Origin of the sequence: Kitasatospora sp. NPDC096147 (assembly GCF_044763225.1) — a bacterium.
GTDB lineage: Bacteria > Actinomycetota > Actinomycetes > Streptomycetales > Streptomycetaceae > Kitasatospora.
Map to the genome: position 1 here is coordinate 285,791 of NZ_JBIWFX010000004.1, position 229,538 is coordinate 515,328.

195 protein-coding genes and 2 riboswitches (1 of these 197 cut by a window edge) are annotated in these 229,538 nt (G+C 74.1%); of the genes, 109 read left to right on the forward strand and 86 right to left on the reverse strand.

Annotated features, from left to right (window positions below):
• The first annotated feature begins 267 nt into the window (after positions 1–267).
• A complete protein-coding gene (locus ACIRBX_RS15550; RefSeq protein WP_402296923.1) occupies positions 268–489 on the forward strand; it encodes a hypothetical protein in 222 nt (73 codons plus the stop codon).
• A gap of 47 nt (positions 490–536) precedes the next feature.
• Here ACIRBX_RS15550 and ACIRBX_RS15555 read toward each other — a convergent pair whose 3' ends face one another.
• From ACIRBX_RS15555 to ACIRBX_RS15570, 4 genes are all read right to left on the reverse strand, one after another.
• Positions 537–1,289 carry a hypothetical protein gene (locus ACIRBX_RS15555; RefSeq protein WP_402296924.1) on the reverse strand — a complete coding sequence of 251 codons (753 nt, stop codon included), beginning with the start codon at positions 1,287–1,289 and terminating at the stop codon, positions 537–539.
• Between the two features lie 67 nt (positions 1,290–1,356).
• Positions 1,357–2,304, reverse strand: coding sequence for an endonuclease/exonuclease/phosphatase family protein (locus ACIRBX_RS15560; protein WP_402296926.1), 948 nt, complete (start codon positions 2,302–2,304; stop codon positions 1,357–1,359).
• A gap of 176 nt (positions 2,305–2,480) precedes the next feature.
• Positions 2,481–5,831 (reverse strand): AAA family ATPase, encoded by a 3,351-nt coding sequence (locus tag ACIRBX_RS15565; protein ID WP_402296927.1) that lies wholly within the window; start codon positions 5,829–5,831, stop codon positions 2,481–2,483.
• A complete protein-coding gene (locus tag ACIRBX_RS15570) occupies positions 5,828–6,997 on the reverse strand; it encodes an exonuclease SbcCD subunit D (protein ID WP_402296928.1) in 1,170 nt (389 codons plus the stop codon). Before ACIRBX_RS15570 ends, ACIRBX_RS15565 begins: the two co-directional genes overlap by 4 nt.
• Positions 6,998–7,212: 215 nt before the next feature.
• Here ACIRBX_RS15570 and ACIRBX_RS15575 point away from each other — a divergent pair, with 215 nt between their 5' ends.
• The 3 genes from ACIRBX_RS15575 to ACIRBX_RS15585 all read left to right on the forward strand — a co-directional run bounded on the left by ACIRBX_RS15575 (position 7,213) and on the right by ACIRBX_RS15585 (position 9,877).
• Positions 7,213–8,124: a hypothetical protein gene (locus tag ACIRBX_RS15575; protein ID WP_402296930.1), complete on the forward strand. Its 912-nt coding sequence runs from the start codon at positions 7,213–7,215 to the stop codon at positions 8,122–8,124.
• Between the two features lie 147 nt (positions 8,125–8,271).
• Positions 8,272–8,868 carry a hypothetical protein gene (locus ACIRBX_RS15580; protein ID WP_402296931.1) on the forward strand — a complete coding sequence of 199 codons (597 nt, stop codon included), beginning with the start codon at positions 8,272–8,274 and terminating at the stop codon, positions 8,866–8,868.
• A gap of 211 nt (positions 8,869–9,079) precedes the next feature.
• On the forward strand, positions 9,080–9,877 hold the full coding sequence (locus ACIRBX_RS15585; RefSeq protein ID WP_402296933.1) for an SGNH/GDSL hydrolase family protein: 798 nt from the start codon (positions 9,080–9,082) through the stop codon (positions 9,875–9,877).
• A 96-nt stretch (positions 9,878–9,973) separates the two neighbouring features.
• On the opposite strand, the gene ACIRBX_RS15590 is transcribed toward ACIRBX_RS15585, so the two are convergent.
• Both ACIRBX_RS15590 and ACIRBX_RS15595 read right to left on the reverse strand, forming a co-directional pair.
• Complete coding sequence (locus tag ACIRBX_RS15590; RefSeq protein ID WP_402296935.1) at positions 9,974–11,116, reverse strand: polysaccharide deacetylase family protein; 1,143 nt, start codon at positions 11,114–11,116, stop codon at positions 9,974–9,976.
• Between the two features lie 221 nt (positions 11,117–11,337).
• On the reverse strand, positions 11,338–13,146 hold the full coding sequence (locus ACIRBX_RS15595) for an AMP-dependent synthetase/ligase (protein ID WP_402296937.1): 1,809 nt from the start codon (positions 13,144–13,146) through the stop codon (positions 11,338–11,340).
• 361 nt (positions 13,147–13,507) lie between these two features.
• Between ACIRBX_RS15595 and ACIRBX_RS15600 the strand changes: the two genes are divergently transcribed.
• The 5 genes from ACIRBX_RS15600 (at position 13,508) to ACIRBX_RS15620 (ending at position 18,872) form a co-directional block, all read left to right on the forward strand.
• Positions 13,508–16,402: a nitrate- and nitrite sensing domain-containing protein gene (locus tag ACIRBX_RS15600; RefSeq protein ID WP_402296939.1), complete on the forward strand. Its 2,895-nt coding sequence runs from the start codon at positions 13,508–13,510 to the stop codon at positions 16,400–16,402.
• Positions 16,399–16,809 carry a roadblock/LC7 domain-containing protein gene (locus ACIRBX_RS15605; protein ID WP_402296941.1) on the forward strand — a complete coding sequence of 137 codons (411 nt, stop codon included), beginning with the start codon at positions 16,399–16,401 and terminating at the stop codon, positions 16,807–16,809. Before ACIRBX_RS15600 ends, ACIRBX_RS15605 begins: the two co-directional genes overlap by 4 nt.
• Before the next feature lie 27 nt (positions 16,810–16,836).
• The gene (locus tag ACIRBX_RS15610; RefSeq protein WP_402296943.1) at positions 16,837–17,214 is read left to right on the forward strand and encodes a DUF742 domain-containing protein; all 378 of its coding nucleotides are present in this window, start codon (positions 16,837–16,839) and stop codon (positions 17,212–17,214) included.
• Positions 17,195–17,830 (forward strand): GTP-binding protein, encoded by a 636-nt coding sequence (locus ACIRBX_RS15615; RefSeq protein ID WP_402296945.1) that lies wholly within the window; start codon positions 17,195–17,197, stop codon positions 17,828–17,830. The genes ACIRBX_RS15610 and ACIRBX_RS15615 overlap by 20 nt, the downstream gene beginning before the upstream one ends.
• A 394-nt stretch (positions 17,831–18,224) precedes the next feature.
• Positions 18,225–18,872 carry a winged helix-turn-helix domain-containing protein gene (locus ACIRBX_RS15620; protein ID WP_402296947.1) on the forward strand — a complete coding sequence of 216 codons (648 nt, stop codon included), beginning with the start codon at positions 18,225–18,227 and terminating at the stop codon, positions 18,870–18,872.
• A 114-nt stretch (positions 18,873–18,986) separates the two neighbouring features.
• Here the strand turns inward: ACIRBX_RS15620 and ACIRBX_RS15625 are convergent, their stop codons facing one another.
• Positions 18,987–19,976: an aldo/keto reductase gene (locus tag ACIRBX_RS15625; RefSeq protein WP_402296949.1), complete on the reverse strand. Its 990-nt coding sequence runs from the start codon at positions 19,974–19,976 to the stop codon at positions 18,987–18,989.
• 80 nt (positions 19,977–20,056) lie between these two features.
• On the opposite strand from ACIRBX_RS15625, the gene ACIRBX_RS15630 reads away from it, so the two are divergent.
• The 4 genes from ACIRBX_RS15630 to ACIRBX_RS15645 all read left to right on the forward strand — a co-directional run bounded on the left by ACIRBX_RS15630 (position 20,057) and on the right by ACIRBX_RS15645 (position 30,440).
• Positions 20,057–20,509 (forward strand): group III truncated hemoglobin, encoded by a 453-nt coding sequence (locus ACIRBX_RS15630; protein WP_402296951.1) that lies wholly within the window; start codon positions 20,057–20,059, stop codon positions 20,507–20,509.
• A 371-nt stretch (positions 20,510–20,880) separates the two neighbouring features.
• The gene (locus tag ACIRBX_RS15635; RefSeq protein WP_402296953.1) at positions 20,881–24,894 is read left to right on the forward strand and encodes a BTAD domain-containing putative transcriptional regulator; all 4,014 of its coding nucleotides are present in this window, start codon (positions 20,881–20,883) and stop codon (positions 24,892–24,894) included.
• A gap of 244 nt (positions 24,895–25,138) precedes the next feature.
• Complete coding sequence (locus ACIRBX_RS15640; protein WP_402296955.1) at positions 25,139–29,017, forward strand: Pls/PosA family non-ribosomal peptide synthetase; 3,879 nt, start codon at positions 25,139–25,141, stop codon at positions 29,015–29,017.
• A 31-nt stretch (positions 29,018–29,048) separates the two neighbouring features.
• Positions 29,049–30,440: a M1 family metallopeptidase gene (locus ACIRBX_RS15645; RefSeq protein ID WP_402296958.1), complete on the forward strand. Its 1,392-nt coding sequence runs from the start codon at positions 29,049–29,051 to the stop codon at positions 30,438–30,440.
• Between the two features lie 101 nt (positions 30,441–30,541).
• On the opposite strand, the gene ACIRBX_RS15650 is transcribed toward ACIRBX_RS15645, so the two are convergent.
• Positions 30,542–32,695 (reverse strand): MMPL family transporter, encoded by a 2,154-nt coding sequence (locus ACIRBX_RS15650; RefSeq protein ID WP_402296960.1) that lies wholly within the window; start codon positions 32,693–32,695, stop codon positions 30,542–30,544.
• A 205-nt stretch (positions 32,696–32,900) separates the two neighbouring features.
• Here ACIRBX_RS15650 and aspT (ACIRBX_RS15655) point away from each other — a divergent pair, with 205 nt between their 5' ends.
• The 4 genes from aspT (ACIRBX_RS15655) to ACIRBX_RS15670 all read left to right on the forward strand — a co-directional run bounded on the left by aspT (ACIRBX_RS15655) (position 32,901) and on the right by ACIRBX_RS15670 (position 39,083).
• Positions 32,901–34,574, forward strand: coding sequence for an aspartate-alanine antiporter (aspT, locus tag ACIRBX_RS15655; protein ID WP_402296962.1), 1,674 nt, complete (start codon positions 32,901–32,903; stop codon positions 34,572–34,574).
• A gap of 18 nt (positions 34,575–34,592) precedes the next feature.
• On the forward strand, positions 34,593–36,293 hold the full coding sequence (aspT, locus tag ACIRBX_RS15660) for an aspartate-alanine antiporter (protein WP_402296964.1): 1,701 nt from the start codon (positions 34,593–34,595) through the stop codon (positions 36,291–36,293).
• A gap of 11 nt (positions 36,294–36,304) precedes the next feature.
• Positions 36,305–37,954 carry a bifunctional aspartate transaminase/aspartate 4-decarboxylase gene (locus ACIRBX_RS15665; protein WP_402296966.1) on the forward strand — a complete coding sequence of 550 codons (1,650 nt, stop codon included), beginning with the start codon at positions 36,305–36,307 and terminating at the stop codon, positions 37,952–37,954.
• Positions 37,955–38,219: 265 nt separating this feature from the next.
• Positions 38,220–39,083, forward strand: a complete 864-nt coding sequence (locus tag ACIRBX_RS15670) for a universal stress protein (RefSeq protein ID WP_402296968.1) — start codon at positions 38,220–38,222, stop codon at positions 39,081–39,083.
• A gap of 7 nt (positions 39,084–39,090) precedes the next feature.
• On the opposite strand, the gene ACIRBX_RS15675 is transcribed toward ACIRBX_RS15670, so the two are convergent.
• Together ACIRBX_RS15675 and ACIRBX_RS15680 are read right to left on the reverse strand one after the other, a co-directional pair.
• Positions 39,091–39,981: a hypothetical protein gene (locus ACIRBX_RS15675; RefSeq protein WP_402296970.1), complete on the reverse strand. Its 891-nt coding sequence runs from the start codon at positions 39,979–39,981 to the stop codon at positions 39,091–39,093.
• Positions 39,982–40,077: 96 nt separating this feature from the next.
• The gene (locus tag ACIRBX_RS15680) at positions 40,078–40,695 is read right to left on the reverse strand and encodes a TetR/AcrR family transcriptional regulator (protein WP_402296972.1); all 618 of its coding nucleotides are present in this window, start codon (positions 40,693–40,695) and stop codon (positions 40,078–40,080) included.
• 125 nt (positions 40,696–40,820) lie between these two features.
• Between ACIRBX_RS15680 and ACIRBX_RS15685 the strand changes: the two genes are divergently transcribed.
• The 4 genes from ACIRBX_RS15685 (at position 40,821) to ACIRBX_RS15700 (ending at position 43,694) form a co-directional block, all read left to right on the forward strand.
• Positions 40,821–41,624 carry an SDR family NAD(P)-dependent oxidoreductase gene (locus ACIRBX_RS15685; RefSeq protein WP_402297621.1) on the forward strand — a complete coding sequence of 268 codons (804 nt, stop codon included), beginning with the start codon at positions 40,821–40,823 and terminating at the stop codon, positions 41,622–41,624.
• Between the two features lie 99 nt (positions 41,625–41,723).
• Complete coding sequence (locus tag ACIRBX_RS15690; RefSeq protein ID WP_402296975.1) at positions 41,724–42,347, forward strand: Pr6Pr family membrane protein; 624 nt, start codon at positions 41,724–41,726, stop codon at positions 42,345–42,347.
• A 34-nt stretch (positions 42,348–42,381) separates the two neighbouring features.
• Positions 42,382–42,876, forward strand: coding sequence for a SigE family RNA polymerase sigma factor (locus tag ACIRBX_RS15695; RefSeq protein WP_402296977.1), 495 nt, complete (start codon positions 42,382–42,384; stop codon positions 42,874–42,876).
• A complete protein-coding gene (locus ACIRBX_RS15700) occupies positions 42,873–43,694 on the forward strand; it encodes a hypothetical protein (RefSeq protein WP_402296979.1) in 822 nt (273 codons plus the stop codon). Before ACIRBX_RS15695 ends, ACIRBX_RS15700 begins: the two co-directional genes overlap by 4 nt.
• Here the strand turns inward: ACIRBX_RS15700 and ACIRBX_RS15705 are convergent.
• Together ACIRBX_RS15705 and ACIRBX_RS15710 are read right to left on the reverse strand one after the other, a co-directional pair.
• Positions 43,691–44,497 (reverse strand): SMP-30/gluconolactonase/LRE family protein, encoded by an 807-nt coding sequence (locus tag ACIRBX_RS15705; RefSeq protein WP_402296981.1) that lies wholly within the window; start codon positions 44,495–44,497, stop codon positions 43,691–43,693. The genes ACIRBX_RS15700 and ACIRBX_RS15705 overlap by 4 nt on opposite strands.
• Before the next feature lie 211 nt (positions 44,498–44,708).
• Positions 44,709–45,905, reverse strand: coding sequence for an ROK family protein (locus ACIRBX_RS15710; protein ID WP_402296983.1), 1,197 nt, complete (start codon positions 45,903–45,905; stop codon positions 44,709–44,711).
• A 418-nt stretch (positions 45,906–46,323) separates the two neighbouring features.
• Between ACIRBX_RS15710 and ACIRBX_RS15715 the strand changes: the two genes are divergently transcribed.
• The 6 genes from ACIRBX_RS15715 (at position 46,324) to ACIRBX_RS15740 (ending at position 54,835) form a co-directional block, all read left to right on the forward strand.
• Positions 46,324–47,304: a TauD/TfdA dioxygenase family protein gene (locus ACIRBX_RS15715; RefSeq protein ID WP_402296985.1), complete on the forward strand. Its 981-nt coding sequence runs from the start codon at positions 46,324–46,326 to the stop codon at positions 47,302–47,304.
• A gap of 98 nt (positions 47,305–47,402) precedes the next feature.
• Positions 47,403–48,962, forward strand: a complete 1,560-nt coding sequence (locus ACIRBX_RS15720; RefSeq protein WP_402296987.1) for an ABC transporter substrate-binding protein — start codon at positions 47,403–47,405, stop codon at positions 48,960–48,962.
• 3 nt (positions 48,963–48,965) lie between these two features.
• Positions 48,966–49,910: an ABC transporter permease gene (locus ACIRBX_RS15725; RefSeq protein WP_402296989.1), complete on the forward strand. Its 945-nt coding sequence runs from the start codon at positions 48,966–48,968 to the stop codon at positions 49,908–49,910.
• 5 nt (positions 49,911–49,915) lie between these two features.
• A complete protein-coding gene (locus ACIRBX_RS15730) occupies positions 49,916–50,767 on the forward strand; it encodes an ABC transporter permease (protein ID WP_402296991.1) in 852 nt (283 codons plus the stop codon).
• 124 nt (positions 50,768–50,891) lie between these two features.
• Positions 50,892–52,517, forward strand: a complete 1,626-nt coding sequence (locus tag ACIRBX_RS15735) for a dipeptide ABC transporter ATP-binding protein (protein WP_402296993.1) — start codon at positions 50,892–50,894, stop codon at positions 52,515–52,517.
• A complete protein-coding gene (locus tag ACIRBX_RS15740; protein WP_402296995.1) occupies positions 52,514–54,835 on the forward strand; it encodes an arylsulfatase in 2,322 nt (773 codons plus the stop codon). The genes ACIRBX_RS15735 and ACIRBX_RS15740 overlap by 4 nt, the downstream gene beginning before the upstream one ends.
• A gap of 28 nt (positions 54,836–54,863) precedes the next feature.
• Here the strand turns inward: ACIRBX_RS15740 and ACIRBX_RS15745 are convergent, their stop codons facing one another.
• The gene (locus ACIRBX_RS15745; RefSeq protein WP_345280284.1) at positions 54,864–55,193 is read right to left on the reverse strand and encodes a MoaF-related domain-containing protein; all 330 of its coding nucleotides are present in this window, start codon (positions 55,191–55,193) and stop codon (positions 54,864–54,866) included.
• A gap of 103 nt (positions 55,194–55,296) precedes the next feature.
• The gene (locus ACIRBX_RS15750) at positions 55,297–58,617 is read right to left on the reverse strand and encodes a carbohydrate binding domain-containing protein (protein ID WP_402296997.1); all 3,321 of its coding nucleotides are present in this window, start codon (positions 58,615–58,617) and stop codon (positions 55,297–55,299) included.
• A gap of 272 nt (positions 58,618–58,889) precedes the next feature.
• On the opposite strand from ACIRBX_RS15750, the gene ACIRBX_RS15755 reads away from it, so the two are divergent.
• Positions 58,890–59,195 (forward strand): hypothetical protein, encoded by a 306-nt coding sequence (locus tag ACIRBX_RS15755; protein ID WP_402296999.1) that lies wholly within the window; start codon positions 58,890–58,892, stop codon positions 59,193–59,195.
• A gap of 60 nt (positions 59,196–59,255) precedes the next feature.
• Here the strand turns inward: ACIRBX_RS15755 and ACIRBX_RS15760 are convergent, their stop codons facing one another.
• The gene (locus ACIRBX_RS15760; protein ID WP_402297001.1) at positions 59,256–59,651 is read right to left on the reverse strand and encodes a ribonuclease domain-containing protein; all 396 of its coding nucleotides are present in this window, start codon (positions 59,649–59,651) and stop codon (positions 59,256–59,258) included.
• A gap of 182 nt (positions 59,652–59,833) precedes the next feature.
• Here ACIRBX_RS15760 and ACIRBX_RS15765 point away from each other — a divergent pair, with 182 nt between their 5' ends.
• Together ACIRBX_RS15765 and ACIRBX_RS15770 are read left to right on the forward strand one after the other, a co-directional pair.
• Positions 59,834–60,319 carry a hypothetical protein gene (locus ACIRBX_RS15765; protein ID WP_402297003.1) on the forward strand — a complete coding sequence of 162 codons (486 nt, stop codon included), beginning with the start codon at positions 59,834–59,836 and terminating at the stop codon, positions 60,317–60,319.
• A 176-nt stretch (positions 60,320–60,495) separates the two neighbouring features.
• A riboswitch (cyclic di-AMP (ydaO/yuaA leader) is annotated at positions 60,496–60,661 on the forward strand.
• 6 nt (positions 60,662–60,667) lie between these two features.
• On the forward strand, positions 60,668–61,825 hold the full coding sequence (locus ACIRBX_RS15770; RefSeq protein WP_402297005.1) for a hypothetical protein: 1,158 nt from the start codon (positions 60,668–60,670) through the stop codon (positions 61,823–61,825).
• 1 nt (position 61,826) lies between these two features.
• On the opposite strand, the gene ACIRBX_RS15775 is transcribed toward ACIRBX_RS15770, so the two are convergent.
• Positions 61,827–62,294, reverse strand: a complete 468-nt coding sequence (locus tag ACIRBX_RS15775; RefSeq protein ID WP_402297007.1) for a hypothetical protein — start codon at positions 62,292–62,294, stop codon at positions 61,827–61,829.
• An 87-nt stretch (positions 62,295–62,381) separates the two neighbouring features.
• Here ACIRBX_RS15775 and ACIRBX_RS15780 point away from each other — a divergent pair, with 87 nt between their 5' ends.
• On the forward strand, positions 62,382–62,693 hold the full coding sequence (locus tag ACIRBX_RS15780; protein WP_402297009.1) for an antibiotic biosynthesis monooxygenase family protein: 312 nt from the start codon (positions 62,382–62,384) through the stop codon (positions 62,691–62,693).
• Positions 62,694–62,823: 130 nt separating this feature from the next.
• Here the strand turns inward: ACIRBX_RS15780 and ACIRBX_RS15785 are convergent, their stop codons facing one another.
• Entirely contained in the window at positions 62,824–63,618 is a 795-nt protein-coding gene (locus tag ACIRBX_RS15785; protein WP_402297011.1) for an IclR family transcriptional regulator, read from the reverse strand.
• Between the two features lie 189 nt (positions 63,619–63,807).
• Between ACIRBX_RS15785 and aceB the strand changes: the two genes are divergently transcribed.
• Both aceB and ACIRBX_RS15795 read left to right on the forward strand, forming a co-directional pair.
• Positions 63,808–65,460, forward strand: coding sequence for a malate synthase A (gene aceB, locus ACIRBX_RS15790; protein ID WP_402297014.1), 1,653 nt, complete (start codon positions 63,808–63,810; stop codon positions 65,458–65,460).
• A gap of 133 nt (positions 65,461–65,593) precedes the next feature.
• Positions 65,594–65,980 carry a gamma-glutamylcyclotransferase gene (locus tag ACIRBX_RS15795; protein ID WP_402297016.1) on the forward strand — a complete coding sequence of 129 codons (387 nt, stop codon included), beginning with the start codon at positions 65,594–65,596 and terminating at the stop codon, positions 65,978–65,980.
• Here ACIRBX_RS15795 and ACIRBX_RS15800 read toward each other — a convergent pair.
• The 10 genes from ACIRBX_RS15800 to ACIRBX_RS15845 all read right to left on the reverse strand — a co-directional run bounded on the left by ACIRBX_RS15800 (position 65,950) and on the right by ACIRBX_RS15845 (position 76,038).
• A complete protein-coding gene (locus tag ACIRBX_RS15800; RefSeq protein WP_402297018.1) occupies positions 65,950–66,891 on the reverse strand; it encodes a hypothetical protein in 942 nt (313 codons plus the stop codon). The two genes, ACIRBX_RS15795 and ACIRBX_RS15800, sit on opposite strands and share 31 nt — an antisense overlap.
• Positions 66,892–66,925: 34 nt before the next feature.
• The gene (locus ACIRBX_RS15805) at positions 66,926–69,241 is read right to left on the reverse strand and encodes a PE-PPE domain-containing protein (protein WP_402297020.1); all 2,316 of its coding nucleotides are present in this window, start codon (positions 69,239–69,241) and stop codon (positions 66,926–66,928) included.
• Positions 69,242–69,297: 56 nt separating this feature from the next.
• On the reverse strand, positions 69,298–69,981 hold the full coding sequence (locus tag ACIRBX_RS15810; RefSeq protein WP_402297022.1) for a response regulator transcription factor: 684 nt from the start codon (positions 69,979–69,981) through the stop codon (positions 69,298–69,300).
• A gap of 204 nt (positions 69,982–70,185) precedes the next feature.
• Positions 70,186–71,568: an 8-oxoguanine deaminase gene (locus ACIRBX_RS15815; RefSeq protein WP_402297024.1), complete on the reverse strand. Its 1,383-nt coding sequence runs from the start codon at positions 71,566–71,568 to the stop codon at positions 70,186–70,188.
• A 113-nt stretch (positions 71,569–71,681) separates the two neighbouring features.
• Complete coding sequence (locus tag ACIRBX_RS15820; protein ID WP_402297026.1) at positions 71,682–73,091, reverse strand: nucleobase:cation symporter-2 family protein; 1,410 nt, start codon at positions 73,089–73,091, stop codon at positions 71,682–71,684.
• 263 nt (positions 73,092–73,354) lie between these two features.
• Complete coding sequence (gene pucL / locus ACIRBX_RS15825; RefSeq protein ID WP_402297028.1) at positions 73,355–74,275, reverse strand: factor-independent urate hydroxylase; 921 nt, start codon at positions 74,273–74,275, stop codon at positions 73,355–73,357.
• Between the two features lie 28 nt (positions 74,276–74,303).
• The gene (gene uraH, locus ACIRBX_RS15830) at positions 74,304–74,639 is read right to left on the reverse strand and encodes a hydroxyisourate hydrolase (protein WP_184912256.1); all 336 of its coding nucleotides are present in this window, start codon (positions 74,637–74,639) and stop codon (positions 74,304–74,306) included.
• A gap of 40 nt (positions 74,640–74,679) precedes the next feature.
• Entirely contained in the window at positions 74,680–75,192 is a 513-nt protein-coding gene (gene uraD / locus ACIRBX_RS15835; protein WP_402297031.1) for a 2-oxo-4-hydroxy-4-carboxy-5-ureidoimidazoline decarboxylase, read from the reverse strand.
• 217 nt (positions 75,193–75,409) lie between these two features.
• A complete protein-coding gene (locus ACIRBX_RS15840) occupies positions 75,410–75,787 on the reverse strand; it encodes a helix-turn-helix domain-containing protein (protein WP_402297033.1) in 378 nt (125 codons plus the stop codon).
• Complete coding sequence (locus tag ACIRBX_RS15845) at positions 75,784–76,038, reverse strand: thiamine-binding protein (RefSeq protein ID WP_402297035.1); 255 nt, start codon at positions 76,036–76,038, stop codon at positions 75,784–75,786. The genes ACIRBX_RS15840 and ACIRBX_RS15845 overlap by 4 nt, the downstream gene beginning before the upstream one ends.
• A 167-nt stretch (positions 76,039–76,205) precedes the next feature.
• On the opposite strand from ACIRBX_RS15845, the gene ACIRBX_RS15850 reads away from it, so the two are divergent.
• The 7 genes from ACIRBX_RS15850 to ACIRBX_RS15880 all read left to right on the forward strand — a co-directional run bounded on the left by ACIRBX_RS15850 (position 76,206) and on the right by ACIRBX_RS15880 (position 85,485).
• Positions 76,206–77,045 carry a TIM barrel protein gene (locus ACIRBX_RS15850; RefSeq protein ID WP_402297037.1) on the forward strand — a complete coding sequence of 280 codons (840 nt, stop codon included), beginning with the start codon at positions 76,206–76,208 and terminating at the stop codon, positions 77,043–77,045.
• A 230-nt stretch (positions 77,046–77,275) separates the two neighbouring features.
• Complete coding sequence (locus tag ACIRBX_RS15855; RefSeq protein WP_402297039.1) at positions 77,276–78,163, forward strand: 2-hydroxy-3-oxopropionate reductase; 888 nt, start codon at positions 77,276–77,278, stop codon at positions 78,161–78,163.
• A gap of 327 nt (positions 78,164–78,490) precedes the next feature.
• Positions 78,491–79,615 carry a glycerate kinase gene (locus ACIRBX_RS15860; RefSeq protein ID WP_402297041.1) on the forward strand — a complete coding sequence of 375 codons (1,125 nt, stop codon included), beginning with the start codon at positions 78,491–78,493 and terminating at the stop codon, positions 79,613–79,615.
• A gap of 127 nt (positions 79,616–79,742) precedes the next feature.
• On the forward strand, positions 79,743–81,131 hold the full coding sequence (gene allB, locus ACIRBX_RS15865; protein ID WP_402297043.1) for an allantoinase AllB: 1,389 nt from the start codon (positions 79,743–79,745) through the stop codon (positions 81,129–81,131).
• Complete coding sequence (gene alc / locus ACIRBX_RS15870) at positions 81,128–82,393, forward strand: allantoicase (RefSeq protein ID WP_402297045.1); 1,266 nt, start codon at positions 81,128–81,130, stop codon at positions 82,391–82,393. Before allB ends, alc begins: the two co-directional genes overlap by 4 nt.
• 159 nt (positions 82,394–82,552) lie before the next feature.
• Positions 82,553–84,016: a catalase gene (locus tag ACIRBX_RS15875; RefSeq protein WP_402297047.1), complete on the forward strand. Its 1,464-nt coding sequence runs from the start codon at positions 82,553–82,555 to the stop codon at positions 84,014–84,016.
• A 170-nt stretch (positions 84,017–84,186) separates the two neighbouring features.
• Positions 84,187–85,485 (forward strand): Ig-like domain-containing protein, encoded by a 1,299-nt coding sequence (locus ACIRBX_RS15880; protein ID WP_402297049.1) that lies wholly within the window; start codon positions 84,187–84,189, stop codon positions 85,483–85,485.
• A gap of 26 nt (positions 85,486–85,511) precedes the next feature.
• Here the strand turns inward: ACIRBX_RS15880 and ACIRBX_RS15885 are convergent, their stop codons facing one another.
• Complete coding sequence (locus ACIRBX_RS15885) at positions 85,512–86,408, reverse strand: hypothetical protein (RefSeq protein ID WP_402297051.1); 897 nt, start codon at positions 86,406–86,408, stop codon at positions 85,512–85,514.
• The gene (locus ACIRBX_RS15890; RefSeq protein ID WP_402297053.1) at positions 86,405–87,442 is read right to left on the reverse strand and encodes an SPFH domain-containing protein; all 1,038 of its coding nucleotides are present in this window, start codon (positions 87,440–87,442) and stop codon (positions 86,405–86,407) included. Before ACIRBX_RS15890 ends, ACIRBX_RS15885 begins: the two co-directional genes overlap by 4 nt.
• A 189-nt stretch (positions 87,443–87,631) precedes the next feature.
• On the opposite strand from ACIRBX_RS15890, the gene ACIRBX_RS15895 reads away from it, so the two are divergent.
• Both ACIRBX_RS15895 and ACIRBX_RS15900 read left to right on the forward strand, forming a co-directional pair.
• Positions 87,632–88,393, forward strand: coding sequence for an IclR family transcriptional regulator (locus ACIRBX_RS15895; RefSeq protein WP_402297055.1), 762 nt, complete (start codon positions 87,632–87,634; stop codon positions 88,391–88,393).
• 161 nt (positions 88,394–88,554) lie between these two features.
• Positions 88,555–89,145 (forward strand): EF-hand domain-containing protein, encoded by a 591-nt coding sequence (locus ACIRBX_RS15900; protein ID WP_402297057.1) that lies wholly within the window; start codon positions 88,555–88,557, stop codon positions 89,143–89,145.
• A 92-nt stretch (positions 89,146–89,237) separates the two neighbouring features.
• Here the strand turns inward: ACIRBX_RS15900 and ACIRBX_RS15905 are convergent, their stop codons facing one another.
• The gene (locus ACIRBX_RS15905) at positions 89,238–90,224 is read right to left on the reverse strand and encodes a DUF6528 family protein (protein WP_402297059.1); all 987 of its coding nucleotides are present in this window, start codon (positions 90,222–90,224) and stop codon (positions 89,238–89,240) included.
• A gap of 194 nt (positions 90,225–90,418) precedes the next feature.
• Between ACIRBX_RS15905 and ACIRBX_RS15910 the strand changes: the two genes are divergently transcribed.
• The 11 genes from ACIRBX_RS15910 (at position 90,419) to ACIRBX_RS15960 (ending at position 101,075) form a co-directional block, all read left to right on the forward strand.
• Positions 90,419–91,309 (forward strand): metal-dependent hydrolase, encoded by an 891-nt coding sequence (locus ACIRBX_RS15910; RefSeq protein WP_402297061.1) that lies wholly within the window; start codon positions 90,419–90,421, stop codon positions 91,307–91,309.
• A gap of 649 nt (positions 91,310–91,958) precedes the next feature.
• Positions 91,959–93,038 carry a PDR/VanB family oxidoreductase gene (locus tag ACIRBX_RS15915; RefSeq protein ID WP_402297063.1) on the forward strand — a complete coding sequence of 360 codons (1,080 nt, stop codon included), beginning with the start codon at positions 91,959–91,961 and terminating at the stop codon, positions 93,036–93,038.
• Positions 93,035–93,877, forward strand: coding sequence for a M24 family metallopeptidase (locus tag ACIRBX_RS15920; RefSeq protein WP_402297065.1), 843 nt, complete (start codon positions 93,035–93,037; stop codon positions 93,875–93,877). Before ACIRBX_RS15915 ends, ACIRBX_RS15920 begins: the two co-directional genes overlap by 4 nt.
• Entirely contained in the window at positions 93,874–95,589 is a 1,716-nt protein-coding gene (locus ACIRBX_RS15925; RefSeq protein WP_402297067.1) for an SDR family oxidoreductase, read from the forward strand. Before ACIRBX_RS15920 ends, ACIRBX_RS15925 begins: the two co-directional genes overlap by 4 nt.
• A gap of 250 nt (positions 95,590–95,839) precedes the next feature.
• A complete protein-coding gene (locus tag ACIRBX_RS15930; RefSeq protein ID WP_402297069.1) occupies positions 95,840–96,394 on the forward strand; it encodes a hypothetical protein in 555 nt (184 codons plus the stop codon).
• Positions 96,395–96,408: 14 nt separating this feature from the next.
• Complete coding sequence (locus ACIRBX_RS15935; protein WP_402297071.1) at positions 96,409–97,566, forward strand: sensor histidine kinase; 1,158 nt, start codon at positions 96,409–96,411, stop codon at positions 97,564–97,566.
• Positions 97,567–97,620: 54 nt separating this feature from the next.
• Positions 97,621–97,827, forward strand: a complete 207-nt coding sequence (locus ACIRBX_RS15940) for a cold-shock protein (RefSeq protein WP_402297073.1) — start codon at positions 97,621–97,623, stop codon at positions 97,825–97,827.
• A gap of 36 nt (positions 97,828–97,863) precedes the next feature.
• Positions 97,864–98,583 (forward strand): transporter substrate-binding domain-containing protein, encoded by a 720-nt coding sequence (locus ACIRBX_RS15945; RefSeq protein ID WP_402297075.1) that lies wholly within the window; start codon positions 97,864–97,866, stop codon positions 98,581–98,583.
• A gap of 76 nt (positions 98,584–98,659) precedes the next feature.
• Positions 98,660–99,283, forward strand: a complete 624-nt coding sequence (locus tag ACIRBX_RS15950; RefSeq protein ID WP_402297077.1) for a LysE family translocator — start codon at positions 98,660–98,662, stop codon at positions 99,281–99,283.
• A gap of 122 nt (positions 99,284–99,405) precedes the next feature.
• Complete coding sequence (locus ACIRBX_RS15955) at positions 99,406–99,900, forward strand: DUF1203 domain-containing protein (RefSeq protein WP_402297079.1); 495 nt, start codon at positions 99,406–99,408, stop codon at positions 99,898–99,900.
• A gap of 35 nt (positions 99,901–99,935) precedes the next feature.
• Positions 99,936–101,075 carry a Fic family protein gene (locus ACIRBX_RS15960; RefSeq protein ID WP_402297081.1) on the forward strand — a complete coding sequence of 380 codons (1,140 nt, stop codon included), beginning with the start codon at positions 99,936–99,938 and terminating at the stop codon, positions 101,073–101,075.
• Positions 101,076–101,093: 18 nt separating this feature from the next.
• Here the strand turns inward: ACIRBX_RS15960 and ACIRBX_RS15965 are convergent, their stop codons facing one another.
• Positions 101,094–102,083 carry an alpha/beta hydrolase family protein gene (locus ACIRBX_RS15965; RefSeq protein WP_402297083.1) on the reverse strand — a complete coding sequence of 330 codons (990 nt, stop codon included), beginning with the start codon at positions 102,081–102,083 and terminating at the stop codon, positions 101,094–101,096.
• A gap of 92 nt (positions 102,084–102,175) precedes the next feature.
• Here ACIRBX_RS15965 and ACIRBX_RS15970 point away from each other — a divergent pair, with 92 nt between their 5' ends.
• Both ACIRBX_RS15970 and ACIRBX_RS15975 read left to right on the forward strand, forming a co-directional pair.
• Entirely contained in the window at positions 102,176–102,775 is a 600-nt protein-coding gene (locus ACIRBX_RS15970; RefSeq protein ID WP_402297085.1) for a GNAT family N-acetyltransferase, read from the forward strand.
• The gene (locus tag ACIRBX_RS15975; protein ID WP_402297087.1) at positions 102,772–103,611 is read left to right on the forward strand and encodes a PaaX family transcriptional regulator C-terminal domain-containing protein; all 840 of its coding nucleotides are present in this window, start codon (positions 102,772–102,774) and stop codon (positions 103,609–103,611) included. Before ACIRBX_RS15970 ends, ACIRBX_RS15975 begins: the two co-directional genes overlap by 4 nt.
• 7 nt (positions 103,612–103,618) lie before the next feature.
• On the opposite strand, the gene ACIRBX_RS15980 is transcribed toward ACIRBX_RS15975, so the two are convergent.
• From ACIRBX_RS15980 to ACIRBX_RS16005, 6 genes are all read right to left on the reverse strand, one after another.
• Positions 103,619–103,915 (reverse strand): hypothetical protein, encoded by a 297-nt coding sequence (locus ACIRBX_RS15980; protein ID WP_402297089.1) that lies wholly within the window; start codon positions 103,913–103,915, stop codon positions 103,619–103,621.
• 101 nt (positions 103,916–104,016) lie between these two features.
• Positions 104,017–105,195 (reverse strand): XdhC family protein, encoded by a 1,179-nt coding sequence (locus tag ACIRBX_RS15985; RefSeq protein WP_402297091.1) that lies wholly within the window; start codon positions 105,193–105,195, stop codon positions 104,017–104,019.
• Between the two features lie 89 nt (positions 105,196–105,284).
• On the reverse strand, positions 105,285–106,766 hold the full coding sequence (locus tag ACIRBX_RS15990) for an NCS2 family permease (RefSeq protein ID WP_402297093.1): 1,482 nt from the start codon (positions 106,764–106,766) through the stop codon (positions 105,285–105,287).
• A 250-nt stretch (positions 106,767–107,016) separates the two neighbouring features.
• A complete protein-coding gene (gene pucD, locus ACIRBX_RS15995; protein WP_402297095.1) occupies positions 107,017–109,377 on the reverse strand; it encodes a xanthine dehydrogenase subunit D in 2,361 nt (786 codons plus the stop codon).
• Complete coding sequence (locus ACIRBX_RS16000; protein WP_402297097.1) at positions 109,374–109,859, reverse strand: (2Fe-2S)-binding protein; 486 nt, start codon at positions 109,857–109,859, stop codon at positions 109,374–109,376. The genes pucD and ACIRBX_RS16000 overlap by 4 nt, the downstream gene beginning before the upstream one ends.
• On the reverse strand, positions 109,856–110,743 hold the full coding sequence (locus ACIRBX_RS16005; protein WP_402297099.1) for an FAD binding domain-containing protein: 888 nt from the start codon (positions 110,741–110,743) through the stop codon (positions 109,856–109,858). Before ACIRBX_RS16005 ends, ACIRBX_RS16000 begins: the two co-directional genes overlap by 4 nt.
• Before the next feature lie 357 nt (positions 110,744–111,100).
• On the opposite strand from ACIRBX_RS16005, the gene ACIRBX_RS16010 reads away from it, so the two are divergent.
• Positions 111,101–112,693, forward strand: coding sequence for a PucR family transcriptional regulator (locus ACIRBX_RS16010; RefSeq protein WP_402297101.1), 1,593 nt, complete (start codon positions 111,101–111,103; stop codon positions 112,691–112,693).
• 119 nt (positions 112,694–112,812) lie between these two features.
• Positions 112,813–115,218 carry an AfsR/SARP family transcriptional regulator gene (locus ACIRBX_RS16015; RefSeq protein ID WP_402297103.1) on the forward strand — a complete coding sequence of 802 codons (2,406 nt, stop codon included), beginning with the start codon at positions 112,813–112,815 and terminating at the stop codon, positions 115,216–115,218.
• Between the two features lie 135 nt (positions 115,219–115,353).
• Here ACIRBX_RS16015 and ACIRBX_RS16020 read toward each other — a convergent pair whose 3' ends face one another.
• On the reverse strand, positions 115,354–116,472 hold the full coding sequence (locus tag ACIRBX_RS16020) for an alpha/beta hydrolase (protein WP_402297105.1): 1,119 nt from the start codon (positions 116,470–116,472) through the stop codon (positions 115,354–115,356).
• A gap of 261 nt (positions 116,473–116,733) precedes the next feature.
• On the opposite strand from ACIRBX_RS16020, the gene ACIRBX_RS16025 reads away from it, so the two are divergent.
• The 5 genes from ACIRBX_RS16025 (at position 116,734) to ACIRBX_RS16045 (ending at position 121,336) form a co-directional block, all read left to right on the forward strand.
• Positions 116,734–117,732 (forward strand): substrate-binding domain-containing protein, encoded by a 999-nt coding sequence (locus ACIRBX_RS16025; RefSeq protein ID WP_402297107.1) that lies wholly within the window; start codon positions 116,734–116,736, stop codon positions 117,730–117,732.
• Entirely contained in the window at positions 117,729–118,757 is a 1,029-nt protein-coding gene (locus ACIRBX_RS16030; protein WP_402297109.1) for an ABC transporter permease, read from the forward strand. The genes ACIRBX_RS16025 and ACIRBX_RS16030 overlap by 4 nt, the downstream gene beginning before the upstream one ends.
• Complete coding sequence (locus tag ACIRBX_RS16035; protein WP_402297111.1) at positions 118,754–119,542, forward strand: ATP-binding cassette domain-containing protein; 789 nt, start codon at positions 118,754–118,756, stop codon at positions 119,540–119,542. Before ACIRBX_RS16030 ends, ACIRBX_RS16035 begins: the two co-directional genes overlap by 4 nt.
• Before the next feature lie 44 nt (positions 119,543–119,586).
• Positions 119,587–120,648, forward strand: a complete 1,062-nt coding sequence (locus ACIRBX_RS16040) for an ROK family glucokinase (RefSeq protein WP_402297623.1) — start codon at positions 119,587–119,589, stop codon at positions 120,646–120,648.
• Between the two features lie 61 nt (positions 120,649–120,709).
• Positions 120,710–121,336: a GDSL-type esterase/lipase family protein gene (locus ACIRBX_RS16045; protein ID WP_402297113.1), complete on the forward strand. Its 627-nt coding sequence runs from the start codon at positions 120,710–120,712 to the stop codon at positions 121,334–121,336.
• Between the two features lie 438 nt (positions 121,337–121,774).
• Here the strand turns inward: ACIRBX_RS16045 and ACIRBX_RS16050 are convergent, their stop codons facing one another.
• The gene (locus ACIRBX_RS16050; RefSeq protein WP_402297115.1) at positions 121,775–122,053 is read right to left on the reverse strand and encodes a DUF2087 domain-containing protein; all 279 of its coding nucleotides are present in this window, start codon (positions 122,051–122,053) and stop codon (positions 121,775–121,777) included.
• 249 nt (positions 122,054–122,302) lie between these two features.
• On the opposite strand from ACIRBX_RS16050, the gene ggt reads away from it, so the two are divergent.
• The 3 genes from ggt to ACIRBX_RS16065 all read left to right on the forward strand — a co-directional run bounded on the left by ggt (position 122,303) and on the right by ACIRBX_RS16065 (position 125,961).
• Positions 122,303–124,096, forward strand: a complete 1,794-nt coding sequence (gene ggt / locus ACIRBX_RS16055; RefSeq protein ID WP_402297117.1) for a gamma-glutamyltransferase — start codon at positions 122,303–122,305, stop codon at positions 124,094–124,096.
• Positions 124,097–124,422: 326 nt separating this feature from the next.
• Complete coding sequence (locus ACIRBX_RS16060) at positions 124,423–125,226, forward strand: exodeoxyribonuclease III (protein ID WP_402297119.1); 804 nt, start codon at positions 124,423–124,425, stop codon at positions 125,224–125,226.
• A 156-nt stretch (positions 125,227–125,382) separates the two neighbouring features.
• Positions 125,383–125,961 (forward strand): hypothetical protein, encoded by a 579-nt coding sequence (locus ACIRBX_RS16065; protein ID WP_402297121.1) that lies wholly within the window; start codon positions 125,383–125,385, stop codon positions 125,959–125,961.
• A 153-nt stretch (positions 125,962–126,114) separates the two neighbouring features.
• Here ACIRBX_RS16065 and ACIRBX_RS16070 read toward each other — a convergent pair whose 3' ends face one another.
• Positions 126,115–126,813, reverse strand: a complete 699-nt coding sequence (locus ACIRBX_RS16070) for a lysoplasmalogenase (RefSeq protein WP_402297123.1) — start codon at positions 126,811–126,813, stop codon at positions 126,115–126,117.
• Positions 126,810–127,670 (reverse strand): sterol desaturase family protein, encoded by an 861-nt coding sequence (locus ACIRBX_RS16075; protein WP_402297125.1) that lies wholly within the window; start codon positions 127,668–127,670, stop codon positions 126,810–126,812. Before ACIRBX_RS16075 ends, ACIRBX_RS16070 begins: the two co-directional genes overlap by 4 nt.
• Positions 127,671–127,788: 118 nt before the next feature.
• Between ACIRBX_RS16075 and ACIRBX_RS16080 the strand changes: the two genes are divergently transcribed.
• A complete protein-coding gene (locus tag ACIRBX_RS16080) occupies positions 127,789–129,309 on the forward strand; it encodes a DUF2398 family protein (RefSeq protein ID WP_402297127.1) in 1,521 nt (506 codons plus the stop codon).
• A gap of 351 nt (positions 129,310–129,660) precedes the next feature.
• On the opposite strand, the gene ACIRBX_RS16085 is transcribed toward ACIRBX_RS16080, so the two are convergent.
• From ACIRBX_RS16085 to ACIRBX_RS16105, 5 genes are all read right to left on the reverse strand, one after another.
• Entirely contained in the window at positions 129,661–130,044 is a 384-nt protein-coding gene (locus tag ACIRBX_RS16085; protein ID WP_402297129.1) for a hypothetical protein, read from the reverse strand.
• Between the two features lie 263 nt (positions 130,045–130,307).
• On the reverse strand, positions 130,308–130,490 hold the full coding sequence (locus ACIRBX_RS16090; protein ID WP_402297131.1) for a hypothetical protein: 183 nt from the start codon (positions 130,488–130,490) through the stop codon (positions 130,308–130,310).
• 146 nt (positions 130,491–130,636) lie between these two features.
• Positions 130,637–132,298, reverse strand: a complete 1,662-nt coding sequence (locus ACIRBX_RS16095; RefSeq protein ID WP_402297133.1) for a BCCT family transporter — start codon at positions 132,296–132,298, stop codon at positions 130,637–130,639.
• Positions 132,299–132,519: 221 nt separating this feature from the next.
• A complete protein-coding gene (locus tag ACIRBX_RS16100) occupies positions 132,520–133,137 on the reverse strand; it encodes a TetR/AcrR family transcriptional regulator (RefSeq protein ID WP_402297135.1) in 618 nt (205 codons plus the stop codon).
• A gap of 124 nt (positions 133,138–133,261) precedes the next feature.
• Entirely contained in the window at positions 133,262–134,158 is an 897-nt protein-coding gene (locus ACIRBX_RS16105; RefSeq protein ID WP_402297137.1) for an acyl-CoA thioesterase, read from the reverse strand.
• An 87-nt stretch (positions 134,159–134,245) separates the two neighbouring features.
• On the opposite strand from ACIRBX_RS16105, the gene ACIRBX_RS16110 reads away from it, so the two are divergent.
• Both ACIRBX_RS16110 and ACIRBX_RS16115 read left to right on the forward strand, forming a co-directional pair.
• Positions 134,246–134,767, forward strand: a complete 522-nt coding sequence (locus ACIRBX_RS16110) for a TetR/AcrR family transcriptional regulator (RefSeq protein WP_402297139.1) — start codon at positions 134,246–134,248, stop codon at positions 134,765–134,767.
• A 14-nt stretch (positions 134,768–134,781) separates the two neighbouring features.
• Entirely contained in the window at positions 134,782–135,138 is a 357-nt protein-coding gene (locus ACIRBX_RS16115; protein WP_402297141.1) for a hypothetical protein, read from the forward strand.
• A gap of 145 nt (positions 135,139–135,283) precedes the next feature.
• On the opposite strand, the gene ACIRBX_RS16120 is transcribed toward ACIRBX_RS16115, so the two are convergent.
• The 3 genes from ACIRBX_RS16120 to ACIRBX_RS16130 all read right to left on the reverse strand — a co-directional run bounded on the left by ACIRBX_RS16120 (position 135,284) and on the right by ACIRBX_RS16130 (position 137,717).
• Positions 135,284–136,492, reverse strand: coding sequence for an MBL fold metallo-hydrolase (locus tag ACIRBX_RS16120; protein WP_402297625.1), 1,209 nt, complete (start codon positions 136,490–136,492; stop codon positions 135,284–135,286).
• A gap of 213 nt (positions 136,493–136,705) precedes the next feature.
• Positions 136,706–137,161 carry a MaoC family dehydratase gene (locus tag ACIRBX_RS16125; RefSeq protein WP_402297143.1) on the reverse strand — a complete coding sequence of 152 codons (456 nt, stop codon included), beginning with the start codon at positions 137,159–137,161 and terminating at the stop codon, positions 136,706–136,708.
• Positions 137,162–137,279: 118 nt separating this feature from the next.
• A complete protein-coding gene (locus tag ACIRBX_RS16130; protein WP_402297145.1) occupies positions 137,280–137,717 on the reverse strand; it encodes a pyridoxamine 5'-phosphate oxidase family protein in 438 nt (145 codons plus the stop codon).
• Positions 137,718–137,914: 197 nt separating this feature from the next.
• On the opposite strand from ACIRBX_RS16130, the gene ACIRBX_RS16135 reads away from it, so the two are divergent.
• The 13 genes from ACIRBX_RS16135 (at position 137,915) to ACIRBX_RS16195 (ending at position 151,985) form a co-directional block, all read left to right on the forward strand.
• Complete coding sequence (locus ACIRBX_RS16135) at positions 137,915–138,757, forward strand: hypothetical protein (RefSeq protein ID WP_402297147.1); 843 nt, start codon at positions 137,915–137,917, stop codon at positions 138,755–138,757.
• 180 nt (positions 138,758–138,937) lie between these two features.
• The gene (locus ACIRBX_RS16140; RefSeq protein ID WP_402297149.1) at positions 138,938–139,504 is read left to right on the forward strand and encodes a hypothetical protein; all 567 of its coding nucleotides are present in this window, start codon (positions 138,938–138,940) and stop codon (positions 139,502–139,504) included.
• On the forward strand, positions 139,498–140,454 hold the full coding sequence (locus ACIRBX_RS16145) for a hypothetical protein (RefSeq protein WP_402297151.1): 957 nt from the start codon (positions 139,498–139,500) through the stop codon (positions 140,452–140,454). Before ACIRBX_RS16140 ends, ACIRBX_RS16145 begins: the two co-directional genes overlap by 7 nt.
• A 99-nt stretch (positions 140,455–140,553) precedes the next feature.
• Positions 140,554–141,309 carry an SAF domain-containing protein gene (locus ACIRBX_RS16150; protein WP_402297153.1) on the forward strand — a complete coding sequence of 252 codons (756 nt, stop codon included), beginning with the start codon at positions 140,554–140,556 and terminating at the stop codon, positions 141,307–141,309.
• Between the two features lie 118 nt (positions 141,310–141,427).
• A complete protein-coding gene (locus ACIRBX_RS16155; RefSeq protein ID WP_402297155.1) occupies positions 141,428–142,756 on the forward strand; it encodes a hypothetical protein in 1,329 nt (442 codons plus the stop codon).
• On the forward strand, positions 142,746–144,329 hold the full coding sequence (locus ACIRBX_RS16160) for a CpaF family protein (RefSeq protein ID WP_402297157.1): 1,584 nt from the start codon (positions 142,746–142,748) through the stop codon (positions 144,327–144,329). The genes ACIRBX_RS16155 and ACIRBX_RS16160 overlap by 11 nt, the downstream gene beginning before the upstream one ends.
• Positions 144,329–145,318 carry a type II secretion system F family protein gene (locus tag ACIRBX_RS16165; RefSeq protein WP_402297159.1) on the forward strand — a complete coding sequence of 330 codons (990 nt, stop codon included), beginning with the start codon at positions 144,329–144,331 and terminating at the stop codon, positions 145,316–145,318. Before ACIRBX_RS16160 ends, ACIRBX_RS16165 begins: the two co-directional genes overlap by 1 nt.
• Positions 145,315–146,199: a hypothetical protein gene (locus ACIRBX_RS16170; protein WP_402297161.1), complete on the forward strand. Its 885-nt coding sequence runs from the start codon at positions 145,315–145,317 to the stop codon at positions 146,197–146,199. Before ACIRBX_RS16165 ends, ACIRBX_RS16170 begins: the two co-directional genes overlap by 4 nt.
• A 32-nt stretch (positions 146,200–146,231) precedes the next feature.
• Entirely contained in the window at positions 146,232–146,495 is a 264-nt protein-coding gene (locus ACIRBX_RS16175) for a hypothetical protein (protein WP_402297163.1), read from the forward strand.
• Positions 146,492–146,914: a TadE family protein gene (locus ACIRBX_RS16180; protein ID WP_402297165.1), complete on the forward strand. Its 423-nt coding sequence runs from the start codon at positions 146,492–146,494 to the stop codon at positions 146,912–146,914. Before ACIRBX_RS16175 ends, ACIRBX_RS16180 begins: the two co-directional genes overlap by 4 nt.
• Positions 146,911–147,387 (forward strand): TadE/TadG family type IV pilus assembly protein, encoded by a 477-nt coding sequence (locus tag ACIRBX_RS16185; protein ID WP_402297167.1) that lies wholly within the window; start codon positions 146,911–146,913, stop codon positions 147,385–147,387. Before ACIRBX_RS16180 ends, ACIRBX_RS16185 begins: the two co-directional genes overlap by 4 nt.
• A 13-nt stretch (positions 147,388–147,400) precedes the next feature.
• Positions 147,401–147,844: a hypothetical protein gene (locus tag ACIRBX_RS16190; RefSeq protein ID WP_402297169.1), complete on the forward strand. Its 444-nt coding sequence runs from the start codon at positions 147,401–147,403 to the stop codon at positions 147,842–147,844.
• A 250-nt stretch (positions 147,845–148,094) separates the two neighbouring features.
• The gene (locus tag ACIRBX_RS16195) at positions 148,095–151,985 is read left to right on the forward strand and encodes a BTAD domain-containing putative transcriptional regulator (RefSeq protein WP_402297171.1); all 3,891 of its coding nucleotides are present in this window, start codon (positions 148,095–148,097) and stop codon (positions 151,983–151,985) included.
• 91 nt (positions 151,986–152,076) lie between these two features.
• Here the strand turns inward: ACIRBX_RS16195 and ACIRBX_RS16200 are convergent, their stop codons facing one another.
• On the reverse strand, positions 152,077–153,207 hold the full coding sequence (locus tag ACIRBX_RS16200) for an FAD-dependent oxidoreductase (protein ID WP_402297173.1): 1,131 nt from the start codon (positions 153,205–153,207) through the stop codon (positions 152,077–152,079).
• Positions 153,207–155,144, reverse strand: coding sequence for a LodA/GoxA family CTQ-dependent oxidase (locus tag ACIRBX_RS16205; protein WP_402297175.1), 1,938 nt, complete (start codon positions 155,142–155,144; stop codon positions 153,207–153,209). The genes ACIRBX_RS16200 and ACIRBX_RS16205 overlap by 1 nt, the downstream gene beginning before the upstream one ends.
• A 319-nt stretch (positions 155,145–155,463) precedes the next feature.
• Between ACIRBX_RS16205 and ACIRBX_RS16210 the strand changes: the two genes are divergently transcribed.
• Positions 155,464–155,652, forward strand: a complete 189-nt coding sequence (locus ACIRBX_RS16210) for a hypothetical protein (RefSeq protein ID WP_402297177.1) — start codon at positions 155,464–155,466, stop codon at positions 155,650–155,652.
• A gap of 7 nt (positions 155,653–155,659) precedes the next feature.
• Here the strand turns inward: ACIRBX_RS16210 and ACIRBX_RS16215 are convergent, their stop codons facing one another.
• Entirely contained in the window at positions 155,660–156,106 is a 447-nt protein-coding gene (locus tag ACIRBX_RS16215) for a MarR family transcriptional regulator (protein WP_402297179.1), read from the reverse strand.
• On the reverse strand, positions 156,103–156,600 hold the full coding sequence (locus ACIRBX_RS16220; protein WP_402297181.1) for a MarR family winged helix-turn-helix transcriptional regulator: 498 nt from the start codon (positions 156,598–156,600) through the stop codon (positions 156,103–156,105). Before ACIRBX_RS16220 ends, ACIRBX_RS16215 begins: the two co-directional genes overlap by 4 nt.
• 99 nt (positions 156,601–156,699) lie before the next feature.
• On the opposite strand from ACIRBX_RS16220, the gene ACIRBX_RS16225 reads away from it, so the two are divergent.
• From ACIRBX_RS16225 to ACIRBX_RS16245, 5 genes are all read left to right on the forward strand, one after another.
• Entirely contained in the window at positions 156,700–157,224 is a 525-nt protein-coding gene (locus ACIRBX_RS16225; RefSeq protein WP_402297183.1) for a GNAT family N-acetyltransferase, read from the forward strand.
• The gene (locus ACIRBX_RS16230) at positions 157,224–158,030 is read left to right on the forward strand and encodes an MBL fold metallo-hydrolase (RefSeq protein WP_402297185.1); all 807 of its coding nucleotides are present in this window, start codon (positions 157,224–157,226) and stop codon (positions 158,028–158,030) included. Before ACIRBX_RS16225 ends, ACIRBX_RS16230 begins: the two co-directional genes overlap by 1 nt.
• Positions 158,027–158,362: a hypothetical protein gene (locus ACIRBX_RS16235; protein ID WP_402297187.1), complete on the forward strand. Its 336-nt coding sequence runs from the start codon at positions 158,027–158,029 to the stop codon at positions 158,360–158,362. The genes ACIRBX_RS16230 and ACIRBX_RS16235 overlap by 4 nt, the downstream gene beginning before the upstream one ends.
• Entirely contained in the window at positions 158,359–158,625 is a 267-nt protein-coding gene (locus ACIRBX_RS16240; RefSeq protein WP_402297189.1) for a hypothetical protein, read from the forward strand. The genes ACIRBX_RS16235 and ACIRBX_RS16240 overlap by 4 nt, the downstream gene beginning before the upstream one ends.
• Before the next feature lie 341 nt (positions 158,626–158,966).
• Positions 158,967–160,625 carry a hypothetical protein gene (locus ACIRBX_RS16245; protein ID WP_402297191.1) on the forward strand — a complete coding sequence of 553 codons (1,659 nt, stop codon included), beginning with the start codon at positions 158,967–158,969 and terminating at the stop codon, positions 160,623–160,625.
• Positions 160,626–160,647: 22 nt separating this feature from the next.
• Here ACIRBX_RS16245 and ACIRBX_RS16250 read toward each other — a convergent pair whose 3' ends face one another.
• The 5 genes from ACIRBX_RS16250 to ACIRBX_RS16270 form a co-directional block, all read right to left on the reverse strand.
• Positions 160,648–161,286, reverse strand: coding sequence for a dihydrofolate reductase family protein (locus tag ACIRBX_RS16250; protein ID WP_402297192.1), 639 nt, complete (start codon positions 161,284–161,286; stop codon positions 160,648–160,650).
• 69 nt (positions 161,287–161,355) lie between these two features.
• Positions 161,356–161,949, reverse strand: coding sequence for a GIY-YIG nuclease family protein (locus ACIRBX_RS16255; RefSeq protein ID WP_402297194.1), 594 nt, complete (start codon positions 161,947–161,949; stop codon positions 161,356–161,358).
• 81 nt (positions 161,950–162,030) lie between these two features.
• Positions 162,031–162,789: a 3-oxoacyl-ACP reductase FabG gene (gene fabG, locus ACIRBX_RS16260; protein WP_402297196.1), complete on the reverse strand. Its 759-nt coding sequence runs from the start codon at positions 162,787–162,789 to the stop codon at positions 162,031–162,033.
• A gap of 15 nt (positions 162,790–162,804) precedes the next feature.
• Complete coding sequence (locus tag ACIRBX_RS16265) at positions 162,805–163,992, reverse strand: acetyl-CoA C-acyltransferase (protein ID WP_402297197.1); 1,188 nt, start codon at positions 163,990–163,992, stop codon at positions 162,805–162,807.
• 48 nt (positions 163,993–164,040) lie between these two features.
• Positions 164,041–165,195: an acyl-CoA dehydrogenase family protein gene (locus tag ACIRBX_RS16270; protein WP_402297198.1), complete on the reverse strand. Its 1,155-nt coding sequence runs from the start codon at positions 165,193–165,195 to the stop codon at positions 164,041–164,043.
• Positions 165,196–165,346: 151 nt separating this feature from the next.
• On the opposite strand from ACIRBX_RS16270, the gene ACIRBX_RS16275 reads away from it, so the two are divergent.
• Positions 165,347–166,003 (forward strand): TetR/AcrR family transcriptional regulator, encoded by a 657-nt coding sequence (locus ACIRBX_RS16275; RefSeq protein WP_402297199.1) that lies wholly within the window; start codon positions 165,347–165,349, stop codon positions 166,001–166,003.
• Between the two features lie 174 nt (positions 166,004–166,177).
• Here ACIRBX_RS16275 and ACIRBX_RS16280 read toward each other — a convergent pair whose 3' ends face one another.
• From ACIRBX_RS16280 to egtA, 7 genes are all read right to left on the reverse strand, one after another.
• Entirely contained in the window at positions 166,178–167,353 is a 1,176-nt protein-coding gene (locus tag ACIRBX_RS16280; RefSeq protein ID WP_402297201.1) for a phosphotransferase, read from the reverse strand.
• Between the two features lie 708 nt (positions 167,354–168,061).
• Positions 168,062–169,129, reverse strand: a complete 1,068-nt coding sequence (locus ACIRBX_RS16285; protein ID WP_402297203.1) for an RNA ligase (ATP) — start codon at positions 169,127–169,129, stop codon at positions 168,062–168,064.
• Positions 169,130–169,215: 86 nt separating this feature from the next.
• Positions 169,216–170,319, reverse strand: coding sequence for a nitric oxide synthase oxygenase (locus ACIRBX_RS16290; protein ID WP_402297627.1), 1,104 nt, complete (start codon positions 170,317–170,319; stop codon positions 169,216–169,218).
• Between the two features lie 315 nt (positions 170,320–170,634).
• A complete protein-coding gene (gene egtD / locus ACIRBX_RS16295; RefSeq protein ID WP_402297205.1) occupies positions 170,635–171,609 on the reverse strand; it encodes an L-histidine N(alpha)-methyltransferase in 975 nt (324 codons plus the stop codon).
• Between the two features lie 69 nt (positions 171,610–171,678).
• The gene (gene egtC, locus ACIRBX_RS16300; RefSeq protein ID WP_402297207.1) at positions 171,679–172,428 is read right to left on the reverse strand and encodes an ergothioneine biosynthesis protein EgtC; all 750 of its coding nucleotides are present in this window, start codon (positions 172,426–172,428) and stop codon (positions 171,679–171,681) included.
• Entirely contained in the window at positions 172,428–173,777 is a 1,350-nt protein-coding gene (gene egtB / locus ACIRBX_RS16305; protein ID WP_402297208.1) for an ergothioneine biosynthesis protein EgtB, read from the reverse strand. The genes egtC and egtB overlap by 1 nt, the downstream gene beginning before the upstream one ends.
• Positions 173,771–175,135 (reverse strand): ergothioneine biosynthesis glutamate--cysteine ligase EgtA, encoded by a 1,365-nt coding sequence (egtA, locus tag ACIRBX_RS16310; RefSeq protein WP_402297210.1) that lies wholly within the window; start codon positions 175,133–175,135, stop codon positions 173,771–173,773. Before egtA ends, egtB begins: the two co-directional genes overlap by 7 nt.
• Positions 175,136–175,464: 329 nt before the next feature.
• Here egtA and ACIRBX_RS16315 point away from each other — a divergent pair, with 329 nt between their 5' ends.
• From ACIRBX_RS16315 to ACIRBX_RS16325, 3 genes are all read left to right on the forward strand, one after another.
• Positions 175,465–176,094 (forward strand): DinB family protein, encoded by a 630-nt coding sequence (locus tag ACIRBX_RS16315; RefSeq protein ID WP_402297212.1) that lies wholly within the window; start codon positions 175,465–175,467, stop codon positions 176,092–176,094.
• A 149-nt stretch (positions 176,095–176,243) separates the two neighbouring features.
• Entirely contained in the window at positions 176,244–176,825 is a 582-nt protein-coding gene (locus ACIRBX_RS16320; protein WP_402297213.1) for an antibiotic biosynthesis monooxygenase, read from the forward strand.
• Between the two features lie 275 nt (positions 176,826–177,100).
• Complete coding sequence (locus tag ACIRBX_RS16325; protein WP_402297215.1) at positions 177,101–179,071, forward strand: glycoside hydrolase family 6 protein; 1,971 nt, start codon at positions 177,101–177,103, stop codon at positions 179,069–179,071.
• 7 nt (positions 179,072–179,078) lie between these two features.
• Here ACIRBX_RS16325 and ACIRBX_RS16330 read toward each other — a convergent pair whose 3' ends face one another.
• The gene (locus tag ACIRBX_RS16330; RefSeq protein ID WP_402297217.1) at positions 179,079–180,911 is read right to left on the reverse strand and encodes a glycoside hydrolase family 15 protein; all 1,833 of its coding nucleotides are present in this window, start codon (positions 180,909–180,911) and stop codon (positions 179,079–179,081) included.
• A gap of 193 nt (positions 180,912–181,104) precedes the next feature.
• Between ACIRBX_RS16330 and ACIRBX_RS16335 the strand changes: the two genes are divergently transcribed.
• The 7 genes from ACIRBX_RS16335 (at position 181,105) to ACIRBX_RS16365 (ending at position 189,839) form a co-directional block, all read left to right on the forward strand.
• Positions 181,105–181,911 carry an SAM-dependent methyltransferase gene (locus ACIRBX_RS16335; RefSeq protein ID WP_402297218.1) on the forward strand — a complete coding sequence of 269 codons (807 nt, stop codon included), beginning with the start codon at positions 181,105–181,107 and terminating at the stop codon, positions 181,909–181,911.
• Positions 181,908–184,091 (forward strand): putative bifunctional diguanylate cyclase/phosphodiesterase, encoded by a 2,184-nt coding sequence (locus ACIRBX_RS16340; RefSeq protein WP_402297220.1) that lies wholly within the window; start codon positions 181,908–181,910, stop codon positions 184,089–184,091. Before ACIRBX_RS16335 ends, ACIRBX_RS16340 begins: the two co-directional genes overlap by 4 nt.
• Positions 184,092–184,413: 322 nt before the next feature.
• Positions 184,414–185,244 (forward strand): glycosyltransferase family 2 protein, encoded by an 831-nt coding sequence (locus ACIRBX_RS16345; RefSeq protein WP_402297221.1) that lies wholly within the window; start codon positions 184,414–184,416, stop codon positions 185,242–185,244.
• Positions 185,244–186,686 (forward strand): glycosyltransferase family 2 protein, encoded by a 1,443-nt coding sequence (locus ACIRBX_RS16350; protein WP_402297222.1) that lies wholly within the window; start codon positions 185,244–185,246, stop codon positions 186,684–186,686. Before ACIRBX_RS16345 ends, ACIRBX_RS16350 begins: the two co-directional genes overlap by 1 nt.
• Before the next feature lie 5 nt (positions 186,687–186,691).
• A complete protein-coding gene (locus tag ACIRBX_RS16355) occupies positions 186,692–188,038 on the forward strand; it encodes a hypothetical protein (protein ID WP_402297223.1) in 1,347 nt (448 codons plus the stop codon).
• Between the two features lie 5 nt (positions 188,039–188,043).
• Complete coding sequence (locus tag ACIRBX_RS16360) at positions 188,044–189,030, forward strand: glycosyltransferase (RefSeq protein WP_402297225.1); 987 nt, start codon at positions 188,044–188,046, stop codon at positions 189,028–189,030.
• Entirely contained in the window at positions 189,027–189,839 is an 813-nt protein-coding gene (locus ACIRBX_RS16365) for a polysaccharide deacetylase family protein (protein WP_402297227.1), read from the forward strand. Before ACIRBX_RS16360 ends, ACIRBX_RS16365 begins: the two co-directional genes overlap by 4 nt.
• Positions 189,840–189,890: 51 nt before the next feature.
• Here ACIRBX_RS16365 and ACIRBX_RS16370 read toward each other — a convergent pair whose 3' ends face one another.
• Together ACIRBX_RS16370 and ACIRBX_RS16375 are read right to left on the reverse strand one after the other, a co-directional pair.
• The gene (locus ACIRBX_RS16370) at positions 189,891–191,066 is read right to left on the reverse strand and encodes a family 16 glycosylhydrolase (RefSeq protein WP_402297229.1); all 1,176 of its coding nucleotides are present in this window, start codon (positions 191,064–191,066) and stop codon (positions 189,891–189,893) included.
• A 109-nt stretch (positions 191,067–191,175) separates the two neighbouring features.
• The gene (locus ACIRBX_RS16375; protein WP_402297231.1) at positions 191,176–192,954 is read right to left on the reverse strand and encodes a glycosyltransferase; all 1,779 of its coding nucleotides are present in this window, start codon (positions 192,952–192,954) and stop codon (positions 191,176–191,178) included.
• A gap of 185 nt (positions 192,955–193,139) precedes the next feature.
• Here ACIRBX_RS16375 and ACIRBX_RS16380 point away from each other — a divergent pair, with 185 nt between their 5' ends.
• Positions 193,140–194,354, forward strand: a complete 1,215-nt coding sequence (locus tag ACIRBX_RS16380; RefSeq protein ID WP_402297233.1) for an ATP-grasp domain-containing protein — start codon at positions 193,140–193,142, stop codon at positions 194,352–194,354.
• Positions 194,355–194,476: 122 nt separating this feature from the next.
• Positions 194,477–196,738, forward strand: coding sequence for a transglycosylase domain-containing protein (locus ACIRBX_RS16385; protein ID WP_402297234.1), 2,262 nt, complete (start codon positions 194,477–194,479; stop codon positions 196,736–196,738).
• A gap of 7 nt (positions 196,739–196,745) precedes the next feature.
• Here the strand turns inward: ACIRBX_RS16385 and ribA are convergent, their stop codons facing one another.
• Entirely contained in the window at positions 196,746–197,375 is a 630-nt protein-coding gene (gene ribA, locus ACIRBX_RS16390) for a GTP cyclohydrolase II (protein ID WP_402297236.1), read from the reverse strand.
• 181 nt (positions 197,376–197,556) lie between these two features.
• Here ribA and ACIRBX_RS16395 point away from each other — a divergent pair, with 181 nt between their 5' ends.
• Positions 197,557–198,465, forward strand: coding sequence for an NADP-dependent oxidoreductase (locus tag ACIRBX_RS16395; protein ID WP_402297237.1), 909 nt, complete (start codon positions 197,557–197,559; stop codon positions 198,463–198,465).
• Between the two features lie 38 nt (positions 198,466–198,503).
• On the forward strand, positions 198,504–199,262 hold the full coding sequence (locus ACIRBX_RS16400) for a VOC family protein (RefSeq protein WP_402297239.1): 759 nt from the start codon (positions 198,504–198,506) through the stop codon (positions 199,260–199,262).
• 179 nt (positions 199,263–199,441) lie between these two features.
• On the opposite strand, the gene lnt is transcribed toward ACIRBX_RS16400, so the two are convergent.
• Positions 199,442–201,082: an apolipoprotein N-acyltransferase gene (lnt, locus tag ACIRBX_RS16405; RefSeq protein WP_402297240.1), complete on the reverse strand. Its 1,641-nt coding sequence runs from the start codon at positions 201,080–201,082 to the stop codon at positions 199,442–199,444.
• Positions 201,083–201,290: 208 nt separating this feature from the next.
• Here lnt and ACIRBX_RS16410 point away from each other — a divergent pair, with 208 nt between their 5' ends.
• Entirely contained in the window at positions 201,291–202,631 is a 1,341-nt protein-coding gene (locus ACIRBX_RS16410) for a glycoside hydrolase family 18 protein (RefSeq protein ID WP_402297242.1), read from the forward strand.
• 73 nt (positions 202,632–202,704) lie between these two features.
• Here ACIRBX_RS16410 and cobN read toward each other — a convergent pair whose 3' ends face one another.
• A complete protein-coding gene (gene cobN / locus ACIRBX_RS16415; protein WP_402297244.1) occupies positions 202,705–206,313 on the reverse strand; it encodes a cobaltochelatase subunit CobN in 3,609 nt (1,202 codons plus the stop codon).
• A 119-nt stretch (positions 206,314–206,432) separates the two neighbouring features.
• Positions 206,433–206,555, reverse strand: a riboswitch (cobalamin riboswitch).
• A gap of 157 nt (positions 206,556–206,712) precedes the next feature.
• Between cobN and ACIRBX_RS16420 the strand changes: the two genes are divergently transcribed.
• Genes ACIRBX_RS16420 through ACIRBX_RS16430 form a run of 3 tightly spaced genes read left to right on the forward strand, consistent with a single transcriptional unit; the run spans position 206,713 to position 210,094 of the window.
• On the forward strand, positions 206,713–207,954 hold the full coding sequence (locus ACIRBX_RS16420) for a cobalamin biosynthesis protein CobG (protein WP_402297245.1): 1,242 nt from the start codon (positions 206,713–206,715) through the stop codon (positions 207,952–207,954).
• Positions 207,951–208,577, forward strand: a complete 627-nt coding sequence (locus ACIRBX_RS16425) for a precorrin-8X methylmutase (protein ID WP_402297247.1) — start codon at positions 207,951–207,953, stop codon at positions 208,575–208,577. Before ACIRBX_RS16420 ends, ACIRBX_RS16425 begins: the two co-directional genes overlap by 4 nt.
• On the forward strand, positions 208,574–210,094 hold the full coding sequence (locus tag ACIRBX_RS16430) for a precorrin-2 C(20)-methyltransferase (protein ID WP_402297249.1): 1,521 nt from the start codon (positions 208,574–208,576) through the stop codon (positions 210,092–210,094). Before ACIRBX_RS16425 ends, ACIRBX_RS16430 begins: the two co-directional genes overlap by 4 nt.
• Positions 210,095–210,119: 25 nt before the next feature.
• On the opposite strand, the gene ACIRBX_RS16435 is transcribed toward ACIRBX_RS16430, so the two are convergent.
• Entirely contained in the window at positions 210,120–210,671 is a 552-nt protein-coding gene (locus tag ACIRBX_RS16435) for a hypothetical protein (protein ID WP_402297251.1), read from the reverse strand.
• Between the two features lie 81 nt (positions 210,672–210,752).
• Here ACIRBX_RS16435 and ACIRBX_RS16440 point away from each other — a divergent pair, with 81 nt between their 5' ends.
• On the forward strand, positions 210,753–211,640 hold the full coding sequence (locus tag ACIRBX_RS16440; protein ID WP_402297253.1) for a S41 family peptidase: 888 nt from the start codon (positions 210,753–210,755) through the stop codon (positions 211,638–211,640).
• 60 nt (positions 211,641–211,700) lie between these two features.
• Here ACIRBX_RS16440 and ACIRBX_RS16445 read toward each other — a convergent pair whose 3' ends face one another.
• From ACIRBX_RS16445 to ACIRBX_RS16455, 3 genes are all read right to left on the reverse strand, one after another.
• Positions 211,701–212,528, reverse strand: a complete 828-nt coding sequence (locus ACIRBX_RS16445) for an oxidoreductase (RefSeq protein WP_402297255.1) — start codon at positions 212,526–212,528, stop codon at positions 211,701–211,703.
• Positions 212,529–212,625: 97 nt separating this feature from the next.
• Positions 212,626–213,012, reverse strand: coding sequence for a VOC family protein (locus ACIRBX_RS16450; RefSeq protein WP_402297257.1), 387 nt, complete (start codon positions 213,010–213,012; stop codon positions 212,626–212,628).
• Positions 213,013–213,067: 55 nt separating this feature from the next.
• Complete coding sequence (locus tag ACIRBX_RS16455) at positions 213,068–213,799, reverse strand: cobalt-precorrin-6A reductase (protein WP_402297259.1); 732 nt, start codon at positions 213,797–213,799, stop codon at positions 213,068–213,070.
• 20 nt (positions 213,800–213,819) lie between these two features.
• Here ACIRBX_RS16455 and ACIRBX_RS16460 point away from each other — a divergent pair, with 20 nt between their 5' ends.
• On the forward strand, positions 213,820–214,950 hold the full coding sequence (locus ACIRBX_RS16460) for a cobalt-precorrin-5B (C(1))-methyltransferase (RefSeq protein ID WP_402297261.1): 1,131 nt from the start codon (positions 213,820–213,822) through the stop codon (positions 214,948–214,950).
• A 7-nt stretch (positions 214,951–214,957) separates the two neighbouring features.
• Here the strand turns inward: ACIRBX_RS16460 and ACIRBX_RS16465 are convergent, their stop codons facing one another.
• The 3 genes from ACIRBX_RS16465 to cbiE are packed head-to-tail and all read right to left on the reverse strand — an operon-like array spanning position 214,958 to position 218,177.
• The gene (locus tag ACIRBX_RS16465) at positions 214,958–216,127 is read right to left on the reverse strand and encodes a HEAT repeat domain-containing protein (protein ID WP_402297262.1); all 1,170 of its coding nucleotides are present in this window, start codon (positions 216,125–216,127) and stop codon (positions 214,958–214,960) included.
• 26 nt (positions 216,128–216,153) lie between these two features.
• The gene (gene cobM / locus ACIRBX_RS16470) at positions 216,154–216,909 is read right to left on the reverse strand and encodes a precorrin-4 C(11)-methyltransferase (protein WP_402297264.1); all 756 of its coding nucleotides are present in this window, start codon (positions 216,907–216,909) and stop codon (positions 216,154–216,156) included.
• Positions 216,906–218,177, reverse strand: a complete 1,272-nt coding sequence (gene cbiE, locus ACIRBX_RS16475; RefSeq protein WP_402297265.1) for a precorrin-6y C5,15-methyltransferase (decarboxylating) subunit CbiE — start codon at positions 218,175–218,177, stop codon at positions 216,906–216,908. The genes cobM and cbiE overlap by 4 nt, the downstream gene beginning before the upstream one ends.
• Positions 218,178–218,841: 664 nt before the next feature.
• On the opposite strand from cbiE, the gene ACIRBX_RS16480 reads away from it, so the two are divergent.
• A complete protein-coding gene (locus ACIRBX_RS16480) occupies positions 218,842–220,902 on the forward strand; it encodes a carbohydrate binding domain-containing protein (protein ID WP_402297267.1) in 2,061 nt (686 codons plus the stop codon).
• An 84-nt stretch (positions 220,903–220,986) separates the two neighbouring features.
• Here the strand turns inward: ACIRBX_RS16480 and ACIRBX_RS16485 are convergent, their stop codons facing one another.
• From ACIRBX_RS16485 to ACIRBX_RS16520, 8 genes are all read right to left on the reverse strand, one after another.
• Positions 220,987–221,142, reverse strand: a complete 156-nt coding sequence (locus ACIRBX_RS16485) for a hypothetical protein (protein WP_402297268.1) — start codon at positions 221,140–221,142, stop codon at positions 220,987–220,989.
• Between the two features lie 550 nt (positions 221,143–221,692).
• Positions 221,693–221,962, reverse strand: a complete 270-nt coding sequence (locus ACIRBX_RS16490; RefSeq protein ID WP_402297269.1) for a metal-sensitive transcriptional regulator — start codon at positions 221,960–221,962, stop codon at positions 221,693–221,695.
• Positions 221,963–222,069: 107 nt separating this feature from the next.
• Entirely contained in the window at positions 222,070–222,843 is a 774-nt protein-coding gene (locus ACIRBX_RS16495; RefSeq protein ID WP_402297271.1) for a hypothetical protein, read from the reverse strand.
• Between the two features lie 116 nt (positions 222,844–222,959).
• Complete coding sequence (locus ACIRBX_RS16500) at positions 222,960–223,733, reverse strand: hypothetical protein (protein ID WP_402297273.1); 774 nt, start codon at positions 223,731–223,733, stop codon at positions 222,960–222,962.
• A 168-nt stretch (positions 223,734–223,901) separates the two neighbouring features.
• The gene (locus ACIRBX_RS16505; protein WP_402297274.1) at positions 223,902–226,166 is read right to left on the reverse strand and encodes a germacradienol/geosmin synthase; all 2,265 of its coding nucleotides are present in this window, start codon (positions 226,164–226,166) and stop codon (positions 223,902–223,904) included.
• Positions 226,167–226,323: 157 nt separating this feature from the next.
• Positions 226,324–227,742 carry a family 2B encapsulin nanocompartment shell protein gene (locus ACIRBX_RS16510; protein ID WP_402297276.1) on the reverse strand — a complete coding sequence of 473 codons (1,419 nt, stop codon included), beginning with the start codon at positions 227,740–227,742 and terminating at the stop codon, positions 226,324–226,326.
• A gap of 327 nt (positions 227,743–228,069) precedes the next feature.
• Positions 228,070–229,131: a branched-chain amino acid aminotransferase gene (locus ACIRBX_RS16515; protein ID WP_402297278.1), complete on the reverse strand. Its 1,062-nt coding sequence runs from the start codon at positions 229,129–229,131 to the stop codon at positions 228,070–228,072.
• A 55-nt stretch (positions 229,132–229,186) separates the two neighbouring features.
• Positions 229,187–229,538 carry the 3' portion of a nuclear transport factor 2 family protein gene (locus ACIRBX_RS16520; protein ID WP_402297280.1) on the reverse strand. The gene runs 44 nt beyond the window's last position, so only the last 352 of its 396 coding nucleotides appear in the window; its start codon lies beyond the right edge, outside the window; the stop codon is at positions 229,187–229,189.

Sequence of the window (229,538 nt, forward strand, 5' to 3'; positions counted from 1 at the left end):
GGGGCTGCGGCCGGTGGGTGGGGCGGGGGCCCCCCACGGGCCACACCCCCGGGGGCCCCGGCCGGCTCCCGGGCGGGGGGGGGGCGGGGGGGGGGCGGGGCGCGCCCCCGCCGCGGTGCCGCGCCCGGCCGACCGCCAACTGACAGGCCACGAACCGGCAGGCCACGTACCAGCGCCGGCCGTGCATCCGCACCGGCTGCGAACTGACGGAGTGCGGACGGATCGAGGACCCTCACCCGTGCTGCCGGGCGTCGTATCGTGGGCGGTATGAGCGAGGACGAAGCACGCATCCGGGAAGCCGTCGCGCAGTGCGAGGTGCCGCCGAGGGTGGACGCCCTGGTGGCGCTGACCCCGGCCACCGGGGACGGGCCGCGCGCGGACTGCGTCCAGTGCGGCGAGCCCACGGAGTACCCTGCGGACCACCCCGGGCTGACGCTCTGTCCGGTCTGCGCCTGGCAGGAGGCCCAGCGGGTGGCCTGCTCGGGCTGATGAGCCGCGGCAGGCCACCCGGCAGGCCACCCGGCGGCCCGCCGGGCTCAGTGCGCCGTCGGGCGGAGGCGTTCGAGCTCGTCCGCGCGGCGGTGGTCCTTCGGGCGGCCGATCGCCCGCCGCATCCGGATCAGGTCGTCCAGTGCCACGTAGCGGACCGCTAGCCCGTCCTGGCCTCCGTCCCGGCCTCCGTCCGGGCCGCTTCCCCGGCTCCCGTGCGGTGCCCGGTCCAGGGCGGTCACGGCGCGGTCCGGGAAGCCACTGACGTCCAGGCCGCCCCAGTCCAGCGCGGGTGTGCAGAGGTCGCCGGTCGCGCCGGTGACCCGGTAGGCGGCGGCCGTCCGAGGGTCGGAGAGGTCGGGCAACTCGGTGCAGCCGGCGGCGGTAAGCGCTTGCCGCAGGGCCTCGGCCTCGCCCGGGGAGCCGTCCCAGAGCAGGTCCAGATCACCCGTCAGCTCGGCCGACCCGTGCAGGATCCCGGCCACCTGCCCGACCAGCACCGCGCGCGAACCCGCCGCGTCCAAGGCGTGCAGGAAGGGGAACGGGTCGAAGCCGACCGCCCCGTCGGTGGCGAAGGTGCCCTCGGTCGGGTCCGCCTGCTCGGCACCCCGCCCGGTGCGGGGCCGCCCGGCGGTCAGTTCGGCGGTCCGCCGCACCGCCGCGCGCAGCCGGTCCAGCGGCGCGCGGCCCGGGTCTTCCGTGCCGGTGCCGGTGCCGGTGCCGGTGCCGGTGCCGGTGCCTGTTCCCGTGCCGGTGCCCGTGGCGGTGTCGGTGCTGTGGGACGTCGTGTTCTCGGTCATCCCGCCACCCCACCACCGAGCGGGCGGCCGGGGCGGCGGATTCGCGGAGGGCTGAGCCGGTGTCAGGTCAGCGGCCGAGGCGGGCGAGCACCGGGAGGTGGTCGCTGCCGGTGGCGGGGAGGGTGGAGGTGGAGATCGGCCGCAGGCCCCGGCTCATGATCTGGTCGATCCGGGCCAGCCGGACGGAGGACGGCCAGCTGAAGTCGAAGCGCGAGCGGGCCGGGGTGAGGCGGCTGGTCAGCGGGCGCAGGCCGCGGTCGTCCAGGGTGCCGTTCAGGTCGCCCAGCAGGACCACGTCGTGCAGCTTCTCGGTGTCCAGCGCGGCGGCCAGCCGGCGGGCGCTGCCGTCCCGACGGCCGCTGCCGAGACCGGTGGGGCCGAGTCGCATCGAGGGCAGGTGCGCCACGTAGACGGCGAGGTCGCCGTGCGGGGTGCGGACGGTGGCGCGCAGGCCGCGCCGCCAGTCGGGGTCGGTGATCCCGGTCGGTCTGATGTCGAGCTCGCGGGCGTCGGAGAGTGGGTGGCGGGACCAGAGGCCGACACTGCCGAAGACCGCGTGGTGGGGGTACTGCGCCGCCAGCGCCCGCCGGTAGGCGGGCAGCGCGGTGGGGGTCAGCTCCTCCAGGGCTATCAGGTCGGGCCCGGCCCCGGCCAGGGTCTCGGCGGTACCGGCCGGGTCGGGGTTCTGGTCGCTCACGTTGTGCTGAACCACCGTCAGGGTGCCGGCCGCCGTGGCCCTCGGGGTGAGCAGCAGGCCGCCGAAGAGCGCGGCCCAGGCCACCACCGGGAGCAGCACGGCGAGCGCCGCGCCCCGGGAGCGGCGGCGTACGGCGAAGAACAGCAGCACCGGCACCGCCAGCCCCAGCCAGGGCAGGAAGGTCTCCAGCAGGCTGCCGAGGCGTCCGATCCGGTTCGGCACCAGGCGGTGGCCCAGGAGCAGCGCGGTCACCGCGACGGAGGCCACCACGACCAGCGCGCCCGGTCGGCGCCACGGCCGCCTCGATGGTGTCGCCACTGTCCGCTCCTCCCCGTGCCCCCGGTGGGCCACCGCAGGGAGGACGCGCCGTACCCCGGCCGTGGATGCGCCCGATCGGGCAGAGTTCACGGGCATTCACGGGCAATTCACAGGTACGCACAGGAAACGTGCAGGTTCCCACGCGCCCGTGCGCGATCAGGTGCGTTCGCGTCCGTTCATGAGCGCTCCCGGGTGGCCAGCCGCAGGGTCGAGCCGTGCCGCCCCTTCTGCACCAGCAGCTGGGCCGGGACGCGGGAGCGCAGGTCGGCCACGTGGCTGACGATGCCCACCGCGCGGTCCCGTTCGCGCAGCCCGTCCAGGACGTCCAGCACCTCCTCCAGGGCCTGTTCGTCCAGGCTGCCGAAACCCTCGTCGATGAAGAGGGTGTCCAGCGGCATGCCGCCGGACTCGTCGGTCACCACGTCCGCCAGGCCGAGGGCCAGGGCCAGCGAGGCGAAGAAGCTCTCCCCGCCGGAGAGGGTGGAGGTGTCCCGGTCCTGGCCGGTCCAGGCGTCCACCACCCGGAGCGAGAGGCCCGAGCGGCGGTTGCCGGAGGCCCGCCCGTCGCTGTGCACCAGGGTGTACCGGCCGCCGGACATCCGGACCAGCCGGTCGCTGGCCGCCGCCGCGACCTGCTCCAGCCGGGCCGCCAGCACGTACGACTCCAGGCGCATCCGGAGGACGTTCTCGGTCGAGGTGCCGGAGGCCAGCTCGGTCAGCCGCTTGATCTGCTCGTAGCGGCCCAGGGCGGGGCCCATGGCCTCGGTCAGCTGCTCCAGCCGGCGGCCGATCCGGGTCAGGGCGGACAGCCGTTCGCGGGCCGTGCTGTCGGTGGCGGAGGCGGCTCGGAGCCGCGTCAGGGCCTGCTGCTCCCGCTGCCCGGCGGCGACCGGATCGGCGGCGGGCCGTGCCGCAGCGGCCACCAACTCGGGCCTTGCCAGCTGGTGTTCGACCAACTCGCGGTCGGCCCGGACCCGGTCCGTCCGGGCCCGCAGCGCCTCCCGCTCGGCGGCGGGCAGCAGCGCTGCCCGGGCCTCGGCGGGCGAACCGAAACCGGCCGAGCGGCTCACCTCGGCCAGCTCCGCCGCGGCGTCGGCCAGCCGCTCCGCCGCCTCGGCCCGCGCCCGGGTGGCGGCCAGGGCGGCGGCCACCGCGTCGGCCAGCGCGGCCAGGGCGGCGGCCCGGGCAGCCACGGTCGGGGCGCCGCCCCGGGCCTCGGCGATCCGCTCGGTGAGCCGGCTCCGCTCCTCGGCGAGGATCTGCAGCCTGCTGGTCAGCGTGGCCGCGCGCAGCCTGGCCTGCTCCTGCTCGGCCTGACGGTCCTGCTGCTGCTGGGTCAACCGGTCTGCCTGGCGCTGGAGTTGACCCAGGGCATCGGCCTCGTTCAGGGCCGCCCGGTGCTCGGCCCCGGCGGCCGTGAGGGCCGCGGCCAGCTGCTCGGCCGCGTCGTCCCCGGCGGTCGCGGCAGCGGTCGCCTCGGCCACCCGGAGGGTGGCCAACTGCTGTGCGGCGGCGTCCCGTTGCTGCTCCGCCTGCTGCTGTGCGGCCTGCGCCCGCTCCTCGTCCGCCCGGCCGACCGGGGCGCCGGAGGGTCGGGCGGGGGAGGGGTGCGCGGTGGCGCCGCAGACCCGGCACGGGCCGCCGTCGGTGAGCTGCGCCGCCAGCTCGGCGGCCATCCCGGCCAGGCGGCGCTCCCGCAGGTCGAGGCTGTGCTCCCGGGCGTCGCCGGCCCGCTCCCGCAGGAGGATCAACTCCCCTTCGGCGGTGGCGATCCGGCCTCGCAGTCGATCCCGCTCGGCCGCGGCGGCCAGCCGGGCCCGGAGCTCGGTGCCGCGCGCCTCCAACTGTTCGATCCGGGCCCGGGCGGCCTGGGCGTCGGCCTGCCGCTCCTGGAGCTCCTTGAGCCGGGTGTCGAAGTCGACCAGCCAGTCGGCCGCCCGGTCGGCCGCCTCCTCGGCGCGGCTCAACCCGTGCCCGGCCTGCTCCGCCTCCCGGACGGCCTCCGGCAGGCGGCGCTCGTCGGCCCGGGCCGCGTCGAGCCGGCCGAGGTCGGCGCGCAGGCCGCGCTCCGCTCCGGCGAGCTGCTCGGCGTCGGCCTCGGCGAGCCGGAGCCGGCCCTCGGCGCCTGCGGGGGAGGGGAGTCCGGGCCCGTGCGGGGCGGCCGGCTCGGCCCGGGTGCTGCCGTCGGCGGCTCCCGGCGCGGGCCGGCCGCCCGCCCGGACGCCCTCCGGCCGGACCGGCGTGTCCTGCGCAGCGGCGAGAAGCTGCCCGGCGAGCCCGCCGCCTCCGGCCCGCTCGCCGTCCCGGTCCTGCTCGCGGTCCCGAGCCTGGTCGCCGACGACGGCCTGCTCGCGGTCCCGAGCCTGGTCGCCGACGACGGCGTCGACGTCCTGGTGGGTCCGTGCGGCGTTCCCGGCAGGTGCGCCGCTTCCGACCGGCGGGGACGGCTCGGCCTGGGCCAGCGCGCTGCGGGCGCGGCGTTCGGCGGACTCGGCGGCGGCCAGCGCGGCGACGGCGGTCGCATGGTGGCGCAGCACCGGCTCCACGGTGGCGGCCTGCTGGGCGACGCCGAGCCGGGCGAGGTCCTGCCGGTGGCTCTCGGCGGTACCGGCCAGCTCGGCCGCGGCCTGCACGGCCTCGCCGTGCCGCCGCTGACGCTCCGCCAACTCCTGCTCCGCACGCAGCCGTTCCTGCTCCTGCCGGTGCACCCGCTCCGCCTCGGCCAGTGCCCGTGCGGCGATGCCGGCCCACTCGGCGGCGTCCGTCCGCAGCAGGGCGGCCCAGCCGAGGAACGCCTCCGGCCCGGCCGACTCCGGCACCCACGCCGCGAGCGGCTGTGCCTGCGGCCCGGCGGCCTGCTCGGCCCGGGTGGCCAGCTCGTGCACCTGCTGCCGGTCGCTCCGGACGACCGCCTCCTGGCGGGACTTCTGCTCGCCGAGCCAGCGCTCCACCTGCTCGAAGCGGCCGGTGTCGAAGAGCTGCCGGAGCAGCTTGGCCCGGTCGTTGGCATCGGCCCGCAGGAAGCGGGCGAACTCGCCCTGCGGGAGCAGCACCACCTGGCAGAACTGGTCCCGGCTCATCCCGACCAGCCGGTGGATCTGCTCCCCGGCCTCCTGGTGCGACTTGCTGACGGCCCGCCAGCCCGGCGCGCCCTCCCCGGCGTCCGGCACCCACTCGCTGAGCAGGGTCTCCGGCTTCTCCACCGTCATCCCGGTGCCGCGCTTCTTCGGCCGCAGCTGCTCGGGGCGCCGCAGGACCTTCAACCGCTGCCCGCCGAGGGTGAGTTCGAGCTCGACCTCGGTGAGCAGGCCGGCCTCGGCGTGGTCGCTGCGCAGCGGATTGCCCCGCCGCGCGCCGGGCACCTCGCCGTAGAGCGCGAAGCACACCGCGTCCAGCACGCTGCTCTTGCCCGCCCCGGTGGCGCCGCGCAGCAGGAACAGGCCGGAGGCGCTCAGCTCGTCGAAGTCCACCCGCTCCGTGCGGGCGAACGGGCCGAACGCGGTGATCCGCAGCCGGTGCAGCCTCATCGGGGCAACTCCTGCTTCTGGTGGTCGAGTCGGCGGACGTCCTCGAAGGCCCGGCGCAGCCACTCCCGCTCTGTCGGCTCGGCCTCGGTGCCGGGGCGGACGTGCCGGACGAAGCCCTCGGCCACCTCCAGGTCCGTCCGGCCGCTGACCCGGGAGGCGTACGACTCGACCGGGCCGCCGTCGGTGGGCTCGGGCTCGAAGAGCAGTTGGAGGGTGTGCGGGAAGCGGGTGCGCAGCTGTTCCATCGGCTTCGCCGGGCGGGCCGGGTCGGTCAGGGTGGCCTGCACCCAGGAGCCGGTGTGCCGCTCGTACCTCTCGTCGCCGAGCAGCTCGTCCAGCTTCCCGCGCAGCCGGGCGAGCGGGCGGGGCACCGGGCAGTCGACCCGCTCGGCCTCCACCGAGCCGTCGGCGGCCAGGTCGACCAGCCACATGGTCTTGCGGTGGTCGGTCTCGGAGAACGAGTAGGCGAGAGGGGAGCCGCTGTAGCGCAGGTGCGGGGCGATGGTCTGGCAGCCGTGCAGGTGGCCGAGGGCCACGTAGTGCGCCCCGTCGAAGACCGCCGAGGGCACCGCCGCGACGCCGCCCACCGTGATGTCCCGCTCGCTGTCGCTGGCCTCTCCGCCCACGACGAAGGCGTGCGCCAGCACCACCGCCCTGGTCCCCGCCGGCCGGCCCGCCAGATCCTGCCGGACCCGCTCCATGGCCGCGCCGAGCACCTGCTCGTGCCCGCCCTTGGCCAGCCCGAACCGCTCCCTGGTCAGGGCCGGCTCCAGGTACGGCAGCCCGTAGACCGCGACCGGCCCGTGCTCGTCCGCCAGCACCACCGGCTCGGCCACCCCGCCCGGGTCCGTCCGCAGGTGGATGCCCGCCTGCCCGATCAGCCCGGCCGCCACGCCCAGCCGGCGGGCCGAGTCGTGGTTCCCGCTGATGAAGACCGTCGGCACGCCCAGCTCCGCGAGGCGGTGCAGCACCCCGTCGAACAGCTCCACCGCGTCCAGCCCCGGCAGTGCCCGGTCGTACACGTCCCCGGCGACCAGGACGGCGTCCACCCCGCGCTCCCGGACCACCGTCACCAGGTGCTCCAGGAACTCCCGCTGGGCGGAGATCAGACTCTCCCGGTGGAACGACCTGCCCAGGTGCCAGTCCGAGGTGTGCAGCAGTCGCACCTAACCCAACCCCCACACGTCTCGCACTCCACCAGGACCGTCCCCGAGTATCCCCTCTCCCCCCGACAACCCTCGAATCCCGCACCCGCCCACCGGATCCCGGCGGCGACCGGCCGATTGCCCCGTGTGTTCTGTCAGTGACTGTGTGTACGTTTCGGGTCGTCGGCGCCCGGGTGGTCCGGGGGTCGTGGCGTGAGTGCGCGGAGGGGGTCCGGATGGCCGGGAAGCGGCGGGGGCGGAAGGTGCGGCGGGTGTGCGGCGCGGAGGTGCGGCAGACGGTGGCGCTGGCGGTGGCGACGGATGCGGCGGCCTACGCGCGGCTGCGGCGGTGCGGGCTGTTCGAGGGGGTGGAGTTCGGCGCGTACCTGCGGTGCACGGAGGGCCGGTTGCGGGCGCTGCGGGGGACGGGGGTGGACGTGCACCTGCGGGTGCTGGAGCCGGTGGACTTCGAGGACTTCTGCGCGGAGCACCTGCTGGACCCGGCGGATCCGGTGGCGGAGGTGGCGTACGCGGCCGATCCGGAGCTGGCGGGGGAGCCGTTCGCCTACGAGGGCGAGGGGCTGGCGGAGCTGCTGCCGGTGCTGACGGAGGATCACCGGGCGCGGGTGCGGATCTCGATCGGGTGCGCCGCGCTGCTGGCGGCGGTGGGGTGGGAGTCGAGCCCGCAGGAGCGGGTGGCGGCGGTGCTGGGGTACGTGTCGGAGGTGGTGATGGCGCTGGCCGAGGGGGCGGGGGACGGGCCGCACCGGGTGACGGTCCGTTCGCTGGGGCTGCTGGACGGCGAGGAGCTGACGGCGGTGGCGGGGCTGCCGGTGCAGGACGGGAAGCCGGCCGGGCTGGGGCGGGAGGTGGAGGCGTTCTGCGTGACGCTGGCGGCGGCGGTGGCGGGGTGCGGCTCGGGTGAGCTGATGCTGTACCGGGCGGACGGGGCCGTGCACGGGTGGGTGCTGGTGGACGGCTGGCTGCGGCCGATGACGGCGGCGGAGACGGCTGCGGTGCTGGAGCTCGGGGCGGGCGGGGCCGGGGTGGTCGGGCCGGAGCTGCCGGTGCCGGAGCGGGGGGTGACGGGGTGTCCGGGGTTCCCGCTGCCGGTGCCCGGTGGGGGCGGGGCGGTGGCCGGGAGCTGAACGGCGGGCGGCCCGCCGTGCCCCGGGCGGCGGCCAGGACTGTTCATCGACCGGATGTTCGGGGAAGATCAACACTCGGAGGACCCGACTCCGATTCGCCCCCGCGTCCGAGGCGGGGCGGCACCCGAGACCGAGGGAGGGGGACGCGTGGGCGGCATCGAGTACAGCGCCGAGATCGCCGAGCTGCTCGGTCGCGTCCGCCGCCGCCCGACGGCGGGGTGGCCCTGGCGGCCGGGGGAGCAGGTGCCGGACGGGCTGCCGGTGAAGCAGTCCTGGGGGTGGCTGTTCGTGCCGGACGGCCGGGTGCTCACGCTGGTGAACCCGAGGGACGGGGTGGTCAGCCTGCCCGGCGGTTCGTTGGAGCCGGAGGACGCCGGAGACCCGGCGCGGGCACTGGCCCGGGAGGCGGGCGAGGAGGCGCAGGCGGTGATCGGCTCCGCGCACTACCTGGGCTACCTCTACGACCGGATCGGGTCGGCCAACGGCGGGCACGAGTGCGCCCGGGTCCGGATGGCGGCCCCGCTGCGCGCGGCCGGCCCGACAGCGCCGGACCCGGCCTCGGGGCGGCACTACCGCCGGCTGCTGGTGGCGCCCGGGCTGGCGGTGGAGCTGCTCGGCTGGGGCGGGCCGGGACTGCGGCAGGCCAGGGCGGCGGTGGAGGTGGCCGTCCGGCTGCTGGGCATACCCGGGGCCGCGAACGAGACCATCGAGGAGCTGCCGCCGACCGGCGCGGTCTTCCGCTGATCTGACTGCCGACCCCCGCCGGGCCGCCGAGTGGTGTCGGGCCGTCAGCCGGTCACGGATGAGCGGGAACTGACACCGCGTCGAGCGCGCGGTGTCATACGGGCTAATCCTCGCAACAACTTTGGCATGGCCACTTCCCGGTGAAGCTACTCCCTGGTATCAAAAATGTGACCCGCGTCACGTGACCCGCGTCACTCCAGTGGAGGTGCCCGTGCGTCCAGTCCGTGCTGTCTCCGTCGCCGTCTCGGCGATGCTGCTCACCCTGACCACCCTCGTCGCCGCTCCCGCCGCCCATGCGGCCGGGGCCCGCTACGTCGCCCTCGGCGACTCCTACTCCTCCGGTGTGGGGGCAGGCAGCTACACCAGCGAGAGCGGTGGCTGCAAGCGGAGCACCAACGCGTACCCGTACCTGTGGAAGAACGCCAACGCCCCGGCCTCCTTCTCCTTCCTGGCCTGTTCGGGGGCGAGAACCGGTGACGTGCTGGCCAACCAGCTCGGCACCCTCAACTCCTCGACCACGCTGGTGTCCATCACCATCGGCGGGAACGACGCGGGCTTCGCCAGCACCATGCAGACCTGCGTGCTGAACTCCGAGAGCTCCTGCCTGACGGCGGTCAACAACGCCAAGGCGTACGCGACCGGCACGCTGCCGGGCAAGCTCGACCAGGTCTACTCGCAGATCCGCAGCAAGGCGCCGAACGCCAAGGTGGTGGTGATCGGGTACCCGCGCCTCTACAAGGTCGGCGGGGACTGCGTGTTCGGCATCGGCGACACCAAGCGGGCGGCGATCAACGGCGCCGCCGACACGCTGGACGACGTGATCTCCAAGCGGGCGGCGAACGCGGGCTTCACCTACCGGGACGTCCGGGGCCTCTTCACCACCCACGAGATCTGCGGCACCGGCACGACCTGGCTGAACTCCACCGTGCTGCCGGTGGACGAGAGCTACCACCCGAAGGCGGCCGGCCAGTCCGGCGGCTACCTGCCCGCCTTCTCCGGCGGGGTGTGACCGTACCGACCGGGCCGAGCCCGCACCCCCTTGGCCCTGACGCGGGCGGCAAGGGGGTGCGGGCTCGGCCGCTGCACGGGGCCGGGTGACGGACGGTCAGCTCAGGTAGCTGCGCAGCCCGCCGACGGTCAGGCCGGCGGCGGTGGCGTCGGCCAGGGCCCGCTGGAGGTCGGCGGCCAGGGTGTCGGAGAAGTGGAAGATCACCACGTCACCGGCCTGCAGGCCGCCGTGGTAGCTGTTGGAGGCGCCCCAGCTGTAGTCGGCGGTGGCGGTCATCACGGTGCGCAGCCCGCAGTTGGCGGCGGCCTGCAGGGTGTCGGCGTTGAAGGCGAAGTACGGCGGGCGGAAGACCTTCGGGACGGTGCCGTACCGCTTGGTGATGACGTCCCGGGCGTCGCAGATCTCGGCCTGCTGCTCGGCCAGTGGCAGGGTGGTGAGGTCGCGGTGCGAGACGCTGTGCGCCTCGACCGAGCCGCCGGTGCCGGCCCCGCTGACCCGCTGGAAGTAGTCGGGCTCGAAGCCGATCGGCATCGACAGCGGGAAGGTGGTGACCGGGAGGTGGTTGGCCTCCACGAAGCTCACCACGTCGGCCGGGCGGGCCCAGCCGTCGTCGATGGTGAAGAAGACCTTCTTGTCCTGGATCGCCTGCGCGTACGGCACGTTCCAGGTGGCCCAGGCCGGGTCGACGGCCGGGCCGCTGAGCTCCACGTCGTCGGCCGAGAACGCGCCCTGCTGGTACCAGCCGTGCAGGTAGAGCCGGACGGTGGAGGCGTTCGGGCCGGTGGTGAAGCGGGTGGTGAGCTTCTGCCAGCCGCCGGAGGTGGTCTCGGTCCAGGCCGGGGCGACGTCGTTGCCGGTGCCGGTGGCGCCGAGGAAGACGTAACTGCCGCGCACCCAGGCCGAGTAGGTGTAGCTGGAGTTCGGGCGGACGGCGACGGTCTGGGCGCACTCGCCGTTGCTGTGGTCGTTCGCCGGGGTCACGGTCAGACCGGCGGTGCCGGTGCGGGCCGCGCCGGCGCCGACGGCGGCCTCGCCGCTCGCGCACTGCCAGCCCGGGATCGAGCCCCAGTCGGCCAGCGGGAGGGTGGGGATCTCGAAGCCGGGGTTGGTGGCCAGGTTGACCGCCGGGGCGGCGGCGGTGCCCGCGGTGCCGGCGAGTGCGGTGGTCGGCCCGGCGGCGCCGAGCACGGTGAGCGCGCCGACGGCGGCGCAGGCGAGCCGGCGCAGAGAGGTGTGCACGGGTGAACTCCTGTGTGGGGGACGGACGCTGCTCCCCGGAGGGGCGGGGAAGAGGGGGCGGCCCGCCGCACATCCGGGCCGGGCCTGGGGTACCGGCCGGGGCCCCACATTGGACTGGACCAGACGCTCCGTCAAGGGTGTGCGGACGGAGCGTGCACACCTTGTCCCGGCTTGCCCGGTCCTGCCCCCGCGATCCGCCGGGTACGCCGTCGGGGCCGGGCTCAGCCGGTGTACAACTCCTCGACGTCGTCCGCCCAGTGGGCCAGGATGGCCGGGCGGCGGAGCTTGAGCGAGGGGGTGAGCAGCCCCTCCGCCACGCTGAACTCCCGTGGCAGCAGCCGGAAGGCGCGGATCGACTCGGCCCGGGAGACGGTGGAGTTGGCGGCGGCGATGCCGCGCTGCACCTCGGCGTGCAGCGCCTCGTCGGCCAGCACCGCCCACGGGTCCAGCTGGGCCCGGCCGTTGGCCTTCAGCCAGTGGGCCAGGGCGAGCGGGTCCAGGGTCACCAGGGCGGCCACGTACGGGCGGTTGTCGCCGACCACCAGGCACTGGGAGATCAGCGGGTGGGCCCGGACGCGCTCCTCCAGCAGGCTGGGCGCCAGGTTCTTGCCGCTGCTGGTGACGATCAGCTCCTTCTTCCGGCCGGTGATGGTCAGGTAGCCGTCGCGGTCCAGCGAGCCGAGGTCCCCGGTGCCGAACCAGCCGTCGTGGACGGCCGGTCCGGTCTGGTTGAGGTAGCCGGCGAAGACCGTCGGGCCGGCCACCCAGACCTCGCCGTCCTCGGCGATCACCACCTCGGCGCCGGGCACCGGGCGGCCCACCGTGCCGGCCTTGGTGCGGCCGGGCGGGTTGGCGGTGATCGCGGCACCGGTCTCGGTCAGGCCGTAGCCCTCGTAGACGGTCATCCCGGCGCCGGTGAAGAACAGGCCGAGTTCGCGGCCGAGGTGGGAGCCGCCGCACATCAGCGCCCGGGCCCGGCCGCCGAAGACGGCCCGCAGCCGCTGGTAGACCAGCCGGTCGTAGCCGGCGTGCCGCAGCCGCAGCGCGGCGCCCGGGCCGGGGCCAGTGCCGAAGGCCCGCTGCTCCCGGGCGGCGGCCCACTCCACCGCCACCTGCCGGGCCTGCTCGAAGAGTTCGCCCCGTCCGGCCTCCTCGGCGGCCTGCCGGGCCCGTTGGGCGACCTTCTCCAGCACGTACGGCACCAGGTGCAGGAAGGTCGGCCGGAAGGAGGCCAGGGCGGGCAGCAGCGAGTCGGTGGTCAGCTCGCCGTGGTGGCCGAGCCGGATGCCCCCGCGCACCGCCGCGATCTGCACCACCCGGCCGTAGACGTGTGCCATCGGCAGCAGCAGCAGGGTGGCCGGCTGGGTGCCGCCCTCGCGGAGCACCGGGGCCCAGCCGGTCAGCAGGGCGTCCGCCTCGGCCGCCAGGTTCCCGTGGGTGAGCAGGCAGCCCTTGGGGCGGCCGGTGGTGCCGGAGGTGTAGATCACGGTGGCCACCGACTCGGCGCCGACGCCGAGGCGCTGACGGTGTACCAGGGAGTCCGGCAGGCCCCGGCCGTCCCGGGAGAGGACGGCCACGCAGTCCTGGTCCAGCTGCCAGATGGCGGTCAGCCCGGGCAGCGCGTCGCAGACCGCGCCGACCGTCATGGCGTGGTCCTCGTGCTCCACCACGCAGGCCACCGCCTGGGTCTCGGCCAGGATCCAGCGCACCTGCTCGGGGGCGGAGGTCGGGTACACCGGCACCGGGACGGCGCCGATCGACCAGAGCGCGTAGTCGAACAGGGTCCACTCGTACCGGGTGCCGGACATCACCGCGACCCGGTCGCCGTAGCGCACCCCGTGGGTCAGCAGCCCCTTGGCCAGGGCCAGCACCTCGTCCCGGAACCGCAGCGCGGAGAGCGGACGCCAGCCGTCCGGCCCGGGCCGGGCCAGCTGCACCAGCTCGGGGGTGCGCTCGGCGGTGTCGTACAGCGAGTCGGCCAGTCCGCCGACCGCCGGGGGAGGGGCCGCCGGTCCGCTGAACTGCCGCAAGGCCACCCCCGTCCGCCCGACCCGTCGGCCGGGCCCGCCGCCCCGGCGCGGCACGCAGCGAAGCTACCCGATCGCCGGGGCCGTGCCCAGAGCTGTCGCACCGTCAGGCCGGATCGGCACCCGCCGCCCCGGGGGGTGCCGGGGGACAGACCTCCGCAGATGGCGGATACCGGGAGGAACATCACCGTTTGGTTCCGGCTGCCCTTTCGACCCTTCGAACGAGTGGTCAGGGAGTAGTAAGGTGACGCAGATCTCGGGCAGCGGACGTGCCCGAACCCTGCTTTTCGTGTCCATGACCAGCCTCCACGACCAGCCTCCAGGACCGGCCCTCCCCGCACCTGCTCCCCGCACCGAGGACTCCATGCGTCTGCGCAGCAGCTCGATCCGCGCGAAGATGATCGCGCTGCTCCTGGTGCCCATCGTCGCGCTCACCGGCCTGTGGGTGTACGCGACCCTGGTGACCACCGGGGACGTCTGGGCCCAGCTGGACGTCTCCACCGCGTACCGCACCTTCGGCACGCCCACCGACCAGTACGCCCGGGACGTGCAGAGCGAGCGCCGGGCCGCCGTGCTCCGGCTGGCCGACCCGCGGGACAAGGAGCTCCAGGAGCGCTTCCTGCAGGCCCGGTTGGTCACCGACCGCTCGCTCCAGCTGCTGCGCTACCAGGCCGACTCCTCGGACAAGGGGAAGCTGGACGGGGTGCAGCGGCTGCGCCTGGACGAGATGCTCAAGGCGGCCGAGGACATCGCGGTCATCCGCGACCAGGTGGACCAGCGCCTCAAGGACTGGGACGTGGTGATCGGCGAGTACAGCAAGCTGGTGCTCCCGGTGTTCGCCTTCCGGTCCGCCTTCGTCAGCCGGCAGACCGGGCAACTCCCGCGCCAGGGCATGGTGCTGACGGAGCTGGTGCGGGCCCGCGAGTACCTCTCGCAGGGCGAGACCGGCATCCGGGGCCTGCGCCTGATGCTGGACCTCAAGGAGGCCAGCCCCAAGGACCGGCCCGAGCCCACCCCGGCCATGTACCAGGTGACCAAGGACGCGCTCCACAACGAGCAGGCGCTGTTCACCGTCTACATACCCGAGCTGGACGAGCAGGACCGGGTCGACTACCTGGCCGTCCGCAACGGCAACGCGCTCACCGCCGTGGCCGAGTCCGAGGGCCTCTTCCTCGGCTCGCCGGAGCCCCGGCAGGCCGTCCTCGGCATCCCGCCGGTCTCGTGGAACGGCCCGGCCGACGCCGGGCTGAACGAACTCGGCACCCTGAACGCCCGGCTGGTCGGCGAGATCGGCGAGCGGGCCCGGTCCTACGCGATCAACCAGCTGGTGCGCGGCGGCATCGCCGGCCTGATCGGTCTGATCGCGGTGGTCGCCTCGGTGGTCATCTCCTACCGGATCGGCCGGGGCATGGCCCGCGAGCTGATCGGCCTGCGCAACTCCGCCCTGGAGCTCTCCGGCACCCGGCTGCCCGCCGTGATGCTCAAGCTGCGCCGGGGCGAGCCGGTGGACATCGCCGCCGAGGCGCCCGAGCTGGAGTTCGGCCCCGCCGAGATCGGCGAGGTCGGCCGGGCCATCAACCAGGTGCAGCGGGTGGCCGTGGAGGCCGCCGTCGAACAGGCCGAGCTGCGCCGCGGCGTCTCCGCCGTCTTCGTGAACCTGGCCCGCCGCAGCCAGGTGCTGCTGCACCGTCAGCTCACCCTGCTGGACACCATGGAGCGGCGCACCGAGGACCCGGCCGAGCTGGAGGACCTGTTCCGCCTCGACCACCTGACCACCCGCATGCGCCGCCACGCGGAGGGCCTGATCATCCTCTCCGGCGGCTCGCCGGGCCGGGCCTGGCGCAAGCCGGTCCGGATGGTGGACGTGGTCCGGGCCGCCGTCGGCGAGGTCGAGGACTACGCCCGGGTGATCGTCCGGCCGTTCCCCGGCACCGGCCTGCTGGGCAGCGCGGTCGCCGACGTCACCCACCTGATCGCCGAACTGGTGGAGAACGCGGCGGTGTACTCGCCGCCGCAGACCCAGGTCACCGTGCAGGGCGAGGTGGTGGCGCACGGCTTCTCGCTGGAGATCGACGACCGGGGCCTCGGGCTGAGCGAGCTCGCGCTCGCCGAGATCAACCAACGGCTCTCGGTGGAGCAGGAGTTCGACCTGGCCGACACCGACCGGCTGGGCCTGTTCGTGGTCAGCCGGCTGGCCCGCCGGCACGGCATCCGGGTGCACCTTCGGCCCTCGCCGTACGGCGGCACCACCGCCATCGTGCTGATCCCCCGTGAACTGCTGGCCGAGGCACCGGACCTGCTCACCGAGCCGCCGGCCGCACCCGCCACCCCGCCCGCCACGGCCCGCCCGGACCTGGCCGCCGTGCCGTCCGCCCCGCAGGCCCCGGCCGCCGTCACCCCCACGCCGGGCCGGGCCGACCTGGTCGCGGTGCCGGACCCGGAGCCGCAGGGCGCCGGCCGCCGACGCGGCCCGGCCGCTCCGGAGGAGCCGCAGGCCCGGGCCGGCACCCGGCCGGCCGGTGGCCCGCGTCCCTCGACGGCCGACCCGGCCCGGACCCCGGGGGGCCTGCCCCGGCGGCGCTCCGGGCCGCCCGGTGCCCCCGGCTCCGGCCCGGTCCTGGTGCCCGCCGACTCGATCGGCACCGGGCGGCACCGCCGCGCGGACAGCCCGGAGGAGCGCAGCGCGGAGCCCGGCGCACCCGAGCACCGGACCCCGGTCGGCTCCCCGGCCGGACCGGCCCCGGCCGCGACCCCGACGGGCGCACCGGCCCCGGCCGCGGCTCCGACGGGTGCCCCGGCCGGGGGTCTGCTGCCCCGGCGGGTCCGGCAGGCCAATCTGGCACCGCAGTTGAAGGACGCCGCACCCGCGCCGGAGCCCAGCAGCCGCGAGCGCTCGCCGGAGGAGGCCCGTTCGGCCTTCGCCTCGTTCCAGCGCGGCTACCAGCGCGGCCGGGGCGACCAGCGGCAGCCCACCTCGCTCACCGTGGTGCCGGACCCGGCGCCCGGGGCGCCCGCCTTCCCGGTGCCGCCGCCCGCCGTGCCCTCCACCGGACTGCCGTTCGCCGTGGCGCCCGGCGGTCGCCGGGCCGAACTGGCCTCGGTGCCCCGGCCCCAGGCCCTCCCGGCCGGGACCGGTGACCATGTGACACCTGCTCAGCCCGCACACCCTGTACAGCCCGCACACCCTGTACAGCCCGCACGACCTGCACACCCTGCACAGCCCGCACAACCTGCACCAACGGAAGGAAACCGATCATGACCGGTACGGCACAGCCGTCGGGAGATCTGAACTGGCTGCTGGACGATCTGGTGGGGCGGGTCGCGGCGCTGCGGCATGCGGTGATCCTCTCCAGCGACGGCCTGGCCACCGGCGCCTCGCAGGGCCTGGGCCGGGAGGACGCCGAGCACCTGGCGGCCGTCGCGGCCGGCTTCCACAGCCTGGCCAAGGGCGCGGGCCGGCACTTCCAGGTCGGCGGCGTCCGCCAGACCATGGTGGAGCTGGACGAGGCGTTCCTGTTCATCACGGCGGCCGGTGACGGCAGTTGCCTCGCCGTGCTGAGCGAGGCCGAGTCGGACGTGGGCCAGATCGCCTACGAGATGGCCCTGCTGGTCAAGCGGGTCGGCGAGCACCTGTCCGCCGAGCCGCGCAGTGACGCCGCGAGATGATCCGCAGATGGGGGAGTTGACCGTCAGATGACCGTCGAGGATCAGTGGTTCGACGACGAGGCCGGTCCGGTGGTCCGGCTGTTCTCGATGACCAAGGGGCGGACCAGGCCGGCCGAGGAGGGTCTGTTCGACCTGATCTCGCTGATCACCGCCGTGCACCGGGACGGGTCGGGCGAGTCCGACCTCGACCTGGAGCACCGGGCGATTCTCGACCTCTGCCGCGACGAACCGCTCAGCGTCGCGGAGTTGGGCTCGTTCTCGGACCTTCCGGTGAGCGTGGTCCGGGTGCTGCTGGGCGATCTGCACGACTCCGGGCTGATCTCCGTCACCCGGCCCGTTCCGCTCGCCCAGTTGCCGGACGAGCGACTGCTGCGAGACGTGATCAATGGCCTCCGTGCACTCTGACCGACCTGGCCGACCCGACGGACCTGACCGACCCGACCGGCCGCTGGGCCCCGCCTCGCCGTGGAGCGCGGTGGCGGTGAAGATCCTGGTCGCCGGGGGCTTCGGCGCGGGCAAGACCACCCTGGTCGGCGCGGTCAGCGAGATCCGCCCGCTGCGCACCGAGGAGCAGCTGACGGCGGCCGGCGAGCGGGTGGACGACACCTCCGGGGTGGAGGCCAAGCGGACCACCACGGTGGCCATGGACTTCGGGCGCCTCGACCTCCGCCCCGGGCTGTCGCTCTACCTGTTCGGCACCCCGGGGCAGGACCGGTTCTGGTTCGCCTGGGACGAGTTGGCGCAGGGCGCGCTCGGTGCGGTGGTGCTGGCCGACACCCGGCGGCTGGCCGACTGCTTCCCCTCGGTGGATTTCTTCGAGCGGCGCGGCATCCCCTTCGTGGTGGCGGTCAACTGCTTCGAAGGCACCGAGACCTACGCTCCCGGGGACGTCCGCGACGCCCTCGACCTGGACCCGGGGGTCCCGGTGCTGCTCTGTGACGCACGGCGCCGGGAGGACGGCAAGGAACTGCTGATCCGGCTCGCCGAGCACGCTCTGGAGCGCCGGGGTCTCAGACCTTGAGAAATCGTCCCATCCAGTGGACGTTCTGTGTCAATCGGCTTGCCGCAGGGGTGGTCCGCATGGAACGCTCATGCGGACAGTTCGTCGCGGCGTTCCCTGGGGGGAGGTACCAAGCATGGCAGCAGAGCACGACAGCGCGGTGAAGCAACCCGCGCCCGTGATCGAGGTCCTGACCATGCGTCGGTACATCGACCAGGCGCTGTGTTCCAGCGCCTGTTGTCGCTGACCCCGGGCCCGTCCGCACGTCGTTCGAATCCCGGTGCCGCCTCCAGGTGAACGGCTCCCTCCGCCTGTCCCGATCCTGGCAGCACCGACTTTCTTTCTCGGCTGAACGTGCACAGCCGGCCCGCCCGTGCGACCACCACCCATCCGTCACACGCGAAAGCGGCACACCATGTCTTCCTCCACTGCCACCCTGACCGCCCCCTCCGCCACCCCGCACCTGCGCGCCCTGCGCTCCGTCACCTCGCCCGCCGACCGGCGGCACGTGTCGGCCGTCCCGGCGCCGACCCAGCAGCTGCTGACCGCCCTGCCCGAGGGCGCGACCGTGGTCGCGGCCCTGCCCCAGTCCGCCATCCCGCAGGGCCTGTTGGCCCAGTACGGTGCCCAGTTCGCGGGCACCGAGACGGCCGGCCACCCGCTGGTCGGCTATCTGGTGCTGGTGCCGACCGGCGAGGTCCCGGCCGCCCAGCCCGCCCCGCTCGCCGCCGTCCCGGCGCCGGGCACCGCCCCGCAGGCCCCGTCGGCCCGTCCGGGCCGGGGCATCGTGGTGGACACCGAGCGGCGCAGCGCCCACGTGGACGGCCGCCTGCTCGACCTCACCTACCTCGAGTTCGAGCTGCTCGCCCACCTGACCGCCCACCCGCAGCGGGTGCACACCCGCGACCACCTGGTCACCGCCGTCTGGGGCTACGGCCACGTCGGCGACGGCCGCACCGTCGACGTGCACGTCGCCCGGCTGCGCCGCAAGCTCGGCGCGGCCCACCGCGACAGCATCGTCACCGTCCGCCGGGTCGGCTACAAGTACACCCCGGCGGCCTGAGACCGGAGGCGGTGCCGCCCGGGGGCTGCTTCCCCGGGGCGGCACCGCCTCCCTCGTTCTCCCCGGCGCTACGGCGCCGCTCGGCCGGCCGGCCACACCGCGGCCGGCCACCGCTCAGCTGCTCAGCGCGTCGATCTCCGTCAGCTCCTCGGCGGTCAGCGGGCCGGCCGCCAACGCGTCCAGGTTCTGGTCGAGTTGGGCCACGCTGCTGGCGCCGATGATCACCGAGCAGACCCGGTCGTCGCGCAGCACCCAGCTGAGCGCCAGCTGGGCCAGCGACTGCCCGCGCCGCTCGGCGACCTTGGCCAGCGAGCGCAGCTGCTCCAGCTTGGCCCCGGTCAGCGCCTCCTCCTTGAGGAAGTGCCCGACCGACATCCGCGAGCCGACCGGCACGTCGCCGGTCAGGTAGCGGTCCGTCAGCAGGCCCTGCGCCAGCGGGGAGTAGGCGATCAGGCTGGTCTGGGTCTCACCGACGGCGTCCAGCACCTCCGCCTCCACCCCCCGGTCCAGGATCGAGTAGCGGGACTGGTTCAGCAGCACCGGCGTGCCCAGCTCGCGCAGGATCGCCACCGCCTCCCGGTGCTGCTCCGCCGGGTAGTTGGAGATCGCCGCGTACAGCGCCCGGCCGGACCGCACCGCCGTGTCCAGCGCCCCCATGGTCTCCTCCAGCGGAGTGGTGGGGTCGTAGCGGTGCGAGTAGAAGACGTCCACGTAGTCCAGGCCCATCCGGCCCAGCGACTGGTCCAGGCTGGCCAGCAGGTACTTGCGGCTGCCGCCGTCGCCGTACGGGCCGGGCCACATGTCGTAGCCGGCCTTGGAGGCGATGAACAGCTCGTCCCGGTACGGACGGAAGTCCTGGGCGTACAGCGTGCCGAAGTTCTTCTCGGCGCTGCCGTACGGGGGCCCGTAGTTGTTCGCCAGGTCGAAGTGGGTGACGCCCCGGTCGAAGGCCCGGCGCAGCACGGCACGCTGCACCTCCAGCGGCTGGGTGTCGCCGAAGTTGTGCCAGAGGCCGAGCGAGATCGCGGGGAGCAGCACCCCGCTCCGCCCGGCCCGGCGGTAGGTCATCGAGGAGTAGCGGTCAGCGGCGGCGAGGAAGGTCATGCCTGCATCCTGCCAGCTCAGTACGGGCGGTGGGACCTACGACCCTGCCCTTCACCGGACCTCCGCCGTAGCCTGGCCGGGTGGACCGTACCGACATCGAGGACCGCGCGGATCTGGAGACGCTGCTGCGCCGCTTCTACGGCGCGGCCTTCGCCGATCCGCTGATCGGTCCGTACTTCACCTCGCTGGCCGGCACCCGGCTGGAGCGCCACCTGCCGCACATCGCCGACTTCTGGGAGCGGGCCCTGCTGCGGACCGCCGAGTACCGGCGTGACGTGTTCGAGCCACATGCCGTCCTGCACGCCCAACAGCCCCTCACCGGCGAGCACTTCGGCCGCTGGGTGCAGCTCTGGCAGGCCACGGTCGACGGCCTGCACGAGGGACCGCGCGCGGAACGGGCCAAGGCCCAGGGCGAGCGGATCGCGGTCGCCCTGCTGCGCCGACTCTCCGGCGAGGACCCGGCGACCGGGGGGTCGGGCGGGTTCGTACCGCTCAGCGCGGTGGTGCTGCGCAGCGGTGGCCCGGGGGCCTGACGGGGGCGGGTGCGAGGACCGGCCGGGCACACCCCGGCGGCACGGGAAGGGGCTCGGGACGTGCCGCCGGGGTGTGACCGCGGGGTCGTTCTCGGAGCGGACCGGTCCCAGTGCGGAAGGGTGGCCCGTGGTCGTGCCGTCAGGCCCGCAGGGGAGACCGCCACGCCCCGGCGCCCGCTCGGCAGTCCGCCTCGCGCTCGTCGGCAGCGTTGCCCGTGCGCTCTCCGCATCGGCCCGGCACGAACGGTACGGGCGGCCGGCCGCCGACGTCTCCCCGGCCTTGCGGGCCGGACCGGGGACCGGGAGGGGCCTGACCGGTGGCGGGTCGGGCCAGGGCGGGACCGGCCGGGGGCGCGGGCTAAGCTCGGACGATGGAGCGGAACGCGGGGGCGGTGCGGTTCCGGGTGCTGGGGGCGCTCGGGGCCGAGGTGGACGGGCGGCCGGTCCGGCTGGGCGGCCCGCACCAGCGCGCGGTGTTGGGCCAACTGCTGGTCGCGGACGGTGCGGTGGTGTCCGCCGACGGGTTGGCCGACGGGCTCTGGCAGGGTCGGCCACCGGCCAAGGCGAGCGCCTCGCTCCAGGCCTACGTCTCCAACCTGCGGCGGCTGCTGGAGCCCGCCCGGGGACCGCGCGAGCCGGCCCGGCTGCTGGTCAGCGAGGGGCCCGGGTACGCGCTGCGGCTGCCGCGCAGCGGAGCGCTGGACGCCCGGGACTTCGAACGCCTGCTGGTCCGGGCCCGCGAGCTGCGGCGCCCGGGCCCGGCCCGGGAGGGGTTGGCGCTCTGGCACGGGGAGGTCTACGGGGAGTTCGCCGACCGCCCGTGGGCGCTCCGAGAGGTCGCCCGACTGGGTGAACTGCGGCTCTCTGCGCGGGAGTTGCTCATCGAGCTGGAGCTTGAACAGGGCGATTCTGCGGTGGCCGTGCCGCAGGCGCTGGCGCTGACCGAGGACCATCCGTACCGGGAGGAGGGCTGGCGGCTGCTCGCCCTGGCGCTCTGGGCCGGGCACCGGCAGGCCGAGGCGCTGGACGCCCTGCGGCGGGCCCGCACGCTGCTCGGCGAGGAGCTCGGCCTGGACCCGAGCCCGGCCCTGGCCGACCTGGAGGCGGCTGTCCTGCACCAGCACACCGAGCTGCTGCCGCCCCGTGCCCGGGACAGGATGACGCTCAACGGCCTGTCGGAGAAGGGGAGTCCCGCGGAGTCGGGAGGGCGGCCCGAGTCGTCGGGGGGCGCCTCGGCGGCGAGGGCCAGGCCAGCGGATGGAGGGTCCGGGGCGGGCCGCGTGACGGTGGACGGCGGGCGTTCCGCCGGGGCGGCCGGACCGGGCGTGCACGGTGTCGGGCCGGGTCCGGCGGGCGAGGGCGCTGCGCCCCGGCCGGCGGCGGTGCCGGGACCTGCCGGCGGTCCGTCCGGTCCCGACGGTCCGGTGGCGGGGTCTTTCGCGGTGACCGGTTGGACCGCTCCCGGAGATGCCGGGCCCGCCGGGTGGGCGGGCGGTGCTGCGGAGGCGGTCCCGCCTGCGGCCGTACCGCCCGGTGGTCCCGACGACGCCCGCGAGCTCTTCGTCGGCCGGGAGGCCGAGCTGCGGGCGGTGCGGGAGTCGGCTGCCGAGGTGGCCGCAGGCGGGCTCCGCGTGGTGTTGGTGAGCGGGGAGGCCGGGGCCGGGAAGAGCACCCTGCTGCACCGCCTGCGAGTCGAACTGACCGGTGCGGGCTGGCTGGTGGCCACCGGCCGGTGCCCGGAGACGGAGGGGGCGCCGGCCGCCTGGGCCTGGACGGAGGCGCTGCGCGCGCTGGCCGCCCGCTGTGCGCCCTCGCCCGCGCTCGCCGGTCTGCTGGCACCGCTGCTGGAGACGGAGGCCCCGACGGACGGCCCCGGCCGGGAGGACGCGCTCGCGGGCCGCTTCCGGCTGCACCGGGCGGTGGCCGACTGGCTGCGGGCCGCCACTGCCGCCCGGCCGGTCGCCCTGGTGCTGGACGACCTGCACGCCGCCGACCGGGAGACCAGGGCGCTGCTCGGTGAGCTGGCCACCGGTCCGGCCGTGCCGGGCCTGCTGCTGGTGCTGGCCCACCGTCCCGGTGAGGGCGAACTCACCGACATGCTGGGCCAGTTGGCCCGGCTGTCGCCGCGCCGGTTGCCGCTGCGCGGCCTGGCGGCGGCCGATGCCGGGCGGCTGGTGGAGGCGGTCTGTGCGGCACCGGTCCGGCCGGAGACGGTGGCGGCCCTGGCCGAGCGCACCGGAGGCAACCCCTTCTACCTCCGGGAGAGCGCCCGGCTGCTGGCCGCCGAGGGGGCGTTGGTGGCCGTCACCGAGGTGCCGCAGGGCGTCGCCGACGTCCTGCGCCGCCGCTTCGACCGGCTGCCGCCCGCCACCCTGGAGGTGCTCCGGCTCGCCGCCGTGGTCGGCCGCGAGGCCGAGGTCGACATCCTGCTCGCCGCCACCGGCCCCGGCCCGGCCGCCGACCCGATCCCGGGCGCCGGCCCGGGCTCGCCGCGACCTCTCCCGGGCCTCGTCACGAACGCAGCGTCGGCCCTCGGGCCCGGGGCCGGGCCGAGCCGCGGCCCGTTCGAGCTTCCGGGCGCCACCGCAGACCCACCGTCGGGCCCGGTCCCGCCTTCGGTTCCAGCCGCAGTGCCGGTCCCTGACGCGGCGTCGGCCCCGGGCCTGTCGTCGGCCCCCGCCGGGTGGCCTGCGACGGGAGCCGCCCCGCTGGTCCTCCCGGGCCGGGTCCTGGACGCGGCGTCCACCCTCGCCCCGTACCCGCCCCAGGGCTCCACCCCTGACGCGGCGTCGGCGGCGCTGCACGAGGAGCAGCTCTACGCCGCCCTGGAGAGCGCCCTCGACGGCGGCCTGCTCACCGAGCCCGGCCCCGGTGTGGTCCGGTTCACCCACGCCCTGGTGCGCGACACCCTCTACGGCGATCTCACCCGCCTGCGCCGCTCCCGGCTGCACGCCCGCGTCGCGCAGGCGATCCGCTCCCGTCGCCCCACACAACTCTCCGCACTGGCCCACCACTTCGCCCACTCGGCGACCTCCGCCACCGCCCACCTGGCGGTGGAGTACGCCGTCCGCGCCGCCGAGGCGGCCGAGCGCCGCTACGCCCACGAGACCTGCGCGGCCCTCTACCGGCAGGCCCTCGACCTGCTGCCGCTGGTGCCCGCCGAGCTGGTGGACCAGCAGGCCCGCCGGATCGAGCTGCTCGGTGCGCTGCTGCGGGCCCAGGTCCGGGCCGGCGCGATCCGGGCCGCGCTGGCGACAAGGGCCACCGCGATCGCCGAGGCCCGGGAGAGCGGGCGGTTCGAGCTCGCGGTCGCCGCCTGGACCTCCTGGACCGAGCCGACCCCGTGGGTGGCCCATCCGTACGGCACGGTGGACCACGCCGCGGTCGAGGCGCTGAACGCGCTGCTGGCCCGCCCGGACCTGCCGCCCGCCACCCGCTGCCACCTGCTCGACGCGCTCACCTACGAGCTGGACTGCTCCGGCAGCCCGGAGGGCTGGGACGCGGCGGCCGAGGCGGTGGCGATCGCCCGTGAGGTCGGCGAGCCGGTGCTGCTGGCGCACGCGCTGGCCGCGCAGGCCCGGGTGCACGACTACGAGCTGCAGATCGAGCTGCGCACCGCGATCGCCGAGGAGCTCTCCGCCCTCGCCACCGAGCACGACCTGCCGGCCTACCGCTGGCTGGCCGAGCACCTGTGGTGCACGGCCGCCGCGGTCCGCAGTGACTTCGCGGGAGTGCGCGCGCACGCGCTGGCCGGGCTGCGGATCGCCGAGGCCTACCACCTCCCCGAGCTGGTGGACGTCGGCCGCTGCCAGCTGGGCATGCTGGCGCTGATCGAGGGCCGGGAGGAGGAGGCGGACGCCCGCTTCCGGGCCGCGATCGAGGGCCTGTACTCCCGGGATTCGATCCACGCGGAGGGCTTCGACGCCCTCTTCCGGCTCACCCGGGCGTTCCAACGCGGCACGCTGGCCGAGGAGTTGCCGCTGATCGAGCGCGGCGGCCAGCTCTACGGGCCGCTGGTCGAGGACGTCCGGGCACTGGCCCTGCTGGAGGCCGGCCGCCCGGTGGCCGAGGTGCGGGCGACCAGGGTGGAGCGGCGGCCGATCCCGCCCGACTACTACCGCTCCTTCTTCCTCACCCTGCGGGCGCTGGCGGTGATCGCCCTGGACGAGCGGGCCGAGGCGGCCGAGGTCTACGCCGATCTGCTGCCGCACCGGGGCATGATCGCCGGGGCGGCCAGTACCTCGATCGCGCTGCGCCCGGTCCCGCTCACCCTGGCCGAGCTGGCCGACTACCTCGGCGAGCCCGGGTGGGCGGCCGGCCACCGCCGGGAGGCGGTCGAGCTGGCCGCCCGGCTGCCCCGTCGGGGGGCTCCGCTGACGGGGTGAAAGATGTCCTGCCCGTGAAGACCGAACGAACTCCCGGAGCCGTCCGGGTGTCCGGCTGTGCGCTTGGCCACACTCCCGCACGGGTGTGCGACGGCCTGTGGCAGGTCCGGGAAAAGGCCTGATTCCGCAGCTCGGAGGCATCGATCGGGTACGTATCGAAGGCCGGTCCGATCGGGGGCGGACGATGCCCGGAGGTGATCCACTCGACGGGCGCCGTAACCATCAGCCATTAGCATCGTGTCACATGGCCGTGCTGACACAGGTGACGACACCGCAGGATGAGGGGACCGGGCCCACCGCCCGGTACACGGCAGGGCCGGTGCCCGAGCCGCGCACCCTGCTCGACGTGCTGGCGGCGACCACCCGCGCACACCCGGGCGAACCCGCCCTCGACGACGGCCGCGCCGTCCTCTCCTACCGTGCGCTGAGCGCCGAGGTGGAGGGGGTGCGCCGCCGCCTGGCGGCCGCCGGCATCGGCCGCGGCGACCGGGTCGGCATCCGGGTGCCCTCGGGCAGCAACGACCTCTACGTCTGCATCCTCGGCACCCTGGCGGCCGGCGCCGCCTACGTTCCGGTGGACGCCGAGGACCCGGACGAGCGGGCCGAGCTGGTCTTCGGCGAGGCCGAGGCGGTCGGGGTGCTCGGCGCGGACCGCGCGCTCGCGCTGACGGGCCGTCAGCCCGGCGGCCGCACCGGCGAGGTGCCCGCCACCGGGGACGACGCCTGGATCATCTTCACCTCCGGCTCCACCGGTAAGCCCAAGGGTGTCGCCGTCACCCACCTCAATGCCGCCGCCTTCGTGGACGCCGAGGCCGCGCTCTTCCTCCAGGAGGAGCCGATCGGCCCGGGGGACCGGGTGATGGCCGGGCTCTCGGTCGCCTTCGACGCCTCCTGCGAGGAGATGTGGCTGGCCTGGCGGCACGGCGCCTGCCTGGTGCCGGTGCCGCGCTCCCAGGTGCGCGGCGGCGCCGACCTCGGCCCCTGGCTGGCCGAGCAGGAGATCACCGTGGTCTCCACCGTCCCCACCCTCGCCGCGCTCTGGCCGGCCGAGGCGCTGAACGAGGTCCGGCTGCTGATCTTCGGCGGCGAGGCCTGCCCGCCCGAGCTGGTGCAGCGCCTGGTCACCGAGGGCCGCGAGGTGTGGAACACCTACGGCCCGACCGAGGCCACCGTGGTGGCCTGCGCCGCGCTGCTGGACGGCGAGGGCCCGGTCCGGATCGGACTCCCGCTCCAGGGCTGGGACCTGGTGGTGGTCGGCCCGGACGGACACCCCGTCAGGATGGGCGAGACCGGCGAGCTGGTGATCGGTGGCGTCGGCCTGGCCCGCTACCTGGACCCGGCCAAGGACGCCGAGAAGTACGCCCCGCTCGAATCGCTCGGCTGGGAGCGCGCCTACCGCTCCGGCGACGTGGTGCAGGCCGAGCCCGAGGGTCTGCTCTTCCTCGGCCGGGGCGACGAGCAGATCAAGCTCGGTGGCCGCCGGATCGAGCTCGGCGAGGTGGACGCGGCGCTCCAGGCGCTGCCCGGGGTGGCCGGCGCCGCCGCCGCCGTCCGCACCGCCAAGGGCGGCAACCAGCTGCTGGTCGGTTACCTGGTCACCCAGGAGGGCTTCGACCGGGCCGCCGCCGTGGAGCGACTGCGGGCCGAACTCCCGGCCGCCCTGGTCCCGTTGCTCGCCCCCGTGGACTCGCTCCCCACCCGGACCTCCGGCAAGGTGGACCGCAACGCGCTGCCCTGGCCGCTGGCCGACCTCGAACCGGCCGGTCCGGTCGAGCAGTTGTACGGCACCGAGGCGTGGCTGGCCGAGCAGTGGGAGGCCATCCTCGGCGTGCCGGTCGGCAGCGCCCGGGAGGACTTCTTCGCGATCGGCGGCGGCTCGCTGGCCGCCGCCCGCCTCACCACCCTGCTGCGTGAGCGCTACCCCTCAGTGGCGGTGGTCGACCTCTACCAGTACCCGACCCTGCGCAAGCTCGCCCGCCACCTGGAGCAGAGCGGCCAGGGCGACGGGAAGCAGCGGGAGATCGCCCTCGTCCCGACCCGGGCCAAGCTGCTCCAACTCCTGCTGCTGATCCCGCTGTTCACCCTGACCGGCCTGCGCTGGACCACCGGCCTGCTGGCGCTCGGCAACGTCCTCGCCTGGTTCGGCGACTACCCGTGGGCGCCCACCGCCTCCTGGTGGGCGGTCGGCGCGGCGGCCGTGCTGCTGTTCAGTCCGCCCGGCAAGCTCGCCGTCGCGGCGGGCGGCGCCCGGCTGCTGCTGCGCGGGGTCGGCCCCGGCCGCTACCCGCGCGGCGGCTCGGTGCACCTGCGGCTGTGGACCGCCGAGCGCCTGGCCGAGGTCAGCGGCGCCACCTCGCTCTCCGGTTCCTGGCTGGTCCGCTACGGCCGGGCGCTCGGCGCCAAGATCGGCCAGGACGTCGACCTGCACTCGCTGCCGCCCGTCACCGGCCTGCTCAAGCTCGGCCGGGGCGCCGCCGTCGAGGCCGAGGTGGACCTCACCGGCCACTGGCTGGACGGCGACCGCCTGGAGATCGGCGCGATCAAGATCGGCGCCGGAGCGGTGATCGGCACCCGCTCGACCCTGCTGCCCGGCGCCAAGGTCGGCAAGAACGCCCAGGTCCTCCCCGGCTCCGGCGTCACCGGCCAGGTGCCCACCGGCCAGCGCTGGGCCGGTGCCCCCGCCGTCAAGCTCGGCAAGGCCGAGCGGAACTGGCCCAAGCAGCGCCCGCCGCACCGGCTCGCCTGGTCCGCGCTCTACGGGGCCAGCGGCCTCGGCCTCACCCTGCTACCCGTCCTCCCGCTGGCCGCCGCCCTGCTGGTGACGGGCCGGTTCGTCCACCCGGGCGACGGCCTCGGGGCCGCCCTCACCGGCGCCCTGATCGCCCTCGTCCCGGCCACCCTGGCCTACGGCCTGGTGCACGCCGGGCTGCTGCTGGCGGCCGTCCGGCTGCTCTCGATCGGCCTCACCCCCGGCGTCCACCCGCTGCACGGCCGGATCGCCTGGCAGGCCTGGACGGTCAGCCAGCTGATGGACCAGGCCCGGGAGATCTTCTTCCCGCTCTACGCGGGCCTGATCACCCCGGTCTGGCTGCGCGCTCTCGGCATGACCATCGGCAGCCGGGCCGAGGTCTCCACCGTGCTCGCGCTGCCCAGCCTGACCACCGTCGGCGACGGCGCCTTCCTGGCCGACGACACCCTGATCGCCCCGTACGAGCTGGGCGGCGGCTGGCTGAAGATCGGTCAGGCGGAGATCGGCAAGCGCGCCTTCCTGGGCAACTCCGGGATGACCGCGCCGGGCCGCGCGGTGCCGGACCGGGGCCTGGTCGGGGTGCTCTCGGCCACCCCGAAGAAGGCCAAGAAGGGCAGCTCCTACCTGGGCATGCCGCCGGTCAAGCTGCCGCGCTCGGCCGACACGGCGGACCAGAGCCTCACCTACGACCCGCCGGCCCGGCTGCTCTGGGCCCGGGGCCTGGTCGAGGTCTGCCGCTTCGTGCCGGTGCTCGCCTCCACCGGCCTGCTGGTCCTCACCCTGGCCGCCCTGGCCGGCCTGGCCGGTGCGCTTCCGCTGTGGGGCGCGGCCCTGCTCTCCGGCGCGGTGCTGATCGCCGCCGGGCTGCTCGCCTGCCTGGTCTCGGCGGCGGCCAAGTGGCTGCTGGTCGGCCGCTTCAAGGCGGTCGAGCACCCGCTGTGGAGCGGCTTCGTCTGGCGCAACGAGCTGGCCGACACCTTCGTCGAGGTGCTCGCCGTGCCCTGGCTGGTCGGCGCCGTCCCCGGCACCCCGGTGCTCAACCTCTGGCTCCGCTCGCTCGGCGCCAAGGTCGGCAGGGGCGTCTGGTGCGAGAGCTACTGGCTGCCCGAGGCCGACCTGGTCACCCTCGGGGACGGGGCCACGGTGAACCGGGGCTGCGTGGTGCAGACCCACCTCTTCCACGACCGGATCATGCGCATGGATACTGTGGTCCTCCACGAAGGGGCCACCCTGGGCCCGGGCGGCATCGTGCTGCCCGGCAGCTCGGTGGGCGCCCGGAGCACCCTGGGCCCGGCCTCGCTCGTGATGCGGGCCGAGTCGGTGCCGGCGGACACCCGCTGGCTGGGCAATCCGATCGAGTCCTGGCAGTCCTGACGGTCCGTCTGGAGCAGGAGCGTACGAAGCGTTGAGTCCCAAGCAGGTGCAGTCCCCCGGCGCGTCCCCCCGCGTCGACCCGTACTTCCCCGAGCACGGCGACCCGCGCTACCGGGTGCACCGCTACGAGCTGACCCTCGACTACCGTCCCGGGCCGAACCGCCTCGGCGGCTCGGCCCGGATCCTGGCGGTGGCCGGTGGCTCGGCGCTGGCCGAGTTCGCCCTCGACCTGGCCGACTTCCGGATCGGGCGGGTGCTGGTCGACGGCAAGGCCGCCCGCTACACCCACCGGGGCGGCAAGCTGCGGATCCGCCCGGTCAAGGCGCCGGCGGCCGGCGCCGCCTTCACCGTCGAGGTGCACTACACCGGCAACCCCAAGCCGGTCCGCAGCCCCTGGGGCGGCCTCGGCTGGGAGGAGCTGACGGAGGGTGCCCTGGTGGCCAGCCAGCCGATCGGCGCCTCCTCCTGGTACCCGTGCAACGACCGCCCGGCCGACAAGGCGAGCTACCTGATCTCGCTCACCACCGCCTCCCCGTTCACCGTGGTGGCCACCGGCCGGCTGCTCAGCCGCACCAGCCGCTCCTCCTCCACCACCTGGGTCTACGAGCAGGCCGCGCCGACCGCCAGCTACCTGGTCTCGGTCTCGGTCGGCCTGTACGAGACGGTCCGGCTGGTCGAGGGCGGCGACCCCGGCGCCCCGCGCCGCACCGTGCCGCAGACCGCCTACCTGCCGCTGCGGCTGCTGCCCGAGTTCGGCAACGACTTCGGGCGGCAGACCCGGATGATGCACCTCTTCGAGGAGCTGTTCGGCCCCTACCCCTTCGGCGAGTACGCGGTGGTGGTGGCCGACGAGGAGCTCGACGTCCCGGTCGAGGCCCAGGGCCTGGCCACCTTCGGGCGCAACCACCTCGGCGGGCAGCGCGGCTCCGAGCGGCTGGTCGCGCACGAGCTCGCCCACCAGTGGTTCGGCAACAGCGTCACCATCGCCGACTGGCGGCACATCTGGCTGAACGAGGGCTTCGCCAAGTACGCCGAGTGGCTCTGGGCCGAGCACTCCGGGGGCCGCTCCGCCGCCGACCACGCCGCTGCCGCGCACGCCCTGCTGGCCGGGCAGCCGCAGGACCTGGTGCTCGGCGACCCCGGCAAGCGGCTGATGTTCGACGACCGCCTCTACCAGCGCGGCGGCCTGGTCCTGCACGCCCTGCGCGCGGCCGTCGGCGAGCAGGCCTTCTTCCGCCTGGTCCAGGACTGGGCCGTCCTCAACCGCCACGGCGTGGTCTCCACCGCGGACTTCCTCACCCACGCCGGGCGCTACGCCCCGGCCCCCCTCGACGCCCTCTTCGACGCCTGGCTCCGCCGCCCGGAGCTCCCGCCGCTGCCCACCCTGCCGCCCCCGCGCCCGGCCCATCCGCCGCAGGCGTAGCGCGGTACGGGCAAGGCCCCCGGAGACCACCGCGCTGGTCTCCGGGGGCGCTGCCCGCCCGGGCCCGCACCCCCGTGGCGGGCCCGGCTCCTGAGGGGCCGTCAGACGGTGACCGGCTCGCGCGGCGCGGGGGCCGGGTCCTCGCCGCCGCCGTGCTCGATCCTGAGCTCGGGGAGCAGACGGTCCAGCCAGGCCGGGAGCCACCAGTTGGCGCGGCCGAGCAGGGTCATGGTGGCGGGCACCAGGACCAGGCGGACCACGGTGGCGTCGACCAGGACGGCGGCGGCCATGCCGACGCCCATCATCTTGACCGTGACGTCCGGGTCGAGGGCGAAGCCGACGAAGACCGCGACCATGATGGCGGCCGCGCTGCTGATCACCCGGCCGGTGGCGGAGAGGCCGCGCACCACGCTGCCGTGCGCGTCCTTGGTGACCAGCCAGTCCTCCCGGACCCGGGCCAGCAGGAAGACCTCGTAGTCCATCGAGAGCCCGAAGAGCACGGTGAACATCAGGATCGGCACCCAGCTGGAGACCGGCACCGCGTGCGGCAGCCCGAGCAGTTCCGCGCCGAAGTCGGTCTGGAAGACGGCGGTGGTGACGCCGTAGGCGGCGGCGACCGAGAGCAGATTCATCGCGGCGGCCTTGACCGCCAGCACCGGGGCGCGGAACAGCACCGTCAGCAGGATCAGCGAGAGCGCCACCACGAACGGCACCACCACCCAGAGCCGGGAGGCCAGCCGGTCCGAGATGTCGGCGAAGGCGGCCACCACGCCGGTCGCCTCGGCGCCGGCCGGCAGCAGGCCGCCGCGCAGGCGGTCGAGCAGCTCCTTGGTCTTCACGTCCTGCGGCCCGGTGGTCGGCCGGACGGTGATCACGGCCGCGTCCCCGGCCCGGTTGATCACCGCCGGGGTGACCGCTGCGACGCCCGGCGCGTCCTTCAACCGCGCGGCCAGCGAGGGCAGTTCGGCGGTCGGGACGGTGCGCAGGTCGACCGCGACCACCAGTGGGCCGTTCGCCCCCGGGCCGAAGGCGGCGGCGGTGAGGTCGTAAGCCTGCCGGGTGGTGTGGTCGGCGGCCTGGCTGCCGGCGTCCTGCGGCCAGGTGCGCATGCCGAGCATCGGCGCGGCCAGCGCGAGCAGCACCACCAGCGAGGCGAGCGCGCCGGCGACCGGGCGGCGGCCGATCAGCTGCGCCCAGCGCTCGGTGCGGGTCGGCCCGTCGGTGCCCTTGCGCCCGAAGGCCACGCCCGGCTTCCAGCCCAGCCGCTCGGCCTTGCGCAGCAGCCGGGGCCCGGCCATCGCGCAGAGCGCGGGCACCAGGGTGAGCGAGGCCAGCATCACGGCGCCGACCACCACGAAGGTGGCGTAGCCGAAGGAGGAGTAGGTGGAGAGCCCGGCCAGCCGCAGGCCGAGCAGCGAGACCAGTACGGTGGCCCCGGCGATCACCACCGAGGACCCGGCGGTGGCGGTGGCCTCGGCGGCGGCCTCCCGGGGCGTCAGGCCCCGGCGCAGGCCCTCGACGTGACGGCTCACCAGCAGCAGCGCGTAGTCGATGCCGACGCCCAGGCCGACCATGGTGGCCACCGTCGGGGCGGTGGCGCTGATGTCGGTGACGGCGGACAGCAGGGTGGTCAGCGCGGTGCCCAGGCCCAGCCCGGCCAGCGCCACCAGCAGCGGCAGCCCGGCCGAGACCAGGGTGCCGAGCGCCACCACCAGGATCACCAGCGCGGCCACCACACCGACCAGTTCGGCGGTGCCGTCGGGCGCGGAGAAGTTCTCCGGCAGCTGGCCGCCGAAGGCGACCTGGAGGCCGGCCGCCTCGGTCGGGGCGGCGGCGGAGCGCAGCGCGTCCAGGCCCACCGAGCCCTCGAAGTCGGTGACGGGCACCAGGTAGTCGACCTGGATCAGCGCGGTGGCGCCGTCGGCGGAGAGCAGCGGGGCGCCGGCCGAGGCGGCGTGCGGCAGCTTCGCCAGCCGCTCGCGCAGCTCGGTCAGCGGCTGCTCGGGGAGCCGCTGCCCGCCCCGGTCGTGGACGACCACCCGGGCACTGGCGCCGGACAGCTCGGGGAAGCGCTCGCGCAGCAGGTCGGCGCCGGCGGTGGAGCGGGTGCCGGGCACCCGGTAGTCCTCGCGCGGCTCGCCGCCGAGGGTGGCGGCCAGGGTGAGGGCGACGGCCAGCAGCACCAGCCAGCCGAGCAGGGTGCGCCAGGGTCTGGCGGCGGCGGAGCCGCCGAGGCGGCCTAGGAAGGAGGACATCGCAGTGCCTTTCGGCGGGTCCGGACGGTCGGTCAGGGCCAGCCTGGGGCGCGCGACTTGGAGCTCACTTGGGGTGGTTCGTGACCGCTCTCCAAGGGCCTCCCCGAACGGAGTGTCAGAAACGGACAAGTTTGGACAATTGCGATCTAATCGCAGTCATGACCCGACCCCTGTCCGAACCCCCGTCAGAGCGGAGGTGCCGGAGTTGAGCCTGCTCCGGGAGAACGCCGTCCTCGCGCTCTTCGCCTGCCTCGCCCTCGGCTACCTGATCGGCAAGCTGAGGGTGGGCCCGATCCAGCTCGGCGGGATCTGCGGCACCCTGATCGTCTCGATGCTGATCGGCGCCCAGAAGGTCTCCGTCAACGCCGACGTGAAGAACGTCGCCTTCGCGCTCTTCATCTTCTCGCTCGGCTACATGGCCGGGCCCCAGTTCGTCGCCAACCTCAACGCCAAGGGCCTGCGCTTCGGCGTGCTCTCGGTGCTGGAGGCGGGCGTGGTCATCCTGATGGCGATCGGCTTCGCCACCGGCTTCGACCTGGACGTCGGCACCGCTTCCGGCATCCTGGCCGGGGCCGCGACCGAGTCGGCCGTGGTCGGCACCGCGCAGGAGGCGATCACCAAGCTGGCCGGGATCACCCCGGACCAGTCGCAGGAGCTCCAGGCCCACGTGGCCACCGCGTACTCGGTCTGCTACCTGTTCGGCCTGGTCACCATCGTCATGCTGACCAGCCAGATCTTCCCGATGCTGATGCGGATCAACCTGGCCGACGCCTGCCGGGAGATCTGGGAGCGGATGCGCGGCGACGACGCCGGGCTGGAGGCCGGCGAGCAGGCCGCGCTGCCCGCGCTGGTCGGCCGCACCTACCTGGTCTCGCAGGGCGAGGGCTCCAAGGTCGGCGACTTCGAGGCGGCCGAGCGCCAGCTGGTCTCGATCGAGGGCGTCAAGCGCGGCGACCAGGTGCTCACCGTCGAGCCCGGGCTGACCCTGAAGCGGGGAGACCGGGTGCTGGTGGTCGGCGCCCGGGAGGCCGTGATGGACGCCGGGCACGAGCTCGGCCCGGAGACCTCCGGGGTGCCCGGGCTGGACAGCCCGCTGGCCGTCCGCGAGGTGGTGGTCACCCGCAAGGAGCTGAACGGACGCACCGTCAACCAGCTCCGGGCGAAGGAGCCGCAGGCCGTCGGCGGGGTCTACCTGACCGACATCCAGCGGGTGGACCACCACCTGCCGGCCGTCGGCGAGACCGAGCTGCACCAGGGCGACACGCTGACCGTGGTCGGGGCCCGGGCCAAGGTGGAGAAGTTCGCCGCCAAGGTCGGTGCGACGGTCCGTCAGGACACCGCCGACTACATCTACATCAGCCTCGGCATCTGCCTGGGCGTGCTGCTCGGCGAGGTCACCATCCACGCCGGGGACGTCAACCTCGCCCTCGGCACCGGCGGCGGCTGCCTGATCGTCGGCCTGTTCTTCGGCTGGCTGCGGGCCCAGCGCCCGACCTTCGGCGCCTACCCGCCGGTGGCCGCGCAGACCGCCAAGGACCTCGGCCTGGCCATCTTCATCGCCGTCACCGGCATGGCGGCCGGCCCGGACGCCGGCCCGCTGCTGAAGCAGTACCCGGTCCTGCTGCCGGCCGCCGGCATCCTGATGGTGCTGATCCCGGCCTTCCTGTCGTTCTTCGTCGGCCGCAAGCTGCTGAAGATCGAGAAACCGATCCTGATCGGCGCCATCGCGGGCCAGCAGTGCTCCACCCCCGCGATCACCGCCGTCAGCAACGTGGCGCAGAGCAGCGTGCCGATGCTCGGCTACACGATCACCTACACCATCTCCAACTTCCTGCTGCCACTCACCGGTCCGGTGCTGGTCGGCATCATCGGCCTCTGAGGAAGGAGCGGGACCACCATGGACTGGATCACGGACCACGTCTTCAAGCCGTATCCGGAACTGCTGATCTTCCTGACCATCTCGCTCGGCTTCCTGGTCGGGAAGATCCGCTACAAGGCCATCGGCCTGGGCGCGGTGACGGGCTGTCTGATCGCCGGCCTGTTCACCGGCTGGGTGACCGAGGTCAGCGTGAACGGCACGGTGAAGTCGGTGTTCTTCATCATGTTCCTGTTCGCCCTCGGCTACAAGGTCGGCCCCCAGTTCTTCCGGGGCCTGAAGAAGGACGGCCTCCCGCAGGTCACGGTGGCGGTGGTGGTCTGCGTCACCGGTCTGCTGGTCTGCTGGGGCTTCGACGTGATGCTCGGCTACGGGCCCGGCCTCGGTGCCGGCCTGCTGGGCGGCGCGCTCACCCAGTCGGCGGTGATCGGCGTCGCCCAGGACGCCATCGCCAACATCCAGGGCCTGACGCCCGAACAGATCACCGCCGAACAGAACCTGGTGCCGGTCGGCTACGCCGTCACCTACCCGCTCGGCACCATCCTCTGCGCCATCCTGCTGGCCAACATCGCCCCCCGGCTGCTGAAGAGCAACCTGGCCGAGGACTCCCGGCAGCTGGCCGTCGAGCTGGACGCCCCGGAGTCCAACCCGGACCTCGCCGAGGGCTACTACGAGGTGGTGCTGCGCGCCTTCACCGTCGCCGGGAACGGCCTGGTCGGCCGGACCATCGACGACATCGAGGCGCAGCAGAAGGAGCAGGGCCGCCGGATCTACATCACCCGGGTCCGCCGGGACGGCGAGATCATCGACCACACCCAGCAGACCGTCATCCAGCAGGGCGACGCGATCGCGGTCTCCGCGCTCCGGCACGACCTGGTGGACTTCGACCCGGCCCGGCAGATCGGCCCGGAGACGGACGACGCCGGGCTGCTCAGCTACCAGACCGAGCACCTGCACGTGGTGGCCTCCAACAAGGAGCACCTCGGCAAGACGGTGGCCCAACTCCGGCGCGAGCCCTTCATGGTGGGCGTCTACGTGGACAAGGTCTACCGGGCCGGTGCCGAGTTCCCGTACCGGCTGTCCACCGAGCTGGAGCGCGGCGACACCCTGGTGCTGACCGGCCCCAAGCGGCTGGTCGACCCGGCCACCGCCGCGATCGGCAAGTCGGTGCCGACCAGCTTCGCCACCGACATGGTGTGGGTGGGCCTGGGCATCTTCCTCGGCGGCTGCATCGGCATCCCGGCGCTCACCGCCGGGGGCGTGCCGATCTCGCTCTCCACCTCGGGCGGCGCCCTGATCATGGGGCTGATCTTCGGCTGGATCCGGGGCCGTTACCCGACCTACGGCAACGTGCCGCCCGGTGCCCAGTGGTTCATGGACACCTTCGGGCTCTGCGCGTTCGTCGCCATCGTCGGCATCAACGCCGGGCCCAGCTTCAGCAGCGGTCTCTCCCAAGCGGGTTGGGGCCTGCTGGTGTGGGGCGCGGTGGCCACCGTGATCCCGCTGATCGTCGGCATCCTGGTCGGGCACTTCGTCTTCAAGATCAGAGTGCCGATCCTGATGGGCGTGGTCGCCGGTGCGCAGACCACCACGGCGGCCATCGGCGCGATCAACGAAGAGGCCAAGTCCCAGATCCCGACGCTCGGTTACACCATCCCGTACGCGGCAGGCAACGTCCTGCTGACCATCTGGGGCGCCATCATCGTCGCCCTGCTCGGCTAGGAGAGAGCACCGTGAGCAAGCCTTCGATCAGCCGCGAGGAGATCCGCCGGCTGTCCAAGCTGAGCCCGTTCGAGCTGAAGGGCGAGTTCATGCGGCTCGCCCAGGCCTACCAGGCCGACCAGCCGGGCCAGAAGGGCCAGTCCACCTCGCACATGCTCAACGCCGGCCGGGGCAATCCGAACTGGATCGCCACCGGCCCGCGCGAGGCGTACCTCGCCCTCGGCCACTTCGCGCTCTCCGAGAGCCGCCGGGTGTGGACCGCCGACAACCTCGGCGGGATGCCCGAGAAGCACGGCATCGCCGAGCGCTACGACCGCTTCGCCCGCTCGCACCCCGAGCTGCCCGGCATCGAGATGCTGACCGCCTCGATCGGCCTGGCGGTGGACCGCTTCGGCCTGGACCGGGAGGCGTTCATCCACGAGCTGGCCGACTCCTCGATCGGCGACAACTACCCCGTCCCGGACCGGATGCTGGTCAACGCCGAGCAGATCGTCCGGGGCTACCTGCACCAGGAACTGATGCACGGTCAGCCGCCCGCCGACCAGCTGGACCTGTTCGCCACCGAGGGCGGCACGGCGGCGATGTGCTACATCTTCGACTCGCTGATGAAGAACGGCATCCTGAAGAAGGGCGACAAGATCGCCCTGATGGTGCCGGTCTTCACCCCCTACATCGAGATCGCCGAGCTCGACACCTTCGACTTCGAGGTGGTCAAGGTCGAGGCGTCCAGCTTCACCGAGACCGGCGTGCGCGGCTGGCGCTACCCGACCGAGGAGGTCGCCAAGCTGGAGGATCCGGCGATCAAGCTGGTCTGCCTGGTCAACCCCTCCAACCCGCCCTCGCTGGCGCTCTCCCAGCGGGTCGCCGACCAGATCAAGCAGATCGTCGCCACCAAGAACCCGAACCTGATCGTGGTCACCGACGACGTCTACGGCACCTTCGTCAACGGCTTCCGCACCATCGCCGCCGACCTGCCGCGCAACTCCCTGCTGGTGTACTCCTACTCCAAGCACTACGGCTGCACCGGCCACCGCCTCGGTGTCATCGGCCTGCACCACGACAACGTCATCGACGAGATGCTCGGCAAGCTCCCGGCGGAGGAGAAGGCCCGGCTGGCCAAGCGCTACGGCACCCTCACCCTGGAGCCGGAGAAGATCCGCTTCATCGACCGCCTGGTCGCCGACTCCCGGCAGGTGGCCCTCAACCACACCGCCGGGCTGTCGCTGCCGCAGCAGGTGCAGATGACGCTCTTCTCGCTCTTCGACCTGCTCCCCGAGGGCCAGGCCTACAAGGCCAAGGTCCAGTCGATCGTCCAGCAGCGCCTGGCCCTGCTGCTGGAGGGCTCCGAGATGAAGATCTCCGAGGACGCCGGCCGGGCCGGCTACTACATCGAGCTGGACCTCCAGGCCGAGGCCGAGCGGGTGGCCGGCCCGGCGTTCGCCGAGTACCTGCTGAAGAACTACGAGCCCACCGAGCCGCTGTTCCGCCTGGCCGAGCAGACCGGCGTCGTCCTGCTCAACGGCGGCGGCTTCGACGGCCCCGAGTGGTCCGTCCGGGTCTCGCTGGCCAACCTCGACGACCTCGACTACCTCAAGATCGGCCACCACCTCCGGCAGATCTTCCTCGACTACCAGGCCGAGTGGGAGCAGTCCAAGGGCTGACCGCCAGTGGGTGAGCGGGGTGGGCGGACGACCGGTCCGTCCACCCCGCTCGTGCTGTACCGGGGCGCCGGTGCGTGGCGCGCGGCCGGGAGCGCAGCTGCCGGGTCGAGCCCGGGCTCCCGGTCCGACGCCGTGCCCGTCCGCCCCTCGTGGCGGAGTCGCTCCGCAGCGACGTTCCCGACGCCGCTCCGGAGGGCCCGCCGGTCCGGGACCTCTCGGCAGGCGCATGCTGGAGGGAGGGGCAGCGGACCCTTCGGAGGCGGCCATGGAGATCAGACCCCCAGCGGGCGTGGTGGTCGGGGTGGACGGATCGCCGCACGCGGCGCTGGCCGCCGAGTGGGCGGCGGGGGAGGCGGAGCGGCGCGGGTGCGCGCTGCACCTGGTGCACGCGGTGGAGACCGGGACGATCACCGTGCCGGCCAGGTCGGGGGCGGCCGTCACCGATCTGCTGCTGCGCAACGCCCAGGAGGTGCTGGACCGGGCGCTGGCCGAGCTGGGGGCGGCGCACCCCGCGCTGCGGCCGACCGGGGACGTGGTGCCCAAGGACCCGGCCGCCGCCGTGGTGACGGCGGCCGAGCACGCCGAGCTCGCGGTGGTCGGCACCCGGGGGCACGGCGGCTTCGCCTCGCTGCTGCTCGGTTCGGTCAGCCTGCGGGTCTGCGCGCACGCCGGCTGCCCGGTGGTGGTGGTGCGGGGCGACCGGGCCGAGGGACGGCACGTGCTGGTCGGGGTCCGGGAGGAGCGGGACGCCGGGGCGGTCCGATTCGCGGCCCGGGAGGCGGAGCAGGCCGGGCTGCCGCTGCGGGTGCTGCACGTCTGGTCCCCGGTGGTGGCGGACGTGGCCGGCGCCGCCGCGATGGTGGACGAGCTGGGCGAGGAGTCGGACCTGCACCGTCAGCTGCTGCGCCGCACCGTCGATCCGGTCCGCGCCGACCACCCCGAACTCGACCTGGACGCCGAGGACTTCGCCGGTCCGGTGGCGGCCACCCTGGTGGACGCCTCGGCCGAGGCGGCCCTGCTGGTGGTGCCCCGGCACGCTCCCGCGCCCCGGCTGGGGCTGCGGCTGAGCACCGCCGCGCACGCGGTGCTGCACCATGCCCACTGCCCGGTGGCGGTGGTCCCGGTCTGACCGGCCGTCAGCCGGCGGAGCCGGAGGCCCAGACGGGGCGGCCGGCCCGGTCGTAGATCACGATGTTGCCGTCACCCTGGAGGCCCAGGGCATTGCCCGGGGTGGCGGTGTTCGAGGAGGCCCAGAGGAGGGCGGCGGTGGGGTCCCGCAGGGTGATCCGGCCGTCGGTGAAGCGGGCGGTGATCGCCCGGTGGCCCGAGGTGCCGGTGGCCCAGAGCGGGCGGCCGGCGCGGTCGGACCAGACCAGGTTGCCGTCGGTCTGCATCACCAGCTGATGGTGCGTCACGGAGACGGCGGTGCCGGGCGGGAGCAGCAGGGTGGCGAACGACCCGGAGGTGGAGCTCATCCACCAGCCCCGGCCCTGCGCGTCGCTGATCAGCAGGCTGCCCTCGGTGCCCGCCGTCAGGGTGGCCCCGGGGCCACCCGCCGTGGCGGAGCGCCAGAGCTGCTGCCCGCCGGCGCCGGTCACCTCCAGCCGGCCGTCGGCGGTCAGCCGGGCGGACGCGCCAGGGCTGCCCCAGGTGCCGGTGGACCAGACGGCGGCGGACCGGGCGGTGTCGTACTGGACCAGGTTCCCGTCCCCCTGCATGGCGAGGGTGTACGCCCGGCCGTCGGCGGTGAAGGGGATCACCTGGCCCGGGACGACGGTCCAGGTGCCGGCCGTCCCGAGCGGCACCGGGGCGTTGGCGGCCGAGCCGGAGCCGCTCCACCCGCTGCCGGAGCCGCTGCCGGAGGAGCCGTCACCGATCCGGACGTCGCTCGCACCGCCCCCGCCGCCGGACACGATGATCCGGTCGTCGTCGCCCCGGTCGCCGGCCACCGCCGGCGCCGTCACCGTCCACAGCAGGACGGCCGCGCCGAGCGCTGCCGTCGCCCGCCCCCACCCACCTCGGACCACCGGTCCACCTCACGTCGTTCCCGGGTGCCCGCGCGGCACCGACACCCCTGACGTTCCCGCACCCTGACGCCCCCTCACAAGGGGCGCGGCCCGGAATCACGCCCAGAGCCGCAGCCCGGCGGTCAGTTCGCGGACGCAGCGTGCGGCCAGCTCGGCGGCCTGTTCGGGCGGGGTGTCCTCGGCGGCCCAGGTCTCGGTGGCGACCCGCATCGCGGTGTTCGCGGCGGCGGCGGCCAGCCGGAGTTCCAGCGGGTCGGTGCCCGGCGTGGCCAGGGCGGTGAGGACGGGCACCAGGGCGAGTTCGGACTCGTGGTGGACGCGGTGCCAGACCGCCAGCAGGTCGGGTTCGGCCGGGGCCTGGCGGAGCAGGCCGCGGACCCAGCCGAGCACCTCGGGCGGGAAGTCGGCGGACGGGGCCATCGCCTGCCGGGCGGACCGCTCCAGTGCCTGGGGGAGCGTCAGCTCCGGCGGGCCGAGCGCGAGTTCGCTGATCCAGTGCCGGACACCGGCGGCCAGCAGCGGGGCGACGGCGTCCTCCTTGGTGCGGAAGTAGCGGTAGAAGGTGCGCAGCGAGACCCCGGCGGTGCGGGCGATCGCCTCGGCGGTGCAGCCGGCCGCGCCGTGCTCGGCGAACAGGCGGGCGGCGGCGAGCGCGATCTCCTGCTGGGTGGCGGCCTTGCGGCGTTCGGTGAGGGAGGGGCGGTGGTCGGACACCCTCCGCAGTCTAGCGGCGGGAGCTGCACGACCGGCCCAGTAGGCACGAGATGCATGGTTGGCACAACGTGCCACCCAGGCGTACCGTGAACAGCGAGATCCGGAACGACCAGCAGGAGAGCACCATGAACCGCTTCGACGGCCGCCGCGTACTGATCACCGGCGCGGGCTCGGGCATCGGCCAGGCCACCGTCCGCCGCGTCCTGGCCGAGGGCGGCACCGTGGTCGGCGCCGACATCGCCGAGCCGGGCCTGGCCGCCACCCGCGAGCTGGCCGCCGCCGACGGCACCGACGGCCGCCTCACCACCCTCACCCTGGACATCGGCCAGGAGGCGTCCGTGGTCGAGGGCGTGGCCCGGGCCGTCGACCTGCTCGGCGGGCTGGACGTGCTGGTGAACGCGGCCGGCATCCTGCGCTCCGAGCACACCGACCGCACCGGCCTCGACCTGTGGGACACGGTGCTCCGGGTCAACCTCACCGGCACCTTCCTGATGACCCGTGAGGCGCTGCCCGCACTGCTCGCCTCCGGCCGCGGCGTGGTGGTCAACTTCAGCTCCACCTCGGCGAGCTTCGCCCACCCCTACATGTCCGCCTACGCGGCCAGCAAGGGCGGCGTGCAGTCCTTCACCCACGCCATCGCGGTGGAGTACGCCAAGCAGGGCCTGCGCGCGGTCGCCGTCGCCCCCGGCTCGATCAGCAGCGGGATGACCGACGCCTCCGGCGCCAGCGGCCAGAACCGGGGACCGGGCCTGCCCGCCGACGCCGACATGTCGCTCTACGCCAAGCTCACCCCGGCGCTGCAGTCCGACAGCGCGTACAACTTCGCCGGTCCGGAGACGGTGGCGGGCGTGATCGCCATGCTCGCCTCCGACGACGGCGCCTTCGTCACCGGCACCGAGATCCGGGTGGACGGCGGCACCCACGCCTGAGCCGGTCCACGCACCACCCGACACACCGGCCGGGGTAGCGCCTGACGGACCGTCACGCCCGTGATGATGTGAATCGTCCCGAGCGAGAGGCGGTGCCCCGTGCCGGACCGGGTGCTCAACGGGCTGCGGCTGGCCTTCGGCCTGCTGACGGCCGCCGCCCTGGGCTTCCAGCTGTACCGGCTGGGCACCCAGGGCGGTTCCGTCGGCAACTTCTTCAGCTACTTCACCATCCTCAGCAACGTGCTCGGGGCGGGCGTCCTCCTGGTCGGCGGCTACCGGGGCCTGCGCGGCGGCGGCCGGGTCCCCGACCTGCTGCGCGGGGCCGCCGCGCTCTACCTGACGATCACCGGCCTGGTCTACCTGGTCGCCCTCCAGGGCCTCGGCCTCGGGCTGACCCTGCCCTGGGTGAACGACGTGCTCCACCGGGCGATGCCGCTGGTGGTGCTGGCGGACTGGCTGCTCGACCCGCCGCGCCGCCGGATCGACCCGCACCGTGCCCTGCGCTGGCTGCTCTTCCCGCTGCTCTACCTGCCCTACACGCTGCTCCGGGGCCTGGTGGTCGACTGGTACCCGTACCCCTTCCTGGACCCCGGGCGGTCCGGCGGCTACGCCCGGGTGGCGGTCGCCTCGGCGATGATCACCGTCGCCTTCCTGGGGATCGGCGCCCTGCTGGTGGTGATCGGGAACCGGCTCGGGGAGCGGAAGCGGAGTCGTACGGGCTGACAACCTTTCACCGGGGCCGCCGCGTCTGTCCGTCGTGAGTCGAGAATCCGAGGACGCCGCCTACGCGGCATTCGTCGAGGCCGCCTGGCACCGGCACCTGCGCACCGCCACGCTGATCACCGGCGACCGGCACCGCGCCGAGGAGCTGCTCCAGGACTGCCTGGTCAAGCTGTACGTCCGCTGGCGCCACACCGTCACCGACGACCCGCACGCCTACCTGCGCCGGATGCTGGCCAACGGCCACGTCAGCTGGTGGCGGCGCCGAAGGCGCGAGCTGCTGACCGACACGCCGCCCGACGGCGTGGCGCAGGTCGTCTTCCCCGACGGGACGGAGGAGCTGCGCCGCGCCCTGCTCGCGCTGCCCGAGCGGCAGCGGGCGGTGGTGGTGCTGCGCCACGTCGAGGACCTGTCGGAGAAGGACACCGCCGCCGCGCTGGGCTGCTCGGTCGGCACGGTGAAGAGCCAGAACTCCCGGGCGATGGCCCGGCTCCGGACCACCCTGACCGGCCACCTGGAGGCCACCCGATGAGCACCGAACAGGACCGGGCGGACCGGGCGGTCGCGGTCGCGCTCCGCGAGCTGGCGGACCGTCAGGAGGTGACCGGCCCGGTGCCGGTGGACGAGCTGCTCCGCCGCGGGCGCCGCGGGCGCCGGCTGCGGGCCACCACCCGAGTGGCCGCGGTGGCGGTCGGGATCGGAGCGGTGGCCACAGCCGTGTCCGTGCTGCTGCCGACCCCGCCGACGTCCCTCCCCGGGCTGCCGTCGGAGCCTCCGGCGGCACACAGCGCCCCCCCGACGGGCGGCCCCGCCGTGCCGAGCCCTTCGGCCACGGCGCCCGCGAGCGCTCCGCAGCTGCAGGAGGCCTTCCGGGCCAGGCTGCCGCCCCGGCTGACGGTCACCGGGACCTCCGGCCCGTCGGTCGGGGCGGCGAGCGCGTACGAGATCAACGTGGGTTGGTCGCTCCAGGTCGGCGCGGCCCGGGGCGACGCCCGACTCCACGTGAGCCGGTGGCCGGTGAACCGCCCGGCCGACCGGCCCCGGTGCACCACCCCGGGCTGCACCGACACCGACCTGCCGGACGGCGGGCGGATCAGGGTCTACCTCCCCGCACAGGCGGCGAACGGCAGGCAGTACTGGGAGGTCAGCCGACTGCGTCCGGACGGCACGCAGGTGACGGTCTCCTCGAGCAACGTTCCGGGCCCGGGGGACGGGCGCGAGCCTGCTCCGAACGCCCCGCTGCTCACCGAGGCGGAGCTCACCGCGCTGGCCGGGGAGCCGGCATGGCACCAGGCGGCCCTGACCCTCGACCCGAGGCCGGTCTCCTCGTCGCCCCGGACGGATCCCTAGCGCACCCCCGCCGCCCGGAACAGCCGGCCGGAGTCCGGGTGGTCGGCGGTGACGGCGGTGGTGATCCAGAGCGTGCCCGCGTCGTCGAAGGCGCAGGCCGTGGCACGCGGGACGGGCACCTCGACGGTGGCCAGCCGGGTGCCGGTGGGGGAGAAGCAGTGCACGGCCGAGCCGCCCCAGAAGGCCACCCAGAGGTTGCCCTCCGGGTCCAGGGCGAGGCCGTCCGGCTCGCCCGGGTACTCCGCCAGGTCGAGCACGCGGACCTGCGGCCCGAGCGGACCCTGTTCGGGGTACTCGTAGAGGGTGGCCCGCTTGGCCGGGCTGTCGACGTGCCAGAAGCGGTCCGGCTCCGGCCAGCCGAGGCCGTTCGGGATGGCCAGGCCGTCGAGCAACTGCCGGACGCTGCCGTCGGATTCGCGGCGGTAGAGGCGCCCGTCGGTGTGCGGCACGGCTCGCCGCATGGTGCCCGCCACGATCCGGCCGAACGGGTCGACGGCGCCGTCGTTCATCCGGCGGTCGGGCTGATCGGCTTCCACCGGCGTGTTCAACTCCGGTATTCCGGAGCCGAGTTCGAGGGTCTCGAAGCCCCGCTCGGTGGCCAGCAGCAGGCGGTCCGGTCCGGCCGGAGCCAGGCAGCCGGGGGTGACGTCCAGGCGCAGGCCGTCGGTGTGGCCGGTGGCCGGGTCGAGCCAGCGGATCTCCTGGTCAGGGATGCCGAGCCAGTACAGCCGCTGCGCCCCGGCGTCCCAGCGGGGGCCCTCGCCCAGGGTGAGGCGGTGGCTGTCGGCGGGTTCGGCGCGCATGGGGCTCCTCGGGGCGGCGGGGGGAGTCGCCCCGCACCGGTGCCGGTGCGGGGCGGTCGGGTGGTGGTGATCAGTCGAGCGGTTGGACCACCGGCTCGTCAACTGCTGCGACCGTCCGGCCTGCCGGCCCACCCGGCGGCCGCCGGCCGGTGGCCTCCGCGACCCGTCGCCGCTCACCCTCCGGCCGGTGGCCCCGATGGCCGGTCGCCGCTCACCCGGCGGCCGCCAGGTGGGCCAGCGGGTCGGAGAACCAGGCGTTCAGGAAGACGGCGGCCGAGGCCAGCACCAGCGAGTGCTCGCCCAGGCCGGAGGGGATCAGCCGGTCGGCTGCGGCCAGGCCGAGGGTGCTGTGGCGGACCAACTCCGCCCGGACGTCCGGGAGGTACTCGGGAGTGTGCAGCGGGCCACCGGAGAGCACCAGCAGCTCGGGGTTGACCAGGTCGAGCAGCACCGCCGCCGCGCGGCCGAGCGAGCGGGCCCGGGTGCGGAGCAGTCGGATCGCCCCGAGGTGGCCGTCCCGGGCCAGCCGGACCAGCGTCTCGAGCGGCTCGTCCGGTCCCATCAGCCGTGCCTCGCGGGCGAGTCGGAGGACCGAGCCGTCGGCCAGCGCGGCCTGTAAACAGTCCGAGGCGCCGCAGTCGCAGGGCGCTCCCTCGACGCCGGGCAGCCGCAGGTGGGCGATGCCGCCGGAGGCCGAGCGCGGGCCCCGGTGGATCCGGCGGCCGACGGTGAAGGCGGCTCCGACCACGTTGCCGACGAAGAGTTCGAGCAGGCTCTCGGCCCGCTGCCCGGCGCCGTACCAGCCCTCGGCCAGGGCGAGTGCGCGGACCAGGCCGTCCAGCCGGACGGGCGGCGCCAGCCGGGCGGTGAGTTCGGCGTGCAGCGGGACGTCGTGCCAGCCGAGCGGGCCGTGCTCGACCACCGTGCCGGCCTCGGTGTCGACCCAGCCGCCGGTGGAGACGCCGACGCCGAGCAGCCGGCGGTGGGACTGCCAGGACGTCAGGTCGGCCAGTGCCTCGGCGAGTTCGCCGACCAGCTCGCGCGGGTCGGTGGAGCCGTGCGGCACGGCCCACTGGGCCAGCACCCCGCCGCGCAGGTCGACCAGGCCGAGGGTGGAGCGGAGCGTCCCGATGTGCACCCCGGCCACCGCCGTCTCCTCGACCGGGAGGTCCAGTGGAATGCGTGGCCGGCCGGTCGCGCTGGGGCCCAACTCGGGTTCGAGCTCGACCAGTTGGCCGCTGCCGGCCAGGCGGCCGGTGAGCCGGGAGATGGTGCCGGCCGACAGGCCGGTGAGTTCGGCGATCCGGTGGCGGGGGATCGGGCCGTGCGCGAGCACGGTCCGCACCACGGTGGCGGCGTTGTGCCGGGCGCTCTCGGCGGGCGCCGCGCGGTCGGTCGGTGTCGTCATGGTGGGGGCTGCTCTCGGTCCGAGTTAATTTCGTAGGGAAAGTTAATCTCGCCCTAGAAGGAAGGACAACCCCCGCCGGGCTCCGCCATCGACCGCAACACGGCGCAACGAAGCCGCAACACCCGCTCCCACCAGGCGAGATGGTGTTTGACAGACCGGCTCGCGGTCACCACGATGATGCCCATGCACCGAGCCGCAGTTCGAGCGGCCGACGAGCGAGCGAAGGAGGAGCGATGACCGTCCGTACGTCCCGTACCCCGTCCGCCTCCTGTCCGTGTCGCCGCTGTACCCGCTGACGCCCCGTCGCGTCCGTTCACCACACCTCTTCCCGCCGGGCTTCCGCGCCGCCGGCACGTTCTCCGTGCCCTGCGCTGCCGCCGTGCCCGGCACCCCCATTCACCAGAACCGAGGGACCGTCATGACCACTGCCGTCACCACGCCCGACGCCACGACCGACACCACCCTGGCCATCACCCCCGCCGCCGGCCGGATCGGCGCGATCGTCCACGACGTCAAGCTCGGCGGCGACCTGCCGGCCGGGACGGTGGCCGCGATCGAGGCCGCGCTGTACGAGCACAAGGTGCTGTTCTTCCGGGGCCAGCAGCACCTGGACGACGCCGGACACGAGGCGTTCGCCCGCCTGCTGGGCCAGCCGGTGGGGCACCCGACGGTGCCCAGCGCGGACGGCCGGTACATCTTCGAGCTGGACGCCACCAAGGGCGTGCGGGCGAACAACTGGCACACCGACGTGACCTTCGTGCCGTCCTACCCGAAGGCGTCCATCCTGCGCTCGCTGGAGCTGCCCCCGGCCGGTGGCTCCACCGTCTGGGCCAACACGGTCGCCGCCTACGAGGACCTGCCCGCCCCGCTGAAGGCGCTGGCCGAGAGCCTGCGGGCGGTGCACACCAACGACTACGACTACGCGGCCTCGCTGGCGCTCACCCCCGAGCTGGCGGACAACAAGGAGGTGGCCGAGCTGTTCCGCTCGGTCTTCGTCTCCACCGCCTTCAAGACCGAGCACCCGCTGGTCCGGGTGCACCCGGTGACGGGGGAGAAGACCCTGCTGCTGGGCGCGTTCGCGCAGAAGATCGTCGGGGTCTCGGGTGCCGACAGCCGGGCCCTGATCACCCTCTTCCAGCGCTACGTCGAGCGCCTGGAGAACACCGTCCGCTGGGACTGGTCGGTCGGCGACGTGGTGATCTGGGACAACCGCGCCACCCAGCACTACGCCGTCAACGACTACGGCGACGAGCCCCGCCTGGTCCGCCGGATCACCCTGGACGGCGACCTGCCGGTCGGTCCGGACGGTGTGCCGAGCCGCCTGCTGGAGCCGGCCGACCCGCCGGCCGTGGCCGGCATCGTCCCCGCCGAGCAGCTCGAAGCCGCCGTCAACTCCTGATCCCGGCAAGCCCCTTGGTGCCGTAACGACGGCAGCTCCGGCTGCCGTCGTTACTTTCACCACCGAAAAAACCGATCCCCCACGAAGGACACCGAACGATGACCACGCTCTCCCGCCGCTCCCTCCTGCGCGGCTCCGTCGCCGCGGCCGGCCTGCTCTCGCTCGCGGCCTGCCGCTCGGCGGCCGAGAGCGCGAGCTCCGCCGCTTCGCCGTCCGGGGGCCCGCGCCGCGGCGGCACCCTCGCCGTCGCCACCACCATCGACTTCACCCCGAGCCTGCTCTTCGCCCAGAGTGCCAACACCCTGGTGCAGCGCCTGGTCTTCAACACCCTCACCCGCTACGACGACCAGCTCAAGCCGCAGCCCGAGCTGGCCACCTCCTGGCAACTGGCCGCCGACGGCAAGGGCATCACCTTCAAGCTGCGCGACGACGTCACCTTCCACAACGGTCGCAGGTTCACCGCCGACGACGTCATCTTCGCCATCAAGAACCTGCAGAACCCGGTCCGCTCGGCCCAGTTGAGGACCACGGCGGCCACCGTCACCGAGTTCACCAAGAACGGTGACCACGAGCTGACCCTCACCCTGGCCCACCCGGTCAGCAACCTCTTCGACCTCTTCGAGTTCATGATCATCACGGACTCGGCCACCGTCGAGGACGCCGTCGCGGGCAAGCAGCTGATCGGCACCGGCCCGTTCGTCTTCGGCAAGCGCACCCCCGGCTCCTCGATCACCTTCACCCGCAACGAGAAGTACTGGAACCCGGGCCGCCCCTACCTGGACGGCGTGGAGATCCGGGTGATCCCGCAGGCCGACTCGCTGGTCGCCTCGCTGAAGACCGGTCAGAGCCACCTCTCCTACAGCGTGCCCGGCAAGGACCTGGCGGCGCTCAAGTCCTCCGGCCAGTTCCGGCTCACCCCCTACGACACCGGCTCCGGCGCCTTCTACGTCGGCGTCAACGTCACCTCCGAGCACGTCAAGGACAAGCGGGTCCGCCAGGCCATCTCCTGGGCGGTGGACCGCGAGCGGCTGGTGCAGCAGGCCCTCGGCGGCTACGGACTGCCCTCCGCCGCGCCGTGGCCCAAGTCCTCGCCCGCCTACAGCGACGCCAACGCCACCAGGTACCGCCACGACCCGGAGAAGGCCAGGCAGTTGCTCGCGGAGGCCGGCGTCTCGGGCATCTCGCTGCCGTTCGCGCACTCCAACACCCCGGACGGCATCGCCATCGCCCAGATCATCCAGCACGACCTCAAGCAGGTCGGCATCGAGACGGTGCTCCAGCCCACCGACTCGCCGACCATGCAGAAGCAGCTCATCTCGCAGACCATGCCGGCCCTGTGGACCCTCGGCCACGGCTTCGCCCAGCTCCACCCGGCCACCCTGGCGGTCAGCGCCTACCCCTTCAACGAGGCCAAGAACAGCTCGCACTTCACCTCGCCCGCCTACACCGACGTCGTGCAGCGGGCCTGGAAGCGGCCGGACGCCGACAGCCCCGAGGCCAAGGCGCTCTACCAGCAGATCACCGACATCCTGCTGGACGAGGAGTTCGTCATCGACCTGGCCATCGGCGGCCAGATCGAGGTGGCGGGCAAGGTGCAGGGAGCCACGCTCAACAAGTTCACGTACCTGAACCTCGACGACGCCTACCTGACGGCCTGACGGATGCGTACCTTCCTGCTGAGGCGACTGCCCTCCGGCCTGCTGGTGCTGGCCGCCGCCTCCTTCCTGATCTTCGCCATCCTCCGGCTGATCCCCGGTGATCCGGCCACCACGCTGGCCGGGCCGGACGCCGGCCCCGAGGCGGTCGCGGCGATCCGCGCCCGCCTCGGGCTGGAGCAGCCCTTCCTCTCCCAGTACCTGACCTGGCTCGGTGACCTGCTCACCGGCAACCTCGGCCCCAGCTACGCGATCGGCGGCGAGGTGGCCACCCTGATCGGCGACGGCCTCGGCGCCACCGTCGAACTCACCGTGGGCGCACTGCTGTTGGTGATCCTGATCGGCCTGCCGCTCGGAGTGCTCGGCGCCACCGTGCGGCGCGGCCCGGTGGCCGCCGCGATCCGGGCCTTCACCACCACCGTGCTGGCCGTGCCGCCCTTCGTCACCGGCGTGCTGCTGGTGCTGGTCTTCGCGGTGACGCTCCGGCTGCTCCCGGCCGGGGGCCACGAGTCGATCCTCGACCAGCCCGACATCGGCCTGCAGTACCTGCTGCTGCCCGCCTTCTGCCTCGCCCTGCCGAGCGCCGCCATCCTGGCCCGCTACCTCAAGGACGGCCTGGAGCGGGCCCTGGCCGAGGACTACGTCCGCACCGCCACCGCGCTCGGGGTCTCCCGCCGCCGGATCGTCTGGCGGCACGCGCTGCCCAACGCGCTGCCGCCCGCCGTCACCGTGCTCGGCCTCCAGGTCGGCCAACTCCTCGGCGGCGCCGTGCTGGTGGAGGCCATCTTCGCCTGGCCCGGCCTCGGCCAGCTGGCCGAACAGGGGGTGCTGCGCCGGGACTACCCCGTGGTGCAGGACCTGCTCCTGCTGCTCGTCGCCGTCTACGTCGCGGTCCAGCTGCTCACCGACCTGGTGTACACCTGGCTGGACCCCCGGATCAGGTGGGAGTGACCCTGATGACCACCGCCTCGCTCTCCGCCGTCGGCGCACCCCGCCGCCGGCACCTCCTCCCGGCGGGCCTGCACACCCTGCGCGGCACCACCGGCCTGGCCCTGGTCGGGCTGGTCGTACTGGCCGGGCTGCTCGCCCCGCTGCTCACCTCCGCCGACCCGCTGGCGCAGAGCGCGCTGGCCCTGGCCGGCCCGAGCGCGGACCACCCGTTCGGCACCGACGACCTGGGCCGCGACCTGTTCAGCCGGGTGCTGCACGGCATCCGGGCCGACCTGCTGATCAGCGTGATCGCGGTCCCGGCCGGTGCGGTGCTCGGCTGCTCGCTGGCCCTGCTGGCCGCCACCTCGCGCGGCGCCGACGTGGCCGTCCAGCGGGTCTTCGACCTGCTGCTCGCCTTCCCCGGGCTGATCCTCGCGCTGGCCGTGACGGCGGTGCTCGGGCCCGGCCGCTGGCCGGTGGTGATCGTCATCGCGCTGGCCGAGATCCCGGGCTTCGGGCGGCAGTTGCGGGCCGGCATCCTGGTCCAGCGGGAGCGCGAGTACGCCCTGGCGGCCCGGCTCGGCGGGGCCTCCAAGGCCCGGGTGCTGCTACGGCACGTGCTGCCGAACGCCACCGACCCGCTGATCGTCCAGGGCGCCATCGCCTTCTCGCTGGCGGTCTTCATCGAGGGTGCGATGAGCTTCCTCGGCGTCGGGCTGCGCCCGCCGGAGCCCTCGCTCGGCGGCATCCTCAGCCAGTCGATGGCCTACCTGTCGAGCCACCCGACCTTCGCCGCCGCGCCGTTGGTCGTGGTCACCGCGCTGGTGCTCGGCTTCACGCTGATCGCGGAGGCGCTGAACGAAGGGATACGACGATGACGGTGCGGACGCCCGGCGGCGGGCCGGGAGCGGGGGAGTCGCACGCTGCCCCGCCGGTCGGCGGTACGCGGCCGGTGCTCGGCCCGCCGCCGATCGCCGAGGCGCTGAACGAAGGGATACGACGATGACGGCGGTACTGCCGGAGACCACGGTCTCCACGGTGCTCCAGGTCACCGACCTGCGGGTCGAGTTCGACGGCGTCGAAGCCGTCTCCGGGGTCTCCTTCGAGCTCGCGGCCGGGGAGACGCTCGGCATCGTCGGGGAGTCCGGCTCCGGGAAGTCCACCACCGCGCTGGCGCTGCTGCGGATGCTGCCTGCGGGCGGGCGGGTGTCCGGCGGGTCGATCGAGCTCGCCGGGCACGACCTGGCGACGCTGGACGAGCCGGCCCTGCGCGGGCTGCGCGGCCGCCGGATCGCGATGATCTTCCAGGACCCGATGTCCTCGCTCAATCCGGTGCTGGCCGTCGGGCGCCAGCTGGACGAGGCGCTGCGGGCCCACGGACTCCACCGCTCCAAGGCCGAACGGGCCGCCCGAGCAGCCGAGTTGCTGGAGCTGGTCGGCATCCCCGACGCGGCCGGCCGGCTGCGCGACTTCCCGCACCAGTTCTCCGGCGGCCAGCGTCAGCGCATCATGATCGCCCTCGCGCTGGCCGGTGACCCGGAGGTGCTGGTCGCCGACGAGCCGACCACCGCACTGGACCCGACCGTGCAGGAGCAGATCCTCCGGCTGCTGGAGCGGATCAACCGCGAGCGCGGCACCGCCCTGGTGCTGATCAGCCACGACCTCGGCGTGATCGCCCGGACCAGCCGCCGCCTGCTGGTGATGCACCGGGGCGAGGTGGTCGAGCAGGGCCGCACCGACGAGGTCCTCGCCAACCCCCGGCAGCCGTACACCAAGCAGCTGCTGGCCGCCGTGCCGCGGCTGGACGCCCCGTCCACCGCCGCCGCGAACTCCACCCCGGGCCCGGAGCCGCTGCTCACCGTCCGCGAGGTCACCAAGACCTACGGACGGCGTCGCAAGCAGGCCACCGCGCTGGCCGGCGTCAGCCTGGAGCTGCACCCCGGTGAGACCCTCGGCCTGGTCGGCGAGTCCGGCTCCGGCAAGTCCACGCTGGCCCGGGCGCTGGTCCAGGCGCACGCGCCGAGCAGCGGGAGCATCCGGTACCAGGGAGAGGAGCTCGGCCGGTCCCCGGCCGCCCGCCGCGAGGTCCAACTGGTCTTCCAGGACCCGTACTCCTCGCTCAACCCCCGGATGACGGTCGGCCGGATCCTGGCCGAGCCGCTGATCGCGCACCGCCTCGGCACCGCCGCCGAGCGGGCCGAGCGGGTCGCCGAGCTGCTCACCCAGGTCGGGCTCGATCCGGACGCGGCCGACCGGCACCCGCGCGCCTTCTCCGGCGGACAGCGCCAACGGATCGGTATCGCACGGGCGTTGGCCCCGCGCCCGTCCGTGCTGATCTGCGACGAGCCGGTCTCCGCCCTCGACGTCTCGGTGCAGGCCCAGGTGCTGGAGCTGCTCTCCGGCCTCCAGCGCGAGCTGGGGCTGGCGATCCTCTTCATCGCCCACGACCTCGCGGTGGTGCGGCAGGTCAGCCACCGGATCGCCGTGATGCACCGGGGCCGGATCGTCGAGACCGGCCCCGCCGACCGGGTGGTGACCGACCCGCAGCACCCCTACACGGCCGAACTGCTCGCCGCCGTACCCCATCTGACCGAGCCGACCCACCAGCACCGGAGCGCCGCCGCATGACCAGCACCCGCCGTGACCCGTACGCCGGCTTCCCCGGCACCGTCGGCCGCACCTTCGGCGAGTCCACCGCCGCCTGGCCGCCCCGCCGTCGGGCCCGCACCGGGGCGCCGAACATCGTGGTCGTCCTGGTGGACGACCTCGGGTACAGCGACATCGGCCCGTTCGGCGCCGAGGTGCCGACCCCGACCCTGGACCGGCTCGCCGAGAACGGCGTCAAGCTGGCCAACTACCACACCATGCCGCTCTGCTCGCCGGCCCGGGCCGCCCTGCTGACCGGCCTCAACCCGCACCGGGTGGGCTACTCCTTCGTGGCCAACGCGGACCCGGGCTTCCCCGGCTACGGCATGGAGGTGGCGGGCGACATCCCCACCCTGGCCGAACTGCTGCACGACAACGGCTACGCCACCTACGCCGTCGGCAAGTGGCACCTGACCCGGGACTCCGCCTCCAATGCGGCGAACGACCGGGCCAACTGGCCGCTGCAGAAGGGCTTCGACCAGTACTACGGCGTGCTGGAGGGGCTGACCAGCCTGTACCACCCGCACCAACTGGTGCGCGACAACAGCCCCTTGGACATCGACGAGCTGCCCGAGGGCTACTACTACACCGACGACATCACCGACCAGGCCATCGCGATGGTCAAGTCGCTGCGCGCGCACGACAGCGAGAAGCCGTTCTTCCTCTACCTGGCGCACAACGCGGTGCACGGCCCGCTCCAGGCCAAGCCCGAGGACCTGGCCCGGCACAAGGGCCGCTACGACCAGGGCTGGGACGAGCTGCGGGCGCAGCGCTTCGCCCGGCAGCTGGCCGCCGGGCACTTCCCGGAGGGCACCCGGCTGCCGGAGCGGAACGGCGAGGCCGGGTACGAGGTCGGGCCGTGGGACGAACTCACCGAGCCGGAGCGGAAGTTGTACGCCCGCTACATGGAGGTCTACGCGGCCATGGTCGACAACGTCGACCAGAACCTCGGCCGGCTCACCGACACCCTGGCCGCGCTCGGCGAGTTGGACGACACCATCATCCTGTTCACCTCGGACAACGGTGGCACCGGCGAGGGCGGTGCCGAGGGCACCCGCAGCTACTTCAGCCGCTTCGTCCACCACCCCGGGCTGCCCGCCGACTGGAATCCGGACGTGGAGCGGGAGATCGAGCTGATCGGCGGTCCGCAGAGCCTGGTGCACTACCCGCGCGGCTGGGGCATGGCCTCCAACACCCCCTTCCGGCTCTACAAGGGCCAGACCCACGCGGGCGGCGTCCGGGTGCCGTTCGTGCTCTCCTGGCCGGCCGGGCTGCCCCGCGCCGAGGGCGACACCGGGGTCCGGCAGCAGTACCAGTACGTCACCGACGTGCTGCCCACGCTGCTCGAACTCGCGGGCGTGCAGCGGCCGGTGGAGCGCAGGCGGCAGACCGTGCAGGAGCTGGACGGCATCAGCTTCGCCGCCGTGCTGCGCGAGCCGGCGGCCGACTCCACCCACACCGAGCAGTACTGCGAGATGACCGGCAACCGCAGCTTCTACCGGGACGGCTGGAAGCTGGTCACCCTGCACCGCCCGGGCAGCCCCTACGACGACGGCGAGTGGGCGCTGCACGACCTGCGCACCGACCCGACCGAGACCACCGACGTGGCCGCCGAGTACCCGGAGGTGGTCAAGGAGCTGGCGGAGGCCTGGGAGGACGCGGCCTGGCGGAACGGGGTCTTCCCGCTGGCCGACCGCTCCGGCGGCTTCGTCCTGCGGCACCCGGAGGACGCCGCGCTGCGCGAGCCGCTCACCCTGCTGGCCGGCACCCCCGAGCTGGAGCGCTACCGCTCCTCCCGGCTGATCGCCTTCCGCTCCTTCGAGGTGCTGGCCGAGCTGACCGCGCACCGGGAGGGTGACCAGGGCGTGCTGGTCTCGCACGGCGACCAGGGCGGCGGCTACAGCCTCTACGTGGAGGACGGGTCGGTCCGGCTGGCCTACAACCAGTACGGCGAGCTGTTCGAGGCGGACGGCGGCCCGCTGGCGCCCGGTGCCCGGACGGTGGGCCTGCGGGCGCACGCGGTGGCCGACCTGAAGTGGGAGTTCGAGCTGCTGGTGGACGGCGAGGTGACGGGCCGTCTGGGGCCGGTGCACCAGCTGATCGGGATGGCCCCGTTCCAGGGCATCAGCGTCGGTGTGGACCGCAAGTCCCCGGTCTCCTGGCCGGTGTACGAGCGCCACCGCAGCTTCCGCTACAGCGGCCGGCTGCACGCGGTGACCTACCTGCCGGGCGAGCCCGCGCCGTACGACCCGGAGACGGTGGCCACCGCGCTCAAGGAGGCGGCCGCCGCCTTCGAGTGAGGGTGACCGTCCGTCAGCGGACGGGGCCTCAGGACTCCGGGGTGAGCGAGCCGGTGTGCAGCTCGCCGACCCGGCCGCCCTCGCCCTCGTAGGTCCAGAAGGCCCGCACCGTCAGCCGCGTCAGGTCCATCACGTGGCTGACGGTGATGCCGCCCTTCTCCGTCCAGCTGACGAAGTAGACGGCCGGGGCGACCTCGGCCACGTGCAGGGCCACGTCCTCCCACTGCCCGGCCGACTCGCCGAGGCCCTCCCAGCGCAGCCGGGTGCCGTCCGCCGAGTACGTGTTGCGGAAGGCGGCGCCGTTGTCGACCTGGAACAGGTAGGTGTGTCCGGCGAAGGCGGGCAGGGGCGCGGTCATCTCGGGGGGCGTCCTCGTCTGGTGGTACGGCGGCTGGTGGTGGGTGCGGACGGCGGACCGCCCGCACCCACCAACCTATCGGACCCTCGGCCCGGAATGCCGTCTACTTCAGGTAAGGGCCGTCCGTGCCGACCTTGCCCGGGGCGGCGTTCGCCCCGCCCAAGTCCAGTACGTACACCCGCATGTTGCCCTTGCCGGAGGCCGGCACCGCGAGGGTGCCGGTGGTGACGATCTTCACGTCCCCGGTGACGGCGTCCCGGTAGGTGCCGTTCGGGATGCCGGCGAAGGTGGCCGCGTCGGTGACCGCGACCAGCGCGAAGCTGTCGGTCGAGCCCGCCGTGTACCGGCGCTTGAAGGCCATGCCGCCCGAGACCCCCTGGGTCGAGTACTGGCCCTGCTGGAGCGCGGGCACCGCGCGGCGGATCTGGTTCAGCCGCTGGAGCTGCTTGACCAGCGGCTGCTGGAGCGTGCCGGCCACCGGCCCGGAGGCCGAGTCGGCCACCGAGAACCGACTGGCCGTCACCTCACCGGCCACCGCGTCCCCGTAGTACGCCCGCCCGGTGGTGGCCAGCGGGCAGGTCGGACCGCAGTCGATCTGCTTCCCGGCCTGGAACTCGATCTCCGAGCCGTAGTACAGGGTGGGGATGCCCCGGAAGGTCCACATCAGCGCCATGTTCTCGGCCCAGGCGTCGGTGCCGCCGGCGTAGCGGGTCGAGGACTTGTTCGGGCCGAAGTCGTGGCTGTCCACGTAGACCACGTTGTAGGTGGCGTCGTTGGTGGAGTCGTCGCTGTCCCGGCCGTTCGCGAAGGCGTTGGAGGCGTCGCCGAAGTTCATGTGCATCCGCATGTCGATGATGTTCATGCCGGAGAACTTCGAGTGGTCGGGGGCGTGGTACTCGTTGCCGTTCAGCACCGCGTTGGTCGAGGTGGGCTGGTTGCCGGTGCCCAGGGCGTTCTCGTAGGCGAACTGGTCGAGCGCGGCCTGTACGTCGTCCGAGGTGTACTCCCGCCGCTCCTGCCAGGTGAAGAACTGGGCCGAGTGGTTGACCGACCCCCGGTTCCACTTGTCGTTCACGAAGGCGCCGACCTCGCCGAAGACGAAGAAGTCCTTCGCCTTCTCCGCGCCGAACCTCCGCGTGACGCCCTCCCGGATCGCGGGCAGGAAGCGGCGGTTCCAGGTGACCCGGGGGACGTGCACGGCGGTGTCGATCCGGAAGCCGTCGACGCCCATGCCGATGTACTTGTCGTAGGCCCCGATCAGGTACTGCTGGACCACCGGGTTCTCGGTGTTGAAGTCCGCCAGGTCCTCGTGCAGCCAGCAGGAGCGGGAGTCCTCGCCCTCCCAGTTCCCGATCCAGCAGGCGTGGTAGAGCGCCTTGGGGAACATGCCGGTGGTGGCGCCCGGCCACTGGCAGTTGTAGAGGGTGTAGCCCTCGGGGCTCCTCGCCCCGGTCGGCTTGCCCCAGTTGAGGCAGGTGTTGCCGGTCGGCTCGGCCGTGGACCAGAGGTCGCCGTTGTAGTACGACTTCCCGGAGACCGGGTCCACCGTCAGGCCGTCGTACTCGAAGCCGGAGTTCGGGGCGTCGTAGTACCAGCTCCACTGGCTGTCGCGGACGCCGTAGACGGTGGGCGTGAACAGGCCCTTGGCACCCCAGCGGGAGCTGTGGTTGTAGACCACGTCCTGGTAGACCTTGATGCCCTTGGCGTGCGCGGCGTTGATCAGGTCCTGGTAGGAGGCGCCGGCCGACTCCAGCCGCGGGTCCACCCGGTAGAAGTCGTAGCCGTGGTAGCCGTGGAAGTCGTAGTCGGAGCGGTTGAGCACCACCGGGGTGATCCAGAGCGCCGAGAAGCCGAGCGCCTTCACGTAGTCCAGCTTCTGCACCAGGCCCTTGAAGTCGCCCCGGAACATCGGGTCGGCGTTGGCCGCGTTCCCCGACTTCACGTCCTGGCTGCCGCCCCGGTTGTTGGAGCTGTCGCCGTCGTTGAAGCGCGCGGTCAGCACGAAGTAGATCGGGTCCTTGCGCGGGTCACCGCCCAGCGGGGTGCCGGTCGGCGGGGTGGGTTCGGCGGTGCCGGTGGTGGCGCAGGCGGGCGGGGCCGAGGCGGCCGAGCGGTTGCCCGCTGCGTCCCGGGCGGTGACGGTCCAGCAGTAGGTGGTGGTGGGCTCCAGGCCGCTCTGCGAGTACACCGTGGAGGCGGTGTCGACCAGCACCTCGCCCTTGCTGCCGCCGGTACGGGTCACCTGGTAGCCCGTCACCCCGCGGTCATCGGTGGACGCCGTCCAGGTGAGCACGGTGGCGGTGCCGGTCGCCGTCGCGGCGACCCGGGTGGGCGCGGTGGGGGCGGTGGTGTCCGGGAGGACGGCGGCGCAGGGGTCGGTGGCGTTCGGGGTGACGGTCCGGTCCTTGACGGTGCTGTTGCCGCTGCGGAGCTGGTAGTTGGCGCCGTTGTTGTTGTCCCAGACGCCGTTGCCGTTGTTGAAGACCGCCTGCCAGGTGGTGGCCGCGCCGAGGCTGACGGTGCGGCGGACCCAGCCGGTGCAGGCGGCGGTCATGCCGGTGCCGGGGCTGGTGGTCCAGCTTCCGCCGTCGGGCGCCCAGTGCAGGTTGACGGTGGACCAGCCGACGCTGGTGGTGGCGTACCAGACGGTGGCCTCGGTGGCGGGCGTCGGCGTCGGTGTGGGCGTGGGCGAGGGCGTCGGGGTCGGGTCCGGGGTGGTGCTGCCGCAGGGGTCGGAGTGGGCCACCACCCCGTCCTTGACCGTGATCGAGCCGGTGCCCAGCTGGTAGTTGGCGCCGCCGCTGTTGTCCCAGGTGCCGGTGCCGTTGGTGAAGACCGCCTGCCAGCTGGTGGCGAGGCCGAGGGCGAGGGTCTGCTTGACCCAGCCGGTGCAGGCCGCGGTCATCAGGGTGCCGGGCGCGGTGGTCCAGGCACCGCCGGCCGGGGCCCAGTGGACGTACGTGGCTGGCCAGTTGCGGCCGGCCGTGGAGTAGAAGACGGTGGCGGAGGTGGGGGTGGCCGACGCGCACGGGTCGGTGGTGCCGACGGTGCCGCCGGTCACGGCGCTGACGCCGCCGCCCAGTTGGTAGTTGGCGCCGCCCCGGCTGTCCCAGCTGCCGGAGCCGTTGGTGAAGGTGGCCTGGAGGGTGGTGGCGGTGCCGAGCTCGACGGTCGTGCGGTACCAGCCGGCGCAGGCCGGGGCCATGGCCACACCGGGCGGAGTGGTCCAACTCCCGTTGGCGGGCGCCCAGTGCAGGTACGCACCGCTCCAGGTGGTGGCGGGCTTGTAGTACACCGTCGCGGTGGTGGCGGCGTGCGCGGCGAGCGCGGGCAGCAGGGTGGCCAGCAGCCCGGCGACGACCACCAGGACGGCGGCCAGCGGATGACGCGTTCGGCGGTGGTGGCGTGCGACTTCACGGTCCACGGAGGGACTCCTCGGATGCCTGACGGGTGGGGGAGGGAGCCGCCCGCTCCGGCGGGGCACAGGGGTGGGGCCCTGCGGCGCACGCCACCGACCGGAGTTGACGCTCCGTCTTGCGCAAGTTGCCGCAAGATGTTTCAGGAGGGTATCCGGGCGTGAACCCGCCGTAAAGACCGGCCGTCAGGTCCGGTGGCCGGGAGTTCGCGCTGGACGCGTGCGGGGCGCGGTGCCATGATCGCGCCTGTGCCCGGCGCCTGGCCGGCGCGTGGGGGTGGATGGTGCTGAGGGTCTGGCTCGCCGTACCCGTCCTGGCGATGGCGGTGTTCTTGCTGGCATCGGGTGTCGCGACCCTGGCCCGGGGGTGGATGCTCCCGCTGAACCGGAGGTACGTTCGCCGGCCCCGGCTGCACGGATGGGCGCAGGTGGTGGCGGCGCTCGCGCTGGGGTGGCAGGTGCTCTTCGGTCTGCTGGTCGCGGACTTCGGCTTCCGTTCGACGCTGGTGGGGCTCGGCTCCGTCCTCCTGGCAGCCGCGTTCGGCATGATGGGGCTCAGTCAGCGGCCGGGGCGGCCGGCCCGGTGACGCGTGGGGCCGCCCGCCCCCGGGGAAGCGGGGCGGGCGGCCTGGTGGGCAACTGCTCTGTCAGCAGCTGAAGTTGACCTTGCGGAAGGTCGCGTAGTGGTCGGCGGTGTAGTAGTCCTCGTGGTAGACCTTGCCGGTGACGATGCGCCGGGCGCCGCGGGTCGAGGAGCCCGGGGTCTTCACGGTGTACTCGTGGTAGTAGCCGGTGGACTGCTGGGGGAGCACGCCCTCCCGGTTCTGGAAGACGATGCCGTCCTGGCTGTACGGGAACGGTCCGCCCCGGTCGATCAGCTGGATGGTGGTGCGGCCCTCCGGCGGGAGCGCGGAGAGGCAGATGCTCCCGCTGACGGCGGCGGAGGCGTCGGTGGCGAACACGGCGGTGGGGGCGAGGGTGAGCAGGCCGACGGCCACCGCGGCGGCGGCCCGGGTCTTCAACGCGCGTCGAGTGATTCGCATGGCTCCAGCCTGATGGCTTGTCAGGTCCCGGAGGAAGCGAAGCGGGAACACTTCACCGGTGGTCAACCACCTGTGAATCCAGGTGACGGCCCGGTCACCGGCACGCGACGGAAGTGCCGGACCTGTGTCCGCGCGGCCCTGGAAGACTGGGGCGGTACCACCGTCGCCCCCGGGGGAGCACCATGAGGTTCATCGTCTGCAGCTCCGACCACCCGCTGCCGGTCCGGTTCGAGCCGGACGGTCCGACCGTCCGGCTCGGCCCGGGGGAGGGTGCGCTCACCGTCGAGTGGACGGCCGACGGCGGGGAAGTGCGTCACGAACCGGGGCAGTTGGTGATCGTCTCGCCGGAGCCGGACCGGCCGGTCCGGTACTGGCGCTGGGACAGCCCGGACGACGAGCGCGTGTTCCGCGACTCGCCGGACGGCGGGATCACGCCGGTCACCTTCACCGTGGTGACCGGCGGCCCGGAGTGCACGGTGGAATTCGAGCCGAGCGGCATGCCGGTGGACACCGTCGCCGGCGACCGGCTGACGGTGACCTGGCAGGGGGACCGGGGTGAGCTGATGCACGATCCGGAGTGGCTGATCGTCGGGACCCCCTCCTCCGGCCCGGTGCGCCGGACCACCGCCCTGGGCCAGGACGGCGAGGAGATCGACATCGCCTTCTGATCCCTCCCCGTCCTCCCGGCCGCCGTCCTCCCGGCGGCCGGCCCCCGGGCCCGGCGGGCCGGTGTGAGGGAACTCTCCTTGTCGCTCGGCCCGGCACCTGCCTAGCCTGCACGGAGCAGTCCGCGTACCGGCGGACGCCGTCGCGGGGCGCCGAGTCCTGCCTGCCCGCCGACGGTCACTCGACCACACCGAGTACGGGCAGGAGCGGGGGAACCAGGTCAGTACGTGACCCCTGCTCGCTCGTCCGACGCCGGGGCACTCGGGGTGAAGCCGCTTCAGCGGCCGGGCGTTCCCTCATGCCCGAACCCGACAGCTCACCTCGCAGGCGTCGAAAGAGGACTCCTGCCCATGCGCACAACCGTCACCCCGGCACGCCTCGGCGCTGCCGCGCTGGTCGCCCTCCCACTGGTCGCCGCCGTCCCGCTGGCGGGCCCGGCCGAGGCCGCCACCACCGTCACCCAGGACCGGCTGACCCCGAGCTCGATGACCGCCGACGTACCCGGCACGGCCGCCCTCACCGTGCACTCCGCCCGCTGCTTCACCGCGAAGACCGTCGGCATCGGCGTCCGGGACGCGGCCGGGGCCAACCTCGACTTCCCCGGCAACGCGGGCAACGTCCGGATCTGCCCCGGCGGGGTGACCTTCACCAGCGGGGCCCGGGCGCTGCCGGCCGGCACCTACACCCAGTTCGGCTTCTGGCAGGACCAGAACGGCGGCTGGCACAACCTGCCGTCCCGTCAACTCACGGTCAGCGCAGGCTCGGTGACCCCGACTCCGACCCCGAACCCGAAGCCGACCCCCGAGCCCGGTGATTCGCCCGTGCCGGGCAAGGCGCTGACCTGGTCGGAGGAGTTCGACGCCCCGCCGGCGCTCGGCGCCAAGTGGGTCAACGACCGGAGTAGCAGCTACCGTTACGGCACCCACAACCCGGACGACAACAAGCTCGACTGGCTGAGCCCGTCCGGCGTCTCGGTGGCCGACGGGGTCGCCACCTTCACCGCCACGCCCTCCGCGCACACCCTGGAGAACGGCAAGCGGGCCTGGGACACCGGCCTGCTCACCACCGAGTACTCCGGGGAGGGCTTCCAGGTCCGGACGGGCGACTACGCCGAGACCCGGGTCAAGCTGCCCGCCACCCCCGGGGCCTGGCCGGCCCTGTGGACCTGGAAGGACGGCAACGGCGAGATCGACAGTTTCGAGTACCACCCGGACAACCCGGGCCTGCTGGAGCTGACCAACCACGTGAACCCGGCCCAGCGCTACCACACCGACGTGGCCGCCGTCGGCCACGACCGCTGGGTCACCATCGGCACGTACTACGGCGCGGACTCCGTCGACTGGTACGTGAACGGCACCAAGGTCTTCTCGGACGGGGCCGGCGTCGGCGCCGACTGGTCCGCCTACCTGATCCTCAACCTCTCGGTGGGCGCCGGGAAGTACCACCCCGGGCCGATCGGCACCGCGCCGATCGGCTTCTCGGCGGACTGGGTCCGGGTCTACCGCTGAGTCAGCTCACGGACAGCGTGAACGGGGTGGAGTTGTTCGCGGGGTTCGTGTCGTCCGGGCTGACCACCGTGACCTGCCCCTCGGCCTTGGTGCCGGGGGGCAGGCCGCCGTCCACCTGGACGGGGGCCAGCACCGTGGCGGTCCGGTACCGGGGCAGGCCGGCCCCGAAGGTACAGGTCAGCGTGTGGCCGCCCGCCAGGGCGAGGCAGTCGGTCGGGAAGTACGGGCCGCGGAAGGTGAAGCCGTTCGGCACCGTCAGCAGCACCGTGAACGGGGAGCCGGTCCGGTCCGGGCCGAGGTTGGCGACGAAGCCGTGCACGGTGGTGGTCCCGCCGGGCGGCGCCGCCTCCGGGTCGAGTCGGACCACCTCCAGGTCGGAGCGCGAGGGTGCCGCGCTCGCCGGGACGGTCACCCCCAGCACCAGCGCCGCCGCACCGGCCAGCACGGCGGTCAGCTTCCGTCCACCCATGGTCCACTCCGTTCGCCCGCGTGGTCACTCTCTGTGCAGACTGTATCGGCGGAGGATGCCAGGCAGGTGGAAGTGAGGAGGGTGTCCGTGCGGGTGTTGAGTGAGGTCTCCGGAGTGGTCGGGCCGGATCGTGAGGCCGAACTGGTGACGTCCTACCGGGAGTTGGTGGCCGAGCCGCTGCCGGCCGGGCTGATCAGGACGGAGCTGCTCCGTGGGCCGGACGGCCGCTGGCGGGTGCAGAGCCTGTGGCGGGACCGGGCCGCCCTGGAGGCCGTCCGGGCGGATCCGAAGCTGGCCGCCGCGCCCCGGCTGTTCCGCACCGTGGGCGTGGAGCCGGAGCTGACGGTCTTCCAGCTGATGGCGGCCCAGGCTGGTGGGCCCGACCCCGACCACGACTGAGGCCGACCCCGGCCGGACCGCGCCCGACCCCGGCCGGACCGCACCCGGCCCGATGGGACCGCGCCCGACACCGACACCGGTCGGGATCGGACGTGGCCGGAGCCGGGGTCGGGCACCGCCCGACCCGCCGTCAGGGGGCCAGGACCTGACCGAGTCGGGACGCGATCTGCTGCATCACGGGGACCAGCGAGGTCTCCCCGGCCTGGGCCTCCAGGGCCCGGATGCGGGCCTCCGGGCCGGAGACCGAGAGGGCGGTCGGGGCCGGCGCGCCGGGCACGGCGACCGCGATGCAGCGCACCCCGATCTCCTGCTCCTGGTCGTCCACCACGTAGCCGGAGGCCCGGGCCCGGCCCAGCTGGGCGAACAGCTCGTCCGGGTCGGTGACGGTGTAGGGCGTGTGCGACTGGAGCGGCTGGGTGCCCAGGACGGCCCGCGCCTCCGGCTCGTCCAACTGGGCCAGCAGGGCCTTGCCCACGCCCGTGCAGTGCGGCTGGACCCGGCGGCCGACCTCGGTGAACATCCGCATCGAGCGGCGTGACTGCACCTGCCCGACGTAGACCACCTCGCCGCCCTCCAGCACCGCCAGGTTGGCCGTCTCGCCGGTGGCCTCCATCAGCTCGGTCAGGTACGGGCGGGCCCAACTCCCCAGCAGGCGGCCGGAGGTCTCGCCGAGCCGGATCAGCCGGGGGCCGAGGGTGTAGCGGCGGGCGGTGTCCTGGCGGACATAGCCCTGCTGCACGAGGGTACGGATCAGGCGGTGGATGGTCGGCATCGGCAGGCCGGAGCTGGCGGAGAGCTCGCTCAGGGTCGCGATGCCGCCGGAGTCGGCCAGGGCTTCGAGCAGCTGGAAGGCGCGCTCGACGGACTGGACGCCGCCGCTGGCGCGCTCGGCCCCGTTCGGTGCGGCTGCGGGGGTGGTGGCCACCGGCGTTCCCTTCTGCTGTCGGGGAGGAGTAGAGTCCCGGCGATCTACCTCAACAAACCGTTGAAATTCTGTATCGCGGAAACTAGTCTCCACCTTACAGAACCGAACCCGCCAGTAGGTGGGTCGGTATCGAGGAAGCTCCCACCGGAGCCTCCCTGCTGGCTCAACTGTCCAAGGAGTGTTCTGCCCATGGCTGCAGACCAGGACCCCGTCGGCGCCCCCTCCGCCGCTCCGGTCGTCACTGTCGCCGGTCCGCGCGTCCCCCGCAGCGAGGAGGTGCTCACTCCCGAGGCCGTCTCCTTCGTGGTCGGTCTCCACCGTGCCTTCGAAGGCCGCCGGCAGGAACTGCTGGCCCGCCGGAAGACCCGGCGCGCCGAGATCGCGGCGACGGGCACCCTCGACTTCCTCCCGGAGACCGCCGAGGTCCGGGCCGGCGACTGGAAGGTCGCGCCCGCCCCGCGTGCGCTCCAGGACCGCCGGGTCGAGATCACCGGCCCGACCGACCGCAAGATGGTCATCAACGCGCTGAACTCCGGCGCCAAGGTCTGGCTCGCCGACTTCGAGGACGCCTCCGCCCCCACCTGGGAGAACGTGATCGGCGGTCAGGTCAACCTGATCGACGCCTACGAGGGCCGGATCGACTTCACCACCGAGGCCGGCAAGACCTACGCGCTGAAGCCCGCCGCCGAGCTGGCCACCGTCGTGGTCCGCCCCCGGGGCTGGCACCTGGACGAGAACCACGTGCTGGTGGACGGCGTGCCGGTCTCCGGCGGCCTCCTGGACTTCGGCCTGTACTTCTTCCACAACGCGGCCCGGCTGATCGCCAAGGGCGAGGCGGACCCGAACTCCGGGCCGTACTTCTACCTGCCGAAGACCGAGAGCCACCTGGAAGCCCGGCTCTGGAACGACGTCTTCACCCACGCGCAGGCCGAGCTGGGCATCCCGCACGGCACCATCCGCGCCACGGTGCTGATCGAGACCATCACCGCCGCCTTCGAGATGGACGAGATCCTCTACGAACTCCGGGACCACGCCGCCGGGTTGAACGCCGGGCGGTGGGACTACCTGTTCTCCATCGTGAAGAACTTCCGGGACGCCGGGGAGCACTACATCCTCCCGGACCGGAACACCGTGACCATGGCCGCGCCGTTCATGGCCGCCTACACCCGCCTGCTGGTGCAGACCTGCCACCGGCGCGGCGCGCACGCGATCGGCGGGATGGCCGCCTTCATCCCGTCCCGCCGTGACGCCGAGGTCAACGCCGCCGCGCTGGCGAAGGTCAAGGCCGACAAGGACCGCGAGGCGGGCAACGGCTTCGACGGCTCCTGGGTCGCCCACCCCGACCTGGTGCCGGTCGCCCGCGCCTCCTTCGACGCGGTGCTCGGCGAGCAGCCGCACCAGAAGCAGAACCCCGGCCCGGCCGAGCCGGTGACGGCCGCTCAGCTGCTCGACATCGCCGGTGCGGGTGGCAGCTGCACCCAGGCCGGGCTGCACAACGCCGTCCAGGTCGGCGTCCGCTACATCGAGGCCTGGCTGCGCGGGCTCGGCGCGGTGGCCATCTTCAACATGATGGAGGACGCCGCCACCGCCGAGATCTCCCGCTCGCAGATCTGGCAGTGGATCCGCAACGACGTGGTGCTCGCCGACACCGGCGAGAAGACCACCGCCGACCTGGTCCGCCGGCTGGTGGCCGAGGAACTGGACGCGCTGCGGGCCGAGTTGGGCGAGGCCGCGTACGCCGGTGGGCGCTGGACCGAGGCCGCCCGGCTGTTCGAGCAGGTCGCGCTGGCCGAGGAGTTCGTCGACTTCCTCACCCTGCCCGCGCTGGCCCTGCTCGACTGACCCCAATCTAGCGAGGCGCGGTCGCCGTGCCGCCTGCCGTGCTGGAGCACTGGCCGCGCCGATTAGGACGAACCGTACGGCCACCCCGCGCCCGGGGTGGCCGTACGTCCTTGCCACCGAAGGGACTTCACAGATGGCACGCATCTTCTTCAACGGTCAGGCGATGGTCGGCGGTCCGTTCCACGCCTCGGTCGCCGACGCGCTGATCGGCCCCGTCACCACCGCCCCCGGCTACCGCTTCTTCTCCATCCGGGACGAGTGCCCCGGGCTGCTCCCCGACCCGGCGGTGGACACCGCGATCGAGGGCGAGCTGTACGAGGTGGAGCTGGCCCACCTGCGGGACGTGATCCTCCCCGGCGAGCCGGCCGAACTGGAGCTGGGCGTCATCGAGTTGGCCGACGGTTCGGCCTGCCTCTCGATGCTGCTGGCCCGCGGCGAGCTGGCGCGCGGCGTGCACCACGAGATCACCGGCTTCGGCGGCTGGCGTGCCTACCTGGCCACGCTGGGCCGCACCGCCTGAGTGCACCGGACGGGGTGGCCGGTGGGCCCGGCCAGCAGCCAGCTGCCGTCGCCGAGCGGCGTGATGTCGTAGGAGTCCGCGCTCCCGGAGGCGAACGGGGTGACGCTGCCGGTGGCCAGGTCGACCAGGTGGTCCCGGTGCCACTCCTGCTCGGTCTCCTCGTCCTCGCCGGCCAGCGTGACGACGGCCGTGCCGTCGGACAGGAAGCCGCCGCCCCACTCCACCACACCGTCCTCGGCCTCGGGCCCGAAGTCCTCGACGGCGAGGGTGAGCACCTCCTCACCACCGGGGTAGCGGTGGAAGGTGACGTCGGCCTGCCCGTGGTCCACCGTCATGAAGCGCGTGCCGTCCGGGGACAGGTCGATCAGGCAGCGGTCGTGCCACGGGTAGCGGACCACCTCCAGGCGGCCCGCCTCCAGCCGGCCCCGGAAGGCGGCCACCCCGTCCTGGCCCTCGCCGAGCTCCAACAGGACGTGGCCGTCGGTGGGGTGGAAGTACTGCGAGCCGCCGTGGCCGGCGGTCTCCAGCTCAGCGCCGTCGATCTGCCCGCCGGTCGCGGCGTCCAGCACGACCCAGAGGTCCACCGGGCTCCGGTCGGCCATCACGTCCGGCCGGTAGACCCAGACCGTCCGGTCGTCGGGGGAGTACGCGCAGTCCGGCCGGTGCCCGTACCGCGCCGAGGAGTGCGGCTCCAGTGGGTGCCGCCAGACTTCGCTGCCGTCGGCCGAGACGCAGACCACGGCGTTCAGGGTGGTGTAGCAGACCCGCCCGAGGTCCGAGGTGACCGAGATCGCGACCGGCTCGTCCCCGGCCACCGGCCGGATGCGGGCGGCGGGCGCCAGCTCGCCGGGCCCGCCGGCGAGCTCGTACACGTGGATGACGCCATCGAGGAGGCGGGAGGTGTGCTTCACCCGCCGCAGGCTACCGCCGCCCGCCGACAGCCCGTCAGGGGCCGTTCAGCCTGGTCGTCTCACGGTCCAGGCGGGCGGCGAAGGCGGACTGGCGGACGTAGCCCCGGTGGTGGTGGCCCCGGATCACCGGGAGTTCGCTGCCGGGGCGGCGTTCGGCGGTGGGCGGGTCGGGCAGCCAGACGTCGGTGATGCCGGGGGTGGTCAGGCGCTGGCCGCCGAACGGATCGGTGGCGCGGTGGAAGTTGTGCCAGCTGGGCGGGGTGGGGAAGGCCCTCAACCGGGCGGCGGTCAGGTGGTCGGCCAGGTGCCGGGGGAACCAGCGGCGGTAGAGCCGGGGGACCGGATTGCCGTAGGTGACCACCGAGAGGCGGGCTCCGGTCTCCGGGGCGGTGCCGGCCAGCCGGGCCACCGTGGCGGTGACGATCACCGCGCCCTGGCTGTGCCCGAGCAGCACCACCGAGCCGCCCTGCGAGGTCAGGTGCCGCACCCGCTCGGCGAGTTGGGGCACCGCCTGCTCGGCGTAGCTGGGCGGTGCGTAGGGGTGGAAGGCGCGCGGCCAGAAGGTGGCGACGTCCCAGACGATGCCGACCACCCGCCGGGTGTTCTGGTCGGCCAGCGACTCGCGGACCAGCAGGAGCAGCAGCACCGGCCCGAGCACCAGGATCGCCCCGGCCAGCGCCGCGCTCGGCGCGGGCAGACCGGCCCAGACGGTGGTCGGATCGGGCTTGGGGCCGTCGGTCCAGGCCAGCAGGTAGCAGATGCCGAAGGTGACCGCCGAGGCGGCCAGCAGCACCGCCGCCCCGGAGGTGAGGCCCTCCATCCGGCGCAGCAGCAGTTCGCCGTTGCGCTTGCGCCGCAGCACCTCGGCCAGCCAGAGGCCGCGCGGGCTCTCCGGGTGCGGTGCCGGGGCGCGCAGCCGCAGGCCCGGGGTGCGCCGCTCCCAGTGGTCCAACTCCTCGGTCAGGTCGACCGGGTGGCGCAGCCGGTGCCAGTACCAGACCACGCCGAACCAGAGCACCAGCAGCACCATCCCGTCGATGCTGTAGCGGGCCAGCACCTCGGAGCCGGGCAGGATGCCGACCTGGGTGGCGGCCCCGCCGTCGGCCGGTCCGGGCGGGCTGAGCCAGTGCGCGGCGGAGAGCGCCACCCCGGACCAGATGGCGAACAGCAGGCCGCTGCTGACCGCGACGGTGGTGAACGCGGGTGGCAGCCTGGGGAGTCCGCGCTGCCCGGCCGAGCCCTTGGCCCGCCAGGCGCCGGCCAGCAGGGCCAGCCCGGCGGTGTAGAGCACCAGCAGCAGCAGGTTGAACAGCTCCAGCAGGTCGGGCATCCCGATCGCGGCGCCGCTGATCCCGGTCGCGCCGTGCCGGCGGGAGCTGGGCTGGACGGCGCAGACCAGCATCGCTCCGGCCAGCAGCATCGTGGTCGAGGTGCAGCTGACCCGGCGGGAGATCCGCCCGCCGGCCAGCCGGGCCCGGGGCCGGTCGCCGAGCGCGGCGGCGGTGAACAGCAACAGGCCGAGCACGGTGAGCAGTTCGAGGACGGTCAGCAGCCCGGTGGCCCGGCCGCCGGTGCGTGCGGTGCGCAGCAGCACCAGGGTGAGCAGCAGCAGTGCGGAGCAGGTGTGCACGGTGCGGTGGCGGGTGGAGTACGCGCCGCCCTCCCAGAAGCCCGGGTCGGTGAGCTCGGCCCGGGCCAGGTCCCGGTGGCCGGGGCGGTCGTTCTCGCCGGCGCTGCCGTCCCCGGCCTCCCAGCGGCGGTTGGGGCTGGTGCCGACGTGCAGCAGCAGCACCAGCAGGGCGGGCAGCAGGGCGGCCACCGCCACCGCGAGGTAGGGACGGCCCTGCAACTGGAGCGCGTGCCAGAACGGCTGGGCCCGGCAGTTGGCGACGGCCAGGCACTGCCAGGCGGCCTGGTCGACCAGCACGTGGGTGAGGAAGAGCAGGTAGGTGGCGGTGACGCAGAGCGCGATGATCCGCACCGTGGCCTGCTGGAAGCGCACCTGGCGGCCGGTGCCGTGGGCCATCCAGCCGGCCGTGTTGACGAAGGCGAACGGCAGCAGCAGGAACCAGAGTGCGGTGGCCCAGGAGCGCGAGGTGAGCCCGCCCCAGGAGTACACCTCGCGGTGGCGCCCGGACGGCTGTGCGTCCCGTCCGCGCCAGATCCCGGCCAGCTTGGAGCCGGTGACCTGGCGGGCCTCCGGGTCGTCCAGCACCTCGGCCGGCCCGGAGCCGCCGACACCGTGCACGACGAGTTCGGTGACCCCGCCCTCGTCCACGTCGGTCGGGTAGTCGTGGTCGGCCGGATGATCGTGGTCCTGGTCCTGGTCCTGGTCGTCCGCACCGCCCATGCCGCCCCCCGGCGCTCGACGTGTCGAGGGAACTGTCGGTCAGCCCGGGGGAGTTGTCAATGGAGGTCGCGCCGGTCGGTCAGCCGGTAGCCGATCCCCCGGACGGTGTCGATCCCGCACCGGGCGCCGGCCGCGTGCAGCTTGCGGCGCAGCGCGGCGACGTAGACCTCGACGATGTTCAGGTCGCCCCGGTAGGCGTGGTCCCAGACCGCGTCCAGGATCTCGGTCTTCGGCACGGTCGTCCCGGCCCGGTGGGCCAGGCACTCCAGGACACCGAACTCCTTGGTGGTGAAGTGGAGTTCGGCGCCGGCCACCCGGCAGCGGCGGGCGGCCGGGTCGACCGTCAGGTCGCCGACCGTCAGGACGGCGGGGCGGCCGACCGCGCCCCGGCGGATCAGGGCCCGCAGCCGGGCGGTGAGCACCACGTAGGAGAACGGCTTGCCGAGGAAGTCGTCGGCCCCGCTGTCCAGCGCCTCGGCCTCGTCGTACTCGCCGTTCTTCGCGGTCAGGATCAGCACCGGGACGGTGCTGCCGCGCTCGCGCAGCTGTCGGCAGAGCCGGAAGCCGTTCAGGCCGGGCAGCATCAGGTCCATCACCACGACCGCGTAGCCGCCGCTCTCGGCGAGGGCGAGGCCCTCCAGGCCGTCGCCCGCCACGTCCACCGTGTAACCCTCGGCCCGGAGTCCCTGGCTCAACGAGCGGGCGAGTTCGGTCTCCTCCTCCACCAGAAGCAGTCGCATCCGGTCAGCGTAGGCAGTGTACGAGCAGCTTCGGGCGAAGCTGAAAGGATCTTCAGGTCCCGGGTGCCGGACGACCGGAGGGCGGGCAGGTGACGGGCACGGGACGGCCCCGGACCCTCGCCGTGGGTCCGGGGCCGCCTCCACCCCGGGGGGTGGAGTCCGGGTGACGCACCGTCCCTGGTGCGGCCCGGAGTTGAGGGGAGATCAGCCGCGCGAGGCCAGCTCGCGGGCGGCCTTCGCGGCGTTCTGGGCGATCCGGTCCTCGTTCACGGTGGTGAGCAGGCCCTTCTCCACCACCGGGTTGCCGTTCACCAGCAGCAGGGCCAGCGGGGGCAGCGCGCCGAAGGTGAGGGCGGCCACCGGGTCGGCGATCGAGGAGTGCATCACGCCGTCGATCTTCCAGAGCGCCAGGTCGGCCAGCTTGCCGACCTCGATCGAGCCGATCTCGGACTGCCGGCCCAGCACCCGGGCGCCGCCCATGGTGCCCAGGCGGAGCGCCGAGCGGGCGGTGAGCGCCTTCGGGCTGCCGTGCAGCCGGTTGATCAGCAGCGCGTTGCGCAGCTCGGTGCCGAGCTCGCCGGACTCGTTGGAGGCGGTGCCGTCCACGCCGAGGCCGACCGGCACGCCGGCCGCCAGCATGTCCGGGACCCGGGCGATGCCGGCCGCCAGGCGGGCGTTGGAGGACGGGCAGTGCGCCACGCCCGTGCCGGTCTCGGCGAACTTGGCGATGTCGGAGTCGTTCATGTGGACGCAGTGCGCCATCCAGACGTCCTCGCCCAGCCAGCCGGTCGACTCGAAGTAGTCGGTCGGGCCCATCCCGAAGAGCTGCTTGCAGAACTCCTCCTCCTCGGCCGTCTCCGAGCCGTGGGTGTGCAGCCGGACGCCCTTGCGGCGGGCCAACTCGGCGGACTGCTTGAGGAGTTCGGTGGAGACCGAGAAGGGCGAGCAGGGCGCGATGGCCACGTGCAGCATCGAGCCGAAGGAGGAGTCGTGCCACTTGTCCACGGCCGCCTCGGAGGCGATCAGGATGTCCTCGGTCTTCTCCACCGCGTGGTCCGGCGGCAGGCCGCCGTCCTTCTGCGAGCGGTCCATCGAGCCGCGCAGCGCGGTGAAGCGCATGCCCAGCTCCTGGACGGCCTCGATCGAGGCACCGAGGATGTCGCCGCCGCCCTGCGGGAAGACGTAGTGGTGGTCCGAGGCGGTGGTGCAGCCGGACTTGAGCAGCGCGGCGGTGGAGCCCTGGGCGGCGGCGTGCACCAGCCTGTCGTCGATCCGGGCCCAGGTCGGGTAGAGCGCCACCAGCCAGTCGAACAGGATGTTGTCCTGGGCCAGGCCCCGGGTGATCCACTGGTAGAAGTGGTGGTGGGTGTTGACCAGGCCCGGGGTGATCAGGTGGCCCTCGCCGTTCACCCGGCGCACCACGTTGTCCAGCCACGCGGGCGCGGGGCCGTCGCCGACCGACTCGATCACGTTGCCGCGGACCACCACGTGGCCGCGGGCGTACTCGGTGTCCTGGGCGTCGACCGTCGCGATCGCGACGTTCTCGATCACGATCCGCTGGTCGGCGGGCGGGGGCTGGACTGCCATGGTGTGTCTCCTATGGGGCGAGGGGGCGTCGCGCGGAGCGCGTCCCAAGAAGGGTGGCGGCGGGCGACGGGTGGGTGCGGGGCGCGCAGTGAGCGCTGTGCGCCCCGCACCGGTCAGGACGGCGTCGCCGTTGACGCCGCCGCGCCGTGCGGACCGCCTTGCGGGGCAGTGCGGTCGGCACCGACGTGGTGGAAGAGCAGGTTGAGCAGGACGGCCAGCACGCAGCCGGCGGATATGCCGGAGTGCATCAGGGTGCGGACGGCCTCCGGGAAGGCGTCGTAGAAGGTCGGGGCGGCGATCGGGATGATGCCGACCCCGAGCGAGACCGAGACCAGGATGGTGTTGGCACCGGACTGCATGCCTGCCTCGGCCAGGGTGCGGATGCCGCTGGCGGCCACGGTGCCGAAGAGCACCAGCCCGGCGCCGCCGAGCACCGGTGCGGGCACCAGCGAGACCACCGAGCCGAGCACCGGGAAGAGCCCGAGCATGACCAGGATGCCGCCGCCGGCCGCGACCACGAAGCGGCTGCGGATGTTGGTCAGCGCCACCAGCCCGATGTTCTGGGCGAAGGCGCTGGCCGCGAAGCCGTTGAAGACCGGGCTGATCACGGTGGCCAGCCCGTCGGCCCGCAGGCCGGCGGCCAGGGTCGGCTCGTCCGCCTCCCGCTCCACGATCCGGCCCAGGGCCAGCATGTCGGCGGTCGACTCGGTCATCACCACGATCATCACGATGCAGATCGAGACGATCGCGGTCAGGTCGAACACCGGCGCGCCGAAGTGGAACGGCGAGGGCAGCGCGAAGACCTTCGCCCCGCCGACCGCGCCGAAGTCGGCCAGCCCGAGCGGGAAGGCCAGCACGGTGCCGATCACCAGCCCGATCAGCAGCGAGAGTTGCTGCCAGAAGCCGCGCAGCAGCTTGTTGCAGAGCACCACCGCGACGAGGGTGAGGGCGGCGAGCCCGATGGCCTTCTCCGAGCCGTAGCCGGGGGCACCGGGGGTGCCGCCGCGGGCCCAGTTGACCGCCACCGGAAGCAGCGACACCCCGATGAGGGTGATCACGGTGCCCTGCACCACCGGCGGGAAGAACCTGATCAGCTTGCAGAAGTACGGTGCCGCGAGGAAGCACAGGATCCCCGCGACGATGACCGCGCCGAAGATCACCGGGAGCGCGTCCTGCGGACTGTGCTCCTTGGCGATCGCCAGCATCGGCGCGACGCCGGCGAACGAGACGCCGTTCACGAACGGCAGCCGGGCGCCGATCTTCCAGAACCCGAGGGTCTGGAGCAGCGTGGCCAGGCCCGCGGTGAACAGGCTGGCCGAGATGAGCAGGGCGAGTTCGGTGGGGGAGAGGCCCACACCGGCGCCGACGATCAGCGGCGGTGCGACCACGCCCGCGTACATCGCCGCGACGTGCTGCAGGCCGCTGGTGAACAGCTTCACCGTCGGCAGCACCTCGTCGACCGGGTGCACGGACTGCTCTGGGGTGGAACCGCCGTCTGTGGTACGGGTGTTGGGGAGTGCCATGTCGAGCCCCTCTTGTGCTCGTGACTCCCGGCGTGCCCGTGGCGCTGGAGAGGACCCGGAGGCGGGACGGCGGTACGAGAGTCCTCCGGGTGGCTTCTCCAGCGCCCCGGGCCGGCCGCCGTGAGGCGAGCACGATCTCCGGTGGGTGGGGGTGGAGAAACAGCTGGTGCTGGTGGAGCGGGCCGTCCGGCACCGTCCGGCCCGGTGCGGCCGGTGGGTGCTGCGGTGCGGGACGGCGGTCATGACGGTGCCTCAGCCGGTGGTCAGGCGACCGGGATGACGGGGGTCACGCCCTCGCGGTGCACGGTGCCCTCGATCAGGCCGTACATCCGGTCGGCGGCGTAGTAGACCTCGTTCTCGTTCTTCAGGCCGAAGGGCGAGAGGTCCACCAGGAAGTGGTGCTTGTTGGGGAGTTCGAGGCGGACCTCGTCCACCTCGGCCCGATTGTTCAGCACCCGGGTGCCCATCCCGTGCAGGGTCTGCTGCAGCGAGTAGGAGTAGGTCTCCGCGAACGCCTCCAGCAGGTGGCGCTTGATGTGCTGGTACGAGCGGTTCCAGTTGGGCTCGGCCGAGCCCTCGGTGCCGTCGAAGGAGTACTTCCACCGGGCCGTCACCTGGGTGGCGAGGATCCGGTCGTACGCCTCCTGGAGGGTGGTGTACTTGTCCTTGATGTAGCCCCAGAACTCCGAGTTGGTGGAGTTCAGCACGGTGAGGTCCTTGAGGCCGGAGATCACCGAGACGGTGGTGCCGTCGTAGACGATCTCACTGGTGCGCACCTCGCCGCCGTTGCGGACGAAGGAGTGGCCGACCTCCTCGGAGCCGATGAAGCGGGCCGAGTTGTCCGGGGTCTTGATCCGGTCCCAGGTGTACTCCTCGATCCGGATCCGGGCGCTGTGCACCACGCCGCGCTCGGTGTCGTCCACGAAGTGGCGGGCCAGCTGGATGCCGAAGGCCTCCGCCGACTCGATGCCGTACTCCTTGGCGAAGGCGTACACGGTGTTCTTGGTGGTGTCGGTGGGCAGGCAGTTGGCGTTCGAGCCGGTGAGGTGGACGTCGTCGAACTCGCCGCGCAGCGAGACCGAGACGTTCAGGTCCTTGATCTCGTGACGGGTGGAGTCACGGTAGACCCGGACGATGCGGTTCTCCGCCTTGCCGTACTGGTTCTGACCGAGCACGTGGGCCATGACGGCTCCTAAGGGTTCCAGCGGTCCACTAGCTTCCGCGGTAGACCGAGTATCCGAACGGGTTGAGCAGCAACGGCACGTGGTAGTGGTGCTGCGCGGGCGCGACCGTGAAGACGATCGAGACCTCGGGGAAGAACGGCGGCTCCTCGGACTTGGCCGCGTAGTACGCGGCGGTGTCGAAGAGCAGCCGGACGACCGAGCCCGCCTCCACGGCCGGCAGGTCCTTGGCCCGGCCGTCGGAGTCCGTGGCGGAGGTGCCGAGCACCTGCCAGCCACCCTCGGTGTGCAGTGCGAGCTCGACCGGGACGCCTTCGGCCGGACGGCCGAGGCTGGTGTCGAGCACATGCGTGGAGATGCCAGTCATGGGTTGAATGACCTTACTGATGGCAGGAGTTGACGTGCTGTCAGGAGCTGAGGGGCTCGTCCAGCAGTCGGTTGATCCGGATGTCGTTGATCTTGCGCAGCTCGCCCCGGACGATCGAAGCCTCGGTGGCGGCGTCGTTCGGGAAGCGCTCGCGGAGCGCACTGAGCATGGTGTCGGCCGTCCGGCCGGTCGCGCAGATCAGGAACACGTGGCCGAACTTCGCCTCGTAGGCGGCGTTCGCTCCGTGCAGTTCGTCGAGGAGTGCGGTGTCGACTCCCCGGATGCCGGCCTGCTCCCGCTCGGAGGTGGCGTCGCCCGCCTTGGGCGTGCCGATCCGGGCGTGGCCGGCCATCGCGTCGTTCAGGTCCTCGACCGTCAGCTTCGCCATCGCCGCCTCGTTGGCGGCGAGCAGCTCGGCCCGGTCGGACCACGGCCGGGTGTCCGCCACGAGGGCGGCCCAGCTGGGGCTGGAGCAGATCTCCAGCAGGGTCTCCGTCAGCTCGGCGGCGGGGGCCGCCGCCAGGGCGTCAAGAGCGTCGATGGGGCTGGTCACGGGTGGGCCTCCTGAAGAGTGGTGCCACCCGCAAAAGCTAGATCCGCCACCGGAGGTCGTCAACACTTTGTTGAACTGTTGGTGGTTACGTTTTGAGCCGAGGGCGCTGACCAGCCCTTTTGGTGTGCGATTCACCAATCGTGCCCGGCCCGTCGTGTCGGAAAGACTGGGCCGGTCGCCCCGGCCGCAGCCAGTGGACGGGGCGGACGCCGTCAGGTCAGCCCTTCGAACCGTCCTGCCGGTTCAGGTAGTTGTACACCGTGAACCGGCTGACGCCGAGGGCACTGGCGACGGTCTCCACGCCGTGCCGGACGGTGAAGGCGCCGCGCTCCTCCAGGAGGGCGACCACGCGCTGCTTCTCGTACCGGTCCAGCTCGGCCAGCGGGCGGCCGTCGAACTGACGGGCCATCTCGGCCAGCAGCCGGTCCAGCGCACTGCTCAGGTGCGGCAGTCGGACGGCGATCGCCGCCCGGCCGTCCCACTCCAGCACCACGTCGTCCGGACGGGCCTCGTCGAGCGTGACCTCGGTCGCGCCGACGGCCTCCAGCAGCGGCTTTATCGCCGCTGCCAGCGGGTGTTCCAGGGCCTCGCTCACGCGCTACCCCCTCCTTCCTGTTCCTGGTCGAGCACGCTGACCTGGACCGAGATCCGGGTCGCGCCGGCCGCCAGGGTCTCGCGCAGCAGCGTGGTCACAGCGGTGACGACGTCCTCGGCCTCGCCCCTGGCGTCGGTCCCGAACGGCCCGACGGCCACCTCGAGTCCGGCGTCGGTCACCGCCTTCAGGGCCGCCTCGGCGTGCTCGGGGAACGTGTCCCGCTCGAACGGTTCTGTCGTGAACTCCACCATCAATCGCACCTGATCACTCTAGCGATCAGGGGATTCGTGGGAAGGGGCCGGGTTCTTCAACAAAATGTTGCGGCAGCCTTGACGGTCCATCGGGTCGCGGGGCATGCTTCCACCAGACAGAATCCCTCTTCCGCATCATGGAAGTTGTGGAGATGGAAGAGTGAAAGGTGATTGACGTGACTGCCGCTTCCCAGCACAGCTACACGGTCAACCTGTCGATCCTGTTCAGCGAGCTCCCGCTGCTGGAGCGCCCCGCCGCCGCAGCCGCCGCCGGCTTCACCGCCGCCGAGCTCTGGTGGCCCTTCGGGGAGAACCACACCCCGTCGGACGCCGAGCAGGACGCGCTCCGCAAGGCCTTCACCGACGCGGGCGTGCAGCTCACCGGCCTCAACTTCCTGGACGACCTGACCAAGGGCGCCCGGGGCACCGTCTCCCTCCCGGCCGAGCGCGAGCGCTTCCGGGAGAACCTGCCGGTGGCCGTCGCGCTCGCCGAGTCCCTCGGCACCAAGGCGCTCAACGCGCTCTACGGCAACCGGGTGGCCGGCGTCGACGCCGCCGAGCAGGACGAGCTGGCGCTGGAGCACCTCACGCTGGCGGCGCGGGCCGCCCACTCCATCGGCGCGATCCTGCTGATCGAGACGCTGAACGCGGTCGAGTCCCCGGACTACGCGCTGCTCTCCGCCGAGGCCGCGATCGCGGTGGTGGACAAGGTGAACGCCGCCACCGGCCTGGGGAACGCGAAGTTCCTCTGCGACCTCTACCACCTGGCCCGCAACGGCGAGGACCTGGCCGAGGTGATCACCAAGTACGCCGACCGGATCGGCCACGTGCAGATCGCCGACACCCCGGCGCGGAACGAGCCCGGCACCGGCGAGCTGGACTTCGAGGACCTCTTCGCCCGCCTCACCGCGGCCGGCTACACCGGCCGGATCGGCCTGGAGTACAAGCCGTCGACCGGCGTCTCCGCCGACAGCTTCGAGTGGCTCCCGCGCGAGCTCCGCTCCTAGGCCGCCCGGCCGTCGGGGGGCGGAGTCGCGGCGCCGGGGCACGCGCCCTCCTTGCCCGGCATCGGGCAGGAGGTGCCCCCGCCCTGCCTTCGGCGTCCCAGCCACCGGCCGGGAGGTGCCCCCTTCTCGGCGCCGCCGAGGCAGGCACCCCAATGCCGCTCCTCCTGCCACCCCCAACGGCCGGTCGGCCTGACCCTCAATCCTCCCCGTACCACAAAGGACGTATCGCGATGAGCCGCAAGATCGCCTTCATCGGCCTCGGCATCATGGGCAGCCCGATGGCCGCCAACCTGGTGAAGGCCGGCCACCACGTGACCGGCTACAACCTGACCCAGCCCCAGATCGACGCCCTGGTGGCGGCGGGCGGCCACGGTGCCACCTCGATCGCGGACGCGGTGAAGGACGCCGAGGTCGTCATCACCATGGTCCCGGCCGACCCGCACGTGGAGCAGGCCATCCTCGGCGAGGGTGGCGTGCTGGAGAACGTGGCGCCGGGCACCCTGGTCATCGACATGTCGAGCATCACCCCGCAGACCTCCATCAAGGTCGAGGCCGCCGCCAAGGAGAAGGGCGTCCGCACCCTGGACGCCCCGGTCTCCGGCGGCGAGGCCGGCGCCGTCGAGGCGGTGCTCTCGATCATGGTCGGCGGCGACGCGGCCGACTTCGCCGAGGCCAAGCCGCTGTTCGACGCGCTCGGCACCACCGTCATCCACGTCGGCCCGGCCGGTGCCGGCCAGACCGTGAAGGCGGCCAACCAGCTGATCGTGGCGGTCAACATCCAGGTGCTGGCCGAGGCCGTGGTCTTCCTGGAGAACGCGGGCGTCGACCTGCCGGCCGCGCTGGACGTGCTCGGCGGCGGCCTGGCCGGCTCCACCGTGCTGAACCGCAAGAAGGCCAACATGATCGACCGTCAGTTCGCCCCGGGCTTCCGGATCGACCTGCACCACAAGGACATGGGCATCGTCACCGACGCCGCCCGCGCCGTCGGTGCGGCCCTCCCGGTCGGCGCCGTGGTGGCCCAGCTGGTCGCCTCGGCCCGCGCCAACGGCGACGGCTCGCTCGACCACTCGGCCCTGCTGCGCGGTGTCGAGCGACTGTCGGGCCGCGAGGTCAAGTAACCCCACGAGGGGGTGACCCCTCGTCAACAGCTCCCCCTGGCGGCGTGTACCTGTCCGGTCGTGCCCGCGTCGCCAGGGGGCCACAGTTCGGTCGGCCGACGGGTCCGGTGCTCATCCACCCGTCCGCCGACCGTGCCAAGCCGGCGGCGCGTTCGGTTCTTCGGTCGTTCCGAGCATCAGCGCCGCCCGGCCCCCTCCTCGCCGAGGGGAGCCTCCCGTACGTCGGAAGCGGGACGGGAGGAACGGCGGGGAGGGGGTCGCACCCCGGCCGGTCCGGGCAGATGATCGGCCTGACGACGTAACGAGCGCGAGCAACGGAGAGTCCCCATGGGTCACATCGTGGTAGCCCCTGACAAGTTCAAGGGCACGCTGGAGGGCGCCGAGGTCGCCGCCAGGATCGCGGCCGGCATCCGCCGGGTGGCCCCCGGTGCGGACATCCGTGAGCTCCCGGTCGCCGACGGCGGCGAGGGCACCCTGGCGGCCGCGCTGGCCGCCGGCTTCAAGAAGGTCGCCGTGAAGGTGGCCGGCCCGACCGGCCTGCCGGTGGACGCCGCGATCGCGCTCCGCGGGGACACCGCCGTGGTCGAGCTGGCCCAGGCCAGCGGCCTGGCCCGGCTGCCCGGCGGCCGGACCGCGCCGCTCGCGGCCGGCTCCTACGGGGTCGGCACCCTGATCGGACGGGCCGTCAGCCTCGGGGCCAAGCGGATCGTGCTCGGTCTCGGCGGCAGCGCCAGCACCGACGGCGGGGCCGGCATGGTCCAGGCCCTCGGGGTCGGCCTCTACGACGCCGACGGCCTCGAACTCGCCCCCGGCGGCGCCGCGCTGCGCAAGCTGCACCGGATCGACCCGGGCGCGCTCGCCGACACCCTCAAGGGCGTCGAGGTCGTGGTGGCCTGCGACGTGGACAACCCGCTGCTCGGCCCGCGCGGCGCGACCGCCGTCTACGGCCCGCAGAAGGGCGCCGACGGCGACGACCTGGTGATCCTGGAGGAGGGGCTGACCCGCTGGGCGGACGTCATCCACCAGATCACCGCCAAGGACTTCCGCAACGCCCCCGGCGCCGGGGCCGCGGGCGGGGTCGGCTTCGCCGCCCTCGCCCTGCTGGGCGCCACCATGCGACCCGGCATCGAGCTGCTGCTCGAACTGCTGGGCTTCGACGACGCCGTGCGTGGGGCACGGCTCGTCGTGACCGGCGAGGGGTGCCTGGACGCGCAGACGCTGCACGGCAAGGCCCCCGCCGGTGTCGCCGCGGCGGCCACTCGGGCGGGGGTTCGGGTGGCCGCCGTGGCCGGACGGCTGGAGCTGTCCGAGCCGCAGTGGCGGGCGGCCGGCTTCGCCGCCGCGTACGCGCTGACCGACCTGGCCGAGCAGCCGGGCGACTCGATGACCAAGGCCGGCGAGCTGGCCGAGGTCGCGGGTGAGCGGCTGGCGGCCGAGCTGCTGCACGGCTGAACCGATCGTACTTTCCTACATTGACGTTTTGTTGAAGGCGGGCCTAGGCTCCGAGCAATCGCAGCTGACGGACCGGTGAACGGGCCCTCAACTCCCTTGTCCGCCTTCGTGATCCCCGGAGGTCCCCATGCCCATCAGCGAGACGCCCGCGAGCCCGGTGGTGATCCGCTCCCGCCGCGTGGTCCTGCCGGACGGCGAGCGCCCCGCTGACGTGCTGGTCCGGGACGGCCGGATCGAGCAGATCGCCGCGCACGGCTCCCTGCTGGTCGGCGACGCGCTGCTCACCGACCTCGGCGACACCGCCCTGCTGCCCGGCCTGGTCGACACCCACGTGCACGTGAACGAGCCCGGCCGCACCGAGTGGGAAGGCTTCGCCACCGCCACCAAGGCGGCGGCCACCGGCGGGGTCACCACCATCATCGACATGCCGCTGAACTCCGTCCCGCCGACCACCACGGTCGACGGCCTGGAGGCCAAGCGGAAGATCGCCGAGGGCCAGAGCTGGGTGGACCTCGGCTTCTGGGGCGGGGCGATCCCGGGGAACGTCGGCGACCTCGAACCGCTGCACCGCGAGGGCGTGTTCGGCTTCAAGAGCTTCCTCGCCCCGTCCGGGGTGGACGAGTTCCCGCACGTCGAGCAGGAGGAGCTGGAGGCCGCGCTGGCCGAGCAGGCCCGGATCGGCGCGCTGGCCATCATCCACGCCGAGGACCCGGCCGTGCTGGAGGCCGCCCCGCAGCAGCCCGGCGTGCACTACCGCGACTTCCTGGCCTCCCGCCCCGACGACGCCGAGGCCGCCGCGGTGGCCCGGCTGCTGGACACCGCCCGCCGGACCGGCGCCCGGGTGCACATCCTGCACGTCTCCTCGGCCGCCGTGCTGCCGCTGCTGCGGCAGGCCCGGGAGGACGGCGTCCGGGTGACGGCCGAGACCTGCCCGCACTACCTCACCCTGGCGGCCGAGGAGGTGCCGGACGGCGACACCGCCTTCAAGTGCTGCCCGCCGATCCGCGACGAGTCCAACCGCGACCTGCTCTGGACGGCCCTGGCGGCCGGCGAGTTCATCGCGGTGGTCTCCGACCACTCGCCCTCCACCCCGGACCTCAAGCTGCTGAAGCGGTACGGCGGCAGCGGCGACTTCGCCGCCGCCTGGGGCGGCATCGCCTCCCTCCAGCTCGGCCTCCCGGCCATCTGGACCGAGGCCCGCCGCCGCGGCCACTCGCTGGCCGAGGTGGTCCGCTGGATGAGCGGCGGCCCGGCCGAGCTGGCCGGCCTCACCGGCACCAAGGGCGCCATCGCGGTCGGCTGCGACGCCGACCTGGTCGCCTTCGACCCGGACGCCGAATTCGCCGTGGTCGCCGAGGAGTTGCACCACCGCAACCCGGTGACGCCGTACGCCGGCAAGACCCTGAGCGGCGTCGTCCGCACCACCTGGCTGCGCGGCCGGGCGGTCGACGTCGAGGCCGCTCCGTTCGGCCGCCAGATCGTCCGCACCACCGATGAAGAAGGAGACCTCAGTTGAGCACCGGTCAGACCCCGAGCGCTCCGTTCACCGAGCTGGTCAACCTGGCCTCGCGCCTGCTGGGCGCGGGCGTGGTCGACACCAACGAGGACACCTTCGCCGACGCGGAGAACCTGCTGGTGCCCAAGCCCGCCGAGTTCCGTCCGCACACCTTCGGCCACAAGGGCCAGATCATGGACGGCTGGGAGTCCAAGCGCCGCCGCGGCGTCTCGGCCGAGCAGCCGCACCCCACCGACGAGGACCACGACTGGGCGGTCGTCCGGCTCGGCGTCCCCGGCGTGATCCGGGGCGTGATCGTGGACACTGCCTTCTTCACCGGCAACTACCCGGAGACCGGCTCCGTCCAGGGCGCCTCGGTGCCGGGCCACCCCTCACCCGAGGAGCTGGCCGCCGCCGAGTGGACCGACCTGGTGCCGCGCACCGCCCTCCAGGGCGACACCGCGCACGAGTTCGAGGTCACCGACCCGACCCGGTACACCCACGTCCGGCTGAACATCTGGCCCGACGGCGGGGTGGCCCGGCTGCGGGTGCACGGCGAGGTGCTGCCCGACCCGCGCGAGCTGGACGGCCTCACCTTCGACCTGGCGGCGCAGGAGTACGGCGGGGTGGCCGAGGCCGCCTCGGACCGCTACTTCTCCTCCCCGCACAACCTGAACGCTCCCGGCCGTGCCTCCGTCATGGGCGACGGTTGGGAGACCCGGCGTCGGCGCGACAAGGCCAACGACTGGGTGCAGATCGCCCTGGCCGGGGGCGGCGAGGTCCTGGCGGCGGAGGTGGACACCTCCTACTTCGTCGCCAACGCCCCTGGCTGGGCCGACCTGGTCGGCTACGACGCCTCGACCGGTGGCGACCCTTCGACGGACGCCGACGGCTGGTTCGAGCTGCTGCCCCGCACCCGGCTCCAGCCCGACACCCGGCACCGCTTCCGGCTCGCCGCCGGACGGACCGTCACCCACGTACGGATCAACGTCTTCCCCGACGGCGGCCTGGCCCGCCTGCGGCTCACCGGCAAGCTCACCGAGGCCGGCCGCGCCGCCCTGGCGCTGCGCTGGTTCGACGCCGTCCCGGCCGCCGAGGCCGAGCAGGCCCTCACCGAGGCCGGCCTCACCCCGGCGGAGGCCACCGCGCTGACCGCCGCCCGCCCGCTCGCGGACGCCGCCGCGACCACCGCCGCCGTCGCTGCCCTGCAGCCGACCGACGGCCCCGACGGCGAGCAGTCCTCCCGCCGCCGCTCGGCCATCTGGCGCCTGCTCGGCGTCTGACGCTCAAGGCAGGCCGCGCTCCCCAGGGAGCGCGGGCCCCTGCTGATCCGCGGCTCCGCCGCGTGGGCGCGCCCAGCCGCCAGAGGCCCGCACCGGCCGACGGACCCCGGGTCAGCCCCACCCAACGCCCTTCGCACCGTCGCTACTTGAAGGACCCTCATGTCGAAGATCCTGACCACCGAGTCCGGCGCCCCGGTCGCCGACAACCAGAACTCCGCCTCGGCCGGCGAGTACGGCCCGCTGCTGATCCAGGACCAGCAGCTGCTGGAGAAGCTGGCCCGCTTCAACCGCGAGCGCATCCCGGAGCGCGTCGTGCACGCCCGCGGCTCCGGCGCCTACGGCTACTTCGAGGTCACCGACGAGGTCTCGCAGTACACCAAGGCCGACTTCCTCGGCGCCGTCGGTCAGCGCACCGAGGTCTTCCTGCGCTTCTCCACGGTGGCCGGCGCGCTCGGGTCCTCGGACGCGGTCCGCGACCCGCGCGGCTTCGCGCTGAAGTTCTACACCCGCGAGGGCAACTACGACCTGGTCGGGAACAACACCCCGGTGTTCTTCATCAAGGACCCGATCAAGTTCCCCGACTTCATCCACTCGCAGAAGCGCGACCCGTACACCGGCATCCAGGAAGCCGACAACGTCTGGGACTTCTGGGCCCACTCGCCGGCCTCCACGCACCAGATCACCTGGCTGTTCGGCGACCGCGGCATCCCGGCCTCGTACCGCCACATGAACGGCTACGGCTCGCACACCTACCAGTGGACCAACGAGCAGGGCGAGTCCTTCTGGGTCAAGTACCACTTCAAGACCAACCAGGGCATCCGCTCGCTCGACGGCGGCCAGTCGGCCGAGGTGCTCGGCGCCGACGCCGACTCGCACCAGCGCGACCTGCACCAGGCGATCGAGCGCGGGGTCTTCCCGTCCTGGACGCTCTACGTGCAGCTGATGCCGGTCGCCGAGGCCGCCGACTACCGCTTCAACCCCTTCGACCTGACCAAGGTCTGGCCGCACGCGGACTACCCGCTGGTCAAGGTCGGCCGCCTGGTGCTGAACCGGAACCCCGACAACGTCTTCGCCGAGGTCGAGCAGTCCGCGTTCTCGCCGAACAACTTCGTGCCCGGCATCGGCGCCTCCCCGGACAAGATGCTCCAGGGCCGGCTGTTCGCCTACGCGGACGCCCAGCGCTACCGCCTCGGGGTCAACCACACCCTGCTCGCGGTGAACGCCCCCAAGGCGACCACCGCGCAGAACTACGGCCAGGACGGCTTCTCGGCGGTGGCCCGCAACGGCAAGGACGCCAAGAACTACGAGCCCAACTCGTACCACGGCCCGGCCCAGACCGACGCCCCGCTGGCGGCCCCCGTCGCGGTGGCTGGCCACACCGGCACCTACGTCACGCCGCAGCACACCAAGGACGACGACTTCTTCCAGGCCGGCGAGCTCTACCGGCTGATGTCGGCCGGCGAGAAGACCCGCCTGATCGACAACATCGCGGGCTTCCTCTCCCAGGTCTCCCGCGACGACGTCGTGGAGAAGAACCTCGCCCACTTCCACGCGGCCGACGAGGAGTACGGCGCCCGCCTGGAGGCGGCCGTCACCAAGCTCCGCGCGGGCGACGAGGGCTGACCCACCCGGACCACCTGACCCACCCTCACGGGCCGGGTCCCTCCCCCCGCTGGCACTCGGGGAGGGACCCGGCCCGGGTGCTATTTCCGGAACGGACGTTTTCCGGAACGGGTGCAACCTTCGGGGCCGACGGCGCGTATCAAGCGTGGAAGACCGACGAGGGGGATCAAGTGAAGCGCGTGATGGTGACCGGCGGGGTGCACGGGGGAGCGGCCCGGACGGTGTCGGTGCTGGCGGTGGGCGGCGCACTGCTGCTCGCCACGGCCTGCGGTGGTGCGGCGGAGAAGGGGCAGCCGGCCGCCGCGAGCGCCCCGGCCCCGGCGGCGGCCTCCGACGGGGCGTCAGCGGGGGCCTCGGCGTCGGCGTCGGCAGGGGCCTCGGCTTCGGCCGAGACGGCGGAGACGCTGCCGAAGTCCTCGGCGGCCACGGTGAAGGTGACCCCGGCGAACGGCGCCGAGGAGGTGCAGCCGAGCGGGGTGCTCAAGATCGAGGCGACCGGCGGCAAGCTGTCCGAGGTGGTCGTCACCGACAAGAACGGCAAGAAGGTGGCCGGCACCACCGCCGCCGACGGCCTCAGCTGGAAGCCGGCGGCCGGACTCGCGGGCGGTACGGTCTACACCGTCAACGCCCAGGCCACCGACCCGGAGGGGCTGGTATCGGCGGTCAACAGCAGCTTCACCACAGCGGTGCCGAAGGGCAAGGTCGTGGTCTCCGACAACATCGGCGCCGGCCAGACCTACGGGGTCGGAATGATCGTCTCGGTGCGGTTCGGCAAGCAGGTGAAGAACAAGGACGCGGTGGTCCAGGCGGTCAGCGTGACCGGCAGCGACGGCACCGTGGCCAAGGGGCACTGGCTCCAGGACGACCGGCGCCTGGACTTCCGGCCCGAGCACTACTGGAAGCCCGGCACCAAGGTCACCGTCAAGTACCGCCTGCAGAACGTCGAGATCACCCCCGGCTACTACGGGGACAAGGACGTCGAGGACGCCTTCACCGTCGGCGAGAGCCGGATCAGCACCGTGGACGCGAAGACCCACCGGATGACCGTCACCACGGCGGCCGGCTCCCGGACGGTGCCGATCTCGGCCGGTGACGACCTCAACCCGTCCTGGAACGGCACGATGGTCATCTTCACCAAGGACCGGCTTACCCGGATGAACTCGGCCACCGTCCCGGGGGTCAAGGGTGAGCCCTACGACCTCGACAACGTGCCGCACGCGATGAAGCTGACCGACACCGGCACGTACGTACACGGGAACCACTGGAACGAGAACATCGGCAAGGGCAACTACAGCCACGGCTGCATAGGCCTGTTCGACAAGGCCGGCGGCAGCAGTGCCTCCGACGCGGGCAAGTTCTTCGCCGAGTCCCGGATCGGTGACGTGGTCCAGATCGTCAACTCCAAGGGCAAGACCGTCCAGGCGCAGAACGGCCTGAGCGGCTGGACCCTGCCCTGGGACAAGTGGTGACCTCCTGAGCCCCGGAACGGCTCCCGTCAGAGCAGCCGCAGGCGCTGGGCCGCGATGCCGATCCGGACGGTCTGGCCCCAGCCGAGGCTGAGCGTGTCGGCCTCGACGCCGTCCCCGAAGGCCACCAACTCGTCCGACTCCACCGTGAGTTCGAGCTGCTGGCCGGCGGTCAGCAGGCCCTGGGTCTGCGAGGTGCCGGTGGTGGGCGAGGGCCACGCCTCCCGGACGAACCAGGCCAGACCGGCCGTGTCCGGGCCCGGCAGCGGGAGGGTGCTGCGGCTGGCCTGCCAGACCGAGCGGCACCACCCCGTCGCCCCGGTGCCGGTGCCGACCAGCACCCCGGAGGAGGCCTGGGCCTCCTCCGGGGCCTGCGGGGCGGTCAGCCGGTAGCGGGCGGTCTGGTGGCCGCGCTGGCCGAGGTAGACCTCGTTCAGCGCCAGCAGGCGCTGGGTGTCGTCGGCCACCGCCTCGACCATGGTGCGCTGCTCGAACCGGCGGTCGGCCCCCGCGCCGACCGCCGCCCGGAGCAACTGCCCGGCCCGCTCCGGGTGGTGACGGACCAGCACGCCCGCGTTCCGTCCCGGATCGGCGTCCACGCCGATCACCGGCTGGCCGGTCAGGTACTTGGCGGTGTTGGCCACCAGACCGTCCTGGCCGACCACCACCACGACGTCCTCGGGCGTGAAGAGGAAGCGGTCCAGGTCGGCGCGCTCCACCCGGCTGCGCCGCCAGTCCAGCGGCACCGCGCCGGAGACCTCGGCCAGCGCCTCGGTCGTCCGCTGGTGCCGCCGCTCCGCCTCGGCCAGCGAACGGCCGCGCGAGGCCAGGAAGAAGGAGGCCTGGCCGCGCGAGCCGTGCCGGGCGAGCAGCTCCTCGTACTCGGTGCGGCGGTGCACCAGGACCACCCGGGGGGTGAGGGTCACGACGACTGCCCGCCGCCCAGCTTGGCCAGCAGCCCGGTCAGCACGTCCGGGGTGAGGGTGAGGTTGTCGATGTTCGGCAGGTGCTCGGCCAGCCGGATCAGCGCCAGGGCCCGGAGCACCTCCGGTCCGGCCTGCTGGTGGGCGGCCAGCCAGGCCGCCTCGCCGGCCGCCCGGGCCTCGCCCAGCGCCCGGTCGCTCTCCGCCTTGGCGGTGGCCAGGATGGTCGCGGCCTCCGCCTCGGCGGCGGCCAGCCGGGTGCGGCGGACCGCCTCGGCCTCGGCCCGGATGCCGTCGTCGGCCGCCGCCTGCTCGGCCTGGCGGCGGGCGTTCTCACCCTGCTGCCGGATCAACTCCTCCTCCCGGCGGGCCAGTTCGATCTGGTTGGCCAGCTCGTTCTCGGCGATCGCGCGCTCCCGCTCGACCGCCACCGCGCGCCGCTCGTAGGTGGCCCGGTCGGCCTCCTGCTGCACCTGCTCGCGGGCCGGGGTGCGCAGCGCGCGTTCGAGCTCGGCCTCCGGGCGGAGTGCGGTGATCCGGACCGCGATCACCGCCAGCCCGGTCTCGGCCAGCCGCTGGTCCCCGCCGAGGCCCTCGCCGATCCGCTGCCGGAGCAGGGTGATGCCGTCGGCCAGCGCGGCGGCCAGGGTGGTGCGGGCGATCAGCTCCAGGGCGTGCTGCTGGGCGGTCTCGGTGAGCAGGCCGCCGATCTGGTCCAGCGGCTCGGCCCGCCAGCGGCCGGTGGCCAGGTCGATGCCGAAGTCCACCCGGGTGGCGGCGACGGCCGGGTCGGTGATCCGGAAGGTGACGGTGGCCTGCACCGTGAGGTCCTGGAAGTCGGCCGTCCGGGCGTGGAAGAGCAGCGACAACTCGCGGTCGTCGGCCGGTACTTCGGAGACGCTGGCGGCCAGCGGGCGGAACCAGTAGGCCAGCCCGGCGCCCTCCCGGCGGAGCTTGCCGCGCTCCAGGTGCCGGACGTACGAGGTGGGGGCGGCGCGCAGGTGCCGGAAGCCGAACCGCCGGGTGATGTCTGCCATGACTCTCTCCTTTATCGTCGCTATGACGATAAAGGCCGACGATCACTCTCGTCAAGATGACGAGAAGATCCACCTGTCCGGCCCGGCGGCCGGGCTGACGGTCCGTCCGGAAATCCCGCACCGACCCGGTCCCCGAACACTTCCTGGGGATACGCTGGGAGCGGCCGGGTGCGTACGGAGGGGGTCGCCATGTCGGTGCGGGGGGTGCCGGTCTCGACCGGCCCGTTCGGAGTGCTGCGGCGGGCGCTGCGGGTGCTGGAGGCGGTGGACCGCCACCCCGGGGGAGTGCCCGAGGCGGCGCTGGCGCGCGAGCTCGGGCTCGCTCCGCCCGCCGTCCGCGAGCTGGCCGAGGCGCTCGAACTGGAGGGCTACCTGGCACGGGTGGACGGGGCCTGGACGCTCGGCGGTGCGGTCGCGGTGCTCGGGCAGCACAACCGCGAGCAGCTGGTCCGGGTGCGCCTGGAGCAGCGGCTGGCCGAGCTGCGGGACGAGCTGGGCGCCGCCGTGTACTTCGGCCGCTACCACGACGGCGAACTGGCGGTGGAGGCGGTGGCCGCCGACGAGCTGACCGCCCCGGCGGTCCGGGAGTGGGCCGACTTCCGGGCCACCGCGCACGCCAGCGCGATCGGCAAGTGCCTGCTCGGCCAGCTCGACCACGACGGCCGCCGGGACCACCTGGCCCGCCACCCCGCCGCCCGGCTGACCGCCCGCACCATCACCGACCAGCAGCAGCTGATGCACCGTCTGGAGCGCCAGCCCGCCACCGTCCCCGTGCTCGACATCCAGGAGTACGCGCTCGGCACGGTCTGCGCCGCCGTCCCGGTCTCGGCCGGCTCCACGGTCGGCTGCCTGGCCACCTCGCTGCCGGTCGAGCAGGCCCACCGGCTGCGCGCCGCCGCGGAGCTGCTCGCCGAACGGGCGGCGCCGCTGATGCTGGCGATGGCGGTGTGAGTGCGGCCTGTCCGGTCGGGGGCGGCGGATTCCCCCGGTCGAACGCGAAGGGCCGCCGGGGCGCGGCCCGCCCGGCCCGGCGGCCCGACGGTGCGCCTGCCGCGCCGGTGGCCGAGGCGTCCCCGTCGGCCGCGACGCTCCTGGTCGAGCGGTGCTCGGCCGTGCGCACACCGGAGGCCGGCGACCGCATCGGCCTGATGTTCTCGCTGCTCGACACCGATGGGGACGGCGTCGTGGAGCCGTCCGACCTGGACCTGATGCACCGTCGGCTGACCGCCGCGCTGCCGCGCGCCCGCGAGGCGGCGCGGGCCAGGCTGGCCGCCGCGATCCGCCGCTACCGGCAGGCGCTGGTGGGCAGACCGGGCGGGTCCGGCGGGTCCGGTGGGCCGGGTGGGCCGGGTGGGCCGGGTGGGCCGGGTGACGGCGACGGCCGGATCGGGCCGGAGGAGTTCAGGGCCGTGGTGTTCGCGCCGGAGTGGTTCGACACCGTGGGGGACGAGTACGCCGAAGCGGTCGCCGGTTTCGCGGACCCGGACGGCGACCGGTGGGTGGACCGGCCGGACTTCGTGGCGGTGCTGACCGGAATCGGCTTCGCGCTCCCCAACGTCCAGGCCATGTTCGACGCCCTCGGCCCGGTGGACGGCGACCGGGTCGAGGTGCGGGTCTGGGCCCGGGCGATCCGCGACTACTACCGCCCCGACACGGCCGGCATCGCGGGCGACCGGCTACTCCCGAACGAGACGGTCCGCTGAGCCTGCCTGCTCGCCTGCCTGCCTACCTGTCCGCCTGCCTGCCTGCCTGCCTGCCTGCCCGCCCGGTCCGGTCGGTGGGTTCCGACGGATCGTCAGCGGTCCAGCGGGTACCACCAGCGGGCCTTGTAGAAGCGCAGCCCGGCCAGCTCGCGGCGGAGCTCCGGCGAACGGAGCGTCAGGGCCGAGCTGCACCACGGACAGGCGGGGTCCGGCTCCGGGGAGACGGTCATCAGGCGTCCGGTGGCCGGGTCCTGGTCGATGCTCTTGACCTGGCCGCCGCCCGCCGGGAGCGGCTGCGGGGTGAAGCCGTCGTCCGCCGGGTCGTACTGCCAGACCCTGTCCCGGGCGGCGATCCAGAGCCGACCCGGCGTGCCCGGGGCCGGGGCCAGGTCGTGGCCGCCGAGGCCGGGCAGCGCGACGGTCCGGACCGGGGTGAGGGTCGGTGCGGCGGGGGTGCCGCCGGGGCGGAGCGCCGTCAGTTCGGTGCTGCCGAGGGCCCAGAGCAGCCCGCGCGCGCCGTCCCAGTGCACCCCGTGCGCCCCGGCCAGCGGGTGCCAGGTGTAGTGGTCGCTGTGCGGCCCCTGCGAGGCGGTGTAGAGCCGGATCTGCCCGGTCACGCTGCTGGCCACCGCGACGTTCCCGTCCGGCAGCAGCTCGATGCTGTGCGGGTTCCCCGGCCCGGTGTTCACCGCCCAGCGCACCTTCCGCGACCGCTGGTCGACCAGTGCGGCCAGGCCGCCCGAGGCGGTGGCGAGCAGGTAGCGGTGGCCGTCGTGGCGGCGCAGCTTGGATTCGGTCAGCCCCCAGGTGGAGCCGCGCAGGGCGGCCAGCTCCGGTGCGGCGCCGGGGCTCCAGCTCCAGATCACCGGCGGGCGGCGCGGGCCGAGCTGTGGCAGCGGGGCGGCCAGCACCAGGACCGCGCCGGAGAGCTGGTCGGTCAGGGCGACGGGCGTGAGCGCGGGTTGGGCGGCGTAGGCCCGGGCACCGGTGGCTCCGGTCAGCACCGAGACGCAGACGGCCAGGGCGAGGAGGGAACGGGACGGACGGGGCGAACTCGGCCTGCGGCGAAGGCTGCTCACGATTCATCAGACTAACCGCCGAATCGGCGGCCTCCGGGGCAGAACCGCCGGTGCGGCGGCGCTGGTGGGAGCGTCACCCGAAAGCTATTAGACATGTTGTCGATAAGAATCGTCGAAACCCTTGTGGGCCGCCATACCCACGAGTAGTTTTCCCGGTGTCGAGCCCGCGTCCACCCACCGGTCAGGAGGCCCCCGTGTCCCGCCCCGCCGTGCCCCCCGCCGTCCACGACGCCCTGGTGCTGGAGCCCCGCGACGTCCAGTTCGACTGGGCCGCGCTGCCGCTGCACTGGATCCCGGACGAGCCGATGGCCACCCACACCATCAATGTGCTGCACCTGCTGCTCCCCGAGGGCGAGCGCTGGTTCGTCGAGGTCTTCAAGGACGCCCTGCCGCTGATCACCGACGACCAGCTCCGCGAGGAGGTGCTCGGCTTCATCGGCCAGGAGGCGATCCACGCCGAGGCGCACCAGGAGGTGCTGGACCACCTGCTGGGGCAGGGCCTCGACCCCCGCCCGTACGTACGGCAGGTCAGCTGGCTGTTCCAGCGGATCCTCGGCCCCCGGGCCGGACAGTCGCCGCTCCAGCAGCGCGAGTACCTGATCGAGCGGGTGGCCTTCGTCGCGGCGATCGAGCACTTCACCGCCTTCCTCGGCAACTGGGTGCTCAACTCCCCGGGCCTGGACCGCGCCAAGGCCGACCCCACCATGCTCGACCTGCTGCGCTGGCACGGCGCCGAGGAGGTCGAACACCGCAGCGTGGCCTACGACCTGATGGTCCACCTGGACCCGGGCTACCTGCGCCGGCTGCGCGGCATGGCCATCTCCGGTCCGACCCTGGTGCACCTCTGGATCCGGGGCGTCCGCTTCCTGCTCGCCGCCGACCCCTCGCTGCGCGGCTCGATCCGCCCCACCTGGCGCGAGGCCCAGCGGATCGCCCGCCGCGGCCTGCTCCCCGAGCCGGCCCGCGCCCTCCGCTCGGCACTGCGCTACTTCCGCCCGAGCTACCACCCCACCCAGGAGGGCTCCTCCTCGCAGGCCCTCGCCTACCTCGCCACCTCCCCGGCCGCCCGGGCCGCCGCCCACTGAACCGGCCCCGTCGGGCGGCTGACGCTCCGTCGGGACCGGGCGGACCGGGCACCGTGGCGGCGGACGGAGCAACGGTCGGGCCTCCGCCGGGCCGGCGGAGACCCGGGCCGGAAGCCGTCCCACCGGTGCCACCCACACCACCCGTCCGTCCCGCCGAGCAGGGAGGGGGCCGGCCGTCCGCTGGACTGACGCCGGGTCAGCCGTAGGTGGTCGCAGCCCATGGCGTCGCCCCCGTGGTGAGGCGACCCGACCCGCACCACCTGCCCGGCCCACCAGCCCGTACGACGTGCTCCACCCGTTCGACCCGCTTCACCTGTCGTCCCCGCCCGGGGGTGGGCGTCAGCCGGTCCGGCTGACGCCGGGTCAGCCGGACGGCACGGCGGCCGGGCGCGTGCCGCCTGCCCGGCCAGCAGTCCCGCACCACCTGCACCACCCGACGGACCCGCCGCCCCACAGCATCCGACCGACCCGCAGCACCCGTACCACCTGCACCATCCGCACCACCTGACGGACCCACCGCCCCGCACCATCCGACGGACCCGCTACCCCGCAGCACCCGACGCCCCGCACCACCCGACCGACCCGCCGCCCCACAGCATCCGCACCACCCCGCGCCCCGCCGTTCCTGCACCGAGAGGACCCCGTCCGGATGGACCTGGACCTGGACCTGCCGCCCGACCTGTACGGCCGTCCCCGGGCGGACCGGTACATGAGCCGGCTGACCGCCTTCGCCGACTGGCTGAACCCGCGCTTCGGCGGCCCCGGGCTGCGCCGCAACCCCCGGCGCCCCGCCGCCCGGCCGACCCCGCCGCTCCACCTGGTGGTCAGCTCCCACCGGGTGATCGCCGAGGGCGTGGCCGAGCTGCGGCTCGCCGATCCGTCCGGGGCGCCGCTGCCCGGGTGGCAGCCCGGCGCGCGGATCGAGCTCACCCTCCCGTCCGGTCTGGTGCGGCACTACTCGCTCTGCGGCGACCCCACCGACCGCCGCAGCTACCGGATCGCGGTCCGCCGGGTCCCCGGGGGCGGTGGCGGTTCGGTCGAGGTGCACGACGCCCTCCACCCGGGGGTCCGGCTGACCGCCCGCCGCCCGCGCAACGGCTTCGCGTTCTGCGGCGAGCCCTCGGTGCTGCTGCTGGCCGGCGGCATCGGCGTCACGCCGGTCCTCCCGATGGCCTACGAGGCCGAACGCCTCGGCCTGGACTGGACCTTGGTGTACGCGGGCCGGGACGAGGCGTCCATGCCCTTCCTCTCCGAGCTGCGCGCCTTCGGCCCCGACCGGGTCGAGGTGCTCACCGGCGAGCCCACCCCGGCCGGGGAGCTGCTCGCCCGGGCCCGCCCCGGAGCGGCGGTCTACTGCTGCGGCCCGACCCCCATGCTGGCCGCCGTGCAGCGCGCCCTGGACGCCTCGCCCGCCGTCTCCCTGCACTTCGAACGCTTCGGCGCCGCCCCGATCCTGGACGGCAAGCCCTTCACCGTCCGCCTCGGCGACGGCCCGGAGCTGGAGGTGCCCGCCGACCGCTCCGCCCTGGACGTGCTGCGCGAGCGCAACCCCGCCCTCGCCTACTCCTGCCACCAGGGCTTCTGCGGCACCTGCCGACTGCGCGTCAGCTCCGGCACCCCCGAGCACCGGGACCGCCGCCTCACCGCCGAGGACCGCGCCGCCGGCGCCTTCCTGCCCTGCGTCTCCCGCGCCCCCGAGGGGGAGCACCTCACCCTGGAGGTCCGATGAGCACCGGGACGTTCGACTACACCGAGCGGGACCTGGCCCGCTTCAAGGAGACCCAGCAGCTCGCCTACCACTGCGCCGAGCAGGTGGCGGCCTGGATCGAGCCGGGCGTGACGGAGCGTCAGGCCACCCTCAAGCTGCGCCAGTGCCTGGTGAAGGCGGGGGTGCAGGACTTCTTCCACGTGCCGTTCGCCTGGTTCGGCGACCGCACCGCCTTCCGGCACTTCCACACCCCGCTCCAGTTCTTCGCCGGGAAGCGGAAGCTGGAGGAGGGCATGCCGTACGTGCTGGACTGCGCCCCCGTGGTGGACGGCTACACCGCCGACATCGGCTACGGCGGCAAGGTCGGCGAGAACCCGATCTGGGACAAGCTGGCCGCCGACCTCCGGGTGTACCGGGAGCTGATCCTCGCCGAGGTGCGGGCCCGCAAGCCGCTGAACGAGATCTACGCGGCCGTCGACGCCCAGATCACCGCACACGGCTACGACAACCGGCACCAGGTCTACCCGGGCCGGGTGATCGGCCACCAGGTGACCCGGATGACCAGCCGGGGCCCGGCCGGGGTGAACCTGTTCGGCTTCGGGGTGCGTACACTCCAGACGCTCGGCCGGGAGCTGATCAGCGAGCGGCTGCACGGCCGGTCGCCGCTCTGGGCCGACGGCCGTTCCTCGCGGCACGCCCCGACGCCGGGGATCTGGGCGGTGGAGCCGCACATCGGCTTCCGCGAGGTCGGCATCAAGTTCGAGGAGCTGCTGGTGGTCACCGACACCGACGCCCACTGGCTCGACGACGACCTGCCGCACGTCCGCCGCTGGACCACCACCGAGGGGGCCGCCCGATGATCCGCCGCCGTACCGTCCACTCCGCCGGCCTGCCGCTGGCCGTCTTCGAGCAGGGCGACCCGACCCACCCGACCGTCATCCTGGTGCACGGCTACCCGGACACCCACGTGGTCTGGGACGACGTGGCCGAGGACCTGGCCGCCGACCACCACGTGGTCCGCTACGACGTGCGCGGGGCCGGCGAGTCCGGCGTCCCGGCCGGCCGCGACGGCTACCGGCTGGAGCTGCTCGGCGCCGACCTGTTCGCGGTCGCGGACGCCGTCAGCCCGGACCAGCCGGTGCACGTGGTGGCGCACGACTGGGGCTCGGTGCAGTCCTGGGAGGCCGTCACCGAGCCCGGCGCGGAGCGGCGGATCGCCTCGTACACCTCGATATCCGGGCCGTGCCTGGACCACATGGGCTTCTGGATGCGCAAGCGGTTCCGCCGTCCGACGCCCCGTCACCTGCGCCAGCTGCTGGTGCAGGGCGCGCACTCCTGGTACATCACCGCCTTCCACCTGCCGCTGCTGGCCCCCGCCACCTGGCGGCTCTGGCTGGCCCGGGCCTGGCCCCGGGTGCTGCACGACCTGGAGGGGGTCAACCCGCGCCCGGGTCACCCGCAGCCCACCCTCAAGCAGGACGCGGTGCGCGGCATCGAGCTCTACCGGGCCAACATGCGCCCGGCCGTGCGCGCCCCGCGCGAGCGGTACACCGAGGTGCCCGTCCAACTGCTCACCCTCAGCCGGGACCACTACGTGGAGCCCTTCCTCTCCGAGGGGCTGGAGCACTGGGCGCCCAAGCTCACCCGACGGACCGTCAGCGGCACCCACTGGTCCGCCCTGCTGGAGCACGGCGCGGTGGTGGCCGGGCACGTCCGGGAGTTCACCGGCGCCGTCTCGGCCGGGCAGGAGCGCGGGCCGGCCGCGCCCGGCGAGCTGGTGGTGATCACCGGAGCGGGCAGCGGCATCGGCCGGGCCACCGCGCTGGCCTTCGCGGCCGAGGGCGCCCGGGTGGTGGTCGCCGACCTCGACCTCGAATCCGCCGCCCGCACCGCCGAGTTGTGCACCCTGAGCGGCGGCACCGGCCACGCCTACCGGCTCGACGTCGCCGACGGCCCCGCCGTGGACGCCTTCGCCAAGCAGGTCGCCGCCGAGCACGGCGTGCCGGACGTCCTGGTGAACAACGCCGGCATCGGCCACTCCGGCACCTTCCTGCAGACCACCGAGCAGGAGTGGCAGCGCGTCCTGGACGTGAACCTCTGGGGCGTCATCCACGGCTGCCGCGCCTTCGGCACCCTGATGGCCGAGCGCGGCCACGGCGGACACATCGTCAACCTGGCCTCGGCCGCCGCCTACCTGCCCTCCAAGGCACTGGCGGCGTACGCGACCAGCAAGGCCGCCGTGAAGATGCTCTCCGACTGCCTGCGGGCCGAGCTGGCCTCCTCCGGGGTCGGCGTCTCGGCGATCTGCCCCGGGCTGGTGAACACCAACATCACCCGCACCTCCACCTTCTCGGCCACCACCGCCGAGGAGCAGCACGCCAAGCAGGAGCGCGCCTCGAAGCTCTACGCCCGGCGCAACTTCCCGCCGGAGAAAGTGGCCACCGAGATCGTCAAGGCCGTCCGCACCGGCAAGCCGGTCGTCCCGGTCACCCCCGAGGCCAAGGGCGCCTACCTGCTCAGCCGCTTCGCCCCCGGCCTGCTCCGGTTGGCCGCCCGGCTCAACGTCACCTGACACCCACCCCACCCGTCCTGCCAGCCCCACCCGCCCCGACTGCCCCACCCGTCCTGCCTGCCCCACCCGCTCCGCCCGGGACACACCCGGGACCCCGGCCTCATCCGTCCGGGACCGGTCCCACCGCACACTGGGGTGGACGAACGGCCCGGCCCGCTCCGACCCACCGTCGCTCCCGACGCACCGTCAGAACGGGCCGGGCCCACCGCCGTCCAGCCAGCCGCTCCGGCGGCGAAGCGGAGGACCGACCATGACCACCACCAAGCCCACCCCGCTGCCCGCGCTCCGGGTCACCGTGCACCTGGCCGCACCCGAGGACCGCTCCGGCGAACTGCTCGCCTACGGCCTGCTGGCCGCGCCCCGCACGGTGCTGGTGCCCAGCCCGCCGGCCGAGCTGGCCGACCCCTGGCAGCGGCTCTTCGTCCGGATCGCCGAGGTGCCGGACGGCGGGGCCGGCCCCGAGGGCGAGACCCCGCCCGAGGCGATCCGGGTCGGCGGCCTCTTCCTCACCGCGTACCGGGGGGCCGACTTCGACGTCTCGGCCGCCGTGCTCACCCTGGTCGGCGCCTCCCGCTACCGCAACGCGGTGGCCGTGCACACCCGGGCCCGGCTCGGCGAGACCCTGGAGCGCCACCACGGCGACCTCTGGGAGACCTTCGCCGAGCTCGGCTACCCGGTGGCCCGCCCCGAGGTGGACCGGGGCCCGGGGGACTGGTGGTACGAGAAGGGCCACGACGGCCTGGAGTCCTTCCTCAACCCGATCTGCTGCGTGAGCTACTGCAAGCCCTGCGCGGCGGTCCGCTGAGCGGGGCGGCCACCGTGTCCGTGCACTGGCCGCGCTCCCCCCGGGTACAGGACCTCGCCCTCGCGGTCGTCGCCGTCTCCGCCGACGTGCTGTTCTGGGGCGGCCTGTTCTCCCCGGCCGCCACCGGCGGGGACCGGCTGCTGGTGCTGCTGCTGGCCCTGCCGGAGTTCGGCGGCCTGCTGCTGCGGCGGCGCCACCCGGCCGCCGCCTTCCTGCTGCTCTGGGCCCTGGCCACCGGCACCGCCGCGCTGACCCTGCATCAGGACACCTTCTACTTCACGCCCTACCTGGGCTTCCTGACCGCCCTCTTCACGGTGGCCGAGCGCCGCCGCCTCCCGGTCGCGGCCGGGGCGCTGCTGCTCAGCCTCGCCCCGATGGCGCTGAAGGTCCACTACGTGCTCACCGACCAGTCGATGCCCGGCTACGAGCTGGCCGCGCTGGTCTCCACGCTGGTCTTCTACCTCTGGCTGACCACCGCAGCCTGGGCGGTGGCCCGCTGGACGGGGGCCAACCGGGCCGCCGCCGAGCGCGACCGCGAGGAGCTGGAGCGGGCCCGGCTGGCCGTGGTGCAGGAGCGCACCCTGATCGCCCGCGAGCTGCACGACGTGGTGGCCAACGCGGTCGCGGTGATGGTGATGCGGGCCGAGGCCGGCCGGGCCGCCACCTCGGGGCCGCCAGCCGAGGCGTTCGGCCACATCGAGGAGGTCGGCCGCTCCGCCGTCGGCGAGCTGCGCCGGCTGCTGCGGCTGCTCCGCTCCACCGGCCTGGTCGGCGAGACCCAGGAGCGGCGCGGCCTGGCCGAGCTGGACCAGCTGCTGGCCGGGGCCCGCCGCACCGGCCTGGAGGTGGAGCTGCACACCGACGGCACACCCGTACGGCTGGCCGAAAGTGTCGACATGACGGTTTATCGGCTGGTCCAGGAGGCCGTCACCAACATCGCCAAGCACGCAGGCCCCGGCACCCGCGCCACCGTCCGCCTGCACTGGGCCGACACCCTCCGGATCGAGGTCACCGACGACGGCGCCGGTCGCACCCCCGCCGCCCGCCACGCGCTCTCCACCGGCCACGGCCTGCTCGGCCTGGCCGAGCGGATCGCCGTCTGCGGCGGCGAACTCACCGCCGCCCCGTACCACTCCGGCTTCCGCATCACCGCCACCCTCCCACTGGGCTGACCTGCGGGGGAGCGCCGATACTGGGGAGCGAGACCCCACCCCAGGGAGGATCCGATGGCCACCGGAAGCGTCAAGAGCTACAACATGCACCACGGCTACGGCTACATCACCCCGGACGACGGCAGCCCCGAGCTCACCGTCTACCACGACTCGATCCTGGCCCCCGAGCCCCACGAACTGACGGCCGGTCAGCACGTCGAGTACGACCCCACCGTCCAGGAGTTCCGCCCGGTCGCGGAGCGCGTCCGCCCCGTGGACTGAGGCCGGGGCCCGGGCGCGGACCCTAGACTCCCCGGTATGACCGACCTCACCGCCGTCGCCGCCGACCTCGCGCCCACCGGGGTGCTGCGGGCCTCCGTCAACCTGGGCAATCCGGTGCTCGCCCACGGCACCCCCGACGCCCCCGGCGGGGTCACCGTGGAGATCGCCCGGGAGGTCGGCGCCCGGCTGGGGGTGCCGGTCGAGCTGCTCTGCTTCGATGCGGCGCGCAAGTCCTACGGGGCGATGGCGGACGGGCTGGCGGACCTCTGCTTCCTGGCCGTCGAGCCGGAGCGGGAGGCGGAGGTCGCGTTCACCGCGCCGTACGTGGTGATCGAGGGGGTGTACGCGGTGCCGGAGGGCTCGGCGATCCGGGAGGTCGGCGAGGTCGACCGGGCGGGCGTGCGGATCGGGGTCAAGGAGGGCTCGGCGTACGACCTGCACCTGTCCCGGACGCTCCGCCGGGCCGAGGTGGTGCGCGGCGCGGAGGGCACGGAGGTCTTCGCGGCGCAGGGCCTGGAGGTGGCCGCCGGGATCCGCGAGCCGCTCACCGCGTACGTCGCCGCCGAGCCCGGGCTGCGGCTGCTGGACGGCCGGTTCATGGAGATCCGGCAGGCCGTCGGCACCACCAAGGGCCGCTCGCCGGAGACCGTCCGCTACCTCACCGCGCTGGTCGAGGAGCTGAAGGCCGACGGATTCGTCGCGGACGCGCTGCGCCGCTCGGGCCAGTCCGGCGCCTTGGTCGCCCCGCCCCGCTGACCCACCGTCAGGAGCCGCGTCCCGAGGTGACGCCCGCCCGGCGCGGGCCGGGCCGCGGGCCCTAGGCTGACCGGACATGGAGATATCCACGGCACTCTGGTCCTTCGCCCTGGTGGTCGGTCTGCTGACCCTGACCCCCGGCCTCGACACCGCCCTCATCCTCCGTACCGCCGCCCTGGGCCAGCGGGCCCGGGCCTGGGGCGTGGTGGCCGGCATCCAGACCGGCACGATGATCTGGGGCACCCTCAGCTCACTGGGCATCAGCGCCCTGCTCACCGCCTCCCACCTCGCCTACGAGGCGCTGCGCTGGGCGGGCGTGGCGTACCTGGTCTGGATGGGCGTCCAGATGCTCCGCAGCGCCGGCGGCCCGGCGGCCCCGGAGAGCGACGACCTCGGGACGGGCGGCTTCCGGGCCGGCTGGCAGCGCGGCACCCTGACCAACCTGCTCAACCCCAAGGTCGGCGTCTTCTACGTGGCCGTCCTGCCCCAGTTCATCCCGGCCGGGGTGCCGCACCTGCCGATGGGCGTGGCGCTCACCTCGATCCACGTGGTCGAGGGCCTGCTCTGGTCCACCGTGCTGATCGCCTTCGCCCGAGTCCTGCGCACCTGGCTGCGCCGCCCGTCCGCCCGGCGCGTGCTCGACCGCGTCACCGGCACCGTGATCGTCGCCTTCGGCGCCCGGCTGGCCGTCACCGACTGACGCCCCGGGCCGGGTCCGTGCGGTCGGGCACCTGCCCCGGCGGGGTCCTCCTGCCGGACCCGGGGAACGCGAGGTCGGATATCCGCCGGTCCCGGCGCCACCGGGCGGCCAGGCTGGTCCGCATGACGACGCTTCAGACCACCACCCTGCTGACCGACGCGATCGCCCCCGCCACCTGCGAGCGGCTCCGCGTCCGCGACGACGCGGGCCGCCCGCCGGTGCTCTCCACCGACGAGACCGGCGGCGCCCCGCTCCGCTGCTGCCTCACCCGGGCCGAGCCCGGCGCCCGGATCGCCCTGGTCTCCTACCGCCCGCTTGCCCCCTGGGCCGCCGCCACCGGCACCGACCCCGGCCCCTACGACGAACGCGGCCCCGTGTTCATCCACGCCACCCCCTGCGACGGCCCCGCCCCCGGCTGGCCGGCCACCATGCACACCGGCCCCCGGGTCCTGCGCGCCTACTCCCACCGGGGCACCATCCTCGGCGGCCGGCTGGTCACCGACCCGGCCGCGCTGGAGGCGACCGCCGCCGAGCTGCTGACCGATCCCGAGGTGGCCCAGCTCCACGTTCGGGCGGTCGAGTACGGCTGCTACATGCACTCCGTCCGCCAGGCCTGAATCATCGAATGATAGGGAGTGGGTATCATTAGTGCATGCTCTACCAGACCCCCAAACTCGATGCGGCCGACCGTGAGGTGCTCGCGCAGATCGATGTGAAGCGCGACGAACTGCGCCATTCCGTGCAGCAGGCTCCGATGAAGTGGACCCAGGAGCTGCGCAAGGCGTTGACGGCGAGTGCCATCGCCGCGTCCAACACCATCGAGGGCTACCGCGTGACCGAGCAGGACGTCGCGGACCTGATCGACGGCGAGAAGGAGGTCGACGCCAGTGACGAGGACAAGGCGGAGACCCTCGCCTACCGCCAGGCCATGACGTACATCCAGTCACTCCACGACGCGCACGACTTTCGGTACGGGAAGGGACTGCTCAATGCGCTCCACTGGATGCTCCAGGGTCACCACCACCCGCTGAAGCTGGCCGGGCAGTGGCGGCGAGGAGCGGTACGGATCACCGCTCCGGGTGATCCGCTCGCCACCGACTACGAGGGGCCCGACCACGATCTCGTCGCCGGTCTGATGGGAGAGCTGGTCGACTGGCTCAACGATGGCGATCTCGAGGAGCACGTCCTCATCCGTGCCGCGATGGCCCATCTCAACCTGGTCAAGATCCACCCCTGGACGGACGGGAACGGTCGGCTCTCCCGATCGCTCCAGACGCTGGTGATCGCGCGCGGCGGCGTGCTGGCGCCGGAGTTCTCCTCGATCGAGGAGTGGCTCGGGCAGCCCGGCAACACCTGGGAGTACTACAAGGTGCTGCGCGTCGTCGGTGGGCCGGTCTGGTCGCCGGAGCGTGACACCGGTCCGTGGATCAAGTTCAACCTGCTCGCCTACCACCAGCAGGCCCAGCGTGTGCAGCACCGTGTCGACCGGTCGAACCGCTGCTGGATCGCCTTGGAGGAGGAGGTCGGCAGGCTCGGGGTGAGTGAGCGTCAGGTGACCGCCCTGCACGAGGTGGCCATGGCGGGCCGCGTACGGCGTGCCCGCTACGAGCGGGCCGAGGCCATCACCACTCAGCAGGCGACCCGCGACCTGCAGTTCCTCACGCGCACCGGCCTGTTGGAGGCCGTCGGGCAGACCAAGGCCCGCCACTACGTCGCCGGCCCGCGGTTTCCGGATCGGGTGCTCGGTATTGCCGGTCAGCGGTACCAGCCGGTCGATCCGTACGGGGCGTAGGCCGGTGCCGACCGGTCCTCAGTCGGGCGGCAGGTGCTCCAGGAAGTGCTGCTGGTCGGTCAGGAAGCCCGGGGCGAAGAGGCGGCGCGGGGCCAGGACGGCGGTCAGGGTGAGGCGGACGGGGGAGGACTCGATCGTGTCGGTGACCAGGGAGTGCGCGGCGTCCGGGTAGTGGCGGACCGTCAGGGTGTCGGGCGGGAGCAGGCGGCGGTAGGTGGTCTCGGTGTCGGCGGTGTCGACGTTGCGGTCGTGGCCGGCCAGGATCAGCAGGGTGGGGGTGCCGGCTGCCGCGCGCAGGTCGTCGGTGGCGTTCGAGCGGTGGTTGCGGGTGATGAAGCGCCAGCGCTCGGGGGTGATGCCGGGGGCGTCCGGTGCGCCTTCGCGCAGGCGGCGCAGGGTGTCCTCGCGGCGCTCCAGGGCGGTGCGGACGGCCGTCTCGTCGGCGCCCTCGGCGGCCAGTTCGGCGAGCAGGTTGTAGCGGCCCTGCTGCTGCCAGTCGACGGCGGGGGAGACGGCGATCACGAAGCGCAGGCTGCGGTCCCGGGCCGCGGCCTTGGGGAGGACCCAGCCGGCCTGGCTGGCGCCCCAGAGGCCGATCCGGTGCGGGTCGATCCCGGGACGGGTGCGGGCCCAGGCGACGGCGGCCAGGGTCTCGTCGGCCCGGTCGTCCATGCTCTGGGACAGCCAGTCGCCCTCGGAGCCGCCGACCCCGGGCTTGGAGAGCGACAGCGAGGCGTACCCGGCGCGGGCGAAGGACTCCCAGAGCGGTCGGTAGAAGCCCTCGTGGGTGGCGTCCACGGGGCCGTCGCCGTGCACCAGGACCACCAGGCCGAACGGGCCGGGGCCGGACGGCGGCAGGGCGAGGACGCCGGAGAGCCGGCCGCCGGCGTGCGGGACGGTGACGCGCTCCTCCCGCAGGTCGTAGTCGTACTGCCGGAGCACCACCCCGGTCAGGACGGCTGCGGCCAGCAGCAGGGTGGCCAGGGTCCGGATCAGTAGCCGCCGCACAGCCCCTCCTGGGCCTATCGAAACAAAAACGCTCGTCCTCAGGATGAGCGTATTAGGATCGATAGCGCAAGTGACCACGGAAGGAGAGGCCGATGCGGACGGTCGAGGTGCGGCGCGGAGTCCCGGAGGGTGCCGAACCGCGGGTGGCGGAGCTGTACTGGGAGGCGTTCGGCCGCAAGCTCGGGGCCGCGCTGAACCCGCCCGACCGGGCCCGGGCCTTCCTGGCCCGGCACCTGCGGCACGGCCGCGGCGTGGTCGCCCTGGTGGACGGCGGGGTGGCCGGGGTGGCCGGGTACCAGCTCGGCGGCGAGGGCCTGATCGGGGGCACGGCCGGTGACGTGCTGGCGGAGTACGGACGGGTGCGCGGCCTGCCCCGGCTGGCGCTGCTCGCGCTGATGGAGCGCCGGGCCGCCCCCGGCGAGCTGGTGATGGACGGCATCGCGGTCGCCCCGGAGCACCGGGGTGCCGGGCTCGGCAGCCTGCTGCTGGGTGAGATCCTGACGGTGGCCGCCGAGCAGGGCTGCCACCGGGTGCGGTTGGACGTGATCGACGTCAATCCGCGCGCCCGGGCGCTGTACGAGCGGCTCGGCTTCCGTGCCGTGAAGACCGAACGGACGCCCTGGCTCGGGGAGTTGATGGGATTCGAGGCGGTCACCACGATGCACCGCAGCACCGATCGGAGTGACAGGTGAGCGAGTGGCCCCCGGTGTCCACCCGGCTGCTGGTGCACGCGCTGGTCCGGACAGACGGCACGGTGGACGCGGCCGGGCTGTACGCCGTCGCGCCGCTGCTCGGCATGACGGACCAGCAGGTGCGGCTCTGCCTGAAGCGGCTGGTAGCGGAGGGCCGCTTCGCCCAGGAGGGCCGGGGGCGGAAGGCGGTGATCCGGGCGCTGCCGGATGCGAGCGGTGAGCTCACCCCGGACGCCGGCTACGTCCGGTACGCCTACCGGCAGGACCGGGGTGGGGCGCCGTGGGACGGCCGCTGGCGGCTGATCGCCTTCGCCGTGCCGGAGGCGCGTCGCGCGGCCCGGGACCAACTCCGGGAGCTGCTGCGCCACTTGGGGGCGGCTCCGGTGCAGAGCGGGCTCTACGCGACGCCGAACCCGATCACCGGCACGGTGCTCGCCGAGGCGGCCCGGCTCGGCCTGGGTGAGGAGCTCTCCACCTTCACCAGCACCGACCTGCGGCTCGGCGCCACCACCGACCCGGTCGAACTGGCCGCCCGGCTCTGGCCGTTGCCGGAGATCGCCGGACGGTACGGGCAACTGGCAGGACTGGCAGAGGAGTTCGCCGGGACGGCACCGGCCGACGAGGCCGAGCGGCTGACCAGGGCGGTCCGGCTGGCAGCGGCCTTCACCCTGGCCATCGAGCCCGATCCGCTGCTGCCGCCCGAGCTGCTCCCGCAGCCCTGGCCGGGCCGCGCGGCCCGGCGGCTGGCGGCGGAGTGCTGGCGGGCCCTGGAGCCGAGCGGCGGCGACGGGCAGCTGCGGCTGTTCGCCCGGTACCGGGACGTGGAGGAGGGCTGAGCGGCCGTCAGCCGCTGTCGGAGATCCGGCCCAGGCCGGTGGTCAGGTCCTCGGCGTTCATGCACGGGGTGACCGTGACGTGGGCGTTGAGCTGCCAGAACGGCTCCAGCGAGGTCACCAGGGCGGCCTCCTCCGGCAGGTCGGCGAAGAGGTAGGCGCAGCGCCGGCCGTCGGTGGGCGCGAAGTAGGCGGCCTCCGGCCTCACGGTGCTCATGAAGCCCTGCAGGGCCTGCTGCAGGGAGCCGTCCGCGAGCATCCGGTTGGAGGTCTCGGTGTCGAACACGACCTTGATGAGCGTGCGCATGATCCGCTGCCTTCCGCTGGAGGACGGGCCCCTACTCCAGGCTCCCGCCGCCCGCCACCGGGCGCACCCGGACGGGTGAGGGGCACGGGGCGGACGGACCGTCAGGCGGCGCTGGCGGGAGCGGCCGGAGCGGCGGCGGCCCGGGCCAGGTCGTGGTGGATCGGCCCGTCCCCGGCCGAGAGCGGCAGGCATGAGCCGCCCCGGCGGTGCGCGACGATCTCGGCGGCGACCGAGACGGCCGTCTCCTCGGGGGTGCGGGCACCGAGGTCCAGGCCGATCGGGGAGCGCAGCCGGCCGATCTCGGCGTCGGTCAGGCCGACCTCGCGCAGCCGGGCGTTCCGGTCCCGGTGGGTCTTGCGGGAGCCCATCGCGCCGACGTAGCCGACCGGCAGCCGGAGCGCGCGCTCCAGCAGCGGGATGTCGAACTTGGCGTCGTGGGTGAGCACGCAGAGCACGGTCCGGCCGTCGAGCGCGGAGAGCTGCGAGTCCAGGTAGCGGTGCGGCCAGTCGACCACCACCTCGTCCGCCTCCGGGAAGCGGCGCTCGGTGGCGAAGACCGGACGGGCGTCGCAGACGGTGACCCGGTAGCCGAGGAACTTGCCGATCCGCACCACCGCCGCCGCGAAGTCGATCGCGCCGAAGACCAGCATCCGGGGGGCCGGGACGTACGCCTCGACGAAGAAGGTGACGGTGCCCTGCTGCTCGTCGTCGCAGGGGCGACCGTCCAGGCCGAGCACCACCTGCCCGGTGCGGCCCGCCTCCAGCATGGCCCGCGCCTCGGCGACCACGGCGCGCTCCAGGGCGCCGGTGGTGGAGGGGGCGGGGGAGAGCGAGCCGTGGTGGGTGTCGGCGGTGACGGCGACGGTCGCACCGATCAGGCCGGCCGGGCCGGCGATGGCCCGGGCCAGCGCGACCGGGGTGCCGGAGGCGATGTAGGTGATGCCGGCGTCCAGCGCGGCGTCGGCGCCGGGGACCACCGGCTGGACGAAGACGTCCAGGACGCCGCCGCAGGTCAGGCCGACGGCGAAGGCGTCCTCGTCGCTGAAGCCGAAGCGCTCCAGCACGGGGGTGCCGGAGGTGACGGCCTCCTGGCAGAGCTCGTACACCGCGCCCTCGACGCAGCCGCCGGAGACCGAGCCGATCGCCTCGCCGGCCGCGTCCACCGCGAGCGCCGCGCCGGGATCGCGCGGGGCGGAGCCGGAGACGCCGACCACGGTGGCCACCGCGAAGGAGCGCCCGGAGGAGTGCCAGGCCAACAGCTGCTCGGCGATGTCCTGCATGTGCGGGTGCTCCTTACGAGGGATCGAGAGGTGGAACGGGACCAGCCGCTGTGCGAGGAGTGGGTGCCCCCCGCACAGCGGCTCTGGTACTAGTGAACTCCCAGCCAGGCCTTGATCGGCGTCAGGGCGAAGTACACCAGGAAGACGGCGGTCAGGATCCACATCAGCGGACCGGGCTCGCGCCACTTGCCCCGGCCGGCCTTGATCACGCAGTAGGTGATCACACCGGCCGCGACGCCCGCGGTGATGCTGTAGGTGAAGGGCATCAGCACGCAGGTCAGGAAGGCCGGGATGGCCACCTCGCGGTCCGACCAGTCGATGTGCCGGGCCTGACTCATCATCATCGAGCCGATGACCACCAGGGCGGCCGAGGCCACCTGGACCGGGACCATGCCGGCGATCGGGGTGAAGAACAGCATCAGGGTGAAGACGGCACCGGTGACCACCGAGGCGAGGCCGGTGCGGGCGCCCTCGCCGACGCCGGTGGCGGACTCGACGAAGACGGTCTGGCCGGAGGCCCCGGCCACGCCGCCGATCGCACCGCCGGCGCCGTCCACGAACAGCGCCTTGGAGAGACCGGGCATCCGGCCCTGCTTGTCGGCCAGCCCGGCCTCGGTGCCGACGCCGATGATGGTGGCCATCGCGTCGAAGAAGCCGGCCAGCACCAGGGTGAAGACCGCGACCGAGGCGGAGATGGCGCCCATGCCCTGGCTGCCGAAGGCGCCGAACAGGTCGACGTGGCCGAACAGGCCGAAGTCGGGGGCCTCCACCGGGCTGCCGGGCCACTTGGGCACCTGCAGACCCCAGACCTTGTCGTCCAGGCCGGCCACCGCGTTCACCACGAACGCGATCACGGTGCCGATGGCGAGGCCGATCAGGATCGCGCCCCGGGTGTTGCGGACCAGCAGGACGAAGATGCTGAGCAGGGTGATCGCGAAGATCAGCACCGGCCAGCCGGCCAGCTCGCCGGTCGGGCCGAGCGAGAGCAGCGGGCCCTTGCCCTGGAAGACGAAGCCGGCCTTGTTGAGGCCGATCAGGGCGATGAAGAGGCCGATGCCGATGGTGATCGCGTGCTTGATCGGCAGCGGGATGCCGTTCATGATCTTCTCGCGCAGGCCGGAGACGACCAGCAGCACGATGGCGATGCCGTAGATGACGCAGAGGCCCATGGCCTGTTCCCACGTGGTGTGGGGGACCACGATCGCCGATATCGCACCGGAGACCGAGAGGCCGGCCGCGGCGGCCAGCGGTACGTTGCCGACCACGCCGAGCAGGATCGTGGTCACGGCGGCGGCGAGCGCCGTGGCCGTGGTGAGCTGCGCGTGGTCCAGGGTGACGCCGTTCTTGTCGGCACCGCCCAGCAGGATCGGGTTGAGCAGCAGGATGTAGGCCATCGCCATGAAGGTGGTGAGGCCACCGCGGAGCTCGTTGCCGAAGGTGGAGCCGCGCGCCGAGATCTTGAAGTAGGCGTCGAGGCCGTTCTTCGGCGGCTTTGCCTCGGACGGCGTGGAGGAGTCGTCCGGAGCGGGTCTGTCGTCAGTGGTGCCGGGCTCCGTGGAGATCCGGGTCATGTCCACTCCCAAGGTTCAAAGGGGGTTGGGGTGGGCGAGCCGACCTGATTGCCGTTTGGAGGGGGGCACAGGGGGACTGTTCGACTCACGATGTGCGCGCACGTGCTGTGCGGGGTGGGGCGACTGCGCAGAACCCCGGCGTGGGAGAGGCGGCAGCGTGGGGGTGGTGCCTGATGGTGCGTCATTCTCTCTGTGGTGCGCCCCGGGGCGGCGGGAAGACGTCGTGGTGCCGCCCCGGGGAGGTTCGGTGTTAGAGCGTGCCCGTCAGGTGCTCCGGGCGGACCGGGATGCGGGTGAGGGCGATGCCCGTGGCGGCCCGGATCGCGGCGACGATCGAGGGGGTGGCCGACACGGTGGGGGCCTCGCCGACGCCGCGCAGCCCGTACGGGGCGTTCGGGTCCGGGAGTTCGAGCACGTCGACCGGGATCGGCGGGGTGTCCAGGATGGTGGGGATCAGGTAGTCGGTGAAGGAGGCATTGCGCACCTTCCCGTCCTTGACGATGATCTCCTCCATCACGGCCAGGCCGAGCGCCTGGGTGCAGCCGCCCTGGATCTGGCCGACCACCGAGAGCGGGTTCAGCGCCTTGCCGACGTCCTGGGCGGCCGTCAGCTCGACCACCTTGACCAGGCCGAGCTCCACGTCCACGTCGACCACCGCGCGGTTGGCGCAGAAGGTGTACTGGACGTGGCCGAAGCCCTGCCCGGTCTCCTTGTCGAACGGGACGGTGGGGCGGTGGTGGTGCTCGCGGGTCAGGTCGATCGCCTCGTCGCCGAGCAGGTCGACCATCGACACCAGCACGCCGGCGGTCTCGGAGACCACCTTGCCGCCGACCAGGTCGATGTCCTTCTGCTGCCAGCCGTAGCGGCGCCGGCCCTTCTCGATCAGCGCCTGCTTGACCGCCTCGGCGGCCAGCTTCACGGCGCCGCCGGTCATGTAGGTCTGCCGGGACGCGGAGGTCGAACCGGCCGACCCCACCTCGGTGTTGGCCGGGTGGATGGTGACCTGCTCGACGCCCAGCTCGGTGCGGGCGATCTGGGCGTGCACGGTGACGCCGCCCTGGCCGACCTCGGCCATCGCGGTGTGCACCATGGCGACCGGCTCGCCGCCGATGACCTCCAGCCGGACCCGGGCGGTGGAGTAGTCGTCGAAGCCCTCGGAGAAGCCGACGTTCTTGATGCCGACCGAGTAGCCGACGCCGCGCACGATGCCCTCGCCGTGCGAGGTGTTGGAGAGCGCGCCGGGCACCGAGCGGATGTCCAGGTGCTCGAAGTCCATCGGCGGGGGCAGCGGCATGTCCTTGACCCGCTGGAGCAGCTCGGCCACCGGGGCGGGCGAGTCGATCTGCTGGCCGGTGGGCATGAACGAGCCCTCGGACATCGCGTTCAGCTGCCGCAGCTCGACCGGGTCGATGCCCAGCTCGGCCGCCAGCTTGTCCATCTGCGACTCGTAGCCGAAGGCCGCCTGCACCGCGCCGAAGCCGCGCATCGCGCCGCAGGACGGGTTGTTGGAGTAGAGCGCGATGGCGTGCATCCGCACGTTCGGGATCTCGTACGGGCCGTGCCCGAGCGAGGCCGCGTTGCCGACCACGGCGGGGGAGGCGGAGGCGTACGCGCCGCCGTCCAGCACCAGGCGGGCGTCGGCGTAGACCAGCTTGCCGTCGCGGGTGGCGCCGTGCTCGTAGTACATCTTGGCCGGGTGGCGGTGCACGTGGCCGAAGAAGGACTCATCCCGGGCGTAGACGATCTTGACGGGCTTGCCGGTGTGCAGGGCCAGCAGCGAGGCGTGGATCTGCATCGACAGGTCCTCGCGGCCACCGAACGCGCCGCCGACGCCGGCCAGCGTGAGCCGGACCTTCTCCAGCGGCAGGGCCAGCACGGGGGCCATCTGCTCACGGTCCACGTGCAGCCACTGGGTGGCGATGTAGAGGTCGATGCCGCCGTCCTCGGAGGGCACCGCGAGACCGGACTCGGGGCCCAGGAACGCCTGGTCCTGCATGCCGACCTCGTAGTGGCCGGAGACCACCACGTCGGCCAGCGCGCGGACCTCGTCGGTGACGCCGAGGCCGGAGACCAGCTTCTGCTCGTGGCAGATGTTGCCGTAGCCGTGCGACTTGAACTCGTGCGGCTCGTGCACGTACCCGTGGGTCTCCGGGTCGAGGCACTGCTCCTCGGTGGTGATCGGGGTGAGCACCTCGTACTCGACCTTGATCTTCTTTACCGCGCGGCGGGCCGTCTCCGGGTGGTCGGCCGCGACCAGCGCGATCGCCTCGCCGTGGTAGCGGACCTTGTCGATGGCCAGGGCCGGCTGGTCCTGGATCTCCAGGCCGTAGAACTTCGAGCCGGGGATGTCCTCGTGGGTCAGCACCGCGTAGACGCCGGGCACCTTGAGCGCCTCGGAGATGTCCACGCTCAGCAGGTTGGCGCGCGGGTGCGGCGAGCGCAGCGCCATGCCCCAGAGCATGTCCTCGTGCCACATGTCGGAGGAGTAGGCGAACTCGCCCTTCACCTTCAGGTTGCCGTCCGGGCGCAGCGGCGAGCCGCCGATGCCGTCCTTGGACGCCTGGTTGATGTTCTGCAGGTTCTTCTGACCCTGGATGGTGCGAGTGCTCATTCTCCCGCCGCCTTCGCGCACGTGCGGGCGGAAGCCAGCCGCACCGCGTCCATGATCTTCTCGTAGCCGGTGCACCGGCAGAGGTTGCCGGAGAGGGCCTCGCGGATGTCGTTGTCGCTCGGCTGCGGCTCGTTCGCCAGCAGCGCGTCGGTCTGCACCAGCAGACCGGGGGTGCAGAAGCCGCACTGCACGGCGCCCGCGTCCACGAACGCCTGCTGCACCAGGCCGAGTTCGCCGTTCTCCTCGGCCAGGCCCTCGACGGTGCGGACCTCGCGGTCCTGCACCTGGCCGGCCGCGACCAGGCAGGAGCAGACCGGGGTGCCGTCCAGGTAGACGGTGCAGGAGCCGCACTCGCCCTGCTCGCAGGCGTTCTTCGAGCCCGGGAGGCCGACCCGCTCGCGCAGCACGTAGAGGAGGCTCTCGCCCTCCCAGACGTCGTCCGCCTCGACCGGCTTGCCGTTGGCGGTGAAAGTGACCCTCATGCCGCGCTCCTGATCTGCTTGCTGTAGTCGTTCCAACACCAGGTGAGGGTGCGGCGGGCCATCACGGCCAGCGAGTGCCGGCGGTAGTCGGCGGTGCCGCGCACGTCGTCGATCGGCGAGGCCGCGGCCTTCACCAGCTCGCCGAACCGCTGGATCACCTCGGTGCCCAGCAGGTCGCCGGACTCCCAGAGACCGCGCTCGGCGAGCACGCCCTCCAGGTAGGCCTCGGCCTCCGGGGCGCGGCGCGGCGTGGGGGCAGCCGAACCGATCCCGGTACCGACCGTGCCGTTCTTCGGGTGCAGCGCGAAGCCGAACGCGCAGACCGCGATGACCATCGCGTTCCGGGTGCCGATCTTCGAGAACTGCTGCGGGCCGTCCGCCACCGGGATGTGCACGGCGCGGATCAGCTCGTCCTGCTCCAGGCTGTTGCGCTTGACCCCGACGTAGAACTCGTCGATCGGGATCATCCGGGTGCCGCGCACCGAGGCGGCCTCCACGAAGACGTCCTTGCCGGCCGCCAGCAGCGCGGGGTGGGCGTCACCGGCAGGCGAGGCACCGCCGAGGTTGCCGCCGACGCCGCCGCGGTTGCGGATCTGCGGGGAGCCGACGGTGTGCGCGGCGAGCGCCAGGCCCGGCAGCGGCCCGGAGAGCTCGTTGATGATCCGGGTGTACGGGACCGAGGCGCCGAGCTTCACGACGGCACCGTCGTTCGACCACTCGGTCAGCTCGGTGATGCGGTTCAGGTCGAGAATCGCGGATGGCCGGTGCACGTCGAAGTTCATCTCGACCATGACGTCCGTACCGCCCGAGATCGGCAGCGCGGTCGGGTACTCAGCCTTCGCCGCGAGTGCCTCGTCCCAGGTAGCGGGCCGAAGGAACTCCATGCGGGTCTCTCCTCAAGTCGTCACGCCGGACGGTGGGCACACTGCCCGGGGGATTTCACTGGTTGTTCGGCGTGTGGCCAGTGAACCGCTGTGACCCGGCCCACTGGCAGTCACCGATGGCATGAAGCCCTCGCCTCGCCGTCGCCCGGCATCCTGTACGTTCCTCTAAGGCGGACAATTGCCCTGTACAGCGAAGCGCGGGGCCCCACTGACGACCGTAATCCGGCCGTGATTCGGAAGCTACGACCCCGTGACCGTGAGTCGGTTGATACGTAACACCGACCTCCGGATCCATGGGGCACACTGTCCTCCCGGTGCCCAGCGGCACCCATTCCGCACAGACGAAGGAGTCGCCGGATGCGCGTCCGAGACCTGCTCGCCCCCGGGGCCCCGAGGCTGCGGCTGCTCGCCGCCGAGGACGAGCTCGACCGGCAGGTCAGCGGTGTCATGACCACCGACCTCCAGGACCCGGGCCGCTACCTGCACGGTGGCGAGCTGGTGCTCACCGGCATGCTCTGGCGCACCGGCCCGGACGACTCCGAGCGCTTCGTGCGCACCATCGTGGCCGGCGGTGCGGTCGCCCTGGCGGCCGGCGAGGCCGAGGTCGGGCCGGTGCCCGAGGACCTGGTCGCGGCCTGCCGCCGGCACCGGATGCCGCTGCTCGCCGTGCCCGACGACATCGCCTTCGGCACCGTCACCGAGTTCATCGGCCGTCAGGTCTCGGCCGACCGGGCCGCCGACCTGGCCGCGCTGGTGGACCGGCACCGGCTGCTGGTCTCCGCCGCGGGCGGCGGCGGGCTGGACGCGGTGCTCGACCTGCTCGGTGGCGACCTGGACCTGGACTGCTGGGTGCTCGCCCCGACCGGCCGGGTGGTGGCCGGCCCCGTCGACCGGCTCTCCGCCGAGGAGCGCGACCAGCTGGTCCGGGCCAACCTCGCCGCCCAGCGCCAGCGCCGCCGCGCCCCGCACCGGGCCCGGCTGGCCGGCGGCTCGTACTCGCTGCTGCCCGCGCCGGCCAGCGCGGAGGCGGACGTCTCGCTCTCCGACTGGGTGCTGGTGGTGGCCGGCGACGTCACCGAATGGACCGTCAAGCGCCAGCAGCTGGCGGAGAACCTGGCCCGGCTGGTCGCGGTCGAGCGGGTCCGCCGGGACGAGGGCCGGCGGCTGCGGCGGCGGCTCGCCGACGAGGTGCTGACGCTCCTTCAGCGGGACGCCGACCCGGGCGAGATCAGCCGCACGCTGTACGCCTCGGCGGCGATGGCGGCCAAGTACGAGGGCGACGCGGTGGGGCCGCTGGTGACCGAGGGGTCCTGGTTGGTGCTGAGCGCCGAAGGGACGGGGCTGCCGGACGGGGCGGTGCGGTCAATCCTGGAGGAAGCTCTCACCGACGCCACCGACGGAGCCCTCGTCGCCGGTGCCGGCGGCGGCGCGGTGGTGGTGCTGCCGGCGCCCGCCACGCCCGTGCCCGCCGACGCGCTGCGGGAACTGCTCGCCCCGCTGGAGGCCGGGCTCGGCTCCGAGGGCCGGATCACCCTCGGCGTCTCCGCCCCCGCCTCCGAGGCGGGCGGTCTGCGCGGGGCCCTGGAGGAGGCCCGGCACGCCCGCCGGATCGCCGCCGCCCGGGTCGGCCGGGTCTGCGTGGCCGGGCCGGAGGAGCTGGCCTCGCACGTGCTGCTGCTGGCCGCCGTCCCGGACGAGGTGCGCCGCGCCTTCCGCAGCCGCCTGCTCGACAAGGTGATCGCCTACGACATCGAGCACCAGGCCGACCTGGTCCGCACCCTGGAGGCGTTCCTGCGCTCCGACGGCTCGTGGACGCGCTGCGCCGCCCAGCTGCACGTCCACGTCAACACCCTGCGCTACCGGATCGGCCGCATCGAGGAACTGACGGGCCGTGACCTCTCCCGCCTGGAGGACCGGGTGGACTTCTACCTGGCGCTCGAGCTGGCCTGACCGGACCTGACAGGGCCGGCCCGCGGATCCGGCGGGCAGTGCCTCGACGGTGACCGGGCCGTCGGATAATCGGACCCAGCTACGGCCCGAGCCCTCCTGCGAGCGCTCACCGGAGGGCCGTGCCGGAGGCTGGGGGCGAGGACGTGCGGTTCGGGCTGTTGGGTGACCTGCTGATCCGGGACGGCTCGGGAGTCCTGCTGCCGAGCCCCGCCCCGCACGGCCGGGCCCTGCTGGCCACCCTGCTGCTCGCCCCGAACCGCCCGGTCTCCCGCGAGCGGCTGACCGACGCCCTCTGGGGTGCCCATCCGCCGCCCAGCGCCGCCGCTTCGCTGATCAACCACGTCGGGCGGCTGCGCCGGCTGCTGGGCCCGGACGGTGGCGACCGGCTCCGGACCGTCCCGGCCGGCTACCTGGTGCGGATCGGCCGGGGGGAGCTGGACACCGACGAGCTGGCCCGGGCGGTCGCGGATGCAGCCGAGGCCCGCCGCGCGGAGGACTGGCGGGTCGTCAGCAGCGCCACGCGGACCGCGCTCGGCCTGTGGCGGGGCGCTCCGCTCGCCGACCTCCCCCAGCTGGCCGACCAGGAACTCCCGGCCGTCCGGTCCTTCGAGCAGGCCCGGCTCCAGGCCGCCGAGTGGTGCTTCGAGGCCGAGCTGCACCTCGGCCGCCACGAAGCCGCACTCGTCGAACTCACCCGCTGGGCCGGCCGGCACCCGCTGCACGAGGCCCTGCACGTCCACCTGGTCACCGCGCTCTACCGCAGCGGCCGGCAGGCCGACGCGCTCGACGCCTTCGAGGACATCCGGGCCCGCCTCGCCGAGGAGCTCGGCGTCGACCCCGGCCCGGCGCTGCGCACCGTCCACCAGCAGGTGCTGCGGGCGGCCCCGGTCCTGTTCCCGCCGCCGCCGCCGGCGGCGACGCCGACCGTCCGTACGCCTGCCCAACTCCCTGCCGACACAGCCGACTTCACGGGGCGCGCCGAGGAGCTCGCCACGCTGGTGGCCCGCCTGGGAGCCACGGCGGACGGCCGACCCCGGGTGCTGGTGGTCTCCGGGATGGGCGGCGTCGGCAAGACCGCACTCGCCGTGCACGCCGCGCACCGGGTGCGGCAGAGCTTCCCGGACGGCCAGCTCCACGTCGACCTGCACGGGTCCGGCCACGCCGAACCGCGCGACCCGCACGAGGTGGTGGCGCGACTGCTCGCCGACCTCGACCCCGGGCGGCCGGGCACGGCGCCGTCCGGGCACGGCACCGAGCCCCCGGCCGGGCCCACCGCCGAGACGGCCGACACCACCGACACCACCGACACCGCCGACCGCTCCGCCCGGCTGCGCAGCGCGCTCGCCGGCCGCCGCGTCCTGCTGCTCCTGGACAACGCCCGGGACGCCGCCCAGGTGCTCCCGTTCCTCCCCGGCGACGGCCACAGCGCCGTGCTCGTCACCAGCCGGAGGTCACTGGCCACCCTGCCGGACGCCTTCCAGGTGCCGCTTGAGCCGCTGGACGTCGAGGAGCAGCGCGACCTGCTGGCCCGGGCCTGCGGTGGCGAACGGGTCGCCGCCGAGCCCGACGCCGCCCTGCGCCTGCTGGCCGCGTGCGGCGGACTGCCGCTGGCCCTGCGGATCACCTCCGCGCGCCTGGCCGCGCGGCCCACCTGGCCACTCGGCGTCCTGGCCGACCTGCTGGCCCACGACGGCACCCGGCTGCAGGCGCTGACGGCCGGTCACCTCTCCGTCCGCACCACCCTGGCCTCCGGCTACGCGGTGCTGCGCGACGGCGACCCGGCAGCGCGCGAGGCGGCCCGGCTGTTCCGCCTGCTCGGCGGCTGGCCGGGCCTGGACCTCGGAGCCGGGCAGGCCGCCGCGCTGGCGGACCGTCCGGAGCACGTCACGGCGGACCTGCTGGAGACCCTGGTCGACCACCACCTGCTCCGCACGCCCGAGCCCCTGCGGTACCGCTTCCACGAGCTGGTCGGCGCGTACGCGGCGGAGCGGGCCGTCGCGGAGGAGACCGGGGCGGACCGGGATGCCGGGCAGGCCAGGCTGGCGCACTGGTACGCAGCCGCGTTCCGGCACGCCGGGCAGGTGCTGCGGTCCGGCGGCCCGGCCGTTCCGGGGTCGGCGGCGGACACGCCGGCAGCGCTTCCGGTCTTCACCGACGGCGCCGGGGCGGCGGCCTGGTGCACCCGCGAACTGGGCAACGCCACCGAGGTGGTCCGCCGGGCCGCGGCCTCGGCCCGCCCCGATCTCGCCTGGCAGGTGGCCTGCCACCTCGCGGGGTGCGTGACCGCTGACCGGTGGATCGCGACGGGCGACGGCGGCCCCGGCCCGTCGTGGCCCGTCGATGTCGTGCACGGCACGGCCGACCGCTTCTCGGAGGCGGTGGAGGCGCTCGCGTCCTCCCTCGACCGGGCCGGGCGGAGCGGTCGTGACGACCTCACGGCACCCGTGGTCCGGCGGCTGGCCGCCGTCCACGACCGGATGCGCTCCGCCCGCGCCGTGCTGGCCCGGGCGGAGCTGGGCGGCTGACCGGGGTGGCCGGCGCGGAGCCGGCAGGCTGACCTGGTCGGCTGAGGGCGGTCGTGCCGACGGGCCGACGCCGAAGGGCCCGCCCTCCCCCGGTCGGGGAGCGGCGGGCCCTTCGCCTGCGGGGGTGACGGTGCGTCAGCCGTTGGCCGGGATCACCGTGGTGAGCCACTTGAAGACGTCGGGGACCATCGGCTTCCAGACGTCGCTGGAGTGCGCGCCGGTGGTCTCGATCGGCTGGACGGTGGTGGGGGCCTTGGCCGCCGCCTTCAGGGCCTGGGCGTCCTCGAAGCCGTCGCCCTTGTTGCCGCTGACGTAGAGGGCGACCTTCGGGGGCTGGGCGGCGCTCTTGAGGATGTTCAGCGGGTTGGACTTCTCCCGCAGGGCCGGGTCCTTGGCGGTGAGCGAGGCCGGCTCCTTGCCCGGGTCGTTGTAGCCGGAGAGGCTGATGCCGGCCCGGTAGCGGTTCGGGTGCTCGACCGCGAGCTTGGTGGCGCAGTGCGCGCCGGCCGAGTAGCCGGCCACCGCCCAGCGGTCGGCGGACGGGTCGGCGCGGAAGTTGTCCAGCACCATCTGCGGGACGTCCCGGGAGAGCCAGGTGGCGGCGTTGACCTTGCCGGGCACGTCCGCGCAGCCGGTGTCGGTGGTGTTGCCCAGCAGCAGGGTGCGCGGGGAGACCAGGATGAATGGCGCCACCTGGCCGGTCTCCATCAGCGGCTTGAGCTGCTCGGAGACCTTGAGGGTGCCGTACCAGGTGGAGGAGGAGCCGGGCCAGCCGGGCAGCAGCTCGACCACCGGGAACTTCTTGTCCTTGTACTCGGGCTTGTCGTACTGCGGCGGCAGCCAGACCAGCACCTCGCCGTCGACGCCGGACAGCTTGCCCTTGAGCTCGGTGCGCTGGACGTCGCCCGGCACCTTGGGGTCGTCGACCTTCTTGAACTGCTGGATCACCTTGGGCTCGGGCGCGTGGGTGGAGCCGCCCTTCGGGTCCTCGGGGGCCACGTGCGGCACCGCCCGGACGTGCTCGCCGGTGCCGAGCAGGTCGGACCAGCTGCCGTAGATCAGGTTGGCGTTGTTGACCATGACGAAGACCGTCACCACGGCCGTCACCTGACAGAACAGCAGCATCACCAGCCGGGTGAGCGCCCGGGCCGCTCTCGGGCCGCGCACCTTCCCCCAGAGCAGCATCGCGACCGCGATGGAGATCGGCACGAGGATGATCGTGACGATGAGGAAGGGGGTGCCTGTCAGTTGCATCGAGTTCTCTTGTCCGGTCGCCAACCGTCACGGAGGACCTGGTCGCCCCCGGACGCTTCGATGGGATCAGACGGTCTCGAACCGAAGATCGGTTGCTCCTCGAACCTGAGTGGAACCTGAGAGGAACGTCACACCTTCCGTGAGAACCGCCTGAACGGCCCGGACCAGTGTGCCACCCGCTTGGCGGTACGCGTCGAACGGGTACGGCCGGTTCACAGCGAGTCGCCACGCCGGGGAGCCCGCTTCCTGGAAACTGTCGGAGTGTCATACCGCAGCCGACGCACCGCCGCCCTCGCCCTGGCCCTGCTGCTGACGGCGGTGGGGTGCAGCAGCACGGGAGGCAGACGGGCCGAGCAGGCCCGTTCGAAGTCCGCCACGGCCGGCGGCGCGGTGGACACCCCGCGCTGGACGGTGGCGATGGTCACCCACGCGGGCGCGGGCGACGCGTTCTGGGACGGCGTCCGCAAGGGCGCCGAGCAGGCCGCCGCCAAGGACAACATCGCCTTCCGCTACACCAACGACGCGCAGACCCAGAACCAGGTCCAGCTGGTCCAGGCCGCGATCGACCAGCGGGTGGACGGCCTGCTGGTCTCGCTGGCCAAGGGCGAGGCGATGGCCGAGGTGCTGGGCAAGGCGAAGGCGGCCGGCATCCCGGTGATCAGCATCAACTCGGGCCAGGAGTACTCGGCCCGGTTCGGCGCGCTCACCCACGTCGGCCAGGACGAGTCCACGGCCGGCCGGGCCGCCGGGGCCGAGCTGGCGAAGCGGGGGCGGAAGTCCGTGCTCTGCGTGATCCACGAGCAGGGCAACGTCGGGCAGGAGCAGCGCTGCGGCGGGGCGAAGGAGAGCTTCGGCGGCCCGTTCCAGACCCTGTACGTGACCGGCACCAGCCTGCCCGACGCCAAGGCGGCGGTGGCCGCCAAGCTCCAGGCCGATGCCGGCCTGGACACCGTGCTCACCCTGAGCGCCCCGCTGGCCGCCACCGGGCTCCAGGCCATCGCGGACGCCCGGCCCGGGGTGGAGCTGGACACCTTCGACCTCGGCACCCAGGTGGTGGACGGCCTGAAGAAGGGCACGGTCGGCTTCGCGGTCGACCAGCAGCCCTACCTCCAGGGCTACGAGGGCGTGGACCTGCTCTGGCTCTACCGCTCCAACCTGGACGTGCTGGGCGGGGGCGGCCCGGTGCTGACGGGCCCTCAGATCCTCACCCGGGAGAACGCGGACGCCCTCGCCACCTACGTCGCCCGGGGCACCAGGTGAGCCGCGAGGTGCTGAGCGCCGGGCCGCCGCAGCGCCGCCGCCGGCACCACTCCCGCCCCGAGCTGGGCGCGGCGCTGGCCGCGCTCGCGGTGCTGGTGGTCTTCGCGGTGGTGGCCGACGGCTTCCTGCGGCCGGCCTCGATCGGCACCGTGCTGTACGCCGCCTCCACCATCGGGATCATGGCGGTGCCGGTCTCGCTGCTGATGATCGGCGGCGAGTTCGACCTGTCGGCCGGGGTGCTGGTCACCACCGCCGCGCTGACCTCCTCGATGGTCTCCTACCAGCTGACCGCGATCACCTGGGTCGGCGTGCTGGTCTCGCTTGCGGTGGCGCTCGCGGTCGGCTGGCTGAACGGCTGGCTGCTGGCCCGCACCGGGCTGCCCAGCTTCATCGTCACCCTCGGCACCTTCCTGATGCTGACCGGCGCCAACCTGGGCGTCACCAAGCTGGTCTCCGGCACCGTCACCACCAAGCCGATCGCCGACATGGAGGGCTTCGCCTCCTGCCGCTGGCTGTTCGCCTCGGAGCTGACGGTGGGCGGGCTGAGCGTCAAGGCCACCGTCTGGTGGTGGCTCGCCCTGGTGGCGGCGGGCTCCTGGGTGCTGCTGCGCACCCGGTACGGGAACTGGGTCTTCGCGGTCGGCGGCGACCCGGCGGCGGCCAGGGCGGTCGGCGTGCCGGTGGCCGGGGTGAAGACGGCGCTCTACCTCGGGGTGGGCTTCTGCGCCTGGGTGCTCGGGCAGCACCTGCTGTTCTCCTTCGACACCGTGCAGTCCGGCGAGGGCGTGGGGAACGAACTGATCTACATCGTGGCGGCGGTGATCGGCGGCTGCCTGATCACCGGCGGCTACGGCTCGGTGCTGGGCGGCGCGCTCGGCGCGCTGATCTTCGGCATGGTCAGCAAGGGCATCGTCTACGCCCAGTGGAACCCGGACTGGTTCAAGTTCTTCCTCGGCGCGATGCTGCTGCTGGCCGCGCTGCTCAACTCCTGGGTCAAGCGACGGGCGGAGCGTGGCGGCCGGTGAGCCTGCTGGAGCTGGACGAGGTGGGCAAGAGCTACGGCAGCGTCCGGGCCCTGGAGGGCATCTCGCTGACCGTCGAGGCCGGTCGGGTGCACTGCGTGCTCGGCGACAACGGCGCGGGCAAGTCCACCCTGATCAAGATCATCGCCGGGCTGCACCGGCACGACGAGGGCCGGTACCTGATCGACGGTCAGGAGGTGCGGCTCTCCTCGCCCAAGGAGGCGATGGAGCGCGGCATCGCCACCGTCTACCAGGACCTCGCGGTGGTGCCGCTGATGCCGGTCTGGCGGAACTTCTTCCTCGGCGCCGAGCTGGGCTCCCGGCTGCGCCTCGACGTGCCCCGGATGCGGGCGGTCACCCGGGAGGCGCTGGCCCGGATGGGCATCGACCTGCCCGACGTGGATCGGCCGATCGGCACGCTGTCCGGCGGCCAGCGGCAGTGCGTGGCGATCGCCCGGGCGGTGCACTTCGGTGCCCGGGCGCTGGTGCTGGACGAGCCGACCGCCGCGCTCGGGGTCAAGCAGTCGGGCGTGGTGCTGCGGTACGTGGCGGCGGCCCGGGACGAGGGGCTGGGCGTGGTGCTGATCACCCACAACCCGCACCACGCACATCTGGTGGGGGACCACTTCACCCTGCTGAGACGCGGGAGGATGGCAGGCAGCCACCCGCGCGCCGGGATCACCCTGGAGCAGCTCACCACCGAGATGGCGGGCGGCTCCGACCTGGCCGAGCTCAGCCACGAGCTCGGCCGCGACGCCCCCGACCCCGGCACCCGCCCTGAGGAGTGACCCGCCCCGTGAGCAGCCCGCAACGTCCCCCCGTCCTGCCCACCCTGCTCGGCATCGGCCCGCGCGCGGAGCGCCGCCGCCGGGCGCTGCCGGCCAGCGTGCTGCGGCTGCCCACGGTGGGCGTGGACATCGGCGGGACGAAGGTGGTCGCCGGGGTGGTGGACGGCGAGGGCAAGGTGCTGGAGCGGATCCGCACCGACACCCCCGACAAGAGCAAGAGCCCCAAGGTGGTCGAGGACGTGATCGTCGAGCTGGTGCTCCGGCTGGCGGACCGTCACGACGTGCACGCGGTGGGCGTCGGCGCGGCCGGCTGGGTCGACTCGGACCGCTCCCGGGTGCTCTTCGCCCCGCACCTGAACTGGCGGGACGAGCCGCTGCGGGACGCGCTCAGCGCCCGGCTGCGCTTCCCGGTGATCGTGGAGAACGACGCCAACGCCGCCGCCTGGGCCGAGTGGCGCTTCGGCGCCGGCCGGGGTGAGGAGCACATGGTGATGCTCACCCTGGGCACCGGCATCGGCGGCGCGGTGGTCCGGGACGGCTACGTGGACCGGGGGAAGTACGGCCTGGCGGGCGAGTTCGGCCACATGCAGGTGGTGCCCGGCGGCCACCGCTGCCCGTGCGGCAACCGCGGCTGCTGGGAGCAGTACTCCTCCGGCAACGCGCTGGTCCGGGACGCCCGGGAGCTGGTGGCCGAGGAGTCCCCGGTGGTGCAGCCGCTGCTGGCGCTGGCCGGCGGCACCGCCGCCGGGCTGACCGGCCCGCTGATCACCGAGGCGGCGCGCGGCGGCGACCCGGTCGCCACCGAACTCCTCTACGAGGTCGGCACCTGGCTCGGCACCGGCATCGCCAACCTCGCGGCGGCGCTGGACCCCGGACGGTTCGTCATCGGCGGCGGGGTCTCCGAGTCCGGGGAGCTGCTGCTCGCGCCGGCCCGGCAGGCGTTCAAGCGGACCCTGACCGGCCGCGGCTTCCGCCCGGAGGCGCAGATCGTGCACGCGGCGCTGGGCAACGACGCGGGCCTGGTCGGCGCGGCCGACCTGGCCCGGCAGGTGGCGCGGCGCTTCCGCACCATCAAGCGCCACCGGGTCGAGCGGACGGCGACCTGACGGTCCGTCCGCCGGTCGGACACCGAACTCCCGCGCGGGGCCGGTTCCCTAGGCTGGCCGGATGACCGACCAGCTACGGATCTGCTTCATCGGCGACTCCTTCGTCCTGGGCCTCGGCGACCCCTCCTACCAGGGCTGGGTCGGCCGGGTGCTGGCCGCCGCCGGCCCCGGCCTGACCGCCTTCAACCTGGGGGTGCGCCGGAACACCTCGGCGGACGTGCTGGCCCGGGTCTGGGCCGAGTACGACGCCCGCCACGTCCCCGGTGCGGACCACCGCCTGGTGGTCTCCTTCGGCAGCAACGACACCGTCGTCGAGGACGGCGCCCCCCGGGTCGCACCCGCCCGCACCCTGGAGCACCTCACCGCCCTCCTCACCGAGGCGGCCCGGCGCGCGGTCCCGGTCCTGGTGGTCGGCCCCCCGCCGGTCGCCTTCCTCGGCACCGAGCACCTCTCGCGCCTGCTCGCCCTCGCCGACGCCGAGGCCGCGCTCTGCGCCGACTTCGGCGTCCCCTTCGTCCCCCTCACCGAGGCGCTGGCCGCCGACCTGGCCTGGAACGCCGAGGCGCTGGCCGGCGACGGTGCCCACCCGGCGGCGGGCGGCTACGCCCGGGCCGCCGAGGTGGTGCTGGCCGGCGGGCTCCTGTCCTGGCTGACGGCTCCTCAGGCGGCGCCCCGGGCCCGCCAGTAGGCGGCGTCCTTTCGGATCGGCCGGCCACTGGGCCAGGCGGGCGGCGCAGGCCGCGAAGGCCCGGACCAGGCCGGGGCCGTCCGGTGCGGTGAGCGCCAGGCGGTCGGCGACGTGGCCGCCGTGGTCCCGCGCGCAGCGGCACCCGACGGACACCAGGGCGCTGACCTCGTGCTGCCCCCGCTCCGTCCAGCCCACCGCCGGCCGGTACTCCAGCCAGTCGTCCGCCGACGGCACGACGGGGTTGAGGAGGAGCACCTGCCGGAGCCGGTCCTCGGGCCCGGTGAAGACCGCGCGGGCCTCCCACCACTCCCGGACCGCCTCGTGTGCGGGCACCCCGTCCAGGGCCCGGGCCCGCCCGGTGCGGCTCCCCCCGCTCGGCGGCCGAGAGCTGCGGCAGGAGGGCGCCCAGCGGCACGCCGTCGAGACCGGTCGGCAGGCTCAGGCCGCCGGGCGCCGGTAGGAGCTGCCGTCCCGGGTACGGGTCAGCCGGTGGCTCTCGACCAGGTAGCGGCGCAGCGCCGGGAAGTCGTCGTGCACGGTCCGCAGTGCCTCGTTGACCTGCTTCTCGGTGTAGTCGGTGGCCGGCTCGAAGAGGGTGGCGGCCAGGTGGTCGAGGAGCTGGTCCCGGCGGGCGGCCTTGCGGGGGACGGAGACCAGACGGCCGTCGGCGGCGAAGAGCGCGGTGACGGAGGAGCTGGAGGTGGTGTTCTCGGACATGCCAGGCAGCCTGCCGCTGGTGGAGTGGTGCGGGCAAGGAGTTTTCCGCCCCGTGGGTCCTGCCGTGCGAGCGCCTCGACGTGCCTCGGAGCGAGGCCCGGGGCCGCCGTGCACATCGCCGAGTGAGGCGGAGTCAGGACGGGACTACCGGTGGGTACTCACTCGGAAGTGCCATTGTGGTGGCCATGGCAGATGTGAAAGAACAGGACATGCAAGGGAGTTGACGTCCAAGCAGGTCCTGGAGGGCCCATGCGTCCGACCCGAATCGCCCCGCTCGCGCTGACCGCCGCGCTGCTCTGTGCCACCGCCGCCGTCCCCGCGCAGGCGCAGACCGGAGCACCGCCCGGGAAGGTGCCGGAGGCGGTCGGCTGGGGCGGCGCGGTGGCCAGCGTGGACGCCGACGCCACCGCCGCCGGGCTGGAGGTGCTGCGGCGCGGCGGGAACGCGGTGGACGCGGCGGTCGCCACCGCCGCCGCGCTCGGCGTCACCGAGCCGTACTCGGCCGGCATCGGCGGTGGTGGCTTCTTCGTCTACTACGACGCCCGCAGCGGCCGGGTCTCCACCCTCGACGGCCGCGAGGTGACCGGCCGGACGGCGGACGAGACGCTGTTCCTGGAGAACGGCAAGCCGCTGGCCTTCGCCGACGCCGTCACCAGCGGCCTCAGTGTCGGGGTGCCCGGCACTCCGGCCACCTGGGACGGGGCGCTGGACCGCTGGGGGAGCCGGGACCTGGACGACGTGCTCAAGCCTGCGGTCAAGCTGGCCGACCAGGGCTTCAAGGTCGACCGGACCTTCCAGGAGCAGACCGAGCTGAACCTGACCCGCTTCCAGGCCTTCCCGGACACCCGGAAGCTCTTCCTGCCGGGCGGTCAGCTCCCGGTGGTCGGCTCCACCTTCCGCAACCCGGAGCTCGCCGCCACCTACCGGGAGATCGGCCGCAAGGGCGTCCAGACGCTGTACAAGGGCCAGTTGGCCACCGACATCGTCAACACCATCCAGCACCCGCCGGTCGACCCGGCCTCCGGCTGGAACGCCCGGCCCGGCAAGGTGGACCGCAAGGACCTGGCCGACTACCGGGTGATCCCCCGTCAGCCGACCCACCAGGAGTACCGGGGCTACGACGTCTACGGCATGGCCCCGGCCTCCTCCGGCGGCACCACCGTCGGCGAGGCGCTCGGCATCCTGGAGGCCAAGGGCGACCTCGGGAAGGTGAGCTCCACCCAGTACCTGCACCGCTACCTGGAGTCCAGCCGGATCGCCTTCGCCGACCGGGGCCGCTGGGTCGGCGACCCGGCCTTCGTCAAGGTGCCGACCCGTCAGCTGCTGAGCGACGCCTTCACCTCCTCCCGGGCCTGCCTGCTCGACCCGGACCGCGCGCTCACCAGCCCGCTGGCCCCGGGCGACCCGTACCACCCCGCCCCGTGCGCCACCGCCGGCCCGGCCGTCCCGGAGACCTACGAGGGCCCGAGCACCACCCACCTCACGGTCGCCGACCGCTGGGGCAACGTGGTCGCCTACACCCTCACCCTGGAGCAGACCGGCGGCAGCGGCATCACCGTCCCCGGCCGGGGCTTCCTGCTCAACAACGAGCTGACCGACTTCTCCTTCGCCCCCGCCACCCCGGGCGTCCCCGACCCGAACCTGCCCGGCCCGGCCAAGCGGCCCCGGTCCTCGATCTCCCCGACCATCGTGCTCAAGGACGGCAGGCCGTTCGTCGCGGTCGGCAGCCCGGGCGGCTCGACCATCATCACCACCGTGCTCCAGGTGCTGCTGGGCCGCCTGGACCGGAGCCTGACGCTGGAGCAGGCGATCGCCGCCCCGCGTGCCAGTCAGCGCAACACCGCCGCCTCGGTGGCCGAGCCGGCCTTCCTCGCCCAGCCCGAACGGTCCGGTCTCGAAGCCCTCGGCCAGGTCTTCGCGGCCACCCCGGAGATCGGTGCCGCGACCGGCGTGGAGCGGCTGCCCGACGGCCGCTGGATCGCGGCGGCCGAACCCACCCGAAGGGGTGGCGGCTCGGCGGCGGTGGTGCACCCGTCCCGCTGACCCACCCTCCGGGGGACAGCGGCCCGTGGGCGCGGGGCTGAGGTGAGGCTCCGCCACGAGGGCGCGTGCGCGCGGGTGGGCAGGCGGCAGGCACAGCCCGGTTGACGGTGGGTCAGGTACCGGTGGGCCGCCTGCCGCCTGCCGCCTGCCGCCTGCCGCCTGCCGCCTGCCGCCTCGCGGCTCGCGCCCCCGCGGCGCCGCCGCACATCGGTGGAGCCCCGCGCCCCGGACGTCCGCCCTCCCGGGGGCACAGGCGGAGCGGAGGTGTCGGTTCCTGGCGGTATGTTCGTGGGGTCCGACGTACCTGACCGGGAAGGCCGCCCGCCGTGACCGTCCGCATCGCCACCTGGAACATCAACTCCGTCACCGCCCGGCTGCCCAAGCTGCTGGAGTGGCTGGAGGGCAGCAGCCCCGACGTGCTCTGCCTCCAGGAGCTCAAGTGCGCCTCGGACGCCTTCCCGTACGAGGAGGTCCGCGCGCTCGGCTACGAGACCGCCGCCTACGGCACCGGCCGGTGGAACGGCGTGGCGATCCTCTCCAAGATCGGTCTGGACGACGTGGTCCGGGACCTCCCGGGCCAGCCGGGCTTCCTGGCCGACGGCGCGATGATCCCGGAGACCGAGCCGCGCGCCATCGCGGCGACCTGCGGCCCGCTCCGGGTCTGGTCGGTCTACGTGCCGAACGGGCGCGAGGTCGGGCACGCGCACTACGCCTACAAGCTGGAGTGGTTCGAAGCGCTGCGCCTGGCCGTCGCCGAGGACGCGGCCGGCGAGCGCCCGTTCGCCGTGATGGGCGACTTCAACGTGGCGCCGACCGACGAGGACCTCTACGACCCCTCGGTCTTCGCGGGCCAGACCCACGTCACCGAGGCCGAGCGCGCCGCGCTGGCCGCGCTGCGCGCGGCCGGGCTGACGGACGTGATGCCGCGCGCCCTCAAGTACGACCGCCCGTACACCTTCTGGGACTACCGGGCGCTGGGCTTCCCGAAGAACCTCGGCATCCGGATCGACCTCACCTACGCCAACAAGGCGTTCGCCGAGGCCGTGACCGACAGCTACGTGGACCGCGAGGCCCGTAAGGGCAAGGGCACCTCGGACCACGCGCCGGTCGTGGTCGACCTCGACCTCTGACGGCCCGTCGGGCGGGGATCGTCCGTGCGCCCCCCGAACGGTCCCGAACGGTGGCCGTCCGGGGCGGCGCTGCCTAGCGTCGCTGGTGACAGGGTGTGGCTGTCCCCTCACGCGACGACGGAGTCCGTGTGCCCCGCCCGGAACCGGAGGAACGGCATGCGCGCTCCGCGTACCGCCGCCGCGCTGATCGGCGCGACCACCCTGCTGGCACTGGGCGCCCCCGCCGCCAGTGCCAAGAGCGTCGAGCCCGCCTGGGTGAGTCCGGCCGAGGCGTCGCCGGGGCAGAGCGTGACGGTCAGCGTCACCTGCGAGACCAGCTCGGTGAAGACCATCACCGCCAACTCACAGGCGTTCTCGACCGGCAGCGCCACCCTGACGGTGGGTCCGGACGGCAAGTACAGCGGCAAGGCCCTGCTGGCCTCCGAGAAGGAGTTCGACTCCAAGGCGCTCGGCAACCTCGGCAGCAACCTCGGCAATCTGGTCAAGGGCGGCAAGGCGTCCGGCTGGGGCATCGACGGCAAGTGCCCGAACGGCGACACCTTCAGCGGCGCGGTGGAGGTCAAGCTGGCCGGCGGTCAGGCCCCGGACCAGGGCGGCAAGCTGCCGACCGGCCCGGTGCACACCGGCGTCGGCGGGTCCGTCGCCCCCGAGGCCGGCCGGCTCGCGGCGGGCGGTGCCCTGGTGGCGGCCGGGGTGGGCGGCTTCTGGCTGCTGCGCCGACGGCCGGCCGCCTGATGGCCGGTCGGGCGCCGGACGGCTGCTGCCACATACCCGCCGCGGTGCGGCCGGGAGCCCCCGAGGGCTCACCGGCCGCACCGCGACGCGTTCGGTCCGGGCCGGTGCGGCCGGTGTCCGCCGCCTCGGCGACATCCCGCCCCTGACCGGCCGTCAGCGGCCGGTGGCCGCCAGCGGGGCGCTGAGCGGGGCTGCGGCCGGGGCGGCGGTGGTGGCCCGCAGGGTGCCGTCGGCCAGCAGGAACTGGGCCAGCACGTAGGTCGCCATGATCCAGACGCCGTGGCCGGGCAGCGCCTTCCAGTCGGCCAGCTCGGTGGCGATCAGGGTGTCGGAGAGCAGGAACAGCCCGCCGCCCAGACCGGCCCGCCAGTTCAGGCCGGCCGAGGTGACGGCGGTGGAGGCCAGCAGCAGGCTGTAGACCGCCACCGGGATCTTCAGGTCGCCGAGGCCGGGCCAGAGTTGAGTGATCATCACGGCCCAGGCGGCGGCGTAGGCCAGGGCCAGGATCACCGTGCGGCGCCGGTCCGCCAGCGCGCCCGCCTTGACGAACATCGTGACGTAGCAGACGTGCGCCGCCGCGAAGGAGCCCATGCCCGCCAGGAAGGCGGCCTGCTGGTCGAACTGGAGCAGTACGTCGCCACCGGTGGAGAAGGCCAGCGCGGGCAGCAGCAGCTTCGGCGCCTTCTCGGCCCGGGCGGCCACGTAGCCGGCCAGCAGCGGCACCAGGGCGGGCTTGGTGGCGTTCTGCAGCACGCTCGCCCCGGCGGCGATCGCGCCCAGGTGGGTGGCCGAGGTGACGGCGAAGGCGGAGAGCAGGCCCCGGGCGCTGCGCAGGCGGGTGGAGATGGTCATGCGGTGGTGCCCTCCGGGTGGTCGGTCGGCCCGGGCTGCCAGCCCGGGCCCTTGGTGAGGTGGCGCACCCGGTCGCGCCAGCTGGTGGCGGCGGCCACGTCGCGGGCGATCGAGACGTACTCGTGGGTGGCCACCCGCAGCGGGTTGTGGGTGGTCAGGTTCTTGGTCAGACCGTAGACCGGCTTGGTGGTCTCGGGGGTGAACGAGCCGAACATCCGGTCGAACACGATCAGGATGCCGCCGAAGTTCCGGTCCAGGTAGCCGCCCTGCGAGGCGTGGTGCACCCGGTGGTGGGACGGCGTGTTGAAGAGGTACTCGACCGGCCGGGGCAGCCTGTCGATCCGCTCGGTGTGGATCCAGAACTGGTAGACCAGGTTGGCCGAGGAGCAGAAGGCCAGCGCGGCGGGGTGCACCCCGGCCAGGATCATCGGGACGTAGAACACCCAGGTGGTGGCCGAGGTCCAGGGCTGGCGCAGCGCGGTGGAGAGGTTGTAGTGCTTGCTGGAGTGGTGCACCACGTGGCAGGCCCAGAGGATCCGGATCACGTGGTGGCCCCGGTGCGACCAGTAGTAGAAGAAGTCCTGGGCCAGCAGCATCAGCGGGACGGTCCACCAGAGCACCGGCACCCGAAGGGGCGTCAGCTCGTAGAGCGCGGCGTAGATCGCCACGATCGGGATCTTCCACAGCGCGTCGAAGACCAGACTGCCGAGGCCCATGCCCAGGCTGGTCGCGGTGTCCTTGACGGTGTAACCCTGCTCCTCCTCGTCGGGGTGGAAGCGGTAGGACACCACCTCCAGGACGGTGAGCAGCACGAAGGCGGGTATCGACCACAGCACGACGTCGGGCAGGTTCGGCATGCCGAGGACGATAGGTGACGGTGGGCGGCCTGCGGAAGAGGTAGTTACCCATGCGTAAGTAACGGGGTGCGGGCGGCAGTCACGGTGGGGACGTGCACCGTCTACTCTGGTGGGCGACATGGAGCGGTACACGGGCGGACCGGCGAGCGGGCGCGGTGCGGGGGCGGGGCGGCTCACCGCCGTCGTGCCGTCCGGTGCTGCCCGGGTGCTGCGGGCCGACGGCTTCCCCGCCGCCGAGCGGCTGGCGGAGCGGCTGGCCGGGGCCGACGGGGCGGCCGCCGAGGCGCTGTTCACCGCCGCCTTCGGCCTCTACGGGGCGCGCCACCTCGGCGGTGTGCTGCCGGAGGGCGCGGACGGTGAGCCGGGGTGCAGCTGGTGGCACGGCCCGACGGTGCATCAACCCGCCGCGCTGCGCGGCCGGGAGGGCGGTCGCCGGAGCCGGGTCGCACCCGGCCGGGACGCGCTGGCCGCCACCGGGCGGCGCGGGCGGCACCGCAAGCCGGTGCCCGGCAGCCCCGAGCAGGTCGCGGTCGAGCGCCGCACCGCCGCCCGGCTGCTGGCCGCCCACCCACTGGTCACGGCCGACGGCCCGCACGGCGAGGGCCTGCCGCTGATCCACCGTCACGCCGACTGGCTGGTGGAGCGCTTCGCCACCCTGCTCGGCTACCCGCTCACCGTCGGCGCCGGCTACGCCCGACTGCACAAGGCCCCGCTGCCGGGCCGTACGCCGGCCCCGGCCGAGGCCGACGGCTGGACGCCGCAGGGCTACGCGGCGTTGGTCCGGGCACTGGTGGCGGTGGCCGAGGGCCGCGAGCCCCGGTCCATCGGTCCGGAGTCGGCCGGGCCCGGGCCCGTGGAACCCCGGCTCGCCGATCACGGTGCGGCGGATCACGGAGCAGCCGAGCCCCGCACCGCCGATCGCGGCACCGCCGTGCCCGGGTGCGCCGGAGCCGCCGAGACCGGGCCGACGGTCCGTCAGCGGCTGGCCGAGTGGCGGGTGCTGACGCCGGGGCAGCCGGGTGACCGCGAGGTGGCCGCCGCCCTGCTCGCCCCCGGCCCGGGGGAGGGGCCGGTGTCCGACGAGGTCGCGGTCCGGCGGCTGCTGGCCGAGACCCCGGTGGTGCTGCTGGACGAGCTGACGCCCGGTCAGCGCCGCTGGCTGCTGGCCCACCGGGCGGACGAGGCCGCGCTGTTCGCCGACTTCCTGGGCCTGGCCGCCGAGTGCCGGGCCGAGGGCATCGCGCTGCTCGACCCGGCCGACGAACTCACCGACCTGGCCCTGCCCGGCACCGGCACGCTGGCCCAAGCGGCGCTGCTGCTGGCCGCCCGGCTGGTCGAGGAGCTGCGCCCGCTGCCGGAGGAGTCGGCACCCCCGGCGGTGCTGGTCCCGGACGCGCTGATAGATGGCGCCCTCGGGGACATCACCGACGAGCACGGCCTGCGCAACGGCTGGCGCCGCGACTACCTGGCCGACCTGACGGCCTTCCGCCGGGACGCCCTCGACCTGCTGCACCGGATGCAGCTGATCGCCCCGGCCGGCCGCGCCTGGCTGCTCCGCGCCCCGGCCGCCCGCTACGCCCCGGCGGTCGAGCCGGAGCCCCCGGCCCCGGGCCGGCATTCCCGCGCCTACGCGGGCTGACCCTGCGGGTCGGCGCGGCCGGTCGCGGTGTGGGCTCGCCGTCGTGGACGGTTCGCGGAGGTCGGGGCCGTTCCGCAGGCCGACGGCACCCACGCGGGCCCACGCGCAGGGTGTGAACCTCCTTCGGGGACCGTTCGCGGAAGCCGGGTGTGGCCCGAGTCCGGCGGCCCGTACGCGGGCCGACCCCCCCGCAGGCCGACGCGTCCGGCCCCCGGGGTGGGGTAGACGCGCGCACCGGCTGTTCCCCCAGGCCGGATGCGTCCCTCGGGGGTCGCGCTCCCGTGGGGCGGACGCCCCCACGGGGACCGTTCCCCGGCCCGCACGGGGGCCGATCGCGCCGGACGGCCGCGATCAGGCGGGCTGTCCCCGCAGGTCGGAGACGCCGTAGAAGCCGTCGGCGAGGCCGGCCAGCCGCTCCCGGAAGCCGCGCAGCGGGATGGCCGCCGAGGCGGGGAAGTCCGGGGCGAGGCTGCCCGCCGGCAGGAAGCCGACCCGGCAGCGGCGGCAGAACGCGGCTGCCTCCCAGGCCCGCCGGGTCTGCCGCCACCGGGCGAGGCGTTCGGGCAGCTCGCGGTCGGCCGCCCGGACCCGGCGACCGCCCACCCAGCGGCCGATCGCCCCGAGCAGCGCGAGCAGGAGCGGGACCGACATGCGGGCCAGCCAGAACTCGGGGTCGGTGGCGGGCTCCTCGCCGGCCAGCAGGGCCGCCCACGGGGCCTTCAGGAGCTGAGGCACGAGGAAGAGGGCCGCGAACACGAGCAGCACCGTCGAGCCGGCGCCCCGTTCGGCCGGGCTCGGCCGGCGGCAGCAGGTGCGCCCGCTCGGCCGGCTTCAACGGCTCGGCCGGGTCCTCGAGCGCCGTTGCCACCGGGGCCGTGCGGTCGGCTTGGCCGCATGTCGGGCAGGTGCAGGCGTCCGTCATCTGGTGAGTTCCCCCGGCTGTTCGGCGATCGGTCGCGCGTAGTACAGCACGGGCCCCGCAGGCGCCTGACGCCGGGTCAGCGGCTGGCGGTGGCTATCGTCGCCTGCTGCACGGTCTCCACGGTGGCGGCGACGCCGAGGGAGCCGAGGGCCACCGAGGCCGCCACCGCCGCGCAGGCGATCAGGCGGCGGTGGCGGCGGGGCAGCGGGAAGCGCGGGCCTGGTGGGGCCGGGGGAGCCGGGACGGGCTGAGCGTTCATGACAGTGAGCATTCCAGGGTGGCGTTAAACGGTGACGACACCGGGGTGAAGCCCAGGTGGGAGCTGGGCGTCCGGTCATCGGAGCTGTTCAGCATGCCACCGGCCCGGAACGACGCTGACGAACGATCAGCCGCGTTCGGCCCAGTTCACTCGGACGAGTGAGGCGGCGGGGGAGCGGAGGAGCCGGCCCGCTTGCGGCCGACCCCGCGCTCGGCCAGCGCGTCGCCGACCGCGACCCGGACGGCGTCCCGCAGCCCGTGTGCGGCGGCCAGCCGGGGCGGTCCGGCCGCCGGGTCGTCGCGCAGCTCGCGGACCAGCGCCCAGCAGAGCAGCAGCATCACCACCACGAACGGCAGCGCGACCAGGATGGTGGCGTTCTGCAGCGCGCTCAGCCCGCCGGCCAGCAGCAGCGCGGCGGCCACCCCGCCCATCAGCACGCCCCAGACCACCACCAACCAGGTGCGCGGGTGCAGTGAGCCCCGACTGGAGAGCGAGCCGAGCACCAGCGAGGCCGAGTCGGCGCTGGTGATGAAGAAGGTCATCACCAGCAGCACCGCGATCACGCTGGTGATCCCGCCGAGCGGCAGCGCGCGCAGGGTCTCGAACATCGACGCCTCGGCGCCCTGGGCGATGGTGCCGACCAGGTCGGCCTGCCCGGTGGAGTCGAGCCGGATCGCGGTGCCGCCCATCACGCAGAACCAGATCACGGTGGCACCACTGGGCACCAGCAGCACACCGAGCAGGAACTGACGGACCGTCCGGCCGCGCGAGATCCGGGCGATGAAGGTGCCGACGAACGGCGCCCAGGAGAGCCACCAGGCCCAGTAGAAGATGGTCCAGGAGCCCAGCCAGCTCTCGTCGGTGAAGGCGCCGGTCTGGGTGGCCATGGTGGTCAGGTCGGAGAGGTAGCCGCCGACGGTGGACGGGATGGAGTCCAGCAGGAAGACCGAGGGGCCGAAGACGAAGACGAAGAGCATGATCAGCAGGGCCAGCACCACGTTCGCGGTGGAGAGCCACTTGACGCCCTTGTGCACGCCGGAGAAGGCGGAGAGGACGAAGGCGGCGGTCAGCGAGCCGATGATGATCAGCTGGACGTTCTCGGTGGACTTCACGTCGGAGATGTAGCCGAGGCCGTCGGCGACCTGGAGCGCCCCCAGCCCGAGGCTGGTGGCGGAGCCGAAGACGGTGGCGAAGACCGCGAGCAGGTCGATGCACTTGCCCATCCAGCCGTCCGCGCCCTGACGGCCGATCAGCGGGACGAAGGCGGCGGAGATCCGGTTGCCCCGGTTCTTGCGGAAGGTGGTGTAGGCGAGGGCCAGGCCGCCGACCGCGTAGATCGCCCAGGGGTGCAGGGTCCAGTGGAAGAGCGAGAACTCCAGGGCGGACTGGGCGGCGGCCGGGGTCCGCGGCTCGATCCCGGAGCCCGGCTGCGGGGCGGCGTACAGCTGGAGCGGCTCGCCCACGCCGTAGAACATCAGGCCGATGCCCATGCCCGCGCTGAACATCATGGCCACCCAGGCGAGGGTGGAGAACTCCGGCTCCTCGTCGTCCTTGCCGAGCTTGATCCGGCCGAACCGGCTGAACGCCAGCAGCAGCGAGAGGACCAGGAAGACGTCGGCGGCCACCACGAACAGCCAGCCGAAGTTGTGCAGCACCCAGTCCAGCCCGGTCTTGGAGGCCGAACCCAGCGAGTCCGCCGCGAACACGCCCCAGGCCACCACCGCCAGCACGGCGACGGCGCTGACGCCGAACACCACCTTGTCGGTCGGGAGGGTGGCCCCCGGTTGGTCGTCGGGTCGGCTGCTCATCAGAGAGGCTCCAGCGGTCGGACAATACGTACATCTCGTACTATCTGCGGCTGGCGGGTGCGGAACGGGCAGGACGCGCCGGGCGGCTCCCCGGTTTCCCTGACGGCGTGTCATCCGCGCACCCGGGAGGGCCACCCGGCGGACGCCGTGGTGGTGCACCCGGTGACGGTCACTCAGGCGGTCGGCACGACAGCCGGCCGGACGGTCGATCAGGCGGTCGATCAGGCCGCTTCGTAGGGGGCCAGCACCAGGCGGACCACGCCCTCCAGCCGGCGCCTGGCGTCGTCCAGCGTGGTCCGCCCGGTCACCCAGGCGGTCAGCTCGCCCTGCCAGGAGTGGCCGACGATGTGCCGCACCAGCTCCCCGGCGGCCGGTGGCAGGCTGGGGCTGACGGCGTCCAGCGCGGCGCCGTCGGCCCGGGCCAGCGACTGCAGGGTCTCGGAGGCGAACGGGTCGGTGGAGGCGGACACCGCCACCCGGAGCCGGGCCAGTTGGGGCTGGCGCTGGTAGGCCCGCATGCCGTTGCGGACGAACCGCACCACCCGGTCGGTCTCGGCCACCCCGCGCCGGGCGCCGCGCTGCTCGGCCACCAGGTCGTCCAGCAGCAGCCGGTGCCAGTCCGCGATGGCGGCGGCCAGCAGGTGGTCCTTGGAGGAGAAGTACCGGTAGGCCGTGCCGAGCGCGACACCGGAGCGTTCGCAGACCTGTTTCATCTGGAGCCGCTCGACGCCGGTCTCGTTCACCAGTGTGAGTGCGGCGTCGATCAGGCTCTTGCGGCGTGCGAGCTGACGGGGCGACATCGCCTCCACCGGCCTTGGTGACAGGTCAACCTTGGTCACCCGCACCATGATACGGGGCGGGGTCCTCCGAGCGAACGTCACCTGAACGGGCAAGTGCCGGGCTGCGTCAGGTCGCCCGCCCCGTCAGGCGGGCCGTCGCCGCGTCAGCCGGGCCGACGCCGCGTCAGGAGGGCCGCCGCCGGATCAGGGTCTCCTGCACGGCGGAGGCGACCAGCCGGCCGGCCCGGTCGTAGAACTCGCCGTGGGCGAGGCCCCGGCCGTCCGAGGCGGACGGGCTGCGCTGGGCGAACAGCAGCCACTCGTCGGCCCGGAACGGGCGGTGGAACCACATCGCGTGGTCCAGCGAGGCCAGCACGATCCGGGACGGCTCGGTCCGCTGGAAGCGGTGCGCCTGGAGGTCGATCGCGGCGGTGGAGGCCAGCGTCAGGTCGGAGAGGTAGGTGAGCGCGCAGACCTGGAGCAGCGGGTCGTCGGGCAGCCGGCCGCCGGTCCGCAGCCAGACGAACTGCTGCGGGGTGCCCGGCTGCTGGCCGGGGAGGCCGGGGGAGTCGGCGGGGACGAAGCGCAGCTCCAGGGTGCGGAACACGGCGGCCCGCTCGTAGTCCTCGGGCGCGGCGGCGGCCCAGGCCGGGAAGGGGTCGGGCAGCTCCTCGGGGGCGGGCACCGGCGGGGCGGTGGCCTGCCGGTCGGGGTCCGGCTCCGGGGTCTTGAACGAGGCGGAGAGGGTGAAGATCACCTCGTCGTGCTGAACGGCCGTCACCCGGCGGGTGGCGTAGGAGAAACCGTCCCGGACCGGGTCCACCTGGTAGTCGATCGGGTGCCGGGGATCGCCCGGACGCAGGAAGTAGGAGTGCAGCGAGTGCACGTGCCGTCCGCCGCTCACCGTCCGCCCGGCGGCGGTCAGCGCCTGGGCGGCCACCTGGCCGCCGAACGCCCGCATCGGAGCCCCGGCGTGGCAGCTGCCCCGGAACAGGTTCTCGTCCACCCGGTCGATCCGGAGCAGGGCGGCGAACCGCTCGGCCGTGTCCGCGGCGGTGGTGGCTCTGGAGGCTTCCGTCACGCGGACAGCGTACGACATCAGGACTGGAACAGGTTTCAGGAATGCTCGTTCTTGACTGACCGTTCCTTTACTCCTAGAGTCTTCGGCATGGGACGACCACGCGCGTTCGACGAGGACGAGACCGTCCGGGCCGCCGCCCGGCTGTTCGCCGACCGGGGCTTCGAGGGGACCTCGGTCGACGATCTGGTGACCGGGCTCGGGGTGCACCGCAACAGCCTCTACAAGGTGTTCGGCAGCAAACGGGGCCTCTATCTGGCGGCCCTGCGCCGGCACCTCGACGAGGAGGTGCTCCCGGGGGCGGCCGCACTGACCGCCGCCGGTGGCCTGGGCCGGGCCCTGGCCCAGGCCGCCGCCGCCTTCGACGGCGGTCCGGCCGCCGGGCTGCTGCTGCTCGCGGCGGCCGAACGGGCCCCGCACGACCCGGAGGTGGCCGCCCTGGTGGAGGAGGGGCTGACCGCCCTGGAGGCCGGCCTGGCCCACCACCCGGAGGCCGGGCCGGAGCTCGCCCCGGCCCTGGCCGCCACCGTGCTCGGCCTGCGGCTGCGCCGCTCCGGCGACGGCCCGGCCCGGCTCGCCGCACTTTCCCGACGGCTCGCGCCGACCAGCTGAAGAGGAGTCAGGACATGGCAGTGGTATCGGTGACCGACGGCGTGCTCGTCGTCGAGGTCGAGGGGTGGGACCGGGTCTGGGCGCTGAAGAGCCGGATCGAGATCCCGCTCCGGCACGTCCGGGGGGCCACCCTGGATCCGGGCATCATGCGCGAGCCCAAGGGCATCAAGGCCGGCGGCACGCACTTCCCCGGGGTGATCGTGGCGGGCACCTTCCGGCGGGCGGGGGAGAAGGTGTTCTGGGACGTGAAGAACCCGGAGAAGGCGGTGGTGATCGAGCTGGCCGACGAGGCGTACGCCCGCCTGGTGGTCGAGGTGGCCGACCCGAGGGAGACGGTGATGCTGGTCGAGCAGGCCGTCCGGGCGGCCTGACGGCTTGCTAGCCGGCGCCTGACGGCCCGGGGGCTCAAGCGCCTGACGGGCCGTCGGTTCTCGTGCGGCGGGTGTTCGGCGGCGATGGGGCGGTCGGCCCCGGCGGGCCGTCAGGTCCTGGTCCGGGGCCGGGCGTGGTGTCGGCTCAGACCGTGACCCCGTCGTCCTCGGCCCGGTGGGTCGGTCGGTCCGGCGGGTCCGGACGGGTCAGGGGGGCCGGGTGCGGGCGGGCGGCCGGGTCCTGCGGGACGAACAGTTCGGCGCCGCGCGGCATCGCGGCCACCGCCCGCCACCAGAGCCGTACCGGTGGCGGCTCGGCCGGTTCGAAGGGCTTGCCCGGACGCGGCACCACCAGTTCGGCGCCCAGGGCCTGGGCGGCGCTGACGGTCCGTTCGGCCGGCTCCTCCCAGGGGTGCGGGGCGAGGTTGAAGGTGCACCAGTGGATCGGCAGCAGCAGCCGGCCGCCCAGGTCGAGGTGGGCCCGCACCCCCTCCTCGGGGGTCATGTGCACCTCGGGCCAGAGGTCGCTGTAGGCGCCGATCTGCACCATCGTCAGGTCGAAGGGCCCGAGCCGGCCGCCGATCTCGGCGAAGCCGGGGAAGTACCCGGTGTCCCCGCTGTGGAAGACCCGGTGCTGCGGCCCGGCCACCACCCAGGAGGCCCAGAGCACCAGCGGGTTGGTCCGGGGCCCGCGGTTGCAGTAGTGCCGGGCGGGGGTGGCGGTCAGGGTCAGCCCGGCCACCTCGGCCGACTCCCACCAGTCCAGCTCGGCGATCCGGGACGGCGGGACGCCCCAGTGCTCCAGGTGCGCGCCGATGCCCAGCGGGACGGCGAAGGTGGTGCCGGTGGCGGCCAGCGCCCGGACGGTGGCCAGGTCGAGGTGGTCGTAGTGGTCGTGCGAGATCACCACCACGTCCACCGGTCCCAGCTCGGCCAGCGGGATCGGCATCGGGTGCAGCCGCTTGGGCCCGGTCCAGCCGAACGGCGAGCAGCGCTCGCTCCACACCGGGTCGAACAGCACCCGCCGGCCGTCGAGTTCGACCAGCACCGTGGCGTGGCCCAGCCAGGTGGCGCGCAGCCCCGAGGCGGGCGGCTCGGCCAGCTCGACCGGCAGCAGCCGGTGCAGCGGGACGGCGGCGGCCGGTGCCCGGCGGTGCCGGCTGGCGGCGAACTGACCCCGGTTCAGCTCCAGCCGGTTCCGGGTCCGGGCCAGCCGGCTGGTCGGTACCGGATTGCGGAAGGCGCCGGCCCGGAAGTTGGGCGAACTCCTGATCCGGGCCAGCCGGGCGCCGGTGGGCTCGGTGCCGAAGGGTTCGGTGCGGATCAGCCGCCAGGCGTCGCCGGGCAGCTCCAGGAGCGGCGCGGCGCCCGGGCTGAGCCGGGCGGTGAGAGCGGCGACCCGGGACGTCCAGGCGACGGGGCTGGGCACGGCACCTCCATGGGCGGTTATGTCCGTCTTGTCCGGACACTACCGGTAGGGCCTCCCGCCTACCCGGCGAGACGGAGTCCTACGCAACCGTTCGGAGTACCGGCACCGGGACGGGGCGCCCCGTCGCCTGACGGCGGGTCAGGCCGCGTAGAAGCGGGTGATGGTCTCGGCCACGCAGTGCGGCTTGGGGCTGCCCTCGCTGGTGATGGTGTACCGGACCAGCGCCTGCACCCCGCCCGGCACCTCGGTGGCCGAGAGCAGCTCGGCGGTGGCCCGGACGGCGGTGCCGACCGGCACCGGGGCGGGGAAGCGGACCTTCTCGGAGCCGTAGTTCAGCGCCATCCGGATGCCCTCGACGCCGTAGCACTCCTTGGCCAGCACCGGGATCAGCGACAGCGTCAGGTACCCGTGCGCGATGGTCCCCCCGAACGGGCTCTGCTCGGCCCGGGCCGGGTCCACGTGGATCCACTGGTGGTCCCCGGTGGCCTCGGCGAAGAGGTCGACCCGGGCCTGGTCGATGGTGTGCCACTGGCTGGTGCCCAGCTCGGTGCCGACCGCGGCGGTCAGCTCGGCGAGGGAGGCGTACGTCGTCACGGCAGCTCCTGAAGGGGGTGGGACGGAACACCGCGAGAGTATGCCTACCCGCCGGTCACTTGTCAGGGGGTGCTCGTCAGGGGGTGCGTGCCCCGGCGGGACCTCGGCCCTGGGCCGGTCAGCGTGCGGCGGGGACGCAGGGTCGGTCGGTCGGGTGGACCCGGCGGCCACTGACGAGCTCGGGGGCGATCCGGACGAAGACCGGGTCCTGGCCGCCGATCCACGGGAGCGGGCCGGTGCGCCGCAGCGCCCGCCGGGCGGTCTCGTCCCGGATCACCTCGGCCCGGCCGCGCACCAGGACGCTCCACCCGGTGCGGGTGACGGGGTCGAGCTGGTCGGCCTGGAAGGCGGCGACCGTGCCGTCGAGGGCTCGGGTGACGGTGGTGCCGGCGCGCAGGCCGAGGATCAGACCGCCGTCGGGGGCCACCGTGAAGGCGACCGGGAGGACGGCGGGGAGGGCGTGCTCGGTGTACACCACGCGCCCGATGGGCACGGTGCCGAGCAGGCGCAGGCACTCGGCCTCGCCCAGGGTCGCCACGCGCTCGTCTCGCTCCATGTACCCGATGGTGCCGCCGCAGACGGTCCGTCAGTAGGGCCGATGGTCCCGGATGGTCCCTGACCTGCGTCATTCCTGAGGAAACCGCCCGCGGCCCGCGGCCCGCCCGATAGCTTGGCCGTCGGGCTGCGGCGCGGTGACGCGGCGCGGCGGTGACGCGGTGGCGCGGTGGCGCTGCCGGCAGGGGAGGAGCACCGGTGAGCGGCGGGATCGAGTGGGTGGTGATCGGCGCCGACGGCGGCCCGGAGCGGGCCCACGGCGGGTCGGCGAGGGCGGCCGAGGGTGCCGCGCGGTTGGCGGCGGGGCTGCCGGGCCGGAGCTTCGACGCGGGCAGCCGGGGGAGCCGGGTGACGGTGGTGCCGCCGGACGCGGACGCGAACGGGATGCTCACCGCGCTGCGAGCGGCGGCCCAGCGGCCGGCCCGCTGGCTGGTGGTCGCACTGCTCGGGCAGCTGACGGTCGATCCGCGCGGGCGGCGGCTGGCGCTGGTCACCGGCGGGTCCACGCCGGACAACGCCTACCGGCGCGGCTTGGCCTGGGACTGGGTGGTGAGCACCATGGTGCACGGCGACCAGGAGGAGACCCTGCTGCTGGTGGACGCCGTCGCCGACAAGGAGGCCTGGGGGGCGCTCGAACGGGGTGAGGAGGGGGCGGGCGAACTGCTCTCGCACTCCCGGGTCCCGCTCTGGGGGAGGGTGGCGCGCTACCAACCGCCCCGGCGGGGACGGGACACCGTCCTGCCGGGCGGCGAGGGCTCGTTCACCTGGGCGCTGGACCGGGTGCTGGAGCACGGCCTGCCCGGCGGGCCCGCCGCGGTCGCGCCGATGGATCTCCAACCGGCCGTGGAAGCCCAGTTGGCCTGGGCCGAGAGCGCGTACGGGGTGGCCGGGGCGCGGCTGCTGGCACCGGGGGAGCAGGGCAGGCTGCTGCTCCGCAACCGGGCCGCGGTCCGGGGCGCATTGGCCGGATTGTCGCTTTCGGAAGAACTGTTGGCGGTTCTGTGGCGGGAAAGTGCCCCAATGGATCCGCCTTCCGCGTAAGGTCAGGACGCCCGAGGTGTTGCCGGGCATGGGCGGATTGGCGAAGAATCAGTCCCCCGAAGCAACACCAGGGGTGGCGGATTTCTTCTGCGGCGGTGGTCCCTCGTGGACCGGCCGTGACGAGGTGGGGCGATGCGGCAGCACGGACATGTGGTGCGCCCTGGGAGGATCGGGGCCGGTGTGGCGGCGCTGTTGGTGCTCGCCGCCTGTGGTCAGAGCGGGTCCGCCGGGTCCGCCGACCGCCTTCCCGACGTCTCGGCCGCCCCAACTGCCCCGCCCGCCACGGCGAGCGCGCCCGTCGCGGCTCCGGCCACACCGCTCACCGGTCCCCAAGCGGCGGTCGCCGTCGGGGTGTTGTCCGCGTACCGGCTCTGGTGGGACGCTCGGACGGCTGCTTTCGGACAACCGGAGGGCAGCGTTCTGCCGCTCCAGCTCTACTCCTCGGGCCAGGCGTTGAGCGACGCGATGGCCACCGTCACCCAGCTCGGCGAGCGGAAGCTGGTGATGGTCGGCTCGCCGCGCCACTCACCGCTGGTGACGGCGGTCGATCCGGACGCCAAGCCCCCGACCGCGACCGTCGAGGACTGCCTCGACGTCAGTGACTGGCACCAGGCCGACGCGAAGACCAAGGCGATCGCGGACCCCAAGGACCGCCTGACCCGGTACGCCGCGAAGGTCACCCTGCGCAAGAGCGAATCCCGTTGGCTGATCGTCGAATTCAACCGCGAGGTGGGCCGCACATGCTGAACGGCGTCCGACGCAACACGCTCCGGGCCTTAACGGCGACCGGAATCGTCATCGCCCTGTCCTCCCCGGCCGCGGCCGAGGGCCCGGGCAGCGGCACCGTCACCCCCTGCTCGGTGCGCGACATCTGCATCATCGTCACCGAGCCCGGAGGGGGCGGCGGCACCCAGCCCGGCGGTGGCACCCCCACCGGCGGCGCCACCGACAACGGCGTGCCGGTCTGCACCTGGAACGGCGTCCAACGCCCGTGCTGGGACCCGAAGCTGGGCTGGTTCAGCGAGAACAACGGCTGCTACTACAAGCCCGCCAAGCCGCAGCCGCCCGCCACCGACCCGGTCTGGGGCGGCAGCACCCCGCAGGACGGCCAGGTCTACGACGTGGTCTGCCGCGACAAGGACGGGAACCTCTCGGTCTGGCCGCAGCAGTTCTTCCCCCAGCCGCCGGTCCCGATGCCGGTCTACGACAACGTGGTGGACCTCGCCCGCCAGGCGATCGGTGCCCTGGAGAGCACCGCGCCGGTGGTGCACACCGCGCCGGCCGGCAAGGCGGTGGTCGGGGTCCCGGTCTGGCTCTGGTACGAGCGGACGCCGCTGACCGCCGGGCCGCTCAGCAAGACGGTGAAGGGGAACGTGATCAGCGTGACCGCCACCGCCGTGCTGGACCACGTGGAGTGGACGACCGGACCGGGCGAGCCGGTGGTCACCTGCAAGACCACCGGCACCCCCTACGAGCCCGGCTCGGGCAAGGTCACCTCGCCCGACTGCCAGCACATCTACCGGACCAGCTCGGCCGGACAGCCGAACGGCACCTACGAGGTGACGGCCACCGCGGTCTGGAAGGTCAAGGCCGTCCGCAACGACACCGGCCAGGTCATCCTCAGCGACACCGACTGGCCCGTCCCGTCCGACACCGTGCTGCCGATCGAGGTGGCCGAGGTCCAACTGCTCAACTGACCGGCCCGGCTGACGCGGCCTCAGCCCCCGTCGGCCGGCCCCAGGGTCCCCCCGGGCCCGACCCGTCCCCCGATCCCCCGTACGAAAGGCCGAAGCCCGGTGGAGCAACGAACCTTCCCCGCCCCGAGCCCCGGCAGCACCGCCCCCGCGCCCGAGCCGGCCCGGGCGGCCCCGCACGTGCCGCCGCGCACCCTGCGGGCCCGGCGGCGGCGCCCGGCGGTGATCGCCATGGCGGTGGCCATGGTGGCGGCCGGCGGGCTCGGCGGAGCGGTGCTCTACAACTCGACCGGGCAGCGGATCGCGGTGCTGGCACTGGCCCGGGACGTGCCGGCCGGGCAGGCCGTGGTGGCCGAGGACCTGGTGGTGGCCCGGATCGCCTCCGACCCGGCGCTGCGCCCGCTGGACGCCGCCGACCGCTCCCGCACCATCGGGCTGCGGGCCTCCCGCGACCTGCGGCGCGGCGGCCTGCTGCTGAAGGCCGACGTCACCGGGGAGTCCCTGGTCGAGCCCGGTCAGACGGTGGTCGGGGTGGCCGTCAAGCGCACCCAGGTGCCGGCCACCCGGCTCACCCCGGGCACCAGGATCCTGGTGGTCGCCACCCCGGAGACCGGTGCCACCGTCCGCACCCCCGAGACGCTCGCCGTCAAGGTGATCGCGGTCGGCAAGGTGGACGTGGACGGCAGCCAGGTGATCGACGTCGCCCTCCCGGTGGCCGACGGCCCCAAGCTGGCCGCCTGGGTGTCCGTCGGCCGGCTCCAGGTCATCCTCGCCCCGCGCGCCGACGGTGCCGCCCCCGCCGCCACCCCGGGGGCCTCGGGCGGCCCGACGCCGGCCCCGAGCGGGAGCGCCGCCTGATGACCCGCCCGATGACCCGTCAGCCAGTGGCAGGCCCGGTCGGCACGGCAGCCGGGCCCGGGGCCTCGCCCCGCGCCGCGCGGGCGCGGTGCCGCCGGGCGGCCGGGGAGGTGGCGACATGGCGGTGATCGCGCTGGTCGGCGGTCCCGGTGCGCCCGGGGTGACCACCGGGGCGCTGGCCCTGCTGCTCTCCTGGCCGCTGCACCCCGGCCGCCGGGTGCTGCTGGTGGAGTGCGACCCGGACGGCGGGGCGGTGCTGGCCGGTGCGCTGGAGGGCCGGGTGGAGGCGGTCTACGGCCTGCGCAACCTCGCGGTGGCGGACCGCCGCGGCCTGCTCGGCCAGGCCATCTGGGACCAGCTGGTGGACATCTCGCCGGACGGCACCGGGGAGCGCCTGCTGCTGCCCGGCCTGACCGACCCGGCCCAGGCGCCCGGCCTCGCCTACACCTGGGAGCCCCTGGTGGAGGCGCTGCACGCGCTCGAACCGCAGGGCTACGACGTGCTGTTGGACCTCGGCCGGTCCGGTGCGTACGGGCCGGGCGCGGTGCTGGCCCGGCGGGCCGACGCGGTGGTGGTGACGGTGCGCAGCACGCTGCGCGGCCTGAGCTCGGCCCGGCCCCGGCTGAACGCGCTGCGCGAGGACCTGACCTCGGCCGGCAGCGGACCGGACGCGCTCGGTGTGCTGCTGGTCGCCGAGGGCCCGTACCCGGCGGCCGAGATCGCCCGCGAGTTCGGCGTCCCGGTGCTCGGCGTGCTGCCACACGCGCCGCGCACCGCCCGGCTGCTCTCGGACGGCGGGGACACCGGGGACCGGCGGTTCGTCCGGTCCGAGCTGATGCGTACCGCCCGTTCGGCGGCCGACCAGATCCAACTGCTCGTCAGGCGCCGCCGACAGAGCCTGGCCCCGGCTGCCGTGCAGCAGCAGCCGGCCCAGGCCCCGCAGGTGGCGCCGTCGCCCGACCGGGAGCCGCATCCCTTGGCCTACCAGCAGCCCGGCGCCGCCCAGCCGTACCCGGTGCAGCCGCAGCCGTACCCCCAGCAGCCGTACCCCCAACACGCCTACCAGCAGCCGCAGCCGGTGCCCCCGCCGGTGCCGCAGCCGCAGCCGTTCCAGCAGCCGCAGCAGTCCCCGCCGGGCTACACCCTGGGCCCCTTCAACCCGCAGCAGCAGTCCGGCACCCCGTCCCACCGTCAGCCGCAGCCGCCGCCCCAGGCCGCCTACCGGCAGGCGGCGTTCGCCGAGCCGGGCCGCCCGCCGGCCCATCCCTCCGCGACACCCGCCGGCCCCGCCGGCCCGGCCGGACAGCCCGGACAGCCGGGCCTGGGTAGCCAGTTGGGGCCCGTGGTCCCCGCGCCGCCGGTGCCGCAGCCCGCCGCCCCGGCTCCGTTCCCGGTCCCGGCCGAGGCCGAGCCGCCGACCTACGGGCAGGTGCTCCGTGCGCGGTAGCCCGCTCCACGACCCCCTGCACAAGCCCTCGGCCGATCCGGCCGGGCTGCCCTGGACGCCGGCCCAGCCGGTGATACCGCACGCCGCACCGGTCGGCCAGTTCACCACCGGACCGGTCAACTCCACTGCGGCGAACGGAGCTTCGGCGCAGCCCGGTGCCGTCCCGGCGATCCAGCCGCTCGGCATCCGCCCGGCGGTGGACCAGCAGGTCGCCCGGGAGCTCAAGCGGCAGGTGGCGGCCGAGCTGCACGAGCAGCTCAGCCGGCTCTCCGACCTCTCCGGCGTGGAGGCCGACCGGGCCACCCGGCGCCAGCGCGGGCGGGCACTGATCGACGAGGCGGTGGCCCGCTGGTCGGACGCCTACGCGCAGACCCACGGCATCCCGCCGACCAGGGAGCAGGACCGGGAGCTGGCCGAGGCCGTCTACGACCTGCTGTTCCGGGCCGGCCGGCTCCAGCCCTACCTGGACGACCCGGACATCGAGAACATCCTGATCAACGGCTGCGACGACGTCTGGATCTCCAAGGTCCACCAACCACTGCGCCAGGTACCGCCGGTGGCCGAGAACGACGCCGAGCTGATCGAGCTGCTCCAGGACCTGGCCCGCCAGCACGGCGGCGGCGAGCGCACCCTCTCCACCGCCAGCCCGATGCTGGCGCTGCGGCTGGAGGGCGGCATGCGCCTGCAGGCGATGACCGAGGTGACGCCCCGTCCGTACGTGGCGATCCGCCGGCACCGGGTGGCCTCGGCCACCCTGGCCGACCTGGTCCAACTCGGCACCGTGGACCACACCCTGGCCGCCTTCCTGGCCTCGGCGATCCGGGCCCGGAAGAACGTGATGATCACCGGTACCCAGGGCGTGGGCAAGACCAGCCTGCTGCGGGCGATGGCGGCCGAGATCCCGCCGGACGAGCGGGTCGGCACCCTGGAGTCCGAGTTCGAGCTCTGGCTGCACACCCTGGGCCACCTGCGCCAGGTGGTGCCGATGGAGGCCCGGGAGGGCAACGGCGAGCGGGTGGACGGCAAGGTGGCCGGCGAGCTGACGCTCGGTGAGCTGATCCCGGCCGCGCTCCGGATGACGCTCTCGCGGATCATCGTCGGCGAGGTCCGCTCCGGCGAGGTGGTGCCGATGCTGCGGGTGATGACCAACGGCGAGGGCGGCTCGATGTGCACCCTGCACGCGCGCGGTCCGCACATGGTGGTGGACCGGATCGCCGAGCTCTGCCTGGAGTACGGCGCCCACATGACCGACACCCTGGCCTACCGGCTGACCGCCAACGCGGTGGACCTGATCGTGCACGTGTCGATGGTGGACGAGACCGCCGTCGGCGGACGACGGCACCGGTTCGTCTCGCACGTGATGGAGGTGGCCGGCCTCGGCGAGAGCGGCCGGCCCGCGCTGAACACGGTCTTCGGGCCGCGTCCCGACCTGGGGGAGCCCCGGGCCGTGCCGCACACCCCGCCGAACTGCCTGGACGACCTGCGCCGGGCCGGCTTCGACGCCGGGCTGCTCCAGTCCGCGTACGGGAGTTGGGGCGCTCCGCTGAGCCTGCGGGTGGGGGGCGGTCACTGATGCTGCTGTTCGTGCTCTGCGGTCTGCTGGTGGTCGGCGGCCTGGTGCTGCTGGTGACCGGGCTGCGTGGGACGGAGACCGATCCGGACGCCCCGCCGGTGCCGCGCGGCCCTCGGCTCTCCTCCCGGGCCGCTCGGCAACTCCCGTTCCAGCTCCTGGTGTTCGCGGTCGGCACGGTCCTGGTGCTGATGTTCGGCCGACCGCCGGTGCTGATCATGATGGTCGCCCTGGTGGCCTTCGGCCTGCCCTGGCTGTACGGCGCCACCAAGGCGGACATGCACCGGATCGAGAAGCTGGAGGCGCTGGCCGAGTGGACCCAGCGGCTCGGTGACGTGCTGCTGCTCGGCGTCGGCCTGAACCAGGCGATCGTCACCAGCCGCCGGACCGCGCCGCCCGCACTGGAGGAGGAGATCGGCGAGCTCAGCGCCCGGCTGCAGTCCCGCTGGCGGCCGGAGGAGGCGCTGCGCGCCTTCGCCGACCGGCTCGCCGACTCCACCGCCGACAAGGTGCTGGCCGCCCTGGTGCTGCGGGCCGGCGACAGCGGTCCGGGCCTGGCCCGGACCTTGGGCGACCTGGCCGGGTCGGTCCGCGAGGAGGTCCGCCAGCGGCGGGCCATCGAGGCGGACCGGGCCAAGCACCGCACCACCATCCGCTGGCTGCTGCTGATCATCCTCGGGGTGCTGGTGATCGGCATCATGAACGACCGCTACGTCGCGCCCTACAGCACGCTGGTGGGGCAGATGGTGCTGGGCGTGGTGCTGCTGCTCTTCGTGGCGGTGATCGCCTGGATGAAGAAGCTGGCCACCGCCACGCCGCTGCCCCGGCTGCTGGAGCCGGACCGGCGGAGCAAGACCGGCCCGGTGCCCGGGTGGGCCACCGCGGCGGCCGACGAGTCGGAGCCCGCCACCACCGCGACCGGTGCGCAGGCCCACGCCACCCGGTCCACCCCCGCCGTCGTCCCGTCGCTGTTCCGGAAGGAGGGCCCGTGATCTCGATCTGGTCCGTCCTGGCCGGCGCCGCCGTGCTCGGCGGCCTGGCCCTGCTGGCCGCCGAACTCCGGCCCGCACCACCGGATCTGGGCCAGGCGCTGGACCGGCTGCACCGCGCTCCGGCGGAGACCTCGGAGCTGGCCGGCCAGCGGCACGCCTGGGTCGACCGGATCGGTGGCCGCTCGCTCCACCTGGCCGGTGCCCGGATCCCGCACCGGGAGCTCGCCCTGATCGGCCGCACCCCGGCCCGGTTCATGGCGCACAAGCTGCTGTTCGGCCTGATCGGGCTGATGGCCCCGGCCTACCTGGTGGTCCTCACCCTGCTGATGGACACCGAACTCCCTTGGCTGGCCCCGGTGCTGGCCGGTCCCGCGCTGGCCCTGCTGGGCTGGCTGGTGCCGGACGCCATCGTCAAGGGCGAGGCCAAGGAGGCCCGCACCGAGTACCTGAACGGCATCGCGGCCTACCTGGAGCTGGTCGCCCTGGAGCGGGCCGCCGACCTCGGCCCGGCCGAGGCGCTGCGGCGGGCCGCCGTGGTGGGCCGCTCCACCGTGCTGCGCCGGATCCGGGACTCCCTGGACCGCGCCTCCACCGACCGGCTGCCCCCCTGGGACGGCCTCGACGCACTCGCCACCGAACTCGGACTGACGCCCCTTCAGGACGTCGCCGACATCATGCGGCTGTCCGGCACCGACGGGGCCGCCGTGTACGACACCCTGCGTGCCCGGGCGAAGAGCCTGCGCGACGAACTGCTCGCGGAGGACCTGGCCCGGGCCAACACCGACAGCGAGCGGATGGTGGTGCCAGGCGTGGCACTCACCCTGCTCATGACGGTGCTCATCGCATTCCCCGCGCTGTACCAGATGTTCACCGTTCTCTGACCGCTCCCACCGTAGAACCTGGAGACCACACCATGGCAGTTCTGCGCTCACTCCTCACGGCAGCCTTCCTGCCCGTACAACTCTGCATGCTGGCCTTCCACTACCGGATGGGCCGCCTCCGGGCGGCCCGCGCGGCGGGCGACCGCGGCGCGATCAGCATCGAGCTGGCCCTCGCCGTCGTGGTGCTGGTCGGCGTCGCGGCGGCCGTGATCGTCGCGGTGAACCGGCTGGCCGGCAACGTCACCAACCGGGTCCCGCACGACCAGACCGTCCCGGCCCCGGCCCCCGCGCCGTGATCCACCGCCCGCCGTCCGCCCGGCCGGGGGCGCGGCGGGGGGACCGCGGGGCGCTGACGCTCAGTCTCGCCCTGGTCTTCCCGCTGGCGCTGTTCCTGGTCTTCCTCGTGGTGCAGGCCGCGCTCTACTGGTACGCGGGCCAGGCCGCGCTCACGGCTGCCCGCGAGGGCGTCGAGGCGGGCCGGGCCCGAGGCGGCACCCCCGAGTCGGGCGAACGGCGGGCGGACGACTTCCTGAACCGGACCGGCGAGCTGGCCCAGCGGGTCGAGATCCGCACCGGCGAGTCGGATCCGCAGACCTTCCGGATCGCCGTCACGGTACGGCCGTTGGCGGTGGTGCCGGGCTTCGACCGGTTGCTGATCACCCGTGAGGTCAGCGCCCCGCGCGAGCGCTTCGTCCCGCAGGGCGGCACGCCGTGACCCGGCGCGCCGTGCCCGCCGTCCGCGCCGGGGCACCCCGGCGCGGACGGCGGCACCCCGATCGGGGCAGCGCCGCGCTCGAACTCGCCCTGCTGGCCCCGGTCCTGGTGGTCTTCGTGCTGCTCGCGGTGGCCGCCGGGCGTATTCAGACCACCGGCGGGGTAGTGGACGCAGCAGCCCGTTCCGGTGCCCGCGCCGCCTCCTTGGCGCGGACCGTGGAGGGCGGACAGCAGGCCGCCGCGGACGCGGTGGCCGAAGCGCTCCGGGGCCAGGGGGTGGTCTGCCAGAACCCGGAGACACCGAGGGCCGAGTACAGCACCATGGACACGGCGGACGGCCCGCTGGTCACCGTGACGGTCCGGGTGAGCTGCCGGGTCCCGCTCGCGGACCTGATGGTGGGCTGGCCCTCCGGCGGGCTGACCATGCACGGCACGTTCACCTCCGTGGTGGACCGCTACCGAGGAACGAGCTGAGGGGGAGGGAGAGGTGGGACGCCGTACGAACGGCCGGCGGGCGGACGAGGGCTCGATCTCCATCTTCGTCGCGCTCTGTGCGGTCTCCCTGGTGGTGCTGGTCGGCATCGTGCTGGAGGCCGGCGGCCGGCTCCGGGCGATCGAGAACGCCGACGCGCTGGCCCAGGAGAGTGCCCGGGCAGTCGGGCAACAGCTGGACGAGGCCGCGCTGTTGAGCGGCCGGGGGTACGTCCTCAAGGGTGATCTGGACGCGGCTCGGAAGACCGCCGACAGTTACCTGGAGGGGAAGAACGTGACCGCCGACATCAGCTTCCGGGGCGACCAGACCGTGGTGGTGCAGATCCGGACCACGTACCGGACCACCCTGCTCGGGGCCTTCCGGGTCGGCGAGTTGGACGTGCGCGGCCAGGGCTCGGCCGGGCTGGTGCACGGAGTCAGGCAAGCGGAGAACCCGTGAGGGGCGGGGCTCCGGACCGGGTTGACGCCCGGTCAGGCGGGCGCCGGAGCGGCAGAGCCGCTGCGGTGCGGGGTGTGAGGGAAGCGGGGAAGGGCTGATGGCGGCGCGAGGGACCAAGGGACAGGACCGGCGGGCCGGTACGGGTTCGCGGGTCGAGCCGGGCCAGGGTAGGCCGGGCCCCGGCGTGCCGGCCGCGCGGCGGCCGGTGCCGGTGCGACCCCGCCGGCGACGGCGCCGGACGGCCGGCTCGGTGTTCACCGCGCTCGGCGCGCTGGTGCTGCTGGCGGTGCTGCTGGCCGGTGTGCCGCTGCTGCTCGCCTACGGCACCCAGGCGGTGGCCGGGATGGGCGGCCAGAGCACCACCGGCCTGGCCGACCTGCTGACCAGCCCGGACGACGGCCGGATCTTCCTCTGGGTGCTGGTCGCGGTCGGCTGGATCGGCTGGCTCTGCTTCGCGGTGTCGGTGCTGCTGGAGATCCCGGCCCAGCTGCGGGGCCGGGTGGCCCGGCGGCTGCCCGCCTTCGGCTGGAGCCAGCGGCTGGCGGCCGGCCTGGTCGGCTCGGTGATCGCGCTGCTGCCGGTCGCGGGCTCCGCCTTCGCGGCCGTTCCGGAGCTGGTGCCCGCCACGGCGCCCGCCCAGGTGGCAGCCGCCCCGCAGTACGCCGCGCTGACCGCCGCCCCGGCGACCCCCGCGCTCACCCCCGCCGCCGACCAGCAGCCCACCTACACGGTGCGGGACGCCAGCCCGGCGGACAGCCTCTGGTCGATCGCCGAGAGCCAGCTCGGCTCCGGCGAGCGCTGGACCGAGATCGCCAAGCTGAACCAGGGTCAGGTGATGGACCAGGACGGCCGGCACTTCGACGCCGACCGGGCGATCCACCCCGGCTGGAAGCTCAAGCTGCCCGCCGACGCCAAGCCGCAGGCCCAGCAGGCCCCGGCCCCGCAGGCACCCGCCGCCCAGACCCCGCCCGCCCTGCCGGCCGGCCACGGCTCCGTCACGGTCAAGGCCGGCGAGAGCCTCTCGGTCATCGCCGAGCGGGAGTTGGGCGACGCCGAGGGCTGGCCCAAGCTGTTCGAGGCGAACAAGGGCGTCACCGCGCCCGATGGCTCGCGGCTCACCGACCCGGACGTCGTGGTGCCGGGCATGGTCCTCAACCTCCCGGGCGCCCCGGCTCCCGCGCCTGCTCCGGCTCCCGCTCCGGCCCCTGCGCCCGCTCCGGCCCAGGAGACGCCTGCTCCCGCTCAGCAGGCACCCGCCCCGGCGGCCACCGGGGCTCCGGTCCAGGGCCCGAGCGCACCCGCCCAGCAGCCGGCCGCCCAGCAGCCCGCCGCCGCCCGGGCCGCCGCGCCGAGCGACGACTACACGGTGGCGCTGGCCGCCTCCACCGTCGGTGTGGTGCTGGCCGCCGTCCTGGTCGGCACGGTGGCCCGCCGCCGGGGAGACCAGCAGCGGGCCCGGCGTCCCCGGCACCGGATCGCCCTGCCCGCTCCGCCCGTGCTCGCCTTCGAGTCCGAGCTGAAGGCCCGTCAGGACGGCGACGGCCTCGCCCTGCTGGACCGCGCGCTGCGCACCATGGGCCGCAACACCGTGCGCGGTGGCAAGCGGCTGCCCGCCCTGGTCGCGGCCCGGGTCACCTCGGGCCAGACCGTCGAACTCCACCTGGCCGCCCCGGCCGCGCCGATCGCCCCGTTCCGCGCCGCGCACGCGCCGAACGTCTGGTGGTGCCCGGACGACTCGCCCGAGCTGCTCTCGGTCTCGCAGGCCCGCAAGCACGCCGCCCCGTACCCGGCGCTGGTCACCCTCGGCAGCGGCCCGGACGGCGCGGTGGTGCTGGCCGATCTGGAGACCGTCCGGCTGATGCACCTCTCCGGCCACCCCGACGACGCCCGGGACGTCCTGCGCACCCTGGCGGTCGAGCTGGCGCACAGCCCGCTCGCCGACCGGGTCAACCTCCACCTGGTCGGCCTGGCCGAGGACCTGCCGCTGAGCGGCACCGCCGCCGAGCGGGTGCACCGGCACGACAGCCTGGAGGCCGCACTCGCCGCGCTCGGCCCGCGCACCGCCCGGGCCCGCGCCACGCTGGTCGCGGCCGAGGTGAGCAGTCCCCGGGACGCCCGCAGCCGGGGCCAGGAGGACGAGTCCTGGGTGCCCGAGATCGTGCTCTCCGCCCAGCCCCCCAGCGGCGATCTGCCCGCCGAGCTGGGCCGCCTGCTGGACGGGACCCCGCGCACCTGCCTGGCCGTGGTCACCCGCGCCCCCGAGCGCGGGACCGGCCCGGTCGCGCGCTGGACCCTGCCCAGCACCGGCCAGGCCACCATCCCCGGCCTGCACCTGTCCGTCGAGCTCCAGCGCTTGGGCGCCGAGCAGTACGGCCACGTCGGCGACCTGCTCCGCGCCTCCGTCGACACCAGCCAACTCCCGGCCCCGGACTGGACCCTCGACGGTGAGGAGCTGGAGCCGGCCGAGCTCCCGGTACCGGTGCTGGCCGCCGTCGGCGCCTCCGCCGGCACCGGCGGCCCGGACATCGACCGGGCCTTCCTCGGCACCAACCCCTTCGACGGTCCGGAGCCGACCACGCCGCTGCTGGACGGTCCCGCCTTCGCCGCCGCTGCCGCCTCCGCCACCGGCGGCCCCGGCTCGGGAGCCGGGCCGGACCTGATCGCCCGTCTGATCGCCACGGGCAGCAGCCCGTTCGCCGGCACCAGCCCGGCGGCCACCCCGCGGCACACCCTGAACGGCGCCGGTCTGACGCTGCGCAAGGGCGGTTCCCCGGTCGCGTCCGCGCTCCCCGCCCTCCCCGCGCTGCCGGTCACGCCCGTCGCAGCCGTCCCGCCGGCGGTCGTCCCCCCGGTGCCGGACCCGCGCATCGCGCCGGACCCGCTCACCGCGCCGATCCCGTTCGGAGCCCCGGACCCGTTCGGCACGGCGACGCCGCCCGGTCCCGCCGACGGCACCGTCCGGTCCGACCTGGGCCCCGCCGGGCCGCCGACCGACCCCGGGGCCGCTGCCGGGCCCGGGCCCGAGCCCGAGACGGACACCGAGTCGCTGCCCAAGGTGGTGGACGACCCGCTCACCGGGGAGTTCCCGCTGGCCGCCCCGGCGGTGCTCGCCGCCTTCGACGGGGTCCCGACTCCCGCCCGGCCGGCCGAGGTTCCGCCGCTGCCGACCTCCGTCCCGCCGACCGAGGTCCCGCCGGTCCCGGCCTACGAGCCGCCGCCGACCCACGAGGCGGTTGCTCCGCCCGCCGCGCACAGCCCGGCCCGCCCCACCCCGCCGCCGGCCGCGTACGTGCCGTCGCCGCAGGCACCGAACCAGGTGCCGGCCCTGCGCAGCGACAGCGAGGACCTGCTCGCCATCCTCCGCTCGCCGGAGGCGCACAACCTCCGCACCGCGCCCCGGATCCGGCTGCTCGGCCCGCCCGACCTGCTCGGCGCGAGCGGCCCGGTCAACCCGGAGGGCCAGGCCCGGCTCACCGAGCTGGCCGCCCTGCTGGCGCTGCGCCCGGGCGCCGACCTCGCCGCCCTGGACCACGCCCTGCACCCGGGCGCCGCCCACCTGGACCCGCACCCGACCACGGAGCAGTCCACCCCGCTCCCGGCCCGGCTGACCGAACTCGCCTCCTGGCTGGGCGAGTCGGCCGAGGGCCGGACCTTCCTCCCGCTGGAGGCGGGCGACGGCTTCGCCTTCGCACCGACGGTCAGCTGTGACTGGGACGAGTTCCGCAGCCTCTACCGGCGCGGCATGCGCTCCACCAGCTCCACCGCCGACGCGGCCCTGGCCCACGCCTTGGCCCTGGTCCGGGGCGCCCCGTTCGCCGAGGCCCCGGGCAACAGCTACGGGTGGGCCGAGCCCGAGCGGCAGGACATGCTGGCCGCGATCGTGGACACCGCCCACGAACTCGCCGCCCGCCGCCTCCAGTACGGCGACCACCGCACCGCCGAGGCCGCCATCTTCCGCGGCCTGGCCGTCGCCCCGGAGGTCGAGCTCCTGCACCGTGACCTCTTCTACGCCTACGCCTCGGCCGGCGCCCGCGACCAACTGGTCCGCGCGGTCAACCGCCTCGACGCCCTCAGCCGCCGCACCGGCCGCGACCTCGACCCCGACACCGTGGCCCTGCTCCGCGACCTGCTCACCGCCTGACGTCTCGTCGGCCCGTCGGCTCGGCACCGTTCCCGCCCGGGGACGGTGCCGAGTCCCGTTCCCGGGCCTGCCCCGGCCCACCGGGCTGCCCTCACGCCGTCCTCGGGCCGTACGGGTCTCCGGCTCCGGGCGCCGCCGAGGTGTGGCGGCGCTGCCAGAAGGGGCGGTCGGGCCAGCGGCGCTCCTGGGCGTAGACGGCGTGCCGGTTGCGGCGGTAGGCGGCACGCAGGGCGTCCAGGTTCTCCTGGTAGGCCGTCAGGGCGGTGCGGTCGCCGTCCAGGTGGGAGGCGAGGGCGTGGCCGGCGGTGGCGCCGGTGTGGAGGGCGGTCAGGACGCCCTGGGCGGAGAGCGGGTCGAAGGCGGTGGCGGCGTCGCCGACCGCCAGCCAGCCGGGGCCGAGCGGGGTGTCCAGCTGGGCGGAGTGGGCCGGGGCCCGGCGGGGCGGGACATCCGGGGCCGGCGGGTGGGCGGCGGCGAGGCGGGCGACGTGGGTGGTGCGGTCGAGCAGCCGGCGGAAGGCGGCCAGGCCGGTGGGCGCGGCCAGGTCGGCGTCGGTGAAGTAGCCGAGCAGGCGCCGCCCGCCGGGCATCGGCGCGGTGTACCACCAGCCGTCGGGGGCGGCCTCCAGCAGCGAGGTGCCGACCGGGGCCCCGCCGGCCGCCGGCTCCAACTCCAGCCGGACAGCGACCAGTCGGTCCGTCCGCTGCCGGGCGGCGGGCAGCCGGCCGGCCACCGCGCGCCGCCGCCCGGCCGCGTCCACCAGCCACTGGCAGTGCACCTGCCGGAGGGTGCCGCCGCCCTGGAGGGTGACGGTCCAGCCGCCTTCGGGCCGCCGGGTCGCGGACCGGACGGTGGTCCGCTCGGCCAGCTGTGCCCCGGCCCGTCCGGCCGCCGCGCGCAGGGCGCGGTCGAAGCGGGCCCGGTCCAGGTGCCAGCCGGGGCCGCGCGGATCCCGGATGTAGTCGGTGCTCGCGAGTGCCGCCGAGCCCCATGCCGACTGGTGCGCGTAGCAGGGCAGGTGCCCTTCGGCGAGCGGGAGTTCACCGGCGCCGAGGTCGCCCAGCAGCACCCGGGCCACCGAGGGCAGCGATTCGCCGGGCTTGCCCGGCCCGCCGCCCGCGTCCGCCAGCAGCACCGAGCACCCGCGCCCGGCCAGCGCGAGCGCGGTGGCCGCCCCGGCCGGGCCGCCACCGGCCACCAGGACGTCGCGGTGCAGGTCCATCAGACGTCGTCCCGGTGGCGTGCGACCTTGTCGATGAAGCCGGCCGTCACCTCGGCCTCGGTGTACCCGCTGGCGGCGATCGCCTCGGCGACGGCGTCCCCGGCCGCCGCGAGGTCGGTGTCGGCCGCCCGGGGCACGTGCAGGGTGACCAGGTTGTCGGTGTGGCCGACTCCGGTGAGGTCGAGGCCGGGGGTGGACTCCACCTGCATGACGGTGGCGAAGTCGGCGACGCCGTCCCGGACTTCGACGACGCCGAGCCGGTACCAGTCCTCGACCATCTGGTTGAGCTGCTCCGGGTTGCTGCCCCGGAGGCCGCGCAGCCAGACCGAGCGGCGCTCGAAGGCGGCGGTCCGCTCGGCGAGCGGGCGGCCGGTGTCCAGCACCACCCGGTAGTCCTCCTCGGCGAGTACGTGGTTGGGCACCCGGGCGGGCCAGAAGGTGGGCAGGTAGGGGTCGTTGCGCGGGCCGAGCGCGAGCTCGTAGCCGGAGCGGCAGCTCGCCGTGTCGGTCTGCCAGGGCACCGCCATCCACCGGGTCAGGTCGCCGGGGCCCTGGGCGTGCAGCGGGCCGTCCGGGCCGAGGGCCCGCTCGGGGGTGAGCACCGGGCCGTAGTCCGGCTCCGGCTCGCCGGAGGGGCGGTGCCGGATCCGGAACGGCGCCCGGTACATCGTCAGGTGCCGGATCGGCCAGGTCACTTCGCACCCCGGGTGGAAGGCGTCGGCCAGGCAGAAGTCCAGTGCCGCCCGGTCGAGCGCGGCGGGCCGCTCGGCGAGCGGCAGCTCGTCCAGCTCGCGGGCCGGCAGCACGGTGCCCCAGTCGTCCTCGAAGGTCCCGTCGGCCCAGAGCCGGAAGAGCTCCAGCTGGGTGGGGGAGAGGGCCAGGTGTTGGAGCGGGGTGCGCGGCGGGATCGCCATGCCGTCGCCGTACAGCCAGGGCCAGGGCACCGGGGAGGCGCCGTCCCGGGGGTAGTACCGCAGGGCGTCGAAGACCCGGCGGCGCAGCGCCTTGCGGCCCGGGGCGGTGGAGCTGAGCCGCTCCAGGCCCTCGTGCGTGGTGAAGTCGGCCAGCCCCTGGGCGCCGTAGTACCCGGCGAAGCCGTTGTTCACCCACTGGTGGTCGGCCAGCCGGAGCAGCAGCGGGGCGATGTGCCGGGTGAAGGAGACCGTGGCGGGGAAGGGGAGTTGGCCGTCCCGGACGAAGGCGTCGTACAGCAGGTCGTAGAGCGTGCGGATGCCCTTGACGGCCGGTGCGTAGTTCGGCGGCGCGACCACCACCCAGGCCGGGTCCACCGGGACCGGCCGGCCGCCGATCCGCACCTCGGCGGTGACCGGGCCGTCGGCGGTGTCGTCGTGCCAGCCCTCGTTGTTGGCGAAGGTGGTGGCGGGCCGGCCGTCGTACGAGGCGGAGCTGCCGAGGCCGCCGAAGACCAGCAGGCGCCCCTCGGTGTCGGTGCGCAGCTCGCCGAGGTTGACCGGCCTGCCGACGAAGGTGCCGTCGGCGAAGTGGTAGGCGGGGCCCGAGACTTCGCGGCCCGCGATGGTCACCGGGCTCGGCGTGACGGCCAGCTGCTCGCGCTGCGGGCCGGTGCGGTCGGCGTTGCGCAGGGCGGAGGGCCTGGCCAGCGCCGCGTCCGGGATGTCCAGGGCGAGTTGGAACTGATACCAGGCGGCCTTCCGGTTGGCCAGCTCCACCCGCCACTCGATCTCGGCCTGCTCCGGGGTGAGTTCGGCCACCACCCGGTCGTCGATGTCGTAGCCGTAGATCCGGAACCTGGCCACCTCCCGCTTCAGCGCCCCGGCGGGGTCCTTGGAGGACCCGGGCGCGGGCGGCAGCGGATCGGGCACTTCGGGGCCGAGGTAGTACTCCTCGGGGGAGTTGCCCACCCGGGCGACTCCGATCGCGGGGTGGATCGCGGCACGTACCACCTGGTCGAGCATGAACGCCTCCGGACGGAGCGGGACGACGGACCGTCAACGGTTCGCCCACGCACGGAGAATAGGCCCGCCCCGTCCGGTCACCGCGCCGCCCGGCCGACAACCGCACGGACGAGTGAACCCGGAGCCGCCCCGGCGCACGGCCGTGGTGCGGCCCTGCTGAGGCCGTTCTGCGGTCGAGGTGCGTCCGTGGTGCGGCATGATGAACCGCATGCACGAGCACGCGACCGAGTGGGTGGCCATCGCCTTCGAGGGCCCCGTCAAGGCGGCCCGGGTGCAGCGGTGGCTCGCCCTTTGACTGCGTGACCGGGGGATCGACTGGATGCCCTTCGACGAGCAGGACGTCCGGTACGACCTGACGTGCGGTGTCGGGCCGGACGCCCGCTGGTTCTGCTCGCGGGCGGTGTCCGTCCGGGCCGGCGCGCTGCGCCGTCTCGGCCTCCACCCGGACCAGCCCACCTCTGCCGCCGCCGATCCCCCGCCCGCCTGGTGGGACTCCTGGGACCGCTGACCGGCCGTCAGGGCCGCTGCCGCGCCAGCTCCGCGTTGGCCCGGGCGGCGACCAGGGTGAGGACCCGGCCGGCCGCCGCCAGGTCCTCGGCCGGGATGTCTTTCCAGACCCGGCCGGAGATCGCGCCGGACTCGGCGGCGGCGGTGTCGTAGAGCTGCCGCCCGGCCGGGGTCAGCTGGAGCAGGGCGCCCTCCTCGGCCAGCAGGCCGGCGGTGGTGAGCTCGCCGATGACGACCGCGACCTCGGCCGGGGTGGCCTTGAGCGAGTCGGTCACCGAGGCGGTCAGCTGCTCGCGGGTGGTGCTGCCGCCCGCCACCGCGACCACCCGCAGGGTGACGTTCTGCTGGAAGGTGGCGCCGTGCTGCGCCAGTACGCCTTCCAGGACGGCGCGGGCGGCGTAGTGGGCGAGGGCGAGCATCCGGGCGTCGGCGACGGGTGCGGCGGTGTCGGTCATGACTGCTCCTTCTCGGCGTGCGTGGCGTGCGGGGGGTGTGGTGCGAGCGGTGCGTCCAGCAGCAGGGCCAGCTCGCGGGTGAACTCCCGGGTGCGGGCGCTGCCCTGGCCTCCGAGGGGCTCCAGCAGCTGCTCCAGCAGCTCCTGCACCACCCCGATCGCCCGGCCCGTCACGTCCCGCCCCTGCTCGGTGAGGGCAAGCCGCATGGCTCGGGGGTCCGCCGGGTCCCGGCTGCGTCCGAGCAGCCCGGCGCCCTCCAGGGCCCGGGCCAGCTTCGAGACGTAGAGCGCCTCCAGCCCGGTGTGGTCGGCGAGTTGGCGCTGGCTCGGCTGCTGTCCGGTGCGGGCCATCCCGTGGAGCGAGGCCAGCAGGGAGTACTGGGCGTGGGTGAGGCCGAGCGGGGCGACCGCCCGGTCCACGGCGGTGCGCCACTTGGTCGACAGGCGCCAGACCAGGTACCCGGCGGTGGCCTTCTCGTGTGCTGCTGGGCTCATGGCAAATACCGTACATGGCTACTATGTCCATGGCTACTGTTCTCCGGTGCGGGCTAATCCGCTTGCCGCCGCCCGAGCCCGGACGGTAGAACGCCGACCATGTTGCGAGGAGAGCGAATCGGCCTGCGGGCCAGGATCGAATCCGACGTGCAGGTACTGCACGAGGAGCTGCACGACGACGTCCTCACCCGGTCGAAGGCCGACACCCGGCCCTGGCAGCCGACGCCCGTGGCGCACTCGGTCTACGCGGTCGGGGAGTCCTCCGCCGAGCACGCCCCGTTCACCGTGGTCGACCTGGGGTCCGGGGAAGTGCTCGGCGAGGCCATCGTCTGGGGCATCGACCAGCACAACCGGCTGGCCCACCTCGGCCTGGCCGTGCTCCCGGCCCACCGGGGCAAGGGCTACGGTGCCGAGGCGGTCAAGGTGATGTGCCGCTACGGCTTCCGGATCCGGGGCTTCCAGCGGCTCCAGCTGGAGACCCTGGCCGACAACCACGCGATGATCGGCGCCGCCGAGCGGAACGGCTTCGTCCGCGAGGGGCTGCTGCGCCGCAACGCCTGGGTCGACGGGGCGTTCCACGACGAGGTGGTGCTCGGGCTGCTCGCCGACGAGTGGCGCCCCTGATGCCGCATCCCGGGGTGGTCCGGGAAGGCGTCGAGGTGATCCCGCTCTGCGACGCGGTCGGTCCGATGGGGCATCAGATCGCCCGCCCGCTGGACGAGCTGTTCGGCGGCCCGGACCACCCGGTATGGCAGCAGCCGCCGTGGCGGGACGCGGACCGGGCCGAGCCCTGGACCCTGCACTTCCACAGCTACCTGCTGCGCACGCCGGGTGGGCGTACCGTCCTGGTGGACACCGGCCTGGGCGGCCCGGATTCCCCGGCCGCGAGCTGGGCGCCCGTGCCCGGGCGGCTGGCCGCCGAGCTGGCCGCCGCCGGCACCCGGCCGGAGGAGGTGGACACCGTGGTCCTGACCCACCTGCACAGCGACCACGCCAGCGGCAGCCTGGCCGCCGACGGCACCACCCCGGCCTTCCCGAACGCCCGCTACCTGGTCCAGCAGCGGGAGTTGGACTGGCTCCGGGCGGCCGGCTCCCCGATGCTGGCCGCCGTGGTCGAGCCGCTCCGCGCGGCCGGCTGCCTGGACGTCGCCGACGGCGGCCTGCGGCTCACCCCCGAGCTGACCCTGCTCGCCACCCCGGGCCACACCCCCGGCCACCAGAGCGTCGCGGTGGGGGAGCGCCGGCTGGTGGTGGCGGGGGACGTGGTGCTGCACCCCGTCCAGCTCGCCGACCCCACGGCCGGGTACCTCTACGACGAGGACCAGCCCGCCGCGACCGCCACCCGCCTCCGGCTGCTGTCCGAACTGGCTCAGGCCGAAGGCCTGTTGGCGACCGCCCACTTCGCCGATCCGTTCAGCGCGGTCCGATGAGCACGACGTCACCCGGGTCGGTCGGCGGCCCGCCGGAGGAGTCGGCCGACACGACGCTGTACGAGGTCTGGCACGCCCGCCATCTCGCCGTGGAGCCGGACGGCACGGTCATCCACCACGACCCCGACGGATCGCTGCACACCGACCAGGAGGAGTGGCGGATGCTCGGCCTGTTCTCCAGCGAGGCAGCCGCCGAGGCGTGGGTCACCCGGGCTCGGTTGCTGCCGGGCTTCCGCGAGGAGCCCGACTGCTTCGTGACCCATCCGGTCGATCCGGACCAGGACTCCTGGACCGGCGGGTACTTCACCTACTACTCCGGAGGCGACTCGTGACGCCCGCCGCCCGGACGCTGTACCGGCTGATCCACCGGCACCACTTCGTCCCGCCGGAGCACGAGCCGTACGAGCACGGCGAGCCGCTGTTCCGGAGCGATGACGAGGAGGACTTCAAGGAGCTCGGGCTCTACACCACCCGCGAGGCCGCCGAGCGGCGGATCGTCCTGGCCCGCGCGGAGCCCGGCTTCCGGGACAGCCCGGACGGCTTCGAGGTGCACCCCTGCACGGTGGACGAGCCGCGCTGGACGCGCGGCTTCTGATGCCGCCCCGGGAAGCCCCTCCCGGTCCCGCTGCGGCAGACGCTTCCCAGGCCGTATCCGCATCCGAACCCGGGTCCGAGCGGCGTCGGCAGGCGTCCGCGCCGTCCGGGGAGGTGAACGACCGTCAGGTCGGACCCGCAGGTCCGCCCGGTTCGCGTGCCCGTTCGGGACCGGCCGCGGCCCGGAGCACCTCCCTGGCTGCGCCGGGCCCGGGCACCGTAAGGTGGCGAGGACGTGGTGGCGGGCATCACGGCGTTTCGTCGCACGCGGGCGGCGGTTGGGGGCGGTGACCTGCGGTGGCGGACCTGACGGCGGGCGGCGGTTGGCCGGGCGGAGCGGCCGTGTCGGCCGAGGCTTTCACGACCGGCTGGACGGCCACCATCCCGGCGGCGAAGGTCGCCGGCCCGCACGGACCCGCCGCACCGAACGGACCTGCCGGCCCGCTCGGCGGGCCCGCTCCCACACCGGTGGTGCAGACCGTCGGCGACGGTGCCCGGGGGCGCATCCTGGTGATCGAGGGTGGTTACGGCACGGCCGGCCGCCGCTCCTGGGGGCGCGGGGCCGGCTCGCAGGCCCAGGTGCTCTCCACCCTGCTGGCCGGCGTCGCCCCGCAGACCCTGCTGGCCGCCGAGTCGGTGGACGCCGTCCACCTTCCCGGCGCGACCGACCCGCAGGGCGTGCTGGCCCATCTGCGCGCCGCCGCCCTGCACCCCGGCCCGCTGCTCATCCACCTCGGCGGCCACCTGGTCACCGACCGCCGGGGTGAGCACCTCTACCTGACGCTCCGTGACTCCAAGCCCGGCACGGTCCGCCAGGACGGCCTGCCCTGGCAGGCGCTGGCCGCCGAGCTCCAGCACCGGGGCGGCCTCCCCACCCTGGTGATCGCCGACCTCAGCGCCGACCAGGCCGCCTGGCCACTGGTGCAGAGCGCCATCTCCCCGCTGGCCGACGGCATCCCGCTGTGGGCCGTGGTCAGCCCGGATCAGGAGCAGATCGGCACCTTCTCCCGGGCCCTGATCGAGGTGCTGCACCGGGGCCGTCCCGGCGGCCCGGCGCTGCTGGCGCCCGAACTGCTCCGCGAACAGGTGCACTCGGTGGTCCGGCACGACTCGATCATCCTGCACTCCCATCCCACCGAGCGGCCGTTCTTCCGCAACACCTCCCGCCAGATCGGCGAGGCCGCCCCCGCCTTCCAGGACCTGCCGCGCCCGGCCGCCGTGCTGCCCAAGCCGCCCACCCGGTCGCCGAAGGCCAGGCCCGCTCCCGTCGTGCCCCCGGTCAAGCCGCCGTCCGGCGAGGGGGTGTCGCTGCGCAAGCCCGGGGTGCCGCCGACTCCGCGCCGGGTCGGGCCACCGGTCTCGCTCCGCAAGGGCGGTCCGCTGACGGACCCTCAAGCCGCCGCTCCGGTGCCCGCGTCCCGGTCCGTGCCCGCCACCGACGGGCCGTCGCTCCACCCGACCGCGGCCGTCTCCCTGTCCAAGCCCGCCGCCCTGGCCGGGACCGGCGTGCCGGTCAGCCTGGACAAGGCACCCGCCCCGGTCGCCCCGCCGACTCCGGCGGCCCCGCCGACCGAGGACTACCGGGAGGCGATCGGCCGCATCGTGCGCACCGCCGAGGCGGGCGACCACCCGGCCGCCACCGAGCTCGCCCTCGCCCTGGAGCGCACCATCCTCGCCCTGCACGGCCCCACCGCCCCCGAGGCGCTCCAGCTCCGCCAGGTCCGGGCCCACGTCGCCCGCCTGGCCGGCCGCCCCGCCGAGGCCGCCGAGCTCTACCGCGAGGTGGCCATGACGCTGCTCCGCGAGCGCGGTGCCGACGACCCCGAGACCCAGCAGATCGCCACCAACGCCGAAGCCTGCTGGCGTGCCGTCACCGACCGCACCGAGGCGCTCCGGATGGCTCCCGAGATCATCGAGCTCCGGGCCCACCTCCCCGGCCCGGAGGGTCGCAAACTCCGCGCTGCCGAACGGTACTTGAAGCAGCTCGCGGCGGCCGGCTGACCCTCGGGCGGCGGGCGGTCCGTCAGTCGGACAGGCCCCGGTCCGGGGCGCTCATGTCGCCGGTCCGCGGGGCGCCCTCGGCCAGCGCGTAGCGGAGCAGCACGGTGCCCCGGGGGCCGGCGGCCGGGGGCTCCAGCAGGGTGAGGCAGCTCGGGACGGTGCCCTCGCCGAAGACCTTCTTGCCGACACCGAGCACCACCGGGTGCACCCAGAGGTCGAGCCGGTCGAACAGCTGCTCCCGGAGCAGGCTCTGCACCAGGTCCAGACTGCCGACCACCTTGACGTGCGCGTGCCGCTCGCGGATCTCCCGCACGGCGGTGGCCAGGTCGGGCCCGAGCCGCACCGAGCCGGCCCACGGCAGGTCCGGATTGCCGCGCGAGGCTACGTACTTGGGGACCCGGTTGAACAGGGCGGCGATCCCGTCGTCCGGCCCGCCCTCCTGGTGCGGCCAGTAGGCGGCGAAGATGTCGTACGTCCGCCGCCCGAGCAGCAGTGCGTCGGTGTCCGCGTACGCGGCCGTGACCTGTGCCCCGGTGGCCTCGTCCAGCAGCGGCGCCTGCCAGCCGCCGAACGGGAAGCCGACCGGGTCCTCCTCCGGCCCGCCGGGCGCCTGCCCGACCAGGTCGAGGGTCGCGAACATCTCGATCTCGATGAGGCCCATGCGGGTCACCCTAGGGCCGGGACGGCGCCGTCCCCGTGAGGCCGGGCCGCACCGCTCGCCGGAACCCGCTCAGCCCGGACCGTAAGCCCGGTCGCCGCCGGAACCGGACCGGGCCTCGGCGGCCATCGCCGCCCGGGCCGCCCTGATCCGGGGGTCCGCAGCGCTCCCCATCCCGGCGAGGTTGAGGGAGGGTCGTACCGCCCGGAGCACGGCGGTCTCGATCCCGGCGAGGTCCGCACCGGCGGGCCCGCGCCACACCGAGATGCACAGCCGGGCCCGCATCCACGCCGTCAGCCGTTCGTCGCCTTCGGGTGCCAGGGCGTAGGTGGCGCTGCCGTCGGGCCGGGCGGGGTTGCGGGGCACCGCCCGGAGGGCGAGCGGCTCGCGCAGCAGCGCGGCCAGGGTGCGGCGCAGGGTGGAGGAGCCGGTCCGGCCGGTGGCGAAGTGGGTCCTCAGGTCCCTTCCCGCCAGGCTTCGTTCGGCCTTCCCGACGTAGAGCGGGCGGTCGGCGCCGCCGGTCCCGAGCTCACCGAAGGCCGCCGCGTCTCCGTGGATCGCGTAGAGGCCCGCCGCACTCGGTACCGCGTCGGCGGCCTCGCGGACCGGGTGGCGCGGCCCCCGGGTCAGCGCGGCCAGCACGGTGGGCAGGGTGGAGTCGTCCATGGCGGATCAGCCTAGCCGTCCCAACTCCGGCTGCCGGAGGGGTGGTTCGCGCCAGGTCGAACCACCCCTCCGGCCATCGCGCTAGCGGGCGCCGCCGTTGACGTAGAGGGTCTGGCCGCTGACGTAGGAGGCGTCCTCGCTGGCCAGGAAGGCGACCACGGCGGCGACCTCCTCGGGGAGGCCGACCCGGCGCAGCGGGGTGCGGTCGGCGGCGAGGGCCTGGTGCTCCTCGGCGGTGGCGCCGACCCGCTCGGCGGTGGCGGCGGTCATCGAGGTGGCGATGTAGCCGGGGGCGACGGCGTTGACGTTGACGTTGAAGGGGCCGAGCTCGATGGCCAGGGTGGCGGTGAGGCCCTGGATGCCGGCCTTGGCGGCGGCGTAGTTGGCCTGGCCCCGGTTGCCGAGGGCGGAGCGCGAGCTGAGTGAGACGATCTTGCCGTACTTCTGCTTGCACATGTACGTCTGCGCGACGTGGCTGCAGTTGTAGGCGCTGGTCAGATTGACCGTCAGGACGGCGTCCCAGTCGCTCTTCGGCATCTTGAAGAAGAGGTTGTCCCGGGTGATCCCGGCGTTGTTGACCAGGATGTGCAGCGCACCGAAGTCCCGGACCACGTCGGCGAAGACGCGCTCGACCGCGTCGTAGTCGGCCACGTCACAGCCGTAGGCCCTGGCACTGCCGCCCTTGGCGGTGATGGCGTCCACGGTGGCCCGGGCCCGCTCGGCGGTCAGGTCGAGGACGGCGACGGCGGCGCCCTCCTCGGCGAGCCGGAGCGCGGTGGCCGCGCCGATGCCCTGGGCCGCGCCGGTGACGACGGCGGTCTTTCCTGCGAAACGACTCATGGTGGTGAAACTCCCTCAGACCTTCTCGACCAGTACCGCGCTACCCTGCCCGACCCCGACGCACATCGTCGCCAGCCCGCGCCGCCCGCCCGTGCGCCGCATCCGGTGCAGCAGCGTGGTGAGGATGCGGGCACCCGAGCCGCCCAGCGGGTGGCCGAGCGCGATGGCCCCGCCGGTCGGGTTGACCAGCTCGGGATCGACGCCCAACTCCCGGACGCTGGCCAGCGCCTGGGCGGCGAAGGCCTCGTTGAACTCGGCCTCCGCCAGGTCCTCCAGCCGCCACCCGGTGCGGGCCAGCACCTTGCGGGTGGCGGGGACGGGGCCGATGCCCATCACGTCCGGGTGCACCCCGGCGGAGGCGCCGGCCACGTAACGGCCGAGCGGTTCGAGGCCGAGGTCGTGCAGGGCCTCCTCGCCGACCAGCAGCAGGCCGGCCGCGCCGTCGTTCATCGGCGAGGCGTTCCCGGCGGTGATGGTGCCGCCGGCCCGGAAGACCGGCTTCAACGCGGCGAGGCGCTCCAGCGTGGTGTCCTCGCGGATCGACTCGTCCTGGGTGACCGTCACCCCGTCCGGGCGGGCCACCGGGATCAGCTCGGCGTCGAACAGGCCGTCCTTGCGGGCGGCGGCGGCCCGCTGGTGGCTGCGCAGCGCGAAGGCGTCCTGGTCCTCCCGGGAGACGCCGTACCGGCTCGCCACCTCCTCGGCGGTCTCGCCCATGGAGAGCACGCCGTGCAGTTCGCGCATCCGGGGGTTGGTCAGCCGCCAGCCGAGCCGGGTGTCGAAGGTCTCCAGCTTGTGCGGGAGCGCCTCGTCGGGCCGGGGCAGCACGAAGGGCGCGCGGCTCATCGACTCGCAGCCGCCGGCCAGCACCACGTCCGCCTCGCCGGAGCCGATGGCCCGGGCGGCCGAGGTGACGGCCTCCATCCCGGAGGCGCAGAGCCGGTTCACGGTGGCGCCGGGCACGGTGTCCGGCAGGCCGGCCAGCAGGACCGCCATCCGGGCCGCGTTGCGGTTGTCCTCGCCGGCCTGGTTGGCGCCGCCCCAGTAGACGTCGTCGATCCGGGCCGGGTCCAACTGCGGTACGGCGTCGAGCAGTCCGCGCAGCACCAGGGCCGAGAGGTCGTCCGGCCGGACGGTGGAGAGCGCGCCGCGCAGCCGCCCGATCGGGGTGCGGCGGGCGGCGGCGAAGTAGACGGGACGCACGGTGGGGCTCCTCAACTACTGTGGGGTGGAAGGGGTGTCGGCATGGGCTCAGAAGGCGTTGACGCCGGTCAGCGCCCGTCCGATGAGCAGCTTCTGGATCTGGCTGGTGCCCTCGTAGAGGGTCATCACCCGGGCGTCGCGCAGGTACTTGCCGACGGGGTACTCGTCGATGAAGCCGTACCCGCCGAACACCTGGATCGCGCTGTTGGCGGCCTTCACGGCGGCCTCGCTGGCGAACAGCTTGGCGGTCGAGGACTCGGTGGCGAACGGCAGACCCCGGTCGATCAGGTCGGCCACCCGCCAGGTGAGCAGCCGGGCCGCCTCCAGGTCGACCGAGATGTCGGCCAGCAGCTCCTGCACCAACTGGTGGTGGGCGATGGACTTGCCGAACTGCTCGCGCTCGGTGGCGTAGCGGACGGCGGCCTCCAGGCTGGCCCGGGCGATCCCGACGCAGCCGGCCGCCACCGACATCCGGCCCTTGGCGAGTGCGGCCATGGCGACCGTGAAGCCCTTGCCCTCCGGGCCGAGCCGGGCCGAGTCCGGCACCCGGACGGCGTCGAAGGACAGCTCGGCGGTGGCCTGGCCGCGCAGGCCCAACTTGCCGTGGATCTCCCGGCGTTCGAAGCCCGGGGTGTCGGTCGGCACCAGGAAGGCGGTGACCCCCTTGTGGCCGGGCCCGCCGGTGCGGGCGAAGACCAGGGCGACGTCGGCCCAGGTGCCGTTGGTGATGAAGGTCTTGGCCCCGGTGATCAGCCAGTCGCCGGTCCGGTCGTCCCGGACCGCCCTGGTGACGAGGTTGGCGGCGTCCGAGCCGGTGCCGGGCTCGGTCAGCGCGAAGCAGGCCAGCGCCTCACCGGAGGTGAGCCTCGGCAGCCAGTGCCGCTTCTGCTCCTCGGTGCCGAAGCCGTTCACCGACTTGGCGACCAGGCCGAGCGAGACCGAGACGATGCCGCGCACCGAGGAGTCGCCCCGGCCCAGCTCCTCCAGCACCAGGCAGTACGCCAGGTGGTCGCCGCCGCTGCCGCCGTACTCCTCGGGGATGGTCAGGCCGAGGAAGCCGACCTCGCCCAGCTTGCCGATGACGGCCCGGTCCACCGACTCGGCGCGGTCCCAGGCGGCGGCGTGCGGGACGATCTCGCGGTCGGTGAACTCGGCGGCGAGTTCCCGGACGGCGGCCTGCTCCTCGGAGAGCTCCAGATTCACGGCGGTCCTCGGCGTCGGGGTGGGGGCGACCCGGTGGTCAAAACTAGCGGTGCAAGTTTTAATCGACTGTAGCCCGGCCCCGCAAGGGTGGGAAGACCCCACCTGGAAGACTGGCGCCACCGCCACCCGACTGGAGGAAGAGGAAGCAGCCATGGCCCGCCCGCGCACACCCCTGCTCAGCCGGGAGCGGATCGTCGGCGCCGCGCTCGCGCTGGCCGACGCCGAGGGGCTGGCCGCGCTCTCCACCCGGCGCCTGGCCACCGAGCTCTCGGTCAGCGGTCCGTCGCTCTACAACCACTTCGCCACCAAGGACGAGCTGCTGGACGCGGTGGTGGACAGCGTGATGGGTGAAGTCGACTTGTCGATGTTCGGGCCCGGCGCCGACTGGCGCGCGGCCCTGCGCGACTGGGCCCGCTCCTACCGGGCCGCGCTGGCCGCCCATCCGAACGTGGTGCCGGTACTGGCCCAGGGCCCGGGGCGGCGGCCGAACGCGCTGCGCCTGGCCGACGCCGTCTTCGGCTGCCTGGTCGAGGCCGGCTGGCCGCGCGGCCAGGCCACCCGGATCGGCGCGCTGATGCGGTACTTCGTCACCGGCTCGGCGCTCGGCTCCTTCGCGGCCGGCTTCCCCGAGGACGCCACCCTCTACGGCGAGGAGTACCCGCACCTCGGCGAGGCGCACCGGCTGGCCGAGCACCGCCGCCGGATCGACGAGGGCGCCTTCGAGACCGGCCTGGAGGCCCTGCTCGACGGCCTGGAACTGCGCTACGCCCGGCTGGCCGGTGAGGGCCGGGCGCCCGGGGCGGGCTGAGGACCGTCTCCTCGACGGGCCCGGGAGGCTGCCGTCGGGGCACGCGCCCTCCCTGCCCGACCACGGGCCGGAGGGGCCGTTCAACGACGCCTGCCGACGCGGCGGAGCGGCACCGTGTGACAGTCGACCCCATCGAGGAGACGGCCCTTGGCCGGGCCGCCGCCTGAGGGTCGGTCAGCTCCGGTCGAGGGCCGCCAGGGCGGCCAGCGCCGCGCGGACCTCGGACTCCGGGTCGCCCGCGTGGTAGACCTGCTCGGTGGCCTCGATGCCGTCCAGGAACTCCTGGTAGCGGACGGCGTAGCCGAGGTGGACCAGCGGCTCGGCCAACTCCAGCGCGCGGGCCGGGTCGGAGCCGGGCGCGTGGGTGGTCCAGGCGTCGATCCAGAGCCGGCGGACCGTCAGCCAGCGCTCCTCGGCGAGGAAGTCGCGCGGCCGGAGCCCGTCCACCGCCGGGTGGCCGAGGTAGCTGTCGGAGAAGTCGATCAGGGTGGTGCGCTCGCCGTCGTAGCGCCAGTTGCCCGGGTGGAAGTCACCGTGCACCAGCGTCTCGGGCAGCCCGCAGGCGGCCAACTCGTCGACGATCGAAGGGAGTTCCGTGAGCAGGCGGGCGGCGGCGGTGCGCTCCTCGGTGGTCAGGCCGGTGAGGCGGGGGAGCAGCTCGGCGAAGGCGCTCACCAGGGTGCGGGGCGTGCGGTCGGGGAGGCCGTCCGCCCGGCCGGCCAGCGCGGCCTGGGCCGCGGCCAGCCGGGGCACCGCCGCCAGCATGCCGTCCTCCGGCAGGCCCCAGCAGTCCACCCCCGGGGCGTCTCCGAGCAGCAGTCGGCCCGGCTCGGCGGCCAGGACGGCGGGCACCGACTCCGGTGCCACCGAGGCGAGATGACGGATCACCAGTGCCTCGTCCACCGCGAACGGGGGAGTGGTCTTCAGCCAGGCCGCACCCTCGCCGACCGGCAGCCGGTAGAGCCCGGAGAGGTTCCAACTCTTCTCCTGGCGGACGGGGCCGGTCGCCCCGGCCCGCTCGGCCGCCCAGTCGAGTGCGGCCCGCAGCCCGTCCGGGGTGGCCCAGAGCGCCCGCAGCGGATCGGCGCCGACCTCCAGCGCGGTGGGCGCCAGGGTGACCGGCGGACGCCCCAAGGCCTCGACGTGGTAGGCGACTTCGCCACCCACCCCGCCGGTCCCGCCGTGGGTCAGCAGCCGCAGCACCAGCACCGGCACGCCGAGCAGCCGCTCGGCGCCCTCGGCCACCCCGCCGGTCTGCTGCCAGCGGGGATGGGCTACCGGGAACGGCCCCACCTGCCCGAGCACTTCACCCTGGTACGTCACCAACACCGTCACGCTGCGCTCTGTCACCCGCGCAGTCTCGGGCCCGGTGATTGTCGGGGCAAGCGGATTTCCCCGAGGGGGCGGGCGTCCGGACCCGCGTGCACCTGCCCGGCGGGGAGGCGCGTTCGGTGCCCCCGGACCTGGGGGGCCGTGCCCGGCCGGGTAGTTGCCCTGCGTGCCGCTCGGTCGGCGCGGGAGGCGTGCGCAGCGCTCCGGTGGCGGGGGCGGTTCGTCCGGGGCCGCGAGCGCCGTCCCGGAGGGGAGGCGCGGCCGGTGCTCCCGGACCTGGGTGGGCCCGGCTCTCGGTGTATCCGCCGTGCCCGGCCGGGTAGTTGCCCTGGCTGCCGCTCGGCCGGCGCGGGAGGCGTGCGCAGCTCCCCGGCGGCGGGGGCGGTTCGTCCGGGGCCGCGAGCGCCGTCCCGGAGGGGAGGCGCGGCCGGTGCTCCCGGACCTGGGTGGGCCCGGCTCTCGGTGTATCCGCCGTGCCCGGCCGGGTAGTTGCCCTGGCTGCCGCTCGGCCGGCGCGGGAGGCGTGCGCAGCTCCCCGGCGGCGGGGGGCGGTTCGTCCGGACCCGCGAGTGAGGCGTGGCCGGTGCGCACGCTGGGGCGGCCGGGTCGTCTGCTCTGCCTGTTGCTCGGCCGGGGCGCGAGCGGTACGCAGTGCTCCGGCGGCGCTCCGCCTGACCTCACCCGCCCGCCCGCCCACGCCCCGGCCCTGCCGGGCTGCCGCCCGGCTCACTCGTACTCGGTGCCGCCCTTGCGGGTCAGGTAGGCGCCGCTGACCACCTTGGCGATCGCCCGGCCGCCGGTGACGGGGCTGTACCGCTCGACCACCGGGCGGACCACCACGCCCTCCCGGATGTGGAGTTGTCGGCCGGAGACGGTCTCCCGGCCGTCGGCCAGCGCCAGCACCGTCTCGGTGTCGAACGGGCCGCGCCACAGCTCCGGTACCAACGGGAGCTCACCGTCCAGGAGTTCGGCCGCGTCCAGCCAGCGCAGCTGCCCGTCGATCACCGCCGAGACGGCGAAGACCGCGTAGCCGGGCAGCTCGGTACGGCCGGACTCGCCGTAGCCGAGGTCCTGCACGCCGACGCCGAACACCTCACCGAAGACGCCCACCCGCTCGGCGTCGAGCCGCTCGGCCAGCCGGGCGGCCACCTCGGGGACGCCGTGCGCCCTGACGGTCCGCCAGTAGAGGTTGGCACCGTCCTCCTTGAGCGCCAGGCCCTGGGAGCCGATGCCCTTGGAGGAGACCTGCACCTCGCCGGAGCCGGCGTGCAGGGTGAGCAGGCAGCAGGTGCCGTGCAGCTTCTCGGTGACCACCACCGGCTCGCCCGGCTCGAAGACGTCCGGGAAGCGCTTGAGGTTCTCCACGTCGACCCAGGGCAGCAGCTCCGGGGCCGACTCCACGTCCCCGCCCATGCCGACCGGGATCGGCGGCACCCACTTGGTGATGCCCAGCCGCTCGGCCAGGTCGGTGCCGTCGGCCTCGGCCGCGGTCAGCTCGGCCTCGGAGATCGCGGCCGGACGGCAGACGACGCCCTGAGAGAGCTCGCCGCGCAGCCGGACAGCCTTGACCCGGTCGTGGTTGCCGCCGGCCAGCCGCCCGGTCAGGCCCAGCTCCTCGATCAGCCCGGCGGGCAGCACGGCCTGCTCGGGGATGTAGACGGCCAGGTCCCCCGTCTTGTAGGCGCCCTTGGCGACCACCGCGCGGTAGAGGCCGACCTGGGCCAGCTCCAGCGCGTCGGCGTTCGGATGGGTCAGGACGGTCAGCCGCTCGACCGTCACTCGCAATGTCGACATGTCGGTACCTCCCCCGTTGATGTGGACGAGGCCCACTGTGCCGGGAGCGGAGCGCGGGAGGCGAAGGGTTTTCCGCCGGCGGAGCCTCAGCGCGGGAGGAAGGCCGGCCGCAGGTTCGGGTCCACCGGGTCGTAGTAGCGGTGGTAGACCGGGGTCAGTCCGCCCGAGACCGGCGGGACGATCCAGCTCCAGTCCGCCGGGGTGGGCCGACCGAGCCGCTCCTCCTGGGCGATGTGCTTGAGGAAGCGCTCCGACTCGGTGTGGTGGTCGGCGATGGTGACGCCCGCCTCCTGGAAGGAGTGCAGCACCGCGAGGTTCAGTTCCACCAGCGCGCGGTCCCGCCACAGCGTCCGCTCCGAGGAGGTGTCCAGCCCCAGGCGGCGTGCCACCTCCGGGAGTTGGTGGTAGCGGTCGGCGTCCGCGAGGTTGCGGGCGCCGATCTCGGTGCCCATGTACCAGCCGTTGAACGGCGCGGCCGGGTAGCGGATGCCGCCGATCTCCAGCGTCATGTCACTGATCGCCGGGACGGCGTACCAGCGCAGCCCGAGCTCGGCGAACCACGCATGCTCGGGGTGGCGCAGCTCCACCTCCAGCACCGCGTCCTCGGGCACCTCGTACAGGTGCGGCTCCTCCTCCGGCCGCCGCCGCACCATCAGCGGGAGCACCTCGAACCGCTCCTCGCCGCCCTTCCACCCGGACTCCCGTGCCAGCGCGGTGAGTTCGGCCCCGGCCGGGTCGCCGACCAGCGGTCCTTCGGCGGCGGCGTGCCCGGCGTAGCGGACCAGCTGGTGGTTGACGATCCGGGGCGCCGGGCGGCCGGGCCGGTCGGGGGCGAAGACGGTGATCACCGGCCGGATCCGCCCGCCGTTGGTGGCGGCCCGCAGGTGGTCGAAGCACGCGGCGGCCAGTTCGTCGGGGGAGTCCACCTCGCGCCGGTCCCGGACCACCAGGCTGCGCCAGTACAGCCGCCCGATGCAGCGGGCCGCGTTCCGCCAGGCCAGCCGGGCCCCGAAGGCCAGCTCCTCGGCGGTGTGCTCGTACGTGCCGGTCCGCTCGATCTCGGCGAGCACCTGACGGACCCTCGGCGCCGGATCACCGGCCGCCGGCACCTCCCGGTGGTACTGCCGGACGAAGTCCACCGCCGCCCCGGCGAGCGAGCCCTCGGCGGGGGGCGCCACCGGGGCGGCCACCGGGGGCTCCGCCGCCTGGCCGCCGCCACCGGAGTACGGACAGCCCGGCGCGGTGGCGGCGACGGCGGACCTGCGGTTACTGCGGTTGCGAAGCCGACTGAAGATCAAGGACACCTACCTCCCACGGCCATGGAAGCGGAGGTGCCGGACCGGCCGGGCGGAGTGCGTGAATTCCGCCCGGCCGGTGTGATGACCCGCTAAGGTGCGCGGCCGACCATCCGCGCGGCCGAGCATCCGCGCGGCCGACTACCCGCGCGGCCGACCACCCGGGTGGCTGGCCCGTCGGGCGGTCGGCCCTGCGGCCCGCCGGGGTGGTCAGCCCCGGGGGAAGGAGAGCGAGAGCCCGAACCGTCCGGCCCGGTCGGTCCACCACCGGGACAGCTCCAGCCCGGCCGCCGCCAGCTCGGCGGTGATGCCCTCCCGGCGGAACTTGGCCGAGACCTCGGTGCGCAGTTCCTCGCCCCGCGCGAAGTCGACGGTGAGCCCGAGCTCGCCGACCTTCACGGTCTGCGCGATCCGCGAGCGCAGCCGCATCTCGATCCACTCCTCCCGCTCGTCCCAGAGCGCCACGTGCTCGAACAGGGTCGGGTCGAAGTCGGCGGCCAGCTCCCGGTTCACCACGTTCAGCACGTTCTTGTTGAAGGCCGCCGTCACGCCGGCCGCGTCGTCGTAGGCGCGGACCAGTACCTCACGGTCCTTCACCAGGTCGGTGCCGAGCAGCAGCGCGTCGCCCGGTGCCATCGCCTCCCGCAGCCGCTTCAGGAAGACCTCCCGCTCGGCGGGCAGGAAGTTGCCCAGCGTGCCGCCGAGGAAGACCACCAGCCGGGGGCCGCCACCGGGCGGCAGGCCCAGCTGCTCGGTGAAGTCGGAGACCACCGCGTGGGTGGTCAGCTCCGGGTAGTCCACGGTCAGCGACTCGGCGGCGGCGGTCAGCGCGCTCTCGCTGACGTCCACCGGCACGTAGGTGCGCAGGGTGCCCAGGCCGTGCAGGGCGTCCAGCAGCAGCCGGGTCTTCTCCGAGGCGCCGGAGCCGAGTTCGACCAGGGTGCGGGCCCGGGTGGCGCGGGCGATCTCGGCCGAGCGGTCGGTCAGGATCTCCCGCTCGGCCCGGGTCGGGTAGTACTCCGGCAGCCGGGTGATGTCCTCGAACAGCTCACTGCCGCGCGCGTCGTAGAACCACTTCGGCGGCAGCGTCTTCGGACTCCCCGTCAGACCGTGGCGCACGTCGTGCCGTAGGGCGTGGCTGAAGTGGTCGGCGGGCAGCAGGCGGGTCAGCTGGTGGGTCTTCACGGCGGTGCTCCTTCGTGCGTGCGTACCTGCGGTCTGCGGGTGTGCGTGCGTGTGTGTGGGGTCGGTCGGTCAGTGGGTGCGGTCGAGGGGGAGGACGGTCACGCCGCCGTCGGCGGTGGCCAGCAGCAGCGAGCGGTCCGGCACTCGCTGCCAGCCCGGCCGGTCGTCCCCGGGCTCGGAGGCGACCAGCACCGCGCCGGGGTCCGAGCGGTGGTGCAGGTCGTCGCCCCAGGCCGTGGCGGCCAGTGAACTCCCGTCGGTGAGGAGAAGGTTGAGCCTCCCCTCGGAGTGCTTGACCACCTCCCGGACGGTGTCGGCGAGGGCCTCGCCGAGCTCGGCCCCGCCGCGCAACCGGTGCAGCACCAGGGCCCAGAGCAGGGCCGAGTCGGTCCGGGCGGTCAGCGAGAGCAGCTCGGCCGGCGGCAGCAGCGCGGCCAGCCCGCCGAGCTGCTCCGGCCAGCCCGGCAGGACGCCGTTGTGGGCGAACAGCCAGCGCCCGGCGGCGAACGGCGCCGCCGCCTGCTCACCCGCCGCGCACCCCTCGGTGGCCGAGCGGACGGCGGCCAGCACCGCCCCCGACCTGACCACCCGGGTCAGGTCGGCGAAGCCCTCGTCGGCCCAGACCGGCCCGGGCCGCCGGTAGCGGGCGGGCACCGGATCGCCCTCCGCGTACCAGCCGACGCCGAAGCCGTCGACGTTCACCGTCCCGTGCTGCTGGAGCCGGGGCGCCCAGGACTGCCGGTACAGCCCGGAGGGCGGGGTGACCAGCAGCTCGCGCAGTGCCACCGGCGGCCCCAGGTAGGCCAGTTGGCGGCACATCAGTCCTGCTCCGCGTCCCGGGCGGTGCGGAAGCCGGAGAAGATCTGCCGCCGGATCGGGTAGTCCCAGTTCCGGAAGGTGCCCCGGCTGGCCACCGGTGCCGCCGCGAAGCAGCCACCGCGCAGCACCTTGTACTCCGGGCCGAAGAAGACCTCCGAGTACTCCTCGTACGGCCAGGCCCGGAAGCCCGGGTAGGGCCGGAAGTCGCTGGCCGTCCACTCCCACACGTCGCCCATCAACTGCCGCACCCCGTACGGGGACTCACCGGCCGGGTAGCTGCCGACCGGGGCCGGGCGGAGGTGGCGCTGGCCGAGGTTGGCCAGCTCCGGCGTCGGGTCCTGGTCGCCCCAGGGGTAGCGGCGGGAGCGGCCGGTGGCCGGGTCGAAGCGGGCCGCCTTCTCCCACTCGGCCTCGGTCGGCAGGCGCCGCCCGGCCCACCGGGCGTAGGCGTCGGCCTCGTACCAACTCACGTGCAGCACCGGCTCGTCGGCGGGCACCGGCTCGGTGACGCCGAACCGGCGGCGCAGCCACTGGCCGCCCTCGCGGCGCCAGAACAGCGGGGCGGTCAGGCCGGCCTGCTGCCGGTGCGCCCAGCCGGCCTCCGCCCACCAGCGCGGGTCGTCGTAGCCGCCGTCGTCGATGAAGCGCTGGTAGGCGGCATTGGAGACCGGTGTGGTGTCGAGCCGGAAGGCGGCCAACTCCAGCTGGTGGGAAGGCCGTTCGTTGTCCAGGGCCCAGGGCTCGGTGTCGGTGCCCATGGTGAACGGCCCGGCCGGGATCAGCACCTCGGCCGGCAGCGGGCCGGTACGGGTGTCGGGCGGCTCGGGGGCGGTGAGCACGGCCGGACCCTGCCGGAGCTGATGGGTGATCAGCATGGTCTCGTCGTGCTGCTGCTCGTGCTGGACGATCAGGCCGAAGGCGAAGCCGTCCCGCAGCAGCGGGGCCGGGCCGTCCAGCGGGGTGGCGGCCAGCAGGTCGAGGGCCCGGCCGCGTACCTCGTGGGCGTAGGCGCGGGCCTCGGCGGGCGGGAGCAGCGGCAGCTTGGGGCGCTCGGCGCGGGGGTGCTCGAAGGCGTCGTAGAGCGGGTCGATCTCGGGGTGCATCGGGTCCCGGCCGCCGACGTTGCGCAGCAGCCAGAGCTCCTCCTGGTTGCCGATGTGGGCGAGGTCCCAGACCAGCGGCGACATCAGCGGGGAGTGCTGGGCCGTCAGGTCGTGGTCGTCCACCCCGGTCAGCCCGGTGGTGCGCTCCCGGGCGGCCAGCAGCTCGGCGGCGATCCGCTCCCGCAGCGCCTCGGTGCCGGTGTTCCGGGCCTGGGTGAAGGTACCGTCCACGGCTTCGTTCAGCATGCTGCTGCCTCCAGGGCGAGCGGCAGCGCGCCGGAGCGCGCGGCGTCGAGTTGGTCGTCGGCGGGACATCGGCCACGGGCCGGGTAGCGCTCGGCGAAGTCGGTCAGCGCGGTGCGCAGCCGCTCGGCGGGGGCACCGCGCCGGGCCAGTGCCTGCTCGGCCAGCGCGAAGCAGGCCAGCGCGGCCCGCCGCAGCTGTGGGTCGGCCACCGCCAACGCGGCGGCCCGGTGCCAGAGTTCGGTGCGCGGGGGGTGCCGGTCCCGGTAGCACGGGGTGCCCAGCGGCTCCAGTGCCTCGAAGGCGCCGTCGGCGGCGGCCGGGTCGTCCAGCAGGGCGGACACCAGGGCGAGCGGCACCTGCCAGCCCTCGCCGGGCTGGGCGTCGATCATCCGCAGCTCCAGGTGGCCGCGCGGGCGCACGGGCGGGAAGAGCGTGGTGCGGTGGTACTCGAGGTCGGCCAGGGTGGCCGGGCGGTCGCCCGCGCCGCGCAGCCAGGAGCGGAAGGTGAGGCCGGGGGCGGCGGTCCACGGTCGGCCGTCCGGGCGGCGCACGCAGAGCACCTCGGCGTCCAGCACGTACTCGGCCCAGCGTTCGACCGGGTCGCCGTCCAGCGCGGGGGCGAGGGTCCGGCTCGGGTCCATCCGGGACCAGACCAGCTGACGGGTCGACCGGTGACCGGTCGGACGGCCGTCCAGCAGGGGGGAGTTGGCGAAGGCGGCGACCAGCACCGGGCCGAGCAGGTGGAGCAGCCGCCAGCGGCGGGTCCGGTCGAACGGGCCGCCCTCGGTGCCGGCGTCCACGCAGACCTGGGTGGAGGCGGTGCCGGTCATCATCACCCGGCCCCACGGGCCGGAGCGCTCGAAGTGGCACTCCATGGCCAGGTAGCGCGGGTGGTCGAGGCTCATCCGGCGCTCGCGTTCCACAGGGTCGGTGCCACTGCCGGTCAGCCGCAGTCCGTGGGCGGCGAGGGCGGTGCGCAGTTCGGCCTGGTCCTTCAGGAGCAGACCGGCGCAGAGTTCGGGGGTGGCGGCGGGCTGGGAGCTGAGCTCGACCTGCCCGCCCGGCTCCCGGGTGAGGACGCTGCCGGAGGGGAGCTGCGGACCGTCCGGCCCCCGGTGCACCGGCAGGGCGCCGAGCGCCTCCGCGAGCCTGGCCGGGGCCACCGGTTCGGTGGGGGAGAGCGGGTCATGGACGAACCACTCGGCCTCCGCACCGACCAGCCGGGGCGGTCCGATCTTGAAACATATGCCGCTCAGATGGCTCAGGGCGGCGGATTCGCTGAGCGGCTCCGGCGTCTCGACGGCCTGCAGCTCGGGCGCCGACTGGACGGCGGTCAGGCCGGGGCGTAGCGGGGTCACCGGGATCACGTCTCCTTGGGTCGCGCGGTGCCGGGCGGCTGCCCGGGTGAGCTCCGGCCGGGGGCTGCCGACCGGAGCGGTCGGAGCGCTGGTGCCGGGGCCGGCGGCGCGGCACGCACGCCGTCCGGGCGTGGAGCTCCTGCCCAGTCTGCAACGGAACACCTGTTCGCGCCGGGGATTCGACCCCGTGTTCCACTTATCGTCACTTCGACCATGGCACTCCCGGCCAGATCGACCGGAACGCGCCAGCGGCCGTCCCGAACCGGCCACCCGGGCGGCTCCGGGCAGTCCGCGAGCCTGGTCACGGCTCCGGCGGCAGGCTGGACCGGATGAGCGACGGGGACCACGAGGACACGACCGGGAACGACCTCCGGCCCTACCTCCAGGACGCCCGGGAGGACTTGCCCCGGAAGGTCGACGGCCTCTCCGCGTACGACCTGCGCCGCCCGGCCGCCCGGACCGGTACCAACCTGCTCGGGCTGGTCAAGCGCGTCTGCGCCGCCGAGGCCGCCTACTGCGGCGAGGCCTTCGGCCGTCTGGTCGAGGCCCCCGGCCTCCGGGGCGCCGACGCCGCCGAGCCCGACTCCGACCTCTGGGCCCGCGCGGACGAGAGCCCTGTCGAGATCCTGGATGACTACGCTGCGGTGCGGGCGCACGCCGACCGGACGGTCGGGCTGCTGCCGCTGGACGCGGTCGGTCGGGCGCCCCGGGGCCGCCGGGGCGAGCTGACGCTCCGCCGGGCGCTGGTGCACGTGATCGCCGAACTGCACCGGCACCTCGGGCAGGCCGACATCATCCGCGAGCCGATCGACGGCTCGGTGGGCCTGCGGCCCGGTGGCGACGTGATGGCACCGGGCGACCGGGACCGGTGGCCCTGCACGGGCGGGTGGACGCCGCGGCCCGCGAGACGGCGGTCCGGGCGGGGAAGACGTGCCGGCTCGAAGCGGCGGGTGACCTGACGGATCATCGGCGGAACGCCTCCTGGCCCGGTGGCGAGCGGCCATGCTGGGAAGGTTGAGCGGCCGCCCGGGCGGCCGGAGGGAGAACGGACGGTCCCCGGTGCGGCGCGGCGAGCGGCGCCTGGCGGGCCGGGGGGAGGGCCGGAGCAGTGACCACCACCGTGCGGGAGAATTCCGACCGGATCACGCTGTACATCACCGAGCAGGTCGACGCCGGGCACGAGGAGGAGTTCAAGGCCTGGGCCCGGGGCATCCTGGAGGCTGCCGCCGCCCACCCCGGCAGCGCCGGGACCGGCCTGCTCCCGCCCAGTGGCGAGGGCGAGCCGTGGCGCCTGCTGCTGCACTTCGAGGACGCCGCCGCCTTCCGTAGCTGGCACGAGTCCCCCGTCCGGGCGGCCTGCCTGGCCAAGGGCCGGGCCGACGGCTACCACCGGATGGTCGGGCGGCAGGAACTGCTCGGCGTGGACGGCTGGTTCGCCGCCACCGCCGGGCCCGCCCCGGCCGGCGAGGCCCCCAAGGGGCCGCCCGGCCGCTGGAAGATGTGGATCGTCTCCACCCTGGCCATCGCCCCGATCACCTCGGTGGTCAACCTCTTCCTGGTGCCGCACCTGAGCGCCCTGCCGGTCCTGGCCAGGACCGTGCTGATGGCACCGGTGATCTGCTTCCTGATGGTCTACGTGGCCATCCCGCTGGTCACCAAGGGCCTGCGCCGCTGGATCTTCCCGGACTGAGCGGCGGCGGCCCCCGCCGGGCAGCCCGTCCCGGGCAGCTGAGCGTCCGTCAGATCCCGTGGTCCGGCCGGGCGCTGCCGCTCCGTCAGACCGGGAGCGCTCCCACGGATGTCGGTCGGAGTCCTTGACGCCCTCCGCTCTCCGTGGGTTGATATGCCGTGAACCCAGCGGGCCGCCCGGCCCAGTGGTTCGGTACAGCGTGGGAGCGCTCCCACTCGTACGCCAGACAGCGCGCTGCTCGCACCCGGATCTCCCCCACCCGAAAGGATCCGCACGTGTCAGGACAGCTCCTCCGCCGACTGCGCACGGCCGCCGTGGCCGTGGCCCTCGGCGCCGCCTCCCTGCTCCCCGTGGCCGGCGCCGCGACCCCCGCGCACGCCGCCGCCCGGGTCGACAACCCCTACGCCGGAGCCGGCGTCTACGTGAACCCCGAGTGGGCGGCCAAGGCCGCCGCCGAGCCGGGCGGCAGCGCCGTGGCCGGTCAGCCCACCTCGGTCTGGCTCGACCGGATCGCCGCGATCAACGGCGCCAACGGCACCATGGGCCTGCGGGCCCACCTGAACGAGGCCGTCCGCCAGGCCGCCGGCAAGCCCTACGTCTTCCAGGTGGTCATCTACAACCTGCCCGGCCGCGACTGCGCCGCGCTGGCCTCCAACGGTGAGCTCGGCCCCACCGAGATCGGCCGCTACCAGAGCGCCTACATCGACCCGATCGCCGCCATCCTGGCCGACCCGGCCTACGCCGGACTGCGGATCGTCACCACCATCGAGATCGACTCGCTGCCGAACCTGGTCACCAACGCGGGCGGCACCCCCACCGCCACCCCCGCCTGCGACGTGATGAAGGCCAACGGCAACTACGTGACGGGCGTGGGCTACGCGCTCAACAAGCTCGGCGCGATCCCGAACGTCTACAACTACGTGGACGCCGGCCACCACGGCTGGCTGGGCTGGGACTCCAACTTCGGCCCCAGCGTCAACCTGCTGCTCCAGGCCGCCAACGCGGCCGGCTCCACCCCGGCCAAGGTGGCGGGCTTCGTGGTCAACACCGCCAACTACTCGGCGCTGAAGGAGCCCTACTTCACCATCGACGACACGGTGAACGGCCAGTCGATCCGCGGCACCTCCAAGTGGGTGGACTGGAACCGCTACGTCGACGAGCTCTCCTACGCCAAGGCCTTCCGGCAGAAGGCGGTCGAGGCCGGCTTCGACGCGGGCGTCGGCATACTGATCGACACCTCCCGCAACGGCTGGGGCGGCCCGAACCGCCCGGCCGGGCCCGGGCCGAAGACCACCGGCGACGCCTACGTGGACGGCGGCCGCCTCGACCGCCGGCTGCAGGCCGGGAACTGGTGCAACCAGTCCGGGGCCGGCCTCGGCGAGCGGCCGACCGCCGCGCCCGAGCCGGGCATCGACGCCTACGTCTGGGTCAAGCCCCCGGGCGAGTCGGACGGCGCCTCCAAGGCGATCCCGAACGACGAGGGCAAGGGCTTCGACCGGATGTGCGACCCGACCTACACCGGGAACCCCCGGAACAACAACAACATGTCCGGCGCGCTGCCGGACGCGCCGCTGGCCGGGGCCTGGTTCTCCGCCCAGTTCCGCCAGCTGCTGGCCAACGCGTACCCGCCGGTCGGCGGCACCACCCCCGGTGACACCACCGCCCCGACCGCGCCCACCGGCCTGACCGGCACCGCCACCAGCAGCAGCGTCACGCTCGGCTGGACGGCCTCGACCGACAACGTCGGGGTGACGGGCTACCAGGTCTTCCGGGGCGGCACGCTGGTCGGCACCACCACCTCACCCTCCTACACCGACAGCGGCCTGACCGCCGCCACCGCCTACAGCTACACCGTCCGGGCCCGGGACGCGGCGGGCAACGTCTCGGCGGCCTCCGCCGCGCTGGCCGTCAGCACCCTGCCGGGCGGCGGTGGCGGGAACGCCGGCTGCGCCGCGAGCTACAAGGTGAGCAGTGACTGGGGCGCCGGCTTCAACGCCGACGTGACCGTCACCAATACCGGCACCGTACCGACCAAGAGCTGGAAGGTCAGCTGGGTCTGGCCGGGCAGCCAGCAGGTCACCAACCTGTGGAACGGCACCGTGACCCAGAGCGGCACCGCCGTCTCGGTGGCCAACGCCGGCTACAACGGGGCCGTCGCAGCGGGCGGTTCCACCGGCTTCGGCTTCGGGGCGAGCTACTCGGGCACCAACGCGGCGCCGGTCCTGAGCTGCACCGCGACCAGCTGACCCCGGGTCACCCCAGGGCGGCCGACCCCACGGCGGTGGGGCCGGCCGCCCGTCCGGCCTGCTCGGCCCCGGCCAGCGCGAAGGCCGTGTTCACCAGCCCGATGTGGGTGAACGCCTGGGGCGCGTTGCCGAGTTGGCGCCCCGCCACCGGGTCGTACTCCTCGGCCAGCAGGCCCAGGTCGTTGGTCAGAGCGAGCATCCGCTCGAACAGCTCGCGCGCCTCGTCGGGGCGGCCGGTCGCGGTCAGCGCGTCGGCCAGCCAGAACGAGCAGGCCAGGAAGGCACCCTCCGGTCCGGCCAGTCCGTCGCCGCCGGGCGCCCCGCCGGGCCCGGTGCGGTAGCGCAGGACGAAGCCGCCGTGGTCCAGCTCGGTGCGCACCGCGTCCACCGTCCGCACCACCCTGGGGTCCTGCGGCGGCAGGAAGCCGGACTTGGCCAGCAGCAGCGTGGCGGCGTCCAACTCCCGCTCCCCGTAAGCCTGGACGAAGACCCCCCGGCGCGCGTCGTAGCCGTGCTCGCAGACCTCGGCGTGCACCGCCTCGCGCAGCGCCCGCCAGCGCTCCACCGGGGCGGGCAGCCCGGTCGCCGTGGCCAGCCGGACGGCACGGTCGGCGGCCACCCAGACCATCACCTTCGAGTGGACGAACTGCCGCTTGCCGCCCCGGACCTCCCACAGGCCCTCGTCCGGCTCGCGCCAGTGCTGCTCCAGATAGGCCATCAGCGAGCGGAGCAGGCCCCAGACCTGACGCTGCATCGGCACGCCGGCCCGCCAGGAGAGCTCCAGGGTGTCCAGGACCTCGCCGTAGACGTCCAGCTGGAGCTGGTGCACGGCCGCGTTGCCGAACCGGACCGGGGTCGAGTCGCGGTAGCCGGGCAGCCAGTCGGCCAGCGTCTCCGGCAGGGTGCGCTCCCCGGCCACCCCGTACAGCGCCTGCAGGTCACCCGGGTCCCCGGCGATCGCCCGCAGCAGCCACTGGCGCCAGGCCGCCGCCTCCTCCCGGTAGCCGCCGCGCAGCAGGGCGGCCAGGGTCAGGCTGGAGTCCCGCAGCCAGCAGAACCGGTAGTCCCAGTTCCGCTCGCCGCCCAGGTGCTCCGGCAGCGAGGCGGTCGGCGCGGCCACGATCCCGCCGGTCGGGTCGTAGGTGAGCGCCTTGAGGGTGATCAGCGAGCGCAGCACCTGCTCCCGGTACGGCCCCCGGTAGCGGCAGTGGGCCGCCCACTCCCGCCAGCGCCGGACCGTCGATGCGAGCAGCTCCGCCGGGTCGGCCCGGGGTGTGCTGGTCCGGTGCGAGGGCTGCCAGGTGAGCACGAACGCCACCCGCTCGCCGGCGCCGACGGTGAACTCCGAGACGGTGGCTCCGTCCTGGCCCCAGGTGTGCACCCCGGGCGGGACCCGCAGCCAGGCGGCGTCCGGGCCGGCCACCGCGATCCGGTGGTGGTCGGTGCGGCGCACCCAGGGCTCGATCCGGCCGTGGTTGAACCGCAGCCGCAGCGCCCCGCGCATCCGCACGCTGCCGCTCAGCCCCTCCACGATCCGCACCAGCCGCGGCAGCCGGTCGCGCTGCGGCATGAAGTCGGTGATCCGGACCGAGCCGGCGGGGGTGCGCCAGACCGACTCCAGCACCAGGGTCTGCGGCAGGTAGCGCCGCTCGGTGCACGGTCCGCCGCCCTCGGGAGCCAGCCGCCAGGCGCCGTGCCGGTCGGTGCCGAGCAGCCCGGCGAAGCAGCTGGGGGAGTCGAAGCGGGGCAGGCAGAGCCAGTCGACCGAACCGTCCCGGCCCACCAGGGCGGCGGTCTGGAGATCCCCGAGGAGTGCGTAGTCCTCGATGCGTCCGGCCATGAGGTCTCCATTCTGGGCCGGAACGGGGAGGGGGACCAGGCAGGGGGAGCACGCAGGGGCGGACTGGGCCGGCGCATCATGCGCCACACTGTTCACGTCCGTCTCTGCTGCTTCGCTGGTTGCAGGCGGCGGCGCGATGATAGGAAGATCCTCGTGTTTTCCCGTCAGATTCAGAGCCGGTAGGGGTGCGGTCATGCAGCAAGCGAACTGGGTGCCCGCCGGGACCGACCTGGACAAGCCGAACGCCGCCCGGATGTACGACTACTACCTCGGTGGTTCGCACAACTTCGAGGTCGACCGGATGATGGCCCGCAAGGCCATGGCGCTCTGGCCCGAGCTGCCGGAGATCATGCGCGCCAACCGCGCCTTCCTCCGCCGGGCCGTGCAGTTCCTCGCCGAGAGCGGCGTCACCCGCTTCCTGGACATCGGCTCCGGCATCCCGACCTTCGGCGCGGTGCACGAGGTGGCCCAGGCCACCCGCCCCGACAGCCGGGTGGTCTACGTCGACCACGACCCGATCGCGGTGGCGCACAGCCGCCTGCTGCTGAAGGACGACCCGCAGAGCAACGTGATCGAGGCCGATCTCCGCGACCCGGCCGGCATCCTGGCCCGCCCCGAGGTCGAGGAGCTGCTGGCGGACGGCGAGCCGGTGGCGCTGCTGCTGGTCTCGGTGCTGCACTTCATCACCGACGAGGACGAGCCGTACCGGCTGGTCGGGCAGCTGCGGGACGCGCTGCCGCCCGGCAGCGCGCTGGTGATGTGCCACGCCTCGCTGGAGGGCCGCCCGGACCAGGCCGAGGCCCACCAGGACCTCTACAAGCGGACCCCGACCCCGATGACGATGCGCAACTTCGCGGCGGTCGAGGCGTTCTTCGAGGGCTTCGAGCTGCTGGAGCCCGGCCTGGTCTACATGCCGCAGTGGCGCCCGGAGGACCCGGAGTCGGTCGGCCCCAACCCGGAGCGGATGACCGGTCTGGTGGGCGTCGGGCTGAAGCCGTGACCGCAGGCCCGGGCGAGACGGAGGCACTGGCCGAGGCCGAGCGGTCGGTCCGGTTCCACCAGGCGTGGGAGCGGCTGCTGGCCAGCGGCCACGGTGCCGCCGTGCACCCGGGCATCCTGCGCCGGCTGGTCTCCCGGACGGCCGCGCTGCTGCACCGGGCCCAGACCGAGGAGCCGTTCCGCCCGGAGCTGGCCGCCCAGGCCGGCGCCCAGCTGGTGGACGCGCACTTCACCGATCCGGTGGTGCTCTCCCGGGCGGTCGAGCTGCTCCAGCGCACCCCGGACCCGGACGGCCGGGGCCCCCGGCTCTGCGGTTCCTTCGCGGCCGGCTGGGCCGGCGCGCTGCGGGAGCGGACCCTGCGCGAGCAGGAGGCGATCCGGCTGGCGGCGGACACCGCCAAGCTGGAGGTGGAGAAGGCGCTGCGGGAGTCGGAGAACAAGTTCCGCGCGCTCTTCGAGTCGGCCGCGATCGGGATCGGCATCGGCGACACCGACGGCAACATCATCTCGGTCAACAAGGCCCTCGGGGAGATCTTCGGCACCGGCCCGGTCGACATGACGGGCCGTCGGGTGGACGAGCTGGTGCACCCCGAGGACACCCCCGGCGTCTGGGAGGCGTACGAGGACCTGATCTCCGGGCGCACCGAGTACTTCCAGTTCGACAAGCCGTACTACCGGCAGGACGGCGAGGTGGTCTGGACGCACCTGACCGTCTCGCTGATCCGGGACGACGAGGGCGTGCCGCTCTACCAGGTGGCGATGCTGGAGGACATCACCGACCGGTACCGCCTCCAGGAGCGGCTGCGCCACCAGGCCACCCACGACCCGCTGACCGGGCTGCCCAACCGGGTGGCCTTCTTCGAGCGGCTGGAGAAGCTCTTCGAGGAGCCGGAGCCGGGCGCCCGGTTCGGGCTCTGCTACGTCGACCTGGACGGCTTCAAGGTGGTCAACGACAGCCTGGGCCACGACACCGGGGACCAGCTGCTGGCCGCCGTCGCCCAGCGGCTGGAGACCGCGCTGACCCCGCTCGGCCACCTGGTGGCCCGGCTCGGCGGCGACGAGTTCGTGGTGCTGCTGGAGAACTGCCGGGGCGAGCAGGAGGCGGTGGCCGCCGCCAAGACGGTGCTGGCCGCACTGGCCCGGCCGGTGCAGGTGGGCGACCACTCGCTGGCGGTCGGCGCCAGCGTCGGCGTGCTGGAGCGCCGGGTGGCGACCACCACCCCGGGCGCGGCGGTGCGGGCGGCGGACCTGACGCTCTACCGGGCCAAGGAGGCCGGGCGCGGGCGCTGGACGCTCTTCGACCCCAAGGAGAACGCCCGGGCGGTCAGCCGCTACGCGGTCTCGGTCCGGATGCCGGCCGCGCTGGACCGGGGCGAGTTCTTCATCGACTACCAGCCGCTGGTCTCGCTGGAGGACGGCCGGCTGGTGGCGGTCGAGGCGCTGGTGCGCTGGCGCCACCCGCAGCTCGGGGTGCTCGGGCCGGACGAGTTCATCGGGGTGGCCGAGGAGACCGGCCTGATCATGCCGCTCGGCCGCTGGGTACTGGAGCAGGCGTGCCGTCAGGCCACCGAGTGGGTCCGGGAGTTCGGCGAGGCGGCCCCGCAGCTGAACGTCAACCTGGCGGTCCGTCAGGCCCGCAGTGCCGGGCTGGTCACCGACGTGGAGCGGATCCTGCGGCAGACCGGGCTGCCGGCCGGCAAGCTCCAGCTGGAGATCACCGAGTCCACCGTGGTCGGCCCGGAGGACGAGACCCTGAAGGCCCTGCACGGGGTGCGCGAGCTGGGCGTCTCGCTGGCGGTGGACGACTTCGGCACCGGCTGGTCCAACCTCGCCTACCTGCGCGACCTGCCGGTCTCCTGCCTGAAGATCGCCGGCTCCTTCGTCGGCGACATGCACGACCCGGACAAGGACGCCCACACCGGCTGGCGGATCGTCAGCGGCCTGGTCTCGCTGGCCCACACCCTCGGGCTGACCGTGACGGCGGAGGGCGTGGAGACCGACAAGGACGCCCAGCGGCTGCGCGAGATGGGCTGCGACTGGGCGCAGGGCTGGTACTTCGGCCGCCCGGCCAAGCCGGAGGACATCGCCCGACGGCTGGCCGAGCAGGCCGGGGCCGGGCTGACCGCGGCCGAGCCGGCCGGGACCGACGGGGCCGGACAGACCGGCATCGGGCTGGCCTGAAGGCCCGGGCACCCGGCTGGTCAATTCGGACATAAGGGTTGACATCGCCCGTTCGGCGGGCGGACGATGAGGCCCTGGCACCAGTTCATTCGCCAGTTGTCCGACCCGGGCGGCGATCCGCCGCCGGAGAGCGGTCGGTGCGCATCCCGAGGGGCCGAGGGGGAGTCCGAACCCCGGCCTGCGCGCCCGTCCTGTCGCCCTCCTCCCATCCGGGGCACGCCCCCTGCGCGCCTCGCGCGCCCGGCACTGCCCGCCCCGTCGACAGAGGGCCACGTCCGTGGGAGTACCGGCGTGCCCGCTGCCTCCCGAGAGGCTGTCCACCATGAGCACCACCCTGCCTCCCAACGTCCTCCCCTACCCGGGGCACGAGCTCCGGCCGCTGCGCCGCTCCACCGACCGGCCGCCGGCCGAGCGGCCCCGGCGCCGGACGGAGGACGGCACCCGCACCCGACACTCCGTCAGCCTGGTGGTCCCCGCCCGCAACGAGGCCCGCAACATCCCCTGGGTGTTCGAGCAGATCCCGTCCTGCGTGGACGAGGTGATCCTGGTGGACGGCTCCTCGGAGGACGCCACCCTGGCCGTCGCCGAGCGCGCGCTGCCCACCGTCCGCACCGTCCAGCAGAGCGCCCCCGGCAAGGGGAACGCGCTGCGCACCGGCTTCGCCGCCGCCACCGGCGAGTACCTGGTGATGATGGACGCGGACGGCTCGATGTGGCCCGGTGAGATCCCGCACTACCTGCACTTCCTGGACCACGGCTACGACTTCGTGAAGGGCTCGCGCTGCATCGCCGGCGGCGGCTCGCTCGACCTGACCCGGATCCGGGCGATCGGCAACCTCGCACTGCTGGCCGTCACCAACCGGCTCTACGGTGCCCGGATGACCGACCTCTGCTACGGCTTCTGCGCCTTCCGCCGCAGCTTCCTGGACCAACTCGACCTGCGCTCGGCCGGGTTCGAGATCGAGGCCGAGATGGTGGCGCACGCGCTGCGCTCCGGCCTGCGGATCGCCGAGGTGCCGAGCCTCGAACTCCCCCGGCGCAGCGGCCGGTCGCACCTGCACGCCGTCTCCGACGGCCGCCGGGTGCTGCGCACCCTGCTCGCCGAACGCCCCGGTGGCCGGGGTGCGGCCGGGGCCGTGCCGGGGGAGCGGTGATGAACGGCAACGACCGGCGGACCGAGGCGGCCTGCCCCTGCCCCGCCGCCCGTGACACGCTCGACACCCCCGTCCACGTGGTCGAACTGGACCTGGCCGTACCCGGTGAGCTGCGCTCGCCCGGGGGCACCGGGCCGGCCGCTCCGGACGGCCGCGTGCTGGCGTTGGTGCGGCTGCACGGACACCCGCTCGGTCTGGTCGAGGCCACCGGCGCGGACCCCGCCGACCCCGGCGGCACGTACCGGGCGCTGGTCGTTGCCGCTCATCGCGCACTCGGCCCGGCACCGGACTGGCCCGCCCCGCGGCGGGCACCGTCGACCTCCGCGACATCCGGTGGGCCCCCACGTCGGGTCGGCGGCCCCCGGATGCCCGCGGGCCCTCCGCCGCGCCTCAGCGTCGTGATCGCCACCCATGACCGGCCGGAGCTGCTCCGCCAGTGCCTGGACTCCCTGCTGCGGGCCGACGGGCCGCCGTACGAGGTGCTGGTGGTCGACAACGCCCCGTCCGGGGACGACGCCCACGCCCTGATCCGCGCGCGGTACGCCGGCCGGGTCCGCTACCTGCGCGAGCCGGTGGCGGGCCTGGCCCGGGCGCACAACCTCGGACTGGCCGCCGCCCGGGGCGAGTTGACCGCCTTCACCGACGACGACACGCTGGTCGACCGGCACTGGCCGGCCGTGCTGACCGAGGCCTTCGACAGCGACCCGAGGATCGGCTGCGTCACCGGCCTGATCCTGCCCACCGAGCTGGCCACCCCGGCCCAGGCGGCGCTGCACCGTCAGGGCGGCTACCAGAAGGGCTTCAGCGAGCGCCGCTACGCGCTCGACCTGCCCAGCGGTGATCCGCTCTTCCCGTTCACGGCAGGGCAGTTCGGCTCCGGGGCGAACATGGCCTTCCGGACCGGTCTGCTCCGCGCGCTCGGCGGCTTCGACCCCGCGACCGGGGCCGGCACCCCCGCACACGGCGGCGACGACCTGCTCGCCTTCTTCCGCATCGTCAGCTCCGGCCTGGTCCTGGACTACCGGCCGGACGCCATCGTCTGGCACCGCCACCGCCGGACGGCCGACGCCCTGGCCGCCCAGCTCTACGGCTACGGCGCCGGCCTCGGCGCCTACCTGGCCGCCGCCGTCAGCGCCGATCCGCGCCTGCTGCCCGTCCTGCTCCGCCGGCTCCCCGGCGGCCTCCGCCGGGCCCTCGGCCAGGCCGGCCACCGCACCACCGCCGACGGGGCCCGCTCGACCCGGCTCGCCCTGCTGGAGCTCTCCGGCATGCTGTACGGCCCGCTCGGCTACCTCCGCTCCCAGCACCAGACGGAGCGCAGACTGGCCGCCGACCGGCGGATCGCCCGGGCGTCGGCCGGTGCGGGTGCCGCCGGTGCGGTGCCGGCCCCGGGGACGGCGGCGGGGACCGGGGCCCGGCGGCCGAGCCTGCGGACGGGGTGACCGCGATGGCCGCCACCACCACGACCCGCACCGTGTCCGTGGGGTGCGGCTGCCCGCTCCCGCTGCCCTGTCAGTGCGGCTACCCGGCGCTGCTCCGGGCCCGGCTGCGGGCGGCCCTGGCCACCGAGCCGCTGCTGCGCAACGGCCATCTGCTGACCGCCAGTTCGCTGCTCACCGCCGCCTTCGGCGGAGTGTTCTGGCTGCTCGCCAGCGCCTGGTACGGGCCCGAGGCGGTCGGCCGCGGTTACGCGGCGCTGGCCGCCGCCGCCCTGCTGTCCGGCATCGGCCAGTTCAACCTGGGCGACCTGCTCACCCGCTTCCTGCCCACGGCCGGCCGGCACACCCGCCGGCTGCTGCTGCGCTGCTACGCCGTCAGCGCGGCGGCCACCGGGGCGGCGGCCCTCGCCTTCCTGCTGCTGATCCCCGCGCTCGCCCCCGAACTCGGCTTCCTGCGAAGCCCGTTCGCCGCCGCGGCGTTCGTCGTGACCGCCACCGGGTACAGCCTCTTCGTACTCCAGGACGGCGCCCTCACCGGGCTGCGCCGCCCCGGCTGGGTGCTCGGCGAGAACGCGCTGTTCGCCGTCGCCAAGGCCGGCCTGCTCGGCGTCTGCGTCCTGCTGCTGCCCGGGTCCGGCATCCTGGTGGCCTGGGGCGCGGCCCTGCTGCTCTCCCTGGTGGTCACCAACGCCTACCTGCTCGGCCGGGCGGTGCCAGCCCACGCCGAGGCCGGGCCGACCGCCGCCCGGCCCAGCGGGCTGGCCCGCTACGCGGCGGCCGACTACCTCGGCGCCCTGCTGCGCACCGCCGCCTACAGCCTGCTGCCGCTGCTGGTGCTCGGCCGGCTCGGGGCTGAGCAGAGCGCCTACTTCTCGCTCGCCTGGGTGATCGCCTACACCCTCCAGCTGGCCGCGCTGAACATGGGCAGCTCGCTGATCGTCGAGGCCGCGCACGCCCCGGACCGCCTGGCCGCCCAGGCCCGCCGGGTGCTGCGGCACACCGCGCCGCTGATCGGCGCGGGAGCGGGCGCGCTGGTGCTGGCCGCGCCCTGGCTGCTCGGAGCCTTCGGCCCCGGCTACGCCGAGCACGGCACCACCGCGCTGCGGCTGCTCGCGCTGGCCGCCCTGCCGCACCTGGTGGTCGGGCTGGCCGTGGACGTCTGCCGGGCCCGCCGGGCCATGCGCCCGGTGGTCGCCCTCCAGGCGGCCCGGCTCGGGCTGGTGCTGCTCGGCACCCTGCTGCTGCTCCCCCCGCTCGGCATCACCGGCGTCGGCCTGGCCTGGCTGCTCGCCGAGACCGCACTCGCGCTTCCCCTGCTGGCCACCCTGAGCCGCTGGCTCCCGAAGGGACGGTGACGGCGATGACCGCCCACCCGCTCACCGAACCGGTCCTGACGGGCCGTCCGCCGACCCTCACCGTGGTGATCTGCTGCTACACCATGGCCCGCTGGCCCGATCTGGTGGCCGCCGTCCGCTCGGTGCAGCACCAGCAGCACCCGGCCGAGGAACTGCTGCTGGTGGTCGACCACTGCCCCGAACTGGCCGTCCGGGCGGCCGGCGTGCTGGCCGACGTCACGGTGGTGCCCAACCGCGAGCGCCCCGGCCTGTCCGGCGCCCGGAACACCGGCACCGCGCTGGCCCACGGCGAGGTGGTCGCCTTCCTGGACGACGACGCCACCGCAGACCCGGACTGGACGGTGTGCCTGCTGGCCGGCTACCGGGACCGACGGGTGCTCGGCGTCGGCGGCCTGGTCCGCCCGCGCTGGGAGAGCGGACGCCCCGCGTGGTTCCCGCCGGAATTCGACTGGGTGGTCGGCTGCTCCTACCTCGGGATGCCCGAACGGGGCGGCTGCGTACGGAACTTCATCGGCGCCAACATGTCCTTCCGGCGGGCCGAGCTGCTCGCCGCCGGTGGCTTCCGCCCCGACCTCGGCCGGGTCGGCAGCCGCCCGCTCGGCTGCGAGGAGACCGAGCTCTGCATCCGCCTGTCGGCCCGGCACCCCGATGCCCTGCTGCGCTACGAGCCGTCCGCCGGGGTCAGCCACCGGGTGCCCGAGGGGCGCACCAACTGGACGTACTTCCAAGCTCGTTGCTATGCCGAGGGGCTCTCCAAGGCGGCGGTGGCCCGGCACGCCGGGCGCCGCCCGGCGCTGGCCAGCGAGCGCCGCTACCTGCGCTCGACCGTGCCGCGCGGGATGGCGCGGGCCCTGCGCCCGGGCGGCGGCGGCCCGCGCGAGCTGGGGGCGCTGGCCCTCGGGGTGGCCGTCACGGTGGGCGGCTACGCCACCGGGCGGCTGCGGCAGCTGATCGGACCGGTGGGACCGGTCGGGCCGGGAGGTGCGCCGTGACCGTCGTGCCGGTGTACCTCTGGCACTCGGTGGCCGAGGACCCGCCGGCCTGGATCGCCCCGTGGACGGTGACCCCGCGCACCTTCGCCGAGCAGCTGAGCCGGATCACCGACAGTGGACGCACCGTCATCCCGCTGCACCGGCTGGTCGCCGCGCTGCGCGGCGGCCCGCCGGTGCCGGAGAACTGCGCGGTGCTCACCTTCGACGACGGCTTCGCGGACTTCTACTGGACGGTGGTCCAGCAGCTCACCGACCGGAGCCTGCCCGCCACCCTGTTCGTCACCACCGGAGCCGTGCACCCGCCGGGCGGGCCGGCCGCGGGGAGCCTGCTGCCGCCGGCCCGGATGCTGAGCTGGCGTCAGGTGGTGACGCTGGACGCCTGCGGGGTGGAGATCGGCGCGCACACCCGCACCCACCCGCAGCTGGACACCCTGCCGCGCCGCTGGCTGCCCGGCGAGATCGTCGGCTGCCGCCGGGAGCTGGAGGACGTGCTCGGACACCAGGTGCTCTCCTTCGCCTATCCGCACGGCTACTCCAGCCCGGCGGTGCGGCGCCAGGTGAGCCTGGCCGGCTTCACCTCGGCCTGCGCGGTGGGCAACGCGTTCAGCTCCGGCAACGACGAGCCGCTGCGGATCTCCCGGCTGATGGTGCGGGCCGACACCACGGCCGAGCGGTTCCGGCGCTGGACGGACGGCGAGGGCGCCCCGGTCGCGCCGTTCCCCGAGCGGCTGCGGACCAAGGGGTGGCGGTACTACCGGCGGCTGCGCACCTCGATCGGCCGCCCGGTCGGCGGGCCGCCGGACCTGTGAGTCCGGGCCGGCAGGCCCGTGAGTCCGTGCTGCGCGGTCGGTGACGGCGGGTCAGTGCTGCCAGACCCGTACCCAGTCCACCTGGAGCCGCGCGGTGTCCACGCCGGCCGGCGGCGCCGCCGGATAGCCGACCGCGAGGTTGATCAGCAGCTCCATCGGCTGGCCGGGGATGCGCTCCGGGCTGGTCTCCCGGTGCCGGGCCACCCCGTCCAGGTACCAGGTCAGCGCGTCCGCCTCCCAGGCCAGGGCGAAGACGTGGTACCCGGCCGGGAAGTCGACCGGTCCGAAGAACGCGGAGTCGTGCAGGTCCCGGCCGTCCGGGCCGGTCCAGTGCACGGTGAACTGCGCGGTGTCGGTGGTGCCGGCGAACTCCGCCACGTCCAGCTCGGGCGGGGTGGTCCGGGTGGCGGCCGGCATCAGCCAGAAGGCGGGGAACATGCCGGCCTCCGGCGGGATCCGGATCGCCGCCGCGAAGTACCCCCGGGTGAAGGTGTGCCGGGGCGTGGCGTCCCAGGAGTCGCGGCCGGTGCTGACCATCCCGGAGGTCCAGGGGTAGCCCTGCCCGTCGGCGCCGGTGGTGGGACGGCGCTGCGCGGTCAGGGTCAGCTCGCCGCCGCCGACGGTGGCCTGGGAGGGCAGGTACCACTCCAGCTCGTGGTTGGCCTTGTTGGTGCAGCCCCCGTCGTTCCAGTCGTAACAGGTGGCCCACCGGCCGGTGTTCAGCGCGGTGCCGTCGAACTCGTCCTGGAACACCAGCCGCCAGTCGCCCGGCGGCGCGGGCACCGAGGCACCGGCGCTCGGCGGGCTCTCGGTGATCCGGGCGCCCGGGGTGTTCCACACCTCGCTGCCGCCGCCCCCGCCGCCGCAGGCGCTGACCAGCAGGAGCAGCCCGGCCAGCCCGACCCGGCCGAACGGTGGCCGGGCCAGCACCGCCAGGGTGGTCAGCACGGCCAGCACCAGCACCGCTCGGGCGGGGGTGAACCAGCCGCCCAGGTAGAGCGCCACGGCGGTCAGCGTCTCCACCGCCAGGCCGAGCGCCCCGGCCAGCACCACCGTGCGCAGCCGGCCGGCCGGCTCGGGGGCCAGCCGGGCCAGCGCGGTGCCCGGACCGGCCAGCAGGAACAGCAGGGTGACCGGCACCCGGACGGCCGCCGGCAGGGCGAGGGCGGCGAGCGCGGCCCAGCCGGCGAGGGCGGGCAGCAGGGGAACGGCGAAGCGGCGGAACACCTCTGACGCCTCCTCGGATCGCGGACCTGACGGGCGGTCACGGCTGTCGGTTGACGGCTGACGGCTGACGGCTGACGGGGGATGGGGGACGGGGACGGGTGGCGGCCGGTCAGCCCGGCTCGGGGACGTAGCGGTAGACCGCCGCGTCGTCGTTGCGCTCGACCACGGCGAAGCGGGGCGCGTCGTCCACGGCGGCGCCCAGCTTCGCCACCGTGTCGGCCGGCAGCACGCCGGTCAGGTAGCACTCGGCGGCCTGGGCCCGGTTGAGCACCAGGTAGAACGGGGTGCCCGGCGGGGCGAAGGCGGTGGCCCGGGCCAGCGCGGCCAGCGGGTCGGTGGCCAGCTGCCGCCGGACGTCCTCGCTCTCCTGGTCGAGCTGGACCCGGGGGTGGACGTCGTAGTGGGCGGCGACCCCGGGCACGTTCCCGGTGACCGAGACGATCACCGCCCCGGGCGGGGCCAGCTCGATCGTCCGGGCCACCGCGGCCACCTCGCCGGGGGTGAAGTAGTTCATGTTCTCCTTGCTGTAGTAGCCGAAGAACAGGCCGCCCAGCAGGGCCGCCGTCACCCCCGCCGCCGCCACCGCGCGGACCCCGGTGCGGGCCGCCGGGCGGAGCAGGACGGCGATCAGGAAGGCGCAGGCGGGCAGCGCGAAGAGGTAGACCCGGAAGATCATCTCGCCGCCGTAGCCGTTCGCCAGCAGCAGGGGCAGCGGGGCCGCCGCCGCGAGCGGCAGGGCGGTGCGGCGCACCCACGGGCGGCGCCAGACGGCGGCCAGGGCGAGCAGGATGACGGCGGCCGACAGCCCCCGGTCCACCCAGGCCACCACCACTTGGCCCGGTGCGGCGGCCCCCAGCCCGGCCAGGCCGGAGAGCACGTTGCCGCCCGGCGAGCTCAGGTCGGTGACGAACTCCGGCAGGTTCTTCGACAGGTACGGCCGGGCGGCGGTGACGTACCAGGCCAGGGTGAGGACCACCACCCCGGCCAGCGCGGGCAGCACCACCCGCCGGTTGCGCCGGGGCAGGGCGAGCGCGGTCAGCACGCAGACCAGCATCAGCGGGGTCAGCTGGTGCGAGACGACCACCGCCGCCTCCAGGACCAGCACCGCGAGCAGCGGCAGTACCCGGCGCGGCCCGGCCCGCTCCGGCTCGCCGGAGGCGTGCGCCCCGCCGGAGCCGGCGCCGACGGTGGACCCGGCTCCGCCGCCCCGGCCGGTGGCGTCCGGGAGCTGACGGGCCACCAGCGCCAGCACGGTGACGAACAGCAGGAAGGCGAACGCCTGCGGGGCGAAGTAGTCCTGGCCCACCCAGGCGCAGCAGTAGTAGACCCAGAGCCCGCCCCAGACCAGGCCCCGGTCGGTGGAGAAGGAGCGGTAGAGCAGCAGCAGCGGCCCGAGCAGCAGCGCGTTCACCACCGGAGGGGCCCAGGCCGCGTACCCGAGCGCCGACTCCAGGCCGGTGACCCGGAGGTAGAGGGCGTTCAGCAGGAAGAAGCCGGGCCACTGGTTGTAGATGTCGAAGCCCCCGGCGTGCGGTACCTGGCCGCCGGCGCTCAGCATCGCGTCGAGCACCGCGATGTGCTTCCACGCCCAGGAGTAGCGCAGGGTCGGGTAGAGCAGCGAGGGGGTGGCGTGGATGACCGCGATCAGACCGAGCAGGTAGCCCGTCAGCCAGCGGGTCCGGACCCGCCGGTCACGCAGGGCCAGCCAGAAGCCTGCCGTCAGCAGCGCCACCGCGATCCAGTACCCGGCGGGCAGCACCTGGAGCAGCCCGAGGTCGTCCATCCCCGCCAGGTCCACGGTGCGCAGTGACAGGGCCCAGACCAGCAGCGCCAGCGGGAGCAGCAGGTAGGGCGCCCGGAGTCGGCGGCCCAGCGCTCCGTTCCACATCCGAGGCCCTCCTGCCGGCCGCGTGCGCACCCGTGGGATCCAGCCTGCACCGCCCGGCCGGGCCGGGCACCCCCGGAGCCCGGCGGGCCCGCTCCGGTAGGGGTCCGCCGGGAGGGGGCGGGCCGGCCGGGACGGGGCGAGAATGCGGAGCGGGAGGGCACGCCGTCGACGAAGGGCAGGCCCGGATGTCCCCGATCGAGCCGGACCGCGAGACGCCCGCCCTGCTGGTCAAGCTCGGCCGCTACCCGCTGCACCATGGCGGCCTGGGCGTGGTCCGCACCCTCGGGCGGCTGGGCGTCCCGGTGCACGCGGTGGTCGAGGACCGGTGGACCCCGGTGGCCCGCTCACGCCACCTGGGGAGGGCCTTCGTCCGTCCGACCGGGGGGACGGAGCGGCCGGAGCGGCTGGTCGCGATGCTGCTGGAGCTCGGGGCCGCGATCGGCCGGCCGGTGGTGCCGGTGGCCACCGACGACGAGGCGGCGGTGCTGCTGGCCGAGCACGCGGCGGAGCTGTCCGGCCGGTACCTGCTCCCTCCGGTGGCGCCGGGCCTGCCGAGGCGGCTGGCGAGCAAGGCCGGGCTGGCCGGGCTCTGCGCCGAGCACGGGGTGGACGCGCCCCGGGGATGGACGCCGGGCGGCCCGGCGGAGCTGCTGGCGCTCGGGCGCGAGCACGGGTACCCGCTGGTGCTGAAGAACCTGGAGGCGTTCACCCGGCTCCGGGCCCCGGTGGTCGGGCACACCACGGTGGTGCACGGCGAGGAGCAGCTGCGGGCGCTGCTGGCGGACCGTCAGGAGCCGTCCGGGCTGGTGTCCGTGCTGGTGCAGGAGTACCTGCCGCCGGAGCGGTCCGAGGACTGGTTCACCCATCTGTACTGCGGCCCGGAGGGCACCGCGCCGCTGGTGTTCACCGGGCGCAAGCTGCGCTCCTGGCCGCCGGGAGCCGGGGTGACCACCCGGGCCCGGGCACTGCCGGAGCCCCGGCTGGCCTCGCTGGCAAGTGAGTTCTGCCGCCGGATCGGGTACCGGGGGGTGGCCGATCTGGACTGGCGGCTGGACCTGCGGGACGGCCGGTACCGGTTGCTGGACTTCAACCCGCGGGTCGGTGCGCAGTTCCGGCTGTTCGAGACCACCGCCGGGGTGGACGTGGTGCGGGCCCTGCACCTCGGTCTGACGGGCCGTCCGGTGCCGGTGGGGGAGCAACTGGTGCGCAGCTTCGGGGTCGGTCAGCTGGACCTGCCCTCGGCGGTGGTCACCGCCTGGCGGGAGCGCCGCCGGCCGGCCGACCTGCGGCCCCGGTGGTCCACCGAGCGGGGCTGGCTCTGCGCCGACGATCCGCTGCCGGCCCTGGTCGGGGCGGTCCGGTTCGGTGCTGCGGCGGCTGTCCGGCTGCGCCGCTTTTGACCGTTATCTCTGACCTTGCCCGGTCAGATCGCACTCGAAGTGCCCGTTGCTGTCGCAGAGTTGTGACAGAAGGTGCCGAAATCGTTCCCCTCGTGCGGTGTTTGTGGACGTAGTGTTCGAGCATGGCATCGATCCGCCCGATATCCACCGGCCTGAAGTTCATCGGCTTCTCCACCCTGGCCGGCGTCCTGCTGGCCGGCATGGCGCTGCCCGCCGCCGGAGCGCTCGGCCTGACCGCCAAGAGCGGTGCCGAGAGCTTCGAGGAGGTGCCGGACGAGCTGAAGACGCCTCCGCTCTCCCAAGCCAGCCACATCTACGACGCCGAGGGCGGCCTGATCGCGACCGTCTACGGCCGCTTCCGCACGGTGTTGACGGCGGAGGAGATGGGCACCCTGATCCGCCAGGCGCAGGTGGACATCGAGGACGCGCGGTTCTACGAGCACGGTGCGGTGGACCTCAAGGGCGTGTTGCGGGCGGCCAGCAAGAACGCGGAGAGCGGTTCGGCGGTGCAGGGGGCCTCGACGCTGACCCAGCAGTACGTGAAGAACGTCCACGTGGAGCAGGCCGGGGACGACCGCGAGGCGGTGCTGGCGGCGCAGCGCAAGACCCTGGGGCGCAAGATCCAGGAGCTGAAGTTCGCCATCAAGCTGGAGGAGGAGCTGACCAAGGACCAGATCCTCACCAACTACCTGAACATCACCTTCTACGGGAACCAGGCGTACGGCATCGAGGCCGCCGCCCAGCGCTACTTCTCCAAGCGGGCCAAGGAGTTGACCGTCGCCGAGGCGGCCATGCTGGCCGGGCTGGTGCAGAATCCCACCCAGTACGACCCCAGGCTGCACCCGCAGGCCGCCCAGAAGCGCCGTGACGTGGTGATCGACAAGATGGTCGAGCGCAACCACCTGACGGCCGCTCAGGCCGCCGAGGCCAAGGCGACCCCGCTCACCCTGCGCTTCCAGGCCCCGCGCAACGGCTGCATCACCGCCGACAAGGGCATGGGCTTCTTCTGCGACTACGTCCGCCAGGTGATCCAGCAGGACCCGGTGTTCGGCGCCACCGCGGCCGACCGCAAGCGGTTCTGGGACCTCGGCGGCCTGGACATCCGCACCACCCTGAGCCCGAAGAGGCAGGCGGCGGCGCAGAACGCGGTGTCCACCAAGGTCAAGGTCAGCGACTCGGTCTCGGCCGCCGCGACCATGATGGAGCCGGGCACCGGCAAGATCCTGGCGATGGCCCAGACCCGTCCGTACGGGCTGGACAAGGGCAAGAACGAGACCGTGGTCAACTTCAACGTGGACGCGGCGATGGGCGGCGGCAACGGCTTCCAGCCCGGCTCGACCTTCAAGCCGGTGGTCGCGGCGGCCGCACTGGAGGCGGGCCGTCCGGTCACCCAGGCGTACTCCTCGCCGGCCCGGATGGACTGGCCGACCATGACCACCTGCTCGGGCCCCTGGAAGAACCAGTCCAAGGGCAAGAAGGAGGGCAGCGTCCCGAACGACAGCGACAGCGAGGTCGGGCCGTACGAGCTGAACGAGGCGATGGCCCGCTCGGTCAACACCTACTTCGTGCAGATGGAGCAGGACATCGGCCTCTGCGCGGTCAAGCAGATGGCCAACCGGCTGGGCATCAAGGGCCGGGCCAGCGGGAAGCCGCTGGACGAGGTGCCCGCGATGGGTCTGGGCACCCAGGAGGTCGCCCCGATGACCATGGCGAACGTCTACGCGACCTTCGCGGCCCGGGGCATGTACTGCCCGCCGAAGGCCATCGAGAAGATCACCAACGCCGAGGGCAAGGCCGTGCCGGTGCCGGAGTCCAAGTGCGAGCGGGTGATGAGCGAGGAGACGGCGGACACCCTGAACACGGTGCTGCTCGGGGTGACCGAGGGCGGCGGCGTCGGGACCGGCCGTGACCTCGGGCTCGCCGACCGCCGGGAGATCGCCGGCAAGACCGGCACCACCGACCAGAAGAAGTCCGCCTGGTTCACCGGCTACACCCCGGACCTGGCGACCGCGGTCTGGCTGGGCGGCCCGGTCGGGGGCGTGCCGATGCGGAACATCACCATCGGCGGGACGTACTTCCCGGAGGTCTACGGTGCCACCGGCCCCGGCCCGATCTGGAAGCTGGCGATGAACCAGGCCGTCCAGGGCACCCCGAAGCGGGAGTTCGAGACCGTCGACATCCCGGAGCCGGTCCGCCCGGCCGGCCCCAGTGGCTCGCCGAGCCCCTCCGGCAGCACCTCGGGCAGTGCCTCGCCGGGCCCGTCGGCCCGGACCCCGGGCAACGGCACCCCGAACCGTGCCCCGTCCAACGGAGCCCAGAACCGGGGTCCGTCGAACGGCGCCTCGGACCGGGCCCCGTCGCCCGACGGGGAGCAGCAGCCCTGACGGACGCTCAGCCGGCCAGACCGGTGAGCGCGATGGTGTGATCGGTGTGCTCGACCTTGGCCCGCAGGTAGCGCAGGTTGGCGGGGGAGGCGTGCACACCGGTCGGCACCCGTTCGGCCACCTCGACGCCGTGCGCGGCGAGTTGGGCGGCCTTGTCCGGGTTGTTGCTGAGCAGCCGGATGCGGGGCGTGCCGAGGGCGCCGAGCATCTGGGCCGCCGCCGCGTAGTCGCGGCCGTCCTCCGGGAGGCCGAGGGCGGCGTTGGCCGCGTAGGTGTCCAGGCCCTCGTCCTGGAGGGCGTAGGCGTCGAGCTTGTTGTAGAGGCCGATGCCGCGTCCCTCCTGACGGAGGTACAGCAGGTACCCGCCCTCGGCGGCGATCCGCTCGACCGCCTCGCGCAGCTGCGGGCCGCAGTCGCAGCGGGCCGAGCCGAAGACGTCACCGGTGAGGCACTCGGAGTGCAGCCGCACCAGCGGTGCGTCCCCGCGCGGGGTGCCGAGGCGCAGGGCCAGGTGCTCGGCGCCGTCGGTCAGGCCGTGGAAGGTGGTGACCTCCGCCGGGACGCGGTAGCCGTCCGGGAAGGCCAGCGGGATCCGGACGGTGGTGCGGACGGTCGCCGGGGCGAGCTGCTCGGGCACGGCCGACCTCCTCTCGTCTCAGTGGGTGCTGCTCGGCTCGACCGTACACCTGTAGTTCCAATTTGAACAACAGTGGTCGGCCCCCTTCCCGTGAGCACCGTTCGGCCCATCAGCCTCGGGCGTGGCCGTGCGGCGCCCCGCAAGCTGAGGGGGTCGGAGCGGCCCGAGCGGAGGAAGTGCGATGTCCCAGGCATTCGGATTCGTGGCGTACGGCGGCCCGGAGAACCAGGAGTTCCTGGACCGGCCGGTCCCGGTGCCCGGGCCGGGGCAGCTGCTGATCGCGGTGCGGGCGGCCGGAGTGAATCCGGCGGACTGGAAGGTGCGGGAGGGCCTGTTCGGGCGGACCAGGCCGGTGCCCCGGGTGCTCGGCTCGGAGGCGGCCGGGGTGGTCCGGGTGCTGGGCGAGGGGGTGACCGGCTTCCTGGTCGGGGACCCGGTCTTCGGCATCGCGCCCGAGGGAGCCTTCGCCGACCACGTGCTGCTGGCCGCCGGCGAGGCCGCCCGGATGCCCGACGACGTCACCTTCGCCCAGGCGGCCACCCTCCCGGTGGCCGCCGCCACCGCCTACGACGCGGTCGACCAGCTGGGCCTGACGCCCGGTCAGACCCTGCTGGTGCTGGGCGTGGCGGGCGGGGTCGGCAGCGCCGCCGCGCAGATCGCCCGCAGCCGGGGCATCACCGTGCTGGGCACCGCGCGCGACCAGGCCCGGGAGTACGTGGCCACCCTCGGTGCCACCCAGATCGCCTACGGCCCCGGCGTGGCCGAGCGGATCAGGGCCGCCGCCCCGGACGGGGTGGACGGCGTGCTCGACCTGGTCGGCGGCCTGGACGCCGGAGCCGCCGCCACCACGCTGCGCACCGGCGGCCGGCTGGTCTCCACCGCCGACGCGACCACCGCCGCCGGGCTGGGCGGCGAGTACGTCAAGCGCCGCCGGAGCGGGGAGGTGCTGGCGGCGGTGGCCGCACTGGTGGCGAGCGGCGCGCTGGACCCGCACGTCGCCGAGACCTTCACGCTGGACCGGGCGGCGGAGGCGATGCTCGCGGTGGAGTCCGGGCACGCGCGCGGCAAGTGCGTCATCGAGGTCCGCTGAACCGGCAACCCGCTCGGGGCGATTGAGGAGACGTCAGGATGAAGATCACCGAGGTCCGGCCGGGGCGGCCGTGCTGGTTCGAGCACAGCAGCGCCGATCCGGGTGCGGCGCAGCGGTACTACGGCGAGCTGTTCGGCTGGGAGGGCGAGACCGATCCCCGGCCGGAGGCGATGTGCTACACCGTCATGCGGCTGGAGGGGGCGGTGGTGGCCTCGGTGGTGCAGCTGGTGGCGGAGGGGCAGCCGACGGCCTGGTCGGTGTCGGTCGCGGTGGAGGACGTGGACGCGGCGGCGGAGGCGGCGCAGGCGAGCGGTGGGCAGTTGCTCGCCGGGCCGATGGAGGCGCTGGACCTCGGGCGGTTCGCGGTGGTCGCGGACCCGGCCGGGGCGGTGTTCGGGTTGTGGCGGGGGCGGGCCTTCCCCGGGGCGGAGCGGTTCGCGGAGCCGGGCGCGGCGGGGTGGATCGAGCTGGCCACCCGGGACGTGGCGGGGGCGGTCGGCTTCTACCACGGGCTGTTCGGCTGGAGCGTCAGCTCCGGTGAGCAGTACACCCAGTGGGGCCTGGACGGGACGGACTTCGGCGGGGTGCTGGACATGGGGGAGCAGTTCCCCGCCGACCTCCCGCCGTACTGGATGCCGTACTTCGAGGCGGCCGACGTCGACCTGACCGCCGAACGCGCCGTCATCCTCGGCGGCGAGGCCGTCCTCCCGCCGACCGACGCCCCGGACGGGCCCCGGCTGGCCGTCCTCAAGGATCCGCTCGGTGCGGTGTTCGGCCTGTACCAGGCACTGGGCTGACCCGGCGGCCCCTTCGGCACCGGAGGGGCCGTCAGGGGCGCGGCGAACTGCGCGCTGCGGAAGACGGTGACCAACTGCCGTGTACGGCGCACCACTTGCGGGTGTCCGTCCGTGTCCGTGCGGTTCCCCGCGACCCTGGTGGGTGGCTGGCCCGTTGTTCGTGGCCGAGCCGCGAGTGGTTAGGGGCGCGAGGAACTGCGCGAGTCGGAAGGGATCGGGCCGACTGCCGGGTGCGGGCGGTCACTTGCAGGTGAGTCCCCGTTCCCGGCCGTCGGGTGGGTGCCTTCCGCCGCGCGCAGTTCCCCGTGCCCCTGACGGCCCCTCCGGGGCCGGGCCCGGAGGGCGAGGGCGGCGGCGGTCAGGGTGACGGCAGCCGCGGTGTAGGGGACCCAGTCGCCGAGGCGGGTGTACCAGGTGGTGGCGGTGGGGGCGGCGAGGGGGAGGCGGACCGTCAGGGCGCCGGAGGCGGTGGTGGTGAGGCGGGCGATCCGGCGGCCCTGGCGGTCGTAGGCGACGGACTCGCCGGTGAGGGCGGCCTGCACCACCGGGCGGCCGGTCTCGGCGGCCCGCAGGGCGCCGAGGGAGGCGTGCTGCTGCGGGGCCCAGGAGTCCTGGAAGGTGGAGGTCGCGGACTGGAGGACCAGCATCCGGGCGCCGTCCGCCGCCGCCACCCGGGACATGTCGGGGAAGGTGGACTCGAAGCAGATCAGCGCCCCGAACGGGAGCGGCCGGCCGGCCCGGTCGGTGGTGTGCAGCAGGTGGAAGTCGGTCCCGGGCGCCCGGTTCTCGCCCGCCGCCCGGCTGACGCCGGTGAGCCAGCCCAGCAGCGGCCGGAGCGGGACGTACTCGCCGAACGGCACCAGCCGGATCTTGCGGTAGCGCTCGGCGACGCCGTCGGGGGTGACCAGTACGGCGTCCTTGGAGATCAGCCCGTCGCCCTTGCGGGCGTCCTCGCCGACCAGTACGGGGGCGCCGACCGAGGCGGCCAGCCGCTGGACCCGCTCCCGGGCGGCGGTGTCCCGGTCGAGGTCGGCGTTGCTGCTGCTCTCGCCCCAGACCACCAGGTCGGGGTGGCGGTCCGTCAGGCCCGCCGTGATCCGCTCGCTCGCGGCGAACCGGGCGGCCGAGTCGGCGACCTCGCCGGGCTGGACCAGGGCCAGGGTGGCGGTGTCACCGGAGGAGGCCGGCGCGGGCAGGGCGGCGAACAGCAGCGGGCCGGTCAGCAGGGCGGCGGTCACGGCGAGGGCGGCGAGGACGCGGACCCGCAGCCGGCGGCCGGTCAGCAGGATCAGCACGCCGACGTTGGCCGCCGCGACGGCCGCGCTCACCAGCCAGGCGCCGCCGACGGAGGCCAGGCCGAGCACGGCGGGGTGCTCCCACTGGGTGGCGCCGAGCAGCGCCCAGGGACCGCCGAGCGCGTGCCAGGAGCGGACGAACTCGGTGCAGACCCAGACCGAGGGCACCACCAGCAGGGCCAGCAGGCTCCGACGCACCGTCAGCGGGGGCGCCAGCAGCCGCCACACCGCGTACCCGACCGCGCCGGGGAGCACGCCGAAGACCACGGCCAGCGCGAGCAGCCCGGGGCCGATCGAGGGCACCAGCCAGGACATCGACACCAGGATGAAGCCGGCCCCGAACCACCAGCCCCGGACGGTGGCCTCCCGCCCGCTGCCGGCCCGCCGCATCAGCTCCAGCCCGGGCACCAGCGCGACCCAGGCGAACCAGGCCAGGCCGGGGGCCGGGAAGGCGAGCACGGGCAGTGCGCCGGCGGCCAGCGCGGCGTACCGGGCGGGGTGGCGGAGGGAGGCGGGCGGTTTCATGGTCCAACGCTAGCCCGGTCGGCCGCGGACTGCTCCGCAGGCGCACTGATGGCGCGTCAAGTCGCTTGGCGGAAACGGGTTTTGGCTCGAACTGTCAAGCGGGCTTGGGGAAAGTTTTGCAGAATGGACAACCGGTTGACGCTACTGGTTCAGACCAATACCTTCCCAGCAGCAACGCTCCATCCGGTCCCACAACAGGAACGAGCACATGCGTCACGGATCCTTCACCCGGCTGACCGTCGCGTCCGCCGCGGCCCTCGGCCTCCTCGTCTCCATCGCCCCCGCCGTCTCCGCCCACGGCGGTGACCACGGCCACGGCAACGGAGCCCCCGCCTACAAGCGGATCGGCTACTTCACCCAGTGGGGCATCTACGGCCGCAACTACCAGGTCAAGGACCTGCAGACCAGCGGCACGGCGGCCAAGCTGACCCACATCAACTACGCCTTCGGCGCCATCGGCAAGGACGGCAAGTGCCTGGTCGGCAACGTGCCCGGCGCCGACCCGTGGGCCGACTACGGCCGCCCGGTCGACGCGGCCAACTCGGTGGACGGCGTCGCCGACACCGCCGAGCAGAAGCTGGCGGGCAACTTCAACCAGCTCCGTGAGCTGAAGGCGAAGAACCCCGGCCTCAAGGTGCAGATCTCGCTGGGCGGTTGGAGCGGATCGGCGCACTTCTCGGACGCGGTGCTGACCGACGCCGGGCGCAAGGCGCTGGTCTCCTCCTGCATCGACACCTACATCAAGGGCAACCTCCCGGTGGACGGTGCCCGGGGCGGCGCGGGCGCGGCGGCCGGGGTGTTCGACGGCGTGGACCTCGACTGGGAGTGGCCCGGCTCGGAGGGCAACGAGGGCAACGGCATCCGCCCCGAGGACAAGCAGAACTTCACCAAGCTGGTGCACGAGTTCCGGGTCCAGCTGGACGCCTACGCCCGTACCCAGGGCCGGCACAAGCACTACGACCTGAGCGCCTACGTGCCCACCGCCCCGGCGAAGATCGACGCGGGCTTCGAGGTCAAGAAGATCATCAAGGACTTCGACTTCGTCAACCTGCAGGGCTACGACTTCCACGTCTCCGGCGAGAAGAAGACCGCCCAGCAGTCCGCGCTGTACGCCAAGCGCGGCGACTTCAGCGTGGACCAGACCGTCAACGCCTGGCTCGACCGGGGTGCCCCGGCGAACAAGCTGGTGGTCGGCGTGCCGTTCTACGGCCAGGGTTGGACGGGCGTGACCGGCGGCGGCGACGGCCTCGACCAGCCGGCCACCGGCCCGGCCCCGGCCACCTGGGTGGCCGGCACCGAGGACTACAAGGCGCTGAAGAAGCTGGCCGACTCGGGCACGTACAAGATCTACCGCAGCCGGGACAAGGGCAGCGCCTGGCTGTTCGACGGCTCCACCCTGTGGACCTACGACGACCCCACGGTGCTGCGCACCAAGGCCGCGTACATCCGCAACGAGGGGCTGGCCGGCGCGATGATCTGGGCGCTGGACGGGGACACCCCGAACGGTGAGCTGATCACCGCCCTGGACCAGGGCCTGAAGCGTCGCTGACGCTCCACCACAGGACGGCACGGGGGGACCGGCGGCCACCGGTCCCCCCGTGCGCATTCCCGTACGCGGCTGACTAGCCGTCGGACTCCAGGTCGCCCTCGGTCTCCAGGAAGGCGGCCTTCAGCTCCTCGATCAGCGCCGGGTCCGGCTCGGCCCACAGGCCGCGGTCGGCCGCCTCCAGCAGGCGCTCGCTGATCCCGTGCAGCGCCCAGGGGTTGGCCTCGGCCAGGAACTCCCGGTTGGTCGGGTCGAGCACGTACTCCTGGGTGAGCTTCTCGTACATCCAGTCGGCGACCACGTTGGTGGTGGCGTCGTAGCCGAACAGGTAGTCCACCGTGGCGGCCATCTCGAAGGCGCCCTTGTAGCCGTGGCGGCGCATCGCCTCCATCCAGCGCGGGTTCACCACCCGGGCGCGGAACACCCGGGCCGCCTCCTCGGTGAGGGTACGGGTGCGGACCGTCTCCGGGCGGGTCGAGTCGCCGATGTAGGCGGTCGGGGCCTTGCCGGTGAGCGCCCGGACGGTGGCCACCATGCCGCCGTGGTACTGGAAGTAGTCGTCCGAGTCCGCGATGTCGTGCTCGCGGGTGTCGGTGTTCTTGGCCGCGACGGTGATCCGCTTGTAGGCGGTCTCCATCTCCTCCCGGGCCGGGCGGCCGTTCAGCTCGCGGCCGTAGGCGTAGCCGCCCCAGACCGTGTAGACCTCGGCCAGGTCGGCGTCGGTGCGCCAGTCCCGGCTGTCGATCAGCTGGAGCAGGCCCGCGCCGTAGGTGCCGGGGCGGGAGCCGAAGATCCGGGTGGTGGCCTTGCGCTCGTCGCCGTGCTCGGCCAGGTCGGCCTGGACGTGGGCGCGGACGAAGTTCTCCGCCTCGGTCTCCTCCTGACGGGCCGCCAGCCGGACGGCGTCGTCCAGCAGCGCGACCACGTGCGGGAAGGCGTCCCGGAAGAAGCCGGAGATCCGCAGGGTGACGTCGATCCGGGGGCGGCCCAGCTCCTCCAGCGGGATCGGCTCCAGGCCGGTGACCCGGCGCGAGGCGTCGTCCCAGACCGGGCGGACACCGAGCAGGGCGAAGGCTTCGGCGATGTCGTCACCGGCGGTGCGCATCGCGCTGGTGCCCCAGAGCGAGAGGCCGACCGAGGACGGGAACTCGCCGTCGTTGTCCGCCTGGTAGCGGTCCACCAGGGACTGGGCCAGCGCCTGGCCGGTCTCCCAGGCCAGCTTGGAGGGCACCGCCTTCGGGTCGACGGAGTAGAAGTTGCGGCCGGTCGGCAGCACGTTCACCAGACCGCGCAGCGGCGAGCCGGAGGGGCCGGCCGGGACGAAGCCGCCGCGCAGCGCGTGCAGCACCGCGTCCAGCTCGTCGGTGGTGGCGGTCAGCCGGGGGACCACCTCGCGGGCGGCGAAGTCGAGCACCTCGCGGACCGCCTCCGGGTGCCCGGCGGCCACCTTCTCCACCGCGGACGGGGCCCAGTCCTCGGCCTCCATCGCCTCGACCAGGGCGCGGGCCTGCGCCTCGGCCGCGTCGGTGGCGCCCAGGGTCAGCGCCGCCTCGTCCAGGCCGAGCGCCTCGCGCAGGCCGGGCAGCGCGCTGACGCCGCCCCAGATCTGCCGGGCCCGCAGGATGGCCAGCACGATGTTGACCCGGTCCTCGCCGGCCGGGGCCTGGCCGAGCACGTGCAGGCCGTCCCGGATCTGGACGTCCTTGATCTCGCACAGCCAGCCGTCGACGTGCAGCAGGAAGTCGTCGAAGCCGTCGTCCTCGGGGCGCTCGTCCAGGCCGAGGTCGTGGTCCAGCTTGGCGGCCTGGATCAGGGTCCAGATCTGCGCCCGGATGGCGGGCAGCTTGGCCGGGTCCATCGCGGCGATGTTCGAGTGCTCGTCGAGCAGCTGCTCCAGCCGCGCGATGTCGCCGTAGGAGTCGGCCCGGGCCATCGGCGGCACCAGGTGGTCGACCAGGGTGGCGTGCGCCCGGCGCTTGGCCTGGGTGCCCTCGCCCGGGTCGTTGACCAGGAAGGGGTAGACCAGCGGCAGGTCACCGAGCACCGCGTCCGGCCCGCACTCGGCGGAGAGCGCGGCGGTCTTGCCGGGCAGCCACTCCAGGTTCCCGTGCTTGCCGAGGTGCACCACGGCGTGGGCGCCGAAGCCGCCGTCGGCCTGGGCGGCCTCGATCCAGCGGTAGGCGGCCAGGTAGTGGTGGCTCGGCGGCAGGTCCGGGTCGTGGTAGATCGCCACCGGGTTCTCGCCGAAGCCGCGCGGCGGCTGGATCAGGACCAGGAGGTTCCCGGAGCGGATCGCGGCCAGCACGATGTCGCCGTCCGGGTTCCGCGAGTGGTCGACGTAGAGGTTGCCCGGGGCCGGGCCCCAGTGCTCCTCGACCTGCTCGCGCAGGCCCTGCGGCAGCTCGGCGTACCAGCGGCGGTAGTCGGCGGCCGGGATGCGCACCGGATTCCGGGCGAGCTGGTCGTCCGTCAGCCAGTCCTGGTCGTAGCCGCCGGCCGCGATCAGGGCGTGGATCAGCTCGTCGCCCTCGTGGCCGTCGCCGGTCAGGTCCAGGCCCGGCACCTCGGTGCCGATGTCCATGCCCTCGGCCCGCAGCCGGGCCAGCAGCCGCATCGCCGAGGCGGGGGTGTCCAGGCCGACCGCGTTGCCCACCCGGGCGTGCTTGGTCGGGTAGGCGGACAGCACCAGGGCCAACCGCCGCTCGGCGGCCGGGACGTGACGCAGCCTCGCGTGGGCGACCGCGATGCCGGCCACCCGGGCGGCCCGCTCGGCGTCGGCCGCGTAGACGGTCAGGCCGTCGGCGTCCAGCTCCTTGAAGGAGAACGGCACGGTGATCAGGCGGCCGTCGAACTCCGGCACGGCGATCTGGGTGGCGGTGTCCAGCGGGGAGAGCCCGTCGTCGCTGGCCTCCCACTGCTCGCGCGACCAGGTCAGGCAGAGTGCCTGGAGGATCGGGCGGTCCAGGTCGGCCAGTGCACCGGCGTCCCAGGCGTCCTCGTCGCCGCCGGCCTGGGCGTCGGCCGGGCGGGTGCCGCCGGCCGCCAGCACGGTGGTGACCAGCGCGTCGGCCTGCGCCAGCTCGGCCAGCAGCTCCGGCTCGGCGCCGCGCAGCGAGGCGCAGTACAGCGCCTTGGCGCGGGCGCCCTTGGCCTCGATCGCCCGGCAGAGGGTCTCCACGAAGGCGGTGTTCCCGCTCATGTGGTGGGCGCGGTAGTAGAGCACCGTCACCAAGGGGCCGTCGTTGTCGGCCGCCTGACGCTCCAGCGGACCCCAGGCCGGGGCCGAGGCGGGCGGCGCGAAACCGTGGCCGGTGAGCAGCACGGTGTCGGAGAGGAAGGAGGCGAGCTCGGCGAGGTTCGCCGGGCCGCCGTGGGCCAGGTAGGCGTGCGCCTCGGCGGCCAGGCCGGCCGGGACGGTGGAGAGCTCCATCAGCTGGGCGTCCGGGGCCTGTTCGCCGGTCAGCACCACCACCGGGCGGGGCCCGGCGAGCAGCGCGTCCAGGCCCTCCTGCCAGGCCCGGCGGCCACCGAGCAGGCGGACCACCACCAGGTCGGTGCCCTCCAGCAGCGCGGGCAGGTCGTCCACCCCGAGCCGGGCCGGGTTCCCCAGCCGGTACGGGACCGGACCGCCGGACGCGCGGGCGCTCAGCAGGTCGGTGTCGGAGGTGGAGAGGAGCAGGATCATGCGGGGGCCCTCCCGGCCGTGACGGCACGCCGGGACGGCGGGCAGGAGGGGACGGCGGCGCGACGGGGCGCGGGCGTACGGCGCACGGGCATGGCGGAGCCTTCCTCGGGGTCCGCGCCCCGGGTTGGTGTGAGGACGGCAGGAGTTCCTGGCTCCCACGGCCGGGCCGTGGTCACAGTGGCGGGACCGCACCGGATTCGCACCGGTTTCCTCCCCATGGCGCCGTCGCTGGCGTTGGCTGGGCGTACACCCATCCGGGGAGCATCGTACGGGGTGCTCCCCGGGAGCGGACCAGGGTCCCGAAGGTCCGTCGGATGACCCCGACGATCCTGATCAGCGGCGGAGCGGGCCCGCTCGGACGTGACGCAGCGGACAGGAGCAAACCGGCGGAACGTGGGTATGCTCGCCGCCATGCCACCCACGCCACCCGTCGCCGGGCCACGCCCCGGCGCGCCCGACCGCGACCGGGGTGACGCCTGCCCGGGTGCCCTGCGGCTGCACCGGGCCGACGACGGCGCGCTGGCCCGGGTGCGGATCCCCGGGGGACTGCTGACGACCGCTCAGGCCCTCGCGCTGGCCGAGGCGGCCGAGCAACTCGGCGACGGGCGGCTGGAACTGACCTCGCGCGGCAACGTCCAGCTGCGCGGTCTGGCCGACGACGCGGGCGCCGGGCTCGGGGCCCGGCTGCGGGCCGCCGGGCTGCTCCCCTCGGAGACCCACGAGCGGGTCCGCAACGTGATCGCCTCCCCGCTCTCCGGCCTGGACGGCCTCGGCCACGCCGACGTCCGGGCCTGGACGCGCGAGCTGGACGCCCGGCTGTGCGCCAGTGCTCCGGCCGCCGGGCTGGCCGGGCTGTTCCTCTTCGTACTCGACGACGGCCGGGGCGACGTGGCCGCGCTGGACGCCGATGTGACGTTGATCGCAACGCCGGACGGCGGCGCGCTGCTGCGCCTGGGCCGGGCCGCCACCGCCCGCCGGATCGCCCCCGGGCAGGCCCCGGCGGCGGCGGTCGCGGCAGCCGGGGAGTTCCTGGCGGCGGTCGCGGCGGCCGGGGTGAAGGCCTGGTTCGTCCGGGAGGCGGCCGGGCTGCTCGACCCGGGTGCCGAGCCGCTGCCGCGCCGCGCGGGCGGCGCCCCCGAGGTGGGTCCGTTCGCCGGCGGGCTGGTGGCCGGGACGCGGTTCGGCAGCCTGGGCGCCGCCCAGTGGCGGGCGCTGGCCGCCGCCTCCGCCGCCTCGGCCGGTGAGCTGCGGATCACGCCCTGGCGCAGTGTCGTCCTCCCGGGTGCGCTGCCCGGCGCGGCCGGCGAACTGGCCGCCGCGGGGCTGCGCCTGACGCCCGGTACGCCCTGGGAGCTGGCCACCGCCTGCACCGGCGCCCCCGGCTGCGCCAAGTCGCTCGCCGACGTCCGGGCGGACGCGGCCCGGGCCCTGGACGGAGCCGGTGCGCCCGGACTGCCGGTGCACTGGTCCGGCTGCGAGCGGCGGTGCGGCCACCCCGGCGGGGAGTGGGTGGACGTGCTGGCCAGCGGCCCGGCCACCTACCGGGTGACGGCCCATCGGATTTCCGGCAAGACCACCACGCAGGACCTGACGACCGAACAGATGGCCCCGGCGGCAGCCGGGGCCCGGAGGACCAAGTGATCGAGTACGAGAAGGACGGCGCGGCCATCTACCGCGAGTCCTTTGCCACCATCCGGCGCGAGGCCGAACTGGCCCACCTGCCGACCGACGTGGCCCAGGTCGCGGTCCGGATGATCCACGCCTGCGGCATGACCGACCTGGTGAAGGACCTGCTCTGGTCGCCGGAGGTGGTGGCCGACGCGCGCGCCGCGCTGAACGCCGGGGCGCCGATCCTGTGCGACGTCTCGATGGTCGCCAGCGGTGTCACCCGCAAGCGGCTGCCCGCCGACAACCAGGTGATCTGCACCCTCTCCGACCCCTCGGTGCCCGCCCTGGCGAAGGAGCTGGGCACCACCCGCAGCGCCGCCGCGATGGAGCTCTGGCTGCCGCACCTGGAGGGCGCGGTGGTCGCCGTCGGGAACGCCCCCACCTCGCTGTTCCGCCTGCTGGAGATGGTCGAGGCCGGTGCACCCCGCCCGGCCGCCGTGATCGGCGTGCCGGTCGGCTTCATCGGCGCGGCCGAGTCCAAGGAGGCGCTCGCCGCGCACCCCTCGGGCCTGGAGCACCTGGTGGTCCGGGGCCGCCGGGGCGGCAGCGCCATCGCCGCCGCCGCGATCAACGCGATTGCGAGCACCGAAGAGTGACGGAGCAGCAGGAGTCCGGTACGGGCCGGCTGTACGGCGTCGGGCTCGGCCCGGGCGACCCGGAGCTGGTGACGGTCAAGAGCGCCCGGCTGATCGGCGAGGCCGACGTGGTGGCCTACCACAGCGCCCGGCACGGGCGGTCGATAGCCCGCTCGATCGCCGCCCCCTACTTCAAGGACGGGGTGGTCGAGGAGAAGCTGGTCTACCCGATCACGGTGGAGACCACCGACCACCCCGGCGGCTACCGGGGTGCGCTGGACGACTTCTACGAGGAGGCCGCCGCCCGGCTGGCCGCCCACCTGGACGCCGGGCTGACGGTGGTGGTGCTGGCCGAGGGCGACCCGTTCTTCTACGGCTCCTACCAGCACATGCACAAGCGCCTGGCGCACCGCTACCCGACCGAGGTGGTGCCCGGCGTCACCTCGGTGAGCGCCGCCGCCGCCCGGCTGGGCCGGCCGCTGTGCGAGGCCGAGGAGACCCTCACCATCATCCCCGGCACGCTGCCGGAGGAGGAGCTGACGGCCCGGCTGGCCGCCGCCGACTCGGCCGTGGTGATGAAGCTCGGCCGCACCTTCCCGGCCGTCCGCTCCGCCTTCGAGCGCTCCGGCCGCCTCGCCGAGGCGTCCTACGTGGAGCGGGCCACCATGGCCGGGGAGCGGACCGGCGCGCTGGCCGACATCGACCCGGAGTCGGTGCCGTACTTCGCGGTGGCCGTGCTGCCGAGCCGGCTCGGCAGCGGCGCGCCGGAGCCGGTGTACGACGGCCCCGGCGAGGTGGTCGTGGTCGGCACCGGCCCGGCCGGGCCGCTCTGGCTGACCGCCGAGGTGCGCGGCCAACTCGCCACCGCCACCGACCTGGTGGGCTACACCACCTACCTCGACCGGGTGCCGGTCCGGGCCGGTCAGGTGCGGCACGGCTCGGACAACAAGGTGGAGTCCGAGCGGGCCGAGTTCGCCCTCGACCTGGCGAGCCGGGGCCGCAAGGTGGTGGTGGTCTCCTCCGGGGACCCGGGCGTCTTCGCGATGGCCACCGCCGTGCTGGAGGTCGCCTGCGAGGAGCGCTACCGGGAGATCCCGGTGCGGATCTGCCCCGGCATGACGGCCGCGCACGCCGCCGCCTCCCGGGCCGGGGCCCCGCTGGGCCACGACTACGCGGTGGTCTCGCTCTCCGACCGGCTCAAGCCCTGGTCGGTGGTGGCGGAGCGGCTGCGGGCCGCCGCCGCGGCCGACCTGGTGCTGGCGCTGTACAACCCCGGCTCCAAGTCCCGTACCACACAGGTCGGTTCGGCGAAGGAGCTGCTGCTGGGGATCCGGGCCGCCGACACCCCCGTGGTGGTGGCCCGGGACGTGGGCGGCCCCACCGAACGGGTGCGGACGGTGCGGCTCGGCGAGCTGGACCCGGCCGAGGTCGACATGCGGACCATCCTGCTGATCGGCTCCTCGCAGACGCAGGCGGTCGCCCGGGGCGCGGACGGCGCCGAGGTGGTCTGGACGCCGCGCCGCTACCCGGAGGACTGAGCCGTGGCGGCCCCCTGGCGATCCGTCAGGGGGCCGGTACGGCGATGGTGCGGGTGCCCTTGGTGGTGGTGACCAGGACGTGGCCCCGGTCGGCCCAGACGGCGGACTTGAACGTGCCCCCGTCCGGGGCGATCTCCGGGAGGGTCGCCACCGACCAGTGACGCTCCCCCCAGCCACTGCCGGTGCGCAGGGTGAGCTCGTGGGACCGGAGCTCGGACTCCGTGCCGGCATTACCGACGTACGTCACGGTCAGCACGTCCCCGGGCGCCCCGGGCCGGGGCTGACGGCTGGTCACCTGCCGTTGGAAGCCGTCCTGGAGCACCAGCGCCCCGGTGGCGTACAGCAGCGTGCAGGCGGTCAGCAGTCCGGCCGCCACCCGCCCGGTGCGGGTGCGGGCGGCCACCGCCACGGCCAGGAGGACCAGCCCGGCCCCGCCCACGATCAGCGGGCGGAACAGCGCCACCGCGACCAGCGTGCGTCCGCCGGAGCGGTCTTCGTACACACCCCAGGCGTACGCAGCCAGCGCCAGCAGGCCCACCAGCACGAACAGGGCGGGCCAGCGTCGTCGTCCGGTCATCGTCGTCCCCCTCGGCGGGGATCCTAGCCTGCGGAAATAACGACTCGTCAGCGTGTCCACCGGGCCGTACGATGCGCCCTCATGACCTCCCACAACGAGATTCTCGACGCCGCGCTGGCCAAGATCACCACCGGCTACGTCTTCCCCGAACTCACCGGCCCCATCACCGAGGCGATCCGGGCCCGGCAGGCCGAGGGCGGGTACGACGGCCTGGGCGACGCCGAGTTCTGCGCGGCCGTGACCGCCGACCTCCAGGCCGTCTGTCCGGACAAGCACCTGCGGCTGATGTGGAGCGAAGAGCCCGCGCCGGTCGAGGAGGAGGACTCCCCGGAGGAGGAGAAGGCCCGCTGGCTGGTCCGCTACCGGGAGGGCAACTTCGGCATCGCCCGGGTCGAGCGGCTGGAGGGCAACGTCGGCTACCTCGACATCCGCTCCATCCCGGACGCCGACGCCGGCACGGACGCGATCGGCGCCGCCATGCAACTCGTCGCCCACACCGAGGCGTTGGTGATCGACCTGCGCCAGTGCCGGGGCGGCTCGCCGAACGGCGTGGCGCTCTGGTGCAGCCACTTCTTCGGCGACGACGAGGTGCACCTGAACGACATCTACGAGCGGGCCACCGACGCCACCCGGCAGTACTGGACCTACCCGCACACCCCCGGACCGCGCTACCTGGACCGCCCGGTCACCATCCTCACCGCCGCCTTCACCTTCTCCGGGGGCGAGGAGCTCGCCTACAACCTCCAGGCCCTGAAGCGCGCCACCCTGGTCGGCGAGACCACCCGCGGCGGCGCCCACCCGACCGACTGGATCGCGATCACCCCGCACATCGCGGTCACCGTCCCGGCCGCCCGCTCGATCAACCCGGTCACCGGCACCAACTGGGAGGGCGTGGGCGTCAAGCCGGACGTCGAGGCCAAGGCGGAGGACGCCCTGGAGACCGCCCTCGCCCTGCTCGCCGCCGAGTAGCGCGCCGCCCGCGCCGCCGCCCGTCGGCCCGACCCCGTGCGGGGCCGGGCCGACGGTCCGTCAGTGCGCGGTGGAGAGTGCCACGTGCCGCCACGCGTCGAGCTCGCGCCGCACCAGCTCCAGCTTCGCCTCGACCCGCTGCACCGCGTCGGCACCCAACTGCAGCCGCAGCGGCGGCTCGGCGGCCTCGGTCACGTCGACCACCGCCCGGGCCGCCTTCGCCGGATCGCCCGCCTGCCGGCCGTCGTGGTACGCCATCGCCTCCCGCACCGGGCCCGCGGCCTCGGCGTAGTCCGCGATGGAGGCCGGCTCGACCCGGAGGCTGGCGCCGCCCAGGAAGTCCGTGCGGAAGCCGCCCGGCTCGACGATGGTGACCCGGACGCCGAGCGGGGCCAGCTCGCCGTGCAGCGCCTCCGAGATCCCCTCGACCGCGAACTTCGAGGCCCCGTACACGCCGACGGCCGGCGCGGTGGCGAAGCCGCCCACCGAGCTGACGGTCAGCACGTGCCCGGAGCGCTGCGCCCGCAGCACCGGCAGGGTCGCCCGCAGGGTGTTCAGCACCCCGAAGACGTTGACGTCGAACAGCGCCCGGGCCGCCGCGTCCGAGACCTCCTCGACCGCGCCGACCAGGCCGTGGCCCGCGTTGGCCACCACCACGTCGATCCCGCCGAACCGGGCCACCCCGGCCTCCGCCGCCGCCGCCAGCCCGGCCGGCTCGGTCACGTCCGCGCTCAGCGCCAGCAGACCGTCCGGCTGCTCCGGGTACGCCGCGAGCACGGTGGAGGCGTCCCGCGCGGTGGCGACCACGTGGTGGCCCCGCTCCAGCGCCTCGCGGGTGATCGCCGCGCCGAGTCCGCGCGATGCCCCGGTGACGAACCAAGTACCCATGATCTCTCCCCGATCTGATGGCCCGACGGGCCGACAACCGGGACGGTAGACCTTCGAGTGCACTCCAGCTCAAGTCCCGGTCCCGGCCGGGGTCCTGTCAGGGGTGCGCGGCGGCCCGGTCGGACTCGCTGCGCAGCACGCAGAACTCGTTCCCCTCCGGGTCGTGCAGCACGGCCCAGCCGGAGCCGTCCGGATTGCGGCGGTCGGCCGCCATGGTGGCGCCGAGGGCGAGCAGCCGCTCCACCTCGGGGTCGCGGGAGTCGGTCGGGCGCAGGCACAGGTGCACCCGGTTCTTCACGGTCTTCGGCTCCGGCACCGCGTTGAAGTACAGCACCGGCCCGCCACCACCGAGCACCACCTGCGTCTCCCGGTCCCCGGGCCGGCAGTCCGGATCCACCGGACAGCCCGTCACCTCGCTCCAGAACCGCGCCAGTTCGTAGGCGTCCGCACAGTCGATCGCGACGTTCTGCACCACTGAGACCATGGACCGAGCCTAGCCCGCGCAGCTCGGAGACCGCGCAGCTCAGCGCCCGTGCACCTCAGAGCCCGGCCAGCCAGGCGAGGGCCGACGGGACGTCAGGAACCGTGGGGACGCCGGGCGGGGGAACGGGGCGGCCGACGATCACCACGGGGAGGGAGAGTTCGCGGGCGGCGGTCAGCTTGGGGGCGGTGGCGGCGCCGCCGCTGTCCTTGGTGACCAGGACGTCGATGCGGTGCTCGCGCAGCACCCGGCGCTCGCCGTCCAGGGTGAACGGGCCCCGGTCGAGCAGGACCTCCAGGGCGGCCGGGAGCGGGGGTTCGGGGGCGTCCACCGAGCGGGACAGGAAGTGCAGCGGGGAGCCGGCGAAGGCGCCCAGGCCCTGGCGGCCGGTGGTGAGGAAGACCCGGTGACCGAGGGAGGGCAGCAGCTCGGCGGCCTCCGCCAGGGAGCCGACCGGGTGCCAGCGGTCGCCGGGCCCGGGGACCCAACCGGGGCGGCGCAGCGCGAGCAGGGGAGTATGGACCTCGGCGGTCGCCTCGGCCGCGTTCCGGCTGATGACCCCGGCGAAGGGATGGGTGGCGTCGATGACCGCGTCCACGTGCTCGGCCCGCAGCCAGGCCGCCAGCCCGGCCGGGCCGCCGAAGCCGCCGATCCGCACCTCCCCGGCGGGCAGCCGGGGCTGCGCCACCCGGCCGGCCAGGGAGCTGGTGACCCGTAGCGCCGGGTCCGCTGCCAGGGCGGCGGCCAGTTCGCGGGCCTCGGTGGTGCCGCCGAGGATCAGGATGTGCAACGGAACTCCAGGGGACGTACGTGACTGGTGAGCGTAGTGGGAACGCCGAGGCGAAGGGCGGCCGGGAGGCGCAGCTGAAGAGCAGCGGCCTGCGCCACGGCTGGACCACCGGCGCCTGCGCGACGGCCGCCACCACCGCCGCGTACACCGCGCTGCTCACCGGCGAGTACCCCGACCCGGTGACCATCACCCTGCCCAAGGGCCAGCGGCCCGCCTTCGCCCTGGCGGACGAGCTGCTGACGCCGGGTCGGTCCGCGATGGCCGGGGTGGTGAAGGACGCGGGTGACGACCCGGACGTCACGCACGGGGCGCTGATCCGCTCCACGGTGCGGCACGGCGCACCCGGCAGCGGGGTGGTCTTCGCGGCCGGGCCCGGGGTCGGGACGGTCACCAAGGCGGGGCTGCCGATTCCGCCCGGGGAACCCGCGATCAACCCGGTGCCGCGCCGGCTGATGCGCGATCACGTCGCCGAGGTGGCAGCCCGGTACGGGGGCAGCGGGGACGTGGTGGTGGAGGTCTCCGTCGACCACGGCGAGGAGATCGCCCGCTCCACCTGGAACCCGCGGCTGGGCATCCTCGGCGGCCTCTCCATCCTGGGCACCACCGGCATCGTCGTCCCGTACTCGTGCTCGGCCTGGATCGACTCCATCCGGCGCGGCGTGGACGTCGCCCGGGCGGCCGGCCGCACCCACGTGGCCGGGTGCACCGGCTCCACCTCCGAGAAGGTGGCCGTCGCGGTGCACGACCTCCCCGAGGACGCCCTGCTCGACATGGGCGACTTCGCAGGCGCCGTCCTCAAGTACCTCAAGCGCCACCCCGTCTCCCGCCTCACCATCGCGGGCGGTTTCGCCAAGCTCTCCAAACTCGCCGCCGGCCACCTCGACCTGCACTCCGGCCGCTCCCAGGTCGACAAGTCCTTCCTCGCCGACCTGGCCCGCCAGGCCGGTGCCACCCCCGCCCTGGCCGGGGCGGTGGCCGCCGCCAACACCGGCCTGGAGGCCGTCCAGCTCTGCGCGGCGGCCGGCGTCCCGCTCGGCGACCTGGTCGCCGCCCGGGCCCGCCGCACCGCCCTCGACGTCCTGGCCGGCGCCCCCATCGAGGTCGACGTGATCTGCATCGACCGCGCGGGCACCATCGTCGGCACCGCCTGAGCCGGCGTCAGCCCGGGGCCTGTTCCCGGTCCTGAACCCACCGCCGGAGCCGCGCGAGCCGGGGGTTCCCCCCGCCGTCGGACTCGTAGTACGGCCCGAGGAGCCGGTACGCCTCGGCCGCCCGCTCGTCGTCCCGCAGCGCGAGCCCCTCGCCGCTGGCCTCCCGGACCTCCCGGTCCTCGTCCTCCAGCAGGGACCAGAGCAGATCGCCGATCTCCGGCCGGGGGTCCTTGCTCTGTCCGAGGGCCCACACGGCGGCGAGCCGGACCACCGGGACCGGGTCGTGCAGCAGGACCGAGAGCGCTTCCCAGAACTCCGGCGCGCGCTCCGGCAGGAGACGGAACGCGGTGGCGCGGCGCACCGTCCAGGAGGAGTCGCGGGCCAGCGCGAGCATCGCGGAGACGGCGTCCGCAGTGCCGGTGTCGAGCAGGTCGGGCACCTGGCAGCGGACCGCCGGGGCCGGGTGACCGGCGTGGTGGATGCCGAGCGCGCCGAGCTCGGGGTGCAGCGTCATCGAGCAGACGAACAGGACCTGGGAGAGCACCTCGGCATCGGTCTCCTCGCGGGCCCAGGCCACCATCACCGACGGCTCCTGCACCTCCTCGGAGACCGCCTGGTAGCTCAGGATCTCGGCGAGGATCCGGCGCCCGGCCGGATCGGGGTGCCGGTGCAGGGCCATCAGGCTCGCCGAGGCTTCCGGGTCCTGACGGTGGCTCAGCAGCTCGCAGACGGCCACGAAGTCCGTGTGCCCCTCCACCGGCTGCCGGACGGCCCGGGCGACCAGTTCGTCGAACGGGGTGCGGACGCCGAACACGTCCTCCAGCAGGGTGAGGACGGCGCCGTGCCCGGCCCGCACGGCCCGACCGTCGAGGGTGACCTGCTGGACGGTGTCGTAGTCCTCGTCCGCGACCCACTCGTACGGACCGAGGGCCGCCACCTCCCGCTCGTACCAGTGCCGGGCCAGGTCCAGCAGCCGCCCGCGCTGCTCCGGGGCGAGCCGTTGGAGGGTCTCCCCGGTGAGCAGGGTGGTGACCATCCGGGGCGAGCCGCACTCCACCGCCAGCTCCAGCGGCGTGCCGCCGTCGGGGCCGGGGGCCAGTGGGTCGGCGCCCGCGTCGAGGGCCCGCTCCGCCGCGCGGACGTCGAAGGCGGTGATCGCGGCGATGAGGTCGGTCACGTGGGCTCCGGGCGGCGGACGGGGCGTCAGTCGCAGGTGTGGGTGCGGTCGCGGTCGGTGGAGTAGAGGTGGCTGTCGCGGAACTGCTCGGCGCCGAGGGTGCGGCCGACCAGGATGACGGCGGTGCGGAGGACGCCGGCCTCCTTGGTCTGGGCGGCGATGGTGGAGAGGGTGCCCCGGAGGACGAGTTCGTCGGGGCGGCTGGCCATCGCGACCACGGCGGCGGGGCAGTCGGCGCCGTAGTGGGGGAGCAGCTCCTCGACCACGGACTCGACGTAGCGGGTGGCCAAGTGGAGGACCAACAGGGCGCCGCTGCGGCCGAGGGTGGCGAGGTCCTCGCCCTCCGGCATGGGGGTGGCCTGGCGGGCGACCCGGGTGAGGATGACGGTCTGACCGACCGTCGGGACGGTGAGCTCGCGCTTGAGGGCGGCGGCGGCAGCGGCGAAGGCGGGGACGCCGGGCACCACGTCGTAGGGGACGCCGGCCGCGTCGAGGCGGCGCATCTGTTCGGCGACGGCGGAGAAGACGGACGGGTCGCCGGAGTGCAGCCGGGCCACGTCCTGGCCGGCCTCGTGGGCGCGGACCAGCTCGGCGGTGATCTGGTCCAGGTCGAGGTCGGCGGTGTCGACCAGCCGGGCGCCGGGCGGGCACTCGGCGAGCAGCTCGCGCGGCACCAGGCTGCCGGCGTAGAGGCAGACCGGGCTGGCGGCGAGCAGGCGCTGTCCGCGCAGGGTGATCAGGTCGGCGGCGCCGGGGCCCGCGCCGATGAAGTGGACGGTCATGACGGGGGGACCTCTCGAACGGGGGCGGCGGGCTTGACGACCGACCACTGGGTGACGGGCATGGCCTGGCGCCAGCCGGTGAAACCGCCGACCGGGACGGCGTGGGAGACCGCGAGCTTGAGCAGTTCGCCGCCGTGGCGGCGGTACCACTCGGTGAGCAGCGCCTCGGATTCGAGTGTGACGGTGTTGGCGACCAGGCGGCCCCCGGGGGCCAGCGCGGCCCAGCAGGCGTCCAGCAGCCCGGGGGCGGTCAGGCCGCCGCCGACGAACACCGCGTCGGGGGTGGGCAGTCCGGCCAGCGCGGCCGGGGCCGGGCCCGCGACCACCTGGAGGCGGGGGACGCCGAGCGCGGCCGCGTTGCGGGTGATCCGGCCGACCCGGACCGGGTCGCGTTCGACGGTGACGGCCCGGCAGTCGCGGTGGGCGCGCAGCCACTCGATGGCGATCGAGCCGGAGCCGCCGCCGACGTCCCAGAGCAGCTCGCCGGGGGCGGGGGCGAGGGTGGCCAGGGTGACGGCCCGGACGTGACGCTTGGTCAGCTGGCCGTCGGTCTCGAAGGCGTCGTCCGGCAGCCCGGGGGTGAGGGTGCCGCGGGGACCGTCGGGGGCGCAGTCGACGGCGATCACGTTGAGCGGGTCGCCGGGCGGGTGCGGCCAGGCGGCGGCGCTGCCGTCGAGCCGCTGCTCGGCCGGGCCGCCGAGCTGCTCCAGGACGCGCAGGCGGCTGGCGCCGAAGCCGCGCCCGGTCAGCAGGGCGGCCACGGCGGCCGGGGTGGAGGCGTCGGCGCTCAGCACCAGCACGCGGCGTCCGGGGTGGAGCGCGAGGGTGAGCGAGTCGAGCGGGCGGCCGACCAGGCTGACCACCTCGGTGGCCTCCAGCGGCCAGCCGAGCCGGGCGCAGGCGAGCGAGAGCGAGGAGGGGTGCGGGTGCACCGCGAGGCGTTCGGGCCCGGCCAGTTCGGCGAGGGTGCGACCGATCCCGTAGTACATCGGGTCGCCGCTGGCGAGCACCGCCAGGCCGCCGGGGGCGTGCTCGGCCAGCAGGGCCGGGACGGCGGGCCGCAGCGGGGACGGCCAGGCGATCCGGGCGGCGGTCACCTCGTCCGGGAGCAGGGCGAGTTGGCGCGGGCCGCCCAGGACGGTACGGGCCGAGGCGAGGGCGGCGCGGGCGGCAGGCCCGAGGCCCTCCCAGCCGTCGGCGCCGATCCCGACCACCGCGATCGGCGGCCCGGCCGCCTCGGGCTGCGCGGGGGGCGGGGCGGTGCTCAACGGGTACTCCTCGGGATCGGCCGGGGGCGGCTCGGCGCGCGGGGTCTTCGGCGGCCGGCCCGGCAAGATCGGCCGGGCACCCCGGCAGCCTACCCGGGGGCCGTGGCGCGGTGACCGTGACGTACGTCGCGCGGCTCGACGGCTGCGCTCGACGCGTGTGCGCGGCGCCCGTGCCCGGCGCCCGTGCCCGGCGCCCGTGCCCGACGCGTGCGCCCGACGGCCGTGACGCGGCGGCGGAGCCACGGGCGGTCGCGCAGCCACGGCCGTCGGCCGCCCGTGCGCCCCGGGCCGGTGGTTCCGAAGGGTCTCCCGGACGGGCTCGAATCCTCCGGCCGACGCCGCCGGCGGAGAGTGCCGAGGTCGCGGCCCAAGAGCCGGTAAAGGTTTGCCTGACGGGCCATCAGGGACCTTGACGGGCAAGTGGTCTAGTCCAAATATGGGCGATGTCCATCCGACCGGGATGCACTGTGGGGGTGTCAGATCCGGGCGGCGGGCGCGTACTGCCCTGCCCACGTTTCCCCCGGACGCCCCCGAACCGTACGGCGACCGTGCTCCCCGCACCGCCGTCCCGCCGCCCCGGTACCCCATGGCGCGGGCACACCTCCCGGACCCCGTCGTCCGGACCGCACGTCCCCCATGACCCCGCCTCCGCTGGAGAACCCCCATGCGCCCAGCACGACCACTCCGCGCCCTGGTGGCCGCCTTCGCCACCCTGGCCGCCTCGGCCGGTCTGATGACGGCCGGCACCACCACCGCCCAGGCCGCCGCCACCCCACTGCCGGCCCGGGTGTTCGCGCCCTACTTCGAGGCCTGGACCGGGCAGAGCCCGGCCACCCTGGCCGCCCAGTCCGGCGCCAAGCACCTCACCATGGCGTTCCTGCAGACCGCCACCAAGGGCTCCTGCACCCCGCTGTGGAACGGCGACACCTCGATGCCGGTCTCGCAGTCGGTGTTCGGCGCCGACATCGCCGCGATCCGGGCCAACGGCGGCGACGTGATCCCGTCCTTCGGCGGCTTCACGGCCGACAACACCGGTACCGAACTGGCCGACAGCTGCACCGACGTCAACCAGATCGCGGCCGCCTTCGAGTCGGTCATCACCACCTACGACGTCAGCCGGATCGACCTCGACATCGAGGACAACTCGCTGACCAACACGGCCGGCATCGACCGCCGGAACAAGGCGATCAAGCTGGTGCAGGACTGGGCCGCCGCCAACGGCCGGTCGATCCAGTTCTCCTACACCCTGCCGACCACCACCAGCGGCCTGGCGGCCAGCGGGCTCAAGGTGCTGCGCAACGCGATCACCAACAACGCCCGGATCGACGTCGTCAACCAGATGACCTTCGACTACTACGACAACGCGGCGCACGACATGGCCGCCGACACCAAGACCGCCACCACGGGCCTCTACAACCAGCTGGCCTCGCTCTACCCGTCGAAGACCCCGGCCCAGCTCTGGGCGTCGATCGGCATCATCGAGATGATCGGCATCGACGACTTCGGCCCGGCCGAGACCTTCACCGTGGCCAACGCCACCGAGGTCTACAACTGGGCACTCTCCAAGGGCGTCAACACCCTCTCCTTCTGGGCCCTCCAGCGGGACAACGGGGGCTGCCCCGGCACGGCCGGCTCGGACAGCTGCTCCGGCATCAACCAGGGCACCTGGGACTTCACCCGGATCTTCGCGCCCTACACCAGCGGCTCCACCACCCCGGTCAACGACTTCTCGGTGACGGCATCCCCGGCGGCCGGCTCGGTGCAGGCGGGCTCGTCCACCACGGCGGGCATCGCCACCGCCGTCACCTCCGGTGCGGCGCAGAGCGTCGCGCTGACCGTGTCGGGCGCCCCGGCCGGGGTGACCGCGAGCGTCAGCCCGTCCTCGGTGACCGCCGGCGGCAGCGCCACCCTATCGGTCTCCACCACGGCGGCCACCGCCCCCGGCAGCTACCCGCTCACCGTCACCGGTACCGGTGCCTCGGGCAGCCACAGCGCCACCTACACCCTGACGGTGACGGGTGGTCAGCCCGGCAACGACTTCTCGGTCAGCGTCTCCCCGGCGGCCGGCTCGGTGCAGGCGGGGTCGGCGACTACGGCGGCGCTCACCACCGCCGTGACCTCGGGCTCGGCGCAGAGCCTGGCGCTGACCGTGACCGGGGCCCCGGCCGGGGTCACCGCGAGCGTCAACCCCGGTACGGTGACGGCCGGTTCGGGTGCCACGCTGTCGGTCTCCACCACGGCGGCCACCGCCCCCGGTACGTACCCGCTGACCGTGAAGGCCACCGGTGCCTCGGGCAGCCACACCGCCACCTACACCCTGACCGTCACCGGCACCGCCCCGACCGGGCTGCTCAACGGCGGCCTGGAGAGCGGCGCCCTGGCCCCGTGGAGCTGCCAGCCCGGCGGCTCGGTGGTCTCCACGCCGGCGCACAGCGGCTCGTACGCCCTCCAGGCGGCGGCCACCGGCTCGCAGAACGGCCAGTGCTCGCAGACCGTCACGCTGGCCCCGAACACCAAGTACACGCTCAGCGCCTGGGTGCAGGGGAACTACTCCTACCTCGGCGTCAGCGGCGGGGCCACCGCCTCCACCTGGACCCCGGGCTCGTCCTCCTGGACCAAGCTCAGCGTCCCCTTCACCACGGGCGCCAACGGCACCGTCACGGTCTACCTGCACGGCTGGTACGGCCAGGGCAGCGTCTACGGCGACGACTTCGCGATCGCCTGACCCGATCGCGGCAGCGCACCACGGGCCCGGCCCCCGGCAGCCAGCCGGGGGCCGGGCCCCACGCGTGCGGTCGGCGGGGTGCGGTCAGGGGCGGGCCGTCTGCGGGACGAACGGCGGCGGTGGCGTCGGCAGCAGGTGATCGACCGGGAAGGTCTGCGCCGGGGCCAGCGAGCGGCAGCCGTCCCAGGTCGGGTAGTGGAAGGGCGGGCAACTGGTCGGCGGGGCGGGCAGGGTGGGCACCGGTCGGGGTGGTGCGGGCGTGAGGGACGGACGGGCCGGCGGCTTCGCCGGGGTCGGCGTGGCGGTGGAGCCCGGCTTCGGAGGGGTGGGCTTGGCGGTGGTGGGCTTCGTCGCGGCCGACGGTGGTGCGGTGGTTCGCGCGGCAGCCGGTGACGGCCCGCCGGCGTTCGGCACCGGACCCGGAGGTGGGGCTGTCGTCCCGTCCGGGCTCGGACTCGCGCTCGGGTCGGCGTCCGGCAGAGGCGGTGCGGTGGGCGGCGGTTCAGGGGAGGGTGGGTCGGAGGGGGAGGGGGACGACGCGGGCGAGGTGGCCGGGGAGCTGGTACCCGTGGGGGCCGGTTCGGCGACGCCCTCCGGGCCGGACAGCACCAGAGCGCCGGTCAGGGCGAGCAGGCCGGCGCCGGCCACGGCACCGAGGGCCAGCCGCGCGCGCCGGTGGTACTGCTGCCGCACCGGCGGTTCCTCGTCGTTTCCGTGCACGTCCGCCCTGCTCCCTGCCGTCGTCGCCGTTCGAACCGGCGGATGCTAGCAGGGAGCGCGCACGTACCGGTCAGGCCAGGGTGAGGAAGAGCTTCTCCAGCTCCGCCTCGGTGAGCGGCTGGGAGCCGTCCTCGGCCTCGCCGTTCAGGCACTGCCGCATGCCGCTGGCCACGATCTTGAAGCCGGCCCGGTCCAAGGCCCTGGAGACGGCCGCGAGTTGGGTCACCACGTCCTTGCAGTCACGACCCGCCTCGATCATCGCGATCACCCCGGCGAGCTGCCCCTGGGCGCGGCGCAGCCGGTTCAGGACGGCCGCCTGGGCCTCTTCTTCCACCTTCACCGGGCTCCTCCTCCGTGCGGCGGCTTGGGCCGTCCAGGATACCCCAGCGGGTATCACGGTCGGAGGGGGTGGACACGCACTCGCGTCCACCCCCTCCGACGCCGGGATCACTCACCCAGGCCCGGGATGTTCGGGAACAGGTCGAGGAAGGGCTGCGCCGTGACCGACAGGCCCCGGCCGAAGGGGTTGTCGAAGTCCCAGATCAGGAAGAGCAGGAAGGCGATCAGCGCGCTGAACGCGGCGGCCAGGAACAACTCCCGTCCGGAGCGCCGGATCTGGAGGGTGAAGAGCAGGCCGACGGTGACCACCGCACCCGCCACCAGACCGAACCAGACCACGCCCGGCATGGTCGGGCCGGCGTTCTGGCCCCGGGAGTTGCGGGCTTCGTCGGCGGCGGCGATCCGGTCCACCATCGGCTGGTAGTTCTGGTTCTCCAGCTCGGTCTGCGGGGTGCGCTCGGTGACGGTGCGGCGCAGTTCGGCCAGCTTCTCGGTGCCCTCGGGGGAGAGCTCCTCGTGCTTCTCCATGTAGGACCACTCGGTGTTCACGATGTAGGAGACGTACGCGTCCACCTCGCTGCGCACCTTGTCGCGGTCTGCGTCCGGCAGCACCTCGGCCCGGGCACTCACCTCGTGCAGCGACTGGGCCTCGCGCAGCGCGTCGGCCTGGGCCGAGCCCCGGGCCTCCCAGACGCCGGCGATGGCCAGGCCGAGCACGATCGCGTAGACCACGCCGATCATCATCGTCATGTACTCGATGACGTCCGGGGTTTCGGACGGGTCGTCGTCCTCGCCGACGCGCCGTTGTCGTAGGACCACGACGGCCAGCACCACGGCGCAGACCGCTGCCATGGCGATGACGAGGGCCACCCACTCGGACATGTGGGAACTCCAATTCGGTGACCGGGACGGGCGTCCCGGTGGGGGTGGGTCGAGGGATTGCGGGTGGTGCGGGGTGGTGGCGCGGGGTCAGCGGGCCGTGGGGCCCGCCGGGAGGGTCAGCGTCGGCCCCGGCCGCCGCTGCCGCCGCCGCGCGGGCGCATCGCGGCGGCCGCCAGGACGGCGGGGACGGTGACCAGCAGCACCGTCCGGGTGGTCGGCATGGTGCGCCGCTCGGGCGGCTCGGCCACCGGTGGTGGCGGAGGCTTGTAGAACGAGGGCTTGGGCGCCGGTGGCTTGGGCACCGGAGGCGGCGTCGGGGCCGGTGGCGGGGTGGGTGACGGTGGCGGGGTGGGCGTCGGAGTGGGGCGGCGCGGGGGTGGCGGCGGGGGCACCACCGCGCGGGGCGGGCTGGGGGTCGGGGTGACCTTCGGCGGCGGTGAGGGCGGCGGTGGCGGCGGCGGTGTGGGCTTCGGAGGCGTCGGCGTCGGGCTGGGCGGAGGCGACGGCTTCGGGGTGGGGGACGGGGTCGGCGTCGGGCTGGGCTTGGGCGTCGGGCTGGGTGAGGGCTTCGGGGTCGGTGTGGGGGTCGGCTTGGGAGTCGGCTTGGGGCACGGGTGGTGATGGTGGTGGCCGTGGTCCTTGCCGTTCCCGTGCCGGTCGTCCCCGGTGCCGAACTCGAACGCGAAGCCGCTCTCCACCTCCACGGGGGAGAGACCGATCTCGATCCGGTGGCACCAGCCGAAGTGCAGCCCGTGGTCGTGCGAGTCCCCGCTGCGGGAGGCGCCCGGGGCGGCTCCCGCCAGGGTGAAGCAGAGCGTGGTCGCGCCCAGCACGGCGGCGGCTCGTCGGAGCAGCCGGCTGCGGGGTGCCGTAGGGGAAGAGTCGCTCACGTGGGAGATCACCGAGCGACCTGGCGGACAGGTTCTCCGGTTGGCCACTGAATACCTCGAAAGGGCTAACGTATGGTCAGAACGTCTGATCACGAACCGACGTAGGGAACGCCGCAGAGGGGTCCGGATGACCGGGGCCACCCGAACCCCTCCGCGCGCGAGGGGTGTTCAGCCTCTGCGGAGCAGCTCCAGCACGCGGGCGGCGGAGGTGCCCAGCCCGGTCGGGGCGCCGAGCAGGGGGCCGCTCGGACGGGAGGCCGGGGTGGCGGTCGGGGTGGCGGGCGGCGCGAACCGCCGCAGCATCGAGGGCTCGTCGTAGCGGTGGCACTCCCGGTGCCACTTGAGGATGCCGTACATCCACTGCCGGAGCTCCTGAACGTACTCCTCCAGGGCCGCCCTGGTCTCCGGGGGCAGGCCCAACTGGTCGTGGAGAGACGGGATTTCGGTGTCGGCCAGGTGCACGAACTGGCGCATCCGCTCGGTCGTCAGGTCGTGCACGATGGCGATCGCCTGCTCCTGGTCACAGTCCAGGAAGTTCCGCACCACCACCACCGCGTTGTGCAGGTCGCCCTCGAACTGGGACTCCTTCTGGTGGGAGTACAGGTCGTTGACCAGCGTGCAGTAGTCGAAGGCCGCCGCCTCCAGCTCGGTCAGCGGCGAAGCCTCGAACACCTCGGCCGGGATGGCGTCCGTCCGGCCGAGCCGCAGCAGGCTCCGGGTGAGGTCGGAGCCGAAGGTCAGGCGGCGCATCTCGATGTAGTCCACCGGGTCCGGGATGCGGTTCTCGATCAGGTTGGCCGTCTCCCAGAGCCAGCTCTCCAGCATCCGGACCGTGCCGGTGCGGAAGTCGGCCCGCTCGGCCGGGTTCATCGATCCGGTCGTGCGCTGCCAGAGGTCGGCCAGGCCGAGCTCGGCCGGGTGCGGGCCGGGGGCGGCCGGGCCGCCGTCCAGCGGCATCATCGCCAGCAGCCGCTCGTGCATCAGCCTGGCGCCGGCCATGTCGTGGGTGCGGCCGTAGACCACGGGGTAGTAGTCGTCGATCCAGGTACCCCAGGCCAGCCAGGCGCTGATCAGGTCCAGGCCGTCGGCAGTGGCGTCCGGCTTCATGCCGGCCGAGCAGAGCGGGAAGTCGAAGTCGCGCAGGTCGCGCTCGCTCCACAGGCCACTGGCGGGCAGCTCGGGCACCGCCTCCAGCAGGCCCTGTCGGCGGCACCAGCGGACCAGCTCCTCGCGGGAGTGCTGGAGGTGCGGGCTCAGCCCGTTGCCGAACGGCATCAGGAACTCGGGCAGTTCGGCGACGCCGACCGGCTCGAAGGGGGTGTAGGCGAAGCTGCGCAGCCGGGTCGGCATGGTCCGGGCCACCGAGGCGAACAGCCGGGCGGCCGAGGTGCCGAGGCCCACCGGGCCGCCCAGCACGGCCAGTTCGGGCCCGAGGTCGGCCTCGGCGTTCATGTACCGGCTGGACCGCATGTGCCACTCGTGGCCGCCGGACTGCCAGTCCTGGAGGCCCTTGGCGTAGGCCAGCACGTCGGCGGCAGCCCGGGCGTCCAGGCCCCGGTCGGCCAGCAGGGCCGGCACCTCGGTCAGCGCGGTGTGCTCGAACTGCTGCAGCCGAGAGGTCAGCAGGTCGTTCACCCGCTCCGCCGCCTCCTGGGTGTCACAGCCCAGGAAGGTCTCCAACACCAGGATGCCGTTGGAGAGTTCGCCCTCTCCCTCGACCTCGCGCTGGTAGGAGAAGATGTCGTTGCGCAGGTGCACCGCGTCCGAGAAGGTGTCCCGGAGCACCTCCATCGGCCTGGTCGCGGCGATCTCGGCCGGCACCTCGGCCCCGACCGCGTGCTCGATCAGCCCGGCCGACCAGGGGGCGCCGCCGACCTTGCGGCGCATCGCGATGTACTCGATCGGGTTGGAGACCCGGCCCTTGTCGATGTTGGACAGCTCCCACATCGACTCGTTGAGCAGCTCCCTGGTGGCGATGGCGAACCGTTTCCGCCAGTCCGCCGACATGACCGGGACGGACCGGGCCCAGAGGTCCGCCAGGCCGGCCTCCACCGCGTTGGTCGGCTCGGGGTACCCCTGCGCGTCGTCCAGCGGCATGAAGGCGGCCAGCCGGTCGAGGTAGGCCTGGCCGCCCGCCAGGTCCCGGGTGCGCTTGTAGATGTCCAGGAAGTGGTCGTCGAAGAAGAAGACCCAGACGTACCAGTCGGTGATCAGGCCCAACTCGGCGGCGTCGCAGTCGGGGTGGGTGTACGCGCAGAGCAGCGCGTAGTCGTGCCGGTCGAAGTCGTCCTCGTCCCAGATCCCGGAGCCCTCGATCATCACCATCTCGCGGGCCCAGGCCTTGGAGTGGGTGCGGGCGCTCTCCAGGTGGGGGTTGAGCCGGGCCGGGTACGGCATGTAGAAGTCCGGCAGTCGGAAGGGTTGCGCCGCCATCGGTGCCAAGCCTTTCGGAGGTGTGCGCTGCTGCTGAGGGGTGGGGGCTCGTGCGGGCGGTGGCTCGTGGGGACGGTGGACGGGGACTTGGGCGACACGGTGCTGGGCGGACCGGAGGAATCCGGCCCGCCCAGCACCCCGCTACGTGAGACGACGGTCAGTCGCGGCCGTGCGAGATCTGGACGTTCTCCAGGACACCCAGGGCGTCCGGCACCAGGACGGCGGCGGAGTAGTAGGCGGTGACCAGGTAGTTGATGATGGCCTTCTCGTCGATGCCCATGAAGCGGACCGACAGGCTCGGCTGGTACTCGTCCGGGATGCCGGTCTGGTGCAGGCCGATCACGCCCTGCTCGGCCTCGCCGACCCGGAGCGCGATGATCGAGCTGGTGCGCTCCTTGGTCACCGGGATCTTGTTGACCGGCAGGATCGGGACGCCGCGCCAGGCGGCCACCTTGGAGCCGTGCAGGTCCACGTGGTCCGGGTACAGGCCGCGGGCGTTGAACTCGCGGCCGATCGCCGCGATGGTGCGCGGGTGGGCCAGCAGGAAGTGGGTGTCCCGGCGCATCGAGAGCAGCTCGTCCAGGTCGTCCGGGGTGGGGGCGCCGGAGTGGGCCTGGATGCGCTGCTTGAAGTCGGCGTTGTTGAGCAGGCCGAACTCCGGGTTGTTGATGAGCTCGTGCTCCTGGCGCTCCTTCAGCGCCTCGATGGTCAGGCGGAGCTGCTGCTCGGTCTGGTTCATCGGCTGGTTGTAGAGGTCGGCGACCCGGGTGTGCACCCGCAGCACGGTCTGGGCCACGCTCAGCTCGTACTCGCGCGGCTTGAGGTCGTAGTCCACGAAGGTGCCCGGCAGCTCGACCTCGCCCCAGTGGCCGGCCGAGAGGGCGATCTCCGCCTCGCCCAGCTCGTTCTGCCGCTGCTGCGGGAGGGTGAGGAACTCGGCCAGGTGGGCCTGGAGTTCGGGCGACTGGTCCAGCACGGCCTGGAAGTCGGCCCGGCTCAGGGTGAGCAGGGTGCCGTTGGTCGCGGCGGTGACGGTGTAGTCCCAGAGGGCGTCCTGCTCGGTCAGCGCCTGCTCGCCGAACCGGTCGCCGTCGGCCAGCACGCCGAGCTGGGTGGGCGCGTCGTAGGCGTCCAGACCGGCCCGGGCGACCTTGCCGTGTGCCAGCAGGTGCAGCTGGGTGATCGGCTCACCGAGCTCGGCCAGCACCTCGCCGGCCCGGAACTCCCGCTGCACGCAGCGGTCGGCCAGCGCGGTCAGCACGTCCTGGCCCTCGAAGCCGCGCAGCAGGGCCAGCTCGCCCAGCTCGCCCGGGATCACCCGGACCTCGGAGCCGGTCTTCACGAAGTCGATCCGGCCGTCGCCGACGGTGTAGGTCAGACGGCGGTTGACCCGGAAGGCACCGCCCGAGGTCTGGACCCAGGGGAGCACCTTGAGCAGCCAGCGGGAGGTGATCTCCTGCATCTGCGGTGCGGACTTGGTCGTGGTGGCGAGATTGCGGGCGGCGGCGGTGCCGAGGCTGAGCTGCTTCTCCGGTGCCTGGGAGTTCGTGTTCTCCAGGCCTGCGTCCACGGACATCTGCCGGGTCTCCTTCATAGTGGCTCGGCGGACGCCCTGCCATCACTGACAGGTCGTCAAAGTATGTGAATAACACCGGGCTTGGAGTCGCCGGTCGATCGTCCGGCCTGCCCCACCCCGACCTCTGACGACACTAGATCCACATCGGCCGACCGGGTCGGGCACTGTCTCCGGACTCCCCCGAACGAGTGAATCACCGGACTGGTCCGATCATCGTGTGCTCGGATCTGCTCACGGTCGTGCCCGAACGGAAGCCGCCCGCCCCCGTGAGGACGGGGAGCGGGCGGCTTCCGGGGGCGTGCGGGGGCGCGGACCGCGGACGGGCGGTCAGCTGCCGATGTGCAGCCAGCCGTCCGGGTCGGCGGCCAGGCCGTGGTGCAGGTCGGTCAGGGCGGTCCGAAGGGCACGGGTGACCGGGCCGGCCGTGCCGTCACCGATCACCCAGTCGCCGTCCCGGTCACGGACCAGACCGACCGGGGTGACCACGGCGGCGGTGCCGCAGGCGAACACCTCGGTGACGGTGCCGTCCGCGCACTCCCGGCGCCACTGCTCCAGCGAGATCCGCTCCTCGCCGGTGCGGTAGCCGAGCCGCTCGGCGAGCGCCAGCAGCGAGTTGCGGGTGACGCCGGGGAGCAGGGTGCCGGTCAGCTGAGGGGTGATCACCTGGGCGTCGGCACCGCTGCCGCGCACCAGGAACATGTTCATCCCGCCCATCTCCTCGATGTAGGTGCGCTCCAACGCGTCCAGCCAGACCACCTGCTGGCAGCCGAGCGCCTCGGCCTCGCGCTGGGCGACGAAGGAGGGCGCGTAGTTGCCGGCGATCTTCACGTTGCCCGTGCCGCCCGGGAAGGCCCGGACGTAGTCGTGGCTGACGTGCACCGAGACGGTCTGGGTGTTGTCGCCGAAGAAGCCGCCGGCCACGAAGGCCATCAGCAGGAAGCGGTAGGTGCGGGACGGACGGAGCATCAGCGAGGTGTCGGTGCCGAAGATCATCGGCCGGATGTAGATGCTGTGCGAGGGGTCGTCGGAGAGCTGGCCCTGGTCGGCCTCGATCAGCTGGTCGATGACGGAGACGAAGGTCTCCACCGGGAGCTCCGGGATGGCCAGCCGTGCGCAGGAGCGCTGGAAGCGGAGCGCGTGGTCCCGGGAGCGCCAGGTGCCGACGGTGCCGTCCGCTCGGCGGTGCGCCTTCAGGCCCTCGAAGGCGACCTGGCCGTAGTGCAGGCCGATCATCGCGGGGTGGATGGAGAGGTTCTCCAGCGGGCCGAGCTCGGGGGCCGACCAGCCGTCCTGCTCGTTCCAGTCCATCGAGATCATGTGCGCGGTGAAGGACTCGCCGTGGCCGGGGTTGGTGATGACCTGGGCGGTGGGCTCGACGATGGTGGTCATGGTGGTCTCCTCTGGGGTCTCGGGTCTCGGGGTCGGGGGTCGGGGTGGCAGGGGGTCAGACGAGCGGAGCGAAGAAGTAGGTGTCCCGGGTGGCGAACAGGCCGTCGGGGCGGACCGTGAAGCTGTCGGCGAAGCGCAGGTCCACCGGGGCACCGGAGTGCAGCAGGCCGTGGAACTCGCCGAACACGCCGACCGTCGGGCCGTCCGCCAGCACGGTGGTCAGGGTGTGCGCGCCGGAGGCGATGGTGCGGTCGCGGCCGTAGAAGCCGAGCAGGCCCTCCGGGCCGGTCATCAGGCCGTAGCCGGGCCGCCGGTACTCGGCGTCGGGGGCGAACAGCGCGGCCAGGCCGGGGGCGTCCCCGGTGTCCACCAGGTGGTAGAAGCGGCGGACCACGGAGACGGCGAAG

Coding starts and splice junctions, on each gene's coding strand:
- ACIRBX_RS15550 (WP_402296923.1), top strand. CDS start 268: ATGAGCGAGGACGAAGCACGCATCCGGGAAGCCGTCGCGCAGTGCGAG.
- ACIRBX_RS15555 (WP_402296924.1), bottom strand. CDS start 1,289: ATGACCGAGAACACGACGTCCCACAGCACCGACACCGCCACGGGCACC.
- ACIRBX_RS15565 (WP_402296927.1), bottom strand. CDS start 5,831: ATGAGGCTGCACCGGCTGCGGATCACCGCGTTCGGCCCGTTCGCCCGC.
- ACIRBX_RS15575 (WP_402296930.1), top strand. CDS start 7,213: ATGGCCGGGAAGCGGCGGGGGCGGAAGGTGCGGCGGGTGTGCGGCGCG.
- ACIRBX_RS15600 (WP_402296939.1), top strand. CDS start 13,508: ATGCGTCTGCGCAGCAGCTCGATCCGCGCGAAGATGATCGCGCTGCTC.
- ACIRBX_RS15605 (WP_402296941.1), top strand. CDS start 16,399: ATGACCGGTACGGCACAGCCGTCGGGAGATCTGAACTGGCTGCTGGAC.
- ACIRBX_RS15610 (WP_402296943.1), top strand. CDS start 16,837: ATGACCGTCGAGGATCAGTGGTTCGACGACGAGGCCGGTCCGGTGGTC.
- ACIRBX_RS15615 (WP_402296945.1), top strand. CDS start 17,195: ATGGCCTCCGTGCACTCTGACCGACCTGGCCGACCCGACGGACCTGAC.
- ACIRBX_RS15620 (WP_402296947.1), top strand. CDS start 18,225: ATGTCTTCCTCCACTGCCACCCTGACCGCCCCCTCCGCCACCCCGCAC.
- ACIRBX_RS15625 (WP_402296949.1), bottom strand. CDS start 19,976: ATGACCTTCCTCGCCGCCGCTGACCGCTACTCCTCGATGACCTACCGC.
- ACIRBX_RS15635 (WP_402296953.1), top strand. CDS start 20,881: ATGGAGCGGAACGCGGGGGCGGTGCGGTTCCGGGTGCTGGGGGCGCTC.
- ACIRBX_RS15640 (WP_402296955.1), top strand. CDS start 25,139: ATGGCCGTGCTGACACAGGTGACGACACCGCAGGATGAGGGGACCGGG.
- ACIRBX_RS15650 (WP_402296960.1), bottom strand. CDS start 32,695: ATGTCCTCCTTCCTAGGCCGCCTCGGCGGCTCCGCCGCCGCCAGACCC.
- aspT (WP_402296964.1), top strand. CDS start 34,593: ATGGACTGGATCACGGACCACGTCTTCAAGCCGTATCCGGAACTGCTG.
- ACIRBX_RS15670 (WP_402296968.1), top strand. CDS start 38,220: ATGGAGATCAGACCCCCAGCGGGCGTGGTGGTCGGGGTGGACGGATCG.
- ACIRBX_RS15685 (WP_402297621.1), top strand. CDS start 40,821: ATGAACCGCTTCGACGGCCGCCGCGTACTGATCACCGGCGCGGGCTCG.
- ACIRBX_RS15700 (WP_402296979.1), top strand. CDS start 42,873: ATGAGCACCGAACAGGACCGGGCGGACCGGGCGGTCGCGGTCGCGCTC.
- ACIRBX_RS15705 (WP_402296981.1), bottom strand. CDS start 44,497: ATGCGCGCCGAACCCGCCGACAGCCACCGCCTCACCCTGGGCGAGGGC.
- ACIRBX_RS15710 (WP_402296983.1), bottom strand. CDS start 45,905: ATGACGACACCGACCGACCGCGCGGCGCCCGCCGAGAGCGCCCGGCAC.
- ACIRBX_RS15715 (WP_402296985.1), top strand. CDS start 46,324: ATGACCACTGCCGTCACCACGCCCGACGCCACGACCGACACCACCCTG.
- ACIRBX_RS15720 (WP_402296987.1), top strand. CDS start 47,403: ATGACCACGCTCTCCCGCCGCTCCCTCCTGCGCGGCTCCGTCGCCGCG.
- ACIRBX_RS15725 (WP_402296989.1), top strand. CDS start 48,966: ATGCGTACCTTCCTGCTGAGGCGACTGCCCTCCGGCCTGCTGGTGCTG.
- ACIRBX_RS15730 (WP_402296991.1), top strand. CDS start 49,916: ATGACCACCGCCTCGCTCTCCGCCGTCGGCGCACCCCGCCGCCGGCAC.
- ACIRBX_RS15735 (WP_402296993.1), top strand. CDS start 50,892: ATGACGGCGGTACTGCCGGAGACCACGGTCTCCACGGTGCTCCAGGTC.
- ACIRBX_RS15740 (WP_402296995.1), top strand. CDS start 52,514: ATGACCAGCACCCGCCGTGACCCGTACGCCGGCTTCCCCGGCACCGTC.
- ACIRBX_RS15745 (WP_345280284.1), bottom strand. CDS start 55,193: ATGACCGCGCCCCTGCCCGCCTTCGCCGGACACACCTACCTGTTCCAG.
- ACIRBX_RS15755 (WP_402296999.1), top strand. CDS start 58,890: ATGGTGCTGAGGGTCTGGCTCGCCGTACCCGTCCTGGCGATGGCGGTG.
- ACIRBX_RS15760 (WP_402297001.1), bottom strand. CDS start 59,651: ATGCGAATCACTCGACGCGCGTTGAAGACCCGGGCCGCCGCCGCGGTG.
- ACIRBX_RS15765 (WP_402297003.1), top strand. CDS start 59,834: ATGAGGTTCATCGTCTGCAGCTCCGACCACCCGCTGCCGGTCCGGTTC.
- ACIRBX_RS15770 (WP_402297005.1), top strand. CDS start 60,668: ATGCGCACAACCGTCACCCCGGCACGCCTCGGCGCTGCCGCGCTGGTC.
- ACIRBX_RS15775 (WP_402297007.1), bottom strand. CDS start 62,294: ATGGGTGGACGGAAGCTGACCGCCGTGCTGGCCGGTGCGGCGGCGCTG.
- aceB (WP_402297014.1), top strand. CDS start 63,808: ATGGCTGCAGACCAGGACCCCGTCGGCGCCCCCTCCGCCGCTCCGGTC.
- ACIRBX_RS15795 (WP_402297016.1), top strand. CDS start 65,594: ATGGCACGCATCTTCTTCAACGGTCAGGCGATGGTCGGCGGTCCGTTC.
- ACIRBX_RS15805 (WP_402297020.1), bottom strand. CDS start 69,241: ATGGGCGGTGCGGACGACCAGGACCAGGACCAGGACCACGATCATCCG.
- ACIRBX_RS15810 (WP_402297022.1), bottom strand. CDS start 69,981: ATGCGACTGCTTCTGGTGGAGGAGGAGACCGAACTCGCCCGCTCGTTG.
- ACIRBX_RS15815 (WP_402297024.1), bottom strand. CDS start 71,568: ATGGCAGTCCAGCCCCCGCCCGCCGACCAGCGGATCGTGATCGAGAAC.
- ACIRBX_RS15820 (WP_402297026.1), bottom strand. CDS start 73,091: ATGGCACTCCCCAACACCCGTACCACAGACGGCGGTTCCACCCCAGAG.
- pucL (WP_402297028.1), bottom strand. CDS start 74,275: ATGGCCCACGTGCTCGGTCAGAACCAGTACGGCAAGGCGGAGAACCGC.
- uraH (WP_184912256.1), bottom strand. CDS start 74,639: ATGACTGGCATCTCCACGCATGTGCTCGACACCAGCCTCGGCCGTCCG.
- ACIRBX_RS15845 (WP_402297035.1), bottom strand. CDS start 76,038: ATGGTGGAGTTCACGACAGAACCGTTCGAGCGGGACACGTTCCCCGAG.
- ACIRBX_RS15855 (WP_402297039.1), top strand. CDS start 77,276: ATGAGCCGCAAGATCGCCTTCATCGGCCTCGGCATCATGGGCAGCCCG.
- ACIRBX_RS15860 (WP_402297041.1), top strand. CDS start 78,491: ATGGGTCACATCGTGGTAGCCCCTGACAAGTTCAAGGGCACGCTGGAG.
- allB (WP_402297043.1), top strand. CDS start 79,743: ATGCCCATCAGCGAGACGCCCGCGAGCCCGGTGGTGATCCGCTCCCGC.
- ACIRBX_RS15875 (WP_402297047.1), top strand. CDS start 82,553: ATGTCGAAGATCCTGACCACCGAGTCCGGCGCCCCGGTCGCCGACAAC.
- ACIRBX_RS15890 (WP_402297053.1), bottom strand. CDS start 87,442: ATGGCAGACATCACCCGGCGGTTCGGCTTCCGGCACCTGCGCGCCGCC.
- ACIRBX_RS15895 (WP_402297055.1), top strand. CDS start 87,632: ATGTCGGTGCGGGGGGTGCCGGTCTCGACCGGCCCGTTCGGAGTGCTG.
- ACIRBX_RS15915 (WP_402297063.1), top strand. CDS start 91,959: ATGGACCTGGACCTGGACCTGCCGCCCGACCTGTACGGCCGTCCCCGG.
- ACIRBX_RS15920 (WP_402297065.1), top strand. CDS start 93,035: ATGAGCACCGGGACGTTCGACTACACCGAGCGGGACCTGGCCCGCTTC.
- ACIRBX_RS15925 (WP_402297067.1), top strand. CDS start 93,874: ATGATCCGCCGCCGTACCGTCCACTCCGCCGGCCTGCCGCTGGCCGTC.
- ACIRBX_RS15930 (WP_402297069.1), top strand. CDS start 95,840: ATGACCACCACCAAGCCCACCCCGCTGCCCGCGCTCCGGGTCACCGTG.
- ACIRBX_RS15940 (WP_402297073.1), top strand. CDS start 97,621: ATGGCCACCGGAAGCGTCAAGAGCTACAACATGCACCACGGCTACGGC.
- ACIRBX_RS15945 (WP_402297075.1), top strand. CDS start 97,864: ATGACCGACCTCACCGCCGTCGCCGCCGACCTCGCGCCCACCGGGGTG.
- ACIRBX_RS15950 (WP_402297077.1), top strand. CDS start 98,660: ATGGAGATATCCACGGCACTCTGGTCCTTCGCCCTGGTGGTCGGTCTG.
- ACIRBX_RS15955 (WP_402297079.1), top strand. CDS start 99,406: ATGACGACGCTTCAGACCACCACCCTGCTGACCGACGCGATCGCCCCC.
- ACIRBX_RS15960 (WP_402297081.1), top strand. CDS start 99,936: ATGCTCTACCAGACCCCCAAACTCGATGCGGCCGACCGTGAGGTGCTC.
- ACIRBX_RS15970 (WP_402297085.1), top strand. CDS start 102,176: ATGCGGACGGTCGAGGTGCGGCGCGGAGTCCCGGAGGGTGCCGAACCG.
- ACIRBX_RS15980 (WP_402297089.1), bottom strand. CDS start 103,915: ATGCGCACGCTCATCAAGGTCGTGTTCGACACCGAGACCTCCAACCGG.
- ACIRBX_RS15985 (WP_402297091.1), bottom strand. CDS start 105,195: ATGCAGGACATCGCCGAGCAGCTGTTGGCCTGGCACTCCTCCGGGCGC.
- ACIRBX_RS15990 (WP_402297093.1), bottom strand. CDS start 106,766: ATGACCCGGATCTCCACGGAGCCCGGCACCACTGACGACAGACCCGCT.
- pucD (WP_402297095.1), bottom strand. CDS start 109,377: ATGAGCACTCGCACCATCCAGGGTCAGAAGAACCTGCAGAACATCAAC.
- ACIRBX_RS16000 (WP_402297097.1), bottom strand. CDS start 109,859: ATGAGGGTCACTTTCACCGCCAACGGCAAGCCGGTCGAGGCGGACGAC.
- ACIRBX_RS16005 (WP_402297099.1), bottom strand. CDS start 110,743: ATGGAGTTCCTTCGGCCCGCTACCTGGGACGAGGCACTCGCGGCGAAG.
- ACIRBX_RS16010 (WP_402297101.1), top strand. CDS start 111,101: ATGCGCGTCCGAGACCTGCTCGCCCCCGGGGCCCCGAGGCTGCGGCTG.
- ACIRBX_RS16020 (WP_402297105.1), bottom strand. CDS start 116,472: ATGCAACTGACAGGCACCCCCTTCCTCATCGTCACGATCATCCTCGTG.
- ACIRBX_RS16045 (WP_402297113.1), top strand. CDS start 120,710: ATGACCGACCAGCTACGGATCTGCTTCATCGGCGACTCCTTCGTCCTG.
- ACIRBX_RS16050 (WP_402297115.1), bottom strand. CDS start 122,053: ATGTCCGAGAACACCACCTCCAGCTCCTCCGTCACCGCGCTCTTCGCC.
- ggt (WP_402297117.1), top strand. CDS start 122,303: ATGCGTCCGACCCGAATCGCCCCGCTCGCGCTGACCGCCGCGCTGCTC.
- ACIRBX_RS16065 (WP_402297121.1), top strand. CDS start 125,383: ATGCGCGCTCCGCGTACCGCCGCCGCGCTGATCGGCGCGACCACCCTG.
- ACIRBX_RS16070 (WP_402297123.1), bottom strand. CDS start 126,813: ATGACCATCTCCACCCGCCTGCGCAGCGCCCGGGGCCTGCTCTCCGCC.
- ACIRBX_RS16075 (WP_402297125.1), bottom strand. CDS start 127,670: ATGCCGAACCTGCCCGACGTCGTGCTGTGGTCGATACCCGCCTTCGTG.
- ACIRBX_RS16080 (WP_402297127.1), top strand. CDS start 127,789: ATGGAGCGGTACACGGGCGGACCGGCGAGCGGGCGCGGTGCGGGGGCG.
- ACIRBX_RS16090 (WP_402297131.1), bottom strand. CDS start 130,490: ATGAACGCTCAGCCCGTCCCGGCTCCCCCGGCCCCACCAGGCCCGCGC.
- ACIRBX_RS16095 (WP_402297133.1), bottom strand. CDS start 132,298: ATGAGCAGCCGACCCGACGACCAACCGGGGGCCACCCTCCCGACCGAC.
- ACIRBX_RS16110 (WP_402297139.1), top strand. CDS start 134,246: ATGGGACGACCACGCGCGTTCGACGAGGACGAGACCGTCCGGGCCGCC.
- ACIRBX_RS16115 (WP_402297141.1), top strand. CDS start 134,782: ATGGCAGTGGTATCGGTGACCGACGGCGTGCTCGTCGTCGAGGTCGAG.
- ACIRBX_RS16130 (WP_402297145.1), bottom strand. CDS start 137,717: ATGGAGCGAGACGAGCGCGTGGCGACCCTGGGCGAGGCCGAGTGCCTG.
- ACIRBX_RS16145 (WP_402297151.1), top strand. CDS start 139,498: ATGCTGAACGGCGTCCGACGCAACACGCTCCGGGCCTTAACGGCGACC.
- ACIRBX_RS16155 (WP_402297155.1), top strand. CDS start 141,428: ATGGCGGTGATCGCGCTGGTCGGCGGTCCCGGTGCGCCCGGGGTGACC.
- ACIRBX_RS16165 (WP_402297159.1), top strand. CDS start 144,329: ATGCTGCTGTTCGTGCTCTGCGGTCTGCTGGTGGTCGGCGGCCTGGTG.
- ACIRBX_RS16175 (WP_402297163.1), top strand. CDS start 146,232: ATGGCAGTTCTGCGCTCACTCCTCACGGCAGCCTTCCTGCCCGTACAA.
- ACIRBX_RS16200 (WP_402297173.1), bottom strand. CDS start 153,207: ATGGACCTGCACCGCGACGTCCTGGTGGCCGGTGGCGGCCCGGCCGGG.
- ACIRBX_RS16205 (WP_402297175.1), bottom strand. CDS start 155,144: ATGCTCGACCAGGTGGTACGTGCCGCGATCCACCCCGCGATCGGAGTC.
- ACIRBX_RS16210 (WP_402297177.1), top strand. CDS start 155,464: ATGCCCTTCGACGAGCAGGACGTCCGGTACGACCTGACGTGCGGTGTC.
- ACIRBX_RS16215 (WP_402297179.1), bottom strand. CDS start 156,106: ATGACCGACACCGCCGCACCCGTCGCCGACGCCCGGATGCTCGCCCTC.
- ACIRBX_RS16220 (WP_402297181.1), bottom strand. CDS start 156,600: ATGAGCCCAGCAGCACACGAGAAGGCCACCGCCGGGTACCTGGTCTGG.
- ACIRBX_RS16225 (WP_402297183.1), top strand. CDS start 156,700: ATGTTGCGAGGAGAGCGAATCGGCCTGCGGGCCAGGATCGAATCCGAC.
- ACIRBX_RS16230 (WP_402297185.1), top strand. CDS start 157,224: ATGCCGCATCCCGGGGTGGTCCGGGAAGGCGTCGAGGTGATCCCGCTC.
- ACIRBX_RS16235 (WP_402297187.1), top strand. CDS start 158,027: ATGAGCACGACGTCACCCGGGTCGGTCGGCGGCCCGCCGGAGGAGTCG.
- ACIRBX_RS16250 (WP_402297192.1), bottom strand. CDS start 161,286: ATGGGCCTCATCGAGATCGAGATGTTCGCGACCCTCGACCTGGTCGGG.
- ACIRBX_RS16255 (WP_402297194.1), bottom strand. CDS start 161,949: ATGGACGACTCCACCCTGCCCACCGTGCTGGCCGCGCTGACCCGGGGG.
- fabG (WP_402297196.1), bottom strand. CDS start 162,789: ATGAGTCGTTTCGCAGGAAAGACCGCCGTCGTCACCGGCGCGGCCCAG.
- ACIRBX_RS16275 (WP_402297199.1), top strand. CDS start 165,347: ATGGCCCGCCCGCGCACACCCCTGCTCAGCCGGGAGCGGATCGTCGGC.
- ACIRBX_RS16285 (WP_402297203.1), bottom strand. CDS start 169,129: ATGTCGACATTGCGAGTGACGGTCGAGCGGCTGACCGTCCTGACCCAT.
- egtC (WP_402297207.1), bottom strand. CDS start 172,428: ATGTGCCGCCAACTGGCCTACCTGGGGCCGCCGGTGGCACTGCGCGAG.
- egtB (WP_402297208.1), bottom strand. CDS start 173,777: ATGCTGAACGAAGCCGTGGACGGTACCTTCACCCAGGCCCGGAACACC.
- ACIRBX_RS16315 (WP_402297212.1), top strand. CDS start 175,465: ATGAGCGACGGGGACCACGAGGACACGACCGGGAACGACCTCCGGCCC.
- ACIRBX_RS16330 (WP_402297217.1), bottom strand. CDS start 180,911: ATGGCCGGACGCATCGAGGACTACGCACTCCTCGGGGATCTCCAGACC.
- ACIRBX_RS16335 (WP_402297218.1), top strand. CDS start 181,105: ATGCAGCAAGCGAACTGGGTGCCCGCCGGGACCGACCTGGACAAGCCG.
- ACIRBX_RS16345 (WP_402297221.1), top strand. CDS start 184,414: ATGAGCACCACCCTGCCTCCCAACGTCCTCCCCTACCCGGGGCACGAG.
- ACIRBX_RS16350 (WP_402297222.1), top strand. CDS start 185,244: ATGAACGGCAACGACCGGCGGACCGAGGCGGCCTGCCCCTGCCCCGCC.
- ACIRBX_RS16355 (WP_402297223.1), top strand. CDS start 186,692: ATGGCCGCCACCACCACGACCCGCACCGTGTCCGTGGGGTGCGGCTGC.
- ACIRBX_RS16360 (WP_402297225.1), top strand. CDS start 188,044: ATGACCGCCCACCCGCTCACCGAACCGGTCCTGACGGGCCGTCCGCCG.
- ACIRBX_RS16375 (WP_402297231.1), bottom strand. CDS start 192,954: ATGTGGAACGGAGCGCTGGGCCGCCGACTCCGGGCGCCCTACCTGCTG.
- ACIRBX_RS16380 (WP_402297233.1), top strand. CDS start 193,140: ATGTCCCCGATCGAGCCGGACCGCGAGACGCCCGCCCTGCTGGTCAAG.
- ACIRBX_RS16385 (WP_402297234.1), top strand. CDS start 194,477: ATGGCATCGATCCGCCCGATATCCACCGGCCTGAAGTTCATCGGCTTC.
- ACIRBX_RS16395 (WP_402297237.1), top strand. CDS start 197,557: ATGTCCCAGGCATTCGGATTCGTGGCGTACGGCGGCCCGGAGAACCAG.
- ACIRBX_RS16400 (WP_402297239.1), top strand. CDS start 198,504: ATGAAGATCACCGAGGTCCGGCCGGGGCGGCCGTGCTGGTTCGAGCAC.
- lnt (WP_402297240.1), bottom strand. CDS start 201,082: ATGAAACCGCCCGCCTCCCTCCGCCACCCCGCCCGGTACGCCGCGCTG.
- ACIRBX_RS16410 (WP_402297242.1), top strand. CDS start 201,291: ATGCGTCACGGATCCTTCACCCGGCTGACCGTCGCGTCCGCCGCGGCC.
- cobN (WP_402297244.1), bottom strand. CDS start 206,313: ATGATCCTGCTCCTCTCCACCTCCGACACCGACCTGCTGAGCGCCCGC.
- ACIRBX_RS16420 (WP_402297245.1), top strand. CDS start 206,713: ATGCTCGCCGCCATGCCACCCACGCCACCCGTCGCCGGGCCACGCCCC.
- ACIRBX_RS16435 (WP_402297251.1), bottom strand. CDS start 210,671: ATGACCGGACGACGACGCTGGCCCGCCCTGTTCGTGCTGGTGGGCCTG.
- ACIRBX_RS16440 (WP_402297253.1), top strand. CDS start 210,753: ATGACCTCCCACAACGAGATTCTCGACGCCGCGCTGGCCAAGATCACC.
- ACIRBX_RS16445 (WP_402297255.1), bottom strand. CDS start 212,528: ATGGGTACTTGGTTCGTCACCGGGGCATCGCGCGGACTCGGCGCGGCG.
- ACIRBX_RS16450 (WP_402297257.1), bottom strand. CDS start 213,012: ATGGTCTCAGTGGTGCAGAACGTCGCGATCGACTGTGCGGACGCCTAC.
- cobM (WP_402297264.1), bottom strand. CDS start 216,909: ATGACCGTCCACTTCATCGGCGCGGGCCCCGGCGCCGCCGACCTGATC.
- ACIRBX_RS16480 (WP_402297267.1), top strand. CDS start 218,842: ATGCGCCCAGCACGACCACTCCGCGCCCTGGTGGCCGCCTTCGCCACC.
- ACIRBX_RS16495 (WP_402297271.1), bottom strand. CDS start 222,843: ATGTCCGAGTGGGTGGCCCTCGTCATCGCCATGGCAGCGGTCTGCGCC.
- ACIRBX_RS16505 (WP_402297274.1), bottom strand. CDS start 226,166: ATGGCGGCGCAACCCTTCCGACTGCCGGACTTCTACATGCCGTACCCG.
- ACIRBX_RS16510 (WP_402297276.1), bottom strand. CDS start 227,742: ATGTCCGTGGACGCAGGCCTGGAGAACACGAACTCCCAGGCACCGGAG.
- ACIRBX_RS16515 (WP_402297278.1), bottom strand. CDS start 229,131: ATGACCACCATCGTCGAGCCCACCGCCCAGGTCATCACCAACCCCGGC.